General features: G+C 52.7%; 200 protein-coding genes, 1 tRNA gene and 1 pseudogene (1 of these 202 cut by a window edge). 114 read left to right on the top strand and 88 right to left on the bottom strand.

Annotated features, from left to right (window positions below; all coding sequences use genetic code 11):
• Positions 1 to 1,326 carry the 5' portion of an arginine--tRNA ligase gene (gene argS, locus OGX93_RS01380; RefSeq protein ID WP_047463162.1) on the bottom strand. 408 nt of this gene lie to the left of the window's left edge, so 1,326 of the gene's 1,734 nt are visible here — the first part of the coding sequence; its start codon is at positions 1,324 to 1,326; the stop codon falls past the left edge of the window.
• 238 nt (positions 1,327 to 1,564) lie between these two features.
• On the opposite strand from argS, the gene OGX93_RS01385 reads away from it, so the two are divergent.
• Both OGX93_RS01385 and cutC read left to right on the top strand, forming a co-directional pair.
• Positions 1,565 to 2,134: a VOC family protein gene (locus tag OGX93_RS01385; protein WP_071258724.1), complete on the top strand. Its 570-nt coding sequence runs from the start codon at positions 1,565 to 1,567 to the stop codon at positions 2,132 to 2,134.
• A gap of 33 nt (positions 2,135 to 2,167) precedes the next feature.
• Positions 2,168 to 2,914 carry a copper homeostasis protein CutC gene (cutC, locus tag OGX93_RS01390; RefSeq protein ID WP_012131985.1) on the top strand — a complete coding sequence of 249 codons (747 nt, stop codon included), beginning with the start codon at positions 2,168 to 2,170 and terminating at the stop codon, positions 2,912 to 2,914.
• Between the two features lie 165 nt (positions 2,915 to 3,079).
• Here the strand turns inward: cutC and cmoB are convergent, their stop codons facing one another.
• Genes cmoB through OGX93_RS01415 form a run of 5 tightly spaced genes read right to left on the bottom strand, consistent with a single transcriptional unit; the run spans position 3,080 to position 6,657 of the window.
• Complete coding sequence (gene cmoB, locus OGX93_RS01395) at positions 3,080 to 4,048, bottom strand: tRNA 5-methoxyuridine(34)/uridine 5-oxyacetic acid(34) synthase CmoB (protein WP_049010369.1); 969 nt, start codon at positions 4,046 to 4,048, stop codon at positions 3,080 to 3,082.
• The gene (cmoA, locus tag OGX93_RS01400; protein WP_049010371.1) at positions 4,045 to 4,788 is read right to left on the bottom strand and encodes a carboxy-S-adenosyl-L-methionine synthase CmoA; all 744 of its coding nucleotides are present in this window, start codon (positions 4,786 to 4,788) and stop codon (positions 4,045 to 4,047) included. Before cmoA ends, cmoB begins: the two co-directional genes overlap by 4 nt.
• A gap of 40 nt (positions 4,789 to 4,828) precedes the next feature.
• Entirely contained in the window at positions 4,829 to 5,224 is a 396-nt protein-coding gene (locus OGX93_RS01405) for an MAPEG family protein (protein WP_012131989.1), read from the bottom strand.
• 51 nt (positions 5,225 to 5,275) lie between these two features.
• The gene (locus OGX93_RS01410) at positions 5,276 to 6,094 is read right to left on the bottom strand and encodes a DUF72 domain-containing protein (protein ID WP_047463176.1); all 819 of its coding nucleotides are present in this window, start codon (positions 6,092 to 6,094) and stop codon (positions 5,276 to 5,278) included.
• Complete coding sequence (locus tag OGX93_RS01415; protein WP_071258717.1) at positions 6,091 to 6,657, bottom strand: hydrolase; 567 nt, start codon at positions 6,655 to 6,657, stop codon at positions 6,091 to 6,093. Before OGX93_RS01415 ends, OGX93_RS01410 begins: the two co-directional genes overlap by 4 nt.
• Positions 6,658 to 6,922: 265 nt before the next feature.
• Between OGX93_RS01415 and aspS the strand changes: the two genes are divergently transcribed.
• From aspS to ruvB, 6 genes are all read left to right on the top strand, one after another.
• Entirely contained in the window at positions 6,923 to 8,695 is a 1,773-nt protein-coding gene (aspS, locus tag OGX93_RS01420) for an aspartate--tRNA ligase (RefSeq protein ID WP_286449259.1), read from the top strand.
• 1 nt (position 8,696) lies between these two features.
• Positions 8,697 to 9,140: a dihydroneopterin triphosphate diphosphatase gene (gene nudB / locus OGX93_RS01425; protein ID WP_012131993.1), complete on the top strand. Its 444-nt coding sequence runs from the start codon at positions 8,697 to 8,699 to the stop codon at positions 9,138 to 9,140.
• Positions 9,141 to 9,168: 28 nt separating this feature from the next.
• Complete coding sequence (locus OGX93_RS01430; RefSeq protein ID WP_012131994.1) at positions 9,169 to 9,909, top strand: YebC/PmpR family DNA-binding transcriptional regulator; 741 nt, start codon at positions 9,169 to 9,171, stop codon at positions 9,907 to 9,909.
• Between the two features lie 37 nt (positions 9,910 to 9,946).
• Positions 9,947 to 10,468: a crossover junction endodeoxyribonuclease RuvC gene (gene ruvC / locus OGX93_RS01435; protein ID WP_012131995.1), complete on the top strand. Its 522-nt coding sequence runs from the start codon at positions 9,947 to 9,949 to the stop codon at positions 10,466 to 10,468.
• Between the two features lie 80 nt (positions 10,469 to 10,548).
• Positions 10,549 to 11,160 carry a Holliday junction branch migration protein RuvA gene (ruvA, locus tag OGX93_RS01440; protein ID WP_012131997.1) on the top strand — a complete coding sequence of 204 codons (612 nt, stop codon included), beginning with the start codon at positions 10,549 to 10,551 and terminating at the stop codon, positions 11,158 to 11,160.
• An 8-nt stretch (positions 11,161 to 11,168) separates the two neighbouring features.
• Positions 11,169 to 12,179 (top strand): Holliday junction branch migration DNA helicase RuvB, encoded by a 1,011-nt coding sequence (gene ruvB, locus OGX93_RS01445; RefSeq protein ID WP_012131998.1) that lies wholly within the window; start codon positions 11,169 to 11,171, stop codon positions 12,177 to 12,179.
• A 93-nt stretch (positions 12,180 to 12,272) separates the two neighbouring features.
• Here the strand turns inward: ruvB and znuB are convergent, their stop codons facing one another.
• Positions 12,273 to 13,058: a zinc ABC transporter permease subunit ZnuB gene (gene znuB, locus OGX93_RS01450; RefSeq protein ID WP_012132001.1), complete on the bottom strand. Its 786-nt coding sequence runs from the start codon at positions 13,056 to 13,058 to the stop codon at positions 12,273 to 12,275.
• A complete protein-coding gene (znuC, locus tag OGX93_RS01455) occupies positions 13,055 to 13,810 on the bottom strand; it encodes a zinc ABC transporter ATP-binding protein ZnuC (protein WP_286449258.1) in 756 nt (251 codons plus the stop codon). The genes znuB and znuC overlap by 4 nt, the downstream gene beginning before the upstream one ends.
• Before the next feature lie 78 nt (positions 13,811 to 13,888).
• Here znuC and znuA point away from each other — a divergent pair, with 78 nt between their 5' ends.
• From znuA to lpxM, 3 genes are all read left to right on the top strand, one after another.
• On the top strand, positions 13,889 to 14,833 hold the full coding sequence (gene znuA, locus OGX93_RS01460; protein WP_047463184.1) for a zinc ABC transporter substrate-binding protein ZnuA: 945 nt from the start codon (positions 13,889 to 13,891) through the stop codon (positions 14,831 to 14,833).
• Positions 14,834 to 14,848: 15 nt separating this feature from the next.
• Positions 14,849 to 16,168: a murein DD-endopeptidase MepM gene (gene mepM, locus OGX93_RS01465; RefSeq protein ID WP_049008838.1), complete on the top strand. Its 1,320-nt coding sequence runs from the start codon at positions 14,849 to 14,851 to the stop codon at positions 16,166 to 16,168.
• Positions 16,169 to 16,287: 119 nt separating this feature from the next.
• Complete coding sequence (gene lpxM / locus OGX93_RS01470) at positions 16,288 to 17,259, top strand: lauroyl-Kdo(2)-lipid IV(A) myristoyltransferase (protein WP_058669451.1); 972 nt, start codon at positions 16,288 to 16,290, stop codon at positions 17,257 to 17,259.
• A gap of 84 nt (positions 17,260 to 17,343) precedes the next feature.
• On the opposite strand, the gene pyk is transcribed toward lpxM, so the two are convergent.
• Positions 17,344 to 18,786 (bottom strand): pyruvate kinase, encoded by a 1,443-nt coding sequence (gene pyk / locus OGX93_RS01475; RefSeq protein ID WP_012132007.1) that lies wholly within the window; start codon positions 18,784 to 18,786, stop codon positions 17,344 to 17,346.
• A gap of 123 nt (positions 18,787 to 18,909) precedes the next feature.
• Positions 18,910 to 19,779 (bottom strand): DNA-binding transcriptional regulator HexR, encoded by an 870-nt coding sequence (gene hexR, locus OGX93_RS01480; protein WP_012132008.1) that lies wholly within the window; start codon positions 19,777 to 19,779, stop codon positions 18,910 to 18,912.
• 357 nt (positions 19,780 to 20,136) lie between these two features.
• Between hexR and zwf the strand changes: the two genes are divergently transcribed.
• The 3 genes from zwf to kdgA all read left to right on the top strand — a co-directional run bounded on the left by zwf (position 20,137) and on the right by kdgA (position 24,336).
• Complete coding sequence (zwf, locus tag OGX93_RS01485; protein ID WP_012132010.1) at positions 20,137 to 21,612, top strand: glucose-6-phosphate dehydrogenase; 1,476 nt, start codon at positions 20,137 to 20,139, stop codon at positions 21,610 to 21,612.
• 233 nt (positions 21,613 to 21,845) lie between these two features.
• Positions 21,846 to 23,657 (top strand): phosphogluconate dehydratase, encoded by a 1,812-nt coding sequence (gene edd / locus OGX93_RS01490; RefSeq protein WP_049008840.1) that lies wholly within the window; start codon positions 21,846 to 21,848, stop codon positions 23,655 to 23,657.
• Between the two features lie 37 nt (positions 23,658 to 23,694).
• The gene (gene kdgA / locus OGX93_RS01495) at positions 23,695 to 24,336 is read left to right on the top strand and encodes a bifunctional 4-hydroxy-2-oxoglutarate aldolase/2-dehydro-3-deoxy-phosphogluconate aldolase (protein WP_012132013.1); all 642 of its coding nucleotides are present in this window, start codon (positions 23,695 to 23,697) and stop codon (positions 24,334 to 24,336) included.
• A gap of 88 nt (positions 24,337 to 24,424) precedes the next feature.
• Here kdgA and purT read toward each other — a convergent pair whose 3' ends face one another.
• A complete protein-coding gene (purT, locus tag OGX93_RS01500) occupies positions 24,425 to 25,603 on the bottom strand; it encodes a formate-dependent phosphoribosylglycinamide formyltransferase (protein ID WP_047463189.1) in 1,179 nt (392 codons plus the stop codon).
• A 132-nt stretch (positions 25,604 to 25,735) separates the two neighbouring features.
• On the opposite strand from purT, the gene yebG reads away from it, so the two are divergent.
• From yebG to ptrB, 4 genes are all read left to right on the top strand, one after another.
• Positions 25,736 to 26,026: a DNA damage-inducible protein YebG gene (yebG, locus tag OGX93_RS01505; RefSeq protein ID WP_058669278.1), complete on the top strand. Its 291-nt coding sequence runs from the start codon at positions 25,736 to 25,738 to the stop codon at positions 26,024 to 26,026.
• A 120-nt stretch (positions 26,027 to 26,146) separates the two neighbouring features.
• The gene (gene yebF, locus OGX93_RS01510; RefSeq protein ID WP_047463192.1) at positions 26,147 to 26,503 is read left to right on the top strand and encodes a protein YebF; all 357 of its coding nucleotides are present in this window, start codon (positions 26,147 to 26,149) and stop codon (positions 26,501 to 26,503) included.
• Between the two features lie 93 nt (positions 26,504 to 26,596).
• Positions 26,597 to 27,256: a tellurite resistance TerB family protein gene (locus OGX93_RS01515; protein WP_153257660.1), complete on the top strand. Its 660-nt coding sequence runs from the start codon at positions 26,597 to 26,599 to the stop codon at positions 27,254 to 27,256.
• 87 nt (positions 27,257 to 27,343) lie between these two features.
• Positions 27,344 to 29,419, top strand: a complete 2,076-nt coding sequence (gene ptrB / locus OGX93_RS01520) for an oligopeptidase B (protein ID WP_286449257.1) — start codon at positions 27,344 to 27,346, stop codon at positions 29,417 to 29,419.
• Here ptrB and exoX read toward each other — a convergent pair.
• The 3 genes from exoX to OGX93_RS01535 all read right to left on the bottom strand — a co-directional run bounded on the left by exoX (position 29,401) and on the right by OGX93_RS01535 (position 31,079).
• Complete coding sequence (exoX, locus tag OGX93_RS01525) at positions 29,401 to 30,063, bottom strand: exodeoxyribonuclease X (protein WP_012132019.1); 663 nt, start codon at positions 30,061 to 30,063, stop codon at positions 29,401 to 29,403. The two genes, ptrB and exoX, sit on opposite strands and share 19 nt — an antisense overlap.
• A 23-nt stretch (positions 30,064 to 30,086) precedes the next feature.
• The gene (locus OGX93_RS01530) at positions 30,087 to 30,743 is read right to left on the bottom strand and encodes a carbon-nitrogen hydrolase family protein (RefSeq protein ID WP_024130258.1); all 657 of its coding nucleotides are present in this window, start codon (positions 30,741 to 30,743) and stop codon (positions 30,087 to 30,089) included.
• Between the two features lie 105 nt (positions 30,744 to 30,848).
• Positions 30,849 to 31,079: a DNA polymerase III subunit theta gene (locus OGX93_RS01535; protein ID WP_024130259.1), complete on the bottom strand. Its 231-nt coding sequence runs from the start codon at positions 31,077 to 31,079 to the stop codon at positions 30,849 to 30,851.
• A 140-nt stretch (positions 31,080 to 31,219) separates the two neighbouring features.
• On the opposite strand from OGX93_RS01535, the gene yobA reads away from it, so the two are divergent.
• The 3 genes from yobA to OGX93_RS01550 are packed head-to-tail and all read left to right on the top strand — an operon-like array spanning position 31,220 to position 32,824.
• Positions 31,220 to 31,594 carry a CopC domain-containing protein YobA gene (gene yobA / locus OGX93_RS01540; protein WP_275155656.1) on the top strand — a complete coding sequence of 125 codons (375 nt, stop codon included), beginning with the start codon at positions 31,220 to 31,222 and terminating at the stop codon, positions 31,592 to 31,594.
• Complete coding sequence (gene copD, locus OGX93_RS01545; protein WP_275155667.1) at positions 31,594 to 32,469, top strand: copper homeostasis membrane protein CopD; 876 nt, start codon at positions 31,594 to 31,596, stop codon at positions 32,467 to 32,469. Before yobA ends, copD begins: the two co-directional genes overlap by 1 nt.
• Before the next feature lie 16 nt (positions 32,470 to 32,485).
• Positions 32,486 to 32,824, top strand: coding sequence for a YebY family protein (locus OGX93_RS01550; protein ID WP_012132024.1), 339 nt, complete (start codon positions 32,486 to 32,488; stop codon positions 32,822 to 32,824).
• A gap of 666 nt (positions 32,825 to 33,490) precedes the next feature.
• On the opposite strand, the gene OGX93_RS01555 is transcribed toward OGX93_RS01550, so the two are convergent.
• A complete protein-coding gene (locus OGX93_RS01555; protein ID WP_012132027.1) occupies positions 33,491 to 33,682 on the bottom strand; it encodes a YlcI/YnfO family protein in 192 nt (63 codons plus the stop codon).
• A gap of 369 nt (positions 33,683 to 34,051) precedes the next feature.
• Complete coding sequence (locus OGX93_RS01560) at positions 34,052 to 36,139, bottom strand: TonB-dependent receptor (RefSeq protein WP_047464029.1); 2,088 nt, start codon at positions 36,137 to 36,139, stop codon at positions 34,052 to 34,054.
• A 247-nt stretch (positions 36,140 to 36,386) separates the two neighbouring features.
• Here OGX93_RS01560 and pphA point away from each other — a divergent pair, with 247 nt between their 5' ends.
• Positions 36,387 to 37,049 carry a protein-serine/threonine phosphatase gene (gene pphA, locus OGX93_RS01565; RefSeq protein WP_047464032.1) on the top strand — a complete coding sequence of 221 codons (663 nt, stop codon included), beginning with the start codon at positions 36,387 to 36,389 and terminating at the stop codon, positions 37,047 to 37,049.
• Here pphA and OGX93_RS01570 read toward each other — a convergent pair whose 3' ends face one another.
• The 5 genes from OGX93_RS01570 to yebS all read right to left on the bottom strand — a co-directional run bounded on the left by OGX93_RS01570 (position 37,050) and on the right by yebS (position 43,098).
• Positions 37,050 to 37,241, bottom strand: coding sequence for a YdfD/YebW family protein (locus OGX93_RS01570; protein WP_012132031.1), 192 nt, complete (start codon positions 37,239 to 37,241; stop codon positions 37,050 to 37,052).
• A gap of 102 nt (positions 37,242 to 37,343) precedes the next feature.
• Positions 37,344 to 37,580, bottom strand: coding sequence for a YebV family protein (locus OGX93_RS01575; protein ID WP_024130262.1), 237 nt, complete (start codon positions 37,578 to 37,580; stop codon positions 37,344 to 37,346).
• A gap of 116 nt (positions 37,581 to 37,696) precedes the next feature.
• Complete coding sequence (gene rsmF, locus OGX93_RS01580; protein ID WP_286449256.1) at positions 37,697 to 39,136, bottom strand: 16S rRNA (cytosine(1407)-C(5))-methyltransferase RsmF; 1,440 nt, start codon at positions 39,134 to 39,136, stop codon at positions 37,697 to 37,699.
• A gap of 76 nt (positions 39,137 to 39,212) precedes the next feature.
• Positions 39,213 to 41,846 carry a PqiB family protein gene (locus OGX93_RS01585; RefSeq protein ID WP_115609228.1) on the bottom strand — a complete coding sequence of 878 codons (2,634 nt, stop codon included), beginning with the start codon at positions 41,844 to 41,846 and terminating at the stop codon, positions 39,213 to 39,215.
• Positions 41,815 to 43,098: a membrane integrity lipid transport subunit YebS gene (yebS, locus tag OGX93_RS01590; protein WP_024130263.1), complete on the bottom strand. Its 1,284-nt coding sequence runs from the start codon at positions 43,096 to 43,098 to the stop codon at positions 41,815 to 41,817. The genes OGX93_RS01585 and yebS overlap by 32 nt, the downstream gene beginning before the upstream one ends.
• Positions 43,099 to 43,227: 129 nt before the next feature.
• On the opposite strand from yebS, the gene msrC reads away from it, so the two are divergent.
• From msrC to htpX, 4 genes are all read left to right on the top strand, one after another.
• Positions 43,228 to 43,725 carry a free L-methionine (R)-S-oxide reductase MsrC gene (gene msrC, locus OGX93_RS01595; protein WP_012132036.1) on the top strand — a complete coding sequence of 166 codons (498 nt, stop codon included), beginning with the start codon at positions 43,228 to 43,230 and terminating at the stop codon, positions 43,723 to 43,725.
• 97 nt (positions 43,726 to 43,822) lie between these two features.
• The gene (proQ, locus tag OGX93_RS01600; RefSeq protein ID WP_012132037.1) at positions 43,823 to 44,509 is read left to right on the top strand and encodes an RNA chaperone ProQ; all 687 of its coding nucleotides are present in this window, start codon (positions 43,823 to 43,825) and stop codon (positions 44,507 to 44,509) included.
• A 19-nt stretch (positions 44,510 to 44,528) separates the two neighbouring features.
• Entirely contained in the window at positions 44,529 to 46,577 is a 2,049-nt protein-coding gene (gene prc / locus OGX93_RS01605; protein ID WP_286449255.1) for a carboxy terminal-processing peptidase, read from the top strand.
• Positions 46,578 to 46,768: 191 nt separating this feature from the next.
• Complete coding sequence (gene htpX / locus OGX93_RS01610; protein WP_012132039.1) at positions 46,769 to 47,650, top strand: protease HtpX; 882 nt, start codon at positions 46,769 to 46,771, stop codon at positions 47,648 to 47,650.
• A 50-nt stretch (positions 47,651 to 47,700) separates the two neighbouring features.
• On the opposite strand, the gene OGX93_RS01615 is transcribed toward htpX, so the two are convergent.
• Entirely contained in the window at positions 47,701 to 49,074 is a 1,374-nt protein-coding gene (locus OGX93_RS01615; RefSeq protein WP_112002004.1) for an MFS transporter, read from the bottom strand.
• 177 nt (positions 49,075 to 49,251) lie between these two features.
• Here OGX93_RS01615 and kdgR point away from each other — a divergent pair, with 177 nt between their 5' ends.
• Positions 49,252 to 50,043 (top strand): DNA-binding transcriptional regulator KdgR, encoded by a 792-nt coding sequence (gene kdgR, locus OGX93_RS01620; RefSeq protein WP_012132042.1) that lies wholly within the window; start codon positions 49,252 to 49,254, stop codon positions 50,041 to 50,043.
• A gap of 170 nt (positions 50,044 to 50,213) precedes the next feature.
• Here the strand turns inward: kdgR and OGX93_RS01625 are convergent, their stop codons facing one another.
• Positions 50,214 to 50,453 carry a YobH family protein gene (locus OGX93_RS01625; protein ID WP_024130264.1) on the bottom strand — a complete coding sequence of 80 codons (240 nt, stop codon included), beginning with the start codon at positions 50,451 to 50,453 and terminating at the stop codon, positions 50,214 to 50,216.
• 158 nt (positions 50,454 to 50,611) lie between these two features.
• Here OGX93_RS01625 and mgrB point away from each other — a divergent pair, with 158 nt between their 5' ends.
• The 6 genes from mgrB (at position 50,612) to rlmA (ending at position 54,984) form a co-directional block, all read left to right on the top strand.
• Positions 50,612 to 50,755, top strand: a complete 144-nt coding sequence (gene mgrB / locus OGX93_RS01630; protein WP_024130265.1) for a PhoP/PhoQ regulatory lipoprotein MgrB — start codon at positions 50,612 to 50,614, stop codon at positions 50,753 to 50,755.
• 74 nt (positions 50,756 to 50,829) lie between these two features.
• Positions 50,830 to 51,117, top strand: a complete 288-nt coding sequence (locus OGX93_RS01635; protein WP_012132046.1) for a YebO family protein — start codon at positions 50,830 to 50,832, stop codon at positions 51,115 to 51,117.
• Between the two features lie 663 nt (positions 51,118 to 51,780).
• On the top strand, positions 51,781 to 51,924 hold the full coding sequence (locus OGX93_RS01640) for a DUF2627 domain-containing protein (RefSeq protein ID WP_001537930.1): 144 nt from the start codon (positions 51,781 to 51,783) through the stop codon (positions 51,922 to 51,924).
• A 12-nt stretch (positions 51,925 to 51,936) separates the two neighbouring features.
• Positions 51,937 to 52,146, top strand: a complete 210-nt coding sequence (gene cspE / locus OGX93_RS01645; protein WP_001062678.1) for a transcription antiterminator/RNA stability regulator CspE — start codon at positions 51,937 to 51,939, stop codon at positions 52,144 to 52,146.
• A 219-nt stretch (positions 52,147 to 52,365) separates the two neighbouring features.
• Complete coding sequence (gene ftsI2 / locus OGX93_RS01650; RefSeq protein WP_286449254.1) at positions 52,366 to 54,111, top strand: peptidoglycan DD-transpeptidase FtsI2/PBP3(PARA); 1,746 nt, start codon at positions 52,366 to 52,368, stop codon at positions 54,109 to 54,111.
• Between the two features lie 63 nt (positions 54,112 to 54,174).
• Positions 54,175 to 54,984, top strand: a complete 810-nt coding sequence (gene rlmA, locus OGX93_RS01655) for a 23S rRNA (guanine(745)-N(1))-methyltransferase (protein ID WP_286449253.1) — start codon at positions 54,175 to 54,177, stop codon at positions 54,982 to 54,984.
• On the opposite strand, the gene mntP is transcribed toward rlmA, so the two are convergent.
• The 5 genes from mntP to manX all read right to left on the bottom strand — a co-directional run bounded on the left by mntP (position 54,981) and on the right by manX (position 59,171).
• A complete protein-coding gene (gene mntP, locus OGX93_RS01660) occupies positions 54,981 to 55,547 on the bottom strand; it encodes a manganese efflux pump MntP (protein WP_115181548.1) in 567 nt (188 codons plus the stop codon). The genes rlmA and mntP overlap by 4 nt on opposite strands.
• A gap of 421 nt (positions 55,548 to 55,968) precedes the next feature.
• Positions 55,969 to 56,427, bottom strand: a complete 459-nt coding sequence (locus tag OGX93_RS01665; protein ID WP_012132052.1) for a DUF986 family protein — start codon at positions 56,425 to 56,427, stop codon at positions 55,969 to 55,971.
• 55 nt (positions 56,428 to 56,482) lie between these two features.
• On the bottom strand, positions 56,483 to 57,334 hold the full coding sequence (gene manZ, locus OGX93_RS01670) for a PTS mannose transporter subunit IID (RefSeq protein WP_012132053.1): 852 nt from the start codon (positions 57,332 to 57,334) through the stop codon (positions 56,483 to 56,485).
• A gap of 12 nt (positions 57,335 to 57,346) precedes the next feature.
• Positions 57,347 to 58,147, bottom strand: a complete 801-nt coding sequence (gene manY / locus OGX93_RS01675) for a PTS mannose transporter subunit IIC (protein WP_012132054.1) — start codon at positions 58,145 to 58,147, stop codon at positions 57,347 to 57,349.
• A gap of 58 nt (positions 58,148 to 58,205) precedes the next feature.
• Positions 58,206 to 59,171, bottom strand: coding sequence for a PTS mannose transporter subunit IIAB (manX, locus tag OGX93_RS01680; RefSeq protein WP_047463231.1), 966 nt, complete (start codon positions 59,169 to 59,171; stop codon positions 58,206 to 58,208).
• A 315-nt stretch (positions 59,172 to 59,486) separates the two neighbouring features.
• Between manX and OGX93_RS22325 the strand changes: the two genes are divergently transcribed.
• Both OGX93_RS22325 and yoaE read left to right on the top strand, forming a co-directional pair.
• A complete protein-coding gene (locus tag OGX93_RS22325; protein WP_371320444.1) occupies positions 59,487 to 59,627 on the top strand; it encodes a protein YoaL in 141 nt (46 codons plus the stop codon).
• Positions 59,615 to 61,174, top strand: coding sequence for a CNNM family cation transport protein YoaE (gene yoaE, locus OGX93_RS01685; RefSeq protein ID WP_286449252.1), 1,560 nt, complete (start codon positions 59,615 to 59,617; stop codon positions 61,172 to 61,174). Before OGX93_RS22325 ends, yoaE begins: the two co-directional genes overlap by 13 nt.
• A 26-nt stretch (positions 61,175 to 61,200) precedes the next feature.
• Here the strand turns inward: yoaE and pdeD are convergent, their stop codons facing one another.
• From pdeD to pabB, 4 genes are all read right to left on the bottom strand, one after another.
• Positions 61,201 to 62,799, bottom strand: coding sequence for a cyclic di-3',5'-guanosine monophosphate phosphodiesterase PdeD (pdeD, locus tag OGX93_RS01690; protein WP_012132058.1), 1,599 nt, complete (start codon positions 62,797 to 62,799; stop codon positions 61,201 to 61,203).
• A gap of 139 nt (positions 62,800 to 62,938) precedes the next feature.
• Positions 62,939 to 64,303 carry an L-serine ammonia-lyase gene (gene sdaA / locus OGX93_RS01695; protein WP_024130267.1) on the bottom strand — a complete coding sequence of 455 codons (1,365 nt, stop codon included), beginning with the start codon at positions 64,301 to 64,303 and terminating at the stop codon, positions 62,939 to 62,941.
• A 184-nt stretch (positions 64,304 to 64,487) separates the two neighbouring features.
• Entirely contained in the window at positions 64,488 to 65,066 is a 579-nt protein-coding gene (locus OGX93_RS01700; protein ID WP_012132061.1) for a CoA pyrophosphatase, read from the bottom strand.
• Between the two features lie 3 nt (positions 65,067 to 65,069).
• A complete protein-coding gene (gene pabB / locus OGX93_RS01705) occupies positions 65,070 to 66,431 on the bottom strand; it encodes an aminodeoxychorismate synthase component 1 (protein ID WP_286449250.1) in 1,362 nt (453 codons plus the stop codon).
• Positions 66,432 to 66,503: 72 nt separating this feature from the next.
• On the opposite strand from pabB, the gene OGX93_RS01710 reads away from it, so the two are divergent.
• Complete coding sequence (locus OGX93_RS01710) at positions 66,504 to 66,683, top strand: YoaH family protein (protein ID WP_012132063.1); 180 nt, start codon at positions 66,504 to 66,506, stop codon at positions 66,681 to 66,683.
• A 7-nt stretch (positions 66,684 to 66,690) separates the two neighbouring features.
• Here OGX93_RS01710 and OGX93_RS01715 read toward each other — a convergent pair whose 3' ends face one another.
• A complete protein-coding gene (locus tag OGX93_RS01715) occupies positions 66,691 to 67,035 on the bottom strand; it encodes a RidA family protein (protein ID WP_012132064.1) in 345 nt (114 codons plus the stop codon).
• 129 nt (positions 67,036 to 67,164) lie between these two features.
• Here OGX93_RS01715 and yoaA point away from each other — a divergent pair, with 129 nt between their 5' ends.
• From yoaA to rnd, 5 genes are all read left to right on the top strand, one after another.
• On the top strand, positions 67,165 to 69,075 hold the full coding sequence (gene yoaA, locus OGX93_RS01720) for a DNA repair helicase YoaA (protein WP_012132066.1): 1,911 nt from the start codon (positions 67,165 to 67,167) through the stop codon (positions 69,073 to 69,075).
• Between the two features lie 57 nt (positions 69,076 to 69,132).
• Positions 69,133 to 69,828 (top strand): tRNA (adenosine(37)-N6)-threonylcarbamoyltransferase complex dimerization subunit type 1 TsaB, encoded by a 696-nt coding sequence (tsaB, locus tag OGX93_RS01725; RefSeq protein ID WP_047463242.1) that lies wholly within the window; start codon positions 69,133 to 69,135, stop codon positions 69,826 to 69,828.
• A 99-nt stretch (positions 69,829 to 69,927) separates the two neighbouring features.
• Positions 69,928 to 70,509 (top strand): Slp family lipoprotein, encoded by a 582-nt coding sequence (locus tag OGX93_RS01730; RefSeq protein ID WP_047463245.1) that lies wholly within the window; start codon positions 69,928 to 69,930, stop codon positions 70,507 to 70,509.
• Between the two features lie 204 nt (positions 70,510 to 70,713).
• The gene (gene fadD, locus OGX93_RS01735; RefSeq protein ID WP_200023432.1) at positions 70,714 to 72,399 is read left to right on the top strand and encodes a long-chain-fatty-acid--CoA ligase FadD; all 1,686 of its coding nucleotides are present in this window, start codon (positions 70,714 to 70,716) and stop codon (positions 72,397 to 72,399) included.
• 69 nt (positions 72,400 to 72,468) lie between these two features.
• Entirely contained in the window at positions 72,469 to 73,596 is a 1,128-nt protein-coding gene (gene rnd, locus OGX93_RS01740) for a ribonuclease D (protein WP_130028869.1), read from the top strand.
• Positions 73,597 to 73,630: 34 nt separating this feature from the next.
• On the opposite strand, the gene OGX93_RS01745 is transcribed toward rnd, so the two are convergent.
• On the bottom strand, positions 73,631 to 74,713 hold the full coding sequence (locus tag OGX93_RS01745; RefSeq protein ID WP_104868558.1) for a tartrate dehydrogenase: 1,083 nt from the start codon (positions 74,711 to 74,713) through the stop codon (positions 73,631 to 73,633).
• A gap of 103 nt (positions 74,714 to 74,816) precedes the next feature.
• Between OGX93_RS01745 and OGX93_RS01750 the strand changes: the two genes are divergently transcribed.
• On the top strand, positions 74,817 to 75,734 hold the full coding sequence (locus OGX93_RS01750) for a LysR substrate-binding domain-containing protein (RefSeq protein ID WP_012132072.1): 918 nt from the start codon (positions 74,817 to 74,819) through the stop codon (positions 75,732 to 75,734).
• A gap of 88 nt (positions 75,735 to 75,822) precedes the next feature.
• Here the strand turns inward: OGX93_RS01750 and minE are convergent, their stop codons facing one another.
• Genes minE through minC form a run of 3 tightly spaced genes read right to left on the bottom strand, consistent with a single transcriptional unit; the run spans position 75,823 to position 77,636 of the window.
• Complete coding sequence (minE, locus tag OGX93_RS01755; RefSeq protein WP_003859937.1) at positions 75,823 to 76,089, bottom strand: cell division topological specificity factor MinE; 267 nt, start codon at positions 76,087 to 76,089, stop codon at positions 75,823 to 75,825.
• Positions 76,090 to 76,092: 3 nt separating this feature from the next.
• Positions 76,093 to 76,905, bottom strand: a complete 813-nt coding sequence (minD, locus tag OGX93_RS01760; RefSeq protein WP_012132073.1) for a septum site-determining protein MinD — start codon at positions 76,903 to 76,905, stop codon at positions 76,093 to 76,095.
• Positions 76,906 to 76,928: 23 nt separating this feature from the next.
• Positions 76,929 to 77,636 (bottom strand): septum site-determining protein MinC, encoded by a 708-nt coding sequence (minC, locus tag OGX93_RS01765; RefSeq protein ID WP_047463264.1) that lies wholly within the window; start codon positions 77,634 to 77,636, stop codon positions 76,929 to 76,931.
• Between the two features lie 125 nt (positions 77,637 to 77,761).
• On the opposite strand from minC, the gene OGX93_RS01770 reads away from it, so the two are divergent.
• The 3 genes from OGX93_RS01770 to ycgN all read left to right on the top strand — a co-directional run bounded on the left by OGX93_RS01770 (position 77,762) and on the right by ycgN (position 79,324).
• Complete coding sequence (locus OGX93_RS01770; RefSeq protein ID WP_024130270.1) at positions 77,762 to 78,055, top strand: YcgL domain-containing protein; 294 nt, start codon at positions 77,762 to 77,764, stop codon at positions 78,053 to 78,055.
• Positions 78,056 to 78,125: 70 nt separating this feature from the next.
• Positions 78,126 to 78,785 carry a fumarylacetoacetate hydrolase family protein gene (locus OGX93_RS01775; RefSeq protein ID WP_049008376.1) on the top strand — a complete coding sequence of 220 codons (660 nt, stop codon included), beginning with the start codon at positions 78,126 to 78,128 and terminating at the stop codon, positions 78,783 to 78,785.
• Between the two features lie 92 nt (positions 78,786 to 78,877).
• Entirely contained in the window at positions 78,878 to 79,324 is a 447-nt protein-coding gene (gene ycgN / locus OGX93_RS01780) for a cysteine cluster protein YcgN (RefSeq protein WP_047464034.1), read from the top strand.
• 26 nt (positions 79,325 to 79,350) lie between these two features.
• On the opposite strand, the gene OGX93_RS01785 is transcribed toward ycgN, so the two are convergent.
• From OGX93_RS01785 to OGX93_RS01860, 16 genes and pseudogenes are all read right to left on the bottom strand, one after another.
• Complete coding sequence (locus OGX93_RS01785) at positions 79,351 to 80,634, bottom strand: tyrosine-type recombinase/integrase (RefSeq protein WP_286487713.1); 1,284 nt, start codon at positions 80,632 to 80,634, stop codon at positions 79,351 to 79,353.
• Between the two features lie 34 nt (positions 80,635 to 80,668).
• A complete protein-coding gene (locus tag OGX93_RS01790; protein WP_047500635.1) occupies positions 80,669 to 80,917 on the bottom strand; it encodes an excisionase family protein in 249 nt (82 codons plus the stop codon).
• 102 nt (positions 80,918 to 81,019) lie between these two features.
• On the bottom strand, positions 81,020 to 81,262 hold the full coding sequence (locus OGX93_RS01795) for a hypothetical protein (RefSeq protein ID WP_286487714.1): 243 nt from the start codon (positions 81,260 to 81,262) through the stop codon (positions 81,020 to 81,022).
• A 40-nt stretch (positions 81,263 to 81,302) separates the two neighbouring features.
• Complete coding sequence (locus OGX93_RS01800; RefSeq protein WP_286487715.1) at positions 81,303 to 81,644, bottom strand: DUF7694 domain-containing protein; 342 nt, start codon at positions 81,642 to 81,644, stop codon at positions 81,303 to 81,305.
• Entirely contained in the window at positions 81,562 to 81,876 is a 315-nt protein-coding gene (locus tag OGX93_RS01805; protein WP_502873156.1) for a DUF4222 domain-containing protein, read from the bottom strand. The genes OGX93_RS01800 and OGX93_RS01805 overlap by 83 nt, the downstream gene beginning before the upstream one ends.
• A complete protein-coding gene (locus OGX93_RS01810) occupies positions 81,839 to 82,231 on the bottom strand; it encodes a phage protein NinX family protein (protein ID WP_286487716.1) in 393 nt (130 codons plus the stop codon). Before OGX93_RS01810 ends, OGX93_RS01805 begins: the two co-directional genes overlap by 38 nt.
• A complete protein-coding gene (locus tag OGX93_RS01815; protein WP_286487717.1) occupies positions 82,231 to 82,887 on the bottom strand; it encodes an AP2/ERF family transcription factor in 657 nt (218 codons plus the stop codon). Before OGX93_RS01815 ends, OGX93_RS01810 begins: the two co-directional genes overlap by 1 nt.
• Before the next feature lies 1 nt (position 82,888).
• Positions 82,889 to 83,104, bottom strand: coding sequence for a TraR/DksA family transcriptional regulator (locus OGX93_RS01820; protein ID WP_286487718.1), 216 nt, complete (start codon positions 83,102 to 83,104; stop codon positions 82,889 to 82,891).
• Between the two features lie 3 nt (positions 83,105 to 83,107).
• Positions 83,108 to 83,254 carry a hypothetical protein gene (locus OGX93_RS01825; RefSeq protein ID WP_006176202.1) on the bottom strand — a complete coding sequence of 49 codons (147 nt, stop codon included), beginning with the start codon at positions 83,252 to 83,254 and terminating at the stop codon, positions 83,108 to 83,110.
• Positions 83,255 to 83,342: 88 nt separating this feature from the next.
• Complete coding sequence (locus tag OGX93_RS01830) at positions 83,343 to 85,217, bottom strand: DNA cytosine methyltransferase (RefSeq protein ID WP_286487719.1); 1,875 nt, start codon at positions 85,215 to 85,217, stop codon at positions 83,343 to 83,345.
• A 227-nt stretch (positions 85,218 to 85,444) separates the two neighbouring features.
• Positions 85,445 to 86,065 (bottom strand): annotated as a pseudogene (locus tag OGX93_RS01835) (MT-A70 family methyltransferase); the annotation flags it as partial.
• 4 nt (positions 86,066 to 86,069) lie between these two features.
• A complete protein-coding gene (locus tag OGX93_RS01840) occupies positions 86,070 to 86,822 on the bottom strand; it encodes a hypothetical protein (RefSeq protein ID WP_286487720.1) in 753 nt (250 codons plus the stop codon).
• Positions 86,819 to 86,986 (bottom strand): hypothetical protein, encoded by a 168-nt coding sequence (locus OGX93_RS01845; RefSeq protein ID WP_286487721.1) that lies wholly within the window; start codon positions 86,984 to 86,986, stop codon positions 86,819 to 86,821. The genes OGX93_RS01840 and OGX93_RS01845 overlap by 4 nt, the downstream gene beginning before the upstream one ends.
• A complete protein-coding gene (locus tag OGX93_RS01850; RefSeq protein WP_286487722.1) occupies positions 86,986 to 87,270 on the bottom strand; it encodes a hypothetical protein in 285 nt (94 codons plus the stop codon). The genes OGX93_RS01845 and OGX93_RS01850 overlap by 1 nt, the downstream gene beginning before the upstream one ends.
• Positions 87,271 to 87,474: 204 nt before the next feature.
• Positions 87,475 to 88,098, bottom strand: a complete 624-nt coding sequence (locus tag OGX93_RS01855) for an ERF family protein (RefSeq protein ID WP_286487723.1) — start codon at positions 88,096 to 88,098, stop codon at positions 87,475 to 87,477.
• An 8-nt stretch (positions 88,099 to 88,106) separates the two neighbouring features.
• On the bottom strand, positions 88,107 to 88,289 hold the full coding sequence (locus OGX93_RS01860; protein ID WP_286487724.1) for a hypothetical protein: 183 nt from the start codon (positions 88,287 to 88,289) through the stop codon (positions 88,107 to 88,109).
• A gap of 133 nt (positions 88,290 to 88,422) precedes the next feature.
• Here OGX93_RS01860 and OGX93_RS01865 point away from each other — a divergent pair, with 133 nt between their 5' ends.
• Positions 88,423 to 88,737: a hypothetical protein gene (locus OGX93_RS01865; protein ID WP_286487725.1), complete on the top strand. Its 315-nt coding sequence runs from the start codon at positions 88,423 to 88,425 to the stop codon at positions 88,735 to 88,737.
• On the opposite strand, the gene OGX93_RS01870 is transcribed toward OGX93_RS01865, so the two are convergent.
• From OGX93_RS01870 to OGX93_RS01895, 6 genes are all read right to left on the bottom strand, one after another.
• Positions 88,706 to 88,945, bottom strand: coding sequence for a cell division inhibitor protein (locus OGX93_RS01870; RefSeq protein WP_284885702.1), 240 nt, complete (start codon positions 88,943 to 88,945; stop codon positions 88,706 to 88,708). The two genes, OGX93_RS01865 and OGX93_RS01870, sit on opposite strands and share 32 nt — an antisense overlap.
• Positions 88,942 to 89,112: a hypothetical protein gene (locus OGX93_RS01875; protein WP_286487726.1), complete on the bottom strand. Its 171-nt coding sequence runs from the start codon at positions 89,110 to 89,112 to the stop codon at positions 88,942 to 88,944. The genes OGX93_RS01870 and OGX93_RS01875 overlap by 4 nt, the downstream gene beginning before the upstream one ends.
• Positions 89,102 to 89,950 (bottom strand): hypothetical protein, encoded by an 849-nt coding sequence (locus OGX93_RS01880; RefSeq protein ID WP_286487727.1) that lies wholly within the window; start codon positions 89,948 to 89,950, stop codon positions 89,102 to 89,104. Before OGX93_RS01880 ends, OGX93_RS01875 begins: the two co-directional genes overlap by 11 nt.
• 164 nt (positions 89,951 to 90,114) lie before the next feature.
• Complete coding sequence (locus OGX93_RS01885) at positions 90,115 to 90,783, bottom strand: Nmad5 family putative nucleotide modification protein (protein WP_286487728.1); 669 nt, start codon at positions 90,781 to 90,783, stop codon at positions 90,115 to 90,117.
• Positions 90,784 to 91,333: 550 nt separating this feature from the next.
• Complete coding sequence (locus tag OGX93_RS01890) at positions 91,334 to 91,858, bottom strand: hypothetical protein (RefSeq protein ID WP_286487729.1); 525 nt, start codon at positions 91,856 to 91,858, stop codon at positions 91,334 to 91,336.
• Between the two features lie 119 nt (positions 91,859 to 91,977).
• The gene (locus tag OGX93_RS01895) at positions 91,978 to 92,670 is read right to left on the bottom strand and encodes an XRE family transcriptional regulator (protein ID WP_286487730.1); all 693 of its coding nucleotides are present in this window, start codon (positions 92,668 to 92,670) and stop codon (positions 91,978 to 91,980) included.
• A gap of 127 nt (positions 92,671 to 92,797) precedes the next feature.
• Here OGX93_RS01895 and OGX93_RS01900 point away from each other — a divergent pair, with 127 nt between their 5' ends.
• The 22 genes from OGX93_RS01900 to OGX93_RS02005 all read left to right on the top strand — a co-directional run bounded on the left by OGX93_RS01900 (position 92,798) and on the right by OGX93_RS02005 (position 105,791).
• Positions 92,798 to 93,049: a transcriptional regulator gene (locus OGX93_RS01900; RefSeq protein WP_001514164.1), complete on the top strand. Its 252-nt coding sequence runs from the start codon at positions 92,798 to 92,800 to the stop codon at positions 93,047 to 93,049.
• Positions 93,050 to 93,078: 29 nt separating this feature from the next.
• On the top strand, positions 93,079 to 93,621 hold the full coding sequence (locus OGX93_RS01905; protein WP_286487731.1) for a toxin YdaT domain-containing protein: 543 nt from the start codon (positions 93,079 to 93,081) through the stop codon (positions 93,619 to 93,621).
• Between the two features lie 185 nt (positions 93,622 to 93,806).
• On the top strand, positions 93,807 to 94,754 hold the full coding sequence (locus tag OGX93_RS01910; protein ID WP_286449456.1) for a phage replication protein O: 948 nt from the start codon (positions 93,807 to 93,809) through the stop codon (positions 94,752 to 94,754).
• Positions 94,751 to 95,479, top strand: coding sequence for a replication protein P (locus tag OGX93_RS01915; RefSeq protein WP_286487732.1), 729 nt, complete (start codon positions 94,751 to 94,753; stop codon positions 95,477 to 95,479). The genes OGX93_RS01910 and OGX93_RS01915 overlap by 4 nt, the downstream gene beginning before the upstream one ends.
• A complete protein-coding gene (locus OGX93_RS01920) occupies positions 95,479 to 95,778 on the top strand; it encodes a protein ren (RefSeq protein WP_286487733.1) in 300 nt (99 codons plus the stop codon). The genes OGX93_RS01915 and OGX93_RS01920 overlap by 1 nt, the downstream gene beginning before the upstream one ends.
• The gene (locus tag OGX93_RS01925; RefSeq protein ID WP_286487734.1) at positions 95,775 to 96,293 is read left to right on the top strand and encodes a hypothetical protein; all 519 of its coding nucleotides are present in this window, start codon (positions 95,775 to 95,777) and stop codon (positions 96,291 to 96,293) included. Before OGX93_RS01920 ends, OGX93_RS01925 begins: the two co-directional genes overlap by 4 nt.
• Positions 96,290 to 96,547, top strand: coding sequence for a DUF4752 family protein (locus OGX93_RS01930; protein WP_200029295.1), 258 nt, complete (start codon positions 96,290 to 96,292; stop codon positions 96,545 to 96,547). Before OGX93_RS01925 ends, OGX93_RS01930 begins: the two co-directional genes overlap by 4 nt.
• The gene (locus OGX93_RS01935; RefSeq protein WP_286487735.1) at positions 96,544 to 97,038 is read left to right on the top strand and encodes a hypothetical protein; all 495 of its coding nucleotides are present in this window, start codon (positions 96,544 to 96,546) and stop codon (positions 97,036 to 97,038) included. The genes OGX93_RS01930 and OGX93_RS01935 overlap by 4 nt, the downstream gene beginning before the upstream one ends.
• A complete protein-coding gene (locus OGX93_RS01940) occupies positions 97,038 to 97,802 on the top strand; it encodes a hypothetical protein (protein ID WP_286487736.1) in 765 nt (254 codons plus the stop codon). Before OGX93_RS01935 ends, OGX93_RS01940 begins: the two co-directional genes overlap by 1 nt.
• A complete protein-coding gene (locus OGX93_RS01945) occupies positions 97,799 to 98,449 on the top strand; it encodes a hypothetical protein (protein WP_286487737.1) in 651 nt (216 codons plus the stop codon). Before OGX93_RS01940 ends, OGX93_RS01945 begins: the two co-directional genes overlap by 4 nt.
• 746 nt (positions 98,450 to 99,195) lie before the next feature.
• Entirely contained in the window at positions 99,196 to 99,750 is a 555-nt protein-coding gene (locus tag OGX93_RS01950; protein WP_286487738.1) for a BRO-N domain-containing protein, read from the top strand.
• A gap of 200 nt (positions 99,751 to 99,950) precedes the next feature.
• Positions 99,951 to 100,388 carry a recombination protein NinB gene (locus tag OGX93_RS01955; RefSeq protein ID WP_286487739.1) on the top strand — a complete coding sequence of 146 codons (438 nt, stop codon included), beginning with the start codon at positions 99,951 to 99,953 and terminating at the stop codon, positions 100,386 to 100,388.
• Positions 100,385 to 101,095 (top strand): phage antirepressor KilAC domain-containing protein, encoded by a 711-nt coding sequence (locus tag OGX93_RS01960; RefSeq protein WP_286487740.1) that lies wholly within the window; start codon positions 100,385 to 100,387, stop codon positions 101,093 to 101,095. The genes OGX93_RS01955 and OGX93_RS01960 overlap by 4 nt, the downstream gene beginning before the upstream one ends.
• Positions 101,095 to 101,724: a recombination protein NinG gene (locus tag OGX93_RS01965; RefSeq protein WP_286487741.1), complete on the top strand. Its 630-nt coding sequence runs from the start codon at positions 101,095 to 101,097 to the stop codon at positions 101,722 to 101,724. The genes OGX93_RS01960 and OGX93_RS01965 overlap by 1 nt, the downstream gene beginning before the upstream one ends.
• Positions 101,721 to 102,365 (top strand): HNH endonuclease signature motif containing protein, encoded by a 645-nt coding sequence (locus OGX93_RS01970; RefSeq protein WP_286487742.1) that lies wholly within the window; start codon positions 101,721 to 101,723, stop codon positions 102,363 to 102,365. Before OGX93_RS01965 ends, OGX93_RS01970 begins: the two co-directional genes overlap by 4 nt.
• On the top strand, positions 102,362 to 102,484 hold the full coding sequence (locus OGX93_RS01975; protein ID WP_286487743.1) for a PPVAKH motif-containing phage-derived small protein: 123 nt from the start codon (positions 102,362 to 102,364) through the stop codon (positions 102,482 to 102,484). The genes OGX93_RS01970 and OGX93_RS01975 overlap by 4 nt, the downstream gene beginning before the upstream one ends.
• Positions 102,481 to 103,290, top strand: a complete 810-nt coding sequence (locus OGX93_RS01980; RefSeq protein ID WP_286487744.1) for an antitermination protein Q — start codon at positions 102,481 to 102,483, stop codon at positions 103,288 to 103,290. The genes OGX93_RS01975 and OGX93_RS01980 overlap by 4 nt, the downstream gene beginning before the upstream one ends.
• Before the next feature lie 156 nt (positions 103,291 to 103,446).
• Positions 103,447 to 103,524, top strand: a tRNA-Met gene (locus OGX93_RS01985).
• A 181-nt stretch (positions 103,525 to 103,705) separates the two neighbouring features.
• The gene (locus tag OGX93_RS01990) at positions 103,706 to 103,978 is read left to right on the top strand and encodes a phage holin family protein (RefSeq protein WP_048224292.1); all 273 of its coding nucleotides are present in this window, start codon (positions 103,706 to 103,708) and stop codon (positions 103,976 to 103,978) included.
• Positions 103,978 to 104,466, top strand: coding sequence for a lysozyme (locus OGX93_RS01995; protein WP_286449655.1), 489 nt, complete (start codon positions 103,978 to 103,980; stop codon positions 104,464 to 104,466). The genes OGX93_RS01990 and OGX93_RS01995 overlap by 1 nt, the downstream gene beginning before the upstream one ends.
• Positions 104,463 to 104,924 carry a lysis protein gene (locus OGX93_RS02000; protein ID WP_286449656.1) on the top strand — a complete coding sequence of 154 codons (462 nt, stop codon included), beginning with the start codon at positions 104,463 to 104,465 and terminating at the stop codon, positions 104,922 to 104,924. Before OGX93_RS01995 ends, OGX93_RS02000 begins: the two co-directional genes overlap by 4 nt.
• Before the next feature lie 69 nt (positions 104,925 to 104,993).
• The gene (locus tag OGX93_RS02005; protein ID WP_286449657.1) at positions 104,994 to 105,791 is read left to right on the top strand and encodes a S1 family peptidase; all 798 of its coding nucleotides are present in this window, start codon (positions 104,994 to 104,996) and stop codon (positions 105,789 to 105,791) included.
• A gap of 74 nt (positions 105,792 to 105,865) precedes the next feature.
• On the opposite strand, the gene OGX93_RS02010 is transcribed toward OGX93_RS02005, so the two are convergent.
• A complete protein-coding gene (locus tag OGX93_RS02010; protein WP_286449658.1) occupies positions 105,866 to 106,432 on the bottom strand; it encodes a DUF2441 domain-containing protein in 567 nt (188 codons plus the stop codon).
• Between the two features lie 20 nt (positions 106,433 to 106,452).
• Between OGX93_RS02010 and OGX93_RS02015 the strand changes: the two genes are divergently transcribed.
• The 22 genes from OGX93_RS02015 to OGX93_RS02120 all read left to right on the top strand — a co-directional run bounded on the left by OGX93_RS02015 (position 106,453) and on the right by OGX93_RS02120 (position 125,522).
• Positions 106,453 to 106,983, top strand: a complete 531-nt coding sequence (locus tag OGX93_RS02015; protein ID WP_286487745.1) for a terminase small subunit — start codon at positions 106,453 to 106,455, stop codon at positions 106,981 to 106,983.
• Positions 106,980 to 108,233, top strand: coding sequence for a PBSX family phage terminase large subunit (locus OGX93_RS02020; protein WP_286487746.1), 1,254 nt, complete (start codon positions 106,980 to 106,982; stop codon positions 108,231 to 108,233). The genes OGX93_RS02015 and OGX93_RS02020 overlap by 4 nt, the downstream gene beginning before the upstream one ends.
• Positions 108,234 to 108,288: 55 nt before the next feature.
• A complete protein-coding gene (locus OGX93_RS02025; RefSeq protein ID WP_115614628.1) occupies positions 108,289 to 108,486 on the top strand; it encodes a hypothetical protein in 198 nt (65 codons plus the stop codon).
• Between the two features lie 69 nt (positions 108,487 to 108,555).
• Positions 108,556 to 109,908 carry an anti-CBASS protein Acb1 family protein gene (locus OGX93_RS02030; RefSeq protein WP_286487747.1) on the top strand — a complete coding sequence of 451 codons (1,353 nt, stop codon included), beginning with the start codon at positions 108,556 to 108,558 and terminating at the stop codon, positions 109,906 to 109,908.
• The gene (locus OGX93_RS02035) at positions 109,862 to 110,791 is read left to right on the top strand and encodes a phage minor head protein (RefSeq protein ID WP_286487748.1); all 930 of its coding nucleotides are present in this window, start codon (positions 109,862 to 109,864) and stop codon (positions 110,789 to 110,791) included. The genes OGX93_RS02030 and OGX93_RS02035 overlap by 47 nt, the downstream gene beginning before the upstream one ends.
• 3 nt (positions 110,792 to 110,794) lie before the next feature.
• On the top strand, positions 110,795 to 112,060 hold the full coding sequence (locus tag OGX93_RS02040) for a hypothetical protein (protein WP_286487749.1): 1,266 nt from the start codon (positions 110,795 to 110,797) through the stop codon (positions 112,058 to 112,060).
• Between the two features lie 12 nt (positions 112,061 to 112,072).
• The gene (locus OGX93_RS02045) at positions 112,073 to 112,531 is read left to right on the top strand and encodes a gp53 minor capsid family protein (RefSeq protein WP_079902175.1); all 459 of its coding nucleotides are present in this window, start codon (positions 112,073 to 112,075) and stop codon (positions 112,529 to 112,531) included.
• Between the two features lie 13 nt (positions 112,532 to 112,544).
• Positions 112,545 to 113,648 (top strand): major capsid protein, encoded by a 1,104-nt coding sequence (locus tag OGX93_RS02050; protein ID WP_286487750.1) that lies wholly within the window; start codon positions 112,545 to 112,547, stop codon positions 113,646 to 113,648.
• Positions 113,649 to 113,658: 10 nt separating this feature from the next.
• On the top strand, positions 113,659 to 113,943 hold the full coding sequence (locus tag OGX93_RS02055) for a hypothetical protein (protein WP_286487751.1): 285 nt from the start codon (positions 113,659 to 113,661) through the stop codon (positions 113,941 to 113,943).
• Between the two features lie 59 nt (positions 113,944 to 114,002).
• Positions 114,003 to 114,404: a DUF7370 family protein gene (locus OGX93_RS02060; protein ID WP_006820519.1), complete on the top strand. Its 402-nt coding sequence runs from the start codon at positions 114,003 to 114,005 to the stop codon at positions 114,402 to 114,404.
• The gene (locus OGX93_RS02065) at positions 114,404 to 114,577 is read left to right on the top strand and encodes a hypothetical protein (RefSeq protein WP_006820518.1); all 174 of its coding nucleotides are present in this window, start codon (positions 114,404 to 114,406) and stop codon (positions 114,575 to 114,577) included. Before OGX93_RS02060 ends, OGX93_RS02065 begins: the two co-directional genes overlap by 1 nt.
• The gene (locus tag OGX93_RS02070) at positions 114,577 to 114,927 is read left to right on the top strand and encodes a hypothetical protein (RefSeq protein ID WP_286487752.1); all 351 of its coding nucleotides are present in this window, start codon (positions 114,577 to 114,579) and stop codon (positions 114,925 to 114,927) included. The genes OGX93_RS02065 and OGX93_RS02070 overlap by 1 nt, the downstream gene beginning before the upstream one ends.
• Positions 114,928 to 114,929: 2 nt before the next feature.
• Positions 114,930 to 115,337, top strand: a complete 408-nt coding sequence (locus tag OGX93_RS02075; RefSeq protein WP_286487753.1) for an HK97 gp10 family phage protein — start codon at positions 114,930 to 114,932, stop codon at positions 115,335 to 115,337.
• Positions 115,334 to 115,717: a phage tail termination protein gene (locus tag OGX93_RS02080; RefSeq protein WP_286487754.1), complete on the top strand. Its 384-nt coding sequence runs from the start codon at positions 115,334 to 115,336 to the stop codon at positions 115,715 to 115,717. Before OGX93_RS02075 ends, OGX93_RS02080 begins: the two co-directional genes overlap by 4 nt.
• A 60-nt stretch (positions 115,718 to 115,777) precedes the next feature.
• Positions 115,778 to 116,527, top strand: a complete 750-nt coding sequence (locus tag OGX93_RS02085; protein ID WP_286487755.1) for an immunoglobulin domain-containing protein — start codon at positions 115,778 to 115,780, stop codon at positions 116,525 to 116,527.
• A gap of 58 nt (positions 116,528 to 116,585) precedes the next feature.
• Positions 116,586 to 117,269 carry a DUF6246 family protein gene (locus OGX93_RS02090; protein WP_286487756.1) on the top strand — a complete coding sequence of 228 codons (684 nt, stop codon included), beginning with the start codon at positions 116,586 to 116,588 and terminating at the stop codon, positions 117,267 to 117,269.
• A 47-nt stretch (positions 117,270 to 117,316) separates the two neighbouring features.
• Positions 117,317 to 119,716, top strand: a complete 2,400-nt coding sequence (locus OGX93_RS02095; protein WP_286487757.1) for a tape measure protein — start codon at positions 117,317 to 117,319, stop codon at positions 119,714 to 119,716.
• On the top strand, positions 119,716 to 120,198 hold the full coding sequence (locus tag OGX93_RS02100; protein ID WP_114647284.1) for a hypothetical protein: 483 nt from the start codon (positions 119,716 to 119,718) through the stop codon (positions 120,196 to 120,198). Before OGX93_RS02095 ends, OGX93_RS02100 begins: the two co-directional genes overlap by 1 nt.
• Positions 120,182 to 120,652 carry a hypothetical protein gene (locus tag OGX93_RS22280; RefSeq protein ID WP_114647285.1) on the top strand — a complete coding sequence of 157 codons (471 nt, stop codon included), beginning with the start codon at positions 120,182 to 120,184 and terminating at the stop codon, positions 120,650 to 120,652. The genes OGX93_RS02100 and OGX93_RS22280 overlap by 17 nt, the downstream gene beginning before the upstream one ends.
• Complete coding sequence (locus OGX93_RS02110) at positions 120,652 to 121,044, top strand: NlpC/P60 family protein (protein ID WP_286487758.1); 393 nt, start codon at positions 120,652 to 120,654, stop codon at positions 121,042 to 121,044. The genes OGX93_RS22280 and OGX93_RS02110 overlap by 1 nt, the downstream gene beginning before the upstream one ends.
• Positions 121,031 to 123,538, top strand: a complete 2,508-nt coding sequence (locus OGX93_RS02115) for a host specificity factor TipJ family phage tail protein (protein ID WP_286487759.1) — start codon at positions 121,031 to 121,033, stop codon at positions 123,536 to 123,538. Before OGX93_RS02110 ends, OGX93_RS02115 begins: the two co-directional genes overlap by 14 nt.
• 64 nt (positions 123,539 to 123,602) lie before the next feature.
• On the top strand, positions 123,603 to 125,522 hold the full coding sequence (locus tag OGX93_RS02120; RefSeq protein ID WP_286487760.1) for a tail fiber/spike domain-containing protein: 1,920 nt from the start codon (positions 123,603 to 123,605) through the stop codon (positions 125,520 to 125,522).
• A gap of 38 nt (positions 125,523 to 125,560) precedes the next feature.
• Here OGX93_RS02120 and OGX93_RS02125 read toward each other — a convergent pair whose 3' ends face one another.
• The gene (locus tag OGX93_RS02125) at positions 125,561 to 126,640 is read right to left on the bottom strand and encodes an acyltransferase family protein (RefSeq protein ID WP_286487761.1); all 1,080 of its coding nucleotides are present in this window, start codon (positions 126,638 to 126,640) and stop codon (positions 125,561 to 125,563) included.
• Between the two features lie 352 nt (positions 126,641 to 126,992).
• On the opposite strand from OGX93_RS02125, the gene OGX93_RS02130 reads away from it, so the two are divergent.
• The 3 genes from OGX93_RS02130 to OGX93_RS02140 all read left to right on the top strand — a co-directional run bounded on the left by OGX93_RS02130 (position 126,993) and on the right by OGX93_RS02140 (position 129,177).
• Positions 126,993 to 127,172, top strand: a complete 180-nt coding sequence (locus OGX93_RS02130; RefSeq protein WP_286449679.1) for a hypothetical protein — start codon at positions 126,993 to 126,995, stop codon at positions 127,170 to 127,172.
• Between the two features lie 317 nt (positions 127,173 to 127,489).
• The gene (locus tag OGX93_RS02135) at positions 127,490 to 127,909 is read left to right on the top strand and encodes a translesion error-prone DNA polymerase V autoproteolytic subunit (protein ID WP_286487762.1); all 420 of its coding nucleotides are present in this window, start codon (positions 127,490 to 127,492) and stop codon (positions 127,907 to 127,909) included.
• 2 nt (positions 127,910 to 127,911) lie between these two features.
• Positions 127,912 to 129,177 carry a Y-family DNA polymerase gene (locus tag OGX93_RS02140; RefSeq protein WP_286487763.1) on the top strand — a complete coding sequence of 422 codons (1,266 nt, stop codon included), beginning with the start codon at positions 127,912 to 127,914 and terminating at the stop codon, positions 129,175 to 129,177.
• Between the two features lie 9 nt (positions 129,178 to 129,186).
• Here OGX93_RS02140 and OGX93_RS02145 read toward each other — a convergent pair whose 3' ends face one another.
• From OGX93_RS02145 to nhaB, 4 genes are all read right to left on the bottom strand, one after another.
• Positions 129,187 to 129,840 (bottom strand): SOS response-associated peptidase, encoded by a 654-nt coding sequence (locus OGX93_RS02145; RefSeq protein ID WP_286487764.1) that lies wholly within the window; start codon positions 129,838 to 129,840, stop codon positions 129,187 to 129,189.
• A 340-nt stretch (positions 129,841 to 130,180) separates the two neighbouring features.
• On the bottom strand, positions 130,181 to 130,522 hold the full coding sequence (locus OGX93_RS02150; protein WP_047463267.1) for a TehB family protein: 342 nt from the start codon (positions 130,520 to 130,522) through the stop codon (positions 130,181 to 130,183).
• A 109-nt stretch (positions 130,523 to 130,631) separates the two neighbouring features.
• Positions 130,632 to 131,162 (bottom strand): disulfide bond formation protein DsbB, encoded by a 531-nt coding sequence (gene dsbB / locus OGX93_RS02155; RefSeq protein WP_024130271.1) that lies wholly within the window; start codon positions 131,160 to 131,162, stop codon positions 130,632 to 130,634.
• Positions 131,163 to 131,303: 141 nt separating this feature from the next.
• Positions 131,304 to 132,848, bottom strand: coding sequence for a Na(+)/H(+) antiporter NhaB (gene nhaB / locus OGX93_RS02160; protein WP_286449249.1), 1,545 nt, complete (start codon positions 132,846 to 132,848; stop codon positions 131,304 to 131,306).
• 222 nt (positions 132,849 to 133,070) lie between these two features.
• Between nhaB and fadR the strand changes: the two genes are divergently transcribed.
• Positions 133,071 to 133,790: a fatty acid metabolism transcriptional regulator FadR gene (gene fadR, locus OGX93_RS02165; RefSeq protein WP_024130272.1), complete on the top strand. Its 720-nt coding sequence runs from the start codon at positions 133,071 to 133,073 to the stop codon at positions 133,788 to 133,790.
• A gap of 300 nt (positions 133,791 to 134,090) precedes the next feature.
• Here the strand turns inward: fadR and OGX93_RS02170 are convergent, their stop codons facing one another.
• Positions 134,091 to 135,623 (bottom strand): SpoVR family protein, encoded by a 1,533-nt coding sequence (locus OGX93_RS02170; protein WP_024130273.1) that lies wholly within the window; start codon positions 135,621 to 135,623, stop codon positions 134,091 to 134,093.
• A gap of 322 nt (positions 135,624 to 135,945) precedes the next feature.
• On the opposite strand from OGX93_RS02170, the gene OGX93_RS02175 reads away from it, so the two are divergent.
• The gene (locus OGX93_RS02175; protein WP_012132085.1) at positions 135,946 to 137,244 is read left to right on the top strand and encodes a D-amino acid dehydrogenase; all 1,299 of its coding nucleotides are present in this window, start codon (positions 135,946 to 135,948) and stop codon (positions 137,242 to 137,244) included.
• Between the two features lie 12 nt (positions 137,245 to 137,256).
• Complete coding sequence (gene dadX, locus OGX93_RS02180; RefSeq protein WP_286449247.1) at positions 137,257 to 138,327, top strand: catabolic alanine racemase DadX; 1,071 nt, start codon at positions 137,257 to 137,259, stop codon at positions 138,325 to 138,327.
• Positions 138,328 to 138,432: 105 nt separating this feature from the next.
• Here the strand turns inward: dadX and OGX93_RS02185 are convergent, their stop codons facing one another.
• Positions 138,433 to 140,166 carry a potassium/proton antiporter gene (locus tag OGX93_RS02185; RefSeq protein WP_024130274.1) on the bottom strand — a complete coding sequence of 578 codons (1,734 nt, stop codon included), beginning with the start codon at positions 140,164 to 140,166 and terminating at the stop codon, positions 138,433 to 138,435.
• Between the two features lie 96 nt (positions 140,167 to 140,262).
• Positions 140,263 to 141,177, bottom strand: coding sequence for a muramoyltetrapeptide carboxypeptidase (gene ldcA / locus OGX93_RS02190; RefSeq protein ID WP_286449245.1), 915 nt, complete (start codon positions 141,175 to 141,177; stop codon positions 140,263 to 140,265).
• A 100-nt stretch (positions 141,178 to 141,277) separates the two neighbouring features.
• Between ldcA and emtA the strand changes: the two genes are divergently transcribed.
• Complete coding sequence (gene emtA / locus OGX93_RS02195) at positions 141,278 to 141,889, top strand: membrane-bound lytic murein transglycosylase EmtA (protein WP_012132090.1); 612 nt, start codon at positions 141,278 to 141,280, stop codon at positions 141,887 to 141,889.
• A 12-nt stretch (positions 141,890 to 141,901) separates the two neighbouring features.
• Here the strand turns inward: emtA and ycgR are convergent, their stop codons facing one another.
• Entirely contained in the window at positions 141,902 to 142,636 is a 735-nt protein-coding gene (ycgR, locus tag OGX93_RS02200) for a flagellar brake protein YcgR (protein WP_047463290.1), read from the bottom strand.
• A 203-nt stretch (positions 142,637 to 142,839) separates the two neighbouring features.
• On the opposite strand from ycgR, the gene OGX93_RS02205 reads away from it, so the two are divergent.
• Positions 142,840 to 143,094, top strand: coding sequence for a GlsB/YeaQ/YmgE family stress response membrane protein (locus tag OGX93_RS02205; protein WP_012132092.1), 255 nt, complete (start codon positions 142,840 to 142,842; stop codon positions 143,092 to 143,094).
• A gap of 276 nt (positions 143,095 to 143,370) precedes the next feature.
• On the top strand, positions 143,371 to 145,485 hold the full coding sequence (locus tag OGX93_RS02210) for a TonB-dependent siderophore receptor (RefSeq protein ID WP_286449244.1): 2,115 nt from the start codon (positions 143,371 to 143,373) through the stop codon (positions 145,483 to 145,485).
• 55 nt (positions 145,486 to 145,540) lie between these two features.
• On the opposite strand, the gene OGX93_RS02215 is transcribed toward OGX93_RS02210, so the two are convergent.
• The 12 genes from OGX93_RS02215 to OGX93_RS02270 all read right to left on the bottom strand — a co-directional run bounded on the left by OGX93_RS02215 (position 145,541) and on the right by OGX93_RS02270 (position 158,858).
• A complete protein-coding gene (locus OGX93_RS02215) occupies positions 145,541 to 147,511 on the bottom strand; it encodes a TonB-dependent receptor plug domain-containing protein (protein ID WP_200075751.1) in 1,971 nt (656 codons plus the stop codon).
• Between the two features lie 23 nt (positions 147,512 to 147,534).
• Positions 147,535 to 148,392, bottom strand: coding sequence for a ModD protein (modD, locus tag OGX93_RS02220; RefSeq protein ID WP_012132096.1), 858 nt, complete (start codon positions 148,390 to 148,392; stop codon positions 147,535 to 147,537).
• Positions 148,389 to 149,201, bottom strand: coding sequence for a class I SAM-dependent methyltransferase (locus tag OGX93_RS02225; RefSeq protein ID WP_286449243.1), 813 nt, complete (start codon positions 149,199 to 149,201; stop codon positions 148,389 to 148,391). Before OGX93_RS02225 ends, modD begins: the two co-directional genes overlap by 4 nt.
• A gap of 9 nt (positions 149,202 to 149,210) precedes the next feature.
• Entirely contained in the window at positions 149,211 to 149,969 is a 759-nt protein-coding gene (locus OGX93_RS02230) for an ABC transporter ATP-binding protein (RefSeq protein WP_275055822.1), read from the bottom strand.
• On the bottom strand, positions 149,966 to 150,925 hold the full coding sequence (locus tag OGX93_RS02235) for a FecCD family ABC transporter permease (protein WP_416053420.1): 960 nt from the start codon (positions 150,923 to 150,925) through the stop codon (positions 149,966 to 149,968). Before OGX93_RS02235 ends, OGX93_RS02230 begins: the two co-directional genes overlap by 4 nt.
• A gap of 26 nt (positions 150,926 to 150,951) precedes the next feature.
• On the bottom strand, positions 150,952 to 151,974 hold the full coding sequence (locus OGX93_RS02240; RefSeq protein ID WP_110494157.1) for an ABC transporter substrate-binding protein: 1,023 nt from the start codon (positions 151,972 to 151,974) through the stop codon (positions 150,952 to 150,954).
• Between the two features lie 203 nt (positions 151,975 to 152,177).
• Complete coding sequence (locus OGX93_RS02245; protein WP_071258542.1) at positions 152,178 to 153,890, bottom strand: alpha,alpha-trehalase; 1,713 nt, start codon at positions 153,888 to 153,890, stop codon at positions 152,178 to 152,180.
• 199 nt (positions 153,891 to 154,089) lie between these two features.
• The gene (gene dhaM / locus OGX93_RS02250; protein WP_286449241.1) at positions 154,090 to 155,523 is read right to left on the bottom strand and encodes a dihydroxyacetone kinase phosphoryl donor subunit DhaM; all 1,434 of its coding nucleotides are present in this window, start codon (positions 155,521 to 155,523) and stop codon (positions 154,090 to 154,092) included.
• 10 nt (positions 155,524 to 155,533) lie between these two features.
• On the bottom strand, positions 155,534 to 156,166 hold the full coding sequence (dhaL, locus tag OGX93_RS02255) for a dihydroxyacetone kinase subunit DhaL (RefSeq protein WP_012132103.1): 633 nt from the start codon (positions 156,164 to 156,166) through the stop codon (positions 155,534 to 155,536).
• A gap of 11 nt (positions 156,167 to 156,177) precedes the next feature.
• Positions 156,178 to 157,248, bottom strand: coding sequence for a dihydroxyacetone kinase subunit DhaK (gene dhaK / locus OGX93_RS02260; RefSeq protein ID WP_286449240.1), 1,071 nt, complete (start codon positions 157,246 to 157,248; stop codon positions 156,178 to 156,180).
• A gap of 242 nt (positions 157,249 to 157,490) precedes the next feature.
• Positions 157,491 to 158,123 carry a winged helix-turn-helix transcriptional regulator gene (locus OGX93_RS02265; protein ID WP_012132105.1) on the bottom strand — a complete coding sequence of 211 codons (633 nt, stop codon included), beginning with the start codon at positions 158,121 to 158,123 and terminating at the stop codon, positions 157,491 to 157,493.
• 72 nt (positions 158,124 to 158,195) lie between these two features.
• Complete coding sequence (locus OGX93_RS02270) at positions 158,196 to 158,858, bottom strand: winged helix-turn-helix transcriptional regulator (RefSeq protein ID WP_024130277.1); 663 nt, start codon at positions 158,856 to 158,858, stop codon at positions 158,196 to 158,198.
• A gap of 377 nt (positions 158,859 to 159,235) precedes the next feature.
• On the opposite strand from OGX93_RS02270, the gene OGX93_RS02275 reads away from it, so the two are divergent.
• From OGX93_RS02275 to OGX93_RS02300, 6 genes are all read left to right on the top strand, one after another.
• Positions 159,236 to 159,766, top strand: coding sequence for a fimbrial protein (locus OGX93_RS02275; protein WP_024130278.1), 531 nt, complete (start codon positions 159,236 to 159,238; stop codon positions 159,764 to 159,766).
• 51 nt (positions 159,767 to 159,817) lie between these two features.
• Complete coding sequence (locus OGX93_RS02280) at positions 159,818 to 160,495, top strand: fimbrial biogenesis chaperone (protein ID WP_047463318.1); 678 nt, start codon at positions 159,818 to 159,820, stop codon at positions 160,493 to 160,495.
• A 25-nt stretch (positions 160,496 to 160,520) separates the two neighbouring features.
• Positions 160,521 to 163,007 carry a fimbria/pilus outer membrane usher protein gene (locus tag OGX93_RS02285; protein ID WP_286449239.1) on the top strand — a complete coding sequence of 829 codons (2,487 nt, stop codon included), beginning with the start codon at positions 160,521 to 160,523 and terminating at the stop codon, positions 163,005 to 163,007.
• A 101-nt stretch (positions 163,008 to 163,108) separates the two neighbouring features.
• Complete coding sequence (locus OGX93_RS02290; RefSeq protein WP_227657983.1) at positions 163,109 to 163,969, top strand: fimbrial protein; 861 nt, start codon at positions 163,109 to 163,111, stop codon at positions 163,967 to 163,969.
• A 14-nt stretch (positions 163,970 to 163,983) separates the two neighbouring features.
• A complete protein-coding gene (locus OGX93_RS02295) occupies positions 163,984 to 164,502 on the top strand; it encodes a fimbrial protein (protein WP_047463324.1) in 519 nt (172 codons plus the stop codon).
• Positions 164,503 to 164,525: 23 nt separating this feature from the next.
• Positions 164,526 to 165,179 carry a helix-turn-helix transcriptional regulator gene (locus OGX93_RS02300; protein ID WP_286449238.1) on the top strand — a complete coding sequence of 218 codons (654 nt, stop codon included), beginning with the start codon at positions 164,526 to 164,528 and terminating at the stop codon, positions 165,177 to 165,179.
• A gap of 31 nt (positions 165,180 to 165,210) precedes the next feature.
• Here the strand turns inward: OGX93_RS02300 and OGX93_RS02305 are convergent, their stop codons facing one another.
• Complete coding sequence (locus OGX93_RS02305; protein ID WP_286449286.1) at positions 165,211 to 166,113, bottom strand: LysR family transcriptional regulator; 903 nt, start codon at positions 166,111 to 166,113, stop codon at positions 165,211 to 165,213.
• Between the two features lie 201 nt (positions 166,114 to 166,314).
• A complete protein-coding gene (locus tag OGX93_RS02310; protein ID WP_200030104.1) occupies positions 166,315 to 168,603 on the bottom strand; it encodes an FdhF/YdeP family oxidoreductase in 2,289 nt (762 codons plus the stop codon).
• A 561-nt stretch (positions 168,604 to 169,164) separates the two neighbouring features.
• On the opposite strand from OGX93_RS02310, the gene OGX93_RS02315 reads away from it, so the two are divergent.
• The 4 genes from OGX93_RS02315 (at position 169,165) to moaA (ending at position 172,819) form a co-directional block, all read left to right on the top strand.
• Positions 169,165 to 170,571, top strand: coding sequence for a cytochrome ubiquinol oxidase subunit I (locus OGX93_RS02315; protein ID WP_286449237.1), 1,407 nt, complete (start codon positions 169,165 to 169,167; stop codon positions 170,569 to 170,571).
• A gap of 1 nt (position 170,572) precedes the next feature.
• On the top strand, positions 170,573 to 171,583 hold the full coding sequence (gene cydB, locus OGX93_RS02320) for a cytochrome d ubiquinol oxidase subunit II (protein WP_047463333.1): 1,011 nt from the start codon (positions 170,573 to 170,575) through the stop codon (positions 171,581 to 171,583).
• Positions 171,583 to 171,756, top strand: coding sequence for a DUF2474 domain-containing protein (locus tag OGX93_RS02325; protein ID WP_072271878.1), 174 nt, complete (start codon positions 171,583 to 171,585; stop codon positions 171,754 to 171,756). Before cydB ends, OGX93_RS02325 begins: the two co-directional genes overlap by 1 nt.
• Before the next feature lie 76 nt (positions 171,757 to 171,832).
• Positions 171,833 to 172,819 carry a GTP 3',8-cyclase MoaA gene (moaA, locus tag OGX93_RS02330; RefSeq protein ID WP_012132124.1) on the top strand — a complete coding sequence of 329 codons (987 nt, stop codon included), beginning with the start codon at positions 171,833 to 171,835 and terminating at the stop codon, positions 172,817 to 172,819.
• A 12-nt stretch (positions 172,820 to 172,831) separates the two neighbouring features.
• On the opposite strand, the gene OGX93_RS02335 is transcribed toward moaA, so the two are convergent.
• Complete coding sequence (locus tag OGX93_RS02335) at positions 172,832 to 173,749, bottom strand: bestrophin family protein (RefSeq protein ID WP_024130281.1); 918 nt, start codon at positions 173,747 to 173,749, stop codon at positions 172,832 to 172,834.
• 325 nt (positions 173,750 to 174,074) lie between these two features.
• On the opposite strand from OGX93_RS02335, the gene OGX93_RS02340 reads away from it, so the two are divergent.
• On the top strand, positions 174,075 to 175,154 hold the full coding sequence (locus OGX93_RS02340) for a saccharopine dehydrogenase family protein (protein ID WP_286449236.1): 1,080 nt from the start codon (positions 174,075 to 174,077) through the stop codon (positions 175,152 to 175,154).
• A 40-nt stretch (positions 175,155 to 175,194) separates the two neighbouring features.
• Here the strand turns inward: OGX93_RS02340 and OGX93_RS02345 are convergent, their stop codons facing one another.
• Both OGX93_RS02345 and OGX93_RS02350 read right to left on the bottom strand, forming a co-directional pair.
• Positions 175,195 to 176,172, bottom strand: coding sequence for an NAD(P)H-quinone oxidoreductase (locus tag OGX93_RS02345; protein ID WP_286449235.1), 978 nt, complete (start codon positions 176,170 to 176,172; stop codon positions 175,195 to 175,197).
• Positions 176,173 to 176,228: 56 nt separating this feature from the next.
• Positions 176,229 to 177,173, bottom strand: a complete 945-nt coding sequence (locus OGX93_RS02350; protein ID WP_286487766.1) for an NAD-dependent epimerase/dehydratase family protein — start codon at positions 177,171 to 177,173, stop codon at positions 176,229 to 176,231.
• Between the two features lie 249 nt (positions 177,174 to 177,422).
• Between OGX93_RS02350 and OGX93_RS02355 the strand changes: the two genes are divergently transcribed.
• From OGX93_RS02355 to OGX93_RS02365, 3 genes are all read left to right on the top strand, one after another.
• Positions 177,423 to 178,214 carry a PhzF family phenazine biosynthesis protein gene (locus tag OGX93_RS02355; protein ID WP_012132129.1) on the top strand — a complete coding sequence of 264 codons (792 nt, stop codon included), beginning with the start codon at positions 177,423 to 177,425 and terminating at the stop codon, positions 178,212 to 178,214.
• A gap of 233 nt (positions 178,215 to 178,447) precedes the next feature.
• Entirely contained in the window at positions 178,448 to 178,927 is a 480-nt protein-coding gene (locus tag OGX93_RS02360; protein WP_024130283.1) for a GNAT family N-acetyltransferase, read from the top strand.
• Between the two features lie 200 nt (positions 178,928 to 179,127).
• Positions 179,128 to 179,661, top strand: a complete 534-nt coding sequence (locus OGX93_RS02365; RefSeq protein ID WP_047463351.1) for a GNAT family N-acetyltransferase — start codon at positions 179,128 to 179,130, stop codon at positions 179,659 to 179,661.
• 318 nt (positions 179,662 to 179,979) lie between these two features.
• Here OGX93_RS02365 and OGX93_RS02370 read toward each other — a convergent pair whose 3' ends face one another.
• Together OGX93_RS02370 and OGX93_RS02375 are read right to left on the bottom strand one after the other, a co-directional pair.
• Entirely contained in the window at positions 179,980 to 180,486 is a 507-nt protein-coding gene (locus OGX93_RS02370; RefSeq protein WP_047463353.1) for an SRPBCC family protein, read from the bottom strand.
• A 133-nt stretch (positions 180,487 to 180,619) separates the two neighbouring features.
• A complete protein-coding gene (locus OGX93_RS02375; protein WP_044715031.1) occupies positions 180,620 to 181,528 on the bottom strand; it encodes a LysR family transcriptional regulator in 909 nt (302 codons plus the stop codon).
• A 365-nt stretch (positions 181,529 to 181,893) separates the two neighbouring features.
• On the opposite strand from OGX93_RS02375, the gene OGX93_RS02380 reads away from it, so the two are divergent.
• A complete protein-coding gene (locus OGX93_RS02380) occupies positions 181,894 to 182,562 on the top strand; it encodes an epoxyqueuosine reductase QueH (RefSeq protein ID WP_024130285.1) in 669 nt (222 codons plus the stop codon).
• Positions 182,563 to 182,715 lie beyond the last annotated feature (153 nt).

Raw genomic sequence — 182,715 nt, forward strand, 5'->3', positions numbered from 1 at the left:
GTAGTCAGTAGTGCGGTTTTTGGAGAGATCCGCATATTTCACTGCGCCAATACCAACCGCGTTGGCCAGTTTTTCCAGCTCGTCGGCAGGCATATCCGGGTTCTTCTCGGCCACCAGACGGCGTGCGCGTTCCAGCGCTTCATCCAGCAGATCGGCCAGCTTCACCGTACCGCCCGCGCGGGTTTTGAACGGCTTGCCGTCTTTACCGAGCATCATGCCGAACATATGGTGTTCCAGCGGTACGGAATCCGGCACGTAACCGGCTTTGCGTACGATGGTCCATGCCTGCATCAGGTGCTGATGCTGACGGGAGTCGATGTAGTACAGCACACGATCCGCATGCAGCGTTTCATAGCGGTATTTCGCGCAGGCGATGTCGGTGGTGGTGTAGAGATAGCCGCCATCTTTCTTCTGAATGATCACGCCCATCGGTTCGCCTTCCTTGTTTTTATATTCATCAAGGAAAACAACGGTTGCGCCTTCGCTTTCAACCGCCAGACCCTGAGCTTTCAGGTCGGCGACGATGCCAGGCAGCATCGGGTTATACAGGCTTTCACCCATCACATCGTCACGGGTTAACGTAACGTTCAGGCGATTGTAGGTGATCTGGTTCTGCGTCATGGTGATGTCGACCAGCTTGCGCCACATGTCGAGGAAGTACGGGTCGCCGCCCTGTAGTTTCACCACGTAGTTACGCGCGCGCTCGGCGAACGCTTCGTCTTCATCGTAATGTTTTTTCGCATCACGGTAGAAACCTTCGAGGTCGGCCAGCGCCATTTCACCTGCGTTTTCCTGCTGCTGTTTTTCCAGCCAGGCGATAAGCATACCGAACTGTGTTCCCCAGTCGCCGACGTGGTTAGCGCGGATAACGTGATGGCCGAGGAACTCCAGCGTGCGCACGGCGGCATCGCCGATGATGGTGGAGCGCAGGTGGCCGACATGCATCTCTTTCGCGACGTTAGGCGCGGAGTAGTCGATAACCACGGTCTGTTTCGCAGGCTTAGCCACGCCCAGACGCTCAGAAGCCAGCGCCTGTTGAACATGTTCTGCAAGAAATGCCGGGTCGAGGAAAATATTGATAAAGCCAGGACCTGCGATTTCAACCTTGCTGGCGATGCCGTTGAGATCCAGATGAGTCAGCACCTGCTCTGCAAGTTGTCGCGGCGCCATACCCAGTTTTTTAGCAACTGCCATCATGCCGTTGGCCTGATAGTCGCCGAACTGTACTTTTGCTGACTGACGAACCTGCGGTTCGCAATTTGCAGGCGCGCCTGCAACAATCATGGCCTGACTAACTTTTTCTGAGAGAAGAGCCTGAATATTCACCGGAATACCTTACGTGTAAGACGCGGATTAACTGAGTCCGCGCCAGTTTAAGAATTTAGGGCGGGAGTATACTGCAAATGCCCGTTGGCGTCAGCATTGCGCGCGCGCCGTATCGCTGGAAATATGCGCAATAAAATTATGCATAAGCATTCATTTTATATTCAAAGAAATCAGCGGTTGGTTGGCGATGCACAACAGAGTAAATTAGCGACTTTGTACACCGATAAGAGTTTTGATTATGGCGAACTGGCAGACTATTGACGAACTGCATGATATTTCCGCAGATTTACCGCGATTCACTCTGGCGTTCAGAGAACTTTCCACTCGCCTCGGTCTGGATTTCGCACCGCTTGAAGCCGATCACATTTCTTTGCGCTGCCACCAGAATGCGACCGCTGAGCGCTGGCGTCGCGGATTTGAACAGTGTGGCGCGCTGCTGTCGGAAAATATCATCAACGGCAGGCCGATCTGCCTGTTCAAATTACATGAGCCTGTTTGCGTCGAACACTGGCGGTTTTCGATTGTTGAATTGCCGTGGCCGGGTGAAAAACGCTACCCGCATGAAGGCTGGGAGCATATCGAAATTGTCCTCCCTGGCGAGCCGGAGAGCCTGAACGCGCGGGCGCTGGCGCTGTTGTCCGACGAGGGGCTGAGCCAGCCGGGCATTGTCGTGAAAACCAGTTCGCCGAAAGGGGCGCGCGAGCGTCTGCCGAACCCGACGCTGGCCGTGACCGACGGCAAGGTGACCATTAAATTTCATCCCTGGTCAATTGAGGCCATTGTGGCAAGCGAACAGTCAGCCGACTGACGTGACGCGCGAAAACGCTAAAAAGGAGTGAACATGGCGTTACTGGAGATCTGTTGTTACAGCATGGAATGTGCGCTCACCGCGCAGCAAAATGGCGCGGATCGCATTGAATTGTGCGCGGCGCCGAAAGAGGGGGGGCTGACGCCGTCGTTGGGCGTGCTGCGCACGGTTCGCCAGCATGTTGCGATTGCGGTGCATCCCATTATTCGTCCTCGCGGCGGCGACTTCTGTTATACCGATGGTGAATTTGCCGCAATGCTTGAGGATGTGCGTACCGTCAGAGAACTGGGATTTCCCGGTCTGGTTACTGGCGTGCTGGATGTCGATGGCAATGTGGATCTCGCGCGAATGGAGAAAATAATGGCCGCCGCCGGGCCGCTGGCCGTCACTTTTCATCGCGCGTTTGATATGTGCGCTAATCCATTCAATGCACTGAAGAATCTCGCGGATTTGGGTGTCGCCAGAGTGCTCACTTCAGGGCAAAAATCAGATGCGGTGCACGGTTTGCCAATAATTATGGAACTTATTGCGCAGGGCGATGCTCCAATCATTATGGCCGGAGCAGGGGTTCGTTCAGAGAATCTGCAACGTTTCCTTGATGCCGGGGTGCAGGAAGTGCACAGCTCCGCAGGAGCGTGGCAAGCCTCACCAATGCGTTATCGCAATCATGGATTGTCCATGTCAACTGACGCACAAGCGGACGAGTATTCGCGCTATGCGGTAGACGGGGCGGCGGTTGCTGAAATGAAAGGAGTCATTGTGCGCCATCAGGCCAATTGATTTTTACCGTTGCATCATGTCGCCCAATATGATGCTTGCTCGTACCAGGCCCCTGCCATTTCAACAGGGGCCTTTTTTTGCGCTTTTTATGCCTGATGGCGGCTGTGCCTTATCAGGCCTACGGGATTTGTAGGCCCGGTAAGCGTAGTGCCACCGGGCAATCAATTACGGTTTGCGCGCAATCAGCACCGCGCGCAGCGGGGCAGGATAACCTTCGACGGTTTTACTGTGGTCATTCGGATCGAGGAAATCAGCCAGCGACTCGGTGACCATCCACCCGGTGCGACGCTGCTCCTCGGTGGAGGTCACGCAGACATCGGCAATCCGCACATCGACAAAACCACATTTCTCCAGCCAGTTTTTCAGCGCCAGCGCGGAAGGGATAAAGTAGACGTTGCGCATCTGCGCATAGCGGTCGCCTGGTACCAGCACGGTGTTTTCATCGCCTTCCACCACCAGGGTTTCCAGCACCAGTTCGCCGTCTTTCACCAGTTGATCTTTCAGTTGCCAGAGATGTTCCAGCGGAGAACGACGGTGGTAAAGCACGCCCATTGAAAAGACGGTATCAAACGCATTCAGCGCCGGAAGCTGCTCGATGCCCAGCGGCAACAGATGCGCGCGTTGGTCGTTGCCCAACAATTTTCGTACCGCTTCAAACTGACACAGGAACAACTGCGTCGGGTCGATTCCCACGGCAAGATGCGCGCCCGCGCCAATCATGCGCCACATGTGATATCCGCTGCCGCAACCGACATCCAGAATGGTGCGGCCGGTCAGATCGGACAGGTGCGGCAAAACGCGATCCCATTTCCAGTCGGAGCGCCATTCGGTATCAATATTGATGCCATACAGAGAGAACGGGCCTTTACGCCACGGCATCAGGTTTCGCAGCAGGGTGTCGATACGCTTAAGCTGGCCTTCGCTCAACGGCGTTTCGCTTTCGGCAGTGACGCTGTGCAATAAATCCAGACGGTACGGCGTTAATTCCGGCAGGAACTCCACCGCGTTCGACCACTGCTTAAACAGACCATGCTGATCGCGCTGCCAGGTCGCGATTTGCGCAGGCAGGGTTTCCAGCCAGTGAGAAAGCGGGCTTTTGGCAATCAGCTGATAAAAGTTACCGAACTCGATCATGCGGGCACCCCGGACTTCAGCGCCACCAGCGAACCAAAGTTGAAGCACTGGAACCACAGTTCGCTATGCTCGAAACCGGCCTGATGCAGACGCGCTTTGTGGGTTTCAACCGAGTCGGTCAGCATGACGTTTTCCAGCATACTGCGCTTCTGGCTGATCTCCAGTTCGCTGTAGCCGTTGGCGCGTTTAAAGTCATGGTGCATATTGAACAGCAATTCGCCAACCGTTGTGTCTTCAAAGCTGAACTTTTCCGACAGCACCAGCGCGCCGCCCGGATTCAGACCCTGATAAATCTTATCCAGCAAGGCCTGGCGTTCAAGCGGCTCAAGGAATTGCAGGGTAAAATTCAGCACCACCATTGAGGCGTTCTCGATGCTGATGTCGCGAATATCGCCTTCCACAATCTCAACCGGGGTCGGGGCTTTGTAAGCGTCGATATGACGGCGGCAGCGTTCAATCATCGCCGGGGAGTTGTCGACGGCGATGATTTTACAGTTGGCATGATGAATATTACGACGCACCGAGAGCGTCGCAGCGCCCAGTGAACAGCCTAAATCGTAGACCTGCGTATTGGGTTGTACGAAGCGTTCGGCCAGCATGCCAATCATGGAGATGATATTGGAGTAGCCGGGAACAGAGCGCTGGATCATATCCGGGAAGACTTCAGCTACCCGTTCATCAAAGGTCCAGTCGCCCAGACTGGCGATAGGCGCAGAAAAAAGCGTGTCGCGGTGAGACATAACGTAAAAATCCGGGAAAAATAAAGTGGCGTATTGTGCGCTAATGCAAGGAGAAAACCAACTCCCAGGGCATATACCAAAGATTCGCCAGCACCATCAGCAACAAGGCGCACCAGGTCGCACTCATCCCGGAACGCCGCCAGCGAAACAGACGGTGGTGGAAACCGTAATAATGCATCAGCCGACCAGCGATTAAAATAATCCCGCAGATATGCACCATCCATGTTTCGGCGCCGTTCATTTCCATGAACAGCAGCAGCGCGACAGCGATAGGAATATATTCCACCGCATTACCGTGAATGCGGATGGCGCTTTGCAGTTCGCTAAAACCGCCGTCACCGTAGGCAACGCGATACAGCATCCTTAGTCGGACAACATCAAAAGAGAACTTCATCAACAACAACGCACCTAATACGGTATATAGCGCGCTTACCATACAAACTCCCTTTAAAATGCCTGATGGCACTGTCTATGATAGGTGGCAATTTCAGAAAAGAGAAGATTGCTGTGGAATAGACGGTGCGGTTCCAATGCCGGGCAAGGCCGCGCGTAAATCTTCCCATAATGTATTCACTAACTCGGGAGCCTGCGCGATATCTGGCGTGTGTAGAAAAAGATACGGCGTAGAGGTCGTTTCCCACAGCGGGAGTTTCGCCAGCCAGTCGGCAAAAAATGTCTGATTTTGCACCATATTGTCGCTGCCGATGAACCTGATCAACGGATGCTTCGCGGTCACGATGGCATGGACCGGCACTTTAGGTTTTTTGCGTTGCGCTTCGCGAATGGCCTGGTTATGAGGATGCGCGGCATGTACCGGGCGGCTGTCGAGGATCACCCGATTCACCTCGCGTTCAACCAGGCCGCGATTGAGCTGTTGTTCTTCCTCGCCTTTGGCGAAAAACACGGGATGGCGCACTTCGACGCCATAGGTGAATGCCTTTGGCAACGCGTCAAGAAAGCGCCAGAGTGTAGGGAGGTCGCGCGGTGAAAACGTCGCGGGGAGTTGCAGCCAGTACTGACCAATTCTTGCCTCCAGCGGCGACATGCGGGTAAAAAATTCCTGCACAAGATCGTCGCAGTTACGCAGCGCGGCCTGATGCGAAATCGTTGCGGGGAACTTAAAGCAGAAGCGAAAATCGTCCGTTGTTTGCGCATGCCAGCGTTCGACAATTTCTGCTTTCGGCAGCGCATACAGGGTGGTGTTGCCCTCCACACAGTTAAAGTGGCGGGCATATTCTTCAAGACTGGTGATACCCAGACGCACCCATTTAGGATGCGACCATTGCGGTAATCCGATGTAGATCATAACGCGTTAAGGATCTCCTCCACGCTGCGCACTCTGGCGATACGCGGAAAAATATGTGTCATGCTGCTTTGATGCTGTTCCGTGCTGGCGGCGCTACAGGCATCTTCGGCGATCACCAGACCAAAACCCAGCTCCCAGGCGTTACGCGCGGTGGATTCTACGCCGATATTGGTGGAGATGCCGCACAGCACGATGGTGTCGACTCCCCGGCGGCGTAATTGTAACTCAAGATCGGTGCCATAGAACGCGCCCCATTGACGCTTGGTGACTTCCAGGTCACTGTCGCTTTTACCGAGCGCCGCCGGGTAACGCCACCAGTTTTCCGGCAGCGCGTTGGCTGGCGCCCGGGCATCGACGGGTTGCTTTAACGCGTCGGCATAATCGTCGGACCAGCCGACGCGAACCATCACCACCGGCGAGCCGTTTGCCCGACATTTTGCGGCCAGTTTCGCTGCGCGGGCGACAACATCGCTTGCCGCATGGGGGCCGCCAGCGAAAGGTAAGATCCCTTCCTGTAAATCAATAACGACCAGGGCAGTGGTTGCGGCGTTCAGTTCCAGCATGATGACTCCTGTAAAATAGATGATTCCGCTACACCTTAAGCGCGTTCCCGAAGGAAAGTGACGACAAATATTGTTAATTTTTGTGAGAATACGCAATAACCGCGTAGCAAACACGCGTACAGTCAGTATCGGACTTATCGTGCGGCAGAATTTCCAGTATAATAGCCGCCTTTTTTCATTCAGTTGTGACATTCAGCTAAAGCTGCGACAACGTCGCCTGTAAAGCAGGCAACAATCCGCCAGCGGCTAAGTTAAGGGATATCTCATGCGTACAGAATATTGCGGACAGCTACGTCTGTCCCACGTGGGGCAGCAGGTGACTCTGTGTGGTTGGGTCAACCGTCGTCGTGATCTTGGTAGCCTGATCTTTATCGATATGCGCGACCGCGAAGGTATCGTACAGGTCTTCTTTGATCCGGATCGTGCGGATGCGTTAAAGCTGGCTTCTGAACTGCGTAATGAGTTCTGTATCCAGGTGACCGGCACCGTGCGTGCGCGTGACGAGAAAAACGTCAACGCCGACATGGCGACGGGCGAAATCGAAGTGCTGGCGTCCGATTTGACGATCATCAACCGTGCAGATTCTCTACCGCTTGACTCTAATCACGTCAATACCGAAGAAGCGCGTCTGAAATACCGTTATCTGGATCTGCGTCGCCCGGAAATGGCTCAACGCCTGAAAACCCGTGCCAAAATCACCAGCCTGGTGCGTCGTTTTATGGACGACCACGGCTTCCTCGACATCGAAACCCCGATGTTGACCAAAGCGACGCCGGAAGGCGCGCGTGACTACCTGGTGCCTTCGCGCGTCCATAAAGGTAAATTCTACGCGCTGCCGCAGTCTCCGCAGTTGTTCAAACAGCTGCTGATGATGTCCGGTTTTGACCGCTACTATCAGATCGTAAAATGCTTCCGTGATGAAGATTTACGTGCTGACCGTCAGCCTGAATTTACCCAGATCGACGTCGAGACCTCCTTTATGACTGCGCCGCAGGTGCGTGAAGTGATGGAAGCGCTGGTACGCCATCTGTGGCAGGAAGTGAAAGGCGTGGATCTGGGCGACTTCCCGATCATGACCTTCGCCGAAGCCGAACGCCGTTACGGTTCCGATAAACCGGATCTGCGTAACCCGTTGGAGCTGGTGGACGTTGCCGACCTGCTGAAATCTGTAGAATTCGCCGTCTTTGCCGGCCCGGCTAACGATCCGAAAGGTCGCGTAGCGGCCCTGCGCGTGCCGGGTGGCGCAAGCTTAAGCCGTAAGCAGATCGACGACTACGGCAATTTCATTAAGATCTACGGCGCGAAAGGGCTGGCTTATATTAAAGTCACCGAACGCGCGAAAGGTCTGGAAGGCATCAACAGCCCGGTGGCGAAGTTCCTTAACGCGGAAATCGTGGAAGCGATTCTGGATCGTACCGCTGCGCAGGACGGCGATATGATTTTCTTCGGCGCCGACAACAAAAAAGTGGTTGCCGATGCGCTGGGCGCGCTGCGTCTGAAAGTGGGTAAAGATCTGAACCTGACCGACGAAGCCAAATGGGCGCCGCTGTGGGTTATCGACTTCCCGATGTTTGAAGATGACGGCGAAGGCGGCCTGACGGCGATGCACCATCCGTTCACCTCACCGAAAGACCTGACCGCCGCCGAGCTGAAAGCCGCACCGGAAAACGCGGTTGCTAACGCCTATGATATGGTGATCAACGGTTATGAAGTCGGTGGTGGTTCCGTGCGTATCCACAGTGGCGACATGCAGCAGACCGTGTTTGGTATTCTGGGTATTAATGAACAGGAACAGCGCGAGAAATTCGGCTTCCTGCTGGATGCGCTGAAATACGGTACGCCGCCGCATGCGGGTCTGGCGTTTGGTCTGGACCGTCTGACTATGCTGCTGACCGGCACTGACAATATCCGTGACGTTATCGCCTTCCCGAAAACGACTGCCGCTGCCTGTCTGATGACCGAAGCGCCAAGTTTCGCGAACCCGGCAGCGCTGGCTGAGCTGGGTATTGATGTCGTTAAGAAGGCCGAGAATAACTGATATGGCATACAAACAGCCTGTCTCGGTGTTAGTCGTGATTTATGCAAAGGACACCGGGAGAGTGCTGATGTTACAGCGACGCGACGATCCTGATTTCTGGCAGTCGGTTACCGGCAGTCTGGAAGAGGGCGAAACCGCGTCGCAAGCCGCTATGCGCGAAGTAAAGGAAGAGGTCACAATAGATGTTGCAGCAGAGCAACTGACCTTAATTGACTGTCAGCGCACGGTGGAATTTGAGATTTTTTCACATTTACGTCATCGCTACGCGCCGGGAATTGAGCGTAATACTGAATCCTGGTTTTGCCTGGCACTTCCCTCTGAACGAGAGATCGTGTTCACCGAACATCTGACCTATCGTTGGGTTAATGCGGATGAAGCCGCGCAGTTAACCAAGTCGTGGAGTAACCGGCAGGCGATTGAAGAGTTTGTAATTAACGTCGCCTGAGAAGGCGCGCTTTTTGGAGATATTATTTATGGCAGGTCATAGTAAATGGGCCAACACCAGACATCGTAAAGCAGCGCAGGATGCTAAACGCGGTAAAATTTTCACCAAAATCATTCGTGAGCTGGTGACGGCGGCCAAACTGGGCGGCGGCGACCCGGACGCTAACCCGCGTCTGCGTGCGGCAGTCGATAAAGCGCTGTCGAACAACATGACCCGCGATACGCTGAATCGTGCGATTGCGCGTGGCGTCGGCGGCGATGATGATGCGAACATGGAAACCATCATCTATGAAGGTTACGGTCCTGGCGGCACGGCTGTGATGGTTGAGTGCCTGTCTGACAACCGTAACCGTACCGTTGCGGAAGTGCGTCACGCTTTCAGCAAATGCGGCGGCAACCTGGGTACTGACGGTTCCGTGGCTTACCTGTTCAGCAAAAAAGGGGTGATCTCCTTCGAACAGGGTGACGAAGACACCATCATGGAAGCCGCGCTGGAAGCCGGTGCGGAAGACGTTGTGACCTTTGATGACGGTGCGATTGACGTCTACACCGCATGGGAAGAGATGGGCAAAGTGCGCGACGCGCTGGAAGCTGCGGGTCTGAAAGCGGACAACGCTGAAGTTTCCATGATCCCGTCCACCAAAGCGGATATGGATGCGGAAACCGCGCCGAAACTGATGCGTCTGATCGATATGCTGGAAGACTGCGACGACGTGCAGGAAGTTTACCATAACGGTGAGATCTCTGATGAGGTTGCGGCTACGTTATAATGACGTGGTTTAATTCCGTTCTAATCGGAGGCGCGTGATGTCTATTATTCTCGGTATCGACCCGGGTTCACGCGTCACGGGTTATGGCGTGATTCGTCAGGTGGGCAGGCAACTGACTTACCTGGGCAGCGGGTGTATCCGCACGAAAGTGGATGATTTACCGTCTCGCCTGAAGCTGATTTATGCGGGCGTGACGGAAATCATCACCCAGTTCCAGCCGGACTATTTCGCGATTGAACAGGTATTTATGGCGAAGAACGCGGATTCCGCGCTTAAGCTGGGTCAGGCGCGCGGCGTGGCGATTGTCGCGGCGGTAAACCAGGATCTTCCGGTGTTTGAGTATGCCGCCCGTCAGGTGAAGCAAACCGTTGTCGGGATCGGCAGCGCGGAGAAAAGCCAGGTACAGCACATGGTGCGCACGTTGCTGAAACTCCCGGCAAATCCCCAGGCGGATGCGGCGGATGCGCTGGCTATCGCCATCACCCACTGCCACGTTAGCCAGAACGCGATGCAAATGAGTGACTCGCGGCTCAATCTGGCGCGTGGGCGGCTACGATAATGACAAATGAGGCTGGATATCTATCCAGCCTTTTTTTATGATACCACTTTACTTTTTCGGCCCCAACGCAGGAGCGCAATGTGATAGGCAGACTCAGAGGCATTATTCTGGAAAAACAACCCCCGCTGGTATTACTTGAGGTGGGCGGCGTAGGCTATGAAGTCCATATGCCGATGACCTGTTTTTATGAGCTCCCGGAATCTGGAAAAGAAGCGACCGTATTCACCCATTTTGTGGTGCGTGAAGATGCGCAATTGCTGTATGGGTTTAACAATAAACAGGAGCGAACCCTGTTTAAAGAACTGATCAAAACGAACGGCGTTGGGCCGAAACTCGCGCTGGCGATCCTCTCCGGGATGTCGGCTCAGCAGTTTGTGAATGCCGTTGAGCGCGAGGAGCCCGCCGCGTTGGTGAAACTGCCGGGTATTGGTAAAAAAACCGCAGAACGCCTGATCGTTGAAATGAAAGATCGCTTCAAAGGCCTGCACGGTGACCTCTTTACGCCGGCCGCCGACCTGGTGCTGACCTCTCCGGCAAGTCCGGCAACGGATGATGCGGAGCAAGAAGCGGTTGCTGCGCTGGTGGCGCTGGGCTATAAACCACAGGAAGCCAGCCGCATGGTGAGCAAAATTGCCCGCCCTGACGCCAGCAGTGAAACATTGATTCGCGAAGCACTCCGCGCCGCGTTATGAGGTAAAGGATGATAGAAGCAGATCGCCTGATTTCAGCAGGTGGAACCCAGGTGGAAGAGGTTGCCGATCGCGCCATTCGCCCGAAGTTGCTGGAAGAGTACATTGGTCAGCCTCAGGTGCGTTCGCAAATGGAGATCTTTATCCAGGCGGCAAAGCTGCGCGGCGACGCGCTCGATCACCTGCTGATCTTTGGCCCGCCGGGGCTGGGGAAAACGACGCTGGCTAACATTGTCGCCAATGAAATGGGCGTGAACCTGCGCACCACGTCTGGCCCGGTGCTGGAAAAGGCGGGCGATCTGGCGGCGATGCTGACCAACCTTGAACCTCATGATGTGCTGTTTATCGATGAGATCCACCGTTTATCACCGGTGGTGGAAGAGGTGTTGTATCCGGCGATGGAAGATTATCAGCTGGACATTATGATTGGCGAAGGGCCTGCTGCGCGTTCGATAAAAATCGATCTGCCGCCTTTTACGCTGATTGGCGCCACCACGCGAGCCGGGTCATTGACGTCGCCGCTGCGTGACCGTTTCGGTATTGTTCAGCGTCTGGAGTTTTATCAGGTGCCTGACCTGCAACACATCGTCGGGCGCAGCGCGCGGTTTATGGGGCTGGAAATGAGCGATGAAGGTGCGCTGGAGGTTGCCCGCCGCGCTCGCGGTACGCCGCGTATCGCCAACCGCCTGTTGCGTCGCGTACGTGATTTTGCTGAAGTGAAACATAACGGCGCCATCTCTGCGGATATCGCCGCTCAGGCGCTGGATATGCTGAATGTCGATGCGGAAGGGTTTGACTATATGGACCGCAAGCTGCTGCTGGCCGTAATTGATAAATTCTTTGGCGGCCCCGTCGGTCTCGATAACCTGGCCGCAGCCATTGGCGAAGAGCGTGAAACGATTGAGGACGTACTGGAACCGTATTTGATTCAGCAGGGCTTTTTGCAACGAACCCCGCGCGGGCGAATGGCGACGGTGCGGGCGTGGAATCATTTTGGAATAACGCCGCCGGAAATGCCTTAATTTATGTGCGTTAGGCCGGATGACGGTTGCGCCTTATCCGGCCTGCCTGTGAACGTAGGCCCGGTAAGCGGAGCGCCACCGGGAAACACACGCTTAGCTCGCCTGCTTCTTCATCATGCTGAAAATAAACAGCAGCGCGGCACACAGCACCACTGACGGGCCTGCCGGCGTGTCGTAAAACGCAGAAAACGTCAGACCGCCTGTAACCGCTATCATACCCATTCCTACTGCGACACCCGCCATCTGCTCCGGGGTGCGGGCAAAGCGACGCGCCGTGGCGGCAGGAATAATCAGCAATGAGGTGATAATCAGCGCCCCGACAAATTTCATCGCCACGCCGATAGTCAATGCGGTGACCAGCATCAGCAGGAGCTTAACGCGCTGTAACTTCACGCCATCGACAAAAGCCAGATCCGGGCTAATGGTCATCGACAGCAGATTACGCCACTGCCAGAAGAGGATCGCCAGCACGATAACCACGCCGATGGCGATGAAAATCAGGTCTTCCGGCGTCACGGCCAGCAGGTCGCCAAACAGATAAGCCATCAAGTCCACGCGAATGTTGGACATCAGGCTGACGACCACAAGACCTAACGACAGGGCACTGTGCGCCATAATGCCGAGAAGCGTGTCGATAGCGAGGTGAGGGCGTTTCTCCAGCCACACCAGACCGGCTGCCAGCATCAGCGTAACGGCAATCACCGCATAGAACGGGTTGATGTCCAGCAGCAACCCAAAAGCGACCCCCAACAGCGAGGCGTGCGCCAGCGTATCGCCAAAATAGGACATTCGACGCCAGACCACGAACGAGCCCAGCGGGCCAGCGGCGCAGGCCAGCATGATCCCGGCTAACCAGCCAGGCAATAACAGTTCAATCATGAGTGTCCATTTCCCCGGCGCAGTACGATACGACCTTGTAAATCGTGGCGATGATTATGATGATGACGGTAAATTCCCAACTGTTCTGCGCCGCGCGGCCCGAACATAGAGATGAATTCAGGATGCATGGAAACGATTTCAGGGGTGCCGGAGCAACAGATATGGTGATTCAGACACAGCACCTCATCCGTTTTCGCCATCACCAGATGCAGGTCGTGCGAGACCATCAGCACCGCGCAATCCAGCTCGCGCCGCAGCTGGTCAATGAGATCGTACAGGGCGACCTGACCATTGACATCCACGCCCTGAGTCGGCTCATCCAGTACCAGCAGCTGTGGTTGATTCAGCAGCGCGCGGGCTAACAAAACGCGCTGGGTTTCACCGCCGGACAGCTTTTGCATGGGGGCGTCAATGAGGTGTCCGGCCTGAACGCGTTTCAGGGCCGGAAGAATGTCGGTTTTTTGTGTACCGGGGCGTAAGCGTAAAAAGCGGCTTACCGTCAGCGGCAGCGTGGTGTCGAGATACAGTTTTTGCGGGACGTAGCCAATACGCAACTGCCCGTTGCGCTTGATCAGCCCTTCATCAGGCGCTACCAGCCCTAATACTACGCGTACCAGCGTAGACTTCCCGGCACCGTTTGGGCCGAGAAGCGTCAAAATTTTTCCTGGTCCGAGTTCAAGCGACACGTCAGAAAGGACGCGGCGTTGACCGAAAGAGACCGAAACATTTTCCAGTGAAACCAAAGTCGTCATGTCAATTTTAGGCTTGCAGAAGTCATAGAATGTTATAATATCACATTTCTCACATTCATTACGATGATTAGTCGCATTATGTTACATAAAAATACGCTTCTTTTCGCAGCATTATCCGCTGCGCTATGGGGTGGTGCAACACAGGCCGCAAATGCCGCCGTTGTCGCCTCTCTCAAGCCCTTAGGTTTCATCGCTTCCGCCATTGCCGATGGCGTCACGGACACCCAGGTTTTATTGCCGGATGGGGCGTCTGAGCATGATTATTCACTGCGTCCGTCTGACGTAAAACGCTTACAGGGCGCGGACTTAGTTGTCTGGATCGGCCCTGAGATGGAAGCGTTCATGGAAAAGTCAGTAAAGAACATTCCTGACGGAAAACAGGTAACGATTGCGCAGCTCGCCGACGTGAAACCGCTACTCATGAAAGGCGCTGATGACGACGACGACGATCACGATCACGGGCATGCGCACGGTGAAAAAGGTGACGCACATCACCATCATGGTGATTACAACATGCATCTTTGGCTTTCCCCAGAGATAGCGCGGGCTTCAGCGGTTGCAATCCATGAAAAATTAGTGGAACTTATGCCGCAAAGTCGAGCCAAACTTGACGCCAACCTGAAGGATTTTGAGGCACAATTAGCCGCAACCGATAAGCAGGTAGGTAACGAGCTCGCACCGCTCAAGGGGAAAGGGTACTTCGTTTTTCATGACGCCTACGGCTACTACGAAAAACATTATGGGCTAACTCCGCTTGGTCACTTTACCGTGAACCCTGAGATTCAACCTGGTGCGCAGCGTTTACATGAAATAAGAACACAGTTGGTTGAGCAAAAAGCAACCTGCGTTTTTGCTGAGCCACAGTTCAGGCCAGCGGTCGTTGAAGCCGTTGCGAGAGGGACATCCGTTCGAATGGGAACGTTGGATCCCCTCGGAACGAACATTAAACTGGGTAAAACAAGCTATTCAGCGTTTCTGAATCAATTAGCCAACCAGTATGCGAGCTGCCTGAAAGGAGATTAATGAGGACGTGAATACGTGCAACAGATAGCCCGCTCTGTCGCCCTGGCATTTAATAATCTGCCCCGACCCCACCGCGTTATGCTGGGGTCGCTTACTGTTCTGACACTGGCCGTCGCGGTATGGCGGCCTTACGTTTACCACCCTGACTCTGCGCCCATCGTCAAAACCATCGAACTGGAAAAGAGCGAAATTCGTTCGCTGCTGCCTGAGGCCAGCGAACCGATTGATCAGGCGGCGCAGGAAGATGAAGCGATCCCACAGGATGAGCTGGACGACAAAACGTCTGGCGAAGTGGGCGTGCATGAATATGTTGTCTCCACCGGCGATACGCTGAGCAGCATTTTGAATCAGTATGGCATTGATATGGGCGATATCAGCCGACTGGCCGCTGCGGATAAGGAACTCCGTAATCTGAAAATCGGCCAGCAGATCTCCTGGACGTTGACGCCGGACGGCGATTTGCAACGCCTGACCTGGGAAGTCTCACGCCGCGAAACGCGTACCTACGATCGTAGCGGAACGGGTTTCAAAATGAGCAGCGAAATGCAGCAGGGCGACTGGGTCAATAGCCTGATGAAAGGCGCAGTTGGCGGGAGCTTTGTCGCCAGTGCGAAAGACGCCGGTTTGACCAGCGCAGAAGTCAGCGCCGTCATTAAAGCGATGCAGTGGCAGATGGACTTCCGTAAGCTGAAAAAAGGCGATGAGTTCTCTGTGTTGATGTCGCGTGAAATGCTGGATGGCAAGCGTGAACAGAGCCAGCTTCTGGGCGTGCGTCTGCGTTCAGATGGAAAAGATTATTACGCGATTCGCGCGGAAGACGGTAAGTTCTATGACCGAAACGGCACAGGGCTTGCGAAAGGATTCTTGCGCTTCCCGACGGCGAAGCAGTTCCGCATTTCGTCAAACTTTAATCCGCGTCGTCTGAACCCGGTGACCGGTCGCGTTGCGCCGCATAAAGGCGTCGATTTTGCGATGCCGCAAGGTACGCCCGTGCTGTCGGTCGGTGACGGCGAGGTCGTGGTAGCGAAACGCAGCGGCGCGGCAGGTTATTATGTCGCTATCCGTCACGGCCGTACTTACACCACGCGTTATATGCACCTGCGTAAGCTGCTGGTGAAACCTGGGCAGAAAGTGAAACGTGGCGATCGTATCGCGCTGTCAGGCAATACCGGGCGTTCTACCGGGCCGCATCTGCACTATGAAGTCTGGATTAACCAGCAGGCTGTTAACCCGCTGACGGCAAAACTGCCGCGTACCGAAGGGCTGACAGGTTCTGACCGCCGTGCTTATCTGGCGCAGGTCAAAGAAGTCCTGCCGCAGTTGCGCTTCGATTAATAAATACGCTTATAGAGCCGGTACGCGATGCGTACCGGCTTTTTTATTTTGTGTGGCGCACAGCGCGCCGCTACACTATCAACAGATTTACTTTTCGTGGCATCAAACACTGGAAAAGCATGGAAACGAAAAAAAATAACATTGAGTACATCCCTGAGTTTGAGAAATCTTTTCGTCATCCACGCTATTGGGGGGCCTGGTTGGGCGTGGCCGCAATGGCGGGTATTGCATTAACGCCCGCGTCGTTTCGCGATCCTTTACTGGCGAAGCTGGGACGTTTTGCCGGACGTCTGGGGAAAAGCGCCCGGCGTCGCGCACTGATCAACTTATCTCTGTGTTTTCCTGAGTACAGCGAAGCAGAGCGTGAAGCTATCGTCGACAGAATGTTTGCGACCGCGCCACAGGCGATGACCATGATGGCCGAACTGGCGATTCGTGGGCCTGAAAAACTGCAAAAGCGCGTCGACTGGCAGGGGCTGGAGATCATTGATGAGCTGCGGCGGAATAATGAAAAGGTGATCTTTCTGGTGCCGCACGGGTGGGGCGTGGATATTCCCGCGATGCTGATGGCGTCCCAGGGGCAGAAAATGGCGGCGATGTTCCATAACCAGGGCAACCCGGTATTTGACTATGTCTGGAACACGGTCCGTCGTCGTTTTGGTGGTCGTCTGCATGCGCGCAATGATGGTATCAAGCCGTTTATCCAGTCTGTCCGTCAGGGCTACTGGGGATACTATCTGCCGGATCAGGATCATGGCCCGGAACACAGTGAGTTTGTTGATTTCTTCGCAACCTACAAAGCGACGCTGCCAGCCATTGGCCGGTTAATGAAGGTGTGTCGTGCTCGCGTGGTGCCGCTTTTCCCGGTTTATGATGGTAAAACGCACCGTCTGACCATCCTGGTGCGACCGCCGATGGACGATCTTCTGACTGCGGATGACCACACTATCGCCAGACGGATGAACGAAGAGGTGGAAATTTTTGTCAGACCGCATCCTGAGCAATATACCTGGATTCTGAAACTGCTCAAAACCCGCAAACCGGGTGAAATTCAGCCGTATAAGCGCAAAGAGTGGTATCCCATCAAATAAAAAAAGCCTCTCGTCAGAGAGGCTTTTTTGTTACCCGGCCTGTAAGCCTGATAAGCGAAGCGCCATCAGGCTTATCACCAACGATTACTCGACGGTCAGGATACGCGTGGTATTGGTGGAGCCGATGGTGCTCATCACGTCGCCCTGGGTCACGATAACCAGATCGCCCGAAACCAGATAGCCTTTATCGCGCAGCAGGTTAACCGCTTCGCTTGCCGCGACAACGCCGTCTGCCGCGCTGTCAAAGTGAACCGGCGTAACGCCACGGTAAAGAGAGGTCAGGTTCAGCGTGCGTTCATGGCGGGACATGGCGAAAATCGGCAGGCCGGAACTGATACGCGAAGTCATCAGCGCCGTACGACCGGATTCGGTCATGGAGATAATCGCCGTTACCCCTTTCAGGTGGTTCGCCGCATACATGGCGGACATTGCGATCGCTTCTTCAACGTTGTCGAACTGGACATCCAGACGGTGTTTAGAGACATTGATGCTCGGGATCTTTTCTGCGCCCAGGCAAACGCGCGCCATTGCCGCAACGGTTTCTGCCGGGTATTGTCCTGCTGCCGTTTCCGCCGACAGCATGACGGCGTCGGTGCCGTCCAGCACGGCGTTCGCCACGTCCATCACTTCCGCGCGGGTTGGCATTGGGTTGGTGATCATCGATTCCATCATCTGCGTGGCGGTAATCACCGCACGATTCAACTGACGAGCGCGGCGAATCAGCGCTTTTTGAATCCCGACCAGTTCAGGATCGCCAATCTCAACGCCGAGGTCGCCACGCGCAACCATCACCACGTCTGATGCAAGAATAATGTCGTCCATTGCGTTCTGGTCGCAGACGGCTTCCGCACGTTCTACTTTCGCGACGATTTTGGCGTCGCAACCTGCATCGCGCGCCAGGCGACGCGCATAATTCAGATCTTCGCCGCAGCGCGGGAAGGAGACAGCCAGATAATCCACGCCGATCTGCGCTGCGGTAACGATATCCGCTTTATCTTTCTCGGTCAGCGCTTCGGCGGAGAGACCGCCGCCCAGCTTGTTGATCCCTTTATTGTTAGAGAGCGGGCCGCCGACGGTCACTTCGGTGAAGACTTTCATGCCCTGAACTTCCAGCACTTTTAGCTGTACGCGACCATCATCAAGCAGCAGGATGTCGCCAGGCACGACGTCAGCAGGCAGGCCTTTATAATCAATACCGACTTTATCTTTGTCGCCTTCGCCTTTGCCCAGGTTGGCATCAAGAAGGAATTTATCGCCGATATTGAGGAAAACTTTGCCTTCTTTAAAGGTGGATACACGAATTTTTGGCCCCTGGAGGTCACCCAGAATCGCCACATGACGCCCCAGTTTGGCGGCAATCTCACGAACTTTATCCGCGCGCACTTTGTGATCTTCCGGCGTGCCGTGAGAGAAGTTCATACGTACGACGTTCGCGCCAGCAGCGATAATCTTTTCAAGGTTGTTATCGCGGTCAGTTGCCGGGCCTAACGTGGTAACGATTTTGGTTCTGCGAAGCCTTCTGGACATGTAATACTCCGTTGACTGAAACAACTTGGTGTTGCGTGAACATTGATCCGGTCGTTCTGAGACCTTAACGGTTAAAAATGAACGTATCCGAATGACGAAAAGGATAGAACATTGTTATTGCTTTTAGCTGTCATTACTCTTGATGAGTAATTCTTTATCAAAACGCGATTCCTTGAGCGCTTCCTTGACACGCTTCAAGTTATCTCTGAATTTTGCCCCACGACGCAAAGTAAATCCTGTTGCCAGCACATCTATCACGGTCAGTTGAGCAAGTCGAGAGATCATGGGCATATAAATGTCAGTATCTTCCGGCACATCAAGGGTAATTGCCAGCGTTGCTTCTCGTGCCAGTGGCGTTCCGGCAGAGGTTAGCGCAATCACCATCGCATCGTTTTCGCGCGCCAGCTGCGCCAGTTCCACCAGACTTTTGGTTCGGCCGGTGTGGGAAATAAGCACGACCACGTCATCATCGCTACAATTCATACAACTCATACGTTGCAGGACAATGTCGTCGGAGTAGATCACCGGCACGTTGAAGCGAAAAAACTTGTTCATGGCGTCGTGCGCCACGGCCGCAGAGGAACCCAGGCCAAAAAAGGCGATTTTCTTCGCCTGGGTGAGCAAATCGACGGCACGGTTTATCGCAGATTTATCCAGCGACTGGCGAACGTGGTCCAGACTGGCCATCGCAGACTCGAAGATTTTCCCCGTATAGGACTCAACGCTGTCATCTTCATCCACATTGCGATTAACATAAGGGGTACCATTCGCCAGACTTTGTGCCAGATGCAGTTTAAAATCAGGGAAGCCGCGCGTATCCATGCTGCGGCAAAAACGGTTCACGGTAGGCTCACTGACGTTCGCTTCCTGGGCCAGCGTAGCAATACTTGAATGAATCGCGCGGTCGGGGGAGGCAACGATAACATCGGCTACTTTACGTTCTGACTTGCTCAAATGTTCCAGTTGAGATTGGATTTTTTCTAGCATATTCATGATGTAGAAAAGCTCACAGTTAATAACGATTTCAATGATGTGAGAAATCGAGATGCGATTTTGTTAGATATTACCCCTGAGCATCCGGGAAGGGGGCAAAATGGATAGAATAGTTGTTGTTTTTTTTCATTACATGATCGGTGTCTGATTTTAGCTGTCTGTTACATGTACGAAAACGACAATTTTTTTATCTGTTTTACGGCTATTTACCGCGGGAAAACCGAAGATCGCCCGAATCGCACGGGTGGATAAGCGTTTACAGTTTCGGGATTCACGTAAAAGCAGTACAGTGCATTGTAATAAAATTACAACTATACCCTGGCAAAAGCACCGGGATATTTAACTGAGGAGAATGACATGGCGGTAACGCAAACAGCCCAGGCATGTGACCTGGTCATTTTCGGCGCGAAAGGCGACCTGGCGCGCCGAAAATTGCTGCCTTCCCTGTATCAACTGGAGAAAGCCGGTCAGATTAACCCGGATACCCGTATTATCGGGGTGGGTCGCGCGGACTGGGACAAAGATGCCTATACCAAAGTGGTTCGCGAAGCGCTCGAAACCTTCATGAAAGAAAAGATTGATGAAGGCTTGTGGGATACCCTGAGCGGCCGTCTGGATTTTTGCAATCTGGACGTTAACGACACTGAGGCGTTTGGTCGCCTGGGGGCCATGCTGGATCAAAAATCGCGCACCACCATTAACTATTTTGCGATGCCGCCGAGCACCTTTGGCGCCATCTGTAAAGGTCTGGGTGAAGCGAAGCTGAACGCTAAACCGGCTCGTGTGGTAATGGAAAAACCGCTGGGCACCTCGCTGGCGACCTCGCGTGAAATCAACGATCAGGTAGGCGAGTACTTTGAAGAGTGCCAGGTTTACCGTATCGACCACTATCTGGGCAAAGAGACCGTTCTTAACCTGCTGGCGCTGCGTTTTGCCAACTCGCTGTTCGTGAATAACTGGGACAACCGCACGATTGATCATGTGGAAATTACCGTTGCGGAAGAGGTGGGCATTGAAGGTCGCTGGGGTTACTTCGACCAGGCGGGCCAGATGCGCGACATGATCCAGAACCACCTGCTGCAAATTCTGTGCATGATTGCGATGTCGCCGCCGTCCGATCTGACGGCCGACAGCATCCGCGATGAGAAAGTGAAAGTGCTGAAGTCGCTGCGCCGCATCGATCGCTCGAACGTGCGCGAGAAAACGGTTCGCGGGCAATACACCACCGGTTTTGCTCAGGGCAAAAAAGTACCGGGCTACCTCGAAGAAGAGGGTGCGAACAAGAGCAGCAACACCGAGACCTTTGTGGCGATTCGCGTGGACATCGACAACTGGCGCTGGGCGGGCGTACCGTTCTACCTGCGCACCGGTAAACGTCTGCCGACCAAATGCTCTGAGGTTGTCGTCTACTTCAAGACGCCTGAGCTGAACCTGTTCAAAGAGTCCTGGCAGGATCTGCCGCAGAACAAGCTGACCATCCGTCTGCAACCTGATGAAGGTGTGGACATCCAGGTGCTTAACAAAGTGCCGGGTCTGGATCACAAGCACAATTTGCAGATCACCAAGCTGGATTTGAGCTACTCCGAAACCTTCAATCAAACGCATCTGGCGGATGCTTACGAGCGTCTGTTGCTGGAAACCATGCGCGGTATTCAGGCGCTGTTCGTACGTCGTGATGAAGTTGAAGAGGCCTGGAAGTGGGTGGACTCCATCACTGAAGCCTGGGAAATGGATAATGATGCGCCAAAACCGTATCAGGCGGGGACCTGGGGGCCGGTCGCTTCGGTGGCGATGATCACCCGTGATGGCCGTTCCTGGAATGAGTTTGAGTAAAATTCCATCTAGCCCATAGGTGTTATTTTACCGGTAACATGATCTAACACAGATTGTAGAACAATTTTTGCACTTTTAAGCCTCGCGTGGATTCACCCGCGGGGCTTTTTTTATTACACTGCCGGAAGTGATTTTGCCCCAGTGCGCCATATAACAAGCGATTCAGCAATATTTAACCTTACTGAAACCCTTTGTTAATCGGCGGCACAGACAAATAAATTTCAGGAGCCTCTATGAATCCAGATTTGTTACGCGTAACAAAACGCATTGTCGAACGCTCGCGTGAGACACGTTCTGCCTACCTCGCCCGTATTGAACAAGCGAGAACATCCACTGTTCATCGCTCGCAGCTGGCATGCGGTAACCTGGCGCACGGCTTTGCCGCCTGCCAGCCTGACGACAAAGCGTCACTGAAGAGCATGTTGCGTAACAATATCGGGATCATCACCTCTTACAACGACATGCTTTCCGCTCATCAGCCGTATGAGCACTATCCCGAGATCATCCGCAAAGCGCTGCATTCCGCGAATGCGGTAGGCCAGGTCGCCGGCGGCGTTCCTGCGATGTGTGATGGCGTGACGCAGGGGCAGGACGGTATGGAGCTTTCTCTGCTGAGCCGCGAAGTGATCGCAATGTCGGCGGCGGTGGGACTGTCTCACAATATGTTTGATGGCGCGCTGTTCCTTGGCGTGTGTGACAAAATCGTCCCCGGTCTGGCGATGGCGGCGCTGTCATTTGGCCACCTGCCGTCTGTTTTTGTGCCTTCCGGCCCGATGGCAAGCGGTCTGCCTAATAAAGAAAAAGTGCGTATCCGCCAGTTATATGCGGAAGGGAAGGTCGATCGCATGGCGCTGCTGGAATCTGAGGCGGCCTCTTACCACGCGCCAGGCACCTGTACGTTCTACGGCACCGCCAACACCAACCAGATGGTGGTGGAGTTCATGGGGATGCAGTTGCCCGGCTCATCCTTTGTTCACCCGGACGCGCCGTTGCGTGAAGCGCTGACCGCTGCCGCCGCGCGCCAGGTGACGCGCCTGACCGGTAACGGCAACGAATGGATGCCGATCGGTAAGATGATTGATGAAAAAGTGGTCGTGAACGGCATTGTGGCGCTGCTGGCAACCGGCGGTTCAACCAATCACACCATGCACCTCGTCGCGATGGCGCGGGCGGCAGGCATCCTGATTAACTGGGATGATTTCTCCGATCTGTCGGAAATCGTACCGTTGATGGCGCGTCTGTATCCGAATGGCCCGGCAGATATTAACCACTTCCAGGCGGCAGGCGGCGTACCGGCACTGATGCGTGAACTGCTGAATGCGGGACTGTTGCATGAAGATGTGAATACCGTGGCGGGTTTTGGTCTGTCTCGCTATACCTTCGAACCGTGGCTGAACAACGGCGAGCTGGACTGGCGCGAAGGGGTGGCGAAATCCCTGGACAGCAATGTGATTGCCACCTTTGATAAGCCGTTCTCCCACCACGGCGGAACGAAAGTGCTGAGCGGCAACCTTGGCCGCGCGGTCATGAAAACGTCTGCGGTGCCGGTTGAAAATCAAATTATTGAAGCGCCAGCGGTTGTTTTTGAAAGTCAGCATGATGTTTTACCGGCTTTTGAAGCGGGTCTGCTTGACCGCGATTGCGTGGTGGTTGTGCGCCATCAGGGACCAAAAGCGAACGGAATGCCAGAATTACATAAACTCATGCCGCCACTTGGTGTATTATTGGACCGTTGTTTCAAAATTGCGTTAGTTACCGATGGACGGCTTTCCGGTGCTTCAGGTAAAGTGCCTTCAGCAATCCATGTAACCCCGGAAGCCTATGATGGCGGGCTACTGGCGAAAGTACGCGATGGCGACATTATTCGTGTGAATGGACAGACAGGCGAACTGACGCTGCTGGTTGATGATGCGGAACTTGCCGCTCGCCAGCCTCACATTCCTGACCTGAGCGCATCGCGCATCGGTACAGGCCGTGAGATGTTCAGCGCGTTGCGTGAAAAACTGTCCGGCGCCGAGCAGGGCGCAACCTGTATGACGTTTTAAGACGACAAATTTTGTACTCAGGCGAGAGAAAACTCTGATGAAAAACTGGAAAACAAGTGCAGAAGCAATCCTGACCACAGGCCCGGTTGTACCGGTGATCGTGGTGAACAAACTGGAACACGCGGTGCCGATGGCAAAAGCGCTGGTTGCAGGCGGTGTGCGCGTTCTGGAAGTGACTTTACGTACCGCGTGTGCGATGGATGCCATCCGTGCTATCGCGAAAGAAGTGCCGGAAGCGATCATCGGTGCGGGTACGGTTCTGAACGCGCAACAGCTGGCGGAAGTGACGGAAGCGGGCGCGCAGTTTGCTATCAGCCCGGGCCTGACGGAGCCTCTGCTGAAAGCGGCGACCGAAGGCACCATTCCGCTGATTCCAGGTATCAGCACTGTTTCCGAACTGATGCTGGGTATGGACTACGGCCTGAAAGAGTTCAAATTCTTCCCGGCGGAAGCTAACGGCGGCACCAAAGCGTTGCAGGCGATCGCAGGTCCGTTCTCTCAGGTACGCTTTTGCCCGACTGGCGGTATCTCTCCGGCGAACTACCGTGACTACCTGGCGCTGAAAAGCGTTCTGTGTATCGGGGGTTCCTGGCTGGTTCCGGCTGACGCGCTGGAAGCGGGGGACTACGATCGCATCACGAAACTGGCTCGCGAAGCGGTAGAAGGCGCGAAACAGTAAGCTCAAATGCCCGCTGGCGCTGACGCTTACCGGGCCTACGTTTTATAGGGTTGTAGGCCGGATAAGCGCAGCGCCATCCGGCATTTTTTTACCCCGCGACTTTCACCTGCGCCGCCGCGTGTTTTGCACGCTCAACGGCCTCTTCGACGCGTTCCGCTGTCGCCAGCGCGACGCCTAACCGACGAGTTCCGTCGATGTCCGGCTTGCCGAAGAACCGCACCTGTAAACCCGCTCCGACGGCCGCTTGTACATTATCAAACGTTACATTCTGGCTGGTGAGCGTCGGTAAAATAACGGCGGACGCGGCAGGGCCATACTGACGAATTTCGCCCACGGGCAGGCCGAGGAAAGCGCGAACGTGCAGGGCAAACTCTGACAGATCTTGCGAAATCAACGTCACCATGCCGGTATCATGCGGTCGCGGGGAGACTTCGCTGAAGACTACCTCATCGCCGCAGACAAAAAGCTCGACGCCAAATAACCCATAGCCGCCTAACGCCAGAACAACCTTGCGGGCGATCTCCTGCGCGCGCGCCAGCGCCAGATCGCTCATCTGCTGCGGTTGCCAGGATTCACGATAATCGCCGTCTTCCTGACGATGGCCGACAGGGGCGCAAAAATGGACGCCATCTATGGCGCTGACGGTCAGCAGAGTGATTTCAAAATCGAATTTAACCACGCCTTCGACAATCACGCGCCCTGCGCCAGCGCGGCCGCCCTGTTGGGCATATTCCCATGCCTGCGACAGTTGGTCGGCGCTGCGGATGAAACTCTGTCCTTTACCGGAAGAACTCATCACTGGCTTCACAATGCAGGGAAAACCGATCTCTGCCACCGCCTCGCGAAAGCGTTCTTCGCTGTCGGCAAAACGGAAAGAAGAGGTCGGCAACGCCAGCTCTTCTGCCGCCAGACGACGGATGCCTTCACGGTTCATCGTCAGTTGCGTCGCCCGGGCGCAAGGCACCACATTCAGTCCTTCCTGCTCCAGTTCTACCAGCATGTCCGTCGCGATAGCTTCAATTTCCGGCACAATGAAATGCGGCTTTTCGCGTTCAACCACGCGGCGCAGCGCTTCGCCATCCAGCATATTGATGACGTGTGAACGGTGGGCGACGTGCATCGCAGGCGCATCCGGGTAGCGATCCACCGCGATAACTTCCACACCCAGGCGTTGGCATTCGATCGCCACTTCTTTTCCCAGTTCGCCTGAACCCAATAACATTACGCGCGTAGCCGCCGGACGCAGCGCGGTGCCTAATAACGTCATAAAATATATCCCCTGATTTAACTGGGCGCAGTATATACGAAAACGTTTGCGTCTGTCTTTATTGCCAGGTTGATTTCATTACTGAAAAGTAATATACTGTACATAATTACAGGTAATTGAGAGGCTGCAAAAATGGCGGTTGAAGTTAAATACGTGGTCATTCGGGAAGGTGAGGAAAAAATGTCGTTTACCAGCAAAAAGGACGCCGATGCGTATGACAAAATGCTTGATACGGCAGACCTGCTCGACACATGGCTTGAGCAGTCTCCGGTAGCGATGGAAGACGAACAGCGAGAAGCGCTTTCTCTGTGGCTGGCTGAACAAAAAGACGTATTGAGCACGATCCTGAAAACCGGCAAATTGCCGTCGCCGCAGGTGGTTAAAAGCGATGCGACGGCGGAGGATGACACGCAAGCAGCCTGAGTCTGACTTGCGCTCCTGACGTTTTGTACCATGCTTTTTCCTGAATCATTGTGCTATGCCCGTGGATTTCGCGTTGCAAACATGCAGCCTGAAAGACGAAGGAGATATAAGGAGAAAAGTATGAATAAAAAAAGAGGAGCGCTGTTGAGCCTGCTGTTATTGTCCGCCAGCGTATCGGTCTTTGCTGCCGATACGGCCAGCAAATCGGTGAAATTCCCGACCTGTGAAGGGCTGAACGCTGATGGGATCGCCGCCAGCGTAAAGCGCGATTATCAGCAAAACCGTATCGTACGTTGGGCTGATGACCAAAAAAAGGTCGGACAGGCGAATCCGGTGGTGTGGGTCAACACTCAGGATATTACCGGCAAAGAGGGTAACTGGACGGTTCCTCTGACTGTTCGCGGGAAAAGTGCCGATCTTCATTATCTGGTAAAGGTTGATTGCAAAGCCGGAACCGCAGAATACCAGCCCCGCTAATGACAAATTTGCGCATCTTTTGCTGAATTAGACACTTCCTGACACCCCCTCAAGTACGCTTTGACGATTCATCGTTTGTATTTGAGGGGCAAAATGGCTAACTGGCTAAACCAATTACAATCTCTTCTCGGGCAAAACGGAGCCTCTGCATCTTCTTCAGGCGAACAAGGGCTGAGTAAACTGCTGGTTCCCGGCGCGTTAGGCGGTCTGGCCGGTTTACTGGTCGCCAATAAATCTTCCCGTAAGTTACTGACTAAATATGGCACCAGCGCCCTGTTGGTTGGCGGCGGCGCGGTGGCAGGCACCGTCTTATGGAACAAATACAAAGAGAGGGTACGTGCTGCGCATCAGGATGAGCCGCAATTCGGCGCGCAGAGTACGCCGCTGGACCAACGAACCGAGCGGTTGATCCTCGCCCTGGTGTTTGCGGCGAAAAGCGACGGGCATATCGATAGCCAGGAGCGTGCAGCCATCGAACGCCAGTTGCGTGAAGCCGGGGTGGAGGAGCAGGGACGTGTGCTTATCGAACGGGCGATTGAACAGCCGCTCGATCCGCAGCGTCTGGCGCAAGGCATCCGTAATGAGGAAGAGGCGCTGGAAATCTACTTTCTGAGCTGTGCCGCCATTGATATCGACCATTTTATGGAGCGCAGTTATCTGAATGCGTTGGGCGATGCGCTGAAAATTCCTCAGGATGTGCGGGACGGCATCGAGCAGGATCTGCAACAGCAAAAACAGGCTCTGCCAGGCTAACGTAATCCCCTGCATAGCATGTTTCGCTTGCATCGTGCGTGACTTTTGCCACCCTTATAGGGTGTTTAAAGACAAAAGAACAAAGACATGCTACCAAAAGCCACCCGTATTCCGCACACCATGACGCTGCATGGCGACACCCGTGTCGATAACTATTATTGGCTGCGAGACGACTCCCGCTCGCAGCCTGATGTCCTTGACTATCTGCATCAGGAAAACGCCTATGGACATCAGGTCATGGCGTCACAGCAGGCGTTACAGGATCGCGTGCTGAAAGAGATTATCGATCGCATTCCGCCCAGAGATGTTTCCGCACCTTACGTCAAAAATGGTTATCGCTACCGGCAAATTTATGAGCCAGGGTGTGAATATGCTATTTACCAACGCCAGCCGGCGCGAAGTGAAGAGTTGGATGCGTGGGATTTATTGCTGGATGCGAATCAGCGAGCGGCCCACAGCGAGTTTTATACTCTCGGTGGAATGGCCATTACGCCGGACAACACCATCATGGCGCTGGCGGAAGATTATCTTTCCCGTCGTCAGTATGGGCTGCGTTTTCGTAATCTTGAAAGCGGTAACTGGTACCCGGAACTGCTGGATAACGTGGCGCCAGAGTTTGTCTGGGCGAATGATTCGTTGACGCTTTACTACGTGCGTAAACACGGCACCACGTTGCTGCCTTACCAGGTATGGCGTCATACCGTGGGTACGCCGGCCACGCAGGATCAACTGGTCTATGAAGAAAAGGACGACGCTTTTTACGTCAGTTTGCACAAAACCACCTCTCAGCATTATGTGGTGATCCATCTCGCCAGTGCGACCACCAGTGAAGTGCTGTTGCTGGATGCTGAACTGGCCGATGCGGAACCCTTCTCGTTTTTACCACGGCGTAAAGATCATGAATACAGTCTCGATCATTACCAGCATAAGTTTTATCTGCGTTCCAATCGCCACGGAAAAAACTTTGGTCTGTATCGCAGCCGGGTACGTGATGAAAACGCCTGGGAAGAGCTGATTGCGCCGCGCGAGAGCATCATGCTGGAAGGGTTTACCCTTTTTACTGACTGGCTGGTGGTGGAAGAACGCCAGCGTGGTTTGACCAGCCTGCGGCAGATTAACCGTAAAACGCGTGAAGTAACGGGGATTGCGTTCGACGATCCGGCCTACGTCACCTGGCTTGCCTATAACCCTGAACCGGAAACGTCCCGCTTACGTTATGGTTATTCATCGATGACGACGCCGGACACCTTGTTTGAGCTGGACATGGATACCGGCGAGCGGCGCGTGCTCAAACAAACGGATGTGCCGGGATTTGACGCTGCGAATTATCAGAGCGAGCACCTGTGGATTGTCGCCCGGGATGGCGTAGAGGTTCCGGTTTCGCTGGTTTACCATCGAAAACACTTCCGTAAGGGGCAAAATCCGCTGCTTGTCTACGGCTACGGTTCCTATGGCGCCAGCATGGATGCCGATTTCAGCAGCAGTCGGTTAAGTTTGCTGGATCGCGGATTTGTTTACGCCATCGTGCATGTTCGCGGCGGCGGTGAGTTAGGTCATCAGTGGTATGAAGACGGTAAGTTTCTGAAAAAGAAAAATACGTTTAATGACTATCTTGATGCCTGCGACGCGTTGCTGAAACTGGGCTACGGCTCGCCTTCATTTTGCTATGGCATGGGCGGCAGCGCGGGCGGCATGTTGATGAGCGTCGCGATTAACGAACGTCCTGAACTTTTTCATGGCGTCATCGCGCAGGTGCCGTTTGTTGACGTCCTGACGACAATGCTTGATGAATCTATCCCTTTAACCACGGGAGAGTTCGAAGAGTGGGGAAATCCGCAGGATGCGGAATACTACGCGTATATGAAAAGCTACAGTCCGTACGACAACGTCACCGCGCAGGACTATCCGCATCTTCTGGTTACCACCGGGTTACATGATTCGCAGGTGCAATACTGGGAACCCGCCAAATGGGTCGCTAAACTGCGCGAACTGAAAACGGATGACCACCTGCTGTTGCTGTGTACGGATATGGATTCCGGGCATGGCGGGAAGTCCGGGCGTTTTAAAGCGTATGAGGGAGTGGCGCTGGAATTCGCTTTTCTGATTGGCCTCGCTCAGGGCACGTTGCCAGGGCAGGCAGGCGCTCAGGCGTCGCTCAGATAGTGTTTAAGCGTTAAACGCAGCTCCGGGCTCATGTTGTCAAGGTTATTAAATAACCAGCGTAGATAGCCCGGATCGCGCTCGGCGACTTCAGAAACGGCTTTGCCGCGATATTTGCCAAACGTAAATGTCGTTAACAGGGCCGGGCGTCCGGTAATGTCGACCATTTGTTCCGCCGTCCAGCCTGACGTGTTCATAATATCGATCAGCAATGCCGCCGTGATATAGCAGTCATACAATGCGCGGTGATGATGAAGGCCGGGCGGTGTTTGCACACTTAGCTTACGGGATTTGTAGAGCGCCATGTTGCTGTATTTGATCCCCGGCCATAACCGGCGGGACAGCTTCATGGTACAAATCCACTCTCCCGGCATCTCTGGCAGCACACGCCGGTCGAAACTGGCGTTATGCGCGACATACCATTCGCTTCCGTGATAGAGCGGAATGATATCTTCGATCCAGGGTTTATCGGCAACCATCGATTCACTGATACGGTGAATCGCCATCGCCTGTGGGCTGATGGGGCGGTCAGGACGAACCAGATGGCTCATTGGATTGACAATTCTCCCCGCCACCACATCGACAGAGGCAATCTCAACAATCCCGCCCTGTAGTCCGCAGGTTTCCGTATCTATAACTCGCAACATGGGGTGCTCCCGACCGAAAACACCTAGCGTAATGGAATGATATCGCCTTGCCAACCCCGTGTCGTATGCTGACCTGTTAACAGCAGAGAACCGCTGTCCGCGCGGACAATGAGCTGGCCGCTTTCATCCCATAGCGCGCTGCTGCCTCCGGCGTTTGCCATCAACACGGCAATGGCGAAGCGATGCGAAAAACGTTGCAGCCGGGAGGTGGAGGTAAATAAATCATGTTCGCTGACGCACTGGCTGGTGGTGAATAACGAAAAGGCGGGATCGATATCAATGCCTTCCGGCTGCTCATCCATCACGCTTATCGTTTTCCGGTGGCGGGCCACGCAGGCGCCGTGGCTTTGATGAAAGATCAGCGGCGATGTCACCCAGGGGGCGAAAATGGCAATGCCTCTGACTAACTGGCCGTTATGCTCAACCGGCAGCCCGGCGATAATCGTCATGCGGTACGCGGATGCCGCATAAGCAAGCGGCTGTAATAAGGACTCATCGGGCGGGACAGGGAGCGCCTGCGCCGTATCGTTGCATCCGGTTAACGACAGGGAAGGGAATACCAGGAGTTCGCATTGCTGGCTGGCAGCAATCTCAACAAATTGCAGATGGTGCGCGACATGTTCTGCCAGCGTGGCGCGAGGTGGTTCATACTGCGCCGCCGCGATTTTCCAGTGTGACATAATGATTTCCTTTTCATAGTGTCTACAATCATCCTTAAATCTTAGTTTAAGAATGTACTTATACTGTAGCAACTCATGTGTAAGGAAGTGTAACGCTATATAAGTTTATTTAACTTTCGGTTCGTAAGGTAAGCGTGACAGGGAAACCGACGCCAGACGGTGGGCAATCAGACGTTCACGAAACCATTCGCGCAGGTGTTCTGGCTGTTCACGCTCAACGACTTCTGCCACGACGGGCATATTGTAACGCTCTTTAAACGCTACACCGGCTGCGGCCAGGTCAACGTTGATCTTATCCATGTCAGCTTGTTCAAGTTGAGCCAGGTTTGTTTGCATATGCTTCTCCTTATCATCAATAGCGCGCAAAAGTTACTAAGAGTGCGCCTCAATGGCAAGCCGGAAATGATGATTCTCGACTCGACCATTATAGAAGGTTATTCTCTGTAAATCAGACATAACAAAAAGGAATAATTGATATGGCTTCTACTGCACCTTCTTTGCGCTATGCTCTCCTTTTCCTCGCCTCAACGCTGGCGGCGCCTGCGGCCTGGGCACATGCGCATCTGACGCATCAATACCCGGCGGCTGACGCTGAGGTGACTGCCGCGCCGCAGGCATTGACGCTGAATTTCTCCGAAGGCATTGAGCCTGGCTTCAGCGGGGCGACGCTGACCGGGCCAAAGCAGGAAAGCATCAAAACGCGGCCTGCGAAGCGTAATGAGCAGGATGCGAAACAGCTCATTATTCCTCTGGATCAGACGCTTAATCCCGGAGCCTATACGGTTAACTGGCATGTGGTGTCGGTTGACGGTCATAAGACAAAAGGGCAATACACCTTTAGCGTGAAGTAATCATGCTGACGTTTACCTGGGTAGCGCTTCGCTTTATCCATTTTAGCGCCATGATGCTGGTGTTTGGCTGCGCGTTATATGGCGCGTGGCTGGCGCCGGTTTCTGTTCGTCGCCTGATGACGCGCCGCTTTCTGCGCCTGCAACAGCACGCTGCCGTGTGGAGCTTTGTCAGCGCGACGCTGATGCTGGCGATCCAGGGTGGACTAATGGGGGCGGGCTGGCAGGACGTAATCTCGGTTTCGATATGGGGCGCGGTTTTACAGACTCAATTTGGCGGCGTATGGCTGTGGCAGATTATTCTCGCGCTTGTCACGTTGTCCATGACGCTGGTTGTACCGAGAAATTTACCGCGTCTGCTGCTCATCCTGATGATTGCCCAGTTTATGTTGCTGGCAGGCGTTGGCCACGCCACGCTGAATGATGGCGTGGTGGGCGCGGTACAGCAGATTAACCATGCGACTCATCTGGTGTGCGCTGCGGCCTGGTTTGGCGGCCTGCTGCCGGTTATCTACTGTATGCGCATGGCGCAAGGTCGCTGGCGACAACAGGCCATCGAAACAATGATGCGTTTCTCCCGCTATGGTCATCTGTTTGTCGCGGGCGTATTGTGCACCGGCATCGCAAATGTGCTTTTTATTACGGGGTTTTCCGCCCCCTGGCATACCGCGTACGGGCAGTTTCTTTTGTTAAAATGTGTCCTTGTCCTGCTAATGGTGGCAATTGCGCTAACGAACCGGTATGTTCTCGTACCACGTATGCGGCAGGAAAATCGCCGCGCGAATCTCTGGTTTATCTGGATGACTCAGATTGAATGGGGAATTGGAGCCGTTGTGCTGGCGATTGTCAGCCTGTTCGCAACCCTGGAACCCTTCTGATGGACTGGCAAAACTCATGAAAAAAATGATTCTCTCTCTGCTATTGTTGGCAAGTTCAGGCGCTGCGCTGGCGGCGCCTCAGGTTATCACCGTGAGCCGCTTTGAAGTGGGCAAAGACAAGTGGGCGTTTAACCGCGAAGAGGTGATGCTAACCTGCCGACCGGGCCATGCCCTGTATGTCATCAACCCGAGCACGCTGGTGCAATACCCGCTGAACGATGTTGCAGAACAGCAAGTTGCAAGCGGCAAAACCAACGCGCAGGCTATCACCGTCATTCAGATTGATGATCCGGCAAAACCAGGTGAAAAAATGAGCCTGGCGCCGTTTATTGAACGCGCGGAAAAGCTCTGCTAATTACCAGAAGTATCTTTCTGATTTCCAATAAAAAACCGCAAGCCTCATGCAGAGGAACTTGCGGTTTTTTCGTTGTTGCGGCTGACAACGGTCGTTTTTTACCGGCCACTTTCGTCGTGGACTGGAAAACCTGGCGTCGTCATCTATTCTTAAAGGGCAAGGCGACTTAGCCTGCATTAATGCCAACTTTTAGCGCACGGCTCTCTCCCAAGAGCCATTTCCCTGGACCGAATACAGGAATCGTATTCGGTCTCTTTTTATCTGTTTGTTTTGAAGTGTGTTTTCAGATACTAACCCGAAACCACACGAAAGTTACTCGAATTTTCCATATCCTGTCCAAACCATAACATACTCTGTACCGAGTGCGTCCAGGGTTTTTTGATTGGTATGTTAATTTTTGTGCGTCAGAGTGCCGTGTGAAGCCAGGTTTACATGGATGAACGTTTATGAATCATGCTCGATGAGTTACTCATGCTGTGCACAGAAGGCGTGCAGGATGAGGATGACGGGGGTAAAAATCAGAGCGACATAAAACAGTATGATCAGTACCGCGTCTAATGCGTGATAATTCAAAATGAAATAGATAACATTCCCAATAGATATCAGGATAAAGGTGTATTTACTAATAAATAAGCATCTTTTCATTTTGGTCGTAGCTATAAAGAGTTAATTTTTGTTTCTATTTACGTCTTTGGGCGTACTGGAATTCAGGGCTTTTTCACGACATGCTTCTTTTACCCATGCAGAAAAATTGCTGGTTTTTTCCTTCGCCATCACTTGCTCTATTTGTTTCAGCAAACTGTATGAAAAACGGATGTTTTTTATCACTGTTTTGCCTGTAAAGTTTTTTATCGACATAAGGTGTTTCTCGCAACTAATTCACATCACTGTTACTTTCGCGTAACTACGCATGAAGGGAATTGATTTACATCAATGAAATCAACGGTGATGACGGCGAGGTTTCCTGGTTGTGAATTGCGTCGCAACAAAGAATGCCTTAGCGATACCACATTGAAGAGTGGGGTTGTTCAGTGACTATTCTCTATTTTTTAATGCCTTGAATCTTTTCAAGATGTGCGATAACGATAATCAGATTGATTTTATTGGGTAATTCATATTGTGAGGGTAGATATTTATTAATTAATATCCGTGTGTTTTTAGGCTGCTTATACTCACAAAAAGATAAGCAAGCGCCGCATACGGTGCGTATGGACGCTTGCTGTATTATTAGAACTGATAGTTTAAAGACATCCAGTAGTTGCGACCAGGAATAACGTATCCGGTCGTTGACTGCGCAGTCTGGAAATAATCACCGGCATAGGTGCTGGAACGGCCAGATTGATATAATTTGACGTCGCTAAAGTCTTTATCCAGCACGTTATTGACGGCGGTATTCAGGGTTAAATCTTTAGTCAGTTTATAAGATAACCCCATATCCAGCACTGTCCATGCTTTTAGATTTGCGCCTTTGTCATCATACACTTTCTGCTGTACCGCACTGAGATTGTCATAGGTTTGAGTAAAGCGGGGCGCTTTACCGCGATAGCGGGCGCTAAGCCAGGCATTTAAATCATCTGTCGCCTGCCAGTTAACGCGGGCATTTGCCATATGTTTTGGTGTATAGCTGAGTGGTGCGCCTTTATTATCTCCATCTTTCTGTTTGCTCTGAGTATAGGTATAGTTGAGCGACAGGCTCAAATTATCCAACCAGAGCGGGAACGATGTTGCAAATTCGACACCATCGGTACGCGCTTTTCCGCTATTGGTATAGCTACTGGTATTGTCATCAATCGAATAAGAAACAATTTTATTGCGATATTCAGTGTAGAATCCGGTTATATTGGCATTGAACCCATTGCCATTATCGTAATAAAGTCCGGTTTCATAACTGGTGCTTTCTTCAGGTTTTAAATCTGGATTACCGACGGTATTGATTGTTCCCTGACCAGAAACACCGCTGATGCCGTTATGTAACTGGCTAAGAGAAGGCGCTTTATAACCGGTTGTGATTCCCCCTTTGAGCGTCCATTCATCTGTCATATCCCAGACCAGATAGCCACGAGGACTGAAATGACCGCCGAATACGTCGTTATGTTCATAGCGACTCCCTACGGTAAGCGCCAGAGAATCCAGGATATGCCACTCATCTTCAAGGTAAGTCGCCCAGCTTTTTTGATGGAACTTTTCACCTGAACTGGCCAGAACGACGCCATCTTTCATTCGTGCGTCCCAGTATTCGCCACCCACCGTCAGTAAATGTGATTCTCCCAGCGGCGTGAGAAGCACCGAGTTGAGAATAACATTGGTATTTTTCAGTTCACGATCGTCACCCGCTCTCCAGGCTTGATCGGGCGTCAGAGCGGAGGAAACCAGCTGCCGTCCTTTGTTTTCTGTCTCATTCCAGTTAAGAGACGATTTCCATGTACCAAACGTTAAGGCGGTGTCATGTCCTAACGTCACTTTATTGCGCTCATAGCGGAGCGTTTTATCATATCCGCCCGTGAGGCTACCAAGCTGACCGTCGCTGTTATCATAACGCTGTCGGGATGTGTCGAGATCCATCCATAGCGTATTGTTTGCGCTGGCTTTCCAGTCAAATCTCGCGCCGATGTTGTAGTTTTGCGACTCAGTGGGATAAGGAACGCGTGTTTCTGCGGTGTCGCTCAGTGATGTAATGCTGGAGCCTTGTCGCTGGGTTGTGCTTCCACGAACCTGCATATCCAGCGAGCCAGGCACCAGGGGACCGCTTGACCAGAAATTTGCGGTTGTGCTGTTTCCCCATTTATTACTTTCCTGTAGGTTCACTCCCGTATTAATGGCCGTGCTCCACTTATCGGTGCTTTTTTTGGTAATAATATTCACCACGCCGCCAATGGCGTCTGACCCATAAAGTGTAGACATGGGCCCGCGTATAACCTCTATACGTTCAATGGCTGAAAGTGGGGGCATAAAACTGGTATTCATTGCAGAAAAGCCATTCGGTGTTACATCCGATGTTCCATTCTGACGAATACCGTCAATAAGAATAAGGGTATAACTGGCAGGCATCCCACGAATACTTATTTCAAGCCCCCCTGTTTTTCCGGTACTGCTTTCAACGTCCACTCCCTCAACGGCCCTGAGAGCATCGCCAAGATCATTATATTTATTGGTCTGTAATTCTTGTTGTGAAATAACAGAAACACTGGCTGCCGCATTGGTGATCTTTTTCTCGTATCCCGATGCGGTGACGACCATGACATCTTCTGCAAAAACATTAAAACTTGTGGCGCCCAGACAAGATAAGACAAGTGAAGCGAGAGGTTTAATACGCATTATCGAACTTCCTTTGTTAAAAAAAGCAAAGTCAATAAGATAATGCATGAAAATGATAATAAAAATAATTATCATTACACTTTTACATAAATTGGCATTTATATGATTTTATTGAAATCAACAAGAATTATTGCAGGTTAAATTATTGCTATAAAAATGATTAATGGTCTCAGGAGAGGCGGCCTGCGACTGAAGATTTCCTGCTATGGTTAAGTATGTCAGGTTCATTTTTACTGATGGTGAACCAATGAAACAGCCGGAAAACGTCTATCAGAAAATTGAGGGGAGTCAGTGGCGGCATGTCTGGATTGTCGGCGACCTCCACGGCTGTTTTTCGCAGTTGATGGAGAAACTACGACAGTGTCGGTTTGATCCGTGGCAGGATCTGCTGGTGTCGGTGGGGGATGTGATCGACCGTGGGCCTGACAGCTTGCGGTGTCTGGAACTTCTGCACAAACGGTGGGTGGTCGCCGTCAGAGGGAATCACGAGCAGATGGCGTTAGACGCGCTGGCCGCCTCGCAGTTGTCGTTATGGTTTATGAACGGCGGCGACTGGTATGCCGCATTGTCGGCAAACCAGCAGCGCCTGGCGAGAAAGGCGCTCGACGACTGTCAGCGTTTACCCTGGATTCTGGAATTACACTGCCAGAACGGCATGCATGTTGTGGCGCATGCTGATTATCCGCATCAGGTCTATGCCTGGCAAAAAGAGGTGGATTTACACCAGGTGCTATGGCGTCGTTCCCGGTTGAGCGAGCGACATGCGGGTCAGGGAAACGGCATTGCCGGAGCCGATCACTTCTGGTTTGGTCATACGCCGCTGCGTCATCGCGTTGATATCGATAATTTGCACTATATTGATACCGGCGCGGTATTTGGCGGGGAACTGACGTTGGTTCAACTTCAGTAATTAAAAATCACTGTACTGGCGAGCAGGTAGCCAGAAGCCGTCAATAAAGTCTTCGACCGGAAAACAGCCGCCGTGACGAATCCGCTGGTCGTCCATCGAATACAGGCACTGCTGTTCAGTATTGTAGATATCCACCACAATGTCCTCACAGCCGCCGTCCAGGTAGCAAACAAAAAGTACCAGTGCGAACATTCCATCCTCAAATTGTCCTGCCGTATCGATAGTGTAGGAGAGGTTGTCGCAAGGGGGAAAGGGTGAAATAAATAACCCGTCTGGCGACGGGTTCTTTTTGAGTCAGGCAAGACGCATGACCCAGGCATCGGACTTACGATCGTAACGGGTGCGGAATAGAACAGAGTGCTCTCCGTTTAAAATGGCGGGAATGCTGGTTTCATCATCCCAGGCATCCAGTTGCATACATAAATCTGGGTCGGATTTACAGGGAATGCTTAACGTTCGGTCCCCCGGCGATTCGCCATGTAACTCGGCATCGTCGATTTCAAAAGCGCCAATGCGCACACTGGTTTTCATCATCGTGCTCTCCGTTAGTTCGCTGATTGTGGTACGACCAGTTTGATCGCCCAAATTTCAGCGTAGCCAACTTCAGCAAAAGCGCCAGTAAAAAAGTGCGCTATTTTTGACCGCTTTCAGTCGTTACCGGTAAAGAGTTTGCCATCGCGAACCAGTTCGCGTGGGTAACTGTTCTTCAACCGGGAACCAATCCGTTTCGCCAGACCAATGGGCTGATGCTGGAACGTGACCAGCACATCATCGGCAGACGGCGCGGTTTGCGGGTAGACATCTCGCCCCCGATACCACTCTTCCGCCTCCTGATGAGACAGCTCGAATGCGTTGGCATGATGTGGATCGGCGAGGGCGATCACCGCTTCATGCTGCCAGCGATAACCTTTATTATGGCTTTCCGCCAGTTTTATGCCCAGGCGGGAAAAGCGGACTTTTCCGATCAGCGCTTCAATCTCTGCCGGGAATAACCACACCTCTTTATCTCGCTGCCAGAGGTGCAGGTTTTCTCCCCACTGAAGTCCACTGGCGTTAGCCGCCTGAGTGATTTGCGTCGCTTCACGCCCCTTCATCGGCGCGAACGGAAACTTGCCGACCTTATAGCCAGGCGCGGGAAGCGGGGGAATGGCTGCGGTTTTACGCAAACGGGCGACAAAGAAACCTTCGCAGTCGTAAATCTGCGGGAAAACGTGTAAAAAACCCTCTGCCGTCAGCGCGCGCTCCGCCTCCGGGAACAGATCGCCTAAAGGCAAAAATTCAACCGCTTCCGGGTAGGTCTCTTTCAGCCACAAGCAGACGGACTCATTCTCCTCGCGATTTAGCGTGCAGGTGGAGTAGACCAGCGTACCGCCAGGGCGCAGCGCGTGAAATGCGCTGTCGATTAGTTCCCGCTGTGTGGCGGCAATATCCAGGTTGCTTTCGACAGACCAGTTTTTAAGCGCGTCGGGATCTTTGCGCACCACGCCTTCACCTGAACAGGGCGCGTCCAGCAAGATAGCGTCGAATATCTCCGGGAGCGCGGTGCCGAAGACGCGGCCATCAAAATGGGTCAGGGCAACATTACTGATCCCACAGCGGCTGATGTTGGCGTGCAGCACTTTGACCCGGCTGGCGGAGAATTCATTCGCCAGAATGGCGCCCTGATTATTCATCCGCGCGGCGATCTGGGTGGTTTTCGAACCCGGCGCGGCAGCAACATCCATAATGCGTTCTGGCGTATTCCCTTCAGCAAACAGCGCGGCGACCGGCAACATTGAGCTGGCCTCCTGAATATAAAACAGGCCGCTCAGATGTTCGGCGGTGCTGCCCAGCGGCAACGATTCTTCATCATCGCGTTCGATCCAGAAACCTTCCTCGCACCAGGGAACAGGCGTCAGCGACCAGCCATAGGGCGCCGTCAGGGCAAGAAAGTCGGTCACAGAAATTTTTAGCGTATTCACGCGAATGCTGCGACGTAACGGGCGCTGGCAGGCGGCGAGGAAATCGTCAAAAGAGAGTGTCGAAGGCATTGCTTCGCGCATTTGCGTCAGAAAGGCATCAGGGAAATAAACAGCGTGTTGAGCCACTTGGGTACCACCGGCAATAAAACAGGCGCGCAGTGTAGCATAAATGCTCCGGCGCGAGCACGCCGGAGCGGGGGAGTTAACGTGGCAGGGCGGTGCCCCATTCGCGCCACTCTTTCGGTTCGCTTTCCAGCAGCAGGAAGTGTTTACCCGCCTGCGCCTTCGGCGCTAGCGGCGTCCCTGGCGGGGTTGCAAACGCGATGCCGCCGCGAATGAATTGATTGAAGGTGCCGGTTTTCACCACGCCGCCGGTCAGGCCAAAGTCCAGACTGTAGCCGGAGGCCAGCCAGAAGACGGAGTTATTACGCACCAGATGCTGATAACGCTGGCTGATGCGCATAGCAATCATCACGCGGTCAGACAGCGAACCCAGCGTCATTCCCGTTACCGTGCCCACTTCGATACCTCTGAACAGCACTGGCGTGCCGATGTTCAGCGAACCTGCCTCAGGAGCCTCCACGACGATGCTCAGACCATCAAGATAGCGCGAGTCGGAAATGGTTGCTTCCTGCAATTCGAAATCACGACGCGGATTGCCGCGTCCGGGCTCCACGTTAATGTAGGGCTGCAAAATCGTATCGAGATGCTCCACGCCCGCGGCGGAGATTTGCGGCGTGATCACCGAGAAACGCGTACCGCTTCGGGCAAAGGTCTGGACATACTCCGGGTAGAGCACCGCTTTCGCCTGGACCTCATTGCGCGCGGTAATCAGCTCCAGCGTCTGGATCTGGCCGATGTCGATGCCGAGATAACGAATCGGCATACCCGCCGCGAGTTTACCGGCGTCAAAGGCGTGCAGGGTGATTTGCCCACCCACCGCGCGGGCGGCGGTTTCCGAGGCGTAGAGTATTCGTTTGTCGCCTTTACGCTGGCTGGCGCTTGCGCCGCTCAGATTATCGAAACTGATAGCGCCTTTCAGCGCACGCGACAGGGGAGATGCCTGCACGGTCAGGCCGCTGCCGTTAAGCTGTACCTTCGCCCCGCCTTCCGCCCAGAATACGCTGTTGCTGGTTAACAGGTTGCGGTATTCCGGTTTGATATGCAGATCGATATCAAAGGCGTTAGCGCGTGGGCGCACGGTGATCACTTCACCTACCTCAAACTTACGGTACAGCACCACTGACCCCGTTTGTACATCCGGGAGCGTTTCAGCAGTGAGGCTCACCGTGGTCGTGGGGAGGTCGCTGAGGCTGTTTTCCACGGCCTTTTCCAGATTGGCGTACAGCGGGTAGCTGGATTTCATTTCGCCTTTTGTGCCGGGCAAAATACGAATGCCGCCGCTCACCCACTCGCTGGCGCTGGCGCCGAGAAACTCCACGCCGTCGAGACCGACTTTGATATCCACGCGACTGTTGACCACAAATTTGCTGTCACCCTGAATCAGGGCGCGATGTTGCGGATCGATAGCCACCGTGAACGCAACGCCTTTACTGGATAACTTACGTTCAATGACCTGGCCCACCTGCACGCCATGCAGAACCAGCGGTTGACCGGCGTCAATACCGTAGCTTTCCGGGGCGGTCAGGGTTAACGTCAGCGCATTTGGTTCATGGAGCAGGGCTTCTTCGCCAGGCACCACGACGAATTCACTGCGCGGTTCGCCTTCGCCTGGCACCAGTTCAAACGTTTTGCCGGTCAAAAGCGAACTGATACTGGCATCGCTCAGCGACAGCTTTGGACTGCGCAGCTCAATACGCGTCTTATCACGCAGGAGTGTTACCACGCTGGGGTCAACCGTCATTTCGCCCGTGACTTTCCCGCCGGGGTTGAGCGTTAATTTGGTGAGCTCGCCCACTTCAAGCCCCTGATACATCAGCGGCGTGGAGTCGGCTTTCAGGCCGTCGCCGCCGGGAAGTTCAAGTTTGACGATGACGCCGCGCTGGCTATGGGCTAAATCTTCGTAGAGGCCAAATGCGTCATCTGCGGTTGCAGGCTGCGAATCGTCGGGCGAGTCAAACGCGATTGCGCCATTTACCAGCGCCGCCAGACTCTCCAGCTTCACCTTCGCGCCGCTAAGGCTGACATCCGCATTGACGCCGGAGACATTCCAGAAACGGCTGCCTTTTTTCACCAGGCTGGTGAAGCGACGCTCAATCAGTACGTCAATGGTGACGCCCTGTTTGTTGGGATTGATGGCATAGTCATATACCCGACCCACCGGAATTTTGCGGAAATAGACCAGCGACCCGCTGTTAAGAGAGCCGAGGTCAGGCGCGTGAAGATGGATCATCAGGTCGCCGTTGTCCAGACGGTATTTCGGCTGGGTATCAAGCGCGACAAAGTGATCTTTCTCGGCTCCTTTGCCGGGCATCATGCCGATATAGTTCCCGCCGACCAGCGCGTCCAGACCCGAAACGCCCGCCAGCGACGCTTTTGGCGTCACCAGCCAGAACTGGGTCTCCTCGCGCAAGGCATCTTTCATGTTTGACTTAATGCTGACGCGCACTTCTATCTTGCGCAGGTCTTTACTCAGGCTGATGTCCTGCACCGTACCCACTTCAACGCCCTGATAGCGCACAGGCGTCCGCCCCGGAACAATGCCATCCGCCGACATAAAGTCGATCGTCACGGTGTTGCCGCGATCTTCATAACTTCCCCAAATCAGCCAGCCTGCGATCATCAACGCGATAAACGGCAGCAGCCAGAAAGGGGAAATACGACGTTTTGTTTTTATCTGCGCTTCAGTCGGCGAAGCAGGCGTTTCCTGACTCATGTGCATCCCAAAGTAAGCGGCTATCCAGCCATTCCACTGCAAGAATAGTTAATATTACCGCTGCGCCGAAATAAAACGCAGCCGGTCCCATAGTAAAAGCGAGTATCTGATCGCGATTAATCAGCGACATCGTTAACGAAATAACAAAGAGATCCAGCATGGACCAACGGCCGATCCAGGTCACCATCCGTAGCAGCAGGATGCGCGTACGCAGCCCTTGCTCACATTTGAAATGGATGCTGAGCAGCAGTGTAAACATCACAATAACTTTGGTAAATGGCACCAGAATACTGGCGATAAAGACCACGGCCGCCACGGCGATATTGCTGTTCGCCAGCGACATAATGCCCGATAAAATCGTGTCCTCCTGACGCCCGCCATTCACGTAAATAATGGATATCGGCATCAGGTTTGCGGGTAGCAGCAGGACGACAGAGGCCAGCAGCGCCGCCCAGCATTTCTGTATGCTCTGATTTCTGCGCAGGCGCAGCGGGATATGGCAACGGGGGCAACGTCCCCGTGAGTCAGGATAACCGGTGAAGTGGCATCCGAGACAGACGCGAAGTTTTTCGTCCGGGCGTCGGGCGGGGCGTTGTGGGTAAAAGCGCTCCCAGAGTTGCTCCACATTGAGATGCGACAGCGTCAGAATACTGAGGATCACCAGCGCCACAAAGGCGTAAAGCCCCAGGCCGGGTTGCAGGAAGGCGTAATCCTGCACTTTGATCGAGGCGACCCCAATGCCGACCAGATAAATGTCGAGCATCACCCACTCTTTGAGCCTCTCCAGCATCAGCAATACCGGACGCAGATTCATGCCGAGAATATTACCGAACCATAGATAAGCGATGGCGGTGACCAGAATTAACGGCGCGCCCGCCACGCAAAAGAGCACCATGGCGGCCGTAAGTGGATCGCCTTGCCTGGTCATCTGCCAGATGCCCTGCATCACGTTGGCGTCAATACGCACCCCTAACAGCCAGATACGCAATAGCGGCTCGCCCCAGGCAAAGGGCATCAGCAGCAGCATCGTAACGGCCAGCGCCGCCAGACGCGTCAGCGACCAGTCACGTCCATCGCGAATTTTGGCCTGGCAACGCGGGCAATATGCGCTCTGGTGCGATTGCATTTTCGGCAGGCTAAACAGCATGTCGCATTGGGGGCAGCGCTGATAATGGGCGCGGGGCAACGCTTCACTGATAGACCAGACCGTTATTCTCTTTGTTGGCGTGAGTCGCGGGGTGTTCAGGGCCATGTATCGTGAATCAAAGTGTTAGATTAATGTAATCTTAACTCATGACGGGAATGATCTTGAGCATTAACGCATTTAATGCTTATTTTAATAGGCTGTAGTTTTAGAGTAAGACAACTAAGTGACTATATAATGAGCAAAACAGAGCTATACGCGGATCTTAACCGCGACTTTCAGGCAGTAATGGCAGGTGAAACCAGTTTTCTCGCTACCCTGGCAAATACCAGCGCGCTGCTGTTTGAGCGCCTTTCGGGCGTCAACTGGGCGGGGTTCTATCTGCTGGAAAACGACACGCTGGTGCTGGGGCCGTTCCAGGGGAAACTCGCCTGTGTGCGGATCCCGGTTGGACGCGGCGTCTGTGGTACGGCGGTCGCGCAGAACCAGGTGCAGCGCATCGAGGACGTTCATGCGTTTGACGGACACATCGCCTGCGATAGCGCCAGCAATGCTGAAATTGTGCTGCCTCTGACGGTAGACAATCAGATAATCGGCGTGCTGGACATTGATAGCACGGTATTTGGCCGCTTTACCGAAGAGGATGAGCAAGGCCTGCGTGAGCTTGTCGCGCGGCTTGAAACCGTGCTTGCAACGACGGATTACAAAAAATTCTTTGCGACCGTTGCAGGATAATCAACGGATAACGTAGCAATTACTGATGGCGTCATTATAATGACGCCTGTTCATGCCTGCGGCTTGTTGGCTACGTCCGTTGTAATCAGGAAATTTCATGGAAAATCAACCTAAGTTGAATAGCAGTAAAGAAGTTATCGCGTTTCTGGCCGAACGTTTTCCACAGTGTTTTAGTGCGGAAGGCGAAGCGCGCCCGCTGAAAATTGGCATTTTTCAGGATCTGGTAGAGCGTGTTGAGGGCGAAATGAACCTCAGCAAGACACAACTTCGTTCCGCTTTACGTCTTTATACTTCAAGCTGGCGTTACCTGTACGGCGTTAAGCCGGGCGCAACGCGTGTCGATCTCGACGGCAACCCTTGCGGTGAGCTGGATGAGCAGCACGTTGAACATGCGCGTAAGCAGCTTGAAGAAGCGAAAGCACGCGTCCAGGCGCAACGTGCGGAACAGCAGGCGAAAAAACGCGAAGCTGCCGCTGCGGCAGGCGAAAAAGAAGACGCTCCGCGCCGTGAGCGTAAACCGCGTCCTGCGCCACGTCGTAAAGAGACGACTCCGCGTACTCCTCGCGCTGAAAAACCGGCGGCTAAAGCACCACGCGCACCACGCGAAGAACAGCATACCCCGGTGTCTGATATTTCAGCGCTGACGGTAGGGCAGTCACTGAAGGTGAAAGCAGGCAACAATGCGATGGATGCCACCGTATTAGAAGTCACCAAAGATGGCGTCCGTGTACAGCTGAATTCGGGTATGTCTTTGATTGTACGCGCAGAACACCTGGTGTTCTGAAACGGAGGCCAGGCCTGGCATGAACACTTTTTTTAGGCTTACCGCGTTAGCTGGCTTGCTTGCAATAGCAGGCCAGTCCTTCGCCGTCGATGACATTACGCGCGCCGATCAAATTCCCGTTCTGAAGGAAGAAACGCAGCATGCGACCGTGAGTGAGCGCGTGACTTCGCGCTTTACACGTTCCCACTATCGTCAGTTCAACCTGGATCAGGCGTTTTCGGCAAAGATTTTCGATCGCTATCTTAATCTGCTCGACTACAGCCACAATGTGCTGCTGGCGAGTGATGTGGAGCAGTTTGCGAAAAGCAAAATTGTCCTCGGCGATGAGCTGCGTACAGGTAAACTGGATGTCTTCTATGACCTCTATAACCTGGCGCAAAAACGCCGTTTCGAACGTTATCAGTACGCGTTAAGCGTGCTGGAACGCCCGATGGATTTCACCGGTAACGACACGTTTAACCTTGACCGCAGCAAAGCGCCCTGGCCGAAAAATGAGGCTGAGCTGAACGCGTTGTGGGATGGCAAGGTGAAATTCGACGAACTTAGCCTGAAGCTGACGGGCAAGAACGATAAAGAAATTCGCGAAACGCTGACGCGTCGTTACAAATCTGCGATTCGCCGTCTGGCGCAAACCAACAGTGAAGACGTGTTCTCACTGGCGATGACCGCATTTGCGCGCGAAATCGACCCGCATACCAACTACCTTTCTCCGCGAAATACCGAACAGTTCAATACTGAAATGAGCCTGTCTCTGGAAGGTATTGGCGCGGTTCTGCAAATGGACGATGACTACACGGTCATCAACTCGATGGTTGCCGGCGGCCCGGCGGCAAAAAGCAAGGCGATAAGCGTAGGCGATCGCATTGTAGGCGTAGGCCAGACGGGGAAAGGAATGGTTGATGTGATCGGCTGGCGTCTTGATGACGTGGTGGCGCTGATCAAAGGGCCGAAAGGCAGCAAAGTTCGTCTTGAAATTCTGCCTGCCGGTAAGGGCACGAAAACGCGAACCATTACGCTGACGCGCGAACGCATTCGTCTTGAAGACCGCGCCGTTAAAATGACGGTGAAAACGGTCGGTAAAGAGAAAGTCGGCGTGCTGGATATTCCGGGGTTCTATGTGGGGCTGACGGATGACGTCAAAGTCCAGCTACAGAAACTGGAAAAACAGAACGTGAGCAGCATTGTTATCGATCTGCGCACCAACGGCGGCGGCGCGCTGACCGAAGCGGTTTCGCTGTCCGGTCTGTTTATCCCGTCTGGCCCGGTTGTTCAGGTTCGTGACAACAACGGTAAAGTGCGTGAAGACGCCGATACCGATGGCGTGGTGTATTACAAAGGCCCGCTGGTGGTACTGGTCGATCGCTTCAGCGCATCCGCGTCGGAGATTTTTGCCGCAGCGATGCAGGATTACGGTCGCGCATTGATTGTCGGTGAACCGACTTTCGGTAAAGGCACCGTACAGCAGTACCGCTCTCTGAACCGTATTTATGATCAGATGCTGCGTCCTGAATGGCCTGCGCTGGGCTCCGTGCAGTACACCATTCAGAAATTCTACCGTGTTAACGGCGGCAGCACGCAGCGTAAAGGCGTCACGCCGGATATCGTCATGCCGACGGGGAATGAAGAGACGGAAACCGGCGAGAAGTTTGAAGACAACGCCTTGCCGTGGGACAGCATTGATGCGGCAACGTACGTGAAGTCAGATGATTTAACGCCGTTTGGCCCGGAACTGCTGAAAGAGCATAACGCGCGCATCGCGAACGATCCTGAGTTCCAGTACATCCTGAAGGACATTGCCCGTTTTAACGCGATGAAAGATAAGCGTAATATCGCTTCTCTCAATTTCGCCCAGCGCGAAAAAGAGAATAACGAAGACGATGCCCTGCGTCTGGCGCGTATCAACGATCGGTTTAAACGTGAAGGCAAGCCGCTTCTGAAGAAACTGGACGATCTGCCGAAGGATTATAAAGAGCCGGATCCGTATCTGGATGAAACGGTACGGATAGCGCTGGATCTGGCGCATCTTGAGAAAGAGAAGCCCGCGGAGCAACCCGCAACCAGCAAATAGCGTCAAGCAGGCACAAGAAATTGTGCCTGTTTTTTTAACAAGCGCATTAAGCCGTCAGTCTTATGCAACAAAATGTAAAGTTGTGTCTTTCTGGTGACTTACCGCCCGCAGATGCTTGAAAATAGCCACAAGACCCATACGATGTGGGTATCGCATAGTGCGTTTTGTTAAGTTGAGGTTAAAAGAAAATTATGATGCGAATCGCGCTCTTCCTGCTGACGAACCTGGCCGTGATGGTCGTTTTCGGGCTGGTGCTGAGCCTGACAGGGATACAGTCAAGCAGCGTACAAGGCTTGCTGATTATGGCGCTGCTGTTTGGTTTTGGTGGTTCCTTCATTTCGCTGCTGATGTCCAAATGGATGGCGTTAAAGTCCGTGGGTGGGGAAGTCATTGAGCAACCGCGTAATGAAAGAGAACGCTGGCTGATGAACACGGTGGCGACGCAGGCGCGTCAGGCCGGAATCGCTATGCCGCAGGTGGCTATCTATCATGCGCCGGATATCAACGCGTTTGCGACCGGCGCGCGCCGTGATGCGTCGCTGGTTGCGGTGAGCACCGGCTTGCTGCAAAACATGAGCCCGGATGAAGCCGAAGCCGTTATCGCGCATGAGATCAGCCACATCGCTAATGGCGATATGGTCACCATGACGCTGATTCAGGGGGTTGTGAACACCTTTGTGATCTTCATCTCGCGTATTATCGCGCAGATCGCCGCGGGCTTCCTCGGTGGAAACCGTGATGAGGGTGAAAGCAGCAACGGCAACCCAATGATCTATTTCGCGGTGGCGATGGTTCTTGAACTGGTGTTCGGGATACTGGCAAGCATTATCACCATGTGGTTCTCACGTCACCGTGAATTCCATGCGGACGCCGGGTCTGCGAAGCTTGTCGGCCGTGAAAAGATGATTGCCGCATTGCAGCGCCTGAAAACCAGCTATGAGCCGCAGGAAGCCAACAGCATGATGGCGTTCTGCATCAACGGCAAGTCGAAGTCACTGAGCGAGTTGTTCATGACTCACCCGCCGCTGGATAAGCGTATTGAAGCGCTGCGTAGCGGCGAGTACCTGAAGTAAGGCGGTATGCCTGGCATTCTAAAAAAGCGCATCAGATGATGCGCTTTTTTTTACGCTACGGAGCGGGGTTGAGTGATGCGCAAACCGCTGATAATGGCGGCTACGGTCGCCAGGATGCCCGCCGTCATCAGGGAAATATGCGTACCGTTGTCCGCAAACTGATTCAACATGAGCGCAACCAGCGCTGCGCCGGTACTCTGGCCCAGAAGACGCGCCGTGCCCAGCATCCCGCTGGCCCCTCCGCTGCGATCGCGTGGCGCAGAGGTGATAATCGTGTGGTTATTGGGCGACTGGAATAAGCCAAAACCGGCTCCGCAAAGGATCATCGGCCAGATGATACTGATATCTGACGGCGAGGCTGGCAGCAGCATCAGCGCAAAAAGTCCTGTGGCCATAATTATCAGTCCTGACGCACCCAGCAGCCCGGCATGAACCCGTTCAATTAAGTAGCCCGCCAGCGGCGCCATCACCATTGTCGCCAGCGGCCAGGGCGTCAGCAATAACCCGGTCTCGACTTCGCTACGCCCCAATACCGTTTGCAGATAGAAGGGAAGGGAAACCATCGCCAGCATCTGCGCGCAGAAAGAGCAAATACTGGTGCAGATCGACAGAGAAAAGAGCGGAATGCGTAGTAAGTCAATCGGTAACAAAGGCACCGGGAGTGAGAGCTGACGGCGAATGAAGAAGAAACCGACGACAAGCATAACCGCCAGTTCTGCGCCAATCAGCGTTAAAGGCTGCCCCTGTGCGAATCCGCTGAGAGCGGTGATCAGCAAGCCGAAGGTTAAGGCGTTCATCACCGCGCTGGGCAAGTCGAAGCGCGGTTTGGTGCTGCGAGCGCTGTTTGGGGGTAAGAAACGCATAGCCAGCAGCAATGCGATAATGCCTAACGGAACGTTAATCAGGAACAGCCATTTCCATGACGCTATCGACAGAATTGCTGCTGCAATGGTTGGCCCCGCAGCCGAAGACACCGCGACGATGAAGGAGTTGATGCCCATTCCGCGCCCAAGGTGGCGTTGCGGATAGATAAGTCGGATCAGCGCCGTGTTCACGCTCATCAGCGCGGCGCCGCCAAACCCCTGCGCGACGCGCGCAAGCGTCAGCATTTCCAGGGAGTCCGACAGCGCGCAGAACAGTGACGAAAACAGGAAAATGACCAGGCCGTATTTATAGATGCGTCGATAGCCGAACATGTCTCCCAGAAATGAGAGCGATAAGAGAGAAACCACGATCGCGATTTGGTAGGCGTTAACAACCCAGATCGATCGGGCGGCGGACGCCTGGAGATCGGTTGCAATGGTAGGGAGCGCGACATTCGCGATTGCGCCATCCAGCACGGCCATCGAGATACCAATAATGATGGTTAAAATGGCGCCGTAACGCTGGGGTAATGGCAGGCCATCGGCCTGGATTTTGTCCATAGAGAGTCAATATCTTTCGGGGGATTATGATCAGAGTAATGATTTTAGCATTGATATCGCGGGGTTATGTCGCAGATTTGTAACTAAGTAAGCAAAGATGGATTGCGACCGCCATGACGTGAAATTATAATAAAAACCGGTTCTGATTTTTATAAAACACTCGCAATGAGGTGATAAATGGCTATCGCAGATCTGGATAAACAACCTGATTCTGTTTCTTCTGTGCTGAAGGTTTTTGGCATTCTGCAAGCGCTGGGTGAAGAGCGCGAAATAGGGATCACCGAGCTGTCGCAACGTGTCATGATGTCAAAAAGCACCGTTTATCGCTTTTTACAAACGATGAAAACGCTGGGTTATGTCGCGCAGGAAGGTGAATCTGAAAAATATTCGCTGACCCTGAAATTGTTTGAGCTGGGCGCCCGTGCGCTGCAAAACGTTGATCTGATCCGTAGCGCTGATATTCAGATGCGTGAAATTTCCCGTCTGACCAAAGAGACAATTCACCTCGGTGCGCTGGATGAAGACAGCATTGTCTACATTCATAAAATCGACTCCATGTACAATTTGCGCATGTATTCCCGCATTGGCCGCCGTAACCCGCTGTACAGCACCGCAATCGGTAAAGTGCTGCTGGCATGGCGCGACCGTGATGAAGTCAAACAGATACTGGATGGCGTGGAGTACAAACGTAGCACCGCGCGCACGATTACCAGCACCGAGGCGTTACTGCCGATGCTGGATCAGGTGCGCGAGCAGGGGTATGGCGAAGATAACGAAGAGCAGGAAGAAGGTCTGCGCTGTATTGGCGTGCCGGTGTTCGACCGTTTTGGCGTGGTGATCGCCGGTCTGAGCATTTCGTTCCCGACGCTGCGTTTCTCCGAAGAACGTCTGCATGAGTATGTCGCTATGCTGCACACGGCAGCGCGTAAAATCTCTGAGCAGATGGGTTACAACGACTATCCATTCTGAGGTGAGCGCGCCCTGAGCCGTTCAGAAGCCAGCCGGTAGAAGATACCTGCTGGCTTTTTTATTGCCCTGAAAGGGGGCAGGAGAGTGGTTTCTCCCGCCAGAAAACGCATTAAAAAGGCATAACCACGTTATGCCTGATATTTATGCAGATGAATGAATGTGATGCCAGATTAGCCGTTATCGACCACCACGGCGCTTTTTCTGAATACAGGACAGTCTGACAGACCAATGATGCCGCTGTCAGTATGGACATATTGCGCTGTACTGGTGCCGCGAGCGGTCAGATATTGACATTGCAGACCCAGACCGGCGGCGTTCTCCTTGCTGCCAATCAGAACCCCATAGCCACTGAGCAATAAACCAATCCATACCAGAGCAATCAAAACAATCGCGCGAATGATCAAACGCATTACTACCTCTTTTCTTTTTTTGGTTAGAATAAGGGTAGCCTGAACGCCCACTGAAACAAGTGTATCATTCCTAAAAGTATATAATGTCGCTCCAGTTAGTTCCGGTTTAGATAACGCGTGGTAATTTGATGGCATAAGATGTGGATGCGGAGAGCGGAGTGAAAAAGTTTCGGTGGGTAATCCTGATTATTGTTGCGTTGGTATGTCTGCTGCTGTGGGCGCAGGTGTTCAACATAATGTGCGATCAGGATGTACAATTTTTCAACGGAATTTGTGCCATCAATAAATTTATCCCCTGGTGATAGCATTTTTACAACAGTTGATTACCTTCCCGTGTAGCAGTGGTAAAATACGGCGTCTACATTGAGGTGGTAACATGAACGAAGTTCTGAATTCTGGCGTACTGACTTTTACGTCTTTGATTGTATCGGTGGTGGTTCTGATTGTCGGGCTGGTCCTGTGGTTTTTTGTGAACCGGGCAAGTTCAAGAACAAATGAGCAGATTGAGCTGCTTGAAGCGCTGCTGGATCAGCAAAAGCGGCAAAATGCCTTGCTACGCCGTCTGTGCGAAGCTAACGAGCCTGAAAAAGTCGCTGAGGCCGAGTCTGAAGCGAAACCTCAGGAAGAGGATGACGATATCATCCGTCTGGTCGCTGAACGGTAACGACAAGCAGAGACAGGATGCGCGTCTGCCAGCCATTCCTTCAGGCAGGCCCATCCTGTTTTCATTAATGTAACCCTGTGTATACCAGGTCTGTTATTTCATTGATCATTTAATGCTTTAACTTAATCTCTCCTTAAATATATTTATCCATACGCTAATAATGTGATTATGTCGCTTTTGTGATAGCGATCGTTTTTATTAATAGCGAAACGTTTCTCTCACTTTTTTTGTGCATTGTCATCATTCTTTCATTATTTTGGTGCACAACCAAAGCACGTATTGGCTATCAGTGAAACGGATGAAAAATGGTCGAATACTTCGCATTTTTAAACAATATTGGTTTTTTTGCGTTGTGACAATTTATGCATTACAAAGCATAAAAAGTGATATCTGTTTACCGTATCGATAAGATCAACGCATGACCTGGAACAACCGAAGTTATTGAGCTATGGTAGAAAAGCCGCTGTACGGGCGTAAGCCTGTCGAAAGGCGCCTGGAGAAGCGAGAATATATCGTCGGGAACTGTGCCGCATAACTGTGCAGTTGATCTTTGATATCTCTCTGGATTTGTGCGACTGATCGAGACACGTTTAAAAATGGCTTGCCATAATTAACGTTGTATGTGATAACACGTTTTGGGTTAAACGAGGTACAGTTCTGTTTATGTGTGGCATTTTCAGTAAAGAAGTCCTGAGTAAACACGTTGACGTTGAATACCGCTTCTCTGCCGAACCTTATATTAGTGCCTCAAGCAGTAATGTCTCAGTTTTATCTATGTTATGCCTGCGGGCGAAGAAAACACTCTAAGGAATTTTGCAAATGGCAAAGATTAAAGGTCAAGTTAAGTGGTTCAACGAGTCTAAAGGTTTTGGCTTCATTACTCCGGCTGATGGCAGCAAAGATGTGTTCGTACACTTCTCCGCTATCCAGGGTAACGGCTTCAAAACTCTGGCTGAAGGCCAGAACGTTGAGTTCGAAATTCAGGACGGCCAGAAAGGTCCGGCTGCTGTTAACGTAACAGCTATCTGATCGACACCACTGATTTGAAGCGCCAAGGCGCATCAACCTCAGATATAAAGCCTCGCCAGTGCGGGGCTTTTTAATTCAGGTTCCTTCAAAATATTTCTGAATACACTTCTGTTAGCGCTTTGTTGCAAAGCCGCGATGTTCGTAGCATTGTTTTTCCCGCTTTCCCTCGTCAATTCCCGTTAAATCAATCACCTGAAAAACGACCTTGCTGGAGACCAGGTGAAAAAGAAAAGCGACGGCGCCGTGCGTAATTTTGCTCCTATCCGTTTTGCTCTGCTGTGCGTGGCGATTTTGCTGAGCATGGGGTTATTGCTGGGACGCGTGGCGTGGTTACAGATCATCACGCCGACAAATCTGGTTAAACAAGAGGACAGGCGTTCGTTACGTGAGGTCACCACGGCGTCGCCACGCGGCATGATTACCGACAGAGAAGGGCGTCCGTTAGCCGTTAGCGTGCCGGTCAATGCGGTCTGGGCCGACCCGAAGACGATCGTCAGTAAAGGCGGCGTGGGGTATAACCAACGCTGGCAGGCGCTGGCGCAGACGCTGCATCTTTCACTGGCTACGCTGGCTGAGCGGGTAAACAGCAATCCTGCCGGGCGGTTTATCTATCTGGCGCGCCAGATTTCGCCGCAGCAGGCCGAATGGATCGATAAGCTCAATCTTCCTGGCATTAACCTGCGTGAAGAGCCCCGGCGTTTTTATCCGGCAGGGCATGTGGCGGCCAACCTGATTGGCTTTACCAACATTGACGGGCAGGGGATTGAGGGGATTGAGAAAAGTTTTAATGCCCAACTGACGGGGAAACCCGGTTCCCGCCTTGTTCGCAAAGATAAGTTTGGTCATGTCATCGAGAACATAACCGAAACAAATCCTGTGCCGGCGCATGAGCTTCAGCTCAGTATTGATGAACGCCTACAGACAGTGACGGAGGATGCGCTGGATAACGCTGTCACCTGGAACAAAGCGGAGTCCGGCGCGGCGGTACTGGTCAACATCGCGACGGGGGAAATTCTGTCGATGGCAAGCTTCCCGGACTTTAATCCGAATAACCGGGAAGGCGCCGTGCTGGATGATTTTCGCAACCGTGCCATCAGCGATACCTTTGAACCGGGTTCCACGGTCAAGCCGCTGGTGATCATGACGGCGCTTCAGCAGGGCATTGTCCAGCCCGACAGCGTGATTGATACGCATCCGTTTAATCTTGACGGCCACCGGATTCGTGACGTGGGGTATTACCCGGAGCTGAGTTTGACCGGAATCCTGCAAAAATCGAGTGATACCGGCGTGTCGCGTCTCTCGCTCGCTATGCCGGTTCAACGACTGCTGGATACGTATAAAGGCTTTGGCTTTGGGCAGTCTACGGGACTGGGGCTCACCGGGGAGAGCAGCGGCTTACTGCCGCAGCGTCGTTACTGGAGCGATCTGGATCGGGCGACGTTTGCCTTCGGGTACGGTCTGATGGTGACGCCGCTCCAGCTGGCGCACGTATATGCCACCATCGGCAGTTTTGGTATCTACCGACCGCTTTCCATTACGCGTATCGATCCGCCCGTTGTGGGGACGCGTGTGATGCCCGCCGAACTGGTGCATCAGGTTGAGCATATGATGGAGAGCGTCGCGCTCCCCGGCGGGGGAGGAACCAAAGCCGCAGTCAGAGATTATCGCGTGGCGGTAAAAACCGGTACGGCGAAGAAAATCGGCGATGACGGTAAGTATGTCGATAAATACGTGGCCTATACGGCGGGCGTGGCTCCGGCCAGCGATCCGCAATTTGCGCTGGTGGTTGTGATTAACAATCCGCAAAATGGATCTTACTATGGCGGCGCGGTGTCGGCGCCGGTGTTCAGCCAGATTATGGGCGATGTTCTGCGCCTGGAAAACGTTAAACCGGACGGTATGCCCGCCGACTCCGACCACCTGTTAGTGATGCACGGCAACCGCCTGTCGTCCCCCTCGCTGTAAGTTATTTTCCCGGGGCGCAATTCGCGTTACACTTGCGCCCTAAAATTACCGGCCGGAGTTGTCATGTCGTTTTCTTGTCCCCTTTGTCATCAGCCACTTGCGCAGGTGAAAAACAGTTTTATCTGCCCACAACGGCATCAGTTTGATGTGGCGAAAGAGGGATACGTCAACCTGTTGCCCGTGCAGCATAAACGGTCACGGGACCCGGGCGACAGCGCCGAAATGATGCAGGCGCGGCGGGCATTCCTTGATGCCGGGCATTATCAGCCGTTGCGCGATGCCATCGTCAGGATACTTGCTGAACGGCTGGACGAAAATGCAACGTCGATTCTGGATATCGGCTGCGGTGAAGGGTATTACACGCATGCCTTCGCCGAAACGCTGGCGTCAGGCACTACATTTGGTCTGGATGTCGCGAAAGTCGCCATTAAAGCGGCGGCGAAACGTTATCCGCAGGTGACGTTTTGTGTGGCGTCAAGCCATCGTCTGCCTTTCGCCGACGCCTCTATGGATGCGATTGTCAGGATTTATGCCCCCTGTAAGGCTGAAGAGTTAGCGCGAGTGGTAAAACCGGGTGGTTGGGTAATCACCGCTACGCCGGGGCCGCGCCATCTGATGGCGCTAAAAGGGCTGATCTATGATGAAGTGCGCTTACATGCCCCGCATACTGAGCAGCTTGAAGGGTTTACGTTGCAGCAAAGCATGGCGTTAGGGTATGAGATGCGGTTGCGCGGTAATGAGGCCGTTGCGTTGCTCCAGATGACGCCTTTCGTCTGGCGTGCAAAACCTGACGTATGGGAGCGGCTGGCGGCTTGCCAGCAGTTTGATTGCCAGACGGATTTCAGCCTTCACATCTGGCAACGTGAGCGTTAACCGTGGAAGTGTGTCCAGAGGATCTGGGCGCCGATACCGATAAGTACAGCCCCGCCAAGAATTTCCGCCCGTTTGCCGAGCAGCGGGCCGATAAAGCGCCCCACCATGATGCCCAGCGTGGACATGATTAACGTGGCACAGCCGATAGCCAGCGCGGTCGCAATAATGTTCACCTGCAAGAACGCCAGACCGACGCCAACGGCCATCGCATCCAGGCTGGTGGCGATAGCGGTAGTGACCAGCAGCCAAAAACTGTGGCGGCGTAACGGCTCGTCATCTTCGTCATTACCGCCACGAACGCCTTCGATAATCATACGAATCCCCAGAAACACCAGCAGGATGAACGCAACCCAGTGATTCCATTCCAGCACGAATTTACTGGCCAGCATGCCCAGCCCCCAGCCAATCAACGGGGTGATCGTTTCAACCGCGCCGAAAATAAGGCCGGTGCGCAGGGCTTCGGAGAATTTAGGTTTGTGTAGCGTGGCGCCTTTACCAATCGATGCTGCGAAAGCATCCATTGACATGCCGAAAGCGAGAAGAACAGTTGCGGTGATATTCATAACAGCGTCCTGACCGGGGTTCCATAAAACACATCACTGCCCCCAGCGAACATGCATACCTGAACATGGCGTTCATAAGCTATGCATAGCAGTTGATGTGCATATGGTCTCGCCTGACTGAAAATAGAGTGATATCAGTCCGTACGCGCCACGTTTTTCAACGAGTATGTTGACACGTACATTTCCTGAGTCTGGAAATCGGCTACTCCCCAAATGACGGCGCAACATTAACATATTTTGAGAATATAAAACAACAATGGAGGAATATTATTTGACTTCTAATTGAAAACGATTTTCATTTAGATTTAATTATCAATAAAACGTTAAAATAAATAACAAATCAGGCGGGATGAATATAGCCTTAGCTATGTTTTTTTGTTCGCGAATATACTTAAAACATAGTTCAGGCTATATCTTTAACTCATTGAGATGAAACAAGAAGCTTATATATTCTTTCCAGATCGTCGATATTTCGTACGCGAATAAGCAGGCGCCGTTGTTCTAATTGCATCACCAGTACGCCATCTTCCGATAAATTCATCTCTTTAATACGGTTATATTCTATCCAGACATTGGCGAAGAAAAAACCTTTCTGTTTGAAGATGATCCTGGGGGCGCGAACCCAAAAAATATAAAACCCCATCAGCGCCAGTGCACATAATAACCATGTGGTAATTTGCGCGCCGTGACTGGTAACGTTGTTGTAGATAAGAATGGCGACCAGGCCGACGAAGATAACGCTATCAACACGACCACGACGCAGCAGAGGCACTGCAAGCAGAGTGGGGCCGTTACGGCGGGGCATGATGAACTGATCGTAGATGGCGTAAGCCAGTAACGCGACAATAAAAAGAACCAGCACCAGGTCCGTGACAGTCATTAATCCTCCAGATAAAAAAACCGGGGCCAAAGGGCCCCGGTAGTGTACAACAGAATTACAGACCCAGCAGGCCGCAAGCGTAACCGGCGATACCGATGACGAAGAAGCCAACGATGATCCACAGCGGGTTTACTTTCTTACGCAACAGCCACATACAGGCGAAGGTCAGCAGCAGCGGAACCAGACCCGGCATCAACTGATCGAGAATGGTCTGCACGGTGGTGACGTTTTCTTTACCCGTCTGGTCAGTGATGCGTGATACCACCAGCGGAATATTGACGTGCGTCCACTTGTTAACCAGCGCTCCCATGACAAACAGGCCGAGGATTGACGCCCCCTCAGTCAGTTTTTGCAGGAAGCCGCCGCCCATATCCTTAACGATATCGACGCCTTTACGGTAGCCGTAAGCCACGCCGTAGTAACGGGTCGCCAGACGCACCAGGTTAAACAGAATGAAGAACAGCAACGGTCCCAGCAGGCTGCCGCTCATCGCGATACCCGCGCCCAGCGCGGCGAATACCGGACGAACAGTACCCCAGAAGATCGGGTCGCCCACGCCTGCCAGCGGCCCCATCAGACCAACTTTGATACCGTTGATGGCACCATCGTCGATCTCCGCGCCGTTGGCGCGCTGTTCTTCCATCGCCAGCGTAACGCCCAGTACCGGAGCGGCAACGTAAGGATGGGTGTTGAAGAACTCCAGGTGACGTCTGATCGCCTGTTTACGCGCGTCGTTGTTTTCCGGGTACAGGCGTTTGATCGCCGGCACCATGGAGAAGCAGAAGCCCAGCGCCTGCATACGTTCGAAGTTCCATGACCCCTGGAACAGGTTAGAACGGATGAACACGCCACGAATATCACTCGGAGTGAGTTTTTTCTCAGTGGTAGTTTTAGTCATATCAACCATTTCGTTCACCTGTTAGTCCAGTTCGTTATCGAGATCGTTGTTACCAGCAGCCTGAGCTGGCGCACCGGCTACGCGGTTATATTTCGGGCTCAGCTGGATGTAGAGGATGGCCATTACCGCGCCAATTACGCCCAGAGCAACCAGGTTGAAGTTAGTGAATGCCGCAGTGACGAAGCCGAGGTAGAAGAACGGCATCAGATAGCCCGCGCGCATCATGTTGATGACCATTGCGTAACCGACAACCACGATCATGCCGCCGGCGATGTTCAGACCGCTGGTCACGACTTCCGGGATCGCATTCAGCATGCCCTGAACTTCACTGGTGCCGACAGAAATCGCCACGATAACCGCCGGAATCGCGATACGCATTGCCTGTAGGAACAGGGAGGATACGTGGATCCAGGACAGTGCCGTCAGGTTGCCGCTATCGGCCGCTTTATCCGCCGCGTGCTGGAATGCCACGGTGATGGTACGTACGATGATGGTCAGCACCTGACCTGCGGCCGCCAGTGGAATCGCCAGCGCGATACCTGCGCCAATGCCTTGATGACCGGCGATAACCAGCACGGTTGAAATAATGGAAGCCAGCGCGGCATCAGGCGCAACGGCAGCACCGATGTTCATCCAGCCAAGCGCGATCATTTCCAGGGTACCACCGATGATAATACCGGTTTTCATGTCCCCAAGAACGGCACCGATTAGCGTACAGGCCACCAATGGACGGTGGAACTGAAATTCATCAAGTACCGACTCCATACCCGCGATACATGCGACGATGAACACCAGCACAATCTGAAGAGTGGTAATCTCCATTGTACTTCTCCTATTGCTATACAGACTTAAGTGTGAATGCTAATTAAATGCCGGGTGGTTATTTCGCCACTTTGGCAATCAAATCCATCATTTTCAGTTTCTGATCGGTGGAAACTTTACGAACCTCAAGCTCGATACCGCGTTCGTTGAGCTTTTTAAAGGCGTCGATATCGGTCTCGTCGACGGAAACGGCGTTATTAACCTGCGTTTTACCCTGACGGAAAGCCATACCGCCAATGTTTACGGAAGTCACTTTCACGCCGCCTTCAACGATACGTTCCACATCGGTAGGGTTGGTGAACAGCAGCATCACACGTTCGCCTGCGTATTTCGGGTTGTTGTAGACACGAATCATCTTGGCAACGTCTACCACATGCGCCGTTACGCCCGGAGGTGCCACCTGTGTTAACAGCGTTTTACGTACGGTGTCCGCCGCAACTTCATCACTCACGACGATGATGCGGGTGACGTTGGTCTCTTTGGTCCAGCGGGTGGCGACCTGGCCGTGAATCAAACGGTCATCGATACGGGCGAGACCGATTACCATGTAATCGTTGGGTCCCATTGGTTTAGCGGGCGCCGCCGCTTTTGGCGCAGCAACCGGCGCCGGAGCGGCTTTTTCAACCGGTTTCGCTTTCAGCGCTTTCACGCCTTCACGACCGGTTTCTACCGCCAGAGCGACTAATTCGTCAAAGCTCGGATTGTCATCGCGGGCCATGAACGTTTCCACCAGCATCGGAATATTGACGCCAGCAATGACTTCATAGTGCTCTTTGTCGACGACAATACGGCTGGCAGCATTAAATGGACTGCCTCCCCATGTATCAACGAGAAACAGCACGCCTTTGCTGGTATCGAGTTTTGCCAACTGAGCGTTGTACTTTTCAATCAGCGTTTCGGCATTTTCGCCTGGAACGAAATCGATCCAGCCGACGTTTTCCTGCTCGCCTAACAGCATTTCTGCTGTTTTAAGTAACTGCTCTGCAGCCCAACCATGTGTGCCTATAACAATAGCAATGGTCACTTGCTACCTCCTTTATTATCGTTAACACATCAACGTGACAGATGTATTTTGAATCGCCGTCCGCACTCGAATCGATTCAGATAAGGGTTATAATGAAAAAACAGTTATTTCCGGGAATTATTTTAGATAGCGAAAAAAATATTTTATGTGATGAAGATCCGCAATTTAGCTTTCACATCAGAGAAATTTCGTAGTGTAAAATATCCCTGTAACATCTCATTGCAAAGGAAGGTAAATCTTTGCCAAAAAGACATTGTCTCTGTTATGTTTAGCTTCCGTTTAATTAGTAAGGAGTATAGGGCAGTAGCCCGCCGTATGGATCGTCACCGACGTCATTTCACTTTAAGGCCGTATCAGGCCTGTCTGTCTGGCTCTTTTGGCCGCAACCTTAATTCGCATATTGCTTTCTCGCCTGTTCGCTATTCCTTAAGCAGGAGCTTGTCATGGAATTCTTAATGGACCCCTCAATCTGGGCGGGTTTGCTCACGCTTGTTATCCTCGAAATTGTTCTGGGTATTGATAACCTGGTCTTTATCGCGATTCTGGCTGACAAGCTGCCGCCAAAGCAGCGTGATAAGGCGCGTCTTATCGGTTTGTCGCTGGCGCTGGTGATGCGCCTGGTCCTGCTGTCCATCATTTCGTGGATGGTGACCTTAACGAAACCGCTCTTTACCGTCTGGGATCTCACCTTCTCAGGGCGCGATCTGATCATGCTCATCGGGGGTCTCTTCCTCCTGTTTAAGGCCACGACGGAGCTGCATGAGCGCCTGGAAAACCGCGAGCATGACTCGGGGCACGGCAAAGGCTATGCGAGTTTCTGGGTCGTGGTAACGCAGATCGTTATCCTTGATGCCGTCTTCTCCCTTGACGCGGTAATTACCGCCGTGGGTATGGTTAACCATCTGCCGGTGATGATGGCTGCCGTGGTGATTGCGATGGCGGTAATGCTGCTGGCGTCTAAGCCGCTTACCCGTTTCGTCAACCAGCATCCGACGGTTGTAGTGCTCTGTCTGAGCTTCCTGTTGATGATCGGTCTGAGCCTGGTGGCGGAAGGTTTTGGCTTCCATATTCCGAAAGGGTATCTGTACGCTGCTATCGGTTTCTCAATCGTCATCGAATTGTTCAACCAGATTGCGCGTCGTAACTTTATTCGCCATCAGTCAACGTTACCGCTGCGTGCACGCACCGCAGACGCCATCCTGCGACTGATGGGCGGTAAACGTCAGGCGAGCGCGCAGCACGAGTCTGACAGCCCGGCGACGGTGCCTGTACCTGAAGGCGCGTTTGCTGAAGAAGAGCGTTATATGATCAACGGCGTGCTGACCCTGGCGTCCCGTTCGCTGCGCGGCATCATGACGCCTCGCGGTGAAATCAGCTGGGTGGATGCTGACCTGAGCGTGGATGAAATCCGCGAACAGTTACTCTCTTCTCCGCACAGCCTGTTCCCGGTGTGTCGCGGCGAACTGGATGAGATCATCGGTATTGTTCGCGCGAAAGAACTGCTGGTGGCGCTGGAAGAGGGCGTGGATGTGGCCGCGATTGCTTCGGAATCACCAGCGATTGTCGTCCCGGAAACGCTGGACCCGATTAATCTGCTGGGCGTCCTGCGTCGCTCTCGCGGCAGCTTCGTCATCGTCACCAACGAGTTTGGCGTCGTGCAGGGGCTGGTTACGCCGCTGGACGTGCTGGAAGCGATTGCCGGTGAGTTCCCGGATGCCGACGAAACGCCAGAGATCATTACCGAAGCGGGCGGCTGGCTGGTGAAGGGGGGAACGGATCTGCATGCCCTGCAACAGGCGCTGGATGTCGATAACCTGGTGAACGACGAGGAAGACATCGCCACCGTCGCTGGATTGGTTATCGCCGTAAACGGTCATATCCCGCAGGTGGGCGATGTTATCGACGTTGCGCCGCTTCATATCACGATTGTCGAAGCGAACGACTACCGTGTTGATTTGGTTCGTATTGTTAAAGAACAACCTGCTCACCACGAAGACGAATAAGCGCCGTTCCCCGGTAAAACCGGGATCTAACGAAACGGCATAACGGGCGTCATGTGTCCGTTATGCCGGGCGGGCGGCGGTGCGCTACCCGCCAGCCACTGAGGAAAATCGTGAAGCGGCATAGGCCTTGCAAACAGAAATCCCTGCAACGCCTGAACGCCGTGTCCCCGCAAATATTGCGCCTGCTCTCGCGTTTCAACGCCTTCCGCCACCAGTTCAATATTCAGTCTTTGCCCCAGCGCGATGATGATATCGGTCACCGTGGAGTTCACCGCATCAGTACCGATCGCCGCGGTAAATGATTTGTCGATCTTCAGCACGTCCGGGCGCAATTTCTCCAGCCATGACAGCGAGCTGTTGCCGGTGCCAAAGTCATCAATGGCGAGCTTCACCCCTTTGCGGTGAAGTTCACGCATCAGCCGATAATCGACGTCCAGTAAGGCATCCCGTTCCGTCAGCTCAAGCACAAGTTGCTGAACAGGATGGGCGCTGAACCAGTAATGATTGAGATCTTTTAATAGCATGCCATGACGAAAATGGCTGGCCGCAACGTTGATGCCGATATGGAACTGGCTGTTCATCGGGAAGAAATGCCGCTGCCGAATGGTTTCCGCAATGACATAGCGGGTAAGGGGGGCGATCAGGTTGTGTTCTTCGGCGATAGGGATAAAAACATCGGGAGAAATCCATCCCTGTCGCGGGTTATTCCAGCGCAGCAGGATCTCAACCCCCACGCATTGCTGCGTACGAGCATTTAACAGCGGCTGGCAAAACAGTTCAAATTCACGGGCGGCAAGGGCGAGATTGATCTCCCATGAAAAACTCATTCTGCTGGCCGTTGCCAGCCAGGCAAGGTATCCCACCAGTAAACTCAGCATCACCGCCAGCGGCAGCTGCGTCGGCAGGTGGCGTAGCGCCAGCTCGCCAGCGCCGGGCCCCGTCACGCTGATGGTGAAGGGGAAGTGCTGGGATGCGCGCTGATAACGTTTTTCACCGTTCAGGGCGGGTAGCGCCTCCACCACCCCCTGACCATAGAGTAAGTGGCGGTTGCCGACCGTCAGGCTTGCGCTGGCGATCTGCGGCTGTTGCGGTTCAAGCAGCATCATCGCCAGAAGATCAATATTGACGATCTCAAAGAGCCCGTTTTTGCCATCAGGCGATGACGGATACCACTGAATCAGAATCGGGCTGTCTTTGAGCAGGGACTGATCGGTAGACAGCAGCAACAGGTTGTTCGGCGCAGGCAGATCGGGTTGTAGCTGGTGAATCGGCACGTCGCGTGAGCCAAAGATACTGGAGCAGTAGAGAATACCGTTCTGAACCAGACCAATGGAACGCACGGTTTGCAGTCTGGCGACCTGCTTACGCAAGGGAAAATGCGCGGCCGGGCAGGGTTGTCCTACCAGGGGCAGCAGGAGATCGCGCCCTGCCTGTAGAGGGCGGAGCACTTCATCCAGCGTCTCTACGGCGTGAGCGGCGAACGTTTCGGTGCGATGCTGATTTATATTTCGCTCCGAAATAAATCGGACACTCAATGTGAGGATAAGCGTGATCAGCGCACAGACCGTGCAGACGATGAAACGATTGCGGCGATAATTTTTAATGATCCGTTGTGCTGTTTGCATGCGGGCCGCCTGATAAGCCGTTGGTCACAAAAGCCAATTGCAACACAGCAAGTGTAGTGGGGAAATTTACCGCAGACGAGATTGATGAGAAAAATTCGCCCATCAGTGGGAGATGGGCGAAGTGGCAGGCTATGTTTTGTCAATCACACTGGACTTTAATCGCCAGTCCGCCGCGTGATGTTTCGCGGTATTTCGCGTTCATGTCCTTGCCGGTTTCGTACATGGTCTCAATGACTTTATCCAGCGAGACGCGCGGGGCGCTGGTACGGCGCATTGCCATACGCGCCGCGTTGATCGCTTTTACCGAAGCAATCGCGTTACGCTCGATACACGGCACCTGAACCTGACCGGCAACCGGGTCACAGGTCAGCCCCAGGTTGTGCTCCATGCCGATTTCCGCGGCGACGCACACCTGCTCCGGGCTGGCCCCAAGCAGCTCCGCCAGTCCTGCCGCCGCCATTGAGCAGGCGACGCCGACTTCCCCCTGGCAGCCGACTTCGGCGCCGGAAATCGAGGCGTTCATCTTGTACAGCGCGCCGATAGCGCCAGCGGCCAGGAAGTAACGGGTGTAGATATCCGGGCTGACGGGTTCAATGAAGTGGTCATAGTAAGCCAGCACCGCAGGCACGATCCCGCAAGCGCCGTTGGTCGGCGCCGTAACGACACGCCCGCCCGCGGCGTTTTCTTCGTTTACCGCCAGCGCAAACATGTTGACCCAGTCAATGACGTTCATCGGGTCGCTGGACAGTTTGTCGCTGGAAACCAGCATGCGACGCAGTGCGGAAGCACGACGCGGAACGCGCAGCGGCCCCGGCAGAACCCCTTCGGTATTCATCCCGCGATCGATACACGCCTGCATGGTCTGCCAGACGTTGGCGAAATACTCTTCGATTTCCTTTTTGCTGTGCAGCGCCAGTTCGTTCTGCATCACCATCCCGGAGAGCGACAGACCGGTGCTGTTGCAATATTCCAGCATTTCGGTCGCCGATTTAAACGGATAAGGGACGCTGACCTCATTGGCGGCGTCCTGACCAAAATGCTCTTCATCGACAATAAAGCCGCCGCCGATGGAATAATACGTTTTGCTATAAATGACGGTTTCGCCATTGTACGCGTGGATCTGCATTCCATTTTCATGCAATGGCAGGTTGCCATTGTGAAAACGCATCCCGTTATCCTGGGGAAAATCCACTTCGTGCTGGCCCTGCGCCAGTAACAGGCGACCGCGCGCTTCAACGTCGCGAATAAAACCAGGGATGCTGTCAATATCCACGGTGGCAGGTTCGTTACCCGCCAGACCCATAATAATGGCGATATCGGTGTGGTGACCTTTACCCGTGAGCGACAGTGAACCATACACGTCGACGGCGACACGGGTAACGCTATCCAGTAATCCTTTTTCGACCAGGTCATCGACGAACTGTTTACCCGCCTTCATAGGCCCTACAGTATGGGAGGATGAGGGACCAATCCCCACCTTAAACATGTCGAATAGACTAATCACGATAATACTCCTGACAGGGTGACCGGGCTTCCCGGTTACGATGTAATAACTGCGCATAGTGTAAGAGGGAACGCGGCGATCGGCTTAACTATTCACATGAATTAAACTAATGGATAACCACGTATTTACTAATGTTGGGACGGGAATCTCAAGTTGTGTTCTGCGCGTGTAAAGATAAGTATAGTCAGGGTCTCACGCCAATTTGCAGCGCCAGCTCACGAATTATTCCGGCGGTCATTCCCCAGACGAAATAATGCTCATACCACGAAAGCCATACGCGATGTGAATCGCCGCGTCGATAAATATCCAGCGGATGATAACGCCCCAGACGCAGAGCTTCTGAAAGCGGCATCTCAAAGACAGAGGCCACCTCATCTTCGCTGGCGTGATAATGCAGATTCGGGGGAATAATGCCGACCACCGGCGTAACCTGAAAACCCGTGACGCTGTCTACGGGCGGCAGCACGCCAATCACTTCGACGGATTCCGGCGGGATCGCCACCTCTTCCTGCGCTTCACGCAGCGCAGCGGCAATCAGCGACGCATCGCTGCTGTCAACGGCGCCGCCGGGGAACGCGACCTGACCGGCGTGTTTGCGCAGGCGCGCTGAACGCTGAGTCAGCAATAGACCCGGCCGGGCGCGGCGAACCACCGGGATCAGCACGGCAGCCTGACGACGGTTTAACGTCTCACCATTCACCTGCGGGCGCAAAAGTTGAAAGCGTGATAAAAAATCATCAAGGGTCAGGCTGCTGTTTTCCACGACTCAGTTCTCCAGTTGCTGCAAAATTCGATTCACTTTATCAAACGTCTCCTGATATTCCGCGTCCTCCTGGCTGTCCGCTACGATGCCGCCGCCCGCAGAGCAATAGAGATGCCCGTCTACAGCGGTAAGCGTGCGGATCGTGATGCTGGTATCCATGTTGCCGCAAAAACTCAGGTAGCCGATGCTGCCGCACCAGGCGTTGCGCCTGTGCGGCTCCAGCGCGTCAATGATCTCCATCGCCCGGACTTTTGGCGCGCCGGTAATCGAACCGCCAGGAAAAGCGGCGCGCAGCAGATCGGTGGCATGTAAATTATCGGGCAAACGGGCGGTAATGGTACTGACAAGATGATGTACCGCCGGGAAGGGTTCAACCACAAACAACTCGGGAACCTTGACCGACCCCGGAACGGCAACGCGGCCGACGTCGTTACGCATCAAATCGACAATCATCAGGTTTTCTGCGCGGTCTTTTGCCGACATCGCGAGCGTTAGCGCCTGCTGGCGATCCGCCTGCGGGTCGTCCAGACGGGGAAGGGTGCCTTTGATTGGGCGAGTCTGAATGTGACCCTCTTCGGACTGAATAAAGCGCTCGGGAGAAAGGCTCAGAATCGCACCGTCCTCCAGGCGCAAAAACGCGCTGAACGGGGCGCGGTTAGCGTGATTAAGCCGCACGAAGGCCAGCCATTCATCTCCCTGATAGTCAGCCTGAAAACGCTGGGCGAGGTTAACCTGATAACAGTCGCCGCTGTGCAGCCAGCTCTGCACCTGGCGGAATTTTTCACCGTACTGCGCGCGGGTCATGTTTGATTGCCATGCGGAGGTCAACGCGAAGGGCTTTCGCACCGGCGCCTGCTGGCGCGCCAGCCACTCAAGGCGAGCGTGAACATCGGTATGGCTCAGCAGAGAGACGGTCTGTCTGCGATGATCGACGATTAAGGCCCAGTCGTAAATGCCGATCGCCATATCCGGCAGGGTGATATCGCGCTGTGCGAGCGTGGGCAGGGATTCAAAACGGCGGCCAAGGTCGTAACCTAACAGCCCCAGCGCGCCGCCCTGAAACGGCAGATTGGGGTCATATGGCGGCTGGATGCCCGCAGACGCCAGCGCCGCCTGCAACACGGTCATGGGATCGTCAGAGGTCGTGGTCGTGCCATGCTTATCGCGCACGCGGGTCTCTTCGCCGTGTGTTGACAGCGTTGCCACGGGGTCGGCCACCAGAATATCAAAACGATTATGCGGATGTTCAGCATGACCGGAATGCAGCAGCATGGCCCAGGGCTGATGGCTCAGCGGGGCAAAATAGTACTCGGCGGCGTCCGGGCGCCACGGTAAAATAATAACAGCGGGTGATAATGTCTTCATCGGTCCTGGTCTACTGGCTATGTGCCGGGTAGCATGAAATAATTAGCGCAGACAATTTAGCAGGAGTTAACAATGTTTGCAGGTTTACCTTCACTCAGCCACGAGCAGCAACAAAAAGCGGTAGAGCGCATTCAGGAACTGATGTCGCAAGGAATGAGCAGCGGACAGGCAATCGCGCAGGTGGCGGATGAACTGCGCGCCACCCATACCGGCGAGCGGATCGTGGCGCGTTTTGAGGATGAGGACGAATAACGTCGCATTACACTGCGGCGATAATCTTGATCTCAACTCTGTATTTCGGGTTCATCAGCCCGGCCTGCACCGTGCAACGTACTGGCGCGTGACCGGCAACGACCCACGCGTCCCAGGCTTTATTCATGGCGGCAAAATCGCTTTTATCGGCCAGGAAAATAGTGGCATCAAGAATACGTGACTTACGGGTGCCCTGTTTTTCCAGCGCCGCATCAATTTGCGCCAGCGTGTTGGCGGTCTGTTCAAACGCATCGGCGTCGAGGTTTTCCGGCACACCGGTGTAATAAAGCGTGTTGTTATGGATTACTACATCAGACCAACGATCTTCGGCATCAATACGTATGATAGTCATAAATCATTCCTCGTTAACTTTCCGTTCGACGCGGCAAGACTGCCATAATGTTGCGTTGCCGTCACCTCTTCAACTGGCGTAAGCGACGGCGTCCTGACATAATCCCTGTTCAAATCAACAGGGGGTAGTGTGACGGACGATTTTGCAGCAGACGGTCAGTTGGCTAAAGCGATACCGGGATTTAAACCGCGCGAACCACAGCGGCAGATGGCCGTTGCCGTCACGCATGCTATTGAAAAATCACAACCGCTTGTTGTCGAAGCCGGGACGGGAACAGGCAAAACTTATGCCTACCTCGCGCCGGCGTTACGCGCCGGAAAAAAAGTGATCATCTCGACGGGATCGAAAGCATTGCAGGATCAGCTCTACAGTCGCGATCTTCCCACCGTCTCAAACGCCCTCAAATTCACCGGTAAACTGGCGTTGTTGAAAGGGCGCTCTAACTATCTTTGTCTGGAACGTCTCGAACAGCAAGCGCTGGCGGGCGGCGATTTGCCGGTACAAATTTTAAGCGATGTGATTTTGCTGCGTTCGTGGTCGAATCAAACCGAAGACGGCGACATCAGTACCTGCGTCAGCGTAGCGGAAGACTCGCAGGCGTGGCCGCTGGTCACCAGCACCAATGACAACTGTCTGGGCAGCGACTGCCCGCTGTATAAAGACTGTTTTGTGGTTAAAGCGCGTAAAAAGGCGATGGACGCCGATGTGGTTATCGTCAACCACCATCTTTTCCTCGCGGATATGGTGGTCAAAGAGAGTGGGTTTGGCGAACTGATCCCGGAGGCGGAGGTGATGATCTTCGATGAGGCCCACCAGCTTCCTGATATCGCCAGCCAGTATTTCGGCCAGTCGCTCTCCAGCCGACAGCTCCTCGACCTGGCGAAAGATTTTACCATCGCCTACCGCACGGAATTGAAAGATACTCAGCAGTTGCAGAAATGCGCCGACCGACTGGCGCAGAGCGCGCAGGATTTTCGCCTGCAACTGGGCGAGCCGGGCTATCGCGGAAATTTACGTGAGCTGCTGGCCGACCCACGGGTACAGCGCGCGCTATTGCTGCTCGACGATACGCTTGAGCTTTGCTACGACGTGGCAAAACTATCTCTGGGGCGTTCCGCATTGCTGGATGCCGCTTTCGAGCGTGCGACCTTGTATCGCGCGCGGCTGAAACGCTTAAAAGAGATCAACCAGCCAGGGTACAGCTACTGGTACGAATGCACGTCGCGCCATTTCACGCTGGCGCTTACCCCGCTTACGGTCGCGGATAAATTCAAAGAGGTGATGGCGCAGAAACCCGGCAGCTGGATTTTTACCTCTGCCACGCTGTCGGTGAACGACGATCTCCATCACTTTACGGCGCGGCTGGGCATTGAACAGGCCGAATCGATGCTGTTGCCCAGTCCGTTCGACTATACCCGCCAGGCGCTGTTGTGCGTGCCGCGTAACCTGCCGCAGACCAACCAGCCGGGCTCTGCCCGACAGCTGGCGGCAATGTTAAGACCGATCATCGAAGCTAACAATGGCCGCTGCTTTATGCTGTGTACGTCGCATGCCATGATGCGCGATCTGGCGGAACAGTTCCGCGCCACCATGACGCTGCCCGTCCTGTTGCAGGGCGAGACCAGCAAAGGTCAACTGCTGCAACAGTTCGTCAGCGCCGGTAATGCGCTACTGGTCGCAACCAGCAGCTTCTGGGAAGGGGTGGATGTGCGCGGTGATACGCTGTCGCTGGTGATTATCGATAAATTACCTTTTACCTCTCCTGACGATCCCTTGCTGAAAGCGCGGATGGAGGATTGTCGTCTGCGCGGCGGCGATCCGTTTGATGAAGTGCAGCTACCCGACGCGGTCATCACGCTGAAACAGGGGGTGGGGCGTCTGATTCGCGATTCTGACGATCGTGGGGTGTTGGTGATTTGTGATAACCGGCTGGTGATGCGACCGTACGGTGCCACCTTCCTGGCGAGCCTGCCGCCCACGCCGCGCACCCGGGACATCGCCCGCGCCGTCAGATTTCTCGCCATACCAACGGCCGAGTAATTTGTTACGGAGTATGGTAAGATGCGCGCCATTTTATTGATTTAAGCACGAAGACCCATGCGAATTCTGGCTATCGATACCGCCACAGAAGCGTGTTCCGTTGCCCTGTGGAATGACGGTAATATCAACGCTCATTTTGAGCTTTGCCCACGAGAACATACCCAACGTATTTTGCCGATGGTGCAGGATATCCTGGCCGCCAACAGCATTACGCTTACCGATATCGACGCGCTGGCGTTTGGTCGCGGCCCCGGCAGTTTTACCGGCGTGCGCATTGGCATTGGCATTGCGCAGGGGCTGGCGCTGGGCGCGAACCTGCCGATGACTGGCGTTTCAACGCTGGCGACAATGGCGCAGGGCGCCTGGCGTAAAAGCGGCGCGACGCGCGTGCTGGCGGCGATTGACGCACGTATGGGCGAAGTCTACTGGGCGGAATACCAGCGTGATGAAAATGGCGTCTGGCACGGGGAAGAGACCGAGGCTGTGTTAAATCCCGGGCTGGTTAGCGAACGGTTGAAGCAGCTTTCCGGGGAGTGGGCTACTGTTGGCACAGGCTGGCCTGCATGGCCTGATCTGGGTAAAGACAGCGGTCTGGCTTTGCGCGATGGCGACGTTCTGCTTCCGGCGGCGGAGGATATGCTGCCTCTCGCCAGTCAGATGCTGGCAGCGGGGAAAACCGTCGCGGTTGAACAGGCCGAACCGGTTTATTTACGTAACAACGTCGCGTGGAAGAAACTTCCGGGCAAAGAATGAATCTCAGTATTATCACCCTGAATAATTTGAACGTAGCTGTTACACACAGGTAGTTTGAAGTATGACGAGAATATGTGCTGAGAAAAAAGGAGTCGCACTATGGCGGTTCAACAACAGGTAATGAAAGGAATTCTGGCGGGAGTGGTCGCGTTAACGTTGAGTGGCTGCGTTACCGTCCCGGATGCCATCAAAGGTTCCAGTCCCACGCCGCAGCAGGATCTGGTGCGGGTTATGAATGCGCCGCAGCTGTACGTCGGCCAGGAAGCGCGTTTTGGCGGTAAAGTGGTGGATGTGCAAAACCAGCAGGGAAAAACGCGGCTGGAAATCGCCAGCGTGCCGCTTGATAACGGCGCGCGTCCGATCCTCGGTGAGGCTTCGCGAGGGCGGATTTATGCCGACGTGAACGGCTTCCTTGACCCGGTAGACTTCCGTGGGCAACTGGTGACGGTCGTCGGGCCGATTACCGGCACGGTGGACGGTAAGGTCGGCAGTACGCCGTATAAGTTTATGCTGATGCAGGCAACGGGCTATAAACGCTGGCACCTTACTCAGCAGATCGTCATGCCGCCGCAGCCGATCGATCCCTGGTTCTACGGTGGACGAGGCTGGCCGTACGGCTATGGCGGTTGGGGATGGTATAACCCAGGCCCCGCACAGGTTCAAACGATCGTAACTGAATAACCCCTTGTTTTATCAATAAAAGAGACAGCGGCTGGTCCGCTGTTTCTGCATTAATACGGACATAAGAAAAATAAATAGTGACGCGCTTCGCAACCTTTTCGTTGAGTGATTAATAAACTGGTACGCTGAGTTAATATTATGTTAACGACTTGTTTATTAACTGGGGTTGCGATGACGACGAACACTCATTTTAGAGGTGATGCTTTGAAGAAGGTTTGGCTTAACCGATATCCCGCTGATGTCCCGGCGGAGATCAATCCTGACCGTTATCAATCCCTGGTTGAATTATTTGAACATGCCGTCGTGCGTTACGCCGACCAGCCTGCGTTCGTCAATATGGGGGAGGTGATGACCTTCCGCAAACTGGAAGAGCGCAGCCGGGCATTCGCGGCCTATTTGCAGGAAGGGCTGGGCCTCAAAAAAGGCGACCGCGTCGCGCTAATGATGCCGAATCTGCTGCAATACCCGGTCGCGCTGTTTGGTATTTTGCGCGCCGGGATGATCGTCGTGAATGTCAACCCGCTGTATACGCCGCGTGAGCTTGAGCATCAGCTCAATGACAGCGGGGCGTCGGCTATCGTGATCGTCTCTAACTTTGCCCACACGCTGGAAAAAGTGGTCGATAAAACGTCCGTACAGCACGTAATTCTGACGCGCATGGGCGACCAGCTTTCTACCGCGAAAGGTACGCTGGTTAACTTTGTCGTGAAATACATTAAGCGTCTGGTGCCGAAATATCACCTGCCGGACGCGATCTCTTTTCGCCGCGCGCTACACGCAGGTTATCGGATGCAGTACGTGAAACCTGAGCTGGTCACCGAAGATCTGGCGTTCCTGCAATACACGGGCGGTACAACCGGCGTAGCGAAAGGCGCGATGCTGACGCACCGCAACATGCTGGCAAACCTGGAGCAGGTAAAAGGCACCTACGGGCCGTTGCTGCATGAGGGGAAAGAGCTGGTGGTGACGGCGTTGCCGCTGTATCACATTTTCGCGTTGACTATGAACTGCCTGCTGTTTATTGAACTGGGCGGGCAAAACCTGCTCATCACTAACCCGCGCGACATTCCGGGCATGGTGAAAGAGCTGGCGAAATATCCGTTTACCGCGATGACCGGCGTTAACACCCTGTTTAACGCCTTGCTGAACAACAAAGAATTCCAGCAACTGGACTTCTCTACGCTGCACCTTTCTGCTGGCGGCGGTATGCCGGTACAGCATGCGGTTGCAGAACGTTGGGTGAAACTGACCGGACAATATTTGCTTGAAGGCTACGGTCTGACCGAGTGCGCGCCGTTGGTCAGCGTGAACCCGCATGATATCGATTATCACAGCGGCAGTATCGGGCTGCCCGTTCCCTCTACCGATGTAAAACTGGTGGATGACGAAGGTAACGAGGTGCCGACAGGCGAGCCTGGCGAGCTGTGCGTGAAGGGGCCGCAGGTGATGCTGGGATACTGGCAGCGCCCGGACGCGACGGATGAAATCGTCAAAGACGGCTGGCTTTACACGGGGGATATCGCGGTGATTGATGACGAAGGGTTCCTGCGCATCGTCGATCGCAAAAAAGATATGATTCTGGTTTCCGGCTTTAACGTCTATCCTAATGAAATTGAAGACGTGGTGATGCAGCATCCTGGCGTTCAGGAAGTGGCGGCAGTCGGTGTACCTTCGGGTAGCAGCGGTGAAAGCGTGAAAATCTTTGTCGTGAAGAAAGACCCGGCCTTGACCGATGAGGCATTGATTACCTTCTGTCGTCGCCAGTTGACGGGGTATAAAGTGCCGAAGCTGGTGGAGTTTCGTGACGAACTGCCTAAATCGAACGTCGGAAAAATTTTACGACGAGAATTACGTGACGAAGCGCGTGGCAAAGTAGACAATAAAGCCTGAGCTTTAAGCAAGTCGCCAGACGCCGGTTAAGCCGGCGTTTTTTTTGGCGCAAACTAAAGAGAATATGATTTGAATTACCAAATGATCACTACGGACGACGCGCTGGCGACGTTATGTGAAGCGGTTCGGGCATTTCCGGCTATTGCCCTTGATACGGAGTTTGTCCGTACGCGCACCTATTACCCGCAACTTGGGCTTATCCAGCTGTTTGATGGCGAGCATGTCGCCCTGATTGATCCTCACGGCATTACCGACTGGTCGCCTCTGCGCGCCGTGTTGCGTGATACCGCGATAACCAAATTTTTGCATGCGGGCAGCGAAGATCTGGAGGTTTTTCTCAACACCTTCGGAGAACTGCCGCAACCGCTGATCGACACGCAGATCCTTGCCGCATTTTGCGGCCGCCCCTTGTCCTGGGGTTTTGCCGCGATGGTGGAGGAGTTTACGGGCGTCGCGCTGGATAAAAGCGAGTCCCGTACCGACTGGCTGGCAAGACCGTTAACCGAACGTCAGTGCGAGTATGCAGCGGCGGACGTCTGGTATTTGTTACCGATCACCAAAAAACTGATGGTCGAAACCGAAGCATCCGGCTGGCTGCCTGCGGCGCTGGATGAGTGCCGTCTGATGCAGCAGCGTCGTCAGGAAATTCTGGCACCGGAAGATGCCTGGCGTGACATCACCAATGCGTGGCAGTTGCGTACCCGTCAACTGGCTTGCCTGCAACTGTTGGCCGACTGGCGGCTGCGCAAGGCGCGTGAGCGCGATCTGGCGGTCAACTTTGTGGTGCGCGAAGAGCACCTGTGGGCGGTGGCGCGCTATATGCCGGGGAGTCTGGGCGAACTGGACAGCCTGGGGCTTTCTGGCAGCGAAATTCGTTTTCACGGTAAGACGCTGATCGCGTTAGTGGAGAAGGCGCAGGCGCTGCCGGAAGAGACGCTGCCGGAACCCTTGCTGAACCTGATGGATATGCCAGGCTATCGCAAGGCGTTTAAAGCCATCAAAGCGCTGGTGGCAGACGTTAGCGCGACGCACAACGTCAGTGCGGAATTGCTGGCGTCGCGTCGGCAAATCAACCAGTTGCTTAACTGGCACTGGAAGTTAAAACCGCAGGCCACGCAGCCGGAACTCATCTCCGGCTGGCGTGCGGAACTGATGGCGGAAAAACTGCGGAATCTGTTGCAGGAATATCCGCTGTAATACGGATGATGGCCGCTATCCGGCCGCTCCGTCATTAGCGCAGCGCCTGACAGATCGCCTCCGCCATCTGCCGGGTGGAGGCGGCGCCTTTCAGATCCGGTGTTTTCGGGCCGTCGGCGATAACTTGCTCAATGGCCGCGAGAATACCGTCATGTGCCTCCCGGTAGCGCGTATCGCCATTGCCGAGGAAATCCAGCATCATGGCGCCCGCCCAGATGGTGGCAACAGGGTTGGCGATATTCTTACCGTATATATCCGGCGCAGAGCCGTGTACCGGTTCAAACAGCGACGGGAATGTGCGTTCCGGGTTCAGGTTTGCGGAAGGCGCAATGCCGATGGTGCCGGTACAGGCCGGGCCAAGATCGGACAGTATATCGCCAAACAGATTTGAGGCGACAACCACGTCAAAGCGCTCCGGCTGCATGACAAAGCGGGCGCACAGAATGTCGATATGCTGCTTATCCCAACGAATCTCCGGGTAGTGTTGCGCCATTGCTTCAACGCGTTCATCCCAGAAAGGCATACTGATGGCCAGGCCGTTGGATTTGGTGGCGGACGTCAGCGTTTTGCGCGGTCGGCTTTGCGCCAGCTCAAAGGCGTAGCGCAGAATGCGATCCACTCCGCGCCGGGTAAATACCGACTCCTGAATCACTACTTCGTGCTCGGTTCCGGCATTAACGCGCCCGCCCAGCGAGGAGTATTCCCCTTCGGTGTTCTCGCGCACGACGTAGAAATCAATATCTCCCGCTTTTTTTCCGGCCAGCGGGCAGGGAACGCCGGGAAACAGACGTACCGGACGCAGGTTAACGTACTGGTCAAATTCACGGCGGAATTTCAGCAGCGATCCCCACAATGAAACATGGTCCGGGACGGTATCCGGCCAGCCGACGGCGCCGAAATAGATCGCATCAAACGATTTTAGCTGCGCATGCCAGTCGTCAGGCATCATCGTACCGTGATGTGCATAATATTCGCAGCTGGCCCACTCAATCGGCTCAAAGCTGAGCGAGAGATCCCAGCGTTCAGCGGCGGTCTGCAATACGCGAATACCTTCAGGCAGGACTTCTTTACCAATACCGTCTCCGGGAATAGCGGCAATACGACAGGTTTTCTTCATACCAGCTCTCACTTATCAGCAGTCAAAATTGACTTACCCCTTATCCTATAATTGACTGATTGAGAGTTAATCCTTCCAACTGGTGAAACATAAAACACAGATCATGAATAATCTGCCTCTCCTGAATGATTTACGCGTCTTTATGCGGGTTGCCCGGCGTGCGGGTTTTAGCGCGGTTGCGGAAGAGCTGGGCGTTTCGCCGGCGTTTATCAGCAAACGGGTGGCGTTGCTGGAGCAGACGCTGAACGTGGTGCTGCTCCACCGAACGACCCGGCGGGTGACGATCACGGAAGAGGGCGAGCGTATTTACGAATGGGCACAGCGCATTTTGCAGGATGTGGATCAGATGATGGATGAGCTGTCTGACGTGCGGCAAGTCCCACAAGGTATGCTGCGTATTATCAGCAGTTTTGGCTTCGGTCGGCGGATTGTTGCGCCAGCGCTGTCGGCGCTGGCGAAGCAGTATCCACAGCTGGAGTTGCGGTTTGACGTTGAGGACCGGCTGGTAGATCTGGTGAATGAAGGGGTCGATCTTGATATTCGTATTGGTGATGAGATTGCCTCTAATTTAATCGCGCATAAGCTTGGAACCAATTACCGTATTTTATGCGCATCACCGGCGTTTCTGGAGCAGCACGGCACGCCGAAGCAGCTCAGCGATCTGGCAGCCTTTCCGTGTCTGGTGATTAAAGAGCGTGACCATCCCTTTGGAATCTGGCAGTTACGCACAAAAGAACGGGAATATTCGATTAAAGTGACAGGGTCACTGTCCTCCAACCACGGTGAGATTGTGCATCAATGGTGTCTGGACGGGCAGGGCATTGCGTTGCGGTCGTGGTGGGATGTCTGCGATAACATTGCCAGCGGCCATCTGGTACAGGTTCTGCCGGAGTATTATCAGCCTGCCAATATATGGGCGGTCTCCGCTTCCCGTCTTTCCTCGTCGGCAAAAATTCGCATTACGGTTGAATTTCTGCGCCGCTATTTTCAGGAGCGTTACCCGAAGTTCAGCCTGGAATAAGCGCCGCCGCGTTACTGTTTATGGCACAGCAGCAAATAAAAGGCAGAATACTCTGCCTTTTTATCGCGTTGCGTTATCCGAAAAGAGATTATCTGGACTCTTCGGCTTCCGGTAATGTCACGTTAAGCTCGAGAATTGAAATATCGCCGTCTTTTTGCTCAAGCTGTACGGTGACCATTTCTGGATCAATTTGCACATACTTGCAGATGACTTCGAGAATATCTTTTCTCAACTGCGGTAAATAATGCGGCTCGGCGTCGCTGCGACGGCGCTCCGCAACAATGATTTGCAGTCGCTCTTTAGCGATGTTGGCTGTACTCTTTTTCCGCGAGAGAAAAAAATCCAGTAATGCCATAACTTATCCTCCGAACAGGCGTTTGAGGAAACCTTTCTTCTCTTCTTCAATGAAGCGGAAAGGACGTTCTTCTCCCAACAGACGTTCTACGGTATCTGCATAGGCTTTACCCGCATCAGCAGTGATGTCGAGAATAACCGGCTCTCCCTGGTTGGATGCGCGCAGGACTGACTGATCTTCCGGGATAACCCCCACGAGTTTGATGCGCAGGATTTCCAGCACGTCTTCCATGCTGAGCATATCGCCTCTGTTAACGCGGCCAGGGTTGTAACGCGTCAGCAGCAGATGCTCTTTAATCGGGTCTTCGCCGTTTTCAGCACGACGGGATTTTGACGCCAGAATGCCCAGAATACGGTCAGAGTCACGTACTGAGGAGACTTCCGGGTTCGTGGTGATAATCGCTTCATCGGCAAAATAGAGCGCCATCAGCGCGCCGGTTTCAATGCCCGCCGGAGAGTCGCAGACGATAAAGTCGAAATCCATTGCCTTCAGGTCATCGAGAACTTTTGCTACGCCCTCACGGGTCAGCGCGTCTTTATCGCGGGTTTGCGATGCCGGAAGAATAAAGAGATTTTCAGTGCGCTTATCTTTGATTAACGCCTGGTTTAGCGTCGCATCGCCCTGAATCACGTTCACGAAATCGTAAACGACACGACGCTCACATCCCATGATCAGGTCGAGGTTACGCAGACCGATATCGAAATCGATAACGACAGTTTTCTTTCCCTTCTGGGCCAAACCAGTAGCGATGGCCGCGCTGGAGGTGGTCTTGCCAACGCCCCCTTTACCCGAAGTAACTACAATAATGCGTGCCATAGAAATTCCTTGTTAAAAAGGGATCAATTCAACGGTTGAACTGCCAAAGCGTTATCTGCTAACCGCAGACGCGCCGCTTTGCCATAAAATTCTGCCGGGATTTTATCACTCAGCCAATAAACACCTGCGATAGACACCAGTTCTGCCGTCAGATGGGTACAAAAAATTTGCGCTTCCCGATCGCCGCTGGCGCCTGCCAGCGCGCGGCCCCGCATCATGCCATAAACGTGGATATTACCGTCTGCGATTAACTCTGCGCCAGCGCTGACGTGACTTGTAACAATTAGATCACATTGTGGAGCATAAATGCGCTGACCGGAACGAACCGGTACGTCAATTAATCGCGTTTTTGTGATGGGGGTAACATTTTGCGGCGGCGCGCTCGGTGCCGGGGCTTCGACCGGGGCGGAACGAGCGACTTTCTCTTTACCTTCAGTCAGTAAAGGAAGACCCATCTCGTCAATTTCCGCTTTTAGCGCCGCGTCTTTGCAGCCGCTAACGCCGATAATACGCAGACCGGTAGACGTCACCACCTCTTGCAGCGCAGGCCAGTTTACTGGACTTTCAAGGCCGCTGACGTTAATGACCACGGGAGCATGTTTTAAAAAAGCAGGTGCCTGAGCGATTTTGTCTTCCAACGCCTGACGAATAACCTTGGGTTCAGCTTCGTGCAAATGAACCACTGATAAGGTGAAGCTACTGCCTTTAAGCTCGATTGGCGTGTTTGACATCCTGGCCTTACTCAATTTGCTATTTATCATCCCCAATGCGGGGCGATATTCCGAAGACTAGAAGGCATGTTATAGTCAGTATTATATTGAGGCAAGTCACCATCCCGTTAATTCAGAGTAAAAGTATGTTTTGTGTGATCTATCGAAGTAGCAAACGCGACCAGACCTATTTATACGTCGAAAAAAAAGACGATTTCTCACGGGTTCCTGAAGATCTGATGAAGGGATTCGGGCAGCCAACGCTGGCAATGATTCTGCCGTTGGATGGGCGTAAGAAATTAGTGAATGCCGACCTGGAGAAAGTAAAACAAGCGTTAACCGACCAGGGGTATTATTTACAACTGCCGCCACCGCCGGAAGATTTACTCAAACAACATCTTTCTGCGCCGGGCGAAAATAAACCAGACGCTAAAAGTTAAACTGTATCCGGCAACGCGAATGCCCTGTCGATGCAGTTCCTGAAATCCACGATTACGTTAGGGGAAAATAATGTATCAACATCACAACTGGCAAGGTGCTCTGCTTGATTACCCGGTAAGTAAAGTGGTTTGTGTAGGCAGTAACTACGCAAAGCATATTAAGGAGATGGGTAGCGCAACGCCGGATGAACCCGTTCTTTTTATTAAACCGGAAACGGCGCTGTGCGATCTGCGCCAGCCGCTGGCGATTCCGACGGACATGGGCGCCGTTCACCATGAAGTCGAACTGGCGATATTGATTGGCTCGACTCTGCGCCAGGCGACGGAAGACCATGTCCGCAAGGCGATTGCCGGTTATGGCGTGGCGCTCGATCTGACGCTGCGGGATATTCAGGGCAAAATGAAAAAAGCCGGTCAGCCCTGGGAAAAAGCAAAAGGGTTTGATAATTCCTGCCCGCTGTCAGGTTTTATTCCGGTTTCGGAGTTTCATGGCGATCCGCAAAATACCGCGCTCGGGTTGAAGGTGAACGGCGAAATCCGTCAGCAAGGCTCGACGGCGGAGATGATCCACCATATCGTGCCGCTCGTCGCCTACATGAGCCGTTTCTTCACGCTCAAGGCGGGAGACGTGATCCTGACCGGCACACCGGAAGGCGTTGGCCCGTTGCAAAGCGGCGACGAGCTGGAAGTTAGTTTTAACGGTCAAACGCTGACGACGCGCGTCCTGTAATCTCTGCTTGCCGCCTTTTCGGGCGGCAAAACTTGCATCAGCGTGCCAGACTGGTTATAAGGTGCAGCTTTACAGCAATGGCGGATACCCTGATGAGCGACATACCTTTCTGGCAAAGTAAAACCCTGGATGACATGACCGATGCCGAGTGGGAGTCGTTGTGTGATGGATGCGGCCAGTGTTGCCTGCACAAACTGATGGATGAAGACACCGACGAAATCTATTTCACCAACGTGGCGTGTCGCCAGTTGAATATCAAAACCTGCCAGTGTCGTAACTATGAACGTCGGTTCGAGTACGAGCCAGACTGCATTAAACTCACCCGCGATAATCTGCCAACCTTTGAATGGTTGCCGATGACCTGCGCCTATCGCTTGTTAGCGGAAGGAAAGGGGCTGCCGGGCTGGCATCCGTTGTTGACCGGGTCGAAAGCGGCGATGCACGGCGAGCGTATTTCTGTGCGCCATATTGCGGTGAAAGAATCTGAAGTGCGGGACTGGCAGGATCACATCTTAAACAAACCTTCATGGGCGGATTAACTTAATGAGCTTAAAGGATTTTATGCCTACTCATTTTGAACATGGGGCATCAGTGGGGCATTACTTCCAAAATTAGCGTTCAATATTGCCAGTTGGTTGTCATTGTTGTCGAACATCCATTTCCCGTAAACGCTGTAAACCATCTGTGCTGACGTATGCCCCATTTGAGCTGCAATGAAGTTGGGGTTAGCTCCGGCGCTTAATGCCCAGCAAGCGTATGTGTGCCGAGACTCATATGACTTGCGATGTGGTATACCGCTCCTTTTAAGTATGTTATTCCACGTCCCTGAGAATGATCCTGGTGAATACCATTCACCTCCTTTACCGTTCCTTGCCGTTAACCTGGGAACAAAAACGAATGTACATTCATCTCGGCGAGTTCTGCCAAACTCTCTGAGGTGAACGTCTATCTGATGTTGCTTACCCATTCTGGTGTATGCCAGCTGGCTTTTTAGAGCCTCGATAGCAGGAGTAGTAAGGTTAATTGTCCGGTTCCCGCTTTCTGTCTTTGGAGGCGTGAAGTGATCGGAAATGGCAAGGTTCCTGCTAATCCGAATCGTCCAGTTCTTTGTGTCGATGTCCTCCCATGCCAGTGCGCATATTTCACCATGTCGCATGCCTGTGTTAAACGCAAGCTTCCATAGGTTGCGTATCTGTTCGCATGGGCATCTTTCAAGAAAGCGATGGTACTCATCATGGGTAAGTGGTGACGGATCCGACTTCGATTTCTTTAGCGGGGTAATTGCAGCAAATGGAGATTTGCTTATGTACCCATTCAACACCGCAAAATCAAACATCCCCTTCATGCAGGTAACATAGACGTTAACCGTCCTGACAGTCCTTCCTTTCTTCGCCGACCTGTTCTTCTGGTGCGCTCCGCATATCTGGTAGCCGGTCAGCAACTCTTTCCTTACGTTAAGCACATCCTCATGAGTTATAGAATCAACCATTCTATTGCCGCCGAGAATATCGGTTCCAATCGTGATATACGATACATATCGAAGATGTGCGTTAAGGGTTAAATCCATCCTCTTAAGTTCCAGCCATTTGGCCGCCAGTTCGGCAACAGTTATCCCCGGCGGCGCGATATTGAACTTCTTCAGATTGGGTGACTGTGGGAACTGTCTGGCGTAATCGAATACACCAGTTTTTATAGCGAAACAAACAGAGGCGCGAAGCTCACCAGCAATGCGCCTGTTCTTTGCAGTATCAACAACTCCAAGGCTTTCCCTTACCCTTTTCCCTTTATATATGAACCATATGCGCAAAGTGCCGCCGTGGTTCTCCACTCCAGTTGGATAACCAGACATAAAATCTCCTGCGTTAGTTTAATGGGGAGGGTATTTAAGCAGATTTCTGGCGCGGGATCGCCGGTCGTTGTCGTTCAACCCAGTTATCTACTTCGTGTCGGTTGTAGAGGATGGGAGAGTTTTCCTTTGGCTGGCAGTCACCTGAGTAGTGACGATACTCTCTACCCTCCATCCATGAATTTGTACGCGCAGATTTGATCGCGTTCTTTGTCAGGCCAGTAATAGCCATCAGAACTTCTTCGGATACCCACTTGTTGGGCGTCAGTTGGATAATGTCGCTCATGGTTTACTCCAGGAAAAAAGAAGCCCGGCGTACCGGGCAAAAGGGATAACGTGGCAGTGCTTTCGCACCCAATAGCCAGCTCATAACTGGCTATCAGTTGCGTCAGTAGGTAAGGAGGTCAAGCTTTGCATTCAATTCTGTTGCCGACTCACCACTAAGAAATCCCTCCATTTCTTCATGGCTAATCAAGTCAGCGATTACGTCTTTCTGTTCATCAGTAAAATAGTCATTGCGATAGTCATAGAATGCCGCAGCAACAAGTCGACCACCGGCGATATCCATGTTGGCGCTTACTGGAGGCTCCTTGCCATCTTCAAACTCAACGACAAATGTCATCTTCCCCATAATCTCTCCTCATGCCGCGAGCTGGGCGCGCAGCGTAAAATTACTTTCGCCAGGCGAAGCTAATCGGCTCCGGCGTAATCCACAGGTGGCGCATGTTCTCCACGTTCACCACATCAGAATCCCGCGGGTAAATCTCCACGGCATCCCGATCCCCGTAGCCAACGGCTGACTTTATCTCCTGCAACGCATCCCAACTGATGCCATCCTTCCACCGGCCAGAACTGGCAATGCTGGTGGCATTCACCGTCAGGCGGATGACGCCGTCGTCTTCCTGAAACTCCTGAACCAGAAAATAAGAGTTAGCCCACACGTTGCTCCGCTTGGGGTCGTGGCATCGTACCGGCCATTGCGATTCCGGTACCGGCTTGAGTATTCCGATCACGTCTCATGCTCCTTAATTTTTTAATGTGCTCGCTCGCCTCAAGTTCGGCGCGAATCTGTGCCGCCTCACGGTGATCGAGGTGCTCAAAGTCATTGTTGAATCGGTCGATTGAAGCGGTGTTGATCCGGCCCTGTCGCCAGTAGCGGACTATCTGTGATGTGCAGTTGTGGATGATGACGGGCCAACCGTGCTGGTCAGCGTAAATCTGACCTCTTTGAATTAACTGGAACATTGGCTGACTCCTGCATCATTAGGAAGACAATCATCGCGGCGCGGAGTGGGTTAACGCTGTCCTGATGATGGTCTGGGTCATAATCCCAGCACCAACAACCATCCGTCATCACGCCACCAACATGTGCGCACCATGACTTTTCAACTTCAGCCCAATTAAGACTAATTTTGTTTTCTACGATGATGGGCCATGCATCTGATGGGTTTGTACATGGTTCGAAAAACGAATATTGATACCGACCATGACGCCTAAAAATCACTGAGTGAGCTTCGCAAAAATCCTCCTCGATGAAACCGCCGATCGCCATTGCTACGCGTTTGCTAATTTCAAAGTCGCTTAGCTTGCTGTAATCCATCACAATCCCCTCTGCTTACGCATTAGTTCAAACTCTTCAAGAACCCTTTTCTTTGCTTTCTGGTAGGCCTCGGAAGCCGCTTCTTCTGTATCGTAATCACCAAGATAAATGTCTTTGTAATTGACAGTTATCCTTGCGGACCACCTACCTGATGGACGTTGAGTTACACCAACAAATCGAGATTTGCTTCCCTTCAATTTCCTTCTGTTCAACTGCTGTTCAGATGGTGTGGCCCAACGACAATTTTCCGGTGAATACCCCTTGTCATTATCGATGCGGTCCAGTGTAAGCCCATCAGGACGAGCACCCATATCAGCGTAAAACGAGTTGAAGTCATGCCATTGATGACAGACAGTTATTCCTCTCCCGCCATAATCCTTGTATCTCTTATCTTTAGGGTTTTCGCATCTATGTAACATCAACTCCCAAATCCTATATTCTGAAGAACTCGACATTCCGTGAGTCCTTTTTGCTTCAATCTTTAAGCAGCCACATGATTTTGTGTGTCCACTTTTAACGAAACAAAGGCGAATAATTTTAGTGCTTCCGCAATCACAGGAAAATTTACCCTTGTAAACCCCTTTTTCATCTTTGGGTAAAGGCTCAATTAGCGTGAGCATGCCCACCTTTTCGCCAACATCAAATTTCACGCGCATATCATTTTCCCACCTGTTTCAACCGTAGTTCGATATCATTGGCGCAACTAACGCACGTCTGGCAGCCGGGAACGGCAGCGCGCCGCGGCTCGGGAATTGGTTCGTTGCATTCTTCACAACGCTCAGCTGATACTGCGTTGCGATTCAGTCGGTGAGCGGAAAGGGCAGCGTTACGATGAAGCTCTTCAATCTCTGCTGCGGTGTCGATGATGTCCATGATTCACTCCTTAAAGTCTTCACCAGCCTTTTTCCCGGCTTTCCATGCCAGCCAGATAAGCGCTGTTACATCGTCTGAGGGTGCATCTTCTACACACCATCCAGTTTCTTTTTCGTACCAGTCTTTAAATTCCTGTGTCATTTCGTCCATAGTTATTTCTCGAAGAGTCGATTAATGCGGTTGAAGGTGAAGGCCAGCAATAAAAAAGGCCGCGATAGCGACCTGTTGATGAATGATTTCATGCTGCCTCCGAACCTCTTGTTACGCACATTTCTGGCAAATTTGCCCTTACCAGAGCTTCAGCGAACGGCGGCGGAACCGCATTACCGCAGCGGGCCACCTGCTTATCCTTCGCATACTTCACGCCGCGGTAGTCCCTGTCGATGATGTACCACTCAGGGAAACCCTGCGCCCGGTACAACTCATGGGGCTGAAGCATGCGCATACCGATATCTACGATGCGGTAAGTGATGCCATCGACAGTAACCAGCCCGGTGCAATCCTCCCCACAATATTCCCGTAGGAAATCAGCCGTAAGCTGCGCGCGGTGCTCGTCGTATCCCGAATTTGCCAGCGTGGTTTTAACTTCACCAAAATGCTGACCGCCAGCGGTCACGGTTTGCAGTGGAGTGTCAGTAGGCTGGCCGGTATTGGTACCGCGCATTTTGATAATGCTGGAGGTGACAAGAGCGTGGTGATCGGTGGTGGTCATGGTGTGAATGGGCTCGTCCAGAGAAACGCCAGCTCCGTTGTAATTCCCGCCGAAGTGTTTCACCATATTCGCCGCGACCATTGCGAACTTTCCGCCGCCGGCAGTAATCGTCCCCAGCGGCTTTTCCAGTTGCAGAACCCGCGGCGCCTGCCCTGGACGTTCGCCATATCCCATCTGGATCAGCGTTGGCGTCACCAGCTGCGATTTTCCGCCGCCCCCAGCGGTTACCGTAGCGCTCGGCTCGTCAACCGTATGACAGACGCTGGCGCCGAACTGTCTGGCAATAAACGGTGTAAGTGCAGCTTCGACCATACCCAATGCATGCCCATTGCCGCCTGGTCGTTTCGACGTGCCGGCGGTGATCGTCGGTAACGGTTCGGTTACCTCCTGCCCGGTAGCGCCGGTTCGTAACTTGGTTAGGTGCGGAACGGCGAGCGCGTATCCGTGAGTTTTGGTTATGGTCTGAAGCGGATCAGCCAGCGACTGTCCGCGGAAACAGTCATATTTTCCCTTCGTGGTGGTGTGGTTGCACTTCACGATGAACGGCGTCGGATTGTCCAGAACGAAGCGTTGGATGCCTCTGGCGATGCGCTTTAGGGTATTCTCAGCTAACTGTTTCTTCCGACCAAAGATTGACTGGGAGCTAATTGACCAGTCGATACACTCCGCAGCTGTGCGCCACGGCGCCAGGCTTCCCGCCTGTACCGCTGGAGACTTCGGGTCTCCGTGCGTAGCCGCAGGCCACATCACCGGCACGCCATCGCAGCGCATGACCATGAAGAATCGCTTACGAATGGTCGGCGCGCCATAGTCACACGCCCGCATCTCGCGGTAATCTACGTTGTAGCCCAGACCATTAATCAATTGCTGAGCTTGCGGGCTATCCGGCAGAATGTCCAAGAACTTGCAGCACTCGGCCAGCGCAGGATGATATGCCGGGATGCCACAGGAGAGCATTCCGCAGAAAGCTTCGAATGTTTCGCCAGCGCGAGCCGGGTCAGGGCGCATTTCCTCGGCCAGCAGCGGTCCCCAGGTTTTGAACTCCTCCACGTTCTCCAGCATCATAACCCGCGGACGAACGGACAGAGCCCAACGAATGACGATCCATGCCAATCCGCGAATCTCTTTCTCAACCGGTTTTGAGCCTTTCGCTTTTGAGAAGTGTCGGCAGTCAGGGCTGAACCAGGCTAGGCCAACCGGTTTACCTGCGGTCGCTGTTGCCGGGTCAACATTAAACACACTTTCGCAGTAGTGCAGAGTGTCCGGGTGATTAGTAGTGTGCATAGCAACGGCATTTAGGTCGTGGTTAATCGCAATGTCCACGCTGCGGCCAATCGCCAATTCAATACCCGTACTTGCCCCGCCTCCACCGGCAAAATTGTCAACGATGATTTCTTTCACGAGCTTCTCTCCATTGTTGCGATTAGCGACCGCGCGGACACGACTATTTGAGGAATGGGTGTTTTCTCTAACCACATGCGGTTGATGTGAAATTTGAGCTTCTGCTTGTTTTTTTCAGTAATGGCGCCGTCATGTTCAACGGCGCTGAAAACCATCTCGACCTCTGCCGGCCAAATTGCGCAATCTGTTTCATAACCCTCCGGTGTCGGTTCTAATGGGCCAACCATTCCTGGGGTGAGGGTTACACTGGAGGAACATTCGTTTCCCCAGTGGTGCCAGCCTGGTGCCGCGCTGCGGCTAAACAATTCTATGCGAGGCACATCGCCGTAAAGCAGTTCCAACCGGTTGCGCACTTCCCAAGGCTTTTCGCTGTGCGCGCCGAGCGGGCTGTATACCACTTGTTTAATCCCGGCATGCTTTCGTTCCAGCCCGGCGCCGCGGGTAGCAATCAGCAAGTCTTCAGTATTGGCGCGGGTGTGGTTGCCACCGTTCATGCGCGTCTCGGCGTTAAGCAGATCAAGGAAGTCGTAAAAGTCGGTGATTTCACCCTCGGCCAGCGCCTTGTTGATGCGCAATTCCGCGTTCTGATTCAGCTTCACCCAGGTAAAGCCCTTCATCGTGCGAACGGTAAATCCCCAAGCCTCGGCCAGCTCGATAGCCTCCTGGTTATGCGTGCCGGTGTACCACATCGCCAGCACCGCGTTATCGGCGGCAAGTTCCCACACTGGCAGACGCTTGATGTCGATTAACTTCATGGTGGAGTAGTGGTCGGCAGCGGCGCCGTTGCTGATTGTGTTGCCGTAAGACCAGGGAGGGTCTGAGTAGATAAGGGAGTATTTTCCGGTCATGGAATTACACCTCAAAAGCAAGTTGTGGCGTGAAAAGATCACGTTCTGCGTCGTAATTCAGCGAACTTGCAGAGTTAAAGGCTTCAATGCGCTCAACCAGCACCGCAGCGCGTGTTTCTTTGCTTGCCGGCGCGTAGGCTGATTTATCCCACGCTTTGTCGATGCCGATGTTTCGCGCCACATTAGTACTGTCGGCTGACGACAGCGGGATGTGGCGGAAGATATCGGCGTTCAGCATGCGAAGGCCGTGAAGCTTTGTTATCGGATAACCGTTTATGTCGACAACATGACGGATGAGATCGCGTAACTTTGCCCGACATGAGCGCGGGCGCTTTGCGTCGTATTCACCCATGCTACCGATGCATACGCGCGGAAATTCCCGACACAGGCGGAAGAAACGTTCATCGGGCTCGTTCATGTGCCACACAGGAGCGCCGACTACTTTGCCGTGCGGCCACTCGGCGATTAACGCGTCGTTCTCTTCACTGGTCCCGCCGATCACGTCAGGGATAACAGCAAAAGCAAAGCGAGGGTGATTCATCCAGCGACCTACAAACGCGTAGTAGTCATTCCAGTTAACAACGCGCTTTTTCGTCCAGAAGCTGAATGCGCCGTTATCCAGCGCGAAAGACTGGGTGACTTCGCTGGCCAGGGCTAATTGGCCGGGGTTAGCGAAGGAGATGAAAGCGTGCCTGCCTTTCCATGCCTTCAGGGCACATGTGTCAGGCGTAATAGGGCCGCCGTGAAAATGAATCATGCATCCTCCCGCTCCGGATCGTTTACATCCCAGCCATTACGCTCAATATTGGTTTGCAGCCGCTTATCTCCGACCTCTTCGATACTCCGACCGGTCATCTCTGCGACTTCTTTGTTTGTGTGGCGCCACAGCAGTGCCAGTTCGTTCTGACTCCAGTCTTTCATCAGTCACTCCTGGTGTGGCCGAATCGACCGCGATGATTACGCATACGATCGTCGGTGTAGTGATGTTGGACAGGCCCGACTATCTGCCATCCAGGCCTGAATGAAGCTTCGAAGTTGTCATTCCAGACTTTCTTTTCGTAGAGTCGCAGCAGACTTTCATCCATGCCTGGCGTCTGATAATCGTCATTGGCGATAGCTTTAAAGCACCGTTCCAGCACCTCTTCTTTGGTGCCGGAACTGACTGGCGGGCGCAGATATCCCGCCCCGTGAAGAGGTGATGACATGGAGACTCCAGATTATTTTCTGATGCGAAGTAGAATGTGCTCGCGCTTAGCCATCTGCCTGATTGATTCGTATGAGCGATCAAGCATCCTGGCGATTTGTTTTGAAGTGGTCACTCCGGCCATTTCCCTGACCTTTTCTATCTCATCATCCTTCCAGTGCCTTCCGTGAGATATCTGGTTTCCCCTGCGTTTCATAAAATCCATTTATGCCGCCTGTTTGAGTTCTCTGATTCGAATGCCGGTAACGTCTTTGCATTTAGCCTGGTGGTCAGGCCATCCGTTAAGGCGCTGCCATGTTGATGCGTACTGTTCCTGAAGTTTCTTGCTGTCGTTTTCTGCTCCGGCGTACTGCGTAAATTCAGCCAGAATCTGGTCTGCATCAGCCGGTTTTAAGTGATGAACTTCTGCATCAGCATCAATCGCAGTTTCTTCGGTAGGGATGCAGAACGCCTGAAACGCTGCGTATTTGTAGGCGATCGACATGGCCTTGTTGGTTGCCTTATCGCCGCTATCCATCGCTTCGCCATAAGTGGTGACAGTGTGGATACTTCCATCTTCCGTGCTGACGAAGTCGAACTCAGCCTTAACGACGACGTAGAACAATACACCGCCTTTTTGCGTTGTTCGCTCTGTCACTGTCCTTTCAGTTATACGAGGCAGGATAAGCAGGCCGTGATTAACAAGGGCAGGGGCTAGTGCGTTGTATACCTGGTCGATTCCACGAAAGTTAAATCCCTGCTGCTGGTTGCGGCGCTCTTTACTTATGCCAGTGGTTGCCATTTCTTTGGCTACTGCACTGATTGCTGAATAAACTTTTTTCTGTTCCATGTTTCACCTCAGAACGGCAGGTTTTCGCTGAGAAAGTCACATTGATTGATGCGTTCATCACGAGCCATACGCAGACAATGGCGCTTCATGCTTTTGTTGGCGGCCTTACGCCAGTACAGAGCTTCAATAACGTGATATTTGCGTTTTATCCGGCTGAGTTCCGGTGTTTTTGCTAAATCAACGGGGATCATGTCTAACTCCTGAAATTTGGTTGTGCAGATCCCGGCTGCATGAAACCAGCCCGGCATTTCAATGTGGTACTTGATTAATCAGCATGATGGAGCAGAATATATGAAGCGCAGCGGCAACAAATAAGGTGACCAAATGCTGATTGATAAAAAGATGACAACACCGATGTACCCAACCAAAGAAATGGGCAGGCGCTCGAAGCGGAATCATTGGTTTGTGAGAGAAAAGGGAAGCGATCAGCCACGCGATCAGTCATGGTATGACTGGTGGAAATCACGCTCACTAGGCTTAGGTAAGAATGGTCATATCGCCTGGCGTTCTACGTGTATCGCAAGAAACGCACCTGACCCTTTCAACCCGCCTGATTCTTTTGAAGTTGACTTCAAAGCCCCTGATGGGAAGTTGTATCATCTGGAGTTTAAGCTCGCTCCACACGGCCCGAATAAATAACTGGATAATGACTAAGCCCGTTGCCGTGCCCGTCGAGATAAACCTCAACAAGCAATTCTTTGGTGTAGGTATGCTCGCAGCCTCGGTGAAGGTAGAGCTTGCCGCGTGCATTTGCTGATGCAGTCCACATTCCGTCTTTATGCTTAACCAGCATTCCCGGCTGGACGGCGCCGCGGTTAACTTCAAACACTCCGTAATGGTGCATCATTTCACTCCCTCCACCTGAGCGAGCAAACCAGAGACGTGCATCTGCCAGCGGTTCATCGTGATTTTATCGCGGGGTTTATCGACGGACGCCAGCTGCCACTCGTTATCGTTGAGCTTTTTGGCGGTGTACTGCTTGCCGTTGTGGGTGACTGTTTGGTTACTCATCATTCACCTCATCCAGACGCAGTTTGATTACGGGAATTAGTGCCAGATAGATTTGAGCGTGCTTACTGTCTCCGTGTCGCTCTTTTACTGCCAACTCGAACTCGTCAATCGTTCCTGAGAAACATCCTCTGCTCACAACAATTGAGTTATCTTTCTGTCGAAAAGCAGTCAGAAATCCATTCTCAGAACCGATTGGGCCGATAGTGATCCAATGCGCATTGCCGGACACCCGCGCATTGCCGGACACCTGCGCATTGCCGGACACCTGCGCATCGCCGTACACCTGCGCATTGCCGGACACCCACGCATCGCCGTACACCCACGCATCGCCGGACACCTGCGCATTGCCGGATACCTGCGCATCGCCGTACACCTGCGCATTGCCGGACACCCACGCATCGCCGTACACCCACGCATCGCCGGACACCTGCGCATTGCCGGACACCCGCGCATTGCCGGACACCTGCGCATTGCCGGACACCTGCGCATCGCCGTACACCTGCGCATTGCCGGACACCCACGCATCGCCGTACACCCACGCATCGCCGGACACCTGCGCATCGCCGTACACCTGCGCATTGCCGTACACCTGCGCATTGCCGGACACCTGCGCATCGCCGTACACCTGCGCATTGCCGTACACCTGCGCATTGCCGGACACCCACGCATTGCCGTACACCCACGCATCGCCGGATTGATCCAGGTTGCTTTCAGTTTCCACCCAACCACCTAAATCACCTTCGGAAACATAGCCGAAAGAGACAACTGCACGAATGCGGAATAATTTTCTGCCGAAAAACTCTTTCGTTAATTCGGCGACGAGTTCGAATTTTTTAGTCATGGTTATTTCCTTGTGATGCCGATGACGTTCGGCTGACGGAACGAATAGGACTTCTGCGCTTGCGCATTACGAGAATTTTGGCGGTGGATGGCCGCCGGTTGTCATAAATGGGCAGACTCGAAAATCTGCCTATGTATGGCCGATAAAAAACCCGCCGGAGCGGGTCATTCATTCTTTGGTATGCCGCAAAGGGCGTTTAGCGTTTCAACGGGAATGGCAAGTGCGGTGCTGGTCGCTTCACGGCGCTCCACCTCAGGCAAATATGGCACTGCCTCAGGCCACATCTCAGCCAGTTTTTTAACGGTTGAGACTTTGGTTAGAGCCCCCTTAACCTGCAATTGGAAGGCGTCAACTTCATCATAAAGAACGTTGATGGTTACCGTCGATTCAGTGAGTCGGTCGTGTAATTTTCCAACCTTCTTCAGTGTGCTGTAACTTTCAGGAACATAACCCGAATCAACTACAGGCGCGAAGGAAGCTCCGAAGAACAGGTCGCTTTCAAGATCGTGCTTACCAATATGTTTTCCACGGTGGCGATAGCGATGATCCAAACCGTTCCTGGATAACTCGTGATACTCACCATTGATAATGACCTTTAAAATCGCAGTTTTAGCGCCGACCTGCATCCTGATGAAGGAGTTATCTTTGAAATCTTCCCGAGCCTTAGTTATTTGCTCATCGCTAGTGTTTTCCTGCTTGAGCAAAGCCTGTCGAATTTCTTCAACAATTTTCGCCCTGTCATTAACTGCCGTTTTCGCTTTCTCAAATAAAGGGGATGCGAGAAGCAGGTTATGGCATAGCTGATTCTTAATTTCGTTGTTAAGACGAATCATTGACTTACCCTCTGTAGTTACCCGCTGATGCGGGAGAAATGTTTTGGTCGGTGTGGTGGACTGGCACTGAGTCGCCACTCTCACTTACTTCCTGACGCCCTGTTTTCTGTATTGGCAAACAACTATCTGCCCAGCCGGTTTTCAGGTCTTATCACACTGCTAGCGTTGCACCTCGCTTGAGGACACCGCCACCACACCCCAAAACATTCCAGTTACGCACCATTGCCGCTCTCCCTGAGCCCGCCGGGCGTCCGACGCAGGGTTTACTGTCGCGCCGTTCGACTGACCGAATCTCCACTTCGCCGCTGGCTAACTTCGCTCAGCTGTCGATGTTTCGTTTCGATGAGCTAACAATAGCTAAAGCGATTATTTGAGTCAATCGCCAAAACGATATTTATCATCGATAAAGTGATAATTAATTGAAAGTTAAAGCGATATTTTTTTTGAGGAGAGAGTGAAAAAAGTGATGCTGGTAGTGTTTGATGAGATGGGAGGGGAATCAAAGCGTCTTCATAGGGGCAATAAAAAAACCCGCCGGAGCGGGTTGTTGTTATCCTTGTTTCGGGGGCGTGTAACCTTCAAGGTTGAATTTAAATTGTTTTGGCCCTGCCTGATAGAAATCAGCCTCGATAATGAGCTTCTTGTGGTTGGGTATGCTTTTGATAAAGCCGTTGGACTTATCAAAGAAAATGACATCTGAGCGGCCGTTCTCAGCAGGACTCATTTTATACTTCTGAATTTTTTCATTATCGAACTTAACTGAAATCTCGCAACCATCATAAGAGTTGCAGCTAAATTGTCCCTTGCTTATCAATAATATTGCTTCACTGGGTTTAAGATCTTCTGCTTTTTGGTCACCCTTCAATTCAGTTTTTGGGGACCGAAGAACTAAAGTCATCGTGGATCCGCCATTGTAAGGGAATTCAAATTCTACAGAGTTGACGGATTCAGTTTGCAGAAATTTGGTTGCAGTTCCGCGCATTTCATCGTTGTTGTATGAGGCGATCCACTCTGCCGAAAAAGTTGAGGTAGTTACAAGCAAGGAGCCAGCAAATGCAATTTTAATCCATTTCATTATTGATCTGTCCACTTTGAAAATTGTATGAAACATCCTATCCAGTAATAGCTAATCCGCAATGGAAAATACTGATAAGTATCTCTCAACCACATAGACGCAAAAACCATAATAGGTGTTTATGCGAAGCGTTTGTAATCTATCGACTGTCTGAGTAGGACCTTTGCCATTACATAGAACGAGTCTTCGTCCCCGGCTTCTACGTACCATTTTTCGTAAATCGGGTTATCTGAGATAACTGCCAGACGGTCGCGCTGCATCTGCAGGCGCTTAACGTGCAGAGTTTTCCCGAAAATAAAGACATATACCCCGTCACCATCAAAATGCGTTACACCGGTGTCAACGAAGATCTGATCGCCAGGCGAAATTGTTCCGTCCATGCTGTCACCGTTAACCGTGATGACTTTGACGTGATTAGCTGGCCTGTTGCCGAACAAGGCTCGGGCCTGTTCAGTCGTGTATTCGATGGCTCGGATAGTTTCAATGAAATCGCTGGTGACAATGGCCCCTGGCCCAGCGCTGGCTTTAACGTCGAGTACATCCACGCGGTAAATCCCATTCAATGACGACTTCACCTGGTATAGCGCAGTCGGTTCTCTCGCGCCACTGGAAGCCATTTCCCCTTCACCAGTAGACAGCCACTCCGGCCGCACACCAAGAACTGAGGCAATCTCCACGGTCTTACGAGAGCCGTTAGCGTCCTTGAGTAATTTATTAACGCTGGACTGAGCCATGCCGACATCCTTGGCTAATCGGCCTTGTGTGTATCCAGCATGTTTCATTGCCTGCGCCAGGCGCTCCGAGAATCCCATATTCACCTCTGTTAATGACCCCTTTAACTCTATCGCTCAAGCGATTATTTAGCAAAAAATCGCTTATGCGATTGACATTCGCTAAAGTGATAACCATAATCGCTTTAAACTGATAGCTGAGGTGATTATGAAGACCCCAACAGTAGAGAAGAACTCCGCAGTAGAGAAAGCGATCGCTATCGCTGGCAGCCAGAAAGAACTGGCAAAACGTTGCGGTAAAGCCCAGTCCACTATCTGCGACTGGCTTAACGGAAAGAAACGCATCTCCCCGGTTCACGTTCCTGAACTGGTTAAAGCGGTGGGTGGTGAAATCCAGGCTCATGAATTCCGCCCGGACCTGCCGTCCATCTTTCCACATCCTGACAACCATGCCGCTTAACGGCGGCCCTAACCACGAAAGGGAAAGCAATGCATTCACTTGCGTATCAACACAATACCGGAATACACCCGGGAGCGATGATAAACCGCGCTCAACCTAAGGCGGCGCCAGACCACGAAAAGATCCGCGATGCGGTCCGGGCATGGTCGTCGGCGCTGGACAATCAGGACGTCGTGTCGGCGCTGATCATCAACGAATACCGGGAGCAGGGCGGGACAACTATTAGCTTCCCGGACGATATCAGCCGGGCGCGCCAGAAGCTGTTTCGCTTCCTGGATAACCGTTTCGACTCCGAGCAGTACCGCGAGAACGTTCGCGAGTTGACGCCAGCAATTATGGCTGTCCTGCCGCTTGAATACCGCACTCGGCTGTTTCCACAGAACGACACGATGTCTCTGATTGCTTCTGCGATGAAAGAGTGCGCCGAAGCTAAACAGGCTGTTCTTCTTGGCGCGCCAGAGCATCAAAAAATGAAAGAGGTAAGCGAGGGTATAGCGTCACTGTTCAGGCTCATGCCTGAGCAAGTAGGCCCACTGATGACGATGGTGACGTCGATGCTGGGGGTTATGTGAAGACTACAGAAATGGCGAAAGCCGGGCTGCGCGAACAGATCCGACTTTCTGGTGCAACAAACGTCAGTCAATTGCGAGGTCATTATGACAAACGCTAATCAAAAACGCCAGGCGCAGGAGGTTTAACTGTGTCGAACGTCGCTTACGCAAATTTCGCGGCGCACTCAGCCGCAAGGAGCAACAGGATGGAGAACCAGAAGTCTGGTTACGTCCCGTTGTACCGGAGCATCAAGAAGAAGTCCTGGGCTAAAGATGTGTTCCTGCGCACGTTGTGGGAGAACTTGATCATTGACGCAGCCAGACAGCCATACACGGCATTCTTCAAGGGCAAACAATGGCCTCTGCAACCCGGTCAACTGGTCGTCACTGCTGCGGATCTTGGGCTTCAGTTATGTGACCGTCAGGGCAACCCGACAAGCCGCGACGCAGTGGAGAGAATGCTGTCTGTTTTTGTCCGGGAAGGGATGATCACTATCGAAGGAGAGAAGCGAAAAGGAAGGGTGATCACTATCACAAATTATGTCGAATATGCTCAAAAAATGGACGATTTACCCGCACATAAGGCCGCACATACAGGAGCACATGACGAAGCCAGTAACGGCGCGTGTTCAGATGGGTATGCCGCACATAAGGCCGCACAATTACCCGCACATCATGAACAAGAAGGTAATAACAAGAATAAAAACATTAAAAGATCTTCGTCGAAGAATTCTCGCGAATTCACCGACGCCCGTCTGAAGAAATTTTTATCTGCTCATCCTGAAGCGGTGATTTATACACCGTCAGGTGCCAAGTGGGGAACCGCTGACGACCTGAAGGCTGCCGAGTGGATTGCTGTACGCGTGAAGAAAATTAACCCGACCTGCAAAGAACCCGACCTGAGAGCCTGGTCGAATGATATTCGCCTGACGAACCAGATCGACGGGCGCACACATCGTGAAATTTGCGACCTGTACGACTGGGCCAGCAAACACCACTTCTGGCACAAAAACGTCATGTGTCCAGCCAGCCTGCGCAAACAGTGGGACAGGCTGACGATGGAGCGTGCAGAAACTGGAACAGGTTCAGCTGGTACCGGAAAGCCAAAGGTTGACCTGAACAACACTGACTGGATTTACGGGGTGCAACTATGAAAAGCCTTGCAGAGCAGATGCATAACTTTGACCGCGAGCAGATGCGCCGCGTTGCGAACAACCTGCCAGAGCAGTACGACGACAAGCCGCAACTGGAACAGGTTGCCCATGTCATCAACAGCGTGTTCAGCCAGTTACTGGCCGCTTTTCCGGCAACTACGGCGAACCGCGACCAGACCGAGATGAACGAAATTCGCCGTCAGTGGGTCATGGCTTTTGCTGAGAACGGAATTACCACAATGGCGCAGGTCGATGGTGGACTTCGCGTAGCCCGTCGCCAGGAGCGTCCATTTTTGCCGTCGCCGGGTCAGTTTGTTGCCTGGTGCAAAGCGGAACAAGCAGCCGCCGCTGGTCTTCCCGACACGAATGAACTTGTCGATCTGGTTTATGAGTATTGCCGGACGCGCGGGCTGTACCCGGATGCTGAGTCCTATCCGTGGCCCGGGAGAATTGACGGGCAGCATACGCAGGAATCATCTGCCAACTACTGGCTGGTTACATCCCTGTATTCAAACATGCGAGCCAACGCACTCAGCGACACAGAACTGCGGCGCAAGGCATCAGAAGAACTCGTTCATATGGCATCCCGCATTAATCGCGGAGAAACCATTCCTGAGCCTGTAAAACAACTTCCTGTCCTCGGTGGAAAGCCTCTGAGCAAAGCACAGGGGCTGGCAAAGATTGCTGAAATTCGCGCAAAACACGGACTGAGGGGGAAGCACTGATGAAAGGCAAACAGGCAATCATGCGTTATCTCGAAACGCACCGGACCTTCACAGCAAGGGATGTTGCAAGCGAATACGGAATATCACTGAGTTGCATAACCAAAAACGCTCTTGAGCTTGAGAAGAAGAGGGTAATCATCCGGCTTAGCAAAGTCTGGCGCACTGTCACATACCGACTTGCGACACCGGAAGAGCAGGATGGTACGGCGCGCAGTTGCACCAACGGGATATTTCAGGAGTGTCGCCAGAGTCCGGCGATGAAGCGAATTTTGATGGTTTGGGGGAGGGTAGGGGTATGAGCGTGAAACGTTATGACATAACCGGCGAAATGGATGGCAATTGCCAACTGAACGAAGCGCGAATGGAATGCACAGATGATGGGATTTTCGTGAGATATGCAGACTACGCCGCACTTGAGCAGCAACTTGCAGAATCACATCGCGCTCTGCGTGCAGAGACTACTGCTCACGAGAACACGCAGATGCAGCTTGAGAAGATGGCTGCGGAGAATGCGGGGCTGAAGAAATTCTGCAAAGACGCTGCATTCGATGCTGATTACGAAGCTGAATTAGGCATGGAGCGCGGCGGATTCACTGATGGTCTTAGCTTGGTAAAAACCCAGTCGACCGACGCTTTCCTGGCTAAAGTGCGGGCGCATGACCTTAACGCCTTCATTCAGCATCACAGTGCAGAACTGGATGCGCATATTAAAAACGGTGGTGAGCAGTTCGACGAAAAATCAGTACGCATCAGAGACATCATCGTCTCAGCCAGATTGTTCAGGGAGCAGATTCGCAAAGGCGGTGCAGCATGAGCATTCTGGACGTTCTAAATACCGGACTCGCCTTAATGGGATGGCTATTCATCATGTTCAAAACAGGCCAGTGGTTTATCTCCATTGCGTTAAAACAATGGGATAAACGCAGAAAGCAATCTCGTCGTCAAAAAGCAGTAAACGAATTTTACGATGCGTTTGACCTTTCCAGCATCGAGCCAGGAACGACAGTGCGCCTGGCTACTAAAGGCGATCTGACAATCATGATGTTTCGCCAGGAGGCCGCCCAATGAGCAACATCGACAAACAGGCACTGCGCCAAACAGCAGAGAAGGCGAAAGATAACTTCATGCCTAACTTCATGGTTCCAACTCGCGATTTGCTGGCGCTGCTGGATGAGCTGGAAGCGCTCCAGTCTTTCCGCACTGCATACATGGAGTGGAGCGATAAAACCGATTGGGTGCAGACGGATAAGCGGCTTGACGTCATTAAGCCGTGGGGTAAGCACCGCGCCGACGTTCTGAAGCTCTATATCGATCATCTGGAGTCAAAGCTGGAAGCCGCAGAGAAGCGTGGCGATAAAATCAGTCTTGATTATGACACCCTTGCTGATGAGGCAAACATAATTGCTGAGCAACGAGACGAGCTAATCATTCGCAATCATGAAATTGCTGAGCTGCTAATCAACCTGAAGAAAGCCAGGCCCGGAGGCGTCTATTTCAATAAATGGGATACGCAAATCGACAGCGTTCTTCGTGCCGCTGGCATCGGTAAGGGGGCGTGATGAAAACTAAACCTGTGATCGCAGTCTGGTTTTCATGCGGTGCAGCCAGCGCAGTGGCGGCAAAGCTAACAATCGAAAAATACGGACAAACACACACTATCCGCATCCTGAACAATCCCGTAGCAGAGGAAGACAGCGACAACGTGCGTTTTCTTCATGACGTTGAAGAATGGCTGGGTGCTGAAATTGAATCTGTAATTAATCCAATGTTCCCAAATTCCAGTGCTGTTGAAGTATGGGACCACCAGCGTTATATGTCTGGTATCTCGGGGGCGCCGTGCACTAGGGCCCTGAAGAAACTGGCGCGAAAGCACTGGGAAAGGAGTAATCAGTGTGATTTTGTCGTCCTCGGATTTACTGCTGATGAGGCAAACCGCGCTGATAATTTTATTAAAAACGAGCGCAGCGACTTGCTGCCAGTGCTGATTGATGCCGGGATGACAAAAGGCGACTGTTTTATGGCACTTCTTGATGCTGGCATTGCACTCCCTCGCATTTATGAACTTGGTTACCCGAACGCTAACTGTATCGGCTGCGTAAAATCTACTTCGCCAACCTACTGGAATCATGTCCGAAAAGTCCACCCGGAGGTGTTTCAGCAACGAGCTGAACAATCACGCCGCCTGGGTGTAAGGCTGGTTCGTTACAAAGGTGAGCGACTGTTTCTTGATGAGCTACCACAAGACGCAATTGGCGCACCGATGAAGGATATGAATTTCGAGTGCGGTATTTTTTGCCAGCCACGCGAAGAGGATGCGGCATGACCACTATTACCAGAGAATGGCTGCTGCAAACAATCGCTGAATACGAAGCCAATCGTGATGAAATACCGTTTGGACTTGATACCAATAGCGCCATTGAGCTACAGGCGTTCAAAATCGCGCTGGCATCGCTTGAGGCTGACAGTGACAGCCACCCGGCGCCCGTCCCGCTCTCAAATGACCGCCTGCACCGCATTCGTGAAATCCTGAGCAAAGCAGCAGCACAAAGCGACGGCGGTAACATCGGTTACGCAATGTCTGATGCTGTGAAAGCTATTGATGAATTGCTTGAGGCGAGGAAGGCGGAGCCAATGGCGTGGTTATGGACCAACGAACAGCTTGATAAGCAGAGCGTTTCACTAACCGATCCGGCCGATGAAGAAAACACTCAGGATGCAATGGCGTGTGGCTGGAAGCATCAGCCTCTCTACACAGCCCCGCCAGCGCCGGTAGTGCAATGCCCATTCCCGTGCGGGTGGGATAATTTGAATAAATACGCTATTCAGGATGCTGCGTTTGTTGCTTGCGGGCTGGTTGAGGGGGAGGTGACAACAGAGGCGCACCGTCGAGCACTCATAATGAACAATGACCGATTGCTGAAAGTTATCTCCGCCTGCCGCGCCGCCATGCTCAACGGAGGTAAGTCGTGAAAACTATCCAGTTATCTGAGCGCGAGTTGTCGATAATTTTTAGCTTAATGGCGCCGCCTTACTGCGCTGTAGACATTCGCTCCGACGAGTTCAACGAACTGCGTAATAAAGTCTTTTACGCTCTGCGTGATGCTCAGAACGATGAACCTGTAAGCCAGCCTTGCAAGTTGACTTCCGAATGTTGGTGTCACACTTGCCGACCTGTGACGATGAATGACATGCGGTTTGTTGTCTGCCCTGATTGCGGAAACAAGAGATGTCCGCGAGCAAATGACCACAGGAATACTTGTAGCGGAAGTAACGAGCCAGGACAGGCTGGTAGCGCATATCCAGCAGCACCGAAGCAGGGGGTGAAGTGATGGACTGGCCTACTGCGTTCATGATTGTTGGTGTGGCGTTTGCTGTGGCCGCAATGGTTATATGGGGGTGAGGTAAGCGCTGGCCTACACCATCGACTGAAAACTGATCCACATTGACACGACCAGATATCCGGGGCTATATTTCCTGTGCGCCAGCAAAATCTGGCGTCGGGATTTGCACCCCGGATATCTGTAGAGACGCATACCGCGTTTAGCGGTTTTTTTATGCGTTAAGCACGGCCACATTCGCGATTTATGGTGGGGCGTGCAGGGCAACCGAAAGGTTGGCCGGGTCTTTACAGCCGGTAGTGCAAACCCTGTACGTCTCACCACCCTAAGATTTGCACCTGACGGTGGTGATAAACCTAACTGTAAAGGTAAATCACTATGTCTACTCAACTCGCATTTCATGATGTTAAATTCAATCTTGTAAAGCACAACAACCAGATATGGTTCACTTCTGCTGAGCTTGCCACAGCTTTAAAATATTCCAACGTTCGTGCTGTCAGCGGCATTTACAACCGCCACAAAGATGAATTTACAGACAGCATGAGCTTGGTACTCAAATTGAATACCAAGGGTTTTGGCGGTGGAAATTCGGCAAAAGACACAAGAGTGTTCTCGTTGCGTGGTGCTCACTTGATCGGAATGATGTCTGATACACCGGTAGCAAAAGAATTCCGTCGCTGGGTGCTGGATATCCTTGATCGGGAGGTTGGCGAGCCAGTAACAAAACCTGTTCCAGCCCGCCCGACTCATCGCCACAATCCACCAACCTTCCGATACATCATCACCCTGACCTACAAAGACGTGGTGACAGGTCAGGAAGAAACTTTCCGTGGCGGCGCTAACACACCTGGTGAAATCATCCAGGGTACGGCTAAGCGGTTCGGCATTTTTGTGTCGGAGATGATAACGATGCCCGTTGGTGCATATTACTAAATCAACGTCACGCAACATTTGATAATCATCTATCACTGAGCCATAATTAATCCGTCAGCGGCCTGAACAACCCTGACGGACTTCTGCGCATTTAAGGGGACTTAAATGCGACCACAATCTGAACTCTTCACCTTGTCACAGATGCTTATGGGCACCTGCGATTTTCTGCATTCTGCGTTTTACCTCTGCGGAGGTGAAGCGTGAGCATCAAATTCTACCTTCGCGACGAGAAGGTTCGTCGCAATCTCATCGATTACATCAATAAACAGCCTGTCAGTGCTGATTTCCCGTTGGTGGTCACGCTTTCCGACCCTAAGCGAACCCTTCCTCAAAACTCTCTGTTCCATGCATTGTGCGGCGATCTGGTTAAGCATCGCGTCCAGTGGGCTGGCTCGGCATGGTCACAACCTTCATGGAAGGCAATTCTGGTATCCGGTCATTCCATTGCCACTGGCGGTCAGGGGAAGGTGATTGCCGGTCTTGAGGGGGAACTTGTCGCCATCAGGGAAAGCACATCCTCAATGGGCATCAGGCGCATGAACAGTCTGATCGAATACACCCAGGCATTTGTTGTCAGCCAGAACATCCAGCTTCGCGACGTCCATTACCGGGGCGATTTCTTTGGGAGAATGTCATGAGCAATCTGAACACCTCAAACACCATCACCATGTCCAGCCGCGAGATTGCAGATCTGACTGGCAAAGAGCACAAGAACGTTAAGCGCGACATTGAGAACATGCTTTCTGACCTGGAGGAAGATGCGCTCACTTTTGAGCGTATCTATTTCGACTCTATGAACCGCCAGCAGACAGAGTACCTGCTCGACCGGGATCATGCGGAATGTCTCGTCACAGGGTATAACGCAGCCCTTCGCATGAAAGTGATAAAACACATTCATGAGCTGGAAGAAAGAAGCAAAACGCAGTTGCCCGATTTTAATAACCCGGCCGTCGCCGCGCGCGCGTGGGCAGATCAGGTGGAGCAGCGCCAGAAACTGGAAAACCAGCTTGCTATCGCAGCCCCGAAAGTTGAGTTCGCCGATCGCGTTGGTGAGTCTGAGGGCGTTCTGATTGGCAACTACGCCAAGGTGGTGAAACTCGGACAAAACAAACTGTTTGCCTGGCTTCGTGACAACGGCATCCTGATCGCCAGCGGTTCTCGCCGAAACGTTCCTAAGCAGGAATACATGGATCGCGGATACTTCACCGTCAAAGAAACGGCGGTAAATACCAATCACGGCATTCATATCTCCTTCACGACAAAACTCACCGGGAAGGGCCAACAATGGCTAACCAGGAAGCTGGTTGATAACGGCCTGCTTAAAGCGCTGGGGGATGCAGCCTGATGCGTAAGCCAACCCGTCGCACCTGTAAAATCTGCAAAAACAAATTCACCGCCACCTACGACAACGTCTGGTGGTGCTGTCCTGATCATGGTTACGAGTACAGCCAAATCCTGTTGGCGAAGAAGAAACTGGCAGCCGATCGAAAACGCAAGCAGGAGGCGCAGCAGGAACGGCGCTCTCTCAAGGTCAGAAAGGATGCTCTCAAGTCTAAATCACAGTGGGATAAAGAAGCTCAGGCGGCGTTTAACCGTTATATCCGAATCCGTGATGAAGGAAAGCCCTGCGTCAGCTGCGGAAGCCCGCTAACAGGAAAAAGTAACTACCTGACCGGCAGCGACATAGACGCGAGTCACTACCGTTCGCGCGGCGCGGCATCGCATCTCAAATTCAACGTTTTTAACGTCCACTCGGCCTGTACTCGCTGTAACCGACAGTTGAGTGGAAACGCTGTTGAATACCGAATCCGCCTTATTGAGCGCATTGGTCTGGAACGCGTCGAGCGCCTTGAATCTGACAACGAACCGCGCCGTTTCGATATCCCATATCTGAAGCGGTTGAAGTCAATTTTTTCCCGTAGAGCCAACGCACTGATTAAGCGCAGTCAAAAAGACCAGGAGAGTGCTGCATGAAATGCAAAGTTGAAGGTTGTGAACGCGAATGTAAACACTACCCAGGCAAAGGAGTATGTCAAAAGCATTATTTCAGGATGATGCGTTACGGCACCTACGAACTTACAAAGATTGGAAAGGGCAAGATCAGACAGAGGAATGCGAAGGGTTACCAGATGCTCAAGATGCCAAGCCACCCATTGGTAATGGCTAACGGCTTTGTTTATGAGCACCGCAAAGTTATTTATGACCGTTACGGTGAAACGCTCCCTGGATGTGAGAAATGCGGCAAAGAGGTTACATGGAAGACCGTGCATATCGATCATATTGACGAAGTTGTTGATAACAATGATGAGTCAAATCTGAGAGTCCTTTGCCGTTCGTGCAATGTAATGAGATCTCGAGTGCATATTCCTGAGCATACGAAAAAAGGTAGGTCATCAATCACCTTTGAAGGAGTCACCAAGACAGCCTCCGAATGGGCCAGAGACCCACGGGTCAAGATTGCTTCGACCACTATACTTTTTCGCCTGAGAAATGGCATGAGTGTTGAGGATGCGCTTTTTGCCAAAAAGGTAACTCATCGACATACCAAAGCTAAAGTCTCTTTCCCTGCTTACGGTGAATATCAAGGACCAAAAAATGGAAAGGAGGCAGCATGATTTTTACCGACTTCCTTCGGTACCAGTCCGAAAGCGTTAAGCGCGCCATGTTGCCGCCAGTAGCAAAGCACAGCCAGCAACAGCAAAAAACAAAACAGACCGCAGGAGAAGCCGCATGAATCTTGAATCAATCGCTAAATATTTTGCGCCTAAATCACCGATGTTCAGCGACTCCCCGCGCGCGACGGCATCTGACAGCCTTACCGGCACTGATGTTATGGCCGCACTTGGGCTCGTCGGACATAAATGCGGATTTGGTTTTGATCTCTATCTGGCAAAGATTGGCATTAGCAACCCGGATCGGGCAATGGAGTCTCTTTATGAATCAGCCGTTGAGTTATCGCGACGCTACAAATCAGTTTCAGAACTCAATGACGATATCCGCCGAAGAGTCCTTGAAATTATGTGCGTATTCGCTTTCCAGGATTATTCACGCAGCGCAGCAAGCGTTCGTCGGTGCGATTGTTGCGATGGAACAGGTTTTACTGAAGCAGAGGTATTTACTAATAAAGTTACCTTCCCGTGGGGGAAAGCACCATCATGGGCCAAAATGTCACGCGCCGTTGGCCCGGGTGACTGGGAGAAGTGGAACTCAGTACGCGAAGTGGTCAAGGTTAAATGCAAATCGTGTAACGGAAAGGGTGTTATCAGCAATTCGTGTCGCTGCCACGGGAAGGGCAAGGTGCTGGACAAGAAGGAAAGTGATCGCCAGGGCGTTCCGGTGATGAAATGCTGCGAACGCTGCGGCGGCCGTGGTTATGCGAGATTAAAGTTCTCGGTAGTTCTGGAAGGCATCAGAACCGTAACGGATATAAAAAAAACGTCAGCATACGAGCAACTCCAGCCACTTTTCGAAGCGCTGGTAAGTGAATGCCACAAACAGGAGTCTTTTGCCGATTCCGTTCTCTCAAAAGTGACACGATGAGTATTTATTTACTTAATTTTGGCATTCAGCAGAAAAATGCTATTGCTATTTGCGGAAAAACTGGTTAGATTTATCTCTAACGCTGGGAATCCGTTCAATCGTTCCGAAGCAAAAAATTCAAGCCCGAGGTTAAACGCCTTGGGCTTTTTCGTTTCCGGGCCGGAAGCTCATTTGGTATGAGCGGTCCCCTCATAAGGGAAGGGTAGACAGGTTCGAATCCTTCACGGCCCACCAAAACCCAGCAGGGTATCTTCAGCCGCAGAGCTGACATTGCCACACCCTCACATTCCCGCCGCGAGCGGGTTTTTTATTTCAGGCCCCGGGAATCATCATCGACATGCCTCGTTGTTAAATCCAGCCCGAGGGCCTGACCCTACAACACACAGCTCCCGCATTTACCGCGAGGAGAGAGACTATGAAGATGGACGAAAGATACAGCAACGCGACATACGGCAGCGCTGGTCTTGCGGCTTTCTTTGCCAGCCTGTCATTGCAGGACTGGGGCTTCATCATTGGCGTCGCGTTCAGCATTATCCTCGGCGTCCTGACATACAGGCTCAATAAACGTGAGCAAATGAAGCGCACGAAGATACTGCAGGACATTCTGAACAAGACCGACTCAAGCAACCCATCGGCTACAGCTAAAGTCCTCGCCGATCTCGGACAGAAAGCCCCGAAGGAAATCTGATGAACAGTACATTGCGAAATAAAATTGCTGCCTCCATCGGCGGCGGAGCGATTGCGATCGCAACTGTCATGCTTTCAGGTAATGATGGTCTTGAAGGTCGAGAGTATGTGGCCTACCGAGATGTTGTAGGGGTGCTGACTGTCTGCGATGGTCATACATGGTCCGACATAATCCCAGGTAAGCGATATACCGACAAAGAATGCGATGCACTAACCCGGAAAGATTTAACACGGATTGCAGCTCAGGTTGATCCGCATATCAAAGTACCGACTACTGAAACTCAGCGAGCAGCAATCTACAGCTTCGCTTACAACGTCGGCGCTACCGCAACTATCAATTCCACTCTGCTGAAGAAACTTAACGCGAAAGATTACGCCGGAGCATGCTCTGAGCTTAAGCGCTGGGTATATGCAGGTGGCAAGAAGTGGAAAGGACTGATGAACCGGCGAGACGTTGAATATGAGGTTTGTACCTGGAGTCAGAAATGAGCAAGGTAACCGCAATCATCATCGCTGTGGTTGTCTGTATCATCGTGTCGCTGGGCTGGGCTGTGAATCACTACCGCGACAACGCCATCGCCTACAAAGACCAGCGCGATAAAGCCACTGAGAAACTCACCCTGGCGAACGCCACCATTAAAGACATGCAGGTACGTCAGCGTGATGTAGCTGCACTGGACGCCAAATACACGAAGGAATTGGCTGATGCGAAAAAGCAGCTTGATAATTTGCAGCGTTGCGTTCGCACTGGTAAGTGTGGGCTGCACGTCAACGCAAACTGTCCCGCGGACGGAGCGACCAGCACCGGCAGCATGGTCGATGCTTCCAGCCCCCGACTTACTGACTCCGCTGAACGGGATTATTTCACCCTCAGAGAGCGAATCGTCACAGTGACGAAACAGGTTGGATATTTGCAGGAATACATCAAAGATTTGTGTATGAAATAACACAAAATACTACTGAATGCCCAAACTGTCTTTTATCATTGACCGGCCTAAATTAAGAGGACTAAGTCAATGTCAGTAAGTCAGTTAATCTCAAAATCTACAGTTAGAATAGAGTGTGATGTAGTTGGAGGTGGCGTGTCGGTTGGTACGGGATTTTGGTTTGGTTTTTCAACTACAGGAGACTCAGGTCTTCCATTGCTCGTAACAAATAAACATGTGATTGCTAATTCCACTACAATTCGTATTAGATTCAACGTTTCATCCGCTGCGAACCCACAATTAAAATTTTATGACGCAACGATAAATAATCCTAGTGATTTCATACAGCACCCCGACCAAAATATTGATCTTTGTGCCCTACCTATAGGTCCTTTTCTAAGCGAGTTAAGTTCGCAAGGGATCGAAGTAGATAATTTTTTCTTCACCGATCGTAGTTTTCTTAACCAGCATTACGTTACTCCAGTTGAAGAAGTTTTTATGACTGGCTATCCAAATGGCTTATGGGATACGGTCAATAACAGGCCTATTACCAGAAAGGGTATCACTGCCTCATCATTGCTTGAGGATTGGCAGGGCAGGCCTGAGTTCATGATTGATATGGCCTGTTTTGGGGGATCCAGCGGTTCGCCTGTGTATATAATGAATGAAGGAGGCTATGCCACCTCAGATGGTTTGGCGATTGGAAATAGATTTATCTTTTTGGGGGTGTTATATGCTGGCCCAACTCTTGATGTAAATGGAAGTATTAACATAGTAGATGTTCCTACTGTAGCTACACCAGTGGTTAGCACAACGTTAATGATGAATTTAGGTATGGTGATCAAGGCAGAGCAGTTGAATGGACTCAGGCCGTTGCTAGGTATCTGAGATAGAAGACAACCGCCTTCGGGCGGTTTTTTATTGCCATCACCATGGGCAGACCCATCGTAATGGCGTAGAGCTTAGTTCCTGACCTTGCCCCCAATTTGAGCCTCACATTCAATCATCACTTCAAGCCTTGGGGTGGTTGATACATCACCAGACCAGTACTTTTTGGCTAAGGCAAGGGTTGCAAGATGATTTGGTCCAATTTTTAGGAAAGTCTCGTCTGCAATAAAGACTTTTTTAGTCGTGCTGATTTCGAAGACAGGTAGGCTAGTGTCTCCGAAAAATCTGAGAGCCTCATCTGGAGATTCGCAACCGAATGCACATTGGAATCTCGATGGCCTTTCTGGAAAGTGCGCCCGGCGAAAATTATCAAAAATTATTTCCACTGCAGGTGAATATGTAACGTATGCAGTAGGGGAACCATTGTCGTACAGGTAATTCTCGTTATTTAAAAGATACCTCATACCGTGAACTGAAATCCCTGATGGGTACTGAGCCGCAAGCATGCTCTCCAGGTCACTAAGGGCATACATATCCTGAACTAAGTGTGCACTGTATAAATTTTGTGGCGACTGATACAGAGGCAGTGCCATGCCTGTTTGTAACTGTCTTAATCTGTCAGCAGTGTAGTAAGTAGTCATAAAATATCCAAGGAATAATAATGGCGCTCACCGACAAACAAGAGATGTTCTGTCGCGAGTACCTCATCGATTTAAACGCCACGCAAGCGGCTATTCGGGCGGGGTACAGCGTAAAGACAGCTAACCGCACCGCGTCCGAAAACCTGTCAAAACCTGACATCCAATCCAGAATTGCCGAACTCAAAGCGCAACGCAATGATCTGGTTGGCATAAATGCGACATACGTCCTCAATCGTCTTGTTGAGATTGACCAGATGGACGTGCTCGACATCCTGACCTCGACCGGTGAACTCAAGCCAGTGTCTCAGTGGCCGAAGGTATGGAGGACTACATTGTCCGGGCTGGATGTCATTGAGATGTCAGCCGAGGGAAACACAGCCGCGCTGCTTAAGAAAATCAAGTGGCCGGATAAAGTGAAAAACCTTGAGTTGCTAGGGAAGCACATAGATGTGAACGCTTTCAAAGAGACGGTTGACCATAAGTCTTCTGATGGAACCATGACGCCGAAGCCGACCATTATCCAACTGCTACCCGTTGAGCCGAAAGCATGAGTGAATCCGTTCAACTGCCGATCCCAGCGAAGCTTGCGCCACTGTTCACTGCCGTGGATAAGCGCTACCGGTGCTCGCATGGTGGACGTGGTAGCGCCAAGACGCGCACCTTCGCACTGATGACAGCCGTAAAGGCGTATCAGTCGATGATGAACGGTGAAAGCGGCGTGGTGCTCTGCGCGCGTGAGTTCATGAACTCGCTGGAGGAGTCGAGCATGCAGGAGGTGAAACAGGCGATCATGTCTGTTCCTTGGCTGGCCGCCAACTTCGATATCGGCGAGAAGTACATCCGCACCATCGACAAGAGCGTTAACTACGTGTTCTGCGGTCTGCGGCATAACCTCGACAGCATCAAGTCGAAAGCACGCATCTTGCTGTGCTGGGTGGACGAGGCTGAATCAGTCAGCGAAATAGCCTGGCAGAAACTGAGCCCTACAGTGCGTGAGGAAGGTTCAGAGATTTGGGTGACGTGGAACCCGGAGCGCGACGGCAGCGCCACGGATAAGCGGTTCCGTAAAGAAGCCGGCGAGGACTGCATCACCATTGAGATGAATTACACGGATAACCCGTGGTTCCCGGACGTGCTGGACGGTGAGCGACAGAACGATCAGCGCCGCCTCGACCCTGCAACCTACGCATGGGTGTGGGAAGGTGCTTATCTCGAAAACTCAGATAAGCAGGTGCTGGCCGGTAAATATCGGATTGCTGAGTTCTCGGACGAACTATGGAAAGAGGCTGAACGCCTGTTCTTCGGTGCTGACTTCGGTTTCGCCAAAGACCCGAACACGTTAACCCGCTCTTTCATCCTGCATAACAGGCTCTATGTTGAGTATGAGGCCTACGGCGTTCATACCGAACTGGACCACATGCCGGAGCTATACGACACAATCCCCGGTTCGCGCGAATGGCCCATTAAAGCCGACTCGGCGCGTCCTGAGACAATCAGCTACCTCAGGCGGCAGGGCTTCAAAATATCAGCAGCCGAGAAATGGCAGGGGAGCGTTGAGGACGGGATCGCACATCTTCGCGGCTTCGATGAAATAATTATCCATCCGCGTTGCAAGAACGTAGCGCGAGAGGCCCGCATGTGGTCGTACAAAACTGACCGCATCACCGGCGAGGTATTACCTAAACTGGCTGATGGTTTTGAGCACTGCTGGGACGGAATTCGCTACAGCCTCGACGGACACATTAAGCGTAAAGGCCAGATTGTTGGGATGATGATCCCAAAAAGGCTAATAAGTAGATAAAGCCTGACGTAAGAATGTCGATAATCCTAATTCAATCATTCATCAAGGAATTAGTATGGCATCTTACGTTGTGTCATTTTCTGTATTTACAGATATAGGTAAACCGCTGGGTATTTCTCATATAGGTATTGAGAGTGAAGAAAGCACGGCCAACGATTTTCTCAATCAAGTAGAATTCGAAGCGCTTTCTCAAAGCAAAGCTAGAAATGAGTATGCTCACGCAGTGGTAATTACATCCATATTCAAGTTATAGATTTAAGATATCCTCTAACCCGGCATATGCCGGGTTTTTTATTTCCTGCGTCTTACCAACGGACAATCCATGACTGACAAATTAACTCTCGCCGTCAACCATGCGTTGAACGATGCTAGGCTTGCTCGCGCCCGTATGGGGCTGCTTAACCCTTCGATGGGGCTGGACGCCAAGCGAAATTCAGCGTGGTGCGAATACGGCTTCAAAGAAGAATTAACCTTCGGCGATCTGTATAAACTCTACCGTCGTGGTGGTATCGCTCACGGCGCTGTCGAAAAGCTTGTTGGTAAATGCTGGCAGTCAAACCCTGAAATCATTGAGGGTGAGAAGTCAGATGAAACTCGCAAGGAGACACAGTGGGAGTCCAAAGCTAAACAGGTTTTCACCAATCGCCTGTGGCGCGCGTTCCTTGATGCCGATCGGCGGCGTCTGGTTGGTCGATACGCAGGGATTCTCCTTCATATCCGCGACAATAAAGCGTGGAATCTGGAGCCAACGAAAGGGCGAGGTCTGGAGAAAGTAAGCATTGCCTGGGCCGGTTCGCTAAAAGTCAGCGAATGGCATGACGGACTGGTTTCAAAGAATTACGGTCAGCCGAAGATGTGGCAGTACACAGAAATTCTACCCAATAGTTCCTCGCGACGAGTTGATATCCATCCTGGTCGCGTTTTCATTCTTGGTGACTATACCGACGATGCGATCGGATTCCTTGAGCCAGCTTATAACGCCTTTGTCAGCCTGGAGAAGGTGGAAGGCGGTTCCGGTGAATCATTCCTGAAAAACGCTGCGCGGCAGCTCAACGTTAACTTCGAAAAGGAAATCGACTTCAATAATCTGGCGTCGCTGTATGGCGTAAGCATCGATGAATTACAGGAAAAATTCAACGAAGTCGCCGGGGAAATTAACCGTGGCAACGACGTACTAATGACCACTCAGGGGGCGACAGTTACGCCGCTTGTCACTACCGTGGCAGACCCAACGGCAACCTACGACGTTAACCTCCAGACGGCTGCTGCTGGCGTGGACATCCCGACGCGCATCCTTGTTGGCAATCAGCAGGCTGAGCGTTCCAGCACTGAAGACCAGAAGTACCTCAATACTCGCTGCCAGTCTCGCCGTGGCGACCTGTCATTCGAGATTGAGGACTTCTGTGACAAGTTGATTGACCTCGGAATCATCGACCCGGTTGGGCAGAAAACAGTCATATGGGACGACCTCAACGCGCAAAGTGACAGCGAAAAACTGGATGCCGCGCAGAAGATGTCGCAAATAAACAGCGCATCGCTGGCGACAGGCGAGCAGGTGTTTACTGGTGAAGAGATTCGCGTAGCGGCCGGGTATGAGGGTTCACCCGAACCACTTCCAGAGGTAGATGATGACGAAGAAGAAAGCGAAGTCACCGATACTACCCGGAAACCTTAAAGATCCGACAGGCGCCGACCGCCTTGAGCGCGGAGCAATGAACGAGTTCGCCAGGCGAATGAAACGCATTGGCAAAGCCTACAAGGACATTCTCGACCGCATTCCTGCATCACCATCAGTAAACCAGCGCTACACCTTCGAACTCGACTCCACCCAGCTATCAATGCTCCTCAGCAATGCCTCATTGCTGGTGGATGAGATTTTGGGTGCGGATAACGAGACGGGGTTCTGGTTCTGGACTGATTACGTCAACCCGGCTTATCAGCGCGGCACGGCGCAGGAGTTCGCCAATCTGTCACAGCAGTCTGCCGTGTACGCGGCTGGACAGGAAAGCGTATCGGCAATCCTCCTGAGTGAGCCGTACCGCCGCAGACTGATTCTGGTTCGCGCTCGCACCTTTGAGGAAATGAAGAACCTCAGCGCCACTGTGAAAGCCGACATGGCGCGAATACTGACCGATGGGCTGGGGCGCGGGCAGAATCCGCTGGAGATAGCGAAGCGCATCACTGAGCAGACAGGCATTGAGTCTCGTCGGGCTAATCGTATCGCCCGGACGGAGATTACCACGGCTTTGCGTCGCGCGCGCCTGGATGAGGATGATGAAGCCAGAGAGCAATATGGCATCCGTACAAAGCAGATGCACATATCAGCCCTAAGCCCGACGACCCGTAGCACGCATGCCGCGCGCCACGCTCACCTGTACACCGCAGAAGAACAGCGGGAGTGGTGGGCTAAGGATGCAAACAGCGTGAACTGCAAATGCTCCACGATCGCGGTACTGGTCGATGAAAACGGCAAGCCGCTAAGCGACACCATCATCGATAAAGCTCAGAAAACATTCAACGCAATGAAAGCCCGTGGTTACCAGTGGGCTAAGGGTTAACTCATGCCATCTCAAATTCAGGTAAACACCAAAGTAAACAGCCAGTCCATTCGTCGGGAGACATATAACGGGCGAGAGCATGTGGTGATCCCAAGTTACACGCTTCCCGCCAACGTGATTATGAATAAAGAGTTCTACCCGGAAGCGGAGATCACCGCAAATTACCAGAGCATGGAAGGGACTATAGCCCCGCTTGGACACCCTATGGTGGACGGACAATTTGTCTCGGCATTTTCCCCAGATGGATTATGTACATCGTTTATTGGGGCATGGAACAGGAACGTGACGCTTAAGGGTAATCGCGTTTATTCAGAGAAGTGGGTAGATGTCGAACGCGCAATGGAGAACCCAGGCGGTCGGCGCCTGATGGATCGCGTTGTTGCCCTTGAGAGCGGGGAGTCAACCGACCCTATCTGGTCGAGTGTTGCTGTCTACCGCGAGCAGATTCCCGCCCCAGAAGAACTCAAAAGGCAAGGTGCTGATTGGGTTGTCAAAATACACGCAATCGATCATGACGCCATCCTGCTTGACGAACCTCCTGCCGCAGGCCCAGAGAAAGGGGTGGGGCTCATGGTCAACGCTGACCATGCTATTCCCCTTCAGCCAAACTCAGGCGCTTTGATAGGCGAATCCTACCGTGAGCGGGAACAGCGACTTGATCGCGCAGTGAAGGCAAAGTTCGCACCAGATGAAAACCAGTATGCGTGGGTTGCTGATTTCACTGATTCTCAGGTTGTTATCGTGAGAAGCGGTGGAGATACACAAATATATGGCTATTCCACAGAGGGTGGAAAGATTGCCATCGACGATACCGGAACCGCCGTCGCCCGACAGGAATCATGGGTTGCCATCGTCGCCAACAAATTCAAATCATTTTTCACACCGCAGGAACAGCCTGCGCCAAACCACAAAACGGAGGGCGACATGCCTTTAACCACTGAAGATACAGAACTGCTTCGCAAAATCGTTGGTGAGGCCATCGCCGCTAATAACGACGCGACCATTAAGCCGCTGAGCGAAAGCATTGCAGCAATCCAGACCAACCAGCAGCAACTTGCTGAAACCCTGACTGCAAACTCACGCGCGGAAGAGAAAACGAAACGTGAAGCGGTGGCAAAAGTTCACGGCGAGATTGTGGCCAATGCGCTGTCAGGCGAAGCGCTGGACGCGATGTTTAAAACAATCGGTGAATCCGCGCCGCTTGGCACCAACTCTGCACAACAGCAGAAAGAAACCGGTGCGCCGAACCCTGACGAATACTTCAAATAAGGAGCCAGACTAATGGCACGTTATCGTCGCGTTAATATCGACGGTCAGTCTCTGTACAAGACCGAAACCCGTAAAGTGGCCGCCGCGTCATTGCCGGGAACTTTCGTTACCATCAACGGTGACAATGAGTTTGCAGTAGCCGCAACAACGGTTGGTCGCCTGTATGTGCTCGACCCTGCTTTCAGCGAAGGGTTGGGTATTACTGACTCTATCCCTGCTGGTCACTCTACTTCTGGTAACTACGTGGAAGAAGGCCGAGAACTGGCAATCCTGTGTCCTGCGGGAACTTACGCCAAAGACACCCCGATCAAGTTGGGCGCAAATGGTCAGGGGGCGATTGCCGACTCTGACACCGACACCGTTCTCGGCTACAGCCAGGACGATGCAACTATCGCTGCCGGCGCTACCGACTTTATCCGCGTGCGCTTCCGCGTAGGCACTGTAGCCCCGGCAACTGGCGGCGGCGAGTAAAAGGAGAATATGAATGTACTTCACTAAAGAAACGCTTGCCACGAATAGCCGCCTGCGCCTTCACTGGAACTCTCTGTGGGCGCAGCGCAACATCTGGGATACCGCGCATAACATCATGGTTAACCAGTACCGTGGCGCGATGGATGCAGAAACGCTGGCGGCCAATGCGCTGGCAGGTGATGGGCTGGGTCGTGAGTTCTGGGCTGAAATTGACCGCGAAATCGTCCAGTCTCGCGATCAGGTGATCGGCATGGAAATTGTCAACGACCTGATGGCTGTGCAAACCGTTCTGCCGATCGGTAAGACTGCCAAACTTTACAACACGATTGGCGATATTGCTGATGATGTCTCTGTGAGTCTTGATGGTCAGGCGCCGTATTCCTTTGACCACACTGATTACGGTAGCGATGGTGACCCGGTTCCGATTTACACCGCTGGCTTCGGTGTTAACTGGCGTCTTGCCGCAGGACTGAACACCGTCGGCATTGATCTGGTGCTGGATTCGCAGACAGCAAAAAACCGTAAGTTCCATAAACGCCGAGTGACTGGTTATCTGGATGGTAATCCGACCATTCAGGTTCAGAACTACCCGGCACAGGGCCTTCGTAATCACCGCAACACCGCCAAAATCAACCTTGGCTCTGGCGCAGGTGGCGCTAACATCGACCTGACCACTGCAACCCCGGCGCAGGCGCTGGCATTCTTCGGTCCAACCGGTGCATTTGGTGTGACTGCCCGCGCCAACCAGGTTACGGCCTATGACGTTTTGTGGCTGTCTTCTGAAATCATGGCGAACCTCTCCAAGCCATACACTATTGAGGTGGGTGACGGTACAAACGCGATCATCAGCGGTTCTGTGCTGGATGCTATTCGCAAGTTCATCCCGGTGAACGACATCCGCCAGACTTATGCGCTGAGCGGTAACGAGTTCCTGGCTTATGAGCGCCGCAAAGACGTGATTTCCCCGCTGGTTGGCATGGCCGTTGGTGTTGTGCCGCTGCCGCGTCCTATGCCTCAGAGCAACTACAACTTCCAGATCATGTCTGCTGAAGGTTTGCAGATTAAACGTGATGACGAAGGTCGTTCTGGCGTGCTGTACGGCGCGAATCTGGCATAAGGAGAACAGCATGGCTAAATACCAGGTAACCAGGGCGTGGCATGGAGTGAACGTCGGTGATGTGGTTGAAATTGAAAAACTGCATCCTGCGCTGAAGCCTCATGTTATGAAACTCTCTGATGCGGCATTAACTCCGGCGACGCCAAATGCAGGTACGGATGTGAAATCCCGTAAAGAGATTATCGCAGCGCGCCTGACTGAGCTGGGTATCGAGTTTAAAGGCAATCTCGGAGCTGAAAAACTCGGTGAGTTGTTGCCTGATGGTGAACTCGAAAAACTGTTCCCTGCTGAATAACCGCCGCGAAAGCGGTTTTTTTATGCCCCGTCCCGGCGGGGCTATTTCAGGAGTCGATAATGGTAACTCTCGAACAGGCAAAGGAGTATCTGGAGAGCCAGGGAATTACCATTCCCGATTTTGTTCTTCAGGCTCTCGTCGACCAGGCCAACAGCATTCAGGAGTGTCTCGATGCGCATTATCCGGCATCGACAGCTCTGCTGATTCAGCTCTATCTACTTGCGCTCATGGGGCTCGGGCAGGGGGACAAGTACATCTCAAGCCAAACGGCTCCAAGCGGGGCGTCTCGCTCGTTCCGCTACCAGTCGTTCACCGATCGCTGGAAGGCCTCGGTTAACCTGTTGCGAGGGCTGGATAAGTACGGCTGCGCCACCTCGCTAATTCCTGCCGACCCTACCGCCGCCCCGGCATTCGCTGGTATCTGGATCGGTAAGGGCGGCTGCATGTGCGGTGACAAGTGATGACGTACAAATCAGTTAAGCACGGGCTGCCGCGCTCGTTCACCCGCGTCTGGGTGATGACCGACACCGGGCGGGAGACTACCGGCTACGTGAAATCGGACGGCGAGTGGTTCATCAACTGCCCGCGTATCCGGGCGACTGGCGCGAAGGTGCTGCGCTGGAAGGAGGGCTGATGTCGGCAACAGCGAACTGGTCATACACAGCCACTGCGACCATCTGGCGCAAACTGGAAGGCAATGACGAATACGGCGACCCGCTGGGCTATGCGGAACCTGAGCAAATCCTCTGTGACTACGAGGGCGGGCTCAGCAAGAGGTTAGCCAGCCTGGGCGCTGAAATCGTAGTGAAAAACACCGTCTGGACGGAGTTCGCGCTGGCTGATGCCGGTGATTACCTGCTGATTGGCGTATCGACCGAAGCCGACCCGGTTGTCGCCGGTGCCGGCGAGGTGCGACAGGTTATCCGCTACGCCGACACGTTCGAGCGCCTGGCGGATGATTACGCCATCCTGACGGGAGTTTAGCTATGGGAGTAAAAATACGCGGAGTTAGACAGGCTAAAGCCAACCTTGACCGTTTTATTGATGACGTTAAGGGGCGAAAGGTTATTCGTGCAATACGTTCCGCATTGATAATTATCGCACCGGAAGCGGCCAGAATGACTCCTGTTGGAAAGACATCAAACCTCATAAACTCCCAGTTTCTGGAGGTGATGGTTAACGGAACGAGGGTTACAGGTCGTGTGGGATATTCAGCCAATTATGCAGTATATGTGCATGAGGCTAAAGGCACTTTAAAAGGAAGGCCCAGACCAACATCGCAGGGCGGTGGTAATTATTGGGATCCTGCTGGTGAACCTAAGTTCCTTGAGAAAGCTGGTGAAAATACTCGCTCAGACGTAGACAGGGCTATTAAGAAGGAGCTCTCTATATGACCCCAATGATGCATGAGCGGGTGAGAAACATGTTCGGCGATGCTGGGCTTACTACCGGTTTTGCGGTGCAACAGTTGGTGTACGATGACCCTGGCGACAAGTCGAAAGCTGTAATGGTATTCAGGCCAAGCGGTGGAACTGCGATTCGAACCGATCTTGGCTCTGAATATTATGTCTTGGTTGACGTGGTCGGTGCGAAAGAAAAGCGAAAAGACGTGCTTAACGCCGTGCAGCGTATCATCGATTATGTCCAGGCCAACCCAATGTCTGATGCGTGCGTCGGCTACATCCAGAACATGGGCGCAATCCCCGCGCCGGTGCTCACAGAAGAAGGGCGAATAGTCTTCCGACTCCAGTTCGCCTGCACTTACGGCGAATAGCCATCCCAACCAAATAACCCGCTCCGGCGGGTTTTCTTTTATGTCAAAGAGGAGTTTCACATGGCTGATTGCCAGAACTCGAACGAACGCCTTTTCGGTGGCGCAGTCGTGCTGGAAGTGGCGGATGGCTGTCCTGATGCCAAGCCGCAGGAAGCGGACTGGAAATCACTGGCGGCTGGTACGTCGAAAGGTTTCGACTTTAACCCGAATACGGTTACGTCTGATGCAGATGACGGTGGCGGCTATGTCGAGACGATCATCACTAACAGTGACTTCACAATCTCGTTTGAAGGCGAGGTTCGCAAGAAAGATAAGCTTGATCAGTACGGCGTTGGTCGATTTATCGAATATTTCGCTGGTGAACTGAAGGCAAAGCGTCAGCCAGGTATCTGGGTGCGCATGGATTACGGCCCGGTAGAATTCATCGGATATATGAACATTACTGCCCTGAGTTCCGATGGTGGCACCAACGATATCGTCACCTTCTCTACTGAATTCAAGGTTGGTGACGCCAGCACTATCGAGGTAGTTGCGGCTGACGAACTAGTGTTCACTACAGACCTCACTGCGACAAAATCTGTAGAGACTGGATCTGCATTAACCATGACTGTAGCGGTTGATGGTGGTACAGCACCTTACACCTACGTCTGGAAGAAAGATGGAAGCGTGGTATCTGGGCAGACAGCAGCGACATTCAACGAAGCGAGCGCTGCTTCTGGTGATGAAGGTGTGTACACCTGCGAAGTCACTGATTCGTCTTTACCTGCACAGACTGTTACATCAACAGCCTGTACCGTTGCCGTTAGCTAACGGTTATTCCAAAGGGCGGCTCGCTGCCCTTGATAATGACCGTTTACTGGAATGAAAAATGACTGCATTGAAAGAGATTGGAGAGATCGGAATAAGCGACAGCAGAGAAGGTGGTGTCGACTATATTTTCCGCCCATCCTTCCTGGCAATGACGCGAATTGGTGAGCCTGACGAGATAGTAAAGGTTTTCGGTCTGATACATGGAAGTGAAACACAGGGCATCATTGACCTCATCGCTGACAACCCATATTTCAATGCAAACTGGTTTCTCCCATCGCTAAATCGCGTCGCTGACCACCTTGTTTCTGAGTCGATGAGAGTGCTTCAGTGCTGCTGTGAAAGTGACATTACTTCTTTGACTGGCGAGTGGGCTGGAGAGAACGATCGCGTTGTTTATAGGCCCGGAATGATGCCGAAAAGCGATATCATCGTACTCGCTCAACAACTTATGCAGCACGGTATTATCGGTAAGGCGAAAGTAAGAAAGTTACAGCGAAACGAAACTAACGAAGCGACAAAGGAATTTCGCGCTATTGAGTACATTGTTGCAGCTCAGACGCATTTCGGAATTAGCGAGGAAGAAGCTTCACGCCTGACAATGACGAAGTTCCAGTTGCTGCTTGCTGCCAAATATCCTGACCAGAAGGGATTCACGCGAGAAGAGTACGATAAAGTCGCTGACGATTTCCTCGCAAGGCAAGCAGCGCGAAGAGCAAGGGCGGAAGCCGCCAGGAAAAATTAATAACATACAAACCCCGCTCCGGCGGGTTTTTTACGCCTGGAGATAACATGGCTTCGGAAAACCTCGGCGATCTGTATTACGACGTAGATATTGAAACCGCGAAGATGGTAACCGGTAGCCGAAAAGCTTCCGATGTGCTTGATGAGATGTCGAAGAATGCCAACAAAGCTTCCGGCAACATCAACAAAACGAGCGGATCGCTTAATAAGTTGGGCAAAGATGCAAACTCAGCGGCCACATCAGCAGATAAGCTACAAACCAGCATCAATAAGATAGGCGCCGCAATAGCGGCATCGGTAGTTGCTGATTGGGGAAAGGCATTCCTTGTTGCTGCCGACAACATGTCGCAATTAAATGCACGGATTGAGCGTCTTACTGGCAGCTCGGCGGCGGCATCGCAAACGATGCAGAGTCTGATGAGAATAAGCTCATCAACTGGTGGGTCTCTTCAGGATACAGCGAAATTATGGGAATCCCTGAGCACAGCATTACGTGATACAGGAGCGACTAATGGGCAAGTTCTCCAGTTAACTGAGACGTTGCAAAAAATTGGGCGTATAGGCGGATCCTCATCTGAGGAAATGGCTAACGCTCTCCGTCAGTTCGGTCAGTCTATTTCATCTGGTGTAGTCAGGGCAGAGGAATTTAACTCCATTCTTGAACAGATGCCTGAACTGGCGCGCCAGATTGCCGCCGGAATGGGCGTTAGCATTGGCGAATTACGGCAGAGGATGCTGGAAGGTAAGCTGACTGCTGAAGATGCCTTAAATGCTATACAGAAGCAGACATCCTCTGTAAACGCAGAGTTCGACAAACTTCCACGGACGCTTTCGCAGGCCAATACTGCTTTCACTAACTCAGTGTTGAGCATGGTTGATTCAATTAACCAGGCGACAGGTGCAAGTACCGGGCTTGTTGCGGTTATTGATTCCGTCACTGCTGCGTTGGATCGTTTGATCGGAAAGTCTGCATCCGCTGCATCACAAATTTCAGACCTTACCAGCACAGCAGAAATGTTTGAACGCCGGGCCCGCACATGGGGATGGCTTGGTCTTGATGGATGGGAGGCGCAGAGTAAGGCGCTGGCCGGACTGAGCAACAGGGCAGCAATGCTGGTTGGTGATCTGGACGCTGTTACAAAAGCATCAGAGCAGGCCGCTAATACCAAACCCATTGAGATAAAAGCAACGGGGACTGGAAATAAACCAAAAGGTGGTAAATCTCAGGCTCAAAAAGATGCCGAACAATACGCCAGGTCGCAGGAAGAGATAACTCAGAAGCTAGAGGCAATGCGACAGAAAGCTGACTTGTCAGCAACAAGTGTTGGCGAATTGTCCCGCGCTCAGGCTGTGCTTAATGCCCAGCAATCGCTGGGTAAATCTGCGACTGAGCAGCAAATTGCTCTTGCAGGTGAATACGCCGCTAAAGCCTGGGATAATGCGAATGCACTTCGTGAACAGGCTAAAGCGGAAAAGGAAAGAGCCGAAGCCAGCAACAAATTCAATGCAATTCAGGGGCGCACCAGCAAAACAGCAGGTCTCGATAGTCAGTACCAGCGGGACATGGCAGACCTTAACCAATACGCTTTGCTTTACCCTCAGAAAATTGCAGAAGCTGAAGCGGCACGGGCAGCCATCGAACTGCAATATCGACAGCAGCGTTCTGCTGCGATGTTTGAAGAGTGGACACAACTTAACCTCGCTACGCAAATGGCTGGCGCTGCTTTTACGTCGTTTGGCAATAATGCCAGCAATGCGTTTACCGGCATTCTTGCTGGCAGCATGACTGCGCAGGAAGCTATTAATTCCCTTGTCAGCAATGCGCTGAACAGCGCAATCAATGCGGTTGTGCAGTGGGGGATAGACTGGGCTAAATCGGCTCTTATGGGACAGACAGCTACTGTTGCAGCGGTATCAGCTTCGACTGCTGCGCAGACAGCGGGGCTTGCCACTACGACATCAGCCAGTACGGCGTCCGCCGCAACAACAACAGCGGCCTGGACTCCTGCGGCTCTCGTCGCATCTATCGGGTCTTTCGGTGGTGCGGTCGCGATTGGTCTCGGTGCTCTGGTTGCGGCGCTGGCGGTTGGCAAAGGGCTGGCGGGGAAACGTAAGAACGGTGGGCCTGTATCGGCAGGAAGCATGTATCAGGTAGGCGAGGGCGGCATGCCTGAAATCTACCGGGCCAGCACCGGTAAGCAGTACATGATCCCCGGTGATAACGGGAAAGTCATCAGCAATAAGGATATGTCGTCGGGAGGTGGTTCTGGCGGTGTTGTGGTTAATGTGAATAACTACACGTCAGCAGACGTGCAGACGCAAAGCAGAAACGAAAACGGAACTCAGTATGTTGATGTGTTCATTCAGGATATGGAAACAGGTGGCCCGATGTCTTCTGCAATGCAAAGTACATTTGGCTTATCGCGGCAGGCAAACGGAGATCTGTAATGGCTGATGTTAAATACCCTCCGTTTCTTCCCCTTCCGCAGCGCGCGAACATGAACATGACGCAGGATACCAGCTTCCGGCAGAGTAATCCGGCTGTTGGTCCTGCTGTGTTCACACCTGTCACTACTGACCTGAAAACGACATGGAGTCTTAACTGGATTTTCACTCTTGCAGAAGCAGAGCGATTCAAGTCCTGGCTGCGATCGCCAAACTACTGCAATCGTGGTCAGGAATGGTTTGATATTCCTGTCGATTTGGGTGATACGCAGGGCGTGCAGGTTCAGGAAGTTCACTTCATAACTATGCCGGTACAGACCAGTAAAAACGGGAATACCGTTACCTGGTCTGCCGACATTATCTGCAATGAAATGTCCGATATCACGGAAGATTACGATGACTGGATCGTCAATGCTCAGCCGGGAATGGGCTGGTGGTACGACTTACTTGTGACGGAGATTCTGCCAGATGCCAACGTTACGTGAATGGAAGGAGAGGCGCCCGGCGTCTGACCTTAAGCAGACAGTGACGTTCAGTCATTCTGCTTTCGGCACCGATCGGTTGGTGAATAATCTCTTTCAGTCAGCTCAGTTTGGTGGAAATTCATATCAGCCAACCCGCTTTGCGTTCACAGAACCTGCTCAGGATGGCACGACGACACTTAACGCTACGATAACCTTCGCTGCTTTGTCTCAGGATATCAAGTCTCGGCTTAAGTCCTGGCGTGGAGCAGCCAGAATGGAACCGATACTGTTCCGGTATGATATCTGGGACAATATTGGCGACATGACTCCTCTAAAAACGTACTCAATGTACGTTCGTGACGTCGCCGCTGCGGCTGAAAACGTCTCTGTTACTGTCGGCATGACAAACCCGTTAAGTGTTGCCACGCCGATTATCTACACCGTTCAGGATTACCCAGGGCTGAGCAATATCTGATGAATGCAACCGATTTTATTCGGAAGGTTAATCACCTGCCGTGGATTGACCGTGCCTGTAGTTTCGATGCGGTGGATTGCTGGGGGCTGGTGGTTCTCTACTATCGCCATGTTCTCGGTGTTGAGATACATCAGACGCCGGACTACGAAGCCGGGAAAGACTTCATTACCTGCTATGAAGGTGATCGTGTGTTCTGGCATCCGGGATTGCGTGCTTCCGGGAATATCGCTGTTTTCTACCGTGGTGATAACCCCGATCACATTGGCATAGTCATTGACGGTAATCGTTGCCTGCACTCTCGTGGTATGGGCGAAGGAGTACGCATCGACCCGCTACCGGTACTTGAAAGGGTATTCACCAGAACGGAGTTTCTTCAGTATGGCAACATTTGAAATTCAGCGTCTGCCTGGTGCGCCTAAGCAGCGCGGCCGCCTTGAGCCAGGTCAACGCATGATCGACTGGCTTGATAGTCAGAAATTGCACAGCAATGTGATTGTTAAGCTGAACGGGAAAGAGCTGAATGACGAATTTGATATCGGATACCGGTTAAAAGTCGACGATCACCTGTCTGTGTTCGATCAGCCCCAAAACATGGGCGGACTGAAAGATATCATTAAATTGTCTGCACCGTGGGAAGCATTGAACCCGATTCGCCTTACAAAAAAAGGGATGGCTGCGTTGCAGAAATTCCTGGTCGGTGATGTTAAAAAATCACCGTCTGTTGCGACTGGAGAGTCACCAAATAACGATTTAACCGGGCAGACGAACGTCGCTCGCCTGTACAAAGGGCGCCCGAATATTTACGGCCAGGTTCGCGCATATCCTGACCTGATTCAGGAGTCCCTTTTCGAGTACATCGATAACAAAAAATATGTCACCGAGTTCATGGGAATTGGGTATGGGCGTTATGACATCTCATCCGTCCGCTACTCAGAATCGTCGCTTATTGCAATGGCCGGAGCCAGTTACCAGATTTACCAGCCAGGTGAGGTAATTGGCACGATTAACGAGGGATATGCTTTCGATGATGTTGACGGTCAGGAACTCGACGGGCCGGATAAAGCGACCGGTGAAATAGTTCAGCAGGCAACGACAAACAGCATTGTTGAAGGTATTTATGCCGGCGGACAGATCTCTGTCAGATTAGTAAAAAACAACGATTTTGATTATTTTTTCGATGCAGTTAAGCCACTTGATGTGACGTTTATTCTTAACGTAACGTATAACACCGCATCGGGAACAGTCACAAAAAACATTACTGTAAATGGCACGCTAATCAGTGCAACGCTCACAGACGACGGCGCGATTATAGATCCGGTGCAATGGTACACATTTGTCTTTAATGACCTTACCGGCGCAGACATCAATGAAACGCCAGCCACAGCGACGATTAACACCACATACTTTCAGATAACGCAGTACGAAAGCCTTGCCGTAGGCCCGTTCTTTGCCGCGGTAGAGTCAACCTATCTCTGGATCCACATGTCCGCGAACCAGGCGAACGGGAAAAAGGGACCTGTGTTGCTCACATGGTGGAAAGTCGATGACGATAACAACATCATCCCCGGCACGCAGCAGTCAATGCAGGTGAATGTTAATAACAACACCGGGTACTACGATTATGTGTATTACACATACAAAATTCAGCCAGCAGCAGGAAAAGGGCGGTATGCGTTTACTGCAAGGCGACTGAATAATGCTGCCAACGATAACACAGTTTATCTGCTTGCGGCCCATTCGATAAATATCAGACAGAACGTTGTTTATCCGGCTGACACGCTCGTTAAGCTAACAGTAATGGAGACTGAGAACGCCTCCGGCATTAAAGAACGCAAGTACAATCTGCTGGCCCAGCGCCGGGTCATTTCATACAACCGCACCACAGGTGAAGTGGATTACACACTGCGTGCGTCACGGTCGTTCGCTGATGCTGTTTTGCATGAGTGGGTGATGGTTGCGAAGCAGGACGTTAACCGGCTTGACCTGCCGACGCTGTACGCAATTGCAGACAGCCTTGGTGACGAGCGGTTAGGGTATTTCGATTACACCTTCTCTGATGCGAAACAGTCCCTCGGTGCGCGCATTCAGACAATCTGCAACGCTGCCCGCGTGGACATCGACTGGATAGGAGACATGCTGACGTTCTGGCGAGACGAGAAAGTGGATGCTCCGGCGGCGGTATTCGGGCGCAGTAATATGTTCTGGGACGAGTTCAGGATGGGGTACTCGATGAGTCTCCCGAATGGATATGATGGAATAACCCTGGACTACACAGACCCGCGCACAAACAAGAAGGCCTACATCTACCTCTCTGTTTCAACTGATGGGATAAGTGAAGTTCCGGCATCGACAGAGAACGCGATGACGATAAGTCTGGCCGGATGCCGCAATGAATTGCAGGCGCTCAACCGGGCGTATCTGGAAGCAAATCGTCTTGTACATTCACGCCTGAGTATGACTGTGAAAGTGTTCGAAACCACACAGGTTGTGCGCGGCGCCGTGATCCAGTGCCCTGATATGTACGACAACGAGCAGCAAACCGGTTATCTGAAAGGGCGCGCTGGCGATGTATTCCAGACATCAGAACGGCTAACGTTTTCCGGCGATATGTGGGTGGTTATGACGGACAGTCTGGGGAATTATCAGGGACGTTACCGGGCTTATCCTGTCGACGGAAATCCTAAAGCATTCTCGGCAGCGGCCGAGGCGTTCGAACTGAATATCTATGACGGGAGAACCGTGCAGACCCCATCGCGCTACTTTCTGGCAAGCAGCGAAGAGCTTAATTCAACGCTCTGGCGGGTAGAGTCGTCAAAACCCAATGGCGATGACACCCAAACTCTTTCTGTCGTTGAGTATGGCGACAGTATTTACCTGAACGACTAACCTGCATTTAACAATCCTGCTTCGGGTATATCCCGTGGCTCCCTTGCGCCTGTAAGAGAGAAATATGGCTAATTCATATCAGAATATCCCTGTTCCTACCCCAACACAGAACCCCGTACCGAGTGCAGACATCCGCGACCATGTGTTTGCCGGTTCTAAACTTGATGAGTTCGTGACATCACTTGCGATTCAGTATATCGATCGCTTTGGTAAGGCTCACTACACAATTGAAGGCCTGAAGCAACTTGTTCTACAGCAGATCTACAATCTGGGCTGGAACCCTGTCGGGACATTTCAGGGCGGGGCGGTTATTAATTCCGCCGGTGACATCATTCAGGATGAAGAGACAGGTGCCTGGTATCGCTGGGATGATCTCACGACCCTACCTAAAACAGTTCCGTCAGGCTCTACGCCTGAGTCATCTGGTGGTACTGGAGAAGGGAAGTGGTTAGCAGTCGATGTCAGTGATGTTCTGCGCAAAGATCTGGCGTTGACGACTGGTGCGGGGATGGTCGGGGCGTTTGATTCTGACGGGAATCAAACCACTGTTCAGGAGGCGATGAATCATTATCGAGAGACAACTATTAAAGACCAGCTCGATGTGATGTTAACAACATCCGCAATGGGTGCTGCTGGTGATGGCCTTACTGATGACACCGTAGCGATACAGTTGGCTATTGATACGCTTGCGGCAATGACTAAGCGCGGTACGTTATATATCGACGGAAGATGCAAGGTATCAACTTTAACTGTTCCATCATCATTAAGCATCACGATAAAAGGAAATAATCCATCTGGAGCAAGCTATTCAAAATCAGCATTGATCAGTACGCTAACAGACACCCCGTTATTGATAATCAAATCAAATACTCCTGTAGTTACAGGAATTCAGTTTTATGGGGCAAGCAACAGCGTAAACGGAGGAATTGACACAACTCAAACAGCAATAGTCTTAGCTCCTGGTATTGAGAATGCATATAACTGTGATGGTTATATTTATGATAACTGTTTCCTGTATTTTAATAAATGCATTGACCTTAAGGGAAGGAATTTAAAAGCATTTGGGAATATTTTCTCAAACTCCCTAGTAGGTATAGGTGTTACTGAAACAGGGGTGCCTGATTTCAGAGGACTGGATGTGCAACACAACAGATTCCACTTTATGACGACATCCTCTGACGATTCCAGTACCGCTGGAAATGCCAGTATATTTATTTACCCACCAACAAATTTTTCGGCTGTTAATATTAGTAATAACTATTCTGATGGCTGCAAGTGGCTTTTTCGTGGCATGCTCGCTTGGGGAAATATTTCTAATAATTATCTTAGCGCTCAACAATCCGGTGCAGTATATCACTATACAACTGGCAATACGATTGGAGGAATATACCAAAGAGCTACTATTTCAGATAATACCATCATTGGCACTAATGTTTCTTCCCCCAATGGAAATACAGACATGATTTATGTCATGGATAATTGGGGTGTTGACATTGTAGGAAATAAAATAAGCAACGCACACCGTAGGGCTATCTATAATCTCTCTTCAAATGCAAGGATTATAGGTAATTCAATATATAATGCAGCATGGATTACAGGTGGATATCCTTATGTTGAAACATCAGGGCAAAACTCAATATTGGCTAACAATCATTTGGTGCATACTGGTGCTGGTGGTGCAGCCCCATCCTGTGGGTATAAGTTAAATAGTTTCACGCAAGTATCAGGTAATACAGCAACAGTTGGGTTTGGCGGTATAGAATGGGACACCTCAGAAAGGGGTAACACATTGATATATGGTAAAATGGATGTCTACGCCCTCCCGTCTGAAGAGTGGAAAAGTGCTGCGCCAACTTCTGGAAGGTATATATCTGGATCAAAGGTATGGAACACATCTCCATCACCAGGCGGGATTCTTGGGTGGGTATGTGTTTCATCTGGTACGCCAGGGACATGGAAATCATTTGGCGGAATTGCATCTTAATTAAAAGTTGTAATGGAGGGGTTCCCCCCTCCAATTTCTTAATTTTCTTTAAAGTATTTCACTTTCATGCTCAAGAAAGGTCTTTCAATTGTATAATAGGTGAAAAATGAAAATATTATTACAGCTGGCAATAAGTATAGTGCTGTATCTTTTACTCGATCTGCGATTACTGTCCCCGCCCAGCCCATCTTAACAATTGTCCATGCTACTGGCAGATGAAGCAGATACATAGAATAACTTACCATGCCAATCTTACCTATAATCTTACTCAACCAGTTAAGTCTAGAGAATGGAACCGTTATATACATGTACAGGAAAGATACCCATAACACCCCCTCTATCGTGTAACCGGTAACCCCTATGAAGAATCTTGACTTCTCCATTCCTAAATATATAGTCAATAAAGCAAGGGATGAAATAAGTGAAACGTATCTAACAGCGCCTGGCATTCTTAACATAAATCCTTTTACATATAAGTATCCAGCAATTATACCAATTAGAAATTGGTCAATTCTCCCGATTATAGTGCTATAAAAGTTAGGCGCATACCCCTCTCCTTTTAACGCTATTACTCCGAACCTTATAGACATGAATGTAATAATGAGGGAAAGGATGTATACTGGTCCATAACGTTTCAAAAATAATGCGAGAAAAGAGAATATAAGATAGAATTGAAACTCAACTGCTATAGTCCATATCACACCAACTGGAAAAAACTGCTCACCCCATCCAGGTCTGTCTGTTCCAGTATTGAGTTGCAGAAATAAAAGCCTCAATATATCTATAGGGCCAACGTCTTTTTTTCCGACACATAGAATAACAAAGAAGACTACTGTCAATAGAGGGAATATCCTCAGTACTCTATTCTTTATAAACATCCAATAGTTAATTTCTTTTCTGCCAGCGTCACTTATCACTGTGAATAAAAAGCCAGAAAGCACTAAAAATAAAGACACACCAGTAGAGCCTTGATTAATCCATAGCTTTATCGTGTCTTTTAAATCAATACCCCAATTCTCAGCGGGAAGAACACGCCCCTTGAAATGGAAAAAAGCTACGATGCTTATCGCATAAAAGCGAAGGTGATCAAGTCTTTTTAAATATATATTGTTGTACATTTCTCTACCATAAATTATTTGTTAACGATGATGATAGTATCACAATATACTGATTATCCACCTGTTTGTTTTCTTGACTTCTGTCAAAAAACGTTACCTATGAGTACGCTTCTGGCGTTACTTTATGGGGCCGAACAGGGCTTAGCCCGGATGGCATGTGACGCAGGTCTACGATGGGAGTGCGAAGATTAAAACTACGCCAATCCATCTGCATCTCAATTGCTATATATCCGTAATTAATGTATGGATTTTTGCAAGCAAGGATCTGTATGATGGTGTTACGTGATGGCGTTCTTCCATTACCTTTATGTAATGTGTATGATTCCGCCTCTAATGTCATGGGGGGGAGGGTATGATAGCTAATTTTTATAAAACAGTGATAAGAATTGCCGCAGTGATCTGTGCATATTCAATCATTGTTAATTTGTTTGATTTGGATTTGCCATTACGCGGCTCTATGTTCATGGATATAGCATTTATGCTAGTTTGGATATTTAGTGAGATTCAATGGAAAAAAGAAGCTAAAAATTAAATTTGCGATTTTAACGCATCGTATTTTAATCATAGTCTAATGAATGGCTTTTTACATAACATCTTTCAGATAGATTTGTTAGCAGACATAGCTTAATGATAGCCCGATGTTTAGGTGCTGCCGCAAGAACACAGCGGCAGTCAGTTGGCGAGCGTTGATATGTTGCCAACTGCTGACTTCCCAACTGACTAACCCCCCATAAAACTAAATTTCACATCTCACCAGTCACTTACTGTTTCATTCACTCTTAGGGGCTTGATTGCTGCCACTGATGCAATAATACTGTCTATTTATACAGTATCATTAAGGTGATTATCATGCAGTTTTTCACGCCTATAGAACTACGCCAGATAGTGTCGCTACCGATGTTTAGTGACCTTGTTCCATGCGGGTTTCCTTCGCCAGCCGCAGATTACGTTGAGTCGCGTATAGACCTTAACGAATTGCTGGTGAGGCACCCAAGCGCGACGTATTTCGTGAAGGCCACAGGAGATTCTATGCGTGATGCTGGAATCGGCGAAGGCGATTTGTTGGTAGTCGACAGTTCACGAAAAGCAGGGCATGGGGACATTGTCATTGCAGCGGTCGGCGGTGAGTTCACAGTCAAGCGCCTGTTGCTGCATCCTGCTGTCATGCTCAAGCCTGAAAACTCTGTGTATAAGCCAATCATGATTGGTAGTGAAGACAATCTGGAGGTTTTCGGCGTCGTAACCTACATCGTGAAGTCTGCTGGATGAGTATGTTTGCGCTCGTGGATGTGAACTGCTTTTATGCGAGCTGTGAAACGGTATTCAGGCCAGACCTCAAAGGAAGGTCGGTAGTCGTTCTCTCTAACAACGATGGCTGTGTCATTGCGCGTTCGGCAGCAGCGAAGCCCTTTGTGAAAATGGGGGAGCCCTATTTCAAACAAAAAGAGACTTTTCGCCGTCACGGCATCGTCGCGTTCTCCAGTAACTATGAGCTTTACGCTGATATGTCGAATCGCGTAATGACAACGCTGGAAGAAATGAGTCCTCGCGTCGAAATTTACAGCATAGACGAGGCATTTTGCGATCTTACTGGTGTGAGAAACTGCCGTGACCTTACTGAGTTTGGCCGGGAGATCCGCACCACAGTATTACAGCGTACACATCTCACCGTCGGTGTCGGTATTGCGCAGACAAAAACCCTCGCGAAACTGGCTAACTATGCGGCAAAGAAGTGGCAACGACAGACAGGCGGCGTTGTTGATTTATCGAACGTAGACCGGCAGCGTAAACTTTTAGCTGCGCTGCCAGTTGGAGAGGTGTGGGGTATAGGGCGACGCATCTCTAAAAAGCTGGAGGGGATGGGAATCAAAACTGCTCTTGACCTGGCTGACACCGATATCCGGTTTATCAGGAAGCATTTCCATGTTGTGCTCGAAAGAACGGTACGCGAGCTGCGTGGTGAGCCGTGTCTGGAACTGGAAGAGTTTGCACCTGTAAAGCAGGAAATCGTCTGCTCACGCTCCTTCAGTGGCCGTATCACTGCTTACGAAGAGATGCGCCAGGCGATATGCAACTACGCATCACGCGCAGCGGAAAAGTTACGGGGCGAGCATCAGTATTGCCGGTTTATCTCAGCGTTCGTCAAAACGTCTCCTTTTGCGCTCAATGAACCATATTACGGCAACAGCGCATCGGTTAAGCTACTGACACCGACGCAAGACAGCCGGGACATCATAGCAGCGGCCACACGGTGCCTTGATGCCATCTGGAAAGACGGACACCGATACCAGAAAGCAGGAGTAATGTTGGGAGACTTCTTCAGCCAGGGTGTCGCACAGCTTAACCTGTTTGATGACAATGCACCGCGCGCCGGCAGCGAGAAGCTGATGGAAGTGCTGGATCAACTCAATGCCAAAGGCGGGAGAGGGACGCTGTATTTTGCAGGACAGGGCATCCAGCAGCAGTGGGCGATGAAACGAGAAATGCTTTCACCGCGGTATACAACAAGGTTTTCAGATCTACTGCGTGTTAAGTGACAGGCTCGATCAACTCCGCCCCTGATTTTTCACATTGCCAACGGCGCGCGTCACGGCGTGCCAGATAAATTTATCTGCCGGCACTGCCCCGTCTGCTGCTATCTCTCCGGCTTCCTTTCCGCCAATATCCTGCCGCATCCATTCTCGCGCTGCTTCAGGTGACAGAACGAGAGGACGCCGATCGTGAATGTCTACCAGACCTTTATCGGCTGCAGCGGTGACAATCAGGAATCCTTCGGCATCATCACCGCGTTCGAACGGTATGCTGCCGATCGCCGCCATGAATATTGGCTGGCCGTCAGCCCGGTGGATGAAGTATGGTTGCTTCTTGTCGCCTTCCTTCTTCCACTCAAACCAACCATCCGCAAACACGATAGCCCGGCCATGCTGCCACAGGGGCTTGAACATTCTGCTGGTGGCCGCAGTCTCAACGCGCGCGTTAATCAGCGGTGGCTTATCCCACCATCCGGGCGCATATCCCCAGATCACCGGGTCCAGATGCAATTGCTCGTCACGTTCACTGAGTAGCAGAACTTTGGTACCGGGCGCCACGTTGTACCGGCCTATAGGTTCAGGGTCATATGCGATATCACGATCGGCTTCGTCGGCCAGATATGCCAGGTATTCTTCGCGGGTCCGTGCTTGGGCAAAGCGTCCACACATAGGAAACCTCCAGTCTTCAGACTGAAAGTATAGGGCAGGGAGAAAAAGTGGTGCGCACCGGTAATGATTTAAAAGGAGTCTGTAAAATATCCTGGAAGAGGGGAAACGGGAATTGATGAATTCCGAATTTGAATGGAAAGGTGATGAATGGGGCATGGGTGGGGCAAAAAATTAGCGCAAAACAACTCAAAACCTGTGAAGGTGGTGATTCATCTTGCGCTAACACTCTGCTTTATGACTGCTTTCTGTTCACTTCGACGCACAATGATTTAATAGTGCCGCCTATCTTAAACAAACCTTCATGGGCGGACTGAACCGCCCATTGTTCAGCAAGCGTTAATTACGCTTTTTTCGCCTGATACATTTCATCACCGTGGTTGTCGTCTTCAACCCAGAAATTGATATTGAATTGCGCATCGTCGCTTAATTCGATGCGGTGCCAGTATTGCGGCGGACTGGTCGCAAACTGACCGGCGTTAATGACCACTTTGAGTTCAGGTTCTTTGGCGTCTTCGTTAGCGAAACCGTAGTAAGTGACCGTGCCTTCCATCACGCAGAGTTGCCCAAAGACACCCGCAGCGGTGTTATGGTGGGAGAGCAGTGCGGCTGGCACATTCTCTTTGGTGAAGAAGGGAGTGGAACGTTTAATTTTCCAGTTTGCCGGGATGCGTAAATGGGACATAAGGCGTCTCCTTGTGGGGGCATCTATAAGATGCATTTAATATACATCTTATAGATGCCCGGAAGCAACGCCGTCAGGTGAAAAAAAACGCTCCCGAAGGAGCGTTCTGTTATCGACTAAAGAGATCGCGTCTTTTCGGCTTAAACGGTTGAGCAATCAACACCAGGATCGCGATCGCCAGATACGCCGCAAAAATCCCCAACAGCCACTGCGGCATCTCCAGGGTTAAAAACGACCACTGACGCTCGGCGCAGTCGCCGGAAGCCAGGAAGACCTGCGGCAGCCATTTATCCAGCGGCAGCCACGTCGGGAAGCGCGCAGCAAAATCACAGGTCATGAACGGCGAAGGATGAAGCTGGATCATCGTGTGTTCATAGGCCAACTGCAACCCGCGCCAGGCGCTGTAAATCCAGATCGCTATCGCCACATAACGCAGCGGCGTTTTAGGGGCGACAGCGCCAACCAGACCCGCGCCCATCACGCCGAATAACGCGCTACGTTCGTAAATACATAGCACGCAAGGTTTGAGCAGCATGACGTGCTGGAACCACAGCGCTACCATTTCGAGCGCAAAGGCAGTTAACGCCATCAGTAACCACGCGCCCCGACCCCGTGAGCACTGGTTTAAAAATCGCAACATAATTATTTCCCTGCAACATGCGTAGACACCGCAGTGTAAACCAATTCAATTTATGCGCCAGTAGTGGGAAATGAAATAAAGTATAATCGGATAATTATCATGCAAAAAGTCAAACCGGGCAGTGATTTGCCCGGTTTGATGTTATGAGAATGTAGCTAACCAGCCAGATTGCGTCATCCACTCCGTGATGGGGGTGAGGGTAAACTCGACGCAGAGTAAACCAACGAGGGTGAGCACCAGCGTGTATGGCAACGCCATCCAGACCATACGGCCATAAGAGAGACGAATCAGCGGCGCCAGCGCAGAGGTGAGCAGGAACAAAAATGCCGCCTGGCCGTTTGGCGTCGCTACGGACGGCAAATTGGTGCCGGTGTTGATCGCTACCGCCAGCAGTTCGTACTGTTTCATGCTGATTGCGCCGCTTTCCATAGCCGCTTTGGCCTCATTGATGTAAATCGTCCCGACGAACACGTTATCGGAAATGGACGACAGCAGGCCATTGAAGAGGTAGAACAGCGTTAACTGCGCATGTTCGGAAGCCTGTAAAACGAACTGGATGATCGGGGCGAAAAGATGCTGATCGATAATGACCGCCACGATGGAGAAGAAAACCGTCAACAGCGCGGTAAACGGCAAGGACTCAGTAAATGCTTTGCCAATCGCGTGTTCATCGGTGACGCCGGTGAGTGACGTGGCCAGAATAATGACCGACAGGCCAATTAAGCCCACTTCCGCCAGATGCAGCGCCAGCGCCGTCACCAGCCAGACGCCGATAATCGCCTGTACAAACAGATTGAGTTTGTCCTGGCGTGTACGACGTTGACGGCTTTGATCGTCGAACTCCTGCAAAATATGACGCACTTTCTCCGGCAGCGTTTCACCATAGCCAAACCAGCGCAGCTTCTCGACCAGCACGCAGGTGAGCAGCCCGCAAATTAGCACCGGAACCGTCACCGGCGACATGCGCAGGAAGAAATCGCCGAAATGCCAGCCCGCCGCTTTGGCGATAATCAGGTTCTGCGGTTCACCGACCATCGTCATGACGCCGCCCAGCGCGGTGCCTACGCCCGCATGCATCATCAGGCTGCGCAAGAAACCGCGAAACTGTTCCAGCACCGCTTTACTGTTCTGGTCGAGGTGGTCGTCATCCTGGAGATCGTTCTCTTCGCCGCGCGCAGAGGCGACGCGATGATAAATGCCATAAAAGCCGACCGCGACGCTGATGACCACCGCGACAACGGTCAGGGCATCAAGGAAAGCGGACAGGAAGGCGGCAGCCATACAAAATGCGAGCGACAGCAGCATCTTGGAATGAATGCTAAGCAGCAGGCGGGTAAAAATGAACAGCAGCAACTGCTTCATAAAGTAGATGCCTGCGACCATGAACATCAGCAGCAGCAGCACTTCGAGGTTGGCGGCAACCTCTTCGCGCACATGCGCTGCGCTGGTCATCCCAATGATGACCGCTTCAATCGCCAGTAATCCGCCTGGCAGCAGGGGATAGCACTTCAGCGCCATCGCCAGCGTGAAAATAAATTCAGCGACCAGCAGCCAGCCCGCTACAAATGGGTTGATGAAGAAAATCAGTGGATTAGCAATTAAAAAAGCGATTAATGCAAGTTTATACCAGTCAGGCGACTGGCCCAGAAAGTTGCGCCAGAATGCGCGACCCCAGGAGAGCTCCATGGCAGTTTCCCTTACCTGTAAATGTGAGAATCATGTTTTTATGTTTAGGCGCAAAGCTTAGCGGCCAGGGTAAAAGCAGGCAAGTCCTTAACGTGATGGCGCGGCGTTATCCAGAAAATGAAGCCTTGATCCCCTTTTTCTTCATCCTGTCCGCTATCAGCCATGAAACCCGTCTGGTATGATGAGTGTAACTATGTTTTGCTGTGTAATGGAAATCTCACTATGGTCATTAAGGCGCAGAGCCCGGCGGGTTTCGCGGAAGAGTACATCATTGAAAGTATCTGGAATAACCGCTTCCCACCTGGCACTATTTTGCCTGCTGAACGTGAACTCTCCGAACTTATCGGAGTGACGCGCACCACGTTACGCGAAGTATTGCAGCGCCTGGCGCGAGACGGCTGGTTGACGATTCAACACGGCAAACCGACAAAGGTGAACAATTTCTGGGAAACGTCCGGGCTGAATATTCTTGAAACGCTCGCGCGTCTTGATCATGAAAGCGTGCCGCAACTGATTGATAATCTGCTGTCGGTGCGAACCAATATCTCCACGATTTTTATCCGCACCGCGTTTCGTCAGCATCCTGATAAGGCGCAGGAGGTACTGGCGACGGCGAATGAAGTGGCCGACTACGCCGATGCATTCGCAGAGCTGGATTACAACATTTTCCGCGGTCTGGCGTTTGCCTCCGGTAATCCGATTTACGGTCTGATCCTGAACGGGATGAAAGGGCTGTATACCCGCATTGGTCGTCACTATTTCGCCAACCCGGAAGCCCGGAGCCTGGCGCTCGGTTTCTACCATAAGCTGTCATCGCTTTGCGAACAGGGCGCGCATGACCAGGTGTACGAAACGGTACGCCGTTACGGTCATGACAGCGGTGAGATTTGGCATCGTATGCAGAAGAATTTGCCAGGCGATTTGGCCATTCAGGGCCGCTAATCGTTATACGCCGGATGGCGCTTCGCTTATCCGGCCTACGGTGGTGTGCTGTTTGTTCGCGCCGGATGGCGCTCCGCTTATCCGGCCTACGGTGGTGTGCTGTTTGTTCGCGCCGGATGGCGCTTCGCTTATCCGGCCTACGGTGGTGTGCTGTTTGTTTGCGCCGGATGGCGCTTCGCTTATCCGGCCTACGGTGGTGTGCTGATTGTTTGTGCCGGATGGCGCTTTGCTTATCCGGCCTACGGTGATGTGCTGTTTGTAGGCCGGATAAGGTGTTTACACCGCCATCCGGCAATTAAACTACAGGCTGTTCATTCTCGGCGGACACCGCTCCAGCAGCTCAACGCTGCCATCCTCATTCTGCTGCTCCAGCATGACATCAAACCCCCACAGGCGATGCACATGTTTCAGCACCTCTTTACGTCCCTTATCCAGCGGCGCGCGGTTGTGAGGAATATAGCGTAGCGTCAAAGAGCGATCGCCGCGTAAATCCACATTCCAGATCTGAATATTCGGCTCCAGATTGCTCAGGTTGTACTGTGACGAAAGCCGATTGCGGATCTCGCGATAACCTTCCTCATTGTGAATGGCCGAAATTTCCAGATAATTGTGCCGGTCGTCGTCCAGCACGGTAAAGAAACGGAAATCACGCATCACTTTCGGCGACAGGAACTGGCTGATAAAGCTCTCGTCTTTAAAATCACGCATCGCGAAATGCAGGGTTTCCAGCCAGTCTGAACCGGCGATATCCGGGAACCAGTATTTGTCTTCTTCCGTTGGCGACTGGCAAATGCGTTTGATGTCCTGGAACATCGCGAAGCCAAGCGCATAAGGGTTAATTCCGCTATACCACGGGCTGTTGTAAGGCGGCTGGAACACCACATTGGTGTGGCTGTGTAAAAACTCCAGCATAAAGCGTTCGGTCACTTTACCTTCATCGTAAAGATGATTCAGGATGGTGTAGTGCCAGAACGTCGCCCAGCCTTCGTTCATCACCTGCGTCTGTTTTTGCGGATAGAAATACTGGCTGACCTTGCGCACGATGCGCAGGATCTCGCGCTGCCATGACTCCAGCAACGGCGCGTTCTTTTCCATAAAGTAGAGCAGGTTTTCCTGCGGTTCAGACGGGTAACGCCGCGTTTCGGCGACGGCTTTCTCTTCCTCTTTCTTCGGCAGAGTACGCCACAGCATATTCACCTGGCTTTGCAGATACTCTTCGCGACTTTTCTGCCGGGCTTTCTCCTCCTGCAACGAAATTTTTTGCGGGCGTTTGTAGCGATCGACGCCATAGTTCATCAGCGCATGGCAGGAATCCAGCAGCTTTTCAACTTCGTCCACGCCATAGCGTTCTTCGCATTCGGTAATGTAATTACGGGCAAAGATCAGGTAATCGACAATCGAACTGGCGTCAGTCCAGCTGCGGAACAGGTAGTTATTCTTGAAGAAAGAGTTATGCCCATAGCACGCGTGCGCCATCACCAGCGCCTGCATAGTAATGGTGTTCTCTTCCATCAGATAAGCGATACACGGGTTGGAGTTAATGACGATTTCATAGGCCAGCCCTTGCTGACCATGCTTATACAGGCGCTCGGTTTCAATGAATTTTTTGCCAAACGACCAGTGAGGATAGTTGATCGGCATCCCGACGCTGGAATAGGCATCCATCATCTGCTCAGAGGTGATCACCTCGATTTGGTGCGGATAGGTATCCAGTTTGTAGAGTTTCGCGACGCGGTCAATCTCCGCCAGATAGACATCCAGCAGATCAAACGTCCAGTCGGGTCCATCGCTCAAACGTGTGCTGTCCTTGTTCATGGAATCAATCGTAGCCATTCGCGCACCCTCATTGTTGGCGGCACTCTCTGTCTGGAGCACCTCATTTCAAGCATAGAACACCGTGTTAAAAAACGTGCTGATGAAGAAAATTTTTCTTTGCGATTTCGCAGCGCCGGCACGCCAGAAAATGGCATGGCTGCAATATTTTATGCTGGATAAAAATGACGCGCAGCAGGAGATGCCAAAGCAGAGAGATCCCTGACAGCAGAGGCAGATGTGAGGTGTGTCACCATAAAAAAGCCATATGTTGAATAATATTTTCAGCTGAGTTATCAAGATGTAATTAGAAGATTGTTCTTTTACTGTTAACGGAGTGGCTATGCGAGTTGTCATACTGGGAAGTGGTGTCGTTGGCGTAACCAGCGCCTGGTATCTGTGTCAGGCTGGGCATGACGTCACCGTCATCGATCGTGAACCTGGCCCGGCGCTGGAAACCAGCGCGGCGAATGCCGGACAAATTTCTCCGGGCTATGCCGCGCCGTGGGCGGCGCCGGGTGTACCGCTGAAGGCCATCAAGTGGATGTTCCAGCGCCATGCGCCGCTGGCTGTTCGCCTGGACGGGACGCAGTTTCAGTTGAAGTGGATGTGGCAAATGTTGCGTAACTGCGACACCCGCCATTACATGGAGAACAAAGGGCGCATGGTGCGTCTGGCGGAGTACAGCCGTGATTGCCTGAAAGCGCTGCGCGCCTCAACCGGCATTCAGTATGAAGGGCGTCAGGGCGGAACATTGCAGTTATTCCGTACCGCGCAACAGTATGAGAACGCCACCCGCGATATCGCCGTTCTGGAAGATGCCGGCGTACCGTATCAGCTACTGGAATCCAGCCGTCTGGCGGAGGTTGAACCTGCGCTGGCGGAAGTGGCGCACAAGCTGACCGGCGGCCTGCGTTTGCCCAATGATGAAACCGGAGATTGCCAGCTGTTCACTCAGCGCCTGGCGCAGATGGCGGAACAGGCGGGCGTGACGTTTCGCTTCAACACGCCGGTGGAAAAACTGCTGTACGAAGGTGAACAAATTTACGGCGTGAAGTGCGGGGATGACATCATCAAAGCCGATGCTTACGTGATGGCGTTTGGCTCTTACTCGACGGCGATGCTCAAAGGGATCGTCGATATTCCGGTCTATCCGCTTAAAGGTTATTCGCTGACGATTCCGGTCGCACAGGACGATGGCGCGCCAGTTTCGACTATCCTTGATGAAACCTACAAAATCGCCATTACCCGTTTTGATAAGCGCATTCGCGTGGGGGGAATGGCGGAAATTGTCGGCTTTAACACTGAATTATTACAACCGCGTCGTGAAACGCTGGAGATGGTCGTACGCGATCTCTTCCCGCGCGGAGGGCATGTGGAACAAGCCACGTTCTGGACCGGGCTGCGGCCAATGACCCCGGATGGTACGCCGGTGATCGGACGGACGCGCTTCAAAAACCTGTGGCTGAACACCGGGCATGGGACGCTGGGCTGGACAATGGCCTGCGGTTCAGGGCAATTACTGAGCGATATTCTTTCAGGTCGAACACCTGCTATTCCTTATGACGACCTGAGCGTAGCGCGGTACAGCCCTGGTTTTACGCCGTCACGACCCCGGCATCTTCATGGCGCGCATAACTAATAAGGAAGCGAGATGACCCGCCCTATACTGGCCAGCCTTGACCTGCAGGCGATGAAACAAAATCTTGGCATTGTGCGCCAGGCCGCCCCGGACGCTCGCGTCTGGTCGGTGGTGAAAGCCAATGCCTACGGACATGGTATCGAGCGTATCTGGACGGCGTTGGGGGCGACCGACGGCTTTGCCATGCTCAATCTCGAAGAGGCGATTACGCTGCGAGAGCGGGGATGGAAAGGGCCGATCTTAATGCTGGAAGGGTTCTTCCATGCCGACGAGCTGGCCATATATGACACATACCGTCTGACGACCTGCATACACAGCAACTGGCAGCTTAAAGTGTTGCAAAACGCACGCCTGAACGCGCCGCTGGATGTTTATCTCAAAGTGAATAGCGGCATGAACCGGCTGGGTTTTTTACCCGAGCGGGTACAGACCGTCTGGCAGCAACTGCGGGCGCTGCCGAATGTGGGCGAAATGACGTTAATGTCGCACTTTGCCGATGCTGAGCACCCGGAAGGGATCGACCAGGCGATGACGAAAATCGCCCATGCGACGGAAGGGCTTGAATGCCGTCGCTCGCTGTCGAATTCAGCGGCTACGCTGTGGCATCCTGAAGCCCATTTTGACTGGGTGCGCCCCGGAATTATTCTGTATGGCGCATCGCCGTCAGGGCAGTGGCGGGATATCGCCAATACCGGGCTGAAACCGGTTATGACCCTGAGCAGCCAGATTATTGGCGTACAGACGCTGAAAGCGGGCGATCGGGTCGGGTATGGCGGACGCTATACCGCGACCCAGGAGCAGCGCATCGGGATTGTGGCGGTGGGCTACGCGGATGGTTATCCCCGTCATGCGCCAAACGGCACGCCAGTGCTGGTGGACGGTGTGCGTACCGGAACGGTTGGCACCGTGTCGATGGATATGCTGGCGGTGGATCTGACGCCGTGTCCGCAGGCGGGTATCGGTACGTCTGTGGAACTGTGGGGGAAAGAGATCAAGATTGATGATGTCGCCTCTGCGGCGGGAACGGTGGGGTATGAACTGATGTGCGCGCTGGCGCCGCGTGTTCCGGTTGTGACGGCGTAACTTTTTTGTGGCGCCGTAGGATGGCGCCAGTGCTTATCCGGCCTACAGAAGGCAGAGTGTAGGCCGGATAAGGCGTGTCAACGCCGCCATCCGGCAGCGTCTCCATTATTCCATTTCATCCCCCGCGACGCGAACCCCGACCTTACGCACGGCGTTGTCTTCTTTCTCTGCGACCGTCCAGATCATGCCGGCAAACTCCACCTGGTCGCCCACAACCGGCGCGGCACCCAGCAACTGCTGCACGATTTCCCCCAGCGTCTGCTGTTTATCGCGATATTCCGTTCCCTCGTCCAGGCCGTAAATCAGGGCGACGTCAGCAAATTTCGCATTGGCTTCGAGAATAAAATCGCCGAAAAAACGCTGATCCAGCGCGACCGGCGGCGACTGGCTGAACAGTTTTCCCAGCGCCGGAAGGTCGCGCTCACGTCCAATAACGCACAGAACGTCGCCTTCGCGTAAACGGGTGCTTCCGGTCGGATGGAACAGCACGTTGTCGCGAAACAGGGCGGCGATGCGGGTCTCCTGCGGCATGTGCAGATCGCGCAGCGCGGCGCCGACGCACCACTTATCTTCACTCAACTGGTAGACAAACTGCTCCCAGGGGTTTTCCGGGTGAATATCCAGCCCGATACGCGAAACCGGCCAGCCGACGGGAGGCACCACCACTTTGGCTTTTTTGGCCGCCCAGGTCAGGGACGTTCCCTGGAACAGCAGCGATATCAGCACCACAAAGAATGCGACATTAAAAAACAGTCGGGCATTCTCCAGCCCGGCCATCATCGGGAAAACCGCCAGGATAATGGGTACGGCGCCACGCAGCCCCACCCAACTGATGAAGATCCGCTCACGCAGATTAAAGCCCCGAAACGGCAGCAGGCCCGCGAAAACGGAGAGCGGGCGAGCCACCAGAATCATCCAGACCGACAGCACCAGCGCCGGAACGGCGATAGGCAGCAGATCGGATGGCGTAACGAGCAGTCCGAGCACGAGGAACATGGCGATTTGCGCCAGCCAGGCCAGGCCGTCAAAGTTTTGCAGGATGCCAAACCGGTTGCGGATAGGGCGGTTGCCCAGCAGGAATCCACACAGGTAAACGGCCAGAATGCCGCTGCCTTCCAGCGCGGTGGTTACGGCGAAAACGAGAATTCCCCCGCTCAGCGCCAGCAGCGGATATAACCCGGTGGGTAAGGCAATCCGGTTAATCATTTGCTGAAGCAGATATCCGCCGCCTAACCCCAGCATGATCCCCAGTCCAAACTGCTGGATGATATCGAGCACGAAAAGCCAGCTCAGGCCGGTCTCATGTTTCTGAATCATCTCTATCAGCGTGATGGTCAGGAACACCGCCATCGGGTCGTTACTCCCGGATTCGATTTCCAGCGTCGAACCGACGCGTTCGTTAAGCCCTTTACCGCCCAGCAGAGAAAAAACGGCAGCCGCATCCGTTGAACCGACGATGGCGCCAATCAGCAGCCCTTCAATGAGATCCAAATGAAAGAGCCAGGCGGCCATCATGCCGGTGAGACCGGAGGTAATCAGTACCCCTACCGTCGCGAGCGAGAGCGCCGGGCCCAGGGCGACGCGAAAGGAGCTGGCCTGGGTACGCATCCCGCCATCCAGCAGAATAATTGCCAGCGCGAGGTTACTCACCATGTACGCGAAAGGATAATTATCAAACGGGATACCGCCAACGCCATCAACACCCGCGAGCATGCCAATCGCGAGAAAGATAACCAGAATAGGGATGCCAAGACGAGATGAGAATGAACTTAATAAGATACTACAGGTTACGAGGACTGAACCTAAAATGAAAAGACTAATAATGGCTGCGGCATCCAACGTTATGTTACTCCTGAATTACGCTGTTTCTAATAATAAACCCTAACATAATAACGACAGAAACAGCGTTTTACTTAGCCCAGGCGACGGCTTTTTTTATGATTTGAGGACAGGATGGCCGGAGAGTGTGAGTTGGCTGCCATTTTCGCCATTTTTTAGCACCGCGTGGGCGCCGAGCGGCAGCGTAACGGTGCATTGCTCATGACCAAAATCCAGACCGGTCACGACGGGGATGGAGAGACGGGAACGCAGAAACGCGTAAACCGCGTCAAGATCGTAACCGGCATCGTAATCATTCGGCGCGCTACCGCTGAAACTGCCCAATATCAGCGCGTTCTGCCGGGACAGAATCCCCGCGTGATACAGTTGCAGAAGCATTCGCTCAACGCGGAAAGGATGCTCGTTAATATCCTCCAGCACCAGTACGCCATTTTCAATGGCGGGCATCCACGGGGTGCCGATAAGGGAGATCAGCATGGCCAGATTGCCGCCCCACAGCGTGCCTTCCGTTTCACATGTCGGGCCGTTACCTTGCCACTCCACCGTGAACTGCGCGTTGCACAAGGCCCGCCAGAAATGGCGCTCGGTGAAGGTGTTCATCTCCTCCGCGCCGAAATTCGCCGCCAGCATGGGGCCGCTAAACGTTATCACCTTGCCCAGCGCCAGCAGGGCGGACTGAATCACCGTAAAATCGCTGTGGCCGCAGATCAGCAGCGGGTTCGCCTGCTGCCGTGCGATGAGCGCCTGCCAGTCAATGCTCTCCAGCAGACGACTGGCGCCGTAACCGCCGCGAACCGGCATCACAATGGTATCGGGCGTCGTCAGGCGGGCGAGGCCGTTAACATCCGCCAGACGCTCGGCGTCTGAACCGGCAAAACGCTGGTCACGGCGGCCAATGACGGCGGCGTTATCCACCTGGTGGCCGGATTCGATCAGCCGTTGTACGCCGCGTAAAGCCGCTTGCTGATTGATGCAGTAACCCGATGGGGCGATTAAGTGAAACAGGGACATGGCAATTCCTTGCTGACATCTAAAACCAAATGTATATCATGCCGATTGAGCATGTCGTTGTCACTCGCAGCGGCGAATTCCGGCTATAAGGATAGATGACGTGAAATTGAGATGGTTTGCTTTTTTGGTTGTATTGCTGGCGGGCTGTAGTTCAAAGCAGGATTACAAGAATCCGCCCTGGAACGCCGAAGTCCCGGTTAAACGGGCAATGCAGTGGATGCCGATAAGTGAAAAAGCCGGGGAAGCCTGGGGCGTCAGCCCGCGTCTGATTACCGCGATCATCGCGATTGAATCGGGCGGTAATCCGACGGTGGTCAGTAAATCCGGGGCGGTTGGGTTAATGCAACTGAAGGCCTCGACATCCGGGCGCGATGTTTATCGTCATATGGGCTGGAGCGGCGAACCGTCGACCAGCGAACTGAAAAACCCGGAGCGGAATATCTCAATGGGGACGGCGTACCTGAGTATTCTGGAACACGGGTCGCTGGCCGGTATTAACGATCCGCAGGTGATGCAGTACGCGCTGGTGGTCTCTTATGCCAATGGCGCGGGCGCGCTGCTGCGCACGTTCTCTTCCGATCGCAAAAAAGCGATTGAGAAAATCAACGATCTGAGCGCGGATGAGTTTTTCGAGCACGTTGCCAAAAATCATCCTGCGCCACAGGCGCCGCGTTATATCTGGAAACTCCAGCAAGCGCTGGATGCGATGTAACCCGCACGGGGGTTATTCACGCACCTTATTGGATTTTTCCCGCGCTTCCCGTTCAAGAGAGAAAATAATCCGCTGTAATTCCCGCTCCACCGCCGGGCTGACGTTGAGAAAACGAAAGCTCAGGCGGGGAGTGGTAATCGTCTCATTTTTACCGTCAATCACTCTGCGTTCGCTGATGGAAATAAGCTGGGCGTCAAAGTGGAAAACGCCCCATTGCCCCATGTTCAGCTCAATTTGCGAAAAGCGCATGCCTTCGGTTAATCCGGCGGGTTTTGTCGCTTCCAGCAATGCGCCCATGCCGCCCAGCGAGAGATCGAACAAGCGAAAACGTAGCGTGTTGTCGTCCGGCATTTTCGCCTGGCAGTAGTAGGGGGGATGCAAAGGCGCGGAAATACGGAAATACTCCCGGCGCTGAACGAACCACAGCTCGGGCGGCAGCGCGGTAATAAATGCCGGAAGCTGCTGGTATTCGCCGCGGGTGAGCTGATCCAGCGTGAACTCCACTTTCGCGCCCTGCGTTTCTGCGGTAATGGTTATCTGTCTGGCGCGCTGAACGGCGATGTTTTCATAGTCCTGGCTGCCGAAATCCATCACCAGTTTTTCCGCGTTAACGTCCAGAATCTTACTGATGAACTGCCCCCCGGCCCAGGAGATGCGTAGCGGCACCTGGCTCTTGTTTAAATCTTTGAGTACGCCTAATACCGCCAACGGGTTTTGCTTCAGGAACTGCTCACTGTAGTGACTCACGCGTAATGACTCCTGGATGCCTGACAGATTATCGTTTGGTTATCGGCATGGCATGACGGAACTTAAGACAAATGGGTGAAATTTTTATCAACGCCAGCGCATAACGTCGCAGGATGAAAAGCATGGCCGGTTGATTTGCCTATACTTAAGGGACTGGCGCAAGAACGTCTTGCGCATGCTTTCACTGGAAAGAGGGCCTGAATATGGGAATTATTGCCTGGATTATTTTTGGTCTGATTGCAGGTGTTATCGCTAAGCTGATTATGCCGGGTCGCGATGGCGGTGGTTTTATACTGACCTGTATTCTCGGTATCGTTGGTGCGGTTGTCGGCGGCTGGCTGGCAACCATGTTTGGTATCGGCGGCAGCATCAGCGGGTTCAATCTTCACAGTTTCCTGGTGGCCGTCGTCGGGGCGATTGTTGTGCTCGGCGTTTTTCGCCTTCTGCGGCGCAATTAAATGAACAGAGCGGATGTGGGGATGAGTGCGTAAATCGGCGACACGCTACCCTGGCGTGTTTTCCGTTCACTTGATGCCCATTATCGCTCTGGCGCATTATCAGTCGTGAACGTGTCAGGGGAGGCGTCTTCCCGGCACGTTTACGGGGATTCAACAGACGTCAGAACAATCTGTATTCCTGAGCAACGCCTGGCCGGATTAACGGCGAAAGCCGGCTTGATTTGTGAATAAAAATGAGAATAATTGTCATTCCATTTCACATATAATAATTTGCTCATGAAAACAACTCATCGTTTCACATTACGCGCGCTCTCTGGATGTATCACCTTAGCCCTGACTGTCCCGTCTTATGCTGAAGAGGCAAAAGAGTCGACCATTGTGGTCACCGCCGCCGGGCAGGAGAGCCTTCTTCCGGCCTGGATCAACAGCGCCACCAAATCCGCCGTGCCGGAAAGCAAAACGCCGCAGGTGATCAACACCATCGACAGGCAGGAGATTGAGCAACGCCACGCCAACTCGGTGAATGAAATTCTGCGCTACGCGCCGGGCGTGTCAACGGAAGTTCGCGGTAATACCTCCTATATGAGCGAATATAAGATTCGCGGTTTTACGGTGGATCAGGAGTATTACAACGGCCTGCAACTGCCGTACAACGTGACCGGGAATACCAAAGCGCGTATTGATCCGCTGCTGATTGAAAGCGTGGATATTCTGAAAGGCCCGGCCTCGGTGCTGTACGGCAATGGATCGCCGGGTGGACTGGTAAACATCCAGAGTAAAAAACCGCAGGCGGAACAGAAAACGGAAGTGGGCTTCAACACCGGCACCCGTAATCTGAAAGAGGGTTATCTGGATTCAACCGGGCAAATCAGCGACAGCGACTGGAACTACCGTTTACTCGGCAAAGCGACGGAAGGGGATGATCAACCGCATACCTCCCGCTATGAAAACTATCTGGTTGCCCCGTCCGTTACCTGGCAACCGGACAACAAAACGCGTCTGACGATTGATGCGCTGGCGCAGAATACACCGTCGCTGTCGCCTTCCAACCCGCTGCCCATTTCTTATCTGCGTTCAGAGTATGCGGGGCGCCGTGATTTTGCCGGAGATGAGTGGAGCGGCTTTAAGCAGCGTCAATGGATGCTGGGTTACAGCTTTGAACACCAGTTTGACAGCGGCTGGGGCTTCAATCAGAAAGCGCGCTACTTTGATGTGGATACCCACCAGCGCAGCGTCTACTCCACCGGAAATACGGGGAATCCGGTCTGGGAGTTGAACCGGTTTGCCTACACGACCGATGAAGACCTGAAAAGTTTTAACATCGACAACCAGGTTACGAAAACGGTAGTGTCAGGCGACTGGCAGCACCATCTGCTGGCAGGCTTCGATTACCAGAAGCTCGACAGCCATTACTTCTACCGCTATGCCAGCAGCACGCCGGGGATCGACATGCGCCACCCGAACTATCGTCAGATTCATACCGACGATTTAGGGCTGAGTACTGCGCAGAATAACCGTCTATCTTATCAGCAGAATGGTTATTATCTTCAGGATCAGATTGCGTTTGGCGGCCTGAACCTGCTGGCGAGCGTGCGTTACGATGACTATCGTTCCGCCACGACCGACTATCTGCAAAACGGCGATAAAACCTGGATTTCACAGGATCGCGTAACCAAACGTTTCGGTGCGTTATACGCGTTTGAAAATGGGATCTCTCCATTTATCAGCTATTCCGAAGGCTTTAAGCCGATCTCGCCGCAAGGGACACTGACCTCGAAAGAGGTGAAGCCGACCACCAGCAAGCAGGTTGAGGGCGGGGTGAAATACCTGCTGGCGGAATACGCGACCACCTTTACCGCATCGGTGTTTAATATCCGCCAGAAAAATGTGCTTTCCGCCACGCCGACCTGGGATTACCGTCAGACCGGCGAGATTGAGTCAAAAGGGGCCGAACTGTCGATTGTCAGCCGTCCGGCGGATAACGTCACGCTGATCGCCAACTATGCCTATACCCATGCGATCAACACGGAAGATGAAACGTATGAAGGTAAACGTCCGACCCAGGTGCCGGAAAACGCGTTTAACCTGTGGGGCGATTACACCTTTGATAATACGCCGCTGCGCGGGCTGAACGTTGGCGCGGGCGTCCGTTATACCGGGCCGATGGAGATCTCGCCAGCTAACGACAAAGGCAAACTCGGCGGCACGACGCAGTATGATATGGCCGTCTCTTACCGTCTGGGAGAGGCGATCCCATCGTTGAGCGGGGTGACGCTGAAGGCCAGCGCGCAGAATATTACCAACAAAGAGACGTTTAGCTGTTACGACGACAACAACTGTTGGATTGGTCGCGACCGCACCGTTCAGGTTGGCGCCAGCTACAGCTTCTGATAGCAACCCGGCCTGCAATTGCGCAGGCCGGGTTCGTTTTCATTCGGTGGAACAATCAGAACTTATATTCCACCCCGGCCCAGAAATTACGGCCTTCCTCGATAAACCCTTCGCTGTAGGCATACTTCGTATCGAACAGGTTGTTCACGGACGCGTTGACGCTAAAACCGTAGCCCAGCGCATAATCCGCGCGGATATGGGTAATGGCAAATCCGCCCGCTTTCTGTGAACCGTCTGAATTGCTGTAGCTGGAGGAACGCGCCTCTTCTGACAGCGTAACACTCAGCGGTTCCCACGGTTTGAGCGTCATCCATGCGGTGAGCGTCTGCGTTGGCAAATCGGTGATTTCACCGATTTCATCACGCTTGACGTCCGCGTGGATCAGCCCGTAGCTCAGCCCGACATCCAGCATTTCAGACACATTGCCTTTTATTCCGGCATCCAGACCGGTGTAATCCACCCGGCCGCTATTGCGGTTCTGGATCGTATCGGCATCAATGTTGTGCGACAGGATTGCGTCGGTTACGCGGTTATAGTACACGCTGACCTCGAATCCCCAGTCGCGAGTCAGCGAACCGTTCCAGGTCAGATCCACGCTGCGGGCGCGTTCGGGTTTTAACTGCGGGTTGACGATAGCCACCTGGTTATACGCCGGTTTCGACGTGGTATACCGCTCTTTGAGCGTCGGGAAACGCGTCCGGTCAGAGTAAGAGAGCGCCAGCGTGTCCTCGTTTGCGAAGTGGTATTTGGTCATGACCTGCCAGTTAAACGCTGACTGGTTGTTGTCGTCGTAGTGGGTTACGCTGCCGTCTTTTTCGTGTTTCATCCCTTCCAGACTGTCACGCCAGTCATAGCTAATACCGGCCACGACATCCACATTATCGGCGGCGGCCCACTGGTATTCGCTGGCTAGCGACCAGGTGCGATCTTCATAGCGATCGTATGCCGCATGCGGCGCGCCTTTTTCACGGTGGACGTCATCTTTCCAGTTAACGGCGAACGAGAGCAGATCGTTTTCACGCATTTCGGCGGCGAGTTGTAACCCTGCGCCATCGCTGTAATCAGAATAGTGGCTATAGCTGCCTTTCTTGTTTTTCAGGTCGGCAAGGGAGTTGTACATCATCAGCGTGTTTTCAAAGGTGTCGCGATAAAGCCGGCTTTTCAGCGTGAAGCGATCGCCCAGATGCGTGGTGCCCTGATAGTAATAACTCTCTTTATCGTATTGCGGCCACTGCCAGTAGCGCGACTTCTGGCTGCTGGTGCCTGCGTATGGCGGGTTGTCCTTTTCACCGTCCTGGTTGATATAGGTCAGGGTGTACTCGTCATTTTCGCGCGGCGTGAAGCCCAGCTTAACAATGCCCCGTTTATCATCTGCCGACGAGTTGATCATCTTCCCGTTGCTGCCTGCAATGGCGTTGTCCACCCCGTGCGGCAGACCCAGGAAATCCTGCTTCAACTGGCTACCGCTGACTTGCAGATAACCCAGCTCATTACTGGCGCCAAACGAGGCGTGCATATCGTGGGCGTTATCTTTGCTCCGGCTCCATCCCTGGCGATAACCGATGCTCCCTTCGAGAGGTTTTGTCGGTTTTTTGGTGGTGATGTTGATCGCGCCGCCCATCTGGTTAGGGCCTTGCAACAGCGATGAGTAGCCTTTGGACACCTCAACGGAGGCAATGTCCGAGGTGAGGAAGCGCCCTAAGTCGAGGTTGCCGTCGTAAGGGATGTAAACCGGCACGCCGTCGAAAAAGATCGGAACCTGGCGGCTGTCAAAACCGCGAACTTTGACCTGCTGTTCGTTGCGGTTGCCTGATTTTTGCAACGCCACGCCGGGGATGACGCTTAATGCCTGCGCCACATTCTGCTTATCCAGATCCTGCATGGTTTGTTGACCAAGCACCGTGGTGGTCGCCGCAGAGGCGGGGCTAGACCAGACGGTCATGGTGTCGCTTTCTTGCCCAGCAAACGCATTATGCGCAAAAGCTACCGATAATGCCGTGTAAAGACAACTCTGAGTGAATTTCATTGTTTTTATTCCATTTATCAATGTTATATGTCACTTTCGTCCGGGTTCAGGATGACGTTGATATCCATCGGTGGTGCGTAGTACGGTGCGGATGTAATAAAGAGCCTGATACCACAGTCGAGATAACTCGCCAGAGTGGCGAGGTTGATGCCGCCAGTCAGCGCCAGCGTGCAATGGGGGGCCAGTGAAGGCGCCGTCCGGGCCACCTCCGCTGCCTGATGTGGGGTAAATTTGTCGAGTTGCAAAACGTCGGGGCCTGCGCGGAGCGCTTCAAGGGCTTCCTCTGGAGTGTCTGCTTCGACGACGATCTTTTTTTCCGGGGCATGACGGCGCAACTGCGAAATGGCCCCGGCCCAGTCGTTACCGGGGGCGAGAAAGCGGCGGTGGTTCGCAAACAGCAGCACGGTTTCCGCGCACCCGGCGCGGTGAATGATTCCGCCTGCGGCGAGCACCGCCTGTGCGGCTAACAGCCGGGTGCCGGGAATGGCTTTACGCGTGCAGGCTATTTGCCCGTCGGGGTAACGGCTATGCAGGATGTGAAGCATGCTGTCGAGATAGTGTGAAACGCCGCAACTCCACTCCAGTACGTTTTGTACGGCCTTCCAGCCCTGGTGCAGCGCCGCCGCATTCCCGCTGACGCTGATCAATTGTTGACCGGCTGCGGCGCGCTCGCCGTCGTTCATCTGCTCCAGGACGGTCAGCCCCAGCGACTGCAACATTTGTCTGGCCACGGCAATGCCGCTCACGCAGCCGCCCTGGCGATGGCGGAAGGTCATGCGGCCTGGCAGATTGCCGATGCCCAGAGCTCGCGTGGTCAGGTCGCCTCCCTGAATATCCTCCAGCAGCAATGCGTCCGTTTGTGCGTGTGAGAAGTAGATCATTTCAGCGCCTTTTGTGGAATGCTGTCCCACCAGATCAGCGCCCAGTCCCGGCTGGCCGGGGCAAGGGCGCTGGCATCCTGCTGTTGATACCAGCGGTACAGACGCTCACGCTCTTCATCGCTGATGTCGCCCATGCTCCAGCGAACGTTCTCAGCAAAGCGTTCCCAGGTGTTGTTGTCCTGCTGGCAGTTCTGCCCACGGATAAAATCGACATGGGCGCAGATCCCCATCTGGTACAGGACATTGAGAGCATAAATATAGTTAGGCAGCTCGATAACCTCGCGACCCAACGCGCGCTGGATAGTGGGGGAAACAAAAGAGGAACTGACCAGGTGCGTGGTATAGACGCGCAGCCGCGCCTGGTTGTTGAGTTTTGTCATCGCCTGGCGCATATCCGCAACGAGCGTTGAGCGGGAGGCCACGGCGATATCGCAGCGCGGAAGATCGCTCCAGTCCTCTTCCCAGGCGCGTTGCACCCAGTGAACATGGGTTGCCCGTTGCTCTGTCGCGCGACGGGCGGCAACGCGCAGCATTCCGGGGCTGTAATCCACGCCGCAGATATGCGGTATTTTGCCCGCTAACGCCAGCGAGACGGTGCCCGGGCCACAGCCCATATCAAACAGCGAGTTCGCGCCCTGCAAATCCATTTTCTCCATCAGCTGTTGCAGGTAGGTGTCCGTCGGCGACGCGCAGTTTTCTGCCATTTTCTCTGCCCGTTTATCCCAATGGTCGGGCGTTTTTTCCGTTCGTTTCGCCTGCAATAGCTGCTGGCGGTAGAGGTCTGCAAAATCAATGTCATCAATGAGCATGGCTGTCCCTTATTGCTGATCGCCAAAAAGATGGCGGTGGATTTGTGTGGGCGAGACCCGATAAAGCGCGGCCAGATTGTCGGCAGCGAGCTGGCGCTCTGGCGCGCCTTGCGATACCTGGCCGTCGGACTCCACGCGTACGACGCTGTCGGCTATCGCCCTGGCATGGAGCGGATGATGGGTTGACATCAGTAGCGCCATCCCCGTTTTTTTCAGTGTCACCAGCGTGTCGAGCAGGCGGATCTGGTGACCAAAGTCGAGGCTGGAGGCGGGTTCATCCAGCAGTAGCAGGCGAGGGCGTTGCGCCAGGGCGCGGGCGATCAGCACCAGTTGACGCTCTCCGCCGCTCAGGGTGTTCCAGCGTCGGGGCGCCAGATGGACGATTTCAAGCGCGGCGAGCTGCTGGTGGGCAATCTCTCGCTCCCTGGCGCCGGGAACGGCGAATGCCGCCATTTTCGGCGTCAGCCCCATCATCACCATATCCAGAGCGGTGAAGGCGAACGCGCCGTCGTGCGCCTGTGGCACCCAGGCAATGGCGCTGGCGCGCTCCCGGTCTGAAAAACGCTGCACCGCCACGCCATCAAGCAGGATGTCGCCGCTGATCAAGGGGAGAACGCCAAGAATGGTGCGCATCAGCGTGGTCTTGCCGCTGCCGTTTGCGCCGAGTAAACAGCAAATTTCTCCCGCCGGTACGGTAAAAGAGACGTCGCGCAAAACCGGGCGTCGGGCGTATCCCAGGTTGGCGTGGCGAACCGTCAGTCGTGTCATTGGCGTCCTCCGCGCAGCAGAAGCAGCAAAAAGAAAGGGGCGCCGATAAATGCGGTGAGGATACCGAGTGGAATCTCCGTACTGCTGATTGCGCGCGCGAGCGTGTCGGTCAGCAGCAGTAAAATGGCGCCAGCGCCCATTGAGACAGGAAGCAACTGCTGGTGGTTATTGCCGGTGAGCAACCTGCCGATATGCGGCACGACTAAGCCTATCCAGCCGATAATCCCGGCAATCGCCACCGTGCTGGCGGTGATGAGCGTCGCGCAGACAATCAGCGCGAGCCGAAGGCGGGTAACGTTGATGCCCAGGGAACGGGCTTCATCATCTGAAAGCGTCAGTAAATTCATACGCCAGCGCAGTAGCAGCAAAGGGATGGCGCCGAACAGAATCAGCGGCGCCGAGAAGCAAAGATCATGCAGCGTGATGGTAGAGAGTCCGCCGAGTAACCAGAAGGTGATGGAAGGCAACTGGGTATAGGGATCGGCCAGCGTTTTTATCAGGGAAATTCCCGCGCCGCACAGCGTGCCGAGCGCGATACCCACCAGCACAAGGGTTAATACGGGGTCGTGACGCGTCACCCGGCGGGTAATCAGCCAGACGCCAGCAACCACCAGCAGACCGCCGCCGAACGCGTAGAGCTGGATAAACAAAATCGGCAGGCCCAGCAAAATCGCCGTACATGCGCCTAAACCCGCTCCGGCGGCAACGCCGAGAATATCCGGGGAGACCAGCGGGTTGCGAAACATCCCCTGATACGTCGTGCCCGCGCCCGCCAGCGCAGCGCCCAGCAGCAGCGCGGCGAGAATGCGGGGGAGGCGGATCTGCCAGAACACGATTTGATCCTGTGTCGGCCCCGTGTCATGGCTGAAGATCATCGCCAGCACCTGCCGGGCATCGAGGTGATAAGCGCCCGATACGCTGGCAAAGGCAATACAGAGAAGGGCAATCCCCAGCATCAGGACAGAAAGGGTGGTCGTTCTCATCAGATGATCGCCCACTGTTGATACTGTTCGTCAGTCAGCGACGTATGCCAGAACAGGCGCGCATAACGTACCATATCATCTTTAAAATGTTGATTAACGTTCGGGTCCAGCCAGGCATGCAACCGGCGCAGCCCGAGTAAACGGTTAATGCCCGGCGGCGCATCCAGCCAGCCAAACGGCAGGCCGCTCAGGAAAAGAATGCGCTTGTCCGCAACCGCCTTAACGCCTTGCCAGACGGGGTCGTGACGCAGGTAGTGCGCCGTGGCGGCATCCTGTACCAGAATGATGTCGGGTTGCCAGGTGAGTAAGTTTTCCATAGAGACCTGGGCCAGTCCGCTTCGTCCGGGGATTCGCGCTACGTTGTGTAATCCCAGCAACTCTGCCGCTTCCGTATGCAGCGATCCCTGTAATCCTGTCTCCAGACCTCGGGCGCCTCGCGCCGCATAAAAACGAATACCGGCAGCAGGCGTGTGGGAAAACGCGAGCGCTTGCGCAATGAAGCGCTGAGCCAGCGCCGCCTGAGCGGCAGTACGCGCCTCCATTCCCAGCGCTTGTCCTGCGGCTTGCAGTTGTTCCGGCGTTTGCCGCAGTTCACCGTTAATCAGCAGCCACGGAATCCGGGTCTGAGCGCTGACCTGGCGCGCCTGCGAAAGCCAGGTTTCATCGGCGTTGCCGCAATCCACTACCAGATCGGGATGCAGGGCCAGCAGCCCTTCCAGAGACAACGTGCTGGCGCGCCCCGCCAGCCTGCCCAGTTTGGGCAACGCCCGAATGGACTCGGGGAAGGGAATCGCCGCCTGTCGCGAGAAATCAAAAGAGGAGAAACCCACCAGCTTTTCCGGCGCGACGGCCAGCAGTAACACATCGGCGGGCGCACCGGCGCTCACCACGCGGCGAATAATATTGCCTTCCGGCGGGCGGCCAATAGCAAACGTCAGCGGTGTCTGCGCAATGCCAGGGAGGTGGCGAAACAGCAGCGCAGAGGCCATTGCCTGAGCGAATCTCCGTCTTGTGAGCGGCATTATTTTCATCCTGAAATGGTTAAAAAATCGCTATATGTTTACATATATAACGTTAAAAAACTTGTTCAGTATCAAATTCTCACCGATGAAAAGGGGGTCTAACCCTTAAGAGCTATGAGGGGCAGAGATGAACGCGCGGCATTGCCAGGAAGAAAAATCCGCGACGGCGCGCGGATTTTTGTCAGCATGATGGTCGGGTCACATTACGGCGTGGTTTCAACCTGTTTTTGCGGCGCAGGCTGGGAAGCGCCTGGCGCTGCGGGGCGAGTGGCCGGTACGCTGTCGCACGGTTTCTCTTTTGGACAGATCAGGTCGAGCATTTTTAACGTCACGCCGTTGGTCCAGCCGAAACCATCCTGAAGAGGGTATTCTCCACCGCCGCCGCCGGTTCCCGTACTGCTGACGTCATATTTCTCAACCAGCTTTTGTTCGCGGTCGTAGGTATGCTGAACGTTAGTGAGGAAGCGCCAGGTGACATCCATCGCGACGTTGTCCTGCCCGTAATTCTGCAACCCTTCGGTCGCCACCCACTGTAACGGCGCCCAGCCATTGGGGGCGTCCCATTGCTGCCCGCTTTTCACCGAGGTGGTGGACAGTCCGCCAGGCTGCAACAGGTGCGCCTGGGTCGCGGCAGCCACTTTGCTGGCGCGATCTTTCGCTGCCGCGTTGACATACAGCGGGAACAGCGTGGCCGCCGTCAGTTGGTTACGCACCTTTTTGCTCTTCAGGTCGTAGTCGGCATACCAGCCTTCCTGATTGTTCCACAGGTGCGTTTCAATGCCTTTCTGACGGGCGCTGGCGAGCGCTTCATACTGGTTCGCGTTGGCGTCATCGCCTGCCGCTTTGCTGGCGCGCGCCAGCATTTTCTCCAGTTTATACAGCAGGGCGTTGAGATCGACAGGGACGATGCTGGTGGTGCGAATGGTGCTCAGCTGATTCGGATCGTCCATCCAGCGCGAGCTGAAATCCCAGCCCGATGCGGCGGCAGATCGCAGGTCGCGATAAATCTCGGTTGCCGGGCGGTTCGGGTTGCTCTTCGCGGTGGTGATATCTTCCATCCACGACTCCGGTCGCGGCGTGTCCCGGTCATCCCAGTAGCGGTTCAGGACGGTGCCGTCATCCAGTTTCACCACGCGCTTATTCTGCTCGCCGGGCTGGAGATTCTCCACGCCCTCCATCCAGTAGGCATACTCTTTTTGCAACTGCGGCAGGTATTTTTTCAGGGCGTCGTCGCCCTCATGCTGCGCCAGCAATTCCACCATAAATGCGAAGAAAGGCGGCTGCGAGCGGCTCAGATAGTAGGTACGGTTGCCGTTGGGGATATGCCCCCAGGAGTCCAGTTCATAGCCGAAATTCGCCACCATATCGGCGACCTTATCCCAGTGATCGCTTTCGGCAAGTCCCAGCATGGTAAAATAGCTATCCCAATAATAGACTTCCCGGAAACGTCCGCCAGGCACCACATACGGTTCCGGCAGCGGCAATAACGAATCCCATTTTCCGGCGCTCTCCGTTGTGCGGGTCAACACGGGCCACAGGCCGTCAATATGTTCACGCAGCGACTGTCCTTCCGGCGGAACGTATTTTTCCCCATCTTTGGGCAGCGTAAAGTTCACATCAACAAAGTGACGCAAATCGAAGCCTGACTGGTTTCGTTGCATCCGGTAATCCGCGAGGATCATCAGCGGATCGCTGTTAGGCACGGCATCGGCGAACGTTTTCTGGTCGGGGAACAGTTTGGCGCTCTGCACGTCATTAAACAGCGGCCCCAGCAGAATATCCGGGGGCTGCGGAGGACTGGCCGGCTGTTCCTCAGCATGCGCCGAGAGCGACGCGAATGTCAGCAGGGTGCTTGCAACGGTCAGTTTTATGGCGAAAGAGAGCGTGCCGGAATGGCGAAGCGCAGGTGTTATCATCAATATTCTCCTTAACGGCGTGCCGCAGTCAGCGGCATGAACCATGACAAAACCTTAGTCCAGGATTGCCATGTGCGCGTGATCGAACCGCTATTTTGGGAACTGGTAAACATTTCCCGTTATCGCCGGTTGAAGCGTGGGGATGAGCGCGGTGATGCGACAGCGCGCCCTCAGAAGAGGACGCGCGATGGGAGAGCGGTCAGTCAGAAAAGAGAATGCGCTGTGCCGCGAGATCCAGCGTAATCGACTCGCCGGTGCTCAGGGCATATACCGCTTCCCCTTGCTGACAAAGCCAGCCGATCCCCATTTCACGGGCGATGATTGCCGAATGTGATTCATTGCTGCCTGCGCTCAGGCAGATCCCTTTAACCGTCTGTGGGTCGAACTGCAACACGGTGGACGGGAAGATATTTTCTGCCGCCACGATAGTCGGGCGCGTGAATACCGGCAAGCGCGCGTTTATTCCGCTCAGGTGCCTCAGCGTCCGATGGAGAATATCGTCGATATCGATATAGCGGGCTTGTAAATAGGCGTCGTCGAGCTGTCGGTACTGATCGCGGAGATCGTCCAGCACGCTGCGCCACGCCGTTTCCGCCCGACACGATTTATCACGCATCACTTCACATGCCATCTCGTACAGCTCGGGGTCATCCAGCAGTGTGTGATGCCCGGAAAAAATCGCCGCCAGATCGGCGGAGTATTTCTCTTCCGCCAGCGTGGTCAGCGCGTTGAGATCGTCCAGCGTCTGACGAATCGCCGTTTGCAGGCGCTGCCGCTCTTCCGGCAAATTGACGGTCGTCGGATTTGCGACGTCCGGTGCAGCGGGAGAATAGCAGAACACCACGCCGGAGACCTGCGCGGGGAGCTGACGCGCCGTGCTGCTGGCAGGCGTCTCCTCCACGGACTCGCCAAAGTTTTCCGTCGCCAGCTGTTTGAATGCCGCCAGCGCCTCGTCGGCCTGTTCTCCTTTGGCGATCAGGCGCAGAGTATCGTTGCAGCGCACCTGTAATAACGCTATCTGATTCAGGCTGTCCGGCGTCACGCATTTGCCATTTTTCTCCAGCAGCATGTCGGCCCGAAACCCCGACAACGTGGAGACCAGCCGCGATGCCGGACGAACATGCAGCCCGTTTGGATTTTTCACCACAACAGAAATGGAGTGGGCGTCGTTATCCTGAAATGCTGGTTTTGTGGCGACGCCCCCAGTTTGAGTGGGTGAAGGTAAACCCAGTTGTTCACGCTTGGCGTCCAGCGCGCTCATGGCGTCATTGATGACTTTATCAATACCGGCGCCCATTGCCGCGCTGACCGTCGCCGCCAGCGTGCCTTCTACCAGCGGCGCCGCGCATAAGCGGACTTTCGCCGCAATCGCCGGGTCAAGCAAATCCAGGGCGGTTTCGGCGCTCAATAATGCGCTGCCCATATCCATCATGACCAGGATATGGTCCGCATCAGCCACGGATTCGATGGCTTCCATCACCTTGAGCGGATCGGTGCCAATCGGATTTTGTGGGTCGTCGATACCGGCTGCAATCGCGAGTTTACAACCATCGCCGATTAACATCTGCCGGGCTAACTGCCCGACGCCTTCACCCAGCAGTGCGCTGTGCGAAACAATGACCAGGTTTACCATCGCGTTATCCTTACTCTTTTGCCGCTGCCGCCAGCATTTGCATCATGAACATCACGGAGGTTGCGCCCGGGTCCTGATGGCCGATGCTGCGCTCGCCAAGATAGCTGGCGCGCCCTTTGCGGGCCTGCATGGTGATGGTGCTCTGCGCCGCCGCTTCGGCCTGGGCGCTGGCGGCATCCAGCGCCGCCTGCACCGACAGGTGCTGTTCGCATGACTGGCGCAGCGACTCCACAACCGGCCCCCAGACGTCACACATGGTTTTATCGCCAGGCTCTGCTTTACCACGGCTGGTCACGCCTTCCGCGCCTTCCCGCATCATCTGGTACAGCTCGTCGAGCGTCAGGCTCTGGTGCGCCTGTGTCACCTGGGCGGCGCGAATGAAGAACGTGCCGAACAGCGGGCCACTGGCGCCGCCGACGCTGGAGAGCAGCACCATCCCTGTGTTCTTCAGGATGAAGCCGATGTCTTTATCCGCAATCGCGGGTAATTTTTCGACGACTTTACTGAAGCCGCGATGCATATTCAGCCCGTGGTCGGCGTCGCCAATCTCTCTGTCCAGACCCGTCAGATAATCACTCTCTTTGGTGAAAATCTCACCGCAGCGATAGAGCCAGTTAACAATGTGTGTTCTGTTGAGTGACATACATAATCTCCTTATTTGCCCCAGTTGAGCGCAGGCGTGTGAACCGGCGCATCCCAGAGCGCGAGCGTTTCATCGTCCACTTTTAACAGGGTGATGGAAAAGCCGGTCATATCCAGAGAGGTGCAGTAAGAGCCGATCAGGTTGCGTTCAATGGTAATGCCGGTTTCCTGACAGCGGCTTTCAAGCCGGTTATAGACGCCGAACAGTTCAGACAGCGGCGTGGCGCCGAGGTTGTTGACCAGCGCAATGACGCGATCGCCACGCTGCAACGGCTGTTTGCTCTGCTTATCTTCCTGCCAGCTTCCCTGATGATGATCCCAGTGACGCAGCGTGCGGCTGTATGCGCCGTTTTCCAGCAGCGTGTCAAACATTTCATCGACAGTTTGATCGAGAGAAGAGAAGGGGCGACGGTCAATGCCGGGTTCGCCGTGAATTCCCACGCCAAACTCCATTTCGTTATCCTGCAATGTGAAGGACGGTTTGCCCGCCGCAGGCACGGTACAGGCATTGAGCGCGATGCCGATTGAATGCCCCTGATTATTCAGCTTATGGCCAAGCTCCGCGCAGGCTTCCAGCGTGTCACCGCGTTCTGCGGCCGCGCCCACCAGTTTTTCAATTAATACCGTATTGGCGACGCCGCGACGACCGGCGGTATAAAGGCTGTCTTTGACCGCTACATCATCATCTACCACAACGGTGGTGACTTTTACGCCGCTGTCGTGCAGCAGCTCCGTGGCGGTTTCAAAATTCAGGATGTCGCCGGTGTAATTCTTAATGATCAGTAAGACGCCTTCGCCGCCGTCAATGTGCATGGCGCACTCAAACATTTTGTCTGGCGTCGGTGAGGTAAATATTTCGCCCGGGCAGGCGCCGGAGAGCATGCCTGGCCCAATATAGCCGCAGTGCATGGGTTCATGCCCGCTGCCGCCGCCGGAAAGCAGCGCCACTTTTCCTGCCACTGGCGCATCTGACCGGGTAACGTAAACCGGGTCCTGATGCAGCGTCAGCGTCGGGTACGCTTTTGCCAGACCAGCGAGTTGTTCGTTCAGTACCTCTTCTACACGGTTAATCAGCTTTTTCATTATTTTGCTCCGCATCTTCTGCTGTAGGGGTATCGGTTGTGTACCATGACACGGCTACCACTCACTGCCGATAACCTTATTGTGCAACAGTGAGCGGAAAAGAAAATTCGGCCATAACATGTTTCATCAACGGAACATTTATGCTTAATCATGTTTCATTATGGAACGCAAAGGCGAGGTAATCGTCAGAATTGCGATCCCGACCAACGAATGCCGCCGCTTTAAGCGTAAAAAACGGGGGGTTAGAAACGAGAAGGGAGGTGATTAATTGCGATTAATTTGCCCTGTTCCAGTTCGATATAGCCGCCTTTTTTCAGCGCTGACAGCATTTTCATCACGCTGCTGCGCGAAAGGCGGGTACGTTCAAGAATATACTGGTAGGCCGCCATCTGAGAGCGGATGCTTTCCGGCTCCTGGCTTAGCGCCTGCAACTGGTAGCACAGCAGATCGTAAGCGGTCGGCGCTGTCGCCATTTCATTCTGGATAAACAATTTATTGGTGACGATGATCATATGCTTTGCCATGATCTCCCACAGGTGCTTGCGCTCAATGGTTTCCATCACATCATCGAGGGGAATTGTCGCCGCTTCGCACTCTTCGAGCGCGCGAATCAGCAGTTTATCCGACAGGGCGCTGGTGAACCCCAGGGATACCGGGGCAGAAGCTATCCCCAGCAACAGACTATTTTCGATGTTCTCAATGCTTACGACGCCCGTGCGGAAAAACAGGCACTGGTGCTCGCCCCCCTGGACGAAGACAAAGCGACTTCCGCGAGGATACCGTTTGAAATCCTGTTCTGACGTGAGTGCGTTGAGCAGCGCAATTGCATAGGGCGAAGGCTGCTTCAGTTGATTAAAGGAAGAATCCAGGGGCATGGTAGGTGTTATCCGGTCACTGTCATTGTCATTCTATTTTAGTGGCTCTGCGTTAATGCGTGTTGAGCATAGCTAGTATTTCAGGGGAATATTCTGCTGAATTTGCTTCAGAACACCACGATCGGTCACGATGTAGCCGCCTTTTTTTAAATCGGCCAGTATCTTCATCACGCTGCTGCGCGACAGAAATGTTCTTGACTGAATATAATTTGCGGCAGTTATATTTTGCCTGAATTCATTAGACTCGCGCATTAATTCATACAACTGAGCGCGAATAATATCATAGGATGTCGGCGCTGAAATGCGCGTACAGTGGTCGTACACCCGACCGGCGGTGTAGATAAGCACCTTCGCCAGACTTTCCCAAAGATTCTCATTTGCTATAACGTCGTTAACTTTCTCCAGTGGAATAAAGGCGATCTCAGAGCACTCCTCACTGCGCATCAGCAAATATTCAGCATCAACCAGTTGATTGCTGAGGCCAAAAATAAAGGGGGCGACTTCTGAGTTAAGCATGAAGCCGTCCCGTGCTCTGAAAACCCCAATGGTTCCCTTCAGCAATAAATAACATTGATGTGGTCTATTATTTTCGTTGTTAATAATTTGTCTGCATTTTGTTTCTCGTGTGTTTGCGTGTGGCTTCAGGTGCGCAATCAGTTTTTCTACATGTTCAATTGGCTTCAGAGGCAGAGCCTTATACATACTTGATTCAATAGCTATTTTGGTTTCAGGCATGATCTGTCCTCCCATATAATAGTCTCTGTAATAGCGTAACGTCTTGCTTGAGCTAATAATTATGGTGACAGACTAAAAATAAGTGAATCCAGAACAAGGTGTAAAATTACACCAAAAAATCACTTGAGCAAATATGTGCATTTATATGAAAATTTAAATTAAGGAGAACTTAATTGACATCGCGCCTTGATTCAGGATTCAAACCGCTAACGTGATGCGGCCCGGAATGATGAAGGGGAAATCGCATGTTATTTATCTCCTTGTCTTTACGATGATAGCCAAAAATAAGCGTTTCCCGGCAGCCCATTTCCAGAGCAGAAAATGTATGGACATTATGTCGTAACGCGATAAATAAACAGGTGTTAAGGATAGCGATGATGAAAAAAAATATGATAGCAATGGCGCTTTCCGCTGCGGCCATTTTGTCAATATCACATGCGATAGCGTATGACGGCACGGTCAAATTTGTGGGACAGGTTCTTGATACCGCCTGTACCGTAGATATTGGCGCCAATAATACGATGACCGTTGATATGGGAAGTGTCTATAAAACAGCGTTTACCAACGCAGGGGATGAAGCGTCAACGACTAAATTTACCTTGCGTCTGATTAACTGCCCCTCTTCCGTCACGTCTGCGCGGGTGAAATTTGATGGCGTTAATCATTCGGGTAATACCGATCTGTTGGCGCTTTCCGCCGATCCTGGTTCGGCAAGCGGGGTGGCCATTCGACTGATGACGGCAGACAGAGCGCCTTTAGGCCTTAATCAGATCAATGGCTATTCCTATTCACTGTTAGATATGGTTGACAACCAACTGGATTTCTACGCCGCCTATGTCGCCACCAGCGTGCCTGTTGTGCCGGGCGTCGTGAACGCCGTAGCGAACTTCACCGTTAACTATAACTGACGAGTATATGTTGTTTGGGGGGCCGATAACCGGCCCTCTCAGAGGTTTACCATGAGAGTATTACGTGTTTGCGCCACCGCGTTGGCGCTGTTTGTTACCGGCGTTTCCAGTGTGAATGCTGGCGTTTCCATTGGCGGAACACGGGTTATTTACGATGGCGGTAAAAAAGAAGCGTCATTAAGCGTCAGTAATCCCGATAATATTCCGTATTTAATTCAGTCGTGGATCGAAACGCAAAATGACGGTAAGGCCAAAGCCCCTTTTATTATTACACCGCCGCTTTACCGGCTTGATAACGGGCAGCAAAACGTAATGCGTATTATTCGGGCGGGAAATCTGCCTGAGGATAAAGAGTCCCTGTTTTGGCTGAATATTAAATCGATACCGTCGGCCCAACGTAAGGATAATACGTTACAGATTGCGGTTAAAACACGAATAAAACTGATTTATCGGCCTGCGTTGCTGAGCAAGTCAACGCCTGAAGCGCAGCTCGGAAAGTTAAGCTGGAGCCGGAGCGGGGCGTTTATTCAGGTAAATAACCCCACGCCTTATTACGTTAATTTCAATGAAATTACCGTATCCGGTAAGAAAGTTGACAATGTAACATTTGTGGCGCCGGGGAGTACCGCCCGTTTTGCACTGCCTTCGGGCGGAAATGGCGGAAGCGTGAAATTCAGGATTATTAATGATTACGGTGGAATCAGCGAGGAGTACAGCGGTTCTGTTTAAGTAGCGACGGGTCGGAATTACGTTAATGATGATAGCCAAATATATAATTAATCCGTATCCGGCCAGGCTTGTATTGTTTATCTCCCTGGGAATATTCAGCGTGCTGAATGAGGTTCTGGGTCGGGATTACTTTAATCCGGCGCTACTGGAGCATATATCATCCGGTAGCGAGAATATCGATCTTTCTGGTTTTGAAATGGGGGGGCAGGCACAGGGCACTTACCATGTCGATATTATCCTCAACGGGCAGTTTCTGGACACGCAGGATATCGCATTTAATAAAACACCAACGCCTTCTGGTGAGGATGTGCTTGAGCCCTGCCTGTCGGGGGAAATGTTGCAACGCTATGGCGTTAACATCGCGCAGTATCCGGGTGTGCAGGGCAAAGGGGATTGCGCCGATTTGTCCGCTATTCCACAGGCTTCAAGTGAGTTCCAGTTTTCGACGCAAAAGCTGTTGTTAAGTATTCCGCAGGCGGCGTTATCTGCCAGAGCGCGGGGGGATGTCGCGCCGGAACTCTGGGATGAAGGCATTACCGCCGCGATGCTTAACTACAGTCTGAGCGGTGATAACAGTAATAGTCAGTACGCTAATTTGCGCCCCGGAATAAATATCGGCCCGTGGCGTTTGCGCAATTACACCACCTGGCGGCGCAGCGGTCAGGGCGATGAGGACTGGGATTCGATTTATACCTATGTCCAGCGCAATATCGTCCCTCTGAAAGCGCAACTGGTGCTGGGAGACAGCGCCTCTCCTGCGGATGTTTTTGACAGCATACCGTTTCGTGGCGGCCAGCTTGCGTCAGATGACGACATGCTGCCCGATTCGCTGAAGGGATATGCGCCCGTGGTACGCGGTATTGCCCGCACCAATGCGCAGATCGTCATCCGGCAAAATGGCTACCAAATCTACCAAAGTTACGTGGCCCCAGGTGCGTTTGACATTACCGACATGTTCCCCACGGGAGGCGCCGGCGATCTGGAGGTCACGGTTAAAGAGGCGGATGGCAGTGAGCAGCACTTCACCGTCCCGTTCGCATCATTACCGGTGTTACAGCGTGAAGGCCGGTTCAAATATGCGTTAACCGGCGGGCGCTATCGCTCCAGCGACAGTCGTGTGGAACAAACTGATTTCGGCCAGGGAACCGCGATTTATGGTTTGCCGGGCGGTTTCACGCTTTATGGCGGCGTCCAGACTTCCCGTAACTATCGGGCGATAGCGTCCGGCATCGGTAAAAATCTGGGAACGATTGGCGCGCTTTCTGCCGACGTAATCCAGTCATGGGCGCAACCCGCTGATGGCAGCAAGACTCAGGGGCAATCCTGGCGTGTGCGCTATAGCAAAAATAGCATCGCGACAGGAACAAACTTTTCGATTGCGGGTTACCGATATTCAACGCGCGGTTACTACGGTATGCAGGACACTTTCGATACGTATGGCGGTAGTTCCGGGCAGATAACGAAACGACGTAACCGTATGGAAGCCAACGTCAACCAGTCCCTGGGCGCAGGCGGCGGATCGTTGGCGTTAAGCGCGGTACAGGAGGACTACTGGCATACCGGAAAACCGATGCAGTCGTGGAGCGTGGGGTATCACAATGCCTGGAACGGCGTGAGCTATAGCGTCGCCTGGACGCTGAGTAAAAACGGCAGCGGCGATCGTTATGATAAAGACCAACAGCTGGCGCTGAATATCAGCATTCCGTTGGATCGCTTTATGAGCAATACCTGGGCCAGTTATGGCATGAATGCCAGCAGCGGGAAGGGCGCGACTCATAGCGCAGGGCTGAGTGGAACGGCGCTGGCTGGTAACGCGCTGAACTGGAATATTCAGCAAGGTTACGGCACGGATGACGTGGGGTATACCGGTAGTCTGAGCGCGGATTATAAGGGTACTTACGCCGATGTTAGCGGGGGGTATCGTTACGATCGCCACTCGCAGCGCGTGAATTACGCTCTCGCGGGGGGCGTGCTGGCATATGCCGATGGCGTAACGTTCTCTCAGCCTTTGGGGGAAACCAACGTGCTGATTGGCGCGCCTGGCGCATCGGGGGTCGGGATTAAAAACCAGAGCGGCGTACGAACTGATTTTCGTGGCTACACCGTTTCCGCCAATGTTTCACCGTATCGCAAAAATGATATCGGCCTGGATACGGCATCCGTTGCGGACGATGTTGAACTGGCGCTTACCAACAAAACCGTTGTGCCAACCCGTGGCGCGGTCGTGAGGGCGGACTATGTCGCTAATGTTGGGCTGCGCGTGCTGTTGACGTTGACCAGACCCCACGGTTCGACGGTGCCATTTGGGGCGATGGTGACGTTAAAAGGCGCGCAAGAACAACAATTTATTGTCGGTGACGAGGGGCAGGTTTATTTAAGCGGCATGCCGCCGGAAGGGACGCTGAATGTGGTCTGGGGACGTGACGGCGAGCAGCGCTGCACGGCAAATTATTCATTAACCTCAGCCGAGAACTACAGCGGCGTTAGCGTGACCGGCTCTCTTTGCCGCTAAGTGGGCTTACCTCGCGTGAGAATCTGACAATGAAACGAACTTATCTCTTATTCAGTTTACTGATACTTTTTTCAGGGCTCAGCGTTGCCGATGACTGTACCGTGAATACGACACTATTTAATACCGTCTCAATGGGGAATATTGTCGTGCAGCGAGATGCGCCGGTAGGGGCAGAAATCGCCCGCGCCAGGGTCTCCGGGTATGCCAAACTGTTGGTCACGGCGCCTGGCGGTGCCGTCTATTGTAACGGTGCTTATGCGATCAATTACCTGTCAGCGACGCCTTCGCCGATAAATCATGTTTACAACACCAATCTGAAAGGGGTGGGAATCAGGCTATCCATTCCCGCAGGGGATTTTGTGCTGCCGTCAAATGGCGCCAGCTATATCTATAACCTCGGTAACTATGACGTGATGCTGATTAAAACAGCAACGATCCAATCGGGATATTTGACGCCGGGAGTGGTTGCACAGGGATGGTTTGGTACGCCGGATCATTCTTTTATGCAGATTTCAATGGGCGCCGATACCCAGGTGACGGCGCTCGCATGTTCGTTTTCCAGCCAGATTCTTAATTTTCAGCTCGGTGATATTAATGCCGCCGAGTTCACCGGCCAGCCCGGAGCCGTGCTGTCGCACAGCGATACACAAAATCTGGGGCTGAACTGCGATCCGGGGGCGAATATCAATGTTGAACTGGCGGGAACGCAAAACCCTGACGCACCGGCTGACACCAGCGTTCTGGCGCTGACCGGGCAGGGTAGCTCCGAAACGGCAGACGGCGTGGGGGTCCAGATAGTTTATAACGATGCGCCGCTGCAACTGAATAACCGCATCGTATTGAAAAAATCCGCAGGCGGGCAGGAGACATTTCCGCTGGTGGCGCGTTATTACCAGACCAAAAGCCAGGTGAAGCCGGGCAGCGCGAATGCCACCGCCACGTTGAATATTACCTACCAATAACCCAAGGAAAAAGTATGCCTGGAAGAAAACGCTGGCTGCTGACCCTGATGCTGCTTACTGGTCAGGTATGGGGTCAGGGCGATCCGATCGCATTAAATATCAAAGGGAATGTGAAAGCCGCGCCGTGTCAGGTGAGCAGCGACAGCATCACTAAAACCGTTGATTTAACGGCGGGGAGTCCGGTAACGGCCTCATCAATGTATACCGCAGGGTCAACGACGCCGTGGGTCAGTTTTGATTTCAGCATTGAACATTGCCCGGAAGGCACAACAGGCGTGATGATTCAGTTTAACGGCAACGCTGATGACATGCATCGCGATGATATGTATCGCAATCTGGGAACCGCTACCCCTGTCGCGATACAGTTGCAGGCGGCGGACGGCCGACCGCTGGGCGACGGTCAGGTTCTGACCAGTGAAATTGTCGCACAGCGTTACACCTGGAATTTACGCGCCCGGCTCTACAGTGAACAGGGGCAGGTCTCACCGGGAACCATTGATTCGGTTGTGACGGTTTCATTGAGCTATCAGTAATTATTACCCGGAGCCGCGTATACATGAATATTGTCATCAGATGTCAGGATCGTTTTTATCAATACGGATTGCGCGCGTTACTGTGCGAAATATTTCCACCGAACCTGAATCGGACCACGCTCACCTTTAACGACTATGACCACGCAAACGCCGCCTGTGCCGATATCTTAATTCTGATGCTGCACCCCGGTGAACAGTATATTTGTCATGCTGAAATGCGATTTCGTGCGCCACGCCTGATGATTGGCCTGGTGGATAAAAAACATATTCCCGCGCGAGGAGAAATTCCCTCCTGTATAGGAAACATCGTGTTTATTCCGCTCAATGCGAACGTCAGTAAGATCAGTAAAGTGATTAAGCAGCATTGGTTTTCTTTACAGCAGGCAAAAACGCCCCATGCCGTACACCACTGCGGGCATTGTCCGCATAAGACGCTTACCGGGCAACAAAACCAGCTCGCTGCCTTTCTTTATGCGGGGATGACGTCAAAGCAGATTGCTTACAAAATGGCGATCGGTCAGAAAACGGTGCTGGCGCATCGAAACGCGTTAATGACAAAATTCCGCTTAAGAACCGATCGTGAATTATTACTGTTTTTAAATGCCGTAAAGGAAAAAAACCGGCACAGAAACGGCATGTGCGAATCCTGCAATGATGAAGATGGATGGCTTGTGTAAGCAATCCACGCAAAGGCGCGGATTGCGGGTATTACGAATGCTGTGGGTTGTGGGCGGCGTAGATGTCGCGCGCGTCCGTAAAGCAGCGCAGCGCGAGCGAGGAAACCGGCGCTTGCTTACGCATGATCAGGCCGACAGGGGCTTCAATGTTGGAATTGACGATCGGCGTAATATGAAAATTACTGTTTAAATTCTCCAGCCCATTATTGAGCGGCATAATGGCGCAACATATGCCGCGCTGTACGGCCTGAATAATCTGGAATGTTGAATCGCTTTCGAAAATATGCTTAGGCGAGATTCCGGCTGATTTAAAACTCATATCCATGTGCTCTCTGTAATGCATACCTTTGGTCAGAAAACCCAGCGGGAAATTAATGAGATCGTTCCAGGAGAGGCTCTCATTTTCTATTTCAAAATGGCGCGTGTCGTGCAGCAGACCCATCCGGGTTTTCGCTAACGGGATAACATCAAACGGACTGACATCAATGTTATTCAGATAACATATTCCCAGCTCCAGCTGGTTGCTGTTTACGCCTTCGGCAATTTGCTCCGAGGTCATGGAATAGAGACTAAATTGCAGTTCCGGGTATTTGGGGGTTAATTCGCGAATAAACAGCATAGGATCGACGCTGGCGAGTGGCACCATACCCAGACGGAGCACGCCGACAACCTGTCCTTTGCAGAGCGCGGCCTCGGCCTGTAAGCCATCGTGCGCGGCCAGCAGGGATTTTGCCCATGCCAGAATACGTTCGCCTTCCGGGGTAAAGCCTTCAAAGCGTTGCCCGCGAACGATAAGCACCAGACCAAGCTCCTCCTCCAGATTGCGAATGCGCATGGAGAGGGTGGGTTGCGTGATATTACACTGCGATGCGGCCTTACCAAAGTGACGGGTCTGATCCAGCGCGATTAAATATTTGAGTTGTTTTATGTCCATCATTCATCTCTTCGGCAGACGGTCTGTTGGGGGCTAAGAAGAGGCTCCGGCAGCCGTTTGCGCTACGACATGGGTTCACATTATTGCATAAATGTATAAATTTTGTAACCGAATTGCGGCGTGACAATACCGTTTCTGCGCGTCAGTGGCTGAAAAATAAATCCCCTTATTCAGCAGAACGTCATGAATAAGGGGCGAATTTTACAGCGCGCGAATTTCTTTTGAACGCAAGGTGATATTTACCGGTACGGATTTATAAGAAGGCGTACCGCTCTCTTTATCAATATAATTGAGCGGAACCAGAACATTGGCCTCAGGATAATAGGCGCCGACAGAACCTGCCGCAATGCTGTAGGCCACGACGGTGATATCTTCCAGGCAGAGATCGCTGTCAGGCAGGGCCGTTCGGATATCGACGCGATCGCCATGTTCAAGCCCTAACTGCTCCATATCGCCTTCGTTCATAAAGATAATGTCACGACGGCCAAATACGCCGCGATAACGATCGTCCATCGCGTAAATGGTGGTGTTGTACTGATCGTGACTTCGCAGGGTAATCAGACGCAGCGTATTTTCACCTTCGCCGGTCACGTTCTCGTTAACGCCGTGGAATACGGAGAACATGGCTTTGCCCGTCGATGTCGGCCAGACGCGTTCGGTCGGCGGCAGCGGCATACGGAAACCGCCAGGCACCCGGATACGATCGTTGTAATTGTCGAAACCGGGAATGGTTTGCTCAATCAGTTCGCGGATGAGATCGTAATCAGCAACCAGCTCCATCCAGCCGATTTTGCTGTTTGTCAGCGTGGCTTTCGCCATTCCGGCAATAATGGCTGGTTCCGAACGCAATAACGGCGACGCCGGTTTCAGTTTGCCGGAGGAGGCATGCACCATCGACATAGAATCTTCTACCGTGATGGATTGTCTGCCGGTGCGCTGAATATCCAGTTCGGTGCGTCCGAGGCAGGGGAAGATGAACGTCTCTTTCCCGACCAGCAGATGCGTTCGGTTCAGTTTGGTGCCGATGTGGACGCTCAAGTCCAGCCCGTTCATAGCCGGGAACCCCTGTTCGTGATCGGGCATTGCCACGGCAAAGTTACCGCCCAGGCAGATCAGCGCCCTGGCGCGCCCGTCGATCATGGCCTGCGTCGCCTGTACGGCGTCGTGTCCGTGTTTCGACGGGGGAACAAACCCGAAAACGTCGCTCAACCGTTCGAGGAATTCTGGCGCCGGTTTCTCGGTAATGCCGACGGTGCGGTTCCCCTGAACGTTGGAGTGGCCGCGAAGCGGGCAAATACCTGCGCCGGGTTTGCCAATATTGCCGCGCATTAACAGCAGGTCGGCAATCAGACGCACGTTCGCTGTCCCTTTGTTATGCTGGGTAATGCCCATGCCGTAGGTGATGATGGTGGCGTTGGACCTGGCGTAGGCTTCCGCGACTTTTTCCAGTTGCTCACGGTTTAAACCTGATTCGCGCTCAATGGATTCCCAGGAGGTTGCGGCAATATCTGCGGCAAAATCGTCAAAGCCCAGCGTATGGGCGGCGATAAACTCGCGATCCAGAACATCGCCACGCTCGGCTTCCAGCTGCAACACATGTTTGGCAATGCCTTTCAGCGCGGCGGCATCACCGCCAGCCCTGACCTGGAAATAGGTTGAGGCAATGTCGGTTGAACTGTAGGTCGCCATTTCGATGATGCTCTGCGGGTCGGCAAAGCGTTCCAGCGCTCTTTCTCGCAGCGGGTTAAAGACGATAATCGGCACATCGCGGCGCGCAAGCTCGTGCAGCGTCCCCATCATACGGGGATGGTTTGTCCCTGGGTTATGGCCGATGGCGATCACCAGTTCCGTCTTTTCAAAATCATCCAGCGATACGGTTCCTTTACCAATGCCAATTGAGCGCGGCAGACCTACGCTGGTGGCTTCGTGGCACATATTGGAACAGTCGGGAAAATTGTTGCTGCCGTATTCGCGCGCAAAAAGCTGGAACAGATATGCCGCTTCGTTGGAGGCGCGACCGGACGTGTAAAATTCCACCTGTTCAGGGGAGAGACCGCGAAGCACTTCGCCGATGCGGGCAAAGGCCTGTTCCCATTCGACAGGGCGAAATGTGTCGCTTTCTTTGTGATAGGCCAGCGGATGAGTCAGGCGACCATACCCTTCAAGTTCGAAATCTGTTTTCTTCAGCAGCGCGCTGACGGTATTTTTGGCCAGAAACGCCGGTGTGACGCGCTTGCTTGTCGCTTCCCACGTGACGGCCTTCGCACCGTTTTCGCAAAACTGAAACGTTGATTTATGTTCTTTATCCGGCCATGCGCATCCCGGGCAGTCAAAGCCGTCTGGCTGATTTGTGCGCAACAGGGTAACGGGTGCTTCAAGCGCGTCCATTTGTGTACGAACGGCAATGGCCGTTGCTTTTAACGCGCCCCAGCCGCCAGCAGGACCGTCATAGTGTCTGACTCCGGGAACTGAACGTCTTTTCTTATTCATATGAACTCCTGACTATTCTGGTCACATTGGCATCCTGAAATAGCTACATAACGGGTAGGGTTATTCCAGTGTATTTAACAATTACGTTTAGCGGCTGCGCGTTATATAAATAAAAGCCAGCCGGACAAATATCCATTTGAAAAGCCATTAACCTTATTTAAAAAATGGGTAATGGTGATGGTTAATAAATACAAACAGTTGTCTCTATCCGGGAGATAACAGCAACATCTTTTATTATTCGTTATATAAGACTTTATATAACAGATGGTGGAACCCAGTTAATTCGCGGGGTTTGCCCGGATTATGCGGCGTCTGCGCTGTCGATTTAAAGAAATTATAACAGGATTTTATCATTATCATAATAAATGTTATCTATCACTTATTAAATTTAACCTATTTGAACTTTTTGAATAATTGTTTGAGACTAATTAAACACGCCGAAAATTATTAGATTCACCTGCTCTGAAATATTCAGAAAATCGCTATTAATCAAAGAAAAAGGCTGGAAATGAAAGCGTTGTACAAAATAAATCAGTCAATGTCGACTCCGTGGGGGGAATTATGTTTGGAATAGATGCTTTTCACCTTGCGAGGATACAATTTGCCTTTACCGTATCTTTTCACATTCTTTTTCCCGCAATAACAATTGGCCTGGCAAGTTTTCTCGCCGTCCTTGAAGGGCTATGGCTCAAAACCAAAAATGAAACGTATCGCGACCTTTATCATTTTTGGTCAAAGATCTTTGCCGTCAATTTTGGGATGGGGGTGGTCTCAGGCCTGGTCATGGCTTACCAGTTCGGGACTAACTGGAGCGGCTTTTCACAATTTGCCGGAAGTATCACCGGTCCGTTGCTGACGTATGAAGTTCTGACGGCATTCTTCCTTGAAGCGGGCTTTCTGGGCGTGATGCTGTTCGGCTGGAAGCGCGTCGGGCTGGGGCTGCATTTCTTCGCGACCTGTATGGTTGCGCTGGGAACCTTGTTTTCAACGTTCTGGATCCTCTCTTCCAATAGCTGGATGCAAACGCCGCAGGGTTACGCGATTGAGAATGGCGTTGTCGTGCCGGTGGACTGGATGGCCATCGTCTTTAACCCGTCGTTCCCGTACCGTTTATTGCATATGTCCACGGCGGCGTTTCTGGCGAGCGCGTTCTTCGTCGGCGCCTCGGCGGCCTGGCATTTGCTGAAAGGAAACGACACGCCCGCGATCAGAAAGATGTTTTCGATGGCGTTGTGGATGGCGCTGTTTGTCGCACCGGTTCAGGCGGTGATTGGCGATGCGCACGGTCTCAATACGCTGGAACATCAGCCGGCGAAAATTGCGGCGATTGAAGGGCACTGGGAAAACCCGCCAGGCGAAGCCACGCCGTTGGTTCTGTTTGGCGTACCGGATATGGACGCGGAAAAAACGAAGTACAGCCTTGAAATCCCTTATCTGGGAAGCCTGATTCTGACGCACAGCCTCGACAAACAAGTGCCCGCGCTGAAGTCGTTCCCGAAAGAGGATCGCCCGAACTCAACCATCATTTTCTGGTCGTTCAGGATAATGGCGGGGCTGGGGATGCTGATGATCCTGACCGGGGTGGCGAGCGCGTGGCTGCGCTGGCGTGGCCGGTTGTATCAGTGTCGTCCTTTCCTGTGGTTCGTATTCTGCATGGGGCCATCGGGGTTAATCGCTATTCTGGCGGGCTGGTTTACCACCGAGATTGGCCGCCAGCCGTGGGTGGTCTACGGTTTGCAGCGCACGCGTGATGCTGTTTCCGCACACGGCGACATGCACATGTCCGTCAGCCTGCTGGCGTTCATCCTCGTCTATTCGTCCGTCTTTGGGGTGGGCTACCTCTACCTGGTGCGGCTGATCAAAAAGGGGCCAGTGCGCGAGCATGCGCATGATATCGCTCAGGGGGGTACGCCAGCGCGTCCGTTATCGGCGGTGAGCGAACCCATGAACACACGCAGGGGAGAATAAAATGGGCATCGACCTGTCAATAATCTGGTTCGTCATCATTGTCTTCGCAACGTTGATGTACATCGTGATGGACGGCTTTGATCTGGGGATCGGCATTCTTTTTCCGTTCAATAAGAACGAGAAAGAGCGCGACATGATGATGAATACCGTGGCTCCCGTCTGGGATGGCAATGAAACCTGGATGGTGCTGGGCGGCGCGGCGTTATATGGCGCGTTTCCGTTGGCTTATGCGGTGATTGTCGATGCGCTCAGCGTGCCGTTAACCGCCATGCTGCTGGGGCTGATTTTCCGGGGCGTGGCGTTTGAATTTCGCTTTAAAGCGACGCCGGAACACCGCCCGCTTTGGGATAAAGCCTTTATCGGCGGTTCTGTGCTGGCAACCTTCAGCCAGGGCGTCGCCGTGGGAACGCTGGTTAACGGCTTGCAGGTAACCGGACGGGCGTTCAGCGGCTCGACGATGGACTGGCTGGCGCCTTTCCCGCTGTTCTGCGGCGTGGGGCTGGTGGTGGCCTATGCGTTACTGGGCTGCACCTGGCTTATCATGAAAACGGAAGGCCCGCTGCACCGAAGCATGTCGGAGAAGGCGATTATCCTGACGCTGCTGCTGCTGGCGATCATCGTCATTATCAGCCTGTGGACGCCGTTGACGCATCCGGCGATTGCTCAACGTTGGTTCAGCCTGCCAGAGATCATCTGGTTTGCGCCTGTCCCGCTGTTAGTGCTGGTTTGCTGCTGGGGAATTGTGCGTTCCGCCTATAACCGCAAAGCGAGCTATGGGCCGTTTATGCTGACCCTTGGACTGATTTTCCTGGGATTCAGCGGGCTGGGCATCAGCATCTGGCCCAATATCATTCCGCCGTCGATCTCTATCTGGCAGGCCGCGTCACCGCCGCAAAGCCAGGGCTTTATGCTGGTGGGCGGGTTACTGATTATCCCGGTGATTCTGATGTACACCTGCTGGAGTTACTACGTCTTTCGCGGAAAAATTAATCCTGATGAGGGGTATCATTAATGGCTTCACTATCAGACACAGAGCACGCTAAACCTGCGGATACCGCCCCACGCGCCTGGTGGAAAAGGGTGGGCTGGATGGTCATCATCTGGGCGGCAAGCGTTATGGCGCTGGCCGTCGTCGCATCCGGGTTTAAGCTGCTGATGCTGGCGGCGGGGATGAAAACCCACTAACAACACGTCTTACTTCCTGTCTCAGGCCACATCAGCGTGATGTGGCCTGCCTGTTCGTTGTCTCCCGAGGTTATCTATGCAACCGCTTATGGACTCATGGCAGCGTAAATTCACCTATTTACGTCTGTCCGTTACCGATGTGTGCAATTTTCGTTGTACCTACTGTCTGCCGGACGGGTACAAACCCGGCGGCGTGAGCAACAAGTCATTCTTGTCGGTGGATGAAGTTCGCCGCGTCACCCGCGCGTTCTCCGCGTTGGGTACGGAAAAAGTCCGTCTTACCGGCGGGGAACCCTCCTTACGCCGCGACTTTATCGATATTATCGCGGCGGTGCGTGAAAATGCGGCGATTCGCCAGATTGCGATAACGACCAATGGCTATCGCCTGGCGCGTGACGTCGCACGCTGGCGTGAGGCCGGATTAACCGCCATCAACGTCAGCGTGGACAGTCTGGACGCTCGCCAGTTTTATGCCATCACCGGGCAGGATAAATTTCAGGAAGTGATGAACGGTATTGATGCGGCGTTTGCCGCCGGTTTTGAAAAGGTCAAAGTGAATACGGTTCTGATGCGCGATGTGAATCATCATCAACTGGACACGTTTCTGGCCTGGATTAAGCCTCGCCGCATTCAGTTGCGCTTTATCGAACTGATGGAAACGGGTGAGGGCAGTGAGCTGTTTCAACGCCATCATATTTCGGGCGTGGTGCTGCGTGATGAACTGCTGCGACGCGGCTGGGTGCGCCAGATTCGCCAGCGCAGTGATGGCCCGGCACAGGTCTTTTGCCACCCGGACTTTGCTGGCGAAATTGGCCTGATCATGCCCTATGAAAAAACGTTCTGCGCCAGTTGCAACCGGCTGCGCGTCTCTTCCATCGGCAAACTGCATTTATGTCTTTTTGGTGATGGCGGGGTCGACTTACGAGACGTGCTGCAAGACGATACGCAGCAGGATGCCCTTAAGATGCGTATTGCCGATGCGCTGACGCATAAAAAACAGACGCATTTTTTGCATCAGGGGAACACCGGCATTACGCAAAACCTGTCGTACATTGGTGGGTAGCGGGCAATGGACTCAGGTCAGATTGAAGTAGCGATCGGGCTGATGCGGCTCCGGCAGGGGCTGTTGCCCGGTCATCTCTTTCAGATTGCGCTCAATAGTGTTGCAAATCGCGTTGAGCGGTAAATCGTTAGCCGATGTGCCAAAGGGATCTTCAAGTTCTTCCGCCAGGGAATCCCAGGATAAAAAGGTATAGGAAATAAAAACGGACACGAATGGCGTCATGTAATGCAGGTCGCCAACCAGCGCAAAAGGAAGAAGGGTACAAAAAAGATAAACGGTTCGCTGGAGTATTAATGTATAAGCAAACGGCACCGGGGTATTTGCAATTCGTTCACAGCCGCCAATAACGTGGGCGATTTCATCTATTTTATTATCGATGAGGCCAAATGTAATATCGCTCAGCTTGCCTTGTTCACGCAGTGCCGCCATTTCATCGCCGATCAATAATAATATCCGGTTGGTTTTCATCGGGCTGAACATGACCTGGGTAAGAATATGCCGGGGCAGAATTCGGTACATATCATATCCGGCGTCGGTTTTACGTAATTCATGTTTCAGACTCCAGCAAAGGGCAATCAGATAACCTGAAATTCTTTTATGTAGCTCAACGTCATTCGGCAACAAATTTTTTAACTGACGGATGATGGAACGCTCGGCAATCAGTAAGGTTCCCCACAGTCCCCGTGCCTCAACGAAACGGCTGTAGCTGGCGCTATTGCGAAAGCCAAGAAAGATAGCGATTGCGATCCCCAGCAGGCTAAAAGGGGCAACGGTTAAGTGGATGCCCAGTTGCTCATACCATTGATAAATGATAATTGCGATAGCTGACATGACAAGGTTTAAAAATAACCGAAATGTTATTTTTGACAATACCGAGCCATGCCAATCAAATAATCGAAAAAACCAATGTTGCTCTGGTCTGATAATCATGACTGATGATTTCTCTGAAGATGTAATGAGAAGGATTCAACGAAGGGTGAATGCGATAGAAACTATTTTAATCGTTATTTTGCCGTCTGACAATCAATGACGAATAAAAATAAGGCGGAATAAAAGTAATGGTATTGGCTTTATCATTCGCTGGTGAATTTAATCATTACGTTATGTCTGTTGGCTCAGATTTGAACTGTCACCGTTATGGCGCAACCAATGTACATGCAACGTGAAGTATGACGGGTATATTGACCTTGAAGTTAACTTTAAGGTTATGCTGTGACGTAAGCCTGGCAATTTATTTATTAAAGGGGTCAATGCAATGAATGAGCAACATTCCCATCCAGAATTTCCGCGCTGGATGATCTATGGCGCGAACGGTTATACCGGAGAAATGATTGCCCGTGAGGCCGTACGGCGAGGATTCAGGCCAGTTCTGGCGGGGCGCAGGCAAGAAACGGTAGACTTTCTGGCTCGCAATCTCGGGCTTGAGGCTCACGCCTTCGCCCTTGATAACCCGGCTGAACTGCTCAGACAGCTCGAAGGGTGTGCTCTGGTATTAAATTGTGCGGGGCCGTTCTCCGCCACTGCGGCGCCTTTGATGGAGGCCTGCCTGCAAACCCGAACCCATTATCTTGATATTACAGGGGAGATAGGCGTGTTCGAAGCGGCACAACTGCTGAATACCCGTGCCCGGGATGCCGGTGTTGTATTGTGTCCCGGCGTCGGGTTTGACGTTATTCCTACGGACTGCGTGGCGGCCGCCCTGAAGGAGGCCCTGCCGGATGCGATCCGCCTTAACCTGGGATTCGATTCACGCTCTGTTTTTTCTCCGGGTACGGCGAAAACGGCGATCGAGGGGCTGGCGCAGGGCGGAAAAATTCGGCGAGGAGGGAAGATCATTACCGTGCCGCTTGCTTATGAAGTTCGCCGTATTGACTTCGGCGATGGCGAGAAGGACGCGATGACAATCCCCTGGGGGGACGTGTCCACGGCGTATTACACGACAGGTATTCCAGACATTCAGGTCTTTGTGCCGGGGTCGACGCGCATGATTTCCCAGGCCCGGAGAGCAAACTACATCAGGCCATTGCTGCGACTGGCGTGGGTTCAGAAGCTCCTCAAGGCTTATATATCCCGAACGGTGAAAGGCCCCGGAGAAATGAAACGTGAACAGACGCCCTCTTTTGTGTGGGGAGAGGCCATCAACGCCCGTGGCGACAAAAAAACTGCCCGTATCCGTACACCGAATGGTTATACCCTGACCATTATGGGGGCGTTAGCGGTGGTTGAGCACCTGATGATGAACCGGATTGCAGGAGGGGCCTACACGCCGGCAACGTTAATGGGCGCAAATCTGATAACCCGGTTACCAGGGGCTGGCCCGCTGAGGATTGTATAATTGCTCAGGGCGGGACAGGGGATGCTCCCGCCCTTTGCGCTTATTCAAGGGTAAGGATAACTTTACCGATATGAGTTCCGGCATCCAGTAACGTATGTGCCTGACGGACATCCTCAAATTTAACTATCTGGTGAATGACGGGTTTACACTTTCCGGCTTCGATTAAAGGCCATACTTTTTGTATGAGCTGTTGGGCGATTTCTTCCTTTTCAGCGGCGTCCCGGCTCCTCATCGTTGAACCGGTTACCACCGCTCTTTTAAGGATCAGTTCCTGGATATCGAATTCCTTAACCATCCTGCCCCCCATAAATCCAATCAGTACGAGCCGACCGTCCTTTTTAAGAAGGCGAAGGTTCTTGTTAAAATAAGCGGCGCCGACAATATCAAGAATAACATCAACGCCTTTTCCGTCGGTTCTGCTGAGGATTTCTTCTTCAAAATCATGGGTTTTGTAGTTAATGATTTCCCCATATTGTTGCAGGAACGGAATTTTATCGTCACTTCCGACGGTGCTGAACGCTTTAATATTCATGGCATTACACAACGCCAGCGCGGTCGTCCCTATGCCGCTTGCGCCACCGTGGATCAAAACAACATCCTCTTTTTTCACTTTTCCCAACGAAAAAAGATTGGCCCATACCGTAAAGAATGTTTCCGGGAGCGCTGCTGCTTCTGTAAAACTTAAATTTTGTGGGACAGGCAATACCTGACCTGCCGGAACGGCGCAAAATTCTGCATATCCCCCGCCATTGGTGAGCGCACAGACGCGATCGCCAACTGAAAAGTGAGCAACGTTTTTCCCGATTGCGTGTACGATACCCGCGACTTCCAGCCCGGGAACCGGCGTAACACCCTCTGGCATGGGATATTTTCCCTCTCTCTGCATAATATCCGGGCGATTTACGCCGGCCGCTTTAACTGAGATCAGGACATCGTTCTCGCCACATTCCGGCATTTTTCCCTGGCTTACCTTCAGAACTTCAGGGCCGCCAGCTTCTGTTATCTCAATGAGTTTCATCTGATTCTACCTGTTTAATGTCAGGGGTTGATTAGCGATACTACCTGCGTGGTTGTTTATTTGTCTTTCTTTACGGTGAGTGGCGCTTTCCATTCACGGTAAAGGGTTTCCAGTCCCTGACGGTACGTTGTTATCTGAAAGTCCGGGAATCGCCGCTTAAATTTTGATGAATCAAACAGGTTATCATGTTGATAGCGGGGCAGGAGTTCCCGTGGGCCTTTGGAAAAGATACCGGCGGCGAACAAGGCGAATTTGCTCAGGACAGACCATGACGTTTCTTTCCCGAACACGTTACAGGCCAGAGAAACAAACTGCGCATAGGTGAGCCGTTCATCGCAACAGGGCAGGTGCCACGTCTGACCGAAGGCATCAGGGGTGTTGCCAAGGCGCGCTAAAGCCCGACTGGCATCGGGAGTCCATATGAGCGTACGTAACGTGTCGTCACGTAATGGCACGCGTGGCTTTTTCCCTGCTTTAAGTCTGTCTAAAATTAAGGCATTGGTAAAACTCTGGGTTTTCCCCGGCCCATAAAACTCGGGCGCGCGCCCGATAAGCACAGGGATGTCGCCCCGGCGCATCTCCTCCAGCACTTTGTTTGCCATCAGGGCCCGAACCCGCCCTTTGCGCCCTGACGGCAGGAACGGCGTTTCCTCGGTCTGCAATCTGCTGTCCTGTGGGTACATATAAGTATTGTCAAAATAAACAAAACTTGCCCCCACTGTCCGACACGCGTTCAGCGCGTTTTGCAGCATTACCGGAAACTGCTGTTCCCAGAGGTTGGCATCCGGCGGCAGACCCGCCGCAAAATAGACAATGCGGCTTCCTTTAACCGCTTCCAGTGTCTGACGGGCATCCAGTAAATCAGCGGGCATAAGGCTATCGCTGTCATTTACCTTCTGTGGATTACGGCTTACAAGCCTCAGTTCAGCACTGTAAGAATGCGTTAACTCGCGAGCAAGTTCCCGGGCAATCTGTCCGCTTGCCCCCAGAATCGTTTGCATCTCACTTCCTCTTCGACAATTTCAGACGGGTGTCCCGGCCCATTGGCCTTTTTCAAAGTATAAGTTTAAAGTTCACTTGAAGGTCAATGGGGTGTTGCGACATTGTTTAAATGTCGTCTGGTATTGGGATACAGCGCCAGCAACGGAATGGCGCCGAAGCCGAACATCAAACGATGAAAAATACGAGATTGCGCGTTGTCGAGGCATGGTAGAGTGGGGGGGCTCAAAGAATGATTCGAGGTTTGCGCTATGCAACAAATTGATTTTTACATGGTTGATGCCTTTAGCACGGCTACTTTTGGCGGCAATGCCGCAGCCGTGTGTCCGCTCACCGAGTGGTTGCCTGATGAGACATTATTGAAAATGTCCAAACAGCATAACCAGTCAGAAACGGCTTTTTTTGTCCCAAATGAAAACGGCTTCGAGTTGCGCTGGTTTACCACTCAAGGGGAAATAAATCTGTGTGGGCATGCCACACTTGCTGCCGCGCACGTCATCTTTGAACATCTTGATTACCCGGGCGCGACTATCCATTTTGATACCCGGTTTGTTGGCCCATTGACAGTAGCACGCAGCGGCGAGTGGTTGACGCTTGATTTTCCTGCCTGGGAAACCGAGCCTGTCGTGCCGCCGTCCTTATTGCTGGAAACGTTGGGCATCACAGAATACAAAGAAGTGCGCGTGGCGCGTGATTACATGGTCGTGCTGGATAATCAACGGCAGGTAGAAGCGCTACGCCCGAACATTAATGCCATGCTCCCTCTGGGAAAAATGGTTTGCATAACCGCGCCCGGCGAAGAGAAATACGATTTTGTCAGCCGTTTCTTTTGCCCGGGAGAAGCCGTAGCGGAAGACCCCGTTACAGGTTCAGCACATAGCATGCTAATTCCGTACTGGGCTGAAAAACTGAAAAAAACGCAGATGCTGGCGCACCAGGGCGCCGAACGTGGCGGGGATTTACGCTGCCAGCGAGTGGGGGATCGAGTCCACATCGGCGGACAGGCAACAACTTATCTGCTGGGTAAGGTACTGTTGCGCTAGAACGTCCAGAATGCGGTTCGGAATGGGCTTTCAGGTATAAGGTCTGCTGTACGATTATGGCAGACCTGACGGCGCTTTAGACTGACTGCGTTGTGCCAGGAGGGGATATTGCTAACGCAACGGCGTATTAATCAGCGGAGTGCAGGTCAGTGCCATAAGAAATAGATATTAGACAAAGATACTGCCGCTTGTTTGTATGTTACAAATATGTAATCAATTTTTTTGGAAAAGTCTTGTTCACTATCAAAACTGACGATCTCTCCCATCCAGCAGTGCAAGCGTTAGTGGCCTATCATATTTCCGGCATGCTGGAGCAGTCCCCACCAGAAAGCAGCCATGCTTTAGATATTCGAAAACTGCGTGACCCAGCTGTGATATTTTGGTCAGCATGGGAAGGGGTACAACTCGCAGGAATTGGCGCGCTGAAAATACTGGATGATGAACATGGTGAGCTGAAATCAATGCGTACCGCGCCAAATTTTTTGCGTCGTGGCGTAGCGAATCAGCTTTTACAGCATATCTTGCAGGTTGCGCATATCAAAGGCCTACGACGTTTAAGTTTAGAAACCGGGACACAGCCAGGGTTTTCCGCTTGCCATCAACTTTATATTAAGCACGGTTTCGTTAACTGCGAGCCGTTTGCTGATTATCAGTCTGATCCAAATAGCCGTTTTATGACATTAGTTTTATGTGAGAAAGATAAATTGTCATGACTAATGCAGAGAGAATGGTGCCATATTAGTTCAAAAAAATTCTGCTCCTTGCTCACTGTAGACGTGACGACCACTCAGCCCAGCCGCTGCGTGCCAGGAGGGGAAGTTGTATACTTTATACGTGCGCCAGTCAAAGTTGATCATTCAGGTGTGAATGATAAAGTTGTTAACTCCTCTCTCTAAAAAGGTGATTAAATCTAATGCATCATATCTCTTCTGTCAGTCTCAATTATCGCTGTCTCCAGCATACAGACTGGCCATTTTTTTTGGCATTAAATCAGGATCGTCATGTGATGCATTTTATTAGTGATTCACGTACTGATGACGAGATTAGAACCCAGTCTTTTGAAAGCCGTCTACAGCCTTGGCATAAAGGCAGTGAACGCTGGTTATGTATGATAATGAGTCGAAAGGATACAGATATACCAATTGGTGTAACTGGCTTTATTGATCGTGGTGAAGGCATAGCGGAAGTGGGGTTTATCCTGGCATCAGAATTTCACGGCAAAGGTTTTGGTACAGAATCGTTAAAAGATATTGCCCGCTTTGCTTTCGATGAGCATGGGTATCGTAAGCTCACTGCTACGGTAACAGCTGGCAACAATGCATCGCGGAGAATATTGCATAAAGTCGGATTTCAGCAGGAGGGAACTCTAAGAAAAAACTATTTCCTGCATGGTTGCTGGCATGATGATTGGGTATTTGGATTGTTGAGAGAAGAATTTAGTTACTGAAAAATGAAACGGCAAAACATGCCCAATTCTGGAAATGTTGCAGCGAGGTTCTACACATACATTCATTTCAGAATGGCATCTGAGTCAACCGACATATATGTTGTACCAGGGGCATCGTCAATGCCTGCTTCTCGCTCATAGTAGACCTTCGCACTTGTCCGCTGTGTGCCAGGAGGGGACATTACAGATATGGCCGCGCGGTGTCACTTGCGGGGGTTACATGATTTACCTGTAATCAAGTGCAATAGCAAACGGGCAAATATTCTTGAGGCTACGGGGAAGTGCAGCCTCAGTGATATGACTGTGGAAAGCGGTTTATTATTTCTTTGCTGCTCGAATCAGGCCGTCAAGCCATTCCTGATGACCATTAAGCATTGGGTTCGGGCGGGTATTTGCCAGATCTTTTGCCGGGACTCCGTTCTGTGTTTCCTGCGTTAGGATACGGACCCTGTGACCGGAAAGATCCTCCAGTAGCCACGCATGATGGACATCGAGTCGTTGAGCGGTATCTTTTTCACCGGCCCATCCGTGCCATGCCAGACGAGCAGGTTTACCTTCAGCAGGTGGAACAAACTCCACAACCTGAGCTTCAACTGGGAAACCAAACGTGCTGAAGTAGAAGCGAACCCCATTTTCCAATTCTGGACCTTTGTTGTCATAAAAGCGCACATCGGCGGAATTTTTATAGTATTCCGGCCATAGCAATGGCTGACTCAGGAGCGGCCAGACATCATTGACGTTCAGACCTGAGATGATCATTTCATTAGAAACAAAGTTATCGGTAAAACCCGGAACAAAGTCTTCTGGCCAGTTAATCGCGTTCATAAATTTCTCCAATTGCTATAGTTGAGTGCACTGCGTGTGTCATTACGGCAGTAACGTGATGGCAGTGATTATTGGTGCAATGGAGTTATAAGGCGAATTGTCATTACTTATATTCTTAATAAGATAAATTATATCAGGACGCGGGATGTTGGCTTACTTCTGCGCATAAAGCACGAATCCACTGATGACTTGGGTCACGATGGGTTCGCTCATGCCAGGCCATGCTCTTGGTAAAGCCGGGTACTTTCAGGGGCAAAGGGAGAATGATGAGATCGTTGTTAGTCAGGACCATGCGGTGAGGTACAACTGCAATCATATCAGTCACTCGCAATATATCAGGTATCACCTGAAAACTATTAACTGACATGCCTACTCGTCGTGTCAGACTGAGCTTAGCCAGTGCTTCATCTGTAACACCGGTGAAGTTACCTTCTGAAGACACCAGAATATGTTCCTGTTTGCAAAATTGTTCGAGCGTCATTTCTGAACTCGCTGCCAGAGGATGATGACGTCGTGCTACGCAGACATAATCTTCTTCATAGAGCGCTCTTCCATGCAGGTCTTCGGGGGTTGTTTGCGGTGTTATCAAAGCCAGATCAACTTCACCCCGAGACAATTGCTGATACATTCGCTCATTGTCCACGGGCCGCACGGCGATTTTAATATACGGTGCACGTTGTTTTAGCTCAGCCATCAACGGAACGACAACAGCCTTAAGTGCATAGTCCGTTGCGACGATGGTATAAGTCAGTTCCACCGTCACGGGATCAAATTTCTTTGGTTTCAGCAGGATAGCGATATCGGTGAGGATTTGTTTTACCGGCGTAGAAAGTTCGTTGGCCCGCATTGTGGGGACCATACCGTGGCTGGTGCGAACAAAGAGTGGATCGTCAAAGTAATCACGCAAGCGAATAAGCATACCACTGACGGCAGGCTGCGTCAGGGAGAGGCGCTGTGCAGCCCGAGTCACGCTTCCCTCATCCAGTAATGCATCAAGGGCCTTAAGAAGGTTAAGGTCGAGGGTTCTGATATCATTTTTCATAATGAACTAGCCTGACAGATATTAAAATTTTAATTCAGGCTAAATGCTCGGGAAAAGGTTGTCTAGAAGGTTTGCGAGTGTTTTCCTTTTGGGGGAACTTCCATTTCTGGATGGTAAGCCTTGTACGGTTAAGTCCGCTCTTCGCTCAAAGCGGACCTGACAGACAACTGTACTGTCCGCTGTGTGCCAGGAGCGGAAGTTTAATTGTTCTGACCAGCTCTCAAATCGCGGTCAGATTTTGTCGACCGTTTCAGATGCTTCTCAGCAAACCTTTGTTCAACGACAACAGCGACTTCTTAATTTCGTTATCGCCGATGTGAATGCTAAAATTCCTGAAAGTTTCACTATTGCCAAAGCATCCATTTATGAAGAACGCTGATTTTAAACGCCCGCAACTGACGCTGCCGAACGGCGCAGACAAGCTACTGCTGCACTCGTGCTGTGCGCCCTGTTCGGGGGAAGTCATGGAGGCGATTCAGGCCTCGGGCATTGATTACACAATTTTCTTTTATAACCCTAATATTCATCCGCAAAAGGAGTACCTCATCCGTAAGGAGGAGAATATCCGTTTTGCCGAAAAACACGGCGTGCCTTTTGTTGATGCGGATTACGACACCGACAACTGGTTCGAGCGTGCGAAAGGGATGGAGTGGGAGCCTGAGCGCGGTGTTCGGTGTACCATGTGCTTTGATATGCGCTTTGAACGCACCGCGCTGTATGCCGCGGAACATGGGTTCAGCGTGATCAGCAGCTCACTCGGGATTTCCCGCTGGAAGAATATGCAGCAGATTAACGACTGCGGACAACGCGCTGCTGCGCATTATCCGGGAATGGCATACTGGGATTACAACTGGCGTAAGCAGGGCGGGTCATCGCGCATGATTGAGATCAGCAAACGCGAGCAGTTTTACCAGCAGGAGTATTGTGGCTGCGTCTATTCACTGCGTGATACTAATATGCACCGTAAATCGCAGGGCAGGCCGCTCATCAAACTCGGTAAACTTTACTACGGTAAGGAAGGCGAAGAACAGTAATACCAGAAGCCCACATTCGCATGTGGGCTTCTGTAAGCATTGGCACAACCACGGCGTTTATCCCATATATTGCATTCATTCTTGTAACGTAAGGACACTGACACTAAATAAAAGCCAGCACCATCTTCGAAACCATTGGCTGCTATTCGCTCA

The sequence above is a fragment of the Citrobacter sp. CK195 genome (assembly GCF_030333365.1).
Classification (GTDB): domain Bacteria; phylum Pseudomonadota; class Gammaproteobacteria; order Enterobacterales; family Enterobacteriaceae; genus Citrobacter_B; species Citrobacter_B koseri.

What these genes read in the sequence shown, in the direction of transcription:
- OGX93_RS01385 (WP_071258724.1), top strand. Translation starts at nt 1,565, where the DNA reads ATGGCGAACTGGCAGACTATTGACGAACTGCATGATATTTCCGCAGAT.
- cutC (WP_012131985.1), top strand. Translation starts at nt 2,168, where the DNA reads ATGGCGTTACTGGAGATCTGTTGTTACAGCATGGAATGTGCGCTCACC.
- cmoB (WP_049010369.1), bottom strand. Translation starts at nt 4,048, where the DNA reads ATGATCGAGTTCGGTAACTTTTATCAGCTGATTGCCAAAAGCCCGCTT.
- cmoA (WP_049010371.1), bottom strand. Translation starts at nt 4,788, where the DNA reads ATGTCTCACCGCGACACGCTTTTTTCTGCGCCTATCGCCAGTCTGGGC.
- OGX93_RS01405 (WP_012131989.1), bottom strand. Translation starts at nt 5,224, where the DNA reads ATGGTAAGCGCGCTATATACCGTATTAGGTGCGTTGTTGTTGATGAAG.
- OGX93_RS01410 (WP_047463176.1), bottom strand. Translation starts at nt 6,094, where the DNA reads ATGATCTACATCGGATTACCGCAATGGTCGCATCCTAAATGGGTGCGT.
- OGX93_RS01415 (WP_071258717.1), bottom strand. Translation starts at nt 6,657, where the DNA reads ATGCTGGAACTGAACGCCGCAACCACTGCCCTGGTCGTTATTGATTTA.
- aspS (WP_286449259.1), top strand. Translation starts at nt 6,923, where the DNA reads ATGCGTACAGAATATTGCGGACAGCTACGTCTGTCCCACGTGGGGCAG.
- nudB (WP_012131993.1), top strand. Translation starts at nt 8,697, where the DNA reads ATGGCATACAAACAGCCTGTCTCGGTGTTAGTCGTGATTTATGCAAAG.
- OGX93_RS01430 (WP_012131994.1), top strand. Translation starts at nt 9,169, where the DNA reads ATGGCAGGTCATAGTAAATGGGCCAACACCAGACATCGTAAAGCAGCG.
- ruvC (WP_012131995.1), top strand. Translation starts at nt 9,947, where the DNA reads ATGTCTATTATTCTCGGTATCGACCCGGGTTCACGCGTCACGGGTTAT.
- ruvB (WP_012131998.1), top strand. Translation starts at nt 11,169, where the DNA reads ATGATAGAAGCAGATCGCCTGATTTCAGCAGGTGGAACCCAGGTGGAA.
- znuB (WP_012132001.1), bottom strand. Translation starts at nt 13,058, where the DNA reads ATGATTGAACTGTTATTGCCTGGCTGGTTAGCCGGGATCATGCTGGCC.
- znuC (WP_286449258.1), bottom strand. Translation starts at nt 13,810, where the DNA reads ATGACGACTTTGGTTTCACTGGAAAATGTTTCGGTCTCTTTCGGTCAA.
- znuA (WP_047463184.1), top strand. Translation starts at nt 13,889, where the DNA reads ATGTTACATAAAAATACGCTTCTTTTCGCAGCATTATCCGCTGCGCTA.
- lpxM (WP_058669451.1), top strand. Translation starts at nt 16,288, where the DNA reads ATGGAAACGAAAAAAAATAACATTGAGTACATCCCTGAGTTTGAGAAA.
- pyk (WP_012132007.1), bottom strand. Translation starts at nt 18,786, where the DNA reads ATGTCCAGAAGGCTTCGCAGAACCAAAATCGTTACCACGTTAGGCCCG.
- hexR (WP_012132008.1), bottom strand. Translation starts at nt 19,779, where the DNA reads ATGAATATGCTAGAAAAAATCCAATCTCAACTGGAACATTTGAGCAAG.
- zwf (WP_012132010.1), top strand. Translation starts at nt 20,137, where the DNA reads ATGGCGGTAACGCAAACAGCCCAGGCATGTGACCTGGTCATTTTCGGC.
- edd (WP_049008840.1), top strand. Translation starts at nt 21,846, where the DNA reads ATGAATCCAGATTTGTTACGCGTAACAAAACGCATTGTCGAACGCTCG.
- kdgA (WP_012132013.1), top strand. Translation starts at nt 23,695, where the DNA reads ATGAAAAACTGGAAAACAAGTGCAGAAGCAATCCTGACCACAGGCCCG.
- purT (WP_047463189.1), bottom strand. Translation starts at nt 25,603, where the DNA reads ATGACGTTATTAGGCACCGCGCTGCGTCCGGCGGCTACGCGCGTAATG.
- yebG (WP_058669278.1), top strand. Translation starts at nt 25,736, where the DNA reads ATGGCGGTTGAAGTTAAATACGTGGTCATTCGGGAAGGTGAGGAAAAA.
- yebF (WP_047463192.1), top strand. Translation starts at nt 26,147, where the DNA reads ATGAATAAAAAAAGAGGAGCGCTGTTGAGCCTGCTGTTATTGTCCGCC.
- OGX93_RS01515 (WP_153257660.1), top strand. Translation starts at nt 26,597, where the DNA reads ATGGCTAACTGGCTAAACCAATTACAATCTCTTCTCGGGCAAAACGGA.
- ptrB (WP_286449257.1), top strand. Translation starts at nt 27,344, where the DNA reads ATGCTACCAAAAGCCACCCGTATTCCGCACACCATGACGCTGCATGGC.
- exoX (WP_012132019.1), bottom strand. Translation starts at nt 30,063, where the DNA reads ATGTTGCGAGTTATAGATACGGAAACCTGCGGACTACAGGGCGGGATT.
- OGX93_RS01530 (WP_024130258.1), bottom strand. Translation starts at nt 30,743, where the DNA reads ATGTCACACTGGAAAATCGCGGCGGCGCAGTATGAACCACCTCGCGCC.
- OGX93_RS01535 (WP_024130259.1), bottom strand. Translation starts at nt 31,079, where the DNA reads ATGCAAACAAACCTGGCTCAACTTGAACAAGCTGACATGGATAAGATC.
- yobA (WP_275155656.1), top strand. Translation starts at nt 31,220, where the DNA reads ATGGCTTCTACTGCACCTTCTTTGCGCTATGCTCTCCTTTTCCTCGCC.
- OGX93_RS01550 (WP_012132024.1), top strand. Translation starts at nt 32,486, where the DNA reads ATGAAAAAAATGATTCTCTCTCTGCTATTGTTGGCAAGTTCAGGCGCT.
- OGX93_RS01555 (WP_012132027.1), bottom strand. Translation starts at nt 33,682, where the DNA reads ATGTCGATAAAAAACTTTACAGGCAAAACAGTGATAAAAAACATCCGT.
- OGX93_RS01560 (WP_047464029.1), bottom strand. Translation starts at nt 36,139, where the DNA reads ATGCGTATTAAACCTCTCGCTTCACTTGTCTTATCTTGTCTGGGCGCC.
- pphA (WP_047464032.1), top strand. Translation starts at nt 36,387, where the DNA reads ATGAAACAGCCGGAAAACGTCTATCAGAAAATTGAGGGGAGTCAGTGG.
- OGX93_RS01570 (WP_012132031.1), bottom strand. Translation starts at nt 37,241, where the DNA reads ATGTTCGCACTGGTACTTTTTGTTTGCTACCTGGACGGCGGCTGTGAG.
- OGX93_RS01575 (WP_024130262.1), bottom strand. Translation starts at nt 37,580, where the DNA reads ATGAAAACCAGTGTGCGCATTGGCGCTTTTGAAATCGACGATGCCGAG.
- OGX93_RS01585 (WP_115609228.1), bottom strand. Translation starts at nt 41,846, where the DNA reads ATGAGTCAGGAAACGCCTGCTTCGCCGACTGAAGCGCAGATAAAAACA.
- yebS (WP_024130263.1), bottom strand. Translation starts at nt 43,098, where the DNA reads ATGGCCCTGAACACCCCGCGACTCACGCCAACAAAGAGAATAACGGTC.
- msrC (WP_012132036.1), top strand. Translation starts at nt 43,228, where the DNA reads ATGAGCAAAACAGAGCTATACGCGGATCTTAACCGCGACTTTCAGGCA.
- proQ (WP_012132037.1), top strand. Translation starts at nt 43,823, where the DNA reads ATGGAAAATCAACCTAAGTTGAATAGCAGTAAAGAAGTTATCGCGTTT.
- prc (WP_286449255.1), top strand. Translation starts at nt 44,529, where the DNA reads ATGAACACTTTTTTTAGGCTTACCGCGTTAGCTGGCTTGCTTGCAATA.
- htpX (WP_012132039.1), top strand. Translation starts at nt 46,769, where the DNA reads ATGATGCGAATCGCGCTCTTCCTGCTGACGAACCTGGCCGTGATGGTC.
- OGX93_RS01615 (WP_112002004.1), bottom strand. Translation starts at nt 49,074, where the DNA reads ATGGACAAAATCCAGGCCGATGGCCTGCCATTACCCCAGCGTTACGGC.
- kdgR (WP_012132042.1), top strand. Translation starts at nt 49,252, where the DNA reads ATGGCTATCGCAGATCTGGATAAACAACCTGATTCTGTTTCTTCTGTG.
- OGX93_RS01625 (WP_024130264.1), bottom strand. Translation starts at nt 50,453, where the DNA reads ATGCGTTTGATCATTCGCGCGATTGTTTTGATTGCTCTGGTATGGATT.
- OGX93_RS01635 (WP_012132046.1), top strand. Translation starts at nt 50,830, where the DNA reads ATGAACGAAGTTCTGAATTCTGGCGTACTGACTTTTACGTCTTTGATT.
- OGX93_RS01640 (WP_001537930.1), top strand. Translation starts at nt 51,781, where the DNA reads ATGTGTGGCATTTTCAGTAAAGAAGTCCTGAGTAAACACGTTGACGTT.
- cspE (WP_001062678.1), top strand. Translation starts at nt 51,937, where the DNA reads ATGGCAAAGATTAAAGGTCAAGTTAAGTGGTTCAACGAGTCTAAAGGT.
- rlmA (WP_286449253.1), top strand. Translation starts at nt 54,175, where the DNA reads ATGTCGTTTTCTTGTCCCCTTTGTCATCAGCCACTTGCGCAGGTGAAA.
- mntP (WP_115181548.1), bottom strand. Translation starts at nt 55,547, where the DNA reads ATGAATATCACCGCAACTGTTCTTCTCGCTTTCGGCATGTCAATGGAT.
- OGX93_RS01665 (WP_012132052.1), bottom strand. Translation starts at nt 56,427, where the DNA reads ATGACTGTCACGGACCTGGTGCTGGTTCTTTTTATTGTCGCGTTACTG.
- manZ (WP_012132053.1), bottom strand. Translation starts at nt 57,334, where the DNA reads ATGGTTGATATGACTAAAACTACCACTGAGAAAAAACTCACTCCGAGT.
- manY (WP_012132054.1), bottom strand. Translation starts at nt 58,147, where the DNA reads ATGGAGATTACCACTCTTCAGATTGTGCTGGTGTTCATCGTCGCATGT.
- OGX93_RS22325 (WP_371320444.1), top strand. Translation starts at nt 59,487, where the DNA reads ATGGATCGTCACCGACGTCATTTCACTTTAAGGCCGTATCAGGCCTGT.
- yoaE (WP_286449252.1), top strand. Translation starts at nt 59,615, where the DNA reads ATGGAATTCTTAATGGACCCCTCAATCTGGGCGGGTTTGCTCACGCTT.
- pdeD (WP_012132058.1), bottom strand. Translation starts at nt 62,799, where the DNA reads ATGCAAACAGCACAACGGATCATTAAAAATTATCGCCGCAATCGTTTC.
- pabB (WP_286449250.1), bottom strand. Translation starts at nt 66,431, where the DNA reads ATGAAGACATTATCACCCGCTGTTATTATTTTACCGTGGCGCCCGGAC.
- OGX93_RS01710 (WP_012132063.1), top strand. Translation starts at nt 66,504, where the DNA reads ATGTTTGCAGGTTTACCTTCACTCAGCCACGAGCAGCAACAAAAAGCG.
- OGX93_RS01715 (WP_012132064.1), bottom strand. Translation starts at nt 67,035, where the DNA reads ATGACTATCATACGTATTGATGCCGAAGATCGTTGGTCTGATGTAGTA.
- tsaB (WP_047463242.1), top strand. Translation starts at nt 69,133, where the DNA reads ATGCGAATTCTGGCTATCGATACCGCCACAGAAGCGTGTTCCGTTGCC.
- OGX93_RS01730 (WP_047463245.1), top strand. Translation starts at nt 69,928, where the DNA reads ATGGCGGTTCAACAACAGGTAATGAAAGGAATTCTGGCGGGAGTGGTC.
- OGX93_RS01745 (WP_104868558.1), bottom strand. Translation starts at nt 74,713, where the DNA reads ATGAAGAAAACCTGTCGTATTGCCGCTATTCCCGGAGACGGTATTGGT.
- OGX93_RS01750 (WP_012132072.1), top strand. Translation starts at nt 74,817, where the DNA reads ATGAATAATCTGCCTCTCCTGAATGATTTACGCGTCTTTATGCGGGTT.
- minE (WP_003859937.1), bottom strand. Translation starts at nt 76,089, where the DNA reads ATGGCATTACTGGATTTTTTTCTCTCGCGGAAAAAGAGTACAGCCAAC.
- minD (WP_012132073.1), bottom strand. Translation starts at nt 76,905, where the DNA reads ATGGCACGCATTATTGTAGTTACTTCGGGTAAAGGGGGCGTTGGCAAG.
- minC (WP_047463264.1), bottom strand. Translation starts at nt 77,636, where the DNA reads ATGTCAAACACGCCAATCGAGCTTAAAGGCAGTAGCTTCACCTTATCA.
- OGX93_RS01770 (WP_024130270.1), top strand. Translation starts at nt 77,762, where the DNA reads ATGTTTTGTGTGATCTATCGAAGTAGCAAACGCGACCAGACCTATTTA.
- OGX93_RS01775 (WP_049008376.1), top strand. Translation starts at nt 78,126, where the DNA reads ATGTATCAACATCACAACTGGCAAGGTGCTCTGCTTGATTACCCGGTA.
- ycgN (WP_047464034.1), top strand. Translation starts at nt 78,878, where the DNA reads ATGAGCGACATACCTTTCTGGCAAAGTAAAACCCTGGATGACATGACC.
- OGX93_RS01785 (WP_286487713.1), bottom strand. Translation starts at nt 80,634, where the DNA reads ATGTCTGGTTATCCAACTGGAGTGGAGAACCACGGCGGCACTTTGCGC.
- OGX93_RS01790 (WP_047500635.1), bottom strand. Translation starts at nt 80,917, where the DNA reads ATGAGCGACATTATCCAACTGACGCCCAACAAGTGGGTATCCGAAGAA.
- OGX93_RS01795 (WP_286487714.1), bottom strand. Translation starts at nt 81,262, where the DNA reads ATGGGGAAGATGACATTTGTCGTTGAGTTTGAAGATGGCAAGGAGCCT.
- OGX93_RS01805 (WP_502873156.1), bottom strand. Translation starts at nt 81,876, where the DNA reads ATGTTCCAGTTAATTCAAAGAGGTCAGATTTACGCTGACCAGCACGGT.
- OGX93_RS01810 (WP_286487716.1), bottom strand. Translation starts at nt 82,231, where the DNA reads ATGGATTACAGCAAGCTAAGCGACTTTGAAATTAGCAAACGCGTAGCA.
- OGX93_RS01815 (WP_286487717.1), bottom strand. Translation starts at nt 82,887, where the DNA reads ATGCGCGTGAAATTTGATGTTGGCGAAAAGGTGGGCATGCTCACGCTA.
- OGX93_RS01820 (WP_286487718.1), bottom strand. Translation starts at nt 83,104, where the DNA reads ATGGACATCATCGACACCGCAGCAGAGATTGAAGAGCTTCATCGTAAC.
- OGX93_RS01825 (WP_006176202.1), bottom strand. Translation starts at nt 83,254, where the DNA reads ATGGACGAAATGACACAGGAATTTAAAGACTGGTACGAAAAAGAAACT.
- OGX93_RS01840 (WP_286487720.1), bottom strand. Translation starts at nt 86,822, where the DNA reads ATGATTCATTTTCACGGCGGCCCTATTACGCCTGACACATGTGCCCTG.
- OGX93_RS01845 (WP_286487721.1), bottom strand. Translation starts at nt 86,986, where the DNA reads ATGAAAGACTGGAGTCAGAACGAACTGGCACTGCTGTGGCGCCACACA.
- OGX93_RS01850 (WP_286487722.1), bottom strand. Translation starts at nt 87,270, where the DNA reads ATGTCATCACCTCTTCACGGGGCGGGATATCTGCGCCCGCCAGTCAGT.
- OGX93_RS01855 (WP_286487723.1), bottom strand. Translation starts at nt 88,098, where the DNA reads ATGGAACAGAAAAAAGTTTATTCAGCAATCAGTGCAGTAGCCAAAGAA.
- OGX93_RS01860 (WP_286487724.1), bottom strand. Translation starts at nt 88,289, where the DNA reads ATGATCCCCGTTGATTTAGCAAAAACACCGGAACTCAGCCGGATAAAA.
- OGX93_RS01865 (WP_286487725.1), top strand. Translation starts at nt 88,423, where the DNA reads ATGCTGATTGATAAAAAGATGACAACACCGATGTACCCAACCAAAGAA.
- OGX93_RS01870 (WP_284885702.1), bottom strand. Translation starts at nt 88,945, where the DNA reads ATGATGCACCATTACGGAGTGTTTGAAGTTAACCGCGGCGCCGTCCAG.
- OGX93_RS01875 (WP_286487726.1), bottom strand. Translation starts at nt 89,112, where the DNA reads ATGATGAGTAACCAAACAGTCACCCACAACGGCAAGCAGTACACCGCC.
- OGX93_RS01880 (WP_286487727.1), bottom strand. Translation starts at nt 89,950, where the DNA reads ATGACTAAAAAATTCGAACTCGTCGCCGAATTAACGAAAGAGTTTTTC.
- OGX93_RS01885 (WP_286487728.1), bottom strand. Translation starts at nt 90,783, where the DNA reads ATGATTCGTCTTAACAACGAAATTAAGAATCAGCTATGCCATAACCTG.
- OGX93_RS01890 (WP_286487729.1), bottom strand. Translation starts at nt 91,858, where the DNA reads ATGAAATGGATTAAAATTGCATTTGCTGGCTCCTTGCTTGTAACTACC.
- OGX93_RS01895 (WP_286487730.1), bottom strand. Translation starts at nt 92,670, where the DNA reads ATGGGATTCTCGGAGCGCCTGGCGCAGGCAATGAAACATGCTGGATAC.
- OGX93_RS01900 (WP_001514164.1), top strand. Translation starts at nt 92,798, where the DNA reads ATGAAGACCCCAACAGTAGAGAAGAACTCCGCAGTAGAGAAAGCGATC.
- OGX93_RS01905 (WP_286487731.1), top strand. Translation starts at nt 93,079, where the DNA reads ATGCATTCACTTGCGTATCAACACAATACCGGAATACACCCGGGAGCG.
- OGX93_RS01910 (WP_286449456.1), top strand. Translation starts at nt 93,807, where the DNA reads ATGGAGAACCAGAAGTCTGGTTACGTCCCGTTGTACCGGAGCATCAAG.
- OGX93_RS01915 (WP_286487732.1), top strand. Translation starts at nt 94,751, where the DNA reads ATGAAAAGCCTTGCAGAGCAGATGCATAACTTTGACCGCGAGCAGATG.
- OGX93_RS01920 (WP_286487733.1), top strand. Translation starts at nt 95,479, where the DNA reads ATGAAAGGCAAACAGGCAATCATGCGTTATCTCGAAACGCACCGGACC.
- OGX93_RS01925 (WP_286487734.1), top strand. Translation starts at nt 95,775, where the DNA reads ATGAGCGTGAAACGTTATGACATAACCGGCGAAATGGATGGCAATTGC.
- OGX93_RS01930 (WP_200029295.1), top strand. Translation starts at nt 96,290, where the DNA reads ATGAGCATTCTGGACGTTCTAAATACCGGACTCGCCTTAATGGGATGG.
- OGX93_RS01935 (WP_286487735.1), top strand. Translation starts at nt 96,544, where the DNA reads ATGAGCAACATCGACAAACAGGCACTGCGCCAAACAGCAGAGAAGGCG.
- OGX93_RS01940 (WP_286487736.1), top strand. Translation starts at nt 97,038, where the DNA reads ATGAAAACTAAACCTGTGATCGCAGTCTGGTTTTCATGCGGTGCAGCC.
- OGX93_RS01945 (WP_286487737.1), top strand. Translation starts at nt 97,799, where the DNA reads ATGACCACTATTACCAGAGAATGGCTGCTGCAAACAATCGCTGAATAC.
- OGX93_RS01950 (WP_286487738.1), top strand. Translation starts at nt 99,196, where the DNA reads ATGTCTACTCAACTCGCATTTCATGATGTTAAATTCAATCTTGTAAAG.
- OGX93_RS01960 (WP_286487740.1), top strand. Translation starts at nt 100,385, where the DNA reads ATGAGCAATCTGAACACCTCAAACACCATCACCATGTCCAGCCGCGAG.
- OGX93_RS01965 (WP_286487741.1), top strand. Translation starts at nt 101,095, where the DNA reads ATGCGTAAGCCAACCCGTCGCACCTGTAAAATCTGCAAAAACAAATTC.
- OGX93_RS01970 (WP_286487742.1), top strand. Translation starts at nt 101,721, where the DNA reads ATGAAATGCAAAGTTGAAGGTTGTGAACGCGAATGTAAACACTACCCA.
- OGX93_RS01975 (WP_286487743.1), top strand. Translation starts at nt 102,362, where the DNA reads ATGATTTTTACCGACTTCCTTCGGTACCAGTCCGAAAGCGTTAAGCGC.
- OGX93_RS01980 (WP_286487744.1), top strand. Translation starts at nt 102,481, where the DNA reads ATGAATCTTGAATCAATCGCTAAATATTTTGCGCCTAAATCACCGATG.
- OGX93_RS01990 (WP_048224292.1), top strand. Translation starts at nt 103,706, where the DNA reads ATGAAGATGGACGAAAGATACAGCAACGCGACATACGGCAGCGCTGGT.
- OGX93_RS01995 (WP_286449655.1), top strand. Translation starts at nt 103,978, where the DNA reads ATGAACAGTACATTGCGAAATAAAATTGCTGCCTCCATCGGCGGCGGA.
- OGX93_RS02000 (WP_286449656.1), top strand. Translation starts at nt 104,463, where the DNA reads ATGAGCAAGGTAACCGCAATCATCATCGCTGTGGTTGTCTGTATCATC.
- OGX93_RS02005 (WP_286449657.1), top strand. Translation starts at nt 104,994, where the DNA reads ATGTCAGTAAGTCAGTTAATCTCAAAATCTACAGTTAGAATAGAGTGT.
- OGX93_RS02010 (WP_286449658.1), bottom strand. Translation starts at nt 106,432, where the DNA reads ATGACTACTTACTACACTGCTGACAGATTAAGACAGTTACAAACAGGC.
- OGX93_RS02015 (WP_286487745.1), top strand. Translation starts at nt 106,453, where the DNA reads ATGGCGCTCACCGACAAACAAGAGATGTTCTGTCGCGAGTACCTCATC.
- OGX93_RS02020 (WP_286487746.1), top strand. Translation starts at nt 106,980, where the DNA reads ATGAGTGAATCCGTTCAACTGCCGATCCCAGCGAAGCTTGCGCCACTG.
- OGX93_RS02025 (WP_115614628.1), top strand. Translation starts at nt 108,289, where the DNA reads ATGGCATCTTACGTTGTGTCATTTTCTGTATTTACAGATATAGGTAAA.
- OGX93_RS02030 (WP_286487747.1), top strand. Translation starts at nt 108,556, where the DNA reads ATGACTGACAAATTAACTCTCGCCGTCAACCATGCGTTGAACGATGCT.
- OGX93_RS02035 (WP_286487748.1), top strand. Translation starts at nt 109,862, where the DNA reads ATGACGAAGAAGAAAGCGAAGTCACCGATACTACCCGGAAACCTTAAA.
- OGX93_RS02040 (WP_286487749.1), top strand. Translation starts at nt 110,795, where the DNA reads ATGCCATCTCAAATTCAGGTAAACACCAAAGTAAACAGCCAGTCCATT.
- OGX93_RS02045 (WP_079902175.1), top strand. Translation starts at nt 112,073, where the DNA reads ATGGCACGTTATCGTCGCGTTAATATCGACGGTCAGTCTCTGTACAAG.
- OGX93_RS02050 (WP_286487750.1), top strand. Translation starts at nt 112,545, where the DNA reads ATGTACTTCACTAAAGAAACGCTTGCCACGAATAGCCGCCTGCGCCTT.
- OGX93_RS02055 (WP_286487751.1), top strand. Translation starts at nt 113,659, where the DNA reads ATGGCTAAATACCAGGTAACCAGGGCGTGGCATGGAGTGAACGTCGGT.
- OGX93_RS02060 (WP_006820519.1), top strand. Translation starts at nt 114,003, where the DNA reads ATGGTAACTCTCGAACAGGCAAAGGAGTATCTGGAGAGCCAGGGAATT.
- OGX93_RS02065 (WP_006820518.1), top strand. Translation starts at nt 114,404, where the DNA reads ATGACGTACAAATCAGTTAAGCACGGGCTGCCGCGCTCGTTCACCCGC.
- OGX93_RS02070 (WP_286487752.1), top strand. Translation starts at nt 114,577, where the DNA reads ATGTCGGCAACAGCGAACTGGTCATACACAGCCACTGCGACCATCTGG.
- OGX93_RS02075 (WP_286487753.1), top strand. Translation starts at nt 114,930, where the DNA reads ATGGGAGTAAAAATACGCGGAGTTAGACAGGCTAAAGCCAACCTTGAC.
- OGX93_RS02080 (WP_286487754.1), top strand. Translation starts at nt 115,334, where the DNA reads ATGACCCCAATGATGCATGAGCGGGTGAGAAACATGTTCGGCGATGCT.
- OGX93_RS02085 (WP_286487755.1), top strand. Translation starts at nt 115,778, where the DNA reads ATGGCTGATTGCCAGAACTCGAACGAACGCCTTTTCGGTGGCGCAGTC.
- OGX93_RS02090 (WP_286487756.1), top strand. Translation starts at nt 116,586, where the DNA reads ATGACTGCATTGAAAGAGATTGGAGAGATCGGAATAAGCGACAGCAGA.
- OGX93_RS02095 (WP_286487757.1), top strand. Translation starts at nt 117,317, where the DNA reads ATGGCTTCGGAAAACCTCGGCGATCTGTATTACGACGTAGATATTGAA.
- OGX93_RS02100 (WP_114647284.1), top strand. Translation starts at nt 119,716, where the DNA reads ATGGCTGATGTTAAATACCCTCCGTTTCTTCCCCTTCCGCAGCGCGCG.
- OGX93_RS22280 (WP_114647285.1), top strand. Translation starts at nt 120,182, where the DNA reads ATGCCAACGTTACGTGAATGGAAGGAGAGGCGCCCGGCGTCTGACCTT.
- OGX93_RS02110 (WP_286487758.1), top strand. Translation starts at nt 120,652, where the DNA reads ATGAATGCAACCGATTTTATTCGGAAGGTTAATCACCTGCCGTGGATT.
- OGX93_RS02115 (WP_286487759.1), top strand. Translation starts at nt 121,031, where the DNA reads ATGGCAACATTTGAAATTCAGCGTCTGCCTGGTGCGCCTAAGCAGCGC.
- OGX93_RS02120 (WP_286487760.1), top strand. Translation starts at nt 123,603, where the DNA reads ATGGCTAATTCATATCAGAATATCCCTGTTCCTACCCCAACACAGAAC.
- OGX93_RS02125 (WP_286487761.1), bottom strand. Translation starts at nt 126,640, where the DNA reads ATGTACAACAATATATATTTAAAAAGACTTGATCACCTTCGCTTTTAT.
- OGX93_RS02130 (WP_286449679.1), top strand. Translation starts at nt 126,993, where the DNA reads ATGATAGCTAATTTTTATAAAACAGTGATAAGAATTGCCGCAGTGATC.
- OGX93_RS02135 (WP_286487762.1), top strand. Translation starts at nt 127,490, where the DNA reads ATGCAGTTTTTCACGCCTATAGAACTACGCCAGATAGTGTCGCTACCG.
- OGX93_RS02140 (WP_286487763.1), top strand. Translation starts at nt 127,912, where the DNA reads ATGTTTGCGCTCGTGGATGTGAACTGCTTTTATGCGAGCTGTGAAACG.
- OGX93_RS02145 (WP_286487764.1), bottom strand. Translation starts at nt 129,840, where the DNA reads ATGTGTGGACGCTTTGCCCAAGCACGGACCCGCGAAGAATACCTGGCA.
- OGX93_RS02150 (WP_047463267.1), bottom strand. Translation starts at nt 130,522, where the DNA reads ATGTCCCATTTACGCATCCCGGCAAACTGGAAAATTAAACGTTCCACT.
- dsbB (WP_024130271.1), bottom strand. Translation starts at nt 131,162, where the DNA reads ATGTTGCGATTTTTAAACCAGTGCTCACGGGGTCGGGGCGCGTGGTTA.
- nhaB (WP_286449249.1), bottom strand. Translation starts at nt 132,848, where the DNA reads ATGGAGCTCTCCTGGGGTCGCGCATTCTGGCGCAACTTTCTGGGCCAG.
- fadR (WP_024130272.1), top strand. Translation starts at nt 133,071, where the DNA reads ATGGTCATTAAGGCGCAGAGCCCGGCGGGTTTCGCGGAAGAGTACATC.
- OGX93_RS02170 (WP_024130273.1), bottom strand. Translation starts at nt 135,623, where the DNA reads ATGGCTACGATTGATTCCATGAACAAGGACAGCACACGTTTGAGCGAT.
- OGX93_RS02175 (WP_012132085.1), top strand. Translation starts at nt 135,946, where the DNA reads ATGCGAGTTGTCATACTGGGAAGTGGTGTCGTTGGCGTAACCAGCGCC.
- dadX (WP_286449247.1), top strand. Translation starts at nt 137,257, where the DNA reads ATGACCCGCCCTATACTGGCCAGCCTTGACCTGCAGGCGATGAAACAA.
- ldcA (WP_286449245.1), bottom strand. Translation starts at nt 141,177, where the DNA reads ATGTCCCTGTTTCACTTAATCGCCCCATCGGGTTACTGCATCAATCAG.
- OGX93_RS02205 (WP_012132092.1), top strand. Translation starts at nt 142,840, where the DNA reads ATGGGAATTATTGCCTGGATTATTTTTGGTCTGATTGCAGGTGTTATC.
- OGX93_RS02210 (WP_286449244.1), top strand. Translation starts at nt 143,371, where the DNA reads ATGAAAACAACTCATCGTTTCACATTACGCGCGCTCTCTGGATGTATC.
- OGX93_RS02215 (WP_200075751.1), bottom strand. Translation starts at nt 147,511, where the DNA reads ATGAAATTCACTCAGAGTTGTCTTTACACGGCATTATCGGTAGCTTTT.
- modD (WP_012132096.1), bottom strand. Translation starts at nt 148,392, where the DNA reads ATGATCTACTTCTCACACGCACAAACGGACGCATTGCTGCTGGAGGAT.
- OGX93_RS02225 (WP_286449243.1), bottom strand. Translation starts at nt 149,201, where the DNA reads ATGCTCATTGATGACATTGATTTTGCAGACCTCTACCGCCAGCAGCTA.
- OGX93_RS02230 (WP_275055822.1), bottom strand. Translation starts at nt 149,969, where the DNA reads ATGACACGACTGACGGTTCGCCACGCCAACCTGGGATACGCCCGACGC.
- OGX93_RS02235 (WP_416053420.1), bottom strand. Translation starts at nt 150,925, where the DNA reads ATGCTGGGGATTGCCCTTCTCTGTATTGCCTTTGCCAGCGTATCGGGC.
- OGX93_RS02240 (WP_110494157.1), bottom strand. Translation starts at nt 151,974, where the DNA reads ATGCCGCTCACAAGACGGAGATTCGCTCAGGCAATGGCCTCTGCGCTG.
- OGX93_RS02245 (WP_071258542.1), bottom strand. Translation starts at nt 153,890, where the DNA reads ATGATAACACCTGCGCTTCGCCATTCCGGCACGCTCTCTTTCGCCATA.
- dhaM (WP_286449241.1), bottom strand. Translation starts at nt 155,523, where the DNA reads ATGGTAAACCTGGTCATTGTTTCGCACAGCGCACTGCTGGGTGAAGGC.
- dhaL (WP_012132103.1), bottom strand. Translation starts at nt 156,166, where the DNA reads ATGTCACTCAACAGAACACACATTGTTAACTGGCTCTATCGCTGCGGT.
- dhaK (WP_286449240.1), bottom strand. Translation starts at nt 157,248, where the DNA reads ATGAAAAAGCTGATTAACCGTGTAGAAGAGGTACTGAACGAACAACTC.
- OGX93_RS02265 (WP_012132105.1), bottom strand. Translation starts at nt 158,123, where the DNA reads ATGCCCCTGGATTCTTCCTTTAATCAACTGAAGCAGCCTTCGCCCTAT.
- OGX93_RS02270 (WP_024130277.1), bottom strand. Translation starts at nt 158,858, where the DNA reads ATGCCTGAAACCAAAATAGCTATTGAATCAAGTATGTATAAGGCTCTG.
- OGX93_RS02275 (WP_024130278.1), top strand. Translation starts at nt 159,236, where the DNA reads ATGAAAAAAAATATGATAGCAATGGCGCTTTCCGCTGCGGCCATTTTG.
- OGX93_RS02280 (WP_047463318.1), top strand. Translation starts at nt 159,818, where the DNA reads ATGAGAGTATTACGTGTTTGCGCCACCGCGTTGGCGCTGTTTGTTACC.
- OGX93_RS02285 (WP_286449239.1), top strand. Translation starts at nt 160,521, where the DNA reads ATGATGATAGCCAAATATATAATTAATCCGTATCCGGCCAGGCTTGTA.
- OGX93_RS02295 (WP_047463324.1), top strand. Translation starts at nt 163,984, where the DNA reads ATGCCTGGAAGAAAACGCTGGCTGCTGACCCTGATGCTGCTTACTGGT.
- OGX93_RS02300 (WP_286449238.1), top strand. Translation starts at nt 164,526, where the DNA reads ATGAATATTGTCATCAGATGTCAGGATCGTTTTTATCAATACGGATTG.
- OGX93_RS02305 (WP_286449286.1), bottom strand. Translation starts at nt 166,113, where the DNA reads ATGGACATAAAACAACTCAAATATTTAATCGCGCTGGATCAGACCCGT.
- OGX93_RS02310 (WP_200030104.1), bottom strand. Translation starts at nt 168,603, where the DNA reads ATGAATAAGAAAAGACGTTCAGTTCCCGGAGTCAGACACTATGACGGT.
- OGX93_RS02315 (WP_286449237.1), top strand. Translation starts at nt 169,165, where the DNA reads ATGTTTGGAATAGATGCTTTTCACCTTGCGAGGATACAATTTGCCTTT.
- cydB (WP_047463333.1), top strand. Translation starts at nt 170,573, where the DNA reads ATGGGCATCGACCTGTCAATAATCTGGTTCGTCATCATTGTCTTCGCA.
- OGX93_RS02325 (WP_072271878.1), top strand. Translation starts at nt 171,583, where the DNA reads ATGGCTTCACTATCAGACACAGAGCACGCTAAACCTGCGGATACCGCC.
- moaA (WP_012132124.1), top strand. Translation starts at nt 171,833, where the DNA reads ATGCAACCGCTTATGGACTCATGGCAGCGTAAATTCACCTATTTACGT.
- OGX93_RS02335 (WP_024130281.1), bottom strand. Translation starts at nt 173,749, where the DNA reads ATGATTATCAGACCAGAGCAACATTGGTTTTTTCGATTATTTGATTGG.
- OGX93_RS02340 (WP_286449236.1), top strand. Translation starts at nt 174,075, where the DNA reads ATGAATGAGCAACATTCCCATCCAGAATTTCCGCGCTGGATGATCTAT.
- OGX93_RS02345 (WP_286449235.1), bottom strand. Translation starts at nt 176,172, where the DNA reads ATGAAACTCATTGAGATAACAGAAGCTGGCGGCCCTGAAGTTCTGAAG.
- OGX93_RS02350 (WP_286487766.1), bottom strand. Translation starts at nt 177,173, where the DNA reads ATGCAAACGATTCTGGGGGCAAGCGGACAGATTGCCCGGGAACTTGCT.
- OGX93_RS02355 (WP_012132129.1), top strand. Translation starts at nt 177,423, where the DNA reads ATGCAACAAATTGATTTTTACATGGTTGATGCCTTTAGCACGGCTACT.
- OGX93_RS02365 (WP_047463351.1), top strand. Translation starts at nt 179,128, where the DNA reads ATGCATCATATCTCTTCTGTCAGTCTCAATTATCGCTGTCTCCAGCAT.
- OGX93_RS02370 (WP_047463353.1), bottom strand. Translation starts at nt 180,486, where the DNA reads ATGAACGCGATTAACTGGCCAGAAGACTTTGTTCCGGGTTTTACCGAT.
- OGX93_RS02375 (WP_044715031.1), bottom strand. Translation starts at nt 181,528, where the DNA reads ATGAAAAATGATATCAGAACCCTCGACCTTAACCTTCTTAAGGCCCTT.
- OGX93_RS02380 (WP_024130285.1), top strand. Translation starts at nt 181,894, where the DNA reads ATGAAGAACGCTGATTTTAAACGCCCGCAACTGACGCTGCCGAACGGC.